Raw genomic sequence first — 230,686 nt, 5'->3', positions numbered from 1 at the left:
CTAATCGCCGTAGAGCAAAACGCAAGCGGAAAGGCTAAAGAGCTAGCTCTAAGCTACGCTAGCGCGATCGGCGGCGGCAGAACAGGCATCATTGAGACAACCTTTAAAGACGAGACCGAGACCGATCTTTTCGGCGAGCAGGCGGTGCTTTGCGGCGGGCTTTGCGCACTAGTAAACGCGGGCTTTGAGACTTTAGTCGATGCCGGATACGAGCCTGAGATGGCGTATTTCGAGTGCTTGCACGAGCTAAAACTAATCGTGGATCTAATGTATCAAGGCGGTATGGCGGATATGCGCTACTCTATCTCAAACACCGCAGAGTACGGCGACTACGTGAGCGGACCGCGCGTCATCGGCGAAGACAGCAAAAAAGCGATGAAAGAAATTTTAAAAGAGATCCAAAACGGTAAATTTGCAAAAGACTTCATCCTAGAACGCAAGGCCGGATACGTCCGCATGAACGCAGAGCGCGGTATCGCCGAAAGAGGCCTACTAAATCAAACCGGCAAAAAACTACGCTCCATGATGCCTTGGATCAGTGCCGGCAAACTCATAGATCAAAGCAAAAACTAATTGAACTCGAAACCTAGAAAAAAGGCCGCGAAAAGGCGCTCCAAAAAGGGGCGCTCGCGCGGCGGCCTAAAGCTACTACTTTTCGCTTTTCTCATCGCCTGTATCTTGCTTGTCGGGGCGTTTTATTTGCTGGACGTCAGGGTAAAAGTTAAAAGCGATAATGCGCTGATCGCTAAAATCGAGCGGTATTTCGGCGATAAAAGCGAGCCTGATCAAAAGCAAAATTTAAGCCACAAGCCAAGCCTTTCGGCCTCAAACGGCTCCGAAAAAGTCACCATAAAAGACGCGCAAGCCGCATCGGGCGTGCACTCGAGAGCAAATTTGACCGATATAAAGGCGCTTTTTGACGAAGCAGAAGCTAAAGGTAAAGCAAAAATCGGCGACGAAAAAGCTAAGGCAGAGGGAACAAGCGGTTTAAATTCGCCAAACGAGCAAGCTAAATTTGATAAAGACGGACAGAACGCGCAGAGGATAAAGGATAAAATCTCGCCTGAGGGCGGAAATTTAGCCTCCCGCGATACATCCGAGCTTGACGGGGCGAGCGCTAAAAAAGTCGGCGAATTAAATTTGACAAATTTAAGCTCTAAAAGCGAACCCCCTAAATCCGCTCAAAGTAACGGCGATACCGTTAAATTTGATGGCTCTCGAGCGCCTCAAAGAACGCATATTTTTGCAAATTCCGAAGCCGTAATCTTTGACGATACGCCTATGCCGCAGGCGCAAAATAACTCCCTCGAGCAAGCGCTAAAAAAAGAAAAAATCCATATCGAATTTAGCGACGCAAACGATCAGGGGGGGCAGGTCGAGGCGAAATTTGACGCAGAAAACGCGCCGCAAAACTCCGAGCAAAACGAGCAAGAAAAGATCGAAAAAGAAAAGCCTAAAAAGGACGAAAAAGCCAAATTCACAAACTCGCAAAAAACGGATAAAAAAACCGCGCCCGAGCCAAACGAGGTAAAGGCCGCCGTAAAAGCGGGCTACAAACCGCGTCTAGTCATCATCATCGACGACGTGGCGTATAAGCACCAAACAGACGCGATAAAATCGGTAAATCTAAAGCTCACGCCGTCCTTTTTCCCGGCAACCTCCGCCCACCCGGAGACGCCTGTTTTGGCGCGGCGTTTTAGCTTTTATATGATCCACCTGCCTATGCAGGCTCTAGGCGGCTTTAATGGCGCTGAGATCGGCACTCTGACGGTAAACGACGACTACGAAAAGATCGCTAAAAAACTGCAAAGCATCAAGCGAGATTTTCCGGATCTAAAATACATCAACAACCACACAGGCAGTCGCTTTACTAGCGATGCGGCCGCGATGGATAGGCTGATGCGAGCGATGCGGGACGAAAATTTGATCTTCGTCGATAGTAAGACGACCTCGCCGACCAAGGTTTACGGCGCGGCGAAAAAATACTCTATGCCCTACATCGCGCGCGACGTATTTTTGGATCACGACGGCTCAAAAGCAGCGGTGCGAAAGCAGCTAAAATACGCCGTCGAGCTAGCTAAAAAGCGCTCATACGCCATCGCGATCGGCCATCCGCACAAAAACACGATCGAGGTCCTGCAAGAAAGCGCCAAACTCCTGCAAGAGGTCGAGGTCGTCTATCTAAAGGATCTTTTTTGAACGTCTTAGCCGAGCTTCCTAGCGGTCTTTTGCGTCTTAAAAAGCCGCCGAAAAAGCTCTATTTCGAGGGAAATTTGGCTCTGCTTGAGCGCCCGATGGTCTCGATCGTGGGTTCAAGAAAGGCAAGCGCCTACACCAGGCAGTGCGTAGAGGCGCTGGCTAGGACGCTGGCAAACAGCGGCGTTTGCGTAGTTAGCGGTGCGGCTATCGGCGTGGATATCGCCGCGCACAAGGGCGCGTATCCGCATACGGTCGCCGTTTTTGGCAACGGACTAAATAAAATCTACCCGCAAAGCAACGCCAAAATCATCAAAGAAATCTACCAAAATGCGCTGGCTCTTAGCGAGTATGAACCAGGCGAACCGCCGCTTGCATATAGATTTTTGGAGCGAAACCGCATCGTGGTCGCGCTCTCGCAGGCCCTGGTCGTGGCGCAGGCCGATACCAGAAGTGGCTCAATGCAAAGCGCGCGCATGGCAAAGGAGCTTGGCGTGCCGATATTTACGCTGCCTCAGCGCCTAGGCGAGAGCGACGGGACGAACGAGCTGGTCGCTAGCGGCGCGGCAAATTTGATAAACGATTTTGACGAATTTGCGCTTCGTTTCGGCGGCAAACCTGCGTCTGCGCAAGACGACGAGGTGATAAAATTTTGCAAAAACGGCGCGAGTCTCGATACGGCCTTGGCGAAATTCGGCGATAAAATTTACGAATACGAACTGGAAGGCAAAGTGCGAATATCTGGGCTTACGGTATTTGCGGAGTAAATTTGCTCTATCTGTTTTGCAAGGACGTAGATTTAAATTTTGCGCCAGACGAGTGGTTTAAATTTTAAAAGACCAAGCTAAACGGCGGCAAATTTAAGCAGTTTTTAGTTTAAATTCGTGCGGTTTGCAGGCGATTTTTAAATTTTAGGATTACGTAAATTTTTTGGCATGCGAGAGTGAAATTCGCTCGCTCGTTTTTGCGGTTTTTTAAATTTGCTCGAGCTTGCTTGGAGTAACATTTCTAGCGGACTATGTTTGCTAAGATTAGGCAAATTTTCGCGATAAATTTTACGGCAAATTTGTTTGCGGCGGGTTTAATTGTTTCGGTAATTTCACTTTGCGCGGATTTGTTGTAATATAAATTTAATGTCTCGCAAAAATCGGCAAACGGCAGCGATTTTTTGATATAAATTTGCCTGCAAATAACCAAAATCAGGCGCAAAAATCAAAATCTAAAGGACGAAAATGAGCATAATGGCCATCGACGTGGGGCTAAAACGTATCGGCGTGGCGCTAGCCGTCGGGCAAACCGTGATGCCGCAAACGCCCGTACTGCGTAAAAATCGCAATCAAGCCGCGCGCGACGTTAGCGCCGTTTTGCGCGAATACGGAGCAAAAAAGCTGGTCGTGGGCGTGCCGCTTGGGGGATCCAGCGAGGATGAGATGCGACGGCGGATCGCACACTTCGTGTCGCTACTGGAATTTGACGGCGAAGTGGTCTATCAGGACGAGGCGATGAGTAGCTTTGAGGCGAGCGAAATTTACGTCGAGGACAGACGCGACGGACGGCTGGATAGTATCGCGGCGATGATTATTTTAAAGCGGTATTTGGGGCTTTGAGCAAATTTGACGCGCGGTAAAACGGCGGTAAATTTGAGTTTTATGCTAGGCTATGTCGGGGGGGGTCTTGGCCGGTCGTTGCTAGCGCGGAGGTCGAGTAAAATTTGAGCTAAATTTTCGCCTCCGCGGTAAATTTAATTGAGGCTTTTGCGTAAAATTTAAGAGCGGCTTGAGCGGCGGATATTGAGTCAAATTTGACCGTATGGACTCGGCATAAAAGCTCCTCCAAGCCCAGTTAGGCGCCGCTACCGGCTATAGTGCCGTATCCAATCATCCAGAAACCGCATTTGCTCCGCCGTACTAAATCTATGCTCGCCGTTTTTCATGACGGTAAGCGTTGCGCCGACTTGGTTTGCAAACTCGCAAATCGTTTCAAAAGATGTTAGATCGTCGTTTTCGCCGTATAAAATATGCGTCGGCACAGTCCAGAGGGTAGGATGTTCTCTAGCGTAGCAAAGATATCTCCACGAAAGTTTTTCTCCGAATTTTGTGCTCAGTTCGCCCTTATCTCGCAGCTCCTCCTCGCTCGCGTTTGCCTGCGACATCATGTTTAGGATCAAATTTTCCATATTTACGATAGGGGAGATAAAATACGCCTTTTTTATACGCATGTCCCGCAAGGCGTGCATGGCAAAAAACGCGCCGATACTGTTTGCTACGATCGTCACGGATTTGCGGCTTTTAAGGATGGACTCAAAATACGGCGCAAATTCCTCTTTCGCCTCCCATGGCGTGCGCGCTTCGTAATCAAATCCAAGCACGTCGCTATCTGCAAAAAGCCGTCGGTAGCGGGCTGCTTCTGCCGCGCTTCCATTTTTTCCGTGTATGTATACGACTATATCTTTCATGATTTTGCCTTTTTGCGGCGGGCAAGCAGCTAAAATAAAAGCGCTTTGACGCCGCAACTAGTTAAATTTGAGCAGCCCGTCCTCGTCAAATTTAAAACCGGGCCCCCCCAGTAGTATCCCTCTGGATCGGCAAAATACGCGTGATATCCGCCCCAAAACGTATCTTGGGGCTCCTTGACGATGGTGCCGCCCGCCTTTTTTACTAGCTCTATGACGCTAGCTACGTCCTCTTTGTTTTTTGCGTTGTAGGCTAGCGTGATGCCGCCAAATCCGCTGCCTCTGGGCGGGTCGTCGTCTTTGCGATCCGTCTGAAATCCCAGGCCGTCGTGGTAAAATTTGAGCGCCCTTTGCATGCTTCGCACGCCCAGGCAGATGCAGGTTATTTTATTCATTTGCGCCTCCGATATTTTGGTTTATTATATCATTTTGGAGCTAGAGGTTTTGGATCAAATTTGACGTTAATAAACAAAATCGGCGGTTGTGCGGGCTTTAAAAAATGCGAGTAAAATTTCAAAAAGCTAAATTTTATCCCCGTTTTGCATCTCAAATTCGTAAGCTTCATTTAAGATACGCACGAGAGTGTCGGATAGATAGGGCTGAACTAGCGTCCAGGCGCGGATTTTCGGGTTTAAATTTACCGCTGCGTTCGTGGTTTTTAGCACGACTAGCGCGATCTTTTTTTCTATCAAAAGCGTAGATAGAGCGCCATCTATCTCGCGTAGCAGGCTCTCCTCGATAAAGACGACGTTTGGGCGAAATATCATATCCTCTATGTGGCGTTTTACGATACTCCACTCGTTGCTCGGCTTCACGTCGATGCCGATAAACTCGAGATCTTTTTTGATGATATTAAACGAGTGCGGGTTTGGCTCGGCGACGAGGGCGCTAAAATTTTTTGGATTTTTTATTTTAAAGCTTTGCATGAGATCGAGCTTATCGTCGCAAAGACGCAGCGAAATCTCGGTGCTAATGCGCACGCCGTGATCAAACTCAAATCTAATGCTTGAGCCGTTTTGCTCGGCTAGCGCCATCGCTGTTTCATAGTATTTGCGGCTTTGAGCGTTCATGTTTACTCGAGGCGCGCTTTTGACCGTAAAAAAGTCGTGATCGCAGTGGACGCTAAGGGTAAATTTGATGTTATTTTTGTAGTAGTTTGAGAGCAAAAATTTGATCGTAACGGTCGAGTTTGAGACGTTTAAAAGGAAAGTTTGCGCCATCGCATCTATGAGCTTTGCAAGGGCTGCAATATCTGCGTAAAATAGCCTAGGATAGGCGATGTCGTAGTCTAGCAGCACGTAGTTCGTGTTTTTTTGCGCATCCTCGTTGAGTGAGGAGGCTAAAAACAGCAAACCGCCTGCAATATCGACTTTGGGTAGCGTGTCTGCCTCGCTAGATTTGCTGGTCTCGCTCGTACCGTTTTTTTGCGTCGTTTCTTTTTTTATCACTCCGTTTGACCTTCTAAATTTATCCATAAAATAGCAACCGCCCAAAACCGCTAGATAAAATGCGGCAAAAATCAGAAAAATATACGCGAAACTCACGGCTATACAACCAGCATCGCGTCGCCGTAGGAGTAAAATTTGTATTTTTGCTCCACGGCGGTTTTGTAAATCCGCATAGTCTGCTCAAGTCCGATAAAGCTGGTTACTAGCATGATTAGCGTTGATTTTGGCAGGTGAAAATTTGTAAGAAGGTAGTTTTGGCGGATGGGTTTGTTGTTTAAATTTAAAAACAGTCTGCACTCGCCGCTAGATCTGCCGCTTCTAGCAAACTCCTCCACACAGCGCGTTACTGTCGTGCCTACGCCTAGGATCGGTCTGTTTGAGTTGATTAAATTTTGCGTATCTTGCGGGATATCGTAAAACTCCGCGTGCATCTTGTGCTGCGTGATATCCTCGCTCTCCACGCCCTTAAACGTCCCAGCGCCCACATGCAGCGTGAGGTAGGCTATCTCGCGGCCTTTGGCTAGGCGCGCAATCATCTCGTCACTAAAGTGCAAGCTCGCCGTCGGAGCCGCCACTGCGCCCTCGTTTTTAGCAAACACGCTTTGGTACCAGCTCTCATCGTCTTTGGTGTCACTTCGCTTGATATATGGCGGCAGAGGCACGTGGCCGATGTGAGATAGGATTTTATAAAGCGCGGCCGTGTCCAAAAGCTGGTCATTTTGGCTAAATTTGACCGTGCGCGAGCCGTCGCCAAAGAGCTCGCAGACCTCGGCGGTCAAATTTTCGCCAAAATTTAAAACGCTGCCTGCGCGAACCTTGCCTTTTATATAGACGCTAAATTTACCGTCCGCAAGCGGAGAGTTTAGTAAAAGCTCCGTTTCGCCGCCGCTTTGTTTTTTACCGAAAATTCTAGCCTTTACGACTTTAGTGTCGTTAAAAATAATATCGCAAGGAGGTAAAATTTCAGGCAAGTCGCCGAATTTTAGATGAGAGATTTTTTTGCTAGCCCGCTCGTAAACTAGTAGTCTCGCGTCCTCTTTGGGAAAGGTCGGGAAATTTGCTATTAGCTCCAGCGGTAGCTCGTAGTCGTAGGCGTCAAGCGAGTTTGGATTTAAAATTTGACTCATTTGGCTAGCCTACTTGATTTCATGATTATTCGTCCTCTTTTTCTTCGCCGGTTTCCTGCTCTGGCTCTTCGTTTTTAGCCGGATTTACGCGGGCGGCTATAAAGATAGAAAGCCCGTAAAGACCGATAAGAGGCACAGCCATCAAAAACTGGCTGAGGATATCCGGAGGCGTCATGATCGCGGCAAATATAAAAATCACGACGATAGCGTAGCGGAAAGAGTTTTTAAGCATCTTGTCATCGACTAGGCCGAGTTTGGCGAGGAAAAAGGTGATAACGGGAAGCTCAAACGCGATACCGAATGCAATGACTAGTTTCGTAAAAAAGCCGACGTAGCCGCCGATATTTAGCATCGCAGAAAAGAGCTGTTGGCCGAAATTTATAAGGAAAGCAAAACCGATAGGAACGACGACGTAGTAGCAAAACGCCGCGCCAACGAGAAACATAAAGGTCGCCGAGATCACGAACGGTATGACGTATTTTTTCTCGTTTTCGTAAAGCCCGGGTGCTACAAACAGCCAAAACTGCCAAAAAATAATCGGCAACGAAAACAAAAAACCGGTGAAAAACGCCACCTTCATCGCTACGAAAAAGGGCTCTTGCACCTCGAGAAAGACCATTTTTTGGTTATCGGGCAGAGTGTTTTGCAGTGGCGCGATGATAAAGTCTAAAATTTGATTCCAAAAGCTAAAGCACACTACAAACATCACGATCACGGTCATGACGCTGATGAAAAGCCTTTTTCTAAGTTCTACTAAATGCGGTTTTAGCTCTTCAAACATTACGCCTCTTTTTTCTCGTTATCGCCCAGTACGGCGTTTTTGACGGCTTCGCCCGGGTTTTTGACCGCTTCGACGCTCTTTTTTACGTCGTTTATGCCGTCTGTGATGCCGCTAGTGACGTCGTTTACGCCCTTTTTGAGCTCGTCTAGCTCCTCAAAGGTGAGTTTTTTTCGCACCGTTTCAGTTGTTTTTGCGATGCTTTCTTTGTATTTTTTCGCGTCCTCTTTGAGTTCTTGGATTTTTATCTCTTGATCGAAGCTGCTTTTTGCGTCATTGACCGTTTTTTTAACGGTTTTAAAAAATTTCGCTATCTCGACCATCGCGCTAGGAAGCTTATCAGGGCCCAAAAATAGCACCGCAATGACGGCTATGACGATGATCTCGGGTAAGCTCATGCCAAACATTTTTTATCCTAAATTTTTATTTAAAGCGCTCATTTTAGCGTTTTTTATCTCAAATTTGCATAAATCAGCCTGCGATAAATAAAGAAATTTCATCCGCAGTAAGGAATTTTTTGGCGTAATATCGCCCGTTTTTAAATTTTAATTTTCCGCTATTTTTTAGCAGCCGCGCTCTTTGCTCTTGCTCGGCGTTTAGGCTATTTTGATCGATGCCCACGATGCTTCTAGCGCCTAAAAATATACGCTCTAAATTTAGCTCGTCCGCGCTTAAATTTTCTATTTTTTTAGCGTGCGGATTTTTGACGTAGGCGTTTAAATTTGAAGCGTTATAAAAGCGATGATCGCGCCAAAATCCGACTGCGTAAGCGCCGATGGCAAGGTAGAATTTGCCCTGCCAGTAGCCAAGATTATGCCTGCAAATTTGACCGAAATTTGAGATTTCGTACTGTTTTAGTCCGGTTTCTTCGATGCGATCTATCATAAATTTAGCTAGCCTCGGACTATCTTTTGCGTAGTTTATCTTGCCGGCAAAGGGTGTATTTTCCTCAAGCGTTAGCGAGTACGCCGACACGTGCGAAACGCCCAAATTTCGGATATTTTGCGCCTCTTGCTCGAGGCGTTTTTTGGTGTCTAGCTTCGTGCTGTAGATGAGGTCGACGTTTATGTTTTCTAGCCCCGCGGTTTTGGCATTTGAGACCGCTTCGTAGATCTGCCTCGCGTCGTGGATACGCCCGAGAAATTTCAGCTTATCTTCAAAAAAGCTTTGAGCACCGAAGCTTACGCGATTTACGCCGTATGATTTCATCTGCGATAGCCACGCTAGGCTTGCCGAGTTTGGATTTGCCTCCGTCGTGATCTCGGCGTTTGCCGCAAGATATGGCGCGACTGCTTCAAATAGCCGCTCATAGTAGCCCCCATCCACGGCGCTTGGCGTCCCTCCTCCGATAAAAACCGTCTCGATCTCGCCCTTTTTTACGTCAAATTTTAAAATTTGCTCCCTAAAATCCGCAACCATCGCGTCAAAATACGCGCTCGTTAAATTTCGTTTGCCCACCACCGAGCCAAAGGCGCAGTATGGGCATTTGCTCTCGCAAAAAGGGATGTGGACGTAAAGAAGCATTTTGACCTTTGTTTTTGCCGTATTTTAGCAGATTTTACGGCTTTATTGCGCGACGTTTGATATTTTGCTTTTGTGCAAGCTTGCGTGCCGGTTTACGGTAAAATTAGGCCGAATTTAGGCGCAAAACCGACTCCGGTAAGCTATTTGAAGCTTTTAAATTTTAAAATTTACCGCCGTTTTTGCCGCCCGTTAAATTTAAAAAGTCGCGCCGATACGTTTAATTTTGATTTTAATTTAACGCCCGCAAAGCCTTACAAGAGCGTTAAATTTACGTATAAAATTTCTTTTGTTTTAAAATTTGCGTCGGCAAAACGCCGAATTTTTCTCTAAAAATCTTTGCAAAGTGCGGAGCGCTGGCGTATCCTACGATTTTTGCGGCTTCGCTCACGCAGACGTCTCCGCGCTCTAAAAGTTTTTTCGCCGCGTTTAGCCGCTCGCTTGCTAGCAGCCCGTAGATCGTATCGCCAAAGTAGCTTTTAAAGCCCGTTTTTAGCTTAAATTCATTCGTCGCGCACGCTCTAGCTAGCTCTTTTATGCTGGGCGGATTTTGGACGTCGCTTAGTAAAATTTGCCTCGCTTTATTTAAAATTTTTACGTATTCGTCGCTAAAATCGCGCTTTTTTTCATCGGCTTCGGGCGTTTTGGGCGCGCCTAGGCTTTTATAGATTAGTTCTAAAATTTTAGCTTCCATAAAGATTTCGCGCATCTTACCCTCAAACTCGCTCACGGCTAAAAGCTCTCGTAAAATCAGGCTTTGGGCTAAATTTATCTTAGCCGTTTGGATACAGATTTCGTTTTCTTCGCCTAGATTTTTAAAAGCCGCTAACTCGCTGGCTAACTCATTTTTTAGCACGATGCATCGCCCGGCGTAGCTGCTGCTTTGATACTCGCAAATGCCCTCAAATCCGCTATCCACGCGCCCCGTCCAAAACTCTCCGGCCTTTAGGCAAAAAGTTTTTTTACCCGCCTTAAGCCCGGCGTCCTTTCTTGCGTCGTTAAAGAGCAAAAAGCAGTATCCAGTGCTCCTTTCAAGCCGTCTTTTTACGCTTTTATTGCAGATTATTTCGCTCTTGCAGTAGCTTGCGCCGCTTGTGCCTTTAAAAAACTCGACCTTGCATTTTCTATCTTGCTCTTGCCACGCGCTTTGTCCGTAGCGCGCCGAATTTTGCGCGATTTCTTGCTCGTTTGCGCGTAAAATATCTTTAAATTCGACTTTCATTTGCTTTTATCCTTTTAGCGTTAACAAAAAATCCTTCTACCGTTTATCAGAGTATTGATAATAATTATCTGATTATAGTAAAATAGGGTTTAAATTTAAATAAGGAGTTTAAAGATGAAAAGTATGCCTAAAATTTCTATGCTAGCTTGCCTAGCACTATCTTGCGCGCAGGCGGCCGATGAAGTAAAACTAAACGAAGTTACCGTAACTAGCGCGACGGGTTTTGAGCAAAATATCAAAGACGCGCCTGCTTCCGTTTCGGTAATCTCGCAAAAAGAGATAGCTAGGCGCAACCATCAAGATATAGAAAGCGTCGTAAAAGACGCTCCGGGCGTGTTTGGAGCGACGCTGGGAGCTGCTAGCAGACGCGGTATCACGATGAGAGGACTTGGTCAAAAATACACTAAAATTTTAATAGACGGCCGTCCTGCGACCAGCGATAGTGCATATAGAGGGCTTCGCGCGGTCGGTAGCGCTCAAAATTTCCTCCCGCCGGCAAACACGATCGAGCGTATCGAAATCGTGCGAGGCCCGATGAGCTCGCTATACGGCTCGGACGCAATGGGAGGTGTCATAAACATCATCACCAAGGGCTTTTCAAACGAATTTAGCGGAAACGTAAACGGCTACTACACGCTTGCGGGAAAAAGCGGGATAAACGATGACTACCAAACCGGCTTTTACGTAAACGGCGCAGTGATCCCGGACGTGTTAGGCATCGCGCTTTACGGGCGGTACTTTCATAAATTCGAAGACGAGCGAGTCTTTACGAACCGCAAAAACGAGGATGTAAATTTCGGCGCGAAAATCATGTATAACGCCACCGAAAACGACGAAATAGCTCTGGATCTACGCCGCGTAGTAAATAAATACGAGCGCACCGAGGGCAAGACGCTAAGAAGAGCTACCGGCGATAATACGAGCGTTGCGTTTGAAAAGATGAGCGGATATACCGCCTCGCTCTCGCATACGGGCAAATACGACAAACTGCTGCTTGAAAGCTTTTTAACCCACGATCATATGAAAGAAAGCGGACAACAAGATCTCAAGCTAAAAACGACGACGCTAAATACCAAGGGAACGTATTTTTTTGATAACAACACGCTGAGCCTTGGGGCTGAATACAGAAGAGAAAGGCTAAACGAAAAAGCAACGACGGCCGACGCCGCAAACGTAAAAAGGTATGATTTTTCGCTCTACGGCGAGGACGATTTTGACGTGACCGACGCGCTCACGCTAACTGCGGGTCTAAGGTATAATCACGATAAAGACTACGGCGGACACGTATCTCCGCGCGGCTATGCCGTATATCATCTAAGCGAAAATTTATCGTTAAAAGGCGGCGTATCGGCAGGCTACTCGACGCCTGATATCAAGATGCGAACCGACGGGCTTGCTCTGCCTTTTGCCGGCGGTATGGGAGCACAGCTGGGTAAAAGCGACCTAAAGCCCGAATCCAGCCTAAACTACGAGGCCGGCGTCGCATATGGGGACGAGAGCCTTAACGTCTCGGCGATGGCGTTTTATACGCGGATAAAAGACGGTCTAGGCACTAAGCCGGTTTGCGTCGCACGCCCGGGCGTTCCTTGCGTGCATAACGGCAAGACCTATAGGCGCGGTATCTGGGAGAGCGTAAATATCGGCAAAGCCGAAGTAAAGGGTGTCGAACTCGCCTCAGACTGGCAGATTTTATCAAATTTAGCCCTGCACTCAAGCTACGTTTACACTAGATCAAAGCAAAAATCGGGCGCGTACGAGGGCAAATCTCTAAACAATCTACCCGTTCATACCGTAAAAATAGGGCTTGATTACGACGCGACGCCCGATCTAAATTTTTGGACGCAGATGAACTATCTGGGCAAAACCAGAGCCGTTTACGGCCTACCGGGTGACGAGGAGATAAAGGATTATACGCTATTTGACGCGGGCGCAAGCTACAAGCTAACTAAAAACGCGAGCGTAAATTTTAGCGTTTATAATATCTTTAACGAATACGTAACGACAAAATCCGGACGCTACGAAATTTTAATCGCCGACGGGATCAAATATAGACTCGGATTTAACGTAAATTTTTAAATTTAGCCGTATTTAAGCGGGGGCGGTGCGTAGCGATCGCCGCCCTGCTACCGGTTTTTAAAATTTGAGCTTAAATTTAAGGAGAAAGATGCCGTTTTTAAAGAAAAAGAAATTTTGGTTTAACGTCCATTTGATTTTAAGCCTAGCCTGTGTTTTGCCGCTGCTTATCGTCGCTCTTAGCGGCGCGGTCATATCCTATCACGACGAGATTATAGACCTTGCAAACTCGCAAAAAACCTTCGTCGAGCGAGGCGAAAAAGAGCTTAGCGCGAGAGAAATTTTAGATATTTTTAAAGCTAGGGAACCAAATTTTACGCTTAGCTACTACAAGATTAACTCGGACGCAAATCACGCTATAGGCGTATCTGGCACGAATGCTAAAGGCGAGTTTAAGTCGTATTTTATAAACCAATACACGGGCGAGATAACGGGTGAAAATTTCGGCGATAAATTTATCGGACTAATGTTAAATTTTCATACTAACTTAGGCCTTGGGCTTAGCGAAAACGAGACGCTACGGCTTATCGGTAAGCATATCGTTGCAGTTTGCAGTATTGTTCTAGTTGTTCTGGTTATATCTGGATTGATAATCTATTATCCTAGTTTTAAAACTAAATTTATGCGCGCGTTTGCTCTAAAAATCAAGGCCAGAGGCTATGCGTTTTTGTACAGCCTGCACGGATTTGCCGGCGTTTATCTTTGTTTATTTTTAGCCTTTATGAGCGTTACGGGGCTTTACTGGTCGTACGACTGGGCGGCAAAGCTCGTAAATAACGCGCTTGGCGAAAAAGAAATTTTTAGAAAAAAGAGCTTTACGCAAGTGAGGGGATTTTCGCTGGAGGACGAGGCTAAGATAGCAAATTTAGAGGCCGCGATAAATATTTTTAAACGAGATAGAGGTGATTACGAGCTTTTTAATGTCATCACGCAAGAAGACGGCGAAAATTTTATGATATTTTACTTTGACAAAGGGCTGGAAGAGGACGATAAGGTAAATACGATGACGATAAACGCCGCCAAGGGGCAAATTGCTAGGCATGCGAGGTTTGACGACGCTAAAAGCTCGATGCCAAGGCCTTTTGCGATTCATAAAGCGGTTTTAAGCTTGCATTCGGGATATTTTTTGGGCGAGGTTGGTAAATTTATATTTTGTTTAGCTTCGGCATCGGTTTTGTTTTTCGTTATAAGCGGCTTTTGGATGAGCTTAAAACGGCTCAAAAGATAAATTTGATAAAATCGCTCGAAAAAACTGAAAAAGGCTAAATATGCGAGTGATTTTAGATGGATTTGACGGCTCTTTTTTGCCGATTTTGCAAAGCTTTAAGGCCGTGATGCCGAGCCTGCGTATAATGGGCATCGAGGAGCTCGGTCAAAACGTCAAGGAGGCGCCGGGCGAAGACGCGGATAACAAGGACGCTATCAACGTAAGCGAACTTTTTGCGCGGCAAGACGAGCGGGACGAGCTTTTATCGGACGAATCTTTGTTTTTGCAGGATGAGAAATTTGACGAGAGCGGCGAGGCTACGGCGGTTAAATTTGATGAAAACGTTAAATTTGAAAATGCGCGCCAGGCGATTGACGGCGCCGAATTTGAGCAAAATTTAATGCCTAAGAGCGAGCGAAAAATCGCTTTTGCGCAGGAGCAAAATTTGCAAGAAATGCAGAACGCTACGCCGTATCAAGACGGCAGCCGCAAGGAAAAGGTTATCTTGCAAACCGGCTCTTTGAGCGAAGCGCCTAAAACCACGATTCTAACTGAGAGCACGCAAACTACCGCTGCGCAAGAAGTTTCTATCTTTGGCGGAGCTACTCAAACGGCTTCGTTTGGCAAAACGGCTACCTCAAACCAAGCCGCAAAAACGGCGGTTTCGGATGATTCTGCGCAGGCTGCGTTGTTTGATTTTAACGAGTCTGGGCAAAATTTGACATCGCGCGCCGAGCCCAAAGCCGCGCTTGAGCGCAAAAAGCACGAAAGCGCGAGTCTGTTTACCGACGAAGAGGTGCGGGCGATACTGGAGCTAAAATAGGCGGCTTAAATTTAGCTATCAAGGCGGTAAAATTTGATGGATAACCAAGCAAAACGCGCAAATTTTACCGCGCCGCAAAAAGTAAAATTCGTAGTTTAAAAATTTAAATAAAAATTTTAAGCCTAAGCGTCAAATTTTTCCGCTAACCTCGCGATATTTAGCTATATCTTAACTATTTTTCGTTAAAATCCACAATTAAAAATTCTCGGAAAAAAAGATGGAAAAGAAATATAGACCAAACGTCGCGGCGGTCATACTTGCGCCCTCTTATCCGTTTGATTGCAGGATATTTATCGCGCAAAGGTGCGATATGACGGGTATCTGGCAGTTCCCGCAGGGCGGCATAGACGAGGGAGAGACGCCGCGCGAGGCTCTAAAAAGGGAGCTTAAAGAGGAGATAGGCACGGACGACGTGGACGTGCTTAGCGAGTATCCGCAGTGGCTTAGCTACGACTTCCCTGAGGGTACGACGAGTAGGAAATTTTATAACTTTGACGGGCAGACGCAAAAGTATTTTTTGGTGCGGCTAAGGCCTAGCGCGAAAATAAATATAAACACTAAAAAGCCCGAATTTGACGAATATAGATTTATAAACTCAAGCGAGGTTTTGAGCGACGTAAACCACTTCAAAAAGCCGATCTACGGTAAGGTTATCGGCTACTTTAAAGAGAAAGGATTTATTTAATGTTAATCGTCCAAAAATACGGCGGCACGAGCGTTGGGACGCTTGAGAGGATAGAAAACGTCGCCGCGAGAGTCATAGAGACTAAAAAAAGCGGCGCGGACGTCGTAGTCGTGGTCTCGGCTATGAGCGGCGTGACTAATCAGCTGGTGGAGTACGCCGAGCATTATACGAAGGCTCCCGACGGCGTGGCGATGGATATGCTGCTTAGCTCTGGCGAGCGCGTTACCTGCGCGCTTTTAACGATAGCGCTGATAAATTTAGGCTACCCGGCGGTAGGTCTAAGCGGTAGGCTAGCGGGCATCATAACAGATAGCGTGCATACCAAGGCTAGGATCGAGGCGATAGATACTAAGCGTATGAAAGAGGAGCTAAAGGCAGGCAAGATCGTCGTCGTAGCGGGCTTTCAGGGTATAGACGAAAAGGGCGACGCGACAACTCTGGGACGAGGCGGTAGCGACCTTAGCGCAGTGGCGATCGCAGGCGCGCTAAATGCGGATCTTTGTGAGATTTACACCGACGTAGACGGAGTTTATACAACCGATCCTCGCATCGAGCCAAAGGCCAAAAAGCTAGATAAAATCAGCTACGACGAGATGCTAGAGCTTGCGAGCCTAGGCGCAAAGGTGCTGCAAAACCGCTCAGTCGAGCTAGCTAAAAAGCTAAACGTAAATTTAGTCACCAGAAGCAGCTTTAATCACAACGAAGGAACACTAATAACAAAGGAAGAGAGTATGGAAGCAGTGCTAGTAAGCGGTATCGCGCTAGATAAAAACCAAGCTAGAGTAACTTTAAGAGGCGTGGTCGATAAGCCGGGCATCGCGGCTGAAATTTTCACCGCGCTTGCAGAAAAAAACATAAACGTGGATATGATAATCCAAAACGTAGGCCAGGACGGCACGACGAATCTCGGCTTTACCGTACCGCAAAACGAACTTCACGTCGCAAAAGAGTGCATGGATAAATTAAGCGCGTCGAGGGAAATTTTATACAACGACGAGATAGTTAAGGTCTCGGTCGTGGGCGTAGGTATGAAAAGCCACACCGGAGTGGCGTCTCTAGCCTTTCAAACGCTAGCAAACGAAGGTATAAATATCCAAATGATCTCGACCAGCGAGATAAAAATCTCGATGATCGTCGATCAAAAATACGGCGAGCTAGCCGTTCGCGCACTACACGAAGCTTATAAACTCGATAAATGAGCGATTTTATAAAATGGACGCTAGAAGCCATCCGCGAGGAGGGTTCGCTGATGAGCTGGATGGAGGAGAGGCGCACCGAGTGGACGCCCTTGCTCGCCTCGAAGCTTAAATTTTTACTCGAAGGGCGCGCGTTTATCTTGATAACCGATAGCGAGCGCGGCTGGTTCGAGGAGTATTTTTTAAAAAATATAAACAAACCTACGAACGCTCGCCCGGTGCTGCCTTTTTTCTCGCTAAAGGCGCTTTATCCGTCTTTTGAAAATATCGGCTCAAAAGAGGAAGTCTCGCTGCTTTTAGACATGCTTAGCCTTGCTTTTCCAAACGGTTACGTGTTTTTTTACGTCGGCAAAAGCGCGGAAAAAAGCTCGCAGATCGCCAAAGGCAAGGACGATAGCTACATGTGGCTTTTTGACGAGCAGGCGCAAAATAGCTTTTATCTAAGCTCCTCCGACGGCGCGCTAGATATTAAGCTTTTGTCGCTGTTTAGGCTCTTTGATAAGAGCATAGACGCTGCATTATTTGCGAAAGTAACGCTTTAGTCTATGCGAAGCAAAATCGTAATCACGAGCGATTTTGAAGCCTTAAAAGAGGAAATTTTAGGGCTTTACGGCGTAAATTCGGTTAGATTTTTTTTCGCCGAGGACTTTTTGCTAGAAAACGCAAAAGAGGTCGTCGCCGAGGCCTACATCGCGGAGAGCGAGCCTAAGCTACTAGTTTTAGGCGCTAAAAATTTCCGCGTCGAGGCTCAAAACTCTCTACTAAAAATCATCGAGGAACCGCCTAAAAATATCTTTTTTATCATAGCCTGCGAGTCGAAAAATATGCTCCTGCCGACCGTTCGCTCGCGCCTAGTCACCGAAAACAGGCTCGAAAAAAAGCAGCGCGAAAAAACGGGGTTAGATTACAAACGTCTCGAGCTAAAAGAAATTTGCGCGTTTATCGATGAAAAATCAGCACTCGAGCGCTCCGAAAAGCTCGGCAAAAACGATCTAAAAGAGCTAATCGCCGCCATAGCTCTCGAGGCTACGGCGCAGGGGGTCAAATTTAGCGCCGAAGAGCTTGAGTATTTTTTCAAAGCTGTGCGCCTAGCTGAGCTAAACACCAAGACCCACGCGCTTCTTACGCCGATACTTCTTATGATTTACGAAAAAGGGCTTAGATGAAAATTTTTAAAATCAATCCGCAGACCGACTTTAACGAGATTTGCGAGATTATCCGTCCTAGCGACGAGGGGCGAAATTTGATGAAAAAAAAGTCGGCGATCAACTTTTTTTTGATTAAAGATTTGCGCTCGCCTGCCGCAAATATACTAAAACAAGACGCACTAAGTGTAGGCGCGGAACTCGTGACTAACCGCGACGTGATTTTAAACGGTGCAAACTCGGTCGCGCTTTTGATGGCTACCGATGCGCAAGTGCATGCACTTGCCAAAAAAGAGTCCGCGCAGGATTTTGGTCTAAAAAATTTGGCCAAATTTTTAAAATCTCCGTTTAAAAAACCGCAGCGCGCGCAGATAATGGGCGTCGTAAACGTAAATGAGGATAGCTTTAACACCGCAAGCCGCGTGAACGAAAAAAGCGGTATCGAAAAGATCGAAGCGATGATCGAGCAGGGCGCCGAGTATATCGACGTGGGCGCAGTTAGCTCGCGTCCCGGCAGCAAATACGTCGGACGCGAGGTCGAATTTGCCAGGCTTGAAAAGATAGTAGCCGAAATTTACCGCCTAAATTTGCATGAAAAGGCGATATTTAGCCTGGATAGCTTTGATGCGTATTGCCTAGAGTACGCGCTAAATCACGGCTTTAAGATGATAAACGATATCACGGGCGACGTTAGCCTCTGCTCTCTAGCTGCGCGGTACGGCGCGAGCTACTGTCTCATGCACATGCAAAATAGCCCAGAAAATATGCAAGATAACCCGCATTATGATGATTTGTTAGGCGAGATAGACGCGTTTTTTGAGGCTAAGATCGCCGCGGCGCAGGATCTTGGATGCCGCGATATCGTGCTAGACGTGGGAATCGGCTTTGGCAAGACGGCGGAGCAAAATATGGTTTTGATAAAAAATTTGGAGCACTTTTTACGCTTCGGTTTACCGATCTTAGCGGGCGCTAGCAGAAAATCGGTCATAAATTTTTATAGCCCCAGCGAGATAAAAGACCGCTTGCCGGGCAGCCTCTATCTGCATCTTGAGGCCTTTAGAAACGGCGCACAGATCATCCGCACTCACGATGTGGCCGAGCATGCGCAGATGTTTAGGCTGGAAAACGCGATGAGAAAGCTCGCGGCGTGGTAAGTAAAGCAAATTTAACGAGGAAAAATGGATAAAAAAGAGTATTTAGAGGCTGTAGATACGCTAAACGCGTGGGCGAAGGCCTACTACACCGACGACGCGCCCATAGCCACCGACGAGGAGTACGACGAGCTTTATCGTAAAGTACTTGATTTTGAGAGGACAAATCCAGGCGATATCTCGATATTTAGCCCGACAAAGCGCGTGGGCGGCGAGGTTAGCGAGGGCTTTGTCAAGGCTCGCCACGGCGCGCGCATGTGGTCGATGGAGGATATTTTTAGTTTTGATGAGCTGCTAGCGTGGCTAAAGCGCGGCGACAAAGAGGGGCTGGAGTTTGCGCTTCAGCCTAAATTTGACGGCGCGAGCTTAAATTTACTCTACGAAAACGGCGCTCTCGTGCGAGCCATCACGCGCGGCGACGGCATAACGGGCGAGGACGTAACAAGCAACGCAAAAGTTATCAAAAATATCCCGCTACAAATCGCCTATAACGGCAGGATCGAGATCCGCGGCGAGGTCGTGATCGCTAAAAACGACTTTGACGAGATAAATTTCGCCCGCGCGCAAAAGGGCGAGCCGCAGCTATCAAATCCTAGAAATGCGGCCGCCGGCAGTCTGCGCCAGCTAGATAGCGCCGTGACGGCGTCGCGCAGGCTGAGGTTTAAGCCTTGGGGCTACGGCGAGCAAAATTTGGGCCTTGAAACCTACTCGCAGATGATGGATTTTATTTATTCGCAGGGCTTTGAGCGCGAGGAGTTTTTTAAAATTTGCCGCACTGCCGAGCAGATCGAGGAAGCATATAAGCAACTCGTAGCGCAGCGAGATAGCAAGCCCTTTATGATGGACGGCCTCGTGGTGCGCGTGCAGAGTATCGCGGCTAGCGAGGAGCTGGGCTACACGGAGAAATTTCCTAAATTTATGGTCGCGTATAAATTTCCCGCGATCGAAAAGACCACGCTGCTGCTTGACGTGGCGTTTCAGGTCGGGCGCAGCGGCGTCGTGACTCCGGTGGGCGTGCTAGAGCCCGTAAATATCGACGGCGCGATCGTAAAGTCCGCCACGCTGCACAACTTCGACGAAATCGAGCGTCTAGGCGTACAAAAGGGCGATTTTATCAGCATTATCCGCTCAGGCGACGTGATACCAAAGATCACGGGCGTGTTTAAACAGCGCAGAGACGGCTCGCAAACCCCGATAGAGAGGCCGCGCGAGTGTCCCGTATGCGGGTCGATGCTACTAGACGAGGGAGTTTTTGTAAAGTGTCAAAACATCGAGTGCAAGGCTCGCGTGATAAATTCGCTCATACATTTTGCGAGCAAAAAGTGCCTAAATATCGACGGTCTTGGCGAAGCAATCGTAAATCAGCTTTTTGAAGCGGGCTTGGTCGCTAAAATCGCCGACATTTACGAGCTTACGGCGCAGGATTTGGTGAAGCTCGAGGGCTTTAAAGATAAAAAGATCGCAAATCTGCTCGGCGCCATCGAGGCTAGCCGCACACCCGCTTTGCACAGCTTTATAGCGAGCCTTGGCATCGAGCATATCGGCGAGGTAGCCGCCAAAAAGATAGCGCAAATTTACCCGCAAAACTGGCGCGAGCTAAGCTTTGGCGAGGTCGCCGCGATAGAGGGATTCGGCGAGGCGATGGCGGAGAGCTATGCCGAGTTTATGCAGGTAAATAGGCAAAATTTAGATGAAATTTTGCGTTTTGTTAGCCCGCAAGCGCAGAGTTTTGAGACAAAGCAAAGCGCGATAAGCGGCAAGACGTTTGTGATAACGGGCACGCTTAGCAAGGGCAGGGATGAATTTAAGGCTATTTTGGAAGCAAACGGCGCGAAAGTAAGCGGCTCGGTGAGTAATAAAACGGACTTCGTCCTCTACGGCGATGAGGCGGGCGGCAAGCTGGAGAAAGCGCGTGAGCTTGGTGTCGCGACGATAACAGAAGATGAGCTAAGGCGGATGATTGAGATTTGATCTATTTGTCGCAAGCCGCCTAAATATCAGCCGAAACAAAGCCGCCGAGCTCATAAAAAACGGAAAAATTTTGCTTAACGGCAAAATTTGTTCTAAGCCCAGCTTTGAGGTGGGCGAATTTGATAAATTTGACGGCTCAGACGGACTAAATTTAGACGTTACGGTAAGCGTAAATTTGAGTGATGGCAAAAATGGCGGCGCCAAAAAGGGCGCGGTAGCGGAAACTAAAAATTTACGTGGCGTAAATTTAGCGGACGCCCCCGAGACTGCGTGCGAAAAAGCTCGTAACGGCGAGCTAAATTTAAACTCAAACGGCGCAAAGATCGAGCTCGTCGGCGAAATCTACGTCGGACGCGGCGCGCTAAAGTTAAAAAGCTTTTTAGCGGCTTATCCGCTAGAAGTCAAAGGCAAAAACGCCCTAGACGTCGGATCGAGCACGGGCGGATTCGTGCAAATTTTGCTGCAAAACGGCGTAAAAAGCGTTATGGCGCTAGATGTGGGCAGCTCGCAGCTGGATAAAAGCCTGAGAGCCGATGCGCGCGTGAAAGTGGCTGAGAATACCGATGTGCGCGAGTTTGCGGCGGGGTGTCAAAGCTTGGCCAAAGACGGTAAATTTAACGGCACAGAGCAAAATTTAAAAAACCAAATCGAGCCGAATTTTAATCTAGGCAAATTAAATTTTGCCGAGCGGGACGGATTTTTAAGCGAGCCATGCGAACCGGCTTTTTCGCCGTCAAATTTAACGCAGGCTGGAGCTAGGACGGACGAGTCAAATTTGACTGACGTAGATTTCGCAGCAAAAAACCAAAATGCAAAATTTGACTCCCGCGCCGCCAAAAACCTCGCACGCAAATTTGATCTCATCACCTGCGACGTGAGTTTTATCTCGCTTAAAGAAATTTTGCCCTCCATCGACGCTCTAGCAGGCGAAAACTGCGATATTATCCTGCTTTTTAAGCCGCAGTTTGAGGTCGGCAGGACGGCCAAGCGAAATAAAAAAGGCGTCGTAACGGACGCAAAAGCCGTGCGCGAGGCGAGGGCGAAATTTGAGCTTGCGGCGGCAAATTTGGGCTGGATAATGCGCCAAATGCTCGAATGCGAGGTAAAAGGAAAGGAAGGAAATGCCGAATTTTTCTACGCTTTTAACAAAAGATAATATCACTTCCGTCGCGATCGGGCACTTTGACGGCGTGCATCGCGGCCACAAGCAGCTTTTAAAGCAGCTGGGCGAGTACGGCGGACTAGTCGTGATCGACAAAAACAAGGCCAACATCACGCCAAAGCTAAAGCGCGCCGAGTACTCGAGCTATCCGTGTTTTTTGTATGATTTTGAAAGTATAAAGGGGCTTGGCGGCGACGAGTTTATCGCGCTTTTGAAGCGGGATTTTAAAAATCTGCAAAAAATCGTCGTGGGATTTGATTTTCGTTTCGGGCGAAACAGGGCGTGGGACAAGCATGATTTGCGGCGCATTTTTGACGGCGAGGTGGTCGTAGTAGACGAGGTTTGCTTTGACGGTATGGGCGTGCATAGCTCGGCTATACGCGAGTATATCAAGCAGGGCGAGATCTACAAGGCAAACCGCCTGCTAGGCCGCGAATACTCTATCGAAGGTTGCGTGATAAAGGGGCAGGGCATCGGGTCGCGCGAGCTCGTACCGACGCTAAATTTGGATATCAAAAACTACCTTTTGCCGCGCGAGGGCGTATATGCGACGAGGACCCGCATCGGATACAAGACCTACGGCTCGGTTACCTTTATCGGCAACCGCGTGAGCACGGACGGCAACTTTAGCGTCGAGACGCACGTGCTAAACGAAAATATCGAGGGTGCCCGCGACGTCGCGGTTTGCTTTATCAAACGGCTGCGCGATAACCGAAAATTTGAAAGCCTAGAGGAGCTAAAAGAGCAAATTGGTATCGACATCAAGCAGGCGATGGAGTTCGTCGGCGTGTGCGATCTCTACGTCGTGGGCGACGCTACGCCTCAAAGGAGTAAAGCGTGAAGGATGAAATCTTTAAAGAGCCGATAAAAAAGCAGTTTGAATTTGACGCGAGCGTGGCGTCGGTGTTTGACGATATGATCGGGCGCTCGGTGCCGTATTACGAGGCTTCGCAAAAGCTGATCGCCGATTTTTTAGCGCAAATTTTACCGCAAGGAGCAAGCGCGATAGACCTTGGCTGCTCGACGGCCTCGACGCTGCTAGCCCTTTGGAGCAAAAGAAGCGATCTCGCGCTAAAAGGCGTGGATAACGCGCCTGCCATGCTGCAAAACGCGCGCGCCAAGATAGAGGCCTACGGCGCTAGGATCGAGCTTGAGCTAGCGGACATTTTAGAGTGCGGATTTGACGCGCAGGGCGCCGTTTTGATGAACTATACGCTGCAGTTTATCCGCCCGCCTAAGCGTCAGGATTTCGTAGCTAAAATTTACCGCGCGATAAATGACGGCGGCGTGTTTGTTTTTAGCGAGAAGCTCATTTTTGAGGACAAGATGCTAAGCAAAAATATGATCGAAATCTACGAAAAATACAAGCTCGAACAAGGCTACTCGCGCTACGAGATCTCGCAAAAACGCGAGGCGCTAGAAAACGTGCTTATACCATACACTGAAGCGGAAAATAGAAATTTGGCGCTTAATGTGGGGTTTAGAAACGTGGAGTGTATGTTTAGATGGGCGAATTTTGCGACGTTTGTCGCGTTTAAGTAAGAAATTTAACGGCTTGCCTCGCGAGTGCTTTTTGTGGAGTTTGTAAAATTTTGGCTCGATGAACTACGCGTTCTATCTTCGCCAAAAATTTACCGCACAACCCCAAAAAATCATCTCACGATACTTCGCCTTATCGTTTTACGCTCAAATTTGCAGTCAAATTTACAAATTCCGGCTTCAAATTTGAGCCGCCGAGACCCACACCCCGAAAATGCTAAAATTTAAGGCCTCTGTACAAAGAAACCCAAACGGCAATATCAAATTTAACTAATCCAAATTCAGTGTCTTAAAGATGCAGGTCTCGGTGCGTAAATTTTAAAAACCTCCACGTAAAAATATGATTTTCGCTTCGCTTGTAAAAAATATATAAATTTTACCTTAAGAAATATTTTTCTAAGGCTAAAGTGTGTAAAATAGTCGCAAATTTTTGAAAAAGCTCGCAAAAAGAGTGAAATTTATACGCAAAATGCGGATTTTGAGAGTAAAATCAGAAAAATTCTTTGAAAGGAAGTTAAATGAAAACTACATCTTTGGCATTAGCCGGCTTGCTTTTCGCGTCTGCGCTGGGCGCAAAGGAGTTCGTATCTATCGGTACGGGAGCGATGACTGGTACGTATTATCCGGTGGGCGGAGCGATATGTCGCCTCGTAAATAAAGACCCGCAGATGAAATGCTCGGTGCAATCAACCGGCGGCTCGGTCTACAACGTAAATAACGTGCTAAAAAAAGAGCTAAATTTCGGTTTCGTCCAAAGCGACGTGGTTTATGATAAATTTAACGGCGTGGGCAAATTTGAAGGCAACGGCGATCAAAATCTGCGCGCCGTCGTATCGATCTACCCTGAGCTTCTCGCGTTCGTCGTATCAAAATCAAGCGGTATCGGCTCTATAAACGACCTAGAAGGCAAAGCGATCAACGTCGGCAATCCCGGTAGCGGTAACGAAATGACCGCGCTTGGCGTGTTTAAGGCGTTTGGTTTCGACGAGAAAAAGCTAAAACATCACGGCGTGCTCACTGCCGGCGAATGCCCGCACGCGCTAAAAGATAAGAAAATCGACGGCTACTTCTACATGGTCGGTCACCCGACGGCCAACATCACCGACGCGGCAAACTCGCTACCTATCGACATCGTAAACATCGAGGGCGAGCAAGTAGATAAGATGCTGGCTGCGATGCCGTATTTTGCTAAAGGCACGATACCAAAAGGCACCTATGAGGGTGTGGATCACGACGTAAACAGCATCGGCGTCAAAGCCGTCCTAGTCACGGATAAAAGCATGAGCGATACTGCCGTGGCTGCGGTCGTGAAGGCTATTTTGGATAACTTTGACGAGTACAAGAGCCTGCACCCCGCACTCGCGGCTGTTACTAAAGAGAGCCTAGTAGAGGGGCTTTCTGCGCCTTTGCACCCTGCTGCCGAGGCTGAGTTTAAAAAAGCCGGCATAATAAAATAAACTAGCTAAGCCGTGCGGGTTAAATTTGACCTGTGCGGCTTGTTTTTTGTTAAATTTAGACTTGGTTTTAGTTTTTTGAGGATTTAAAATTTGACGCTTTGCTAGCTTTTTGGCGGCGGTTTTTAAGTCGCTTGTAGGCGTCAAATTTTAGATTTGGCTCATGCGCGAATTTACGGCTGATTTTGCTTGCCGTTTGCAAAACCCGTATCTTTATGGTGCTAGGTTAAATTTGCTGATAATAAAAAGCATAAAAACAGGTCAAATTTAAAAATAAAGCCCGATTTTACGGGCGAAATCGCCAAATTTTATAAAAAGAAAATTTAAGAGGTTAAGAGCAAATATGGATACAAATTTAAACGAAACACGAACAAATACCGAGCCGGCGCAGGAAAAGGAGGAGTTCGTCGAGGTAAAGACGCGCGAGATAAATTCGAACTTTTATATATATTTTACGAGCATCATCTGCTTTGCATGGTCAGTTTTTCAGCTTTACATCGCGTATTTTCCGATGAACACGACGATGTCGCGCTCGGCGCACCTTGCGTTTGCTATTTGTCTGCTGTTTTTGCTCTATCCGCTTAAAATTCACAAAAAAGCCCACTCCAGCCTGCCGTTTTACGACATCGCGCTCTGTGTTGTTGGTACGCTAGCCGCGCTCTACCCGCTCACAGAGTTTTACGCGCTAGCGCAGCGTCCCGGAGACTACACGAGCTTTGATATAGCCGTATCCTGTGTCGCCGTTGTCGTGCTGTTTGAGGCGGGTCGCAGGATCATCGGTCCGGCACTTCCTATCATCGCAGCGATATTTTTGGTGTATGATTATTTCGGTCAGTATATGCCCGACATCATCGCGCACCAGGGCGCTAGCCTAAACAAGCTAGCCGGCCACATGTATCTTACGACCGAGGGCGTTTTTGGCGTGCCGCTTGGCGTTAGCGTGAGTTTCATTTATCTTTTTGTCTTATTTGGTTCGCTACTAGAGCGCGCGGGAGCGGGGCAGTACTTTATAAATTTAGCCTTTGCGCTGCTTGGCAAATTTCGCGGTGGACCGGCGAAGGCCTCTGTTATAGCTAGCGGACTTACTGGCATGGTGAGCGGCAGCTCCACGGCAAACGTCGTGACGGTGGGTACATTTACGATCCCGTTGATGAAAAAGGCGGGGCTAACTAGCACCAAAGCTGGCGCGATCGAGGTGGCCGCAGGCGTAAACGGTCAGCTGATGCCGCCTATCATGGGCGCAGCAGCCTTTATCATCGCCGAGTTTTTGGGCCTTAGCTATACAAATGTCATGATCGCGGCCGTGATTCCGGCATTTGTGTGCTATATGTCGCTGTTTTTCATCGTGCACCTTGAGAGTTGTAAGCTAGGGCTAAAAGGCATGGAGCAGGGCGCAGGCATATCTAAGCTTAAAATTTTCGTGAGCGGTCTGCACTATCTTATCCCGATTTTGGTTTTGCTTTATACATTGTTGATCGCAAACGAATCACCAATCTCAGCAGCTTTTAACGCTATTTGCGTGCTGTTTTTGATTATCCTTTTTCAGGAACCCGTTAAAAAAATAGCTCACGGCGAGGACGTCGGTAAAGAGGACTTCATTATCGGCTTTGCGGATATATTTTGGGCGATGGTAACGGCGGCTAAAAGCATGACAACGATCGCGATAGCTACGGGTCTAGCGGGCATTATCGTGGGATCTATCTCGCTAACTGGCGTCGGTCAGGTGCTATCTGAAGTTGTGGAAAATTTAGCCGGCAACAATATCGTGCTCATCCTCTTTCTCACTGCGATAATGTCGCTCATACTAGGCATGGGCTTGCCGACGACGGCAAACTACATCGTCGTTAGCTCGCTAGTCGCGCCTGTGATTTTGTTTTTGGCGCACAAAAACGGCTTTCTTATTCCAGCTATCGCCGTGCATCTTTTCGTCTTTTACTTTGGTATCCTAGCAGACGATACGCCGCCTGTGGGTATCGCGGCATACGCTGCGGCCGGTATCGCCAAGGCAAACCCGGTAACTGTGGGCGTGCAAGGCTTTTTCTACGACCTGCGCACGACGATTTTGCCTTTTTCGTTCGTGTTTAACAATAAGCTGCTTTTGATAGAGAGCGTAAACGCCGCCAATCCAAACGACGCCAAAGGCATAGTGTGGATAACAAATCCGCTCGAGATGGCGCTGATTTTCGGCACGGCGCTAGTAGGCATGTTTGCCTTTTCTTCGGCGCTTCAGGGGTATTTCGTTAAACGCGTAAGCATGCTCGAGCGCGCGCTGCTTTTATGCGTAGTGCCGCTAACTTTGGTGCCTAATATGTGCGCTAAATATATCCCTTTTATCGCGAACGAATACGTTTCTTACGCGATCGGAGTCTCGCTTTACTCGGCGCTGTTTGCATTTCAATGGATACAAAATAAAGCGGAAAAGAGAGTTGGCGTAGGCGCTTAAAGCCTGCGCTTTTTTATTCTGCGACCGTTACTATCTCTTAAAATTTAGCCTAGTTTTTTGTTTTGCTTTTTGTAAATTTAAGTTGGCGTTGTAGTGGGAAAGAAAGATAAAATCGGGTTAAATTTGATTGCTAAATTTAACCCGAGTAAGAAAAATCAAAGTCTTTTTGAGCGTTTTAGATCGCTTGCAAATTGGCATCCGAGGCTATCGCCTATCTTGCACGCTTTTTCAAAAAGAGCGTAAGCCTCTTTAAATTTTTTCTCCTCTAGCAGATACGATCCCGCAGTCGCGCACGAAAAGCCGTCGCCAAGCTCGCAGCCTTTATTTAGCAGCGCGCGCGCCTTTTCTTTGTCGCTAGATACGTATATCCCGCCGGCACCCGAGCAAGCCTCTTTTGAGCCTAGTTCGCAGCCTTTTTCGTATAGCTCAAGCGCCTTTTTACCGTCCGGCAAAATGTCCTTGCCCAGCTGATAAAGCGCGCCTAGTTTTGCGCAGGCTAGGCCGTTGTTAGCGTCGCAGGCGGCCGCAAATTTTTCGCGAGCCGTTACGAAATTAGAGCTCTCGTAGGCTTTGACGCCGTCCTCAAAATCGCCGCCCAAAGCAAAAACCGCGGCAACTAGCATTAGAAGTTTTTTCATTATCTCCCTTTAAATTAAAAATATTCTATTTTAGCATATTTAAAATTATTTTTTGTTTAGCCGTTGTTCCCGAGTTTTGAAATCAGGCATGAGCTTAGCGATGAAGTCATAGAAGCTTTTTTGATGGTGGGGGTAGATCAGGTGGGTAAGCTCGTGAAGCACGACGTATTCGACTAGTTCGGGAGCTTTTTCGATCAAATTTAGGCTTAAATTTATATAGCCTTTGCGCGAGTTGCAGCTACCCCAGCGCGTGGTTATTTTGCGCACGACGACGCGGTTTATTTTGCGGTTTACGGTAGGAGCGAATTTAGCTATAAAATGCCCATAAATACGCCTCGCAAAAGCTTTTTTGTAATTTTCTAGCGCAGCTAAACTCGCAGCGTAAATTTCGCCGTCAAATTTACGTCCGTCCGCGTTAGTAAATTTAGCCTCATCAAGGTATGGATCAAATTTGATAGAGTCAAATTTATCGTCAAATTTAGCGCCGTAAAGGTGCGGGTCTAGCCCGTCCGAGCTAAAATTTAAGCCGTCAAAAACTCCCGAGCCGCTTGCAAACCTTATCAAATTTACGCCCTTTAAATTCGGTTCGAATTTGATGCGGTAAACCTCGCCTAGTAGCCTAAACTCGTCCTCGCGCGGTAAATTTGCTAGCGTTTTTTCGTGAGCCGATTTTAGCCAGTCGTAGTGTTTTTGCACGAACTCTAGCGCATATTTTTGCGCGGCGTAAAAGGGCAGCGAGACCGAGATTTCGCCTGATTTGGCGACTTTTAGGCGGGTTGTTTTGACGCCTTTTTTAAAATTTAGCGCGACGTCGAATTCGCCGCATTTTACGCTAACGGTTTTTACACGAGGCGTTTTGACTGCCATTTTCTGCTTCTCCAGCGCCAGGTGTTTACGAGTCCGCGTAGCCACTCATCGGCGGTAAATCCGATCCAAACGCCGATGATCCCCATGCCCTGCACGATGCCCAGATAGTATCCCAGCGGCAGGCTCACGCCCCACATAAAAATAGCGCCCGTCATTAGCGGAAATTTAGCATCGCCGCTTGCGCGCAGGGCGTTTACGATGACGATGTTAAACGTTCGTCCCGTCTCAAGCGCGATAGAAAGGGTAAAAAGCGGCAGCATGACGGCCTTTAGCTCCTCGGTCAAATTTAATCGCTCCATGATCTCAAATTTGCCGAAATACGCCGCCAAAACGACCGCTAGAGTCGCGATAAAGCCGATGCGAAGCGCGCGGAAAGTGCGCGAGTAGGCCTCGTCAAATCTCATCGCACCGACTAGGTGGCCGACGATGACCTCGTTTGCCACGCTGATGCTGGCTCCGCAAAGTAGGATTAAAAGCGTGATCTGAAAGTAAATGGTCTGCACGTTTAGACTAGCCTCGCCCATACTTGCCACAAAGCCGAAAGCCACCATATACTGCGCCATCCAGAGCAAATTTTCGCCGGCACTTGGAAGCCCGACGGATAAAATTTTACGCAAGATCGCAAACGGCAGGCTAAATAGACGCTTAAAGAAAATATTAACTTTCGCGTAGCGGGTCAGGATCAAAAATAGCACGATAACGCCCACTAAGCGCCCCACGACCGTCGATACCGCGACGCCGTAGAGGCCGTAGTTTGGCAGTCCCAGCCAGCCAAAAAGCGCGATGGCGTTACCACAAAGGGTGATGACGTTCATGAGTAAGGATACTAGCATGACGGCGGTGGCGAAGTTATAAACGCGAAGCACGGCGGCTAGCACCATGCCGATACCGTCAAAGGCTAGCGCGATACCGAGCATATGCAGGTAGCCAAAACTCTGTGCGCGAAGCTGCTCGGGGACGTTTAAAAGCTCTAAAATTTCAAATCCGAAAAAGTAAATAAAAACCGCGCTGCCAAGGCCAATGATCGTGTTAAACGTGATGCTAGCGTGCACGACGCGTTTAGCTAGGTTGTGATTTCGCGCGCCTAGAGCCTGCGCGACCACGACCGAGCAGCCAACGCTAAGGAAGCTAAAAATAGTCATAAATAGATCCATTATCTGGTTGCCCGCGCCCATGGCGCCGACTAGATGGACGCTAACCTTAGTCACCATATATGTGTTTATGATGAGCGTCACGAAGTGCAAAAACATATCTAAAAATATCGGGATAGTGAGTTTTTTGAGCGATAAATTCATAAATTCTCTTTTGTAACGTGGATTTTAAATAACGCGCGATTATATCCAAATATAAATTTAAAGCGTTTTAAGGCGGTGCGGCGGGCTTGCTCGGTCGGCGGGCATAATCTTTTTATTAGATTAATCAAGTATAATTTAAAAAATCTACTACGAACGGACGTCAAAATGCATAAAACTTTTACCTCTAGATGGGCCTTTATCATCGCCTGCGTTGGCTCTGCCGTGGGCATGGCAAACGTCTGGGGCTTCCCGTATAAAGTCGGCTCAAACGGCGGCGGCGCATTTTTGCTTATTTACGTGCTTTTTATCGCGATATTTTCCTACGTCGGGCTATCTGCGGAGTATGCTATCGGTAGACGCGCTAAAACCGGTACGCTAGGCTCCTATGAATACGCCTGGAAGAGCCGAAACTGGGGTACTTTCGGTAAAATTTTAGGCTGGATACCGTTAGCGGGCTCGATGTGTATAGCTACCGGCTACGCGGTCATCATCGCGTATGTCTTAAAGGCGCTGTTTCAGGCAATCACGGGCTCGCTGATGACCGTGGATACGAACACTTGGTTTGACTCCTTTGCGTTTTCGTCCTATTCGGTCGTGCCGTTTCATTTTATCGTCGTTGCCGGCACGCTATTTACGCTATTTTTCGGCGCGCATAGTATAGAAAAAACGGGCAAAATCATGATGCCGCTTTTTTTTATTCTATTTTTTATTTTAGCGATTAGGGTGGCGTTTTTAGACGGGGCGTTTGGCGGGTATAAATTTATCTTTCACAGCGACTGGGGTAAGCTAGCCGATCCTATGGTTTGGGTATCGGCGATGGGGCAAGCATTTTTCTCGCTATCTATCACGGGTTCTGGTATGATAGTTTACGGCGCGTATTTGCATAAAGACGAAGATATCGTCGATAGCGCGCAAAAAACGGCGATCTTTGATACGATCGCAGCGATGACGGCGGCGCTTGTGATGCTGCCTGCGGTCTTTGCCTACGGCATGGATCCCGCGGCAGGGCCCGGGTTACTTTTCGTAACGCTGCCTAAAATTTTACAAGACATGGTCGGAGGCCAAATTTTTGCGATTATTTTATTTACGGCGGTGATTTTTGGCGGCGTGACGTCGCTACAAAATATGTTTGAAGTCGTCGCCGAGTCGATAATGCACAAATTTCCTAGCCTAAAGCGCGGCGTCGTACTAATCGCGCTTTGCATAATATGCTTTGGTATCGGCGTAAATATGGAGGCCATAACCAGCTGGGGGCCGTGGATGGACTTCGTGTCTATCTACATCATCCCTATCGGCGCGGTGATCGGCGCGGTTTCTTGGTTTTGGGTCATCAAAAAAGAAGAGATCATGGACGAGATAAATACCGGCGCGGCAAAAAAGCAAGGCGCGTTGTGGTATTTTGCCGGCAGATATATCTACGTGCCGATGGCGCTTACGCTTTGTATCATCGCGCTTAGCATGCATATCTCGTTTTAGGGCGCGCGCGTGGCACTCATAGATCTAATCGAAGTTAGTAAAAAATTCGGCCCTAATGAAATTTTAAACAAAGTAAGCCTCAGCGTAAACGAACGCGAGCGCATCGCTATCATCGGTAAAAACGGCAGCGGCAAAAGCACGCTCATGAAGCTAGTCGCGGGCGCGCTAGAGCCTGATAGCGGCAGGCGTATCGTGCAAGGCGGCATAAAAGTAGAAATGCTCGCGCAAAATCCTAAATTTGACGATGCGGCTACCGTAAAAGACGCGCTAAATTTGGAGCTAAAAGAGATATTTGACGCTAGGGACGAGTATGCCGCGGTGCTAGAAGCGCTCGGACGCGATGCGCAAAACAAAGAACTAAACGCTAGGCAAGACGAGCTAATCAAATTTATCGAGGCAAAAGACGGCTGGCAAATCGAGCGCAAGATCGAGCGCGTGTTGGAGGAGTTTAAGCTAAAAGAGTACGAAAACCGCGCTGTTTCTAGCCTTAGCGGAGGCGAGATACGCCGCGTAGCTCTGGGCGCGCTGATACTTAAAAAGCCAGATGTTTTGCTGCTTGACGAGCCTACCAATCACCTTGACGTTTATATGGTTAGGTTTCTTGAAGATATGCTAAAAAGCTCGCGTCAGACGATAGTTTTTATCTCGCATGATCGCTACTTTATCGACGCGCTAGCAACTAGAAGCGCCGAGATCGAGGAGGGCGCGCTGGCGTCGTTTGAGGGCGGTTATGCGAACTATCTAGCTAAAAAAGAGGAAATCCTAGCCAGCCTAGCCAAATCTCACGAAACGCTGTTAAAACAGCTAAAGGCTGAAGAAGAGTGGCTGCGCCGCGGCGTCAAAGCGCGTCTAAAGCGCAATGAAGGTCGCAAAGAGCGAGTGCTAGCCATGCGCGAAGAGGCGAAGAAAAATCCGGGCGTGATACGCCGCGTCAGGCTGGAGCTTGAGCGGGCGAGCAAAAATTTTAACCAGACGCAAAGCGTAAACCGCAAAAAGATGCTATTTGAGATCAAGCAACTAAGCAAAAACATCGGCGGCAAACAGCTTTTTAAGGATTTTAACGCGCGCGTTTTGCAAGGCGAGCGCATCGCGATAGTTGGACGAAACGGCAGCGGCAAAAGCACTCTTATTAAAATTTTACTCGGGTTTGAAAAGCCTAGCAGCGGCGAGATCAAGCGCGGCGAGGTGCGCGTGGGGTACTTTGATCAGTCGCGAAGCGCGCTGGATGACGATAAGAGCCTCATCGAGACATTTTGCCCAAACGGCGGCGATCACGTCATGGTGCGCGGGCGAAATATGCACGTCTACGGCTACCTTAAAAATTTCCTATTTCCTAAAGAATTCCTCGATAAACCCATCGGCGTGCTAAGCGGCGGTGAGAAAAACCGCGTGGCGCTCGCGCTGCTTTTTAGCAAAGAGTACGATGTGCTCGTGCTAGATGAGCCCACAAACGACCTTGATATCGCCACTATTAACATCCTTGAGGACTATCTGCAAAGCTTTGAAGGCGCTATCATCATCGTGAGTCACGACCGCTACTTCGTCGATAAGATCGCGCACAAGCTCTGGGCCTTTGAGGGCACTCAAATAGAGGTGCTGCATCAAGAGTACAGCGTCTATCTTGAGCTAGAAGACGAATTAGCCGAGCTTGGTAAATTTGAAGAAAGCCTAGCAAGTGAGGCAGAGCAAGCGCAAAAGCAAAAGAGCAAAACAAGCGCGAAGCTAAGCTACAAACAAACGCAAATTTTATCCTTACACCCCGAAAAAATCGCCGCACTGGAAGCTAAGATAAAAGAGCTAAATGCGGGCCTTAGCGATCCTAAAATCTATCAGCAAATCGGCCTAACCGCGCTTTATAGCGACCTAGAAGCGGCTAAAAACGAGCTTGAAACGCTAGAGAACGAATACTTTGAAGTCTTGGAAATCGCCGAAAATTTGGAGCAAATTTGAAAAAATTTACCAAAATCGGCAGGGTTAGCGGGCTATATGTGAGGACGATCAAGCTAAACGAGGCCGTCGCCGTTAGCTTTGAGGTTGGCGGCCAGAGATTTAGCGCGACGTTTTCGCCGCAAAAATTTGATCTAGAAACGGGCGATCTAGTCAAAGTAGAGTATGAAAAAGACGGCTTTTTGAACAAAATTCTCACCTTTGAGACGCTTGCTAAAAACAACGAAAACGCGAGCAAAAGCGTGAAATTTTTAAACATTTTTGCCTTTATTTGCTTTGTTTGCATTAGTTTGCTGCTATTTAGCGGGATAGCGACCTCGCTTGTTACGAGCGGCGGAGAGTTTGGCTTTGGCGATATTACGACGCTTGCTATACTTTGCATGGCGTGCTATCTCGCGGTGAGAGCAACCGTGTCTAAATTTAAAATTTTGAGGCATTTTGCATAAAATTTGAGCTCGGTAAAAAAAGAGCTTTTAAAAATAGGCGGCACTTTGAAAGATAAAAAATTTATATTACTTTGCTTATTTGCGCTTTTTTCCGTGCTTTTTACGGTATTTTTTATGGTTTACGTCGCTAGCTACGAGGAGGAGAACGAATTTACTCAGATAGGTAGCAGCGAATTTTACGCGACGCCGCAGGGTAAAATTTACGCGCTCATCCCAAGCGGAGGCAAATTTGAGCTAAAAGGCGTGCGGGCGGATAAATTTAAAGTCCTTGCGCCCGGCGGTTATCGCGGGCGAAACGTCGGTATGGACGAAAACGCCGTCTACTGCGGCAATCTACCCATGACCGGACTAGATCCATCTCGCGCTAGGGCGATTGGCAACGGATATTTTACGGACGGCGAGATTAGCTATTTTTGTAGCGACGTAGGCGAGAGAAACTACGAGCTAGGCGGCTTTAGCGAGGCGGCTCAAACTATGGCATACGCGATACTGGGCGCTGATAAACCGCAAAGCTATATCTATAAAACCCAGCGCGTTTCTAGCGTAAATTTAGCCCCGATTTTAGATTTAGGTTTTGCGGCGGAAAAAGCGGCTTTGGGCGGCGAAAGCGGCAGGGTGTATTTTGAGGGCAAGCAGCTAGAGGGCGCAGACGCCAGGGCGCTAAGATACGTGCTAGACGCGCGCGGACGAACTAGCGATTTTTACGTCACGGACGGGCGAAACGTCTATTTTAAAAGCTCGCGGCTTGCGGTCAAATTTACGGCAGAGCTACACGAGGCGGCATATTTTAACGGCGCGCACTATCTTTTGGAGCCCTCTAGCGGCGCGGTTTATGCAGATGAGCATGAGTTTGCGCCCGAATTTGCGCCTTATTCGCTACCCTTTGGCGTCTCCGGCGCGCACGCCTATCATCTACTTTTTCGCAGCAAGGGCGGGATTTACTTTTGGGAGCGCGAAAGCGGTGAGCTAAAACGCGCCGCGGCGGATCCGTTTACGGGTGAAATTTCGCCGCTTGCGTGTAGTGTTTTTATTAGCGGCGCTCAGACTTATTTCGTGCAGAGCCGCGAAGTGTGGCACAGAAATAAGAGCGGCAGGCGGTTAAGCTCGCGTCATACGGAGCTTTTTAGGCTTGAAACTGGCGAGCAATGGCGCAAAATAGGCCTTGTTCGTAACGGCGTATACGGCGCGGTTTACGCAAACGGCGATAAAATTTACTATTTTGACGCGATGGGGACTGGGCAGCTCATAGACTCTAGCGTCTACGAGATCGCGGATACTGAGGTCATCGAGATCCTGACGCGGCCGTATGATCCGCGCGGTAAAAATCTTGGCAGCGAGGATATCCGCAAGATGATAAAAGATGGTCAGCTCGTACCGGCGCAAGGCGAGCTAGTTTTTGAGGCGGTTACTAACTACGATGGTGTGGAGAGGTATTATCTTTGGATATTTTTAGGGGTTGCGATTTTAGCGGCGGTTGCGGGCAAAGCCTACGAATATAAAAGCCGCGCAAAAGCGGTAGAAAACGAAACAGAGACAAAACCTCGCGGCAAGGTAAAATTTAGACTGTAAATTTGCTTAAAACGCCCAAATTTGACGCTGTGCTCGCCGCTAGCAAATTTTAATCAAATTTTCGCTAAAATCGGGTCAAATTTAAAAGGAGTGCAAATGAAACTGGGAAATTTTTCCGCAAACTCAAGCCTAAGCAATCAATACCTAGAACAAGCTCAAAATAACAGCGCAAAAGCCATAAATAACATCTCCGCACAGCGCGCTCTAAGCGGTATCGACAGCGCAAATCTAGCTATCGCAGACTCGCTACGCTCTCAAAGCTCCACGCTGGAGCAGGGCGTCGCAAACGCAAACGACGCTATCGGCATACTGCAGATCGCAGACTCCGCGCTAGCAAATATCACGAAAAGCGCCGACCGCATCAGCGAGCTATCGGTCAGATATAACGGCGGCATCCTAAACGCTGACCAGCAAAAGATGATAAAAAGCGAGGCGGATGCGCTCGTGGGCGCGATGAGAGAGAGTACGCAGCAGGCGAGTTTTAACGGTAAGAACGTATTTGGCGGGCAGATGAGCTTCCTAACCGGCAACGGCACGGCGAGCGTAAATTTAAATGCGCCTGATTTTAGCGGTATAGACGTGAGCAACGGCGATAGCGTGAGTAAATTTATCGGTAGCATAAACGCTCTGCGAGGCGAGATCGGTGCTGCGCAAAACGGCATAATCTCGGGTATCAACGCAAGCCTAACCAAAAACGTCGCGCTAAGGCAAAGCGAGTCGCAGCTACAAAATAACGACATCGCTAAAAATCTAAGCGCTTTTAAGCAAAACGACCTGCAAGCAAACGCCGCGATCCTTGCTCAAGCGCACAATACCGCAAGCTTGCAAAGCCAGTTTAACAGGCTTTTAGGCTAAATTTAACTGCTTTACATTTTAGCCGCTACGCTCCTTGGCGGCTAAAATGTTTTTGTTTTTACTCCTTGTTTTTACTCCGACTTTTGCGATCTAATCGCGCCTTAAATCAATCGGTCAAATTTTACTTTCACGTTTAATGTTGCTTTCACGCTTTGTGATTAAAATATTTATATAGCAAATGCTCGGCGCGGCAAATTTTACCTAAACTCTCCACATCACTTTAGCTAAAATTATCATTATGACGCACAAAACAAGGGCAATGACATGCGAGTATTTACCGAAAGGATCAGGCTTTTTGAGCTTATAGACGTAAAAGAGCGATATCGCCGTGATTAGGCACATTAGCCCCAGCACGCCGATTTTTGCCATTAGCAAGATCTGAAACGAGCTACCAAACCATCCATTTTCACCGCCTAGATATTCCTTTGCCATAAAAATGCCGCTGATAATTAACATCAAAAACGCCGTACCGAAAACCTTTGCGCTGCCTTTGGTGTAGGCCTTTTTGACGCGAGCGAGCGTATCCTCGTCTATATGCTTTTTTGCAAACGGAAATATACAAACGTCAAAAAACACGTAACCGACGAAGGCGACGGCGCTCAAAATATGAACGATCAGGAAAAATAGATACATCTAAGGCCTTTTTGTTTGATTATATTTAAATAAGCCGCCCAAACGGATGATTTTGATTAAGGATTGCGCGGAAGAGGGTTAAATTTATCGGCGAGGCGGCAAATTTGTAAAAAAGCTTTATGAGGTCAAATTTGAATAGATTTGTAAATTTAGGATTGCGTAAAATTTAAAAGAAAATTATAAAAACCGCCCGTCAAATTTAACGGGCGGGGCAAATTTAAGGGTGCGTAAAAACGCTAAAACCTTAAATTTACGTTTGAAGCCCTTGCTAAAACAAGGGCTAAATTTTACTCTACTTCGGCGTCGATGACGTCGTCGTCTTTTTTCTTACCGCCGTTTGCTTGCTCGCCTGCGGCGCCGTCTTTTTTATACATCGCTTCGGCTAGCTTGTGGCTGGCTTCGCTTAGAGTTTTGACCTTTGCGTCGATCTGCTCTTTGCTAGCGTTTTCGTCTTTTAGCGTCTCTTTTAGCTCGTCAAGCGCCTTTTGGATGCGCTCTCTGTCCTCGGCCGGGATCTTTTCGCCTAGCTCATCAAGGCTCTTTTGCGTTTGGTGTGCTAGCGCGTCGGCTTGGTTGCGCGCCTCTACCGCGTCTTTGCGTTTTTTATCGTCCTCTTTGTGTAGCTCGGCGTCTTTGACCATGTTGTTAATCTCATCCTCGCTTAGGCCGCTTGAGCCTGAGATCGTGATGTTTTGGGCTTTACCGGTAGCCTTATCTTTAGCTGAAACCGTTAGGATGCCGTTGGCGTCGATGTCAAACTCTACTTCGATCTGCGGTACTCCGCGAGGAGCGGCAGGGATGCCCTCTAGGTTAAACTGACCCAAAGACTTGTTATCGCGGGCAAATTCGCGCTCGCCTTGTAGTACGTGGATCGTGACGGCGCTTTGGTTATCCTCGGCGGTTGAAAATACCTGATTTTTCTTAACCGGAATAGTCGTGCCTTTTTCGATGATTTTTGTCATCACGCCGCCTAGAGTCTCGATGCCTAGGCTTAGCGGAGTGACGTCTAGGAGCAACACGTCCTTCACGTCGCCTTTGATTACCGCGCCTTGGATCGCCGCGCCGATAGCTACGACCTCGTCCGGATTTACGCTTTTATTTAGCTCTTTGCCAAACGCCTTTTTGACCTCTTCTTGAACTAAAGGCACGCGCGTCGAGCCGCCCACCATGACGATTTCTTTGACATCGGATTTGCTTAGGCCGGCGTCTTTTACGACCTCGTTTATCTTGGTGATTGTTTGAGCGACCAGATCCTCGATCATACCTTCAAATTTAGCCCTAGTTAGCGTCTTTGTAAGGTGTTTAGGACCCGTAGCGTCGGCGGTAATAAACGGTAAATTTATCGTCGTTTCTTGAGCCGAGCTTAGCTCTTTTTTAGCCGTTTCGGCCGCCTCTTTTAGGCGTTGCATAGCCATCACGTCGGTTTTTAGATCGATGCCCGAGTCGCTTTTAAATTCGCTCGTTAGCCAGTCGATTAGGCGGTTATCGAAATCATCGCCGCCTAGAAACGCATTACCGCCGGTAGCTAGAACCTCGACCACGTTGTCGCCGGTTTCTAGTACGGTAACGTCAAACGTACCGCCGCCTAGGTCGTAAACCATGATCTTTTCGGACTCTTTTTTATCTAGGCCGTAAGCAAGAGCCGCCGCGGTAGGCTCGTTTATGATACGAAGCACGTTTAGTCCCGCGATGGTTCCTGCTTCTTTAGTTGCCTTTCTTTGGCTGTCGTTAAAGTACGCAGGCACCGTGATGACGGCGTCTACGACAGTTTCGCCCAGATAGCTTTCCGCATCCTCTTTTAGTTTCATTAGCACTTTGGCCGAGATTTCTTGCGGAGTGTAGACTTTGCCTGCGATCTCGATAGCGCACGCGCCGTTTCTATCTACGACGTGGTACGGTAGCCTAGCTTTAGCCTCCTGCGCGTTTTTCTCGTTGCTCATTAGACCCATTATTCTTTTTATAGAGTAGATGGTTTTTTCAGGGTTGGTTACGGCTTGGCGTTTTGCACTATCGCCTACTAAAATTTCGCCCTTATCGGTAAACGCCACGACCGAAGGAGTCGTGTTTTTGCCCTCTTTGTTCGGGATTACTTTGCTCTCGCCTCTCTCATACACGCTTACGCATGAATTCGTCGTTCCTAGGTCTATACCTATTACTTTTGCCATTGTTTATCCTTTTTATTAAATTTTTATTTTAAATTTTACTTTGCTATCGACACCATCGCAGGGCGTAAAATCCTGCCGTTGATGAGGTAGCCTTTTTGTATCACTTGCACGATCTTGCCTTTTTCCACGTCTTCGCTCTCTACTTGGAGCATGGCGTTGTGGAAATTCGGGTCAAAGTCCTCGTTCGCTTCGATCGCCGTGATGCCGTTTTTCTCGAAACATTTTTTAAACTGATCTATCGTTATATAAATTCCTTCTTTGATTTTCGCCGCGTATTCGTCGCCTTCGGTTTCAAAATTTACCGCCATCTCAAGCGCGTCTATCACTGGAAGCAGATCTCGCGCGAATTTTTCGTTCGCATACGTCGCGATGTCCGCTTTTTCCTTTTCAAAACGCCTTTTGATGTTTTCAAAGTCCGCATTGGCTCTATAATACTTATCCGTTAGCTCCTCAAGCTGCTTTTGAAGCTCGACGTACTTCGCGTCTAGGCCCTCAAAGCTGATACTCTCGTCGAAATTTGACGGGATTTGCTGCTCAAGCTCCACGTTTTCATTCTCGTTCATGCCGCCTCCTTTAGGTTGTTTAAAAATCTTTCATAATCATTGTAAATACTGCCCGCGCAAAGCATTTTAGCCTCTTTGCCGTCAAAATTTACGCCTAGCTTCATGCCTAGGTAGTTCTCGCCGAAAAATACCAAATTTGAGTCAAAAACCATCTCAAAGCTAGGGCTTAGCGCGTTTTTAAAACTCTCTCCGAAAATTTCAAGCGCTATCTTTTCGTTTTCTAAAAAGCGAATTTTAGTGCGCTTTAGTTCGGCTATTTTGTTTCTTAGCTCGTTTAGACCCACCTGTATACAGGTAAGCTCGAGTCTATCTAGGTCTATGCCGATAAGATTACTCAAAAACTTCTCGACTTTCGAGTTAAATTTGAGTGCGATCTCGTCCTCGCTAAAGCTCAAAATCAAAAATCTATTGTTTAAATTTAAGACCTCATTTAGCGTTTGGGTTTTGCTTTCAAAAACCATCGCGTAAATTTCAAATTTATCGCTTAGCAACTTTAGTAGGCTAGGATTTGCGATATCTAGCGTCTCGCCAAGATTTAACCTAGCTCGCCAATAATCCCTCATCGTCGCAGCCGTCGGTATCCTGCCGCCGCTAACGTGAAACTGGGTAATCGCACCCTCGTCGGAGAGCTTTTTAAAATAAACCCTGATCGTAGAGGCCGGGATCGACATCGCCATACGCGAACCAAGCTCGCTAGAGCCGATCGGAGCGTTGTCGCTAAGATAAGCTTGAATGATAGAATCAAGTATTAGATCTCGCTTGCTCACCTTTATCATATTAGCACTCTCTCCTTTAAATTGCTAGGTGCATTATACAACATTGAGCGAATAATTGTCAAGTGCTATAGTTAAAAAAAATTATTTAGGTAAACTGAGTGTAACTGGCTCAATGTCGGAAGGGTAAAATTTGGGTGAAATGAGCGGTATGCGGGAAAATTTAAATCTATTTAATGTAAGAGAATGGTAAATTTGGTTTTTGCTCAATTTTTAGGAATCTAAAATTTGATGTGCTAAATTTTGAAAATAAATTAAGAAGTAAAATTTGAAAGAAAAGCCCCGAATTTGGGGCTTAGGATTATTTATCTCTGAGATTTAGCTCAGTGATAACTTTTGTGTAAGCTGCGTAATCTTTAGCTTTTAGATATTTCATCAAGCGTTTTCTGCGGCCGACTATTTTAAGTAGTCCGAGGCGAGACGAGTGATCTTTTTTGTAGATTTTTAGGTGCTCGGTTAGCTCCTCGACCCTTGCTGTTAGCAATGCGATCTGAACTTCCGGAGAACCTGTATCTTTCTCTTTTCTAGCGAATTTCGCAACAATTTCTGCTTTTTTAGCCGAATCCAAAGCCATAATGACCTCCTGATTGGTGAGATTAAAAAAGGCGATTATATCATAAAAATCAAAAAATGCGGCGCCTGTTTTAAAAAATATTGATTTAATCAAATTTGCAGATAAAATTTAATAAAATATCCGCAAAAAATTTAAGGGGAATTTATGCTTTTGACAAAAGCAAGCGAATACGCGCTGCTTTCGCTGATTTACATAGCGCAAAAAGACGCTCCCTCGGACGTCGATACGATGTCGGGCGAGCTTGAGATATCAAAAAGCTTTTTGGCCAAAATTTTGCAAAATTTAGCTAGAGAGGGCATTTTGGTTTCGTTTAAGGGCGCAAACGGCGGATTTATGCTCGCGCAAAAACCTGAAGAAATCAGCATAAAAAGGATAATCGAAAGCGCAGAAAAGCGTAAAATGGCGGTATTTGAGTGCTCTATCTCGGCTGATAGCTGTGCCTCCAGCAAGGGCGGAATGTGTCAAATTTGGCCGATGTTTAGCGCGCTTCAGTCTAAAATTGACGATTTTTTAGATACGATTACGTTAGCAAATATAATCAAGAAGTAAATTTTGGCAAAACAAAAGCGCAATATCCTAACTCTGGTCGCACCGTTTTTAGAGCCTGTCGTCAGGTTTAAGGGGCTCACGATCGTCGGCGTCATAATCGCCATCCTTGCGATCATCATCGTGCCGCTTCCTAGTGCGGTTTTGGACTTTTTTCTTGCGCTTTCCATCTCTATCTCGGTGCTTATCATCCTGATCGCCGTTTATGTGCCAAAGCCTACCGACCTTAGTACGTTTCCAACGCTTATTCTCATCATCACGCTTTTTAGACTCTCGCTAAACATAGCCACCACGCGTATGATTTTGAGCGAAGGACACAACGGTCCCGATGCCGTGAGCGAGATAATCTCGAGCTTCGGACAGTTCGTCGTAGGCGGCAACTACGTCATCGGCGTGATCGTCTTTACAATCCTAGTTCTTATAAATTTCATGGTCGTTACAAAAGGTTCGACGCGCGTGAGCGAGGTGCAGGCGAGATTTACGCTCGATGCGATGCCGGGTAAGCAAATGGCGATAGACGCCGACCTAAACGCTGGTCTAATCGACGAAAAGACCGCTAGAGAGCGCCGCGAAGCTATCATCAGCGAGGCGAATTTTTACGGAGCGATGGATGGTTCGTCTAAATTTATAAAAGGCGATGCTGTCGCGGGCATCATCATCACTATCATAAACATCGTCGGCGGCTTTCTTATCGGCTCGTTTCAGTACGGCCTAGATATGGCTACTTCGGCGCAAAACTACACGATCCTAACGATCGGCGACGGCTTAGTGAGCCAGATACCTGGCCTCATCACGTCGACGGCTACGGCGATTATCATCACTCGAGCTAGCAAGGATGATGAAAATTTCGCCGAAGGCTCGCTAACGCAGCTACTAGGCGAATATAAAACGCTTCTAATAGTAGGCTTTATACTATTTATCTTTGCTCTAGTTCCCGGGCTTCCGACGCTATCTCTCGGATTTATCTCGCTTCTGTTTTTAAGTATGGGTTTTATAATGAAAGAGGTAAAAGAGGGCAAGATAAATTTGACCGCCAAGGCCCAAAGCGCAAGCTCTGCTCAAGGCGAAGAAGAAGGGCAGGCCGCACCAAAACCTCCTAAAAAAAGCGAAGAAGAGATCGCTCGCGAAGAGGAAGCTAAGATAAATGATATCTTAAAGCTTGAAATTTTAGAGCTTGATCTGGGTTACGGCCTTCTAAAGATCGCCGAGACCGATCTCATCGAGCGCATACGAGCGATGCGCCGAAATATCGCGGCACAGCTTGGTTTTTTGATGCCAAAGATCCGTATCCGCGACAACCTCCAACTACCGCCCAACGAATACCGCTTTAAGCTAAAAGGCGTCGTGATCGGGCAGGGGGAAATTTACGCGGATAAATTCCTCGCGATGGATAGCGGACTAGTTAGCGACAACATCGAAGGTATCCCGACTAAAGAGCCAGCGTTTGGCCTAGACGCGCTATGGATCGATGCGAGCGTGAAGGAGGACGCGATACTAAGCGGCTACACGATCGTAGATCCCGCGAGCGTCATCTCCACGCATATGAGCGAGCTGATAAAGCAAAACGCCGCCGAGCTGTTAACTCGCCAAGAGACGCAAAATTTGCTCGACAAGCTAAAATCGGAATACCCCGTCATCGTCGAGGATACGCTGCGCATCGCGCCTATCGGAGTGATCCAAAAGGTGCTAAAAGCGCTGTTAAAAGACCACATCCCGATAAAAGATATGCTAAGCATCCTAGAGGCGCTAAGCGACATCGCCGAGGTTAGCAAGAACCTCGATATGATCGTCGAGCACGTCCGCACCGCGCTTGCTCGCGCTATCACTTCGCTTTACGTCGATGAGGGCGGGCGGTTAAATTTTTACGTGATGGAGCCCGCCGCGCAGCAAAAGCTGATCGACGCCGTGCAGTATAAAGACGGCGCGTATCACCTGATGATAAACGTCTCGCAGACGTCGGCGATCGTGCAGGCTCTGCGCGAGGCGAGGGCGAAGCGGCCGATCTCTGAGTACGGCTCGATGATACTTTGCGTGGAGCCTAGCTTGCGTAAATTTATCGCCGATATCTGCGCGAATTTCGCCATAGATATCACGGTGCTTAGCTTTGCCGAAGTTGCGGCAAATACGCCATTTGAGACGCTAGGCACGATAGAAATATCAAATTTGTAAGGAATAAAATGACCATCCATCACCTCTCGCACACTGATCTGGACGGATACGGCGCGCAGGTAATAACGAATCACTATTTTAAAAACGTTAAATTTTATAACTCAAACTACGGCAAGGAGATTGATGAGAAATTTGATCAAATTTTGGCTCAAATTTCGGATAAAAGCATAGCCCAGACGCAGTCAAATTTAAGCGGCGAGCAAAATGGTAACTCGCAAAACGCGTCCGAAAATTGCGGCGAGGGCGAAGTGGCTAAAAGCGATGAAAAAGCGCTTATCCTGATAACGGATCTAAATTTGACCGTGGAGCAGTGCGAAGCCTACGAAAAGGCGCTCGCAAATAAAAACGCTAAAATTTTACTTCTCGATCACCACCAAAGCGGAGCCGAATGCGCGAGCAAATTTAGCTGGTATTTTTTAGATAGCTCAAGGTGCGCGACTAAGATCACGCATGATTTTTTCGCTAAAATTTACGGGATCGATGCTAGCCTAAATCACTTTAGCGACGTCGTAAATGCGGTTGATATCTGGCTAAAAGACGACGTAAATTTTGAAATGGGCAAGGTCGGACTCGGACTCGTCGCAAACGCAAAAGAGATAAATAAAACGATGTTTGAGGCAGAAAACTCGCGATATCTTTTTTATCTAATCAAACGAGCACGGGAGTTTTTTGACGCGGGAGACGACTACGTCGGGCTTGACGAGGCGATTTTCGGATTTAAAAAGGACTTTTTTAAAAAGGATAAAAACGATACGCTAAGCAATCTGATTTCAGCCTTCGTCGTAAAAAAACTAAGCGAGGAAAAAGAGAAATTTAGCATAAAATATAACGATCTTAACGGCATTTTGACCTACAATATCGGCAACACCTCGGTTATCGGTAATGATTTTTTAGTCGCGAACCCCGATATTGATTTTTTTATCGATGTTACGAGCAAAAAGACGCTGAGCTTTCGCGCCAACGGCAAGGCGGACGTGAGCTTAATGGCTAAAAATTTAGTCGGCGGCGGCGGACACGTGAATGCTAGCGGTGGGCTTTTTGCGGGCTTTAAGGATAGCTTTAGCTATGAGAACGTAAAAGCGCAGATAACCGATCTGATAACCAAAAAAACGATTTTACAAGGATAGAAAATGAAAGAAATAGAACCTACCGTAGACGAGCTAAGCTACGAGCTTTCGATGATGCTAGAGGCGATGCTGTATTATGCCGGCGTGAAAAAAGATAGGCTCGAGGACGCTGCCGAGACCTACATCGAGTGCATCGACGACGCGCTGGAAAACTCGGATGCCGAGGGCGTGGACGAGGTGCTCGAAGTCGTCGAATACATGAAGAAAAAGCACGCTAAATTTTTCAAATGAAAACTCTAGCGCAAATTTTACTTTTATCGGCTCTGGCGGCGATGCTTGGCGGTTGCGTGTTTTTAAACGACCGCGGCGTGACGACGAAGTACTACAACGAGTGCAAGGAGTACTACGACGCGACGGGCGTCTATCACAAAGAGTGCCCTAAAAACATCATCGACTGGACGGAGTAATGAGCTTAGAAGCGGCTAGAGCGGCTAAGGCTAGGGAGCTGGCGGGCAAAACCTACGCGCCTTTGATGCGGGAGGTAGAGGAGCTGGCGGCTAAATTTAAGGATCGCGAATTTGAGCTCAAATTTGACGATATAGTCGAGATAAATGCAAATTTAAACCCCGTCCAGCGCGAAGAGACGCTGCAAACGGTGCTAAATTTACGCTCGTGGCGCAAGGGACCGTTTAAGATAGACGATATCTTGATAGATAGCGAGTGGAGGAGTTTTGTTAAATTTAACCTACTCGCACCGCACATGGATCTAGCGGAAAAAGTCGTGGGCGATATCGGCTGCAACAACGGCTACTATCTCTTTCGTATGTTGCCCCAGCGCCCCAAAAAACTAATCGGTTTTGATCCCGGAGTGATGAGCTTTTTGCAGTTTAAATTTATCGATGCGTTCGCGCGCTCGGGTATAGAGTATGAGCTGCTGGGCGTGGAGCATCTGCCGCACTACGGCGTCAAATTTGACGCGCTATTTTGTCTTGGCGTGCTCTATCACAGAAGCGATCCGGTGCGTACGCTAAAAGAGCTAAAAGGCGCGCTAAATGCGGGCGGCGAGCTCTTTTTGGATACGATGTATCTTGATATGGAAGGCGATTTTGCCCTGAGCCCTAAAAATACCTACTCAAAGATACCGAATATCTACTTCGTGCCGACCGTTGGCGCGCTTTTAAACTGGTGCGAGAGGGCGAATTTTAAAGATGCGCAAATTTTAGCTACAAAGCCGACGGACGCGCACGAGCAGCGAAAAACAGAGTGGATCTTGGGGCAGAGCTTGGGCGATTTCCTCGATCCTGCAGACCCTACGCGCACGGTCGAGGGCTATCCCGCGCCAAAACGGGTCTATCTAAAACTAAGCGTATAAAAAGGTGAAAAATGGACGAAAATATCTACGACGACAACAGTAGCGACGGGGTTGTTCTGCCCGAGGACGAAAATCCGTTTCGCAACGAACTAAAAACCTCGCCGAATATAAAAATCGGCCTAAGCGGTACTGTGACGCAGCTCGAGCCAAATCACGCTAAAACGCGTTTTTTCGCCACGAGCGACATGGTTGCCGATAGTGAGGGGCTTATACACAGCGGGTTTGTTTTCTCTGCGGCTAGCTACGCGGCGATGGCGGCGGTCAATGAGACTTTTAGCGTCGTTATCGGGGCTAAGATACATTTTTTTGCCCCGACCAAGCTAAACGAAGCGATCGAATTCGATGCGCGCTCGCACTTTAACGAGAGCAAGAAGCGCGAGGTGCGAGTAACTGGCAAAACAAACGATATAAAGGTGTTTGAGGGGACTTTTCAGGTTGTGATTTTAGAGGATCATATCTTTAAAATTTACAAAACCAACCTGCAAAAACAAGCCGCGCAAAGACGAAACGAAGAAAAACGCAAAGAAGAGGCGAAGCAAAATGCGTAAAATCGCTCAAATTTAAAAGCATACCTGACGGCGCGGTAAATTTGGCGCCGCTTTTGCTTTTTAATTTTATTTTGCACCGTATTTTTGGACGGCATTTTGGCAAAACCTGCATAAATTTAACGCCAAATCTGCCGCCGTCAAATTTGCCTTTTAAAATTTGGCGCGGTTATTTTGAAATTTTAAAAGATCAAATTTGACCCGTTAAAATCTCATCTCTTTGCCTATCATATCTATCCAAAAGTCCAAATTCGCCCGTTCGGCTTTTAGTGTCGTTTTTTCGCCGTGACCAGGATGTAGTATAAAATCTCCCTGTATTTTTTTGCATTTTAGCAAGCTTTGGCGCATATCCTCGGCGTTTGAAAACGGAAAATCATAGCGTCCGATCGAGCCCCTAAACAAAAAATCTCCGCTAAAGATCACGTCGTCCACGCGTACCATACAGCATCCCGGCGTATGTCCGGGAAAGTGCATAAACTCGATCTCAAAGTCTTCTATGTTAAATTTAACGTCCTCAAATTTCGCTCCGCCTACGCAGATCGCATCATACATCGGCTGCTGTCCGGCATCCCAAAGGTCTTCGTGAAGCATGAAATTATCGCTATTATGGATATATACCGGGATATTAAAAAAATTTTTTAAGCTAACATTGTCAAGAACGTGATCGGAGTGTCCGTGAGTGTTTAAAATAGTGAGCGGCGCGTGTGAATTTTTTACGACAAAGTCATATGAATCTTGACCTGGATCAATAATAATCTCGCGCCCGTTTTTGGATACTACGTAGCAGTTGGTTTGATAATCTCCGCATGGTTTTGAAAAAATTTTCACCTTTGTCCTTTTATAAAATTTAATTAAAATAAATTGTATATTTTTTAAGCTTAAAAGTTAAATTTTATAAAAAAATTGTATAATATTTTGGAATTTAAATTTATCGGTGATAATCGTTATGAAAAATTATTCGCAGATCAGCCTGAAGCTAACCGAGTTTTTGGCGAGTTACCTCGAAAAAAGCGGCGCAAAAGGATTTGTCCTGGGCGTTAGCGGCGGCATAGACTCTGCCGTCGTAGCCGCTCTTTGCGCACGCACGGGCATTGAAACGCATGCGCTTTTGATGCCGACGAAGTACTCGAACGAGCGAAATTTAAACGACGCGCTAAAGCTTTGCGAAGATCTAAAAATAACGCATAAAATCATCGAAATCCAGCCGATTTTAGATAGCTTTACCGCGCAAATCGGCGAGCCGCCGTCAAATTTGCGCATGGGAAATCTAAGCGCAAGGGCGAGGATGTGCCTACTATATGATTATTCGGCAAAGATAAACGCGCTAGTCGTGGGTACTAGCAACAAAAGCGAGCGCCTTCTTGGATACGGCACGATCTACGGCGATATGGCGTGCGCGCTAAATCCGATCGGCGAGCTCTTTAAGACTGAAATTTACGAGCTGGCTAAAGAGCTTGGCATCGATGAAAAAATCATCGCAAAAGCCCCGTCCGCCGACCTTTGGGAAGGGCAAAGCGACGAGGCCGACATAGGCTATAGCTACGAGCGGCTAGATGAGGTCTTGCGTCTAGCTCAGAGCAAAAGCGAGGACGAGTTGGCGCAAGAATTTGATCCAAAACTCGTCGCGACTATATTTTCAAGGATGAGAGCGAATAAATTTAAACTCTCGTTGCCGCCCGTTGCTAGCTTGGACGGCGAGTAAAATTTGAGCTAAATTTACTGCTACGGCAATAAATTTAGCTGAGGTTTTGTGGGAAAAGGGCGAAATTTGACGGCAAAGTCGCGATAGGTTTGCTAAAAGCAGCAGAGGCAAGCTTGGCTAAAATATAGATAAAAGCCGTCCAAATATCGGCGCAAAAGCAAATTTAAAAAAGAAACGTAATTCAAGGTAAGATAAAAATAAAAAACAAGGAGGCACAATGGAAGAGATAGCGTTTTATCGACCGTCCATCGACGAGGCCGAAACCACGCTCATCAAAGAGGCTCTAAAAGACCACGGATCGGTGATCGTGGAGAGGCTGGAGTCCGAGCTTACGGAGTATTTTGGCGTAAAGCACGCCATCACTACAAACAACAACAGCGCCGCCCACCATTTGGCGCTTTGCTCGATGGATCTAAAACGCGGCGACAAGATCATCTGCTCGGTAAACTCCACTCCGAGCGTGGCGCAGGCGATCAGGCACTTTGATGCCGAGCCGATATTCGTCGACATCAACGAAGACGACTTTAATATGAATGCCGAGTCGCTACGAAATACCCTAAAAGTGCACAATCACAAAAAACTAAAAGGTATATTCGTAAACCACGTCGCGGGACAGGCTTCTGATATGGACGAAATTTACGCTATCGCACAGGAGTACGACGTAAAGGTACTAGACGATGCGGGCAAGTCCATCGGTTTAACCTATAACGGAGTTAAAATCGGCTCCGATAGCCGCTCGCTCATCTCTTGCTTTAACGTGCATTCGCAGCTAACTAACCCGATCGCGACGGCCGGCTTTATGCTGACCGACGACGACGCGGTCGCCGAGCGCGCTAGGTTGCTACGAAACCACGCGATCATAAAAGGCGGCATAGATAAAGACGGCAACCTAGGCTACGTCTACGACGTCGTCGATATCGGCGTGAAGTATGACCTCACCGGGCTTTGCGCGGCGTATGCGGTGGCTCAGTTTGAAAAAACGGATAAATTTATCGCTCGACGCAGACAGATCGCAGCTATCTACGACAAAGAGCTCGCAGACTGCCCGCACGTCTCGCTACCGATCAAAAAGCGCGATCACGTCTACATCCAGTACATCATCAAGATCGATAAAAACCGCGACGGGTTCGCTAAAGAGCTGCTAGAACGCGGCATCCACACGGCGCTTCACTATAAGCCGATGCACCTTTTGAGCTACTATAAAAGCAAATACGGGCTTAAGGTAAATTCCTTCCCGAATGCGCTAAAAACATATCAGCAGGTGCTTTCGCTGCCGGTTTATAACGCGCTTAGCGACGAAGAGGTCGCCTATATCTGCGAGAGCGTGCGAGAGATAGCCAAAACGCGTGTTTAAAAGGAAAATTTACGCCTTCGCGCAGGAGTATTTTTACGCTCCGAATCTGTGGCAAAAGTGCCTAGCTATAGCGCTTTTGCCCTTGAGCGTGCTTTACTGCGCGGGCGTGATTTTAAAGGCGAAATTTAGCAAAGCTTTAGATTTTGGCATCCCGATTATCAGCATCGGGAATTTAACCCTAGGCGGTAGCGGAAAGACGCCGCTTGGTATTGCTATCTTAAACGAATTTGAGGGCGGTTGCGTTATTTTGCGAGGCTACGGCAGAGCTTCAAGCGGCCTCGTCAAGGTCGCGATCTCGGGCGAAATTTTGGTAGGCGTCACGGCTAGCGGCGACGAGGCGATGGAGTACGCAAAAAGCGTAAAAAACGCAAACGTCATCGTGAGCGAAAACCGCGACGTCGCGATAAAAGAAGCCCTAAATTTAGGCACAAAGTACGTGTTGCTCGATGATGGCTTTGGCAAATTTCACATCAAAAAATTTAACGTCCTAATCCGCCCGTCCTCAAAGCCTTATTTTGATTTCGTCCTACCTAGCGGCGCGTATCGCTACCCGAGCAAATTTTACGCCAAAGCCGACTACGTCGTAAAAGAGGGCGAGGATTTTACTCGCACAAGCGAAATTTTAAACCCGACTCCAAAGATGGTTTTGGTCACCGCTATCGCAAATCCGCAGCGCCTGGAGCCTTATTTTAGCCTTTGCATCGGGTGCGAGATATATCCCGATCACTACGCGTTTTCGCGGGATGAGCTGGTAGAAATCCTAACCCGCTACGGCGCGACCTCCCTTTTGGTTACGCGAAAAGATGCCGTAAAGATGGAGGAGTTTGGCCTGCCGCTCTCCGTTATCGCGCTAAAAACGACGCTGGCGGATAAATTTAAACGAATTATCAAAGAGAAAATTCTATAATCTCCTAAAAATTTTAGGACGCTTTAATGAAATTCGTACTAACTTCTTGCGCCGATAAGGCCGCGGCTAAAACTCTAGCCAAAAAGCTCGTAAAAGCTAAATTTGCCGCTTGCATCAGCGTTTTTAAGGCAAATAGCGTTTATTTTTGGGACGGCGAGATAAAGGATGAAAAGGAGCGGGTTTTGCTCGTAAAAACCGCGGTCAAATTTAAAAAAGTCGCTAAATTTATCGCGAAACATCACGACTACGATCTGCCTGAGATAGTCGCTTTTAAGGCGGATAAAGCTAGCAAAAAATACAAAAAATGGATAAAAAAGGAAAGTAAATGAAGCTATTTCAAACTAGAGCAAGCGAGGGCGAGAGCCTAAAAAGTGTGGAATTTATCCAGGCGCTACTGAGCCCCAGCTCCGCTCACGGCGGGCTATACGCACCGACGCAGCTACCGCAGCTGGACGCAAATTTCTTTGCAGAGGCGGTAAATTTAACATACGCGCAAATCGCTCTAAAGATCATAGAGAAATTTGGATTTGACGCGGATGCGGCGATGTTTGAGCGGGCGGTGAAGCGGTACGAGAGATTTGACGATCCGCAAAATCCCGTGCAGGTGCGAAAAATCGGCGAAAACCTCTACATAAACGAGCTTTATCACGGGCCTACCCGCGCGTTTAAGGATATGGCGCTACAGCCGTTTGGCGCGCTACTTAGCGAGCTGGCCGCAAAAAGAGGCGAAAAATACCTCATAATGTGCGCGACTAGCGGCGACACGGGACCTGCGACGCTAGAGACATTCGCGAACGCGCCGGGCGTCAAAGTCGTCTGCCTCTACCCAAAAGACGGCACGAGCGAGGTACAGCGCCTACAAATGATAAACGCTGACGCCGAAAACCTCAAAGTAATCGGCATCGAGGGCAACTTCGACGATGCGCAGCGCGCGCTAAAAAGCCTGCTGGCTAGCGAGAAATTTAAAGAGCGCCTAAGCGCTGCCGGACTATCGCTCTCGGCGGCAAATTCGGTAAATTTCGGCCGAATTTTATTTCAGATCATCTATCACGTTTATGCCTACGTTTATCTGCTAAAAACGGGCGAGCTAAAGGGCGAGTTTGACATCGTCGTGCCTAGCGGCAACTTCGGCAACGCACTAGGCGCATACTACGCCAAAAAAATGGGCGCGAAAATCGGCAAAATCAAAATCGTCTCAAACGCAAACAACATCCTGACCGAGTTTTTTACGCAGGGGCGATACGATCTGCGCGGCAAAAGTTTGGTTAAGACGATCAGCCCTGCGATGGATATCCTGGTCTCATCAAACGTCGAGAGGTTGCTTTTTGATAAATTCGGCGCCGTGAGAACCAAAGAGCTGATGGACAAACTCGCGAGCGATGGTTTTTACGAGCTTTCAAGCAGCGAACTAAACGCGCTAAAAGAGGACTTTGACGCTGATTTCTGTAGCGACGAGGAGTGCGAGAAATTTATAAAAGAGTGGGCGGCAAAAGACGTCGCAGTCGATCCGCATACGGCTACGTGCTTTAAAGTAGCAGCAAATTTAATGCGCCAGGCCGTGATAACGTCGACCGCGCACTGGGTCAAATTTGCTCCGAGTATGTTTAAGGCGCTAAAAAACGAAACTCTAAAAGACGAAAAAAGCGGGCTCGAGGCCTTGGCGGCAGAGTTTAACGACGAAGTGCCCGTCGCGATAAGATCGCTATTTGCAAAAGCCGCCGTACACAACGAAATCGCCGCAAAAAGCGATATAGAAGCTAAAATTTTAGCTTGGATCGAGCGATGATCATCATCCCTGCAAGGCTTGCCTCGACGCGAATGCCTAATAAAATTTTACGCGAAATAAACGGCGTACCGATGTTTGTCGCTACAGCGCGCAGGGTGAGCGCGGCTGACGAGGTCGTGATCGCTGCAGACGACGAGGGCGTGGCGGAGATCGCGCAAAAATTCGGCTTTAAAGCCGTGATGACGAGCCAGGCGCATCAAAGCGGAACCGACCGTATCAACGAAGCAGCGGGAATACTCGGCGTCAAAGATAGCGAAATCATCATAAACGTGCAGGCCGATGAGCCCTTTATCGAGCCTGAAAATATCGTAAAATTTAGAGAATTTTGCGAGAAAAACGCGGAGAGAGCATTTATGTTTTCGTGTTTTAAATTTGTCGGCGGCGAGCTAGCGGACGATAAAAACCTGGTCAAAGTAGTGACCGACGACGCTGGCTACGCGCTTTATTTCTCGCGCTCGCGCATCCCGTTTGACCGCACACCGTTTGACGCATACAAGGCGCATCTGGGCATCTACGGCTACGGCGCGGTAAATTTAAAAAGATTTTGCTCATTTGCGCCGTCGACTCTCGAAAATACCGAAAAGCTCGAGCAACTGCGCGCTCTATCAAACGGCGAGAAAATCCTCATGCTCGAAGTGCAAAGCGACAGCATCGGTATCGACTGCGAGGAGGATCTGCAAAGGGCGCGAGCGAAATTTGGCATTGAGTTAGATTAACGCCGAAACCCCAGAAATTTGGTAAATTTGCCCAAAGGAAAAATGCATGACGAATGAGAAATTTACCGAACAGGTCACGACTTTGGCGAAATTTTTGCAGACTTATTGCACTGATAAACACGCACTAGAGCCGAAGCGAGAGATAGATTTGGAGCTAACATATAAGGGCGAAAATTTAAATAATAGCGTACGAACGCAGCTTTGCACCGAGTGTGAACAGCTGTTTTTCTACGCTCACGAGCGGCTTTTGGCCTGTTCGCACGATGTTAAGCCAAGCTGCCGCAAGTGTCCGCATCCGTGCTATGAAAAGCCTAGATGGACGCAGATGGCAAAGATAATGAGGTATAGCGGCGTGAAGCTCGGGCTTGTAAAACTTAAAAAGATATTTACCTTTTCAAAAACGGCGGAGTAGGGTCGACGAGAGGCTTAAAGTTTGATAGACAATTCTACCATGCCAAGCTTTAATACTGCAATCACCTAACTATGCCAACCGGTGGCGTAATAGAGCGTTGGTGGTATAGTTTTAACAAAAATCAATAGTACCGTATTTTGGGGATTTAAAAGGATTAGATGGTTACCCTGAAAGGATTCGAACCTCTGTTAGCTGATCCAGAGTCAGCAGTTCTACCACTAAACTACAGGGTAACGATAGGCGAAATTATAGCGAGCGAAATTTAAATCAGCTTTAATTATCTCAAATTTTAAGAATAAAACCGCAAAAATCGCCACGCAAATTTCACAGCCCGAATTTTTCAAGATGGGCTAAAAATTTTTCGGGCGGATAAAAGCCGATGAGGCGCGCGTTTTTTAGCTCATCTTGCGCGTCGCTGTTGGTGCGGAAAAATAGGATTGCAGGCGGTCCGATGAGTCCGAATTTTCTCATTATCTGCGCATCGTCATTACTATTTTTTGTCACATCTATGCGCAAAAGAGTGAAATTTGCTAACTTATTAAGCACGGCTTCGTCTTTAAATGTGATCTCGTCAAGCTCGTTGCAGCTAGCGCACCAAGTCGCATAAAAGTCGATCAGTACAGGTTTGGACGAGCTTTTTATTGCATTTTCTAGCTCTGTCAAATTTGACACTGTGATAAAATTTGGCTCGTTTTTACTCAAATTTACGCCTGCGCCGCCTGTATTTTTAAAGCCCTCGAGTGGATTTAGCGCCGATTTTGCGCCCGAAAACGAGCCTACGATCAGCAAGACGGAGTAGATAAAGGCTAGCAGCGCCGTACCTTTTAGTAGCTTTTTGCCGCCGCTTTGCTCGCTACTTGTCGTATCAAAAGCTCCGAAAAATACACTAGCAAACACGCCGATGACGCCGTAAAGTAGTAGCTCCGCCATAGCGCCCAGCACGCGTGCGCTCAGCCAAACCGCCATTATCAGCATGATAAAGCCAAAAAGCGTCTTGATTTTATCCATCCACGCGCCCGGTCGCGGCAAAATTTTACCCGAGCTCGCCCCGATCAGCAGTAGCGGCACGCCCATGCCAAGCCCCATCGTAAAGAGCGCAAGCCCGCCAAACAGCGCGTTTCCGCTCTGCGCGATATAAAGCAGCGCGCCCGCAAGAGGCGCGGCGACGCAGGGGCTAGCGATGAGCGCGGATAAAAATCCCATCGCAAAAACGCCGATTATGCCGCCTTTGCTTTGGGCTTTTTTGCTAAGCGCATTTTGCATAGCAAGCGGCATCTGAAGCTCGTAAAGTCCGAACATCGAAAGCGCGAGCGCGACGAAAACGAGGCTAAAGCTGATCAGTACGGCCGGGGTTTGTAGCGCGCTTTGTACACCCGAGCCAAAAACGCTAGCCGCTACGCCTGCGACCGCGTAGGCGCACGCCATCGCAAAAACGTAGATAAGAGAGAGGGAAAAGCCGCTCGTGGCGCGAGGGTTTTTACTGTTGCCATTTTTAGCGTGCTGGTTGTCGCTGTCAAATTTGTGCGAGTTTGCGTCTGACGCACTTAAATTTACGGCACTGTTTTTGCCGTCATGCGCGCTGCTAGCTTGTTTTGAGACGATGATAGATGATAGGATCGGGATCATCGGAAAGATGCAAGGCGTGAGCGAGAGTAGCAACCCGTAGCCAAAAAACGTGGCGAGCGAGAGGAGGAAATTTGCGCTGCTAAGGCTTGCGGCGATGGAGTCTTGCTCAGAAAGCGGGGCTTGCGAGCTTACAAAATCAGGCTCGGCGGCCTCTATGATCTGCGCGACGGAGTAGCCGCCAAGACCCTTTTTGACGCTAAATTTGAGTATTTGCGGTTGGTAGCAGATGCCGTCTTTGGCGCAGCCTTGGTATTCGAGCTTTAGAGTGAAATTTTCGCCGCCACTAAGCCCTTTTAGCAAATTTATCGGTACGAAAAGGCTAAATTTACCCGTATAAACCTCGCGTTCGTCGTAAATTTCGCCTTTTGGGAAGTTTAGATGCGAGTTTAAAATTTTATCGCCTAGGCTCGCTGCTAGGCTGTCTTTATAGACATGGATATTTGGCGCCGGGGCGAATCTAAACTCGACGTTTTGCTCGTCGGCGTGCGCGGTGAGGCCGAAGGCTTCTTTGACCGAAAGCGGTTCGGCAAACATAGCGCAGCAAGTCAGAATCGCCGTAAAAATCATCCTAAAAATCATAATATTCCTTGAAATTTTTGTCGTATTTTACACAAGCTCCCATAAAGTCAGCGTTAAATGTTAAATTAAGAGGCGTATTTTAGCTAAATTTTAATTATTTGATAGTAACATTTTAAAAATACCCAAAGGAGGTTTAGAGTGAGTAAAAACGGCACAGATAGCGTGAAATTCGACTACGAGCACGAGCTTCGAAAGCTGCAAATCGAGCTTTTAAAATTTCAAAATCACGTAAAAGAGCAGGGTCTGCGCGTACTCATCATCATCGAGGGGCGCGACGCGGCGGGTAAGGGCGGCTCGATAAAGCGCCTAACCGAGCATCTAAATCCGCGCGGATGCCGCATCGTGGCGCTTGAAAAGCCAAGCGACGTCGAGCGCTCGCAGTGGTATTTCCAGCGTTACGTCGCGCATTTGCCGAGTGCCGGCGAGATCGTGATCTTTGACCGCTCGTGGTACAACCGCGCTGGCGTGGAGCCGGTGATGGGCTTTTGCACGCAAGAAGAGCACAAGGAGTTTTTGCGCGAAGTGCCTAAATTTGAGGAGATGATCAAAAACTCGGGCATTATTTTTTTTAAATTTTACCTCTCGGTTTCAAAAGAGGAGCAAAAAAAGCGCTTCAAAGAGCGCCTCACCGACCCGCTCAAGCAGTTTAAAATTTCGCCCGTGGATGAAAAAAGCCAGGAGCTATGGGATCAGTACACCATCGCCAAGTACTCCATGCTGCTAGCCTCAAACACGCCGTTTTGTCCGTGGACGATCATCGTCTCGGATAGCAAAAAGCAGGCTCGCATAAACCTTTTTAGGCATATCCTGGCAAACGTCGATTATCCGAAAAAAATAGACGCCAAAAACTTTGAGTGCGACGAAGGCATCGTAAGGAGCGGCGAGGATGAGATACGCCAGATGGAGGCAAATCTCAAAAACGAGAAGCTATCCAAGATGAACGGATAGGGCAGGGCAAGTTTGGGTCAAATTTGACGTGCGGCGCGGCAAACGGCCTCGCGAGATTTTGCCTAAATAAGTCAAATTTGACTCGGATGTTAAATTTATACGCGGGCAGCCAAACCCGCGCCTTTTTGATGCGAACGACGGTAAAATCGGCGTTTGCCTATTTTATAAAAATAAATTTGTGAGTGGCTACTATAAATCTAACAAAGCCGAACGGGGCTAAAATTTAACTCAAATTTGCCAAATTTCACCGGTGCTCGGCAGATCAAATTTAAGCCTCGCAGAGCCGTTACTCGCGCATTTTATAGCCAAATTTAAACATCCTCCACGTCATCCACGCCGCACCATGCGCCCACGAGCAGAGCTTGAGCCGTCGCCGTTATCGCGGCGTCCGCGTAGTAAAGTAAAGCACGGAGCCCGGGCTTTCTTTTAGAAAAAGCACCGTGAAGCTAGATACGACAGAGACTATGAGCATGACGGAGTGAAATTTAAATAGCGGATTTTGCGTGATGCGCGATAGTCTAAAGTTTAAAATCGTCCAAAAAATCATCGTAACCACAAGTAAAACAAGAAACAAAAGCGTAAAAATAGGATCGTAAAGTATCCCGGCTAGCAGGGCCGCCGCCGTAGCAATCCCTAGCAACCAATACGCGTGAAACGGCCGCATGAGGTTAGTCTCGCACATAGGCTGGAGCTTTTTAAGCGCTTTGTAAAGATAGACGAGCGCAAGTATGCTTATCGCCGTCCAGCCATGCTTTTCTTGAAGTTTCGGAAAAAAATCCTCAACGTAAAGCACCAAAACCGTAAAAGACATAAAACAAGCCGAAAGCATTCCCTCTTGCTTTGCTTTTTCGATGATTTGGGCTTTATCTTCGGTCAAATTTTGTTCGTTTTCTCTCATCTTATTCCTCCTTTATCATAGTCCAGGCGTATAGATAAAACGCAGTCGGTAGCACGTAGAGTATCGCGATGCTTAACGCCGCGGCTAACATATATAGACCCCCTCCAAAAAAGCCAAACATTGCTAGAGTTTTTATCGTTGCTCCAACGATGATGCTAGCGATAGTGAAAAATACGTAAGTCTTAAAAAGCTTGTTTTTCGTAATTTTGGCCAGACCAAAATTTAGCTTAAACCAGAGTATGAAAAAATATACGGCAAGACCTATCAATGCGTAGCTAATGACTTTACTGATACCTGGCGTAATTCCTTTTAGGCTAAGCACTATCGAGAGGAGAATCACTAATACGGCTATGATTACGGTTTTTATGAAGATTTCATAAACATCGGTATCATAAATCTCGGCTAGCTTTTTAAGGGCAAGCCACATATAAACGGTAGCTGCTAGCGCCGATAGGTTGGTGATTGCGCTATCTATTAGCTCTAAGTTTTGCAGTTGCTCGAAAGTATGCGGTTGCGTAAAGGCTTTGTAAACCGCTATCAAAAACGATGCGGCAAAGTTGGCTAGCAAAAACCAGCATGATATTATGCCTTGCCTTTTGGCTTCTTTTAGAACCTTTTGGTTATATGATGTCTCTTGCATGTTTATCCTTTCGGGCAGATTTTATCTATTTATTTTGATTTGCTCGGCGTCAAATTTGAGCTCCGTCGCTCGCTCGTGTTGAGTGCTAAAATTTGGTTCGTTTGCGCTTTGGGCGTTTAAATTTAGCCTATCGCCGCGCTGTTTGGTTAAATTTATCTCGATTTCATTTTGCTCGTTTGAGAAATTTTCCGCGCTGATCCACGCCGCGAGCAAGACGCCCGAGGTTGCTAGATCAAAGAGCGCGTTTGCAAGGGGCACGAATTTGACGATAGGGACGATGAGGACGGGCGAGAGGACCTCTAGCATGCCGTAGGTGAAGTTTGCGCCCAGGCTAGCGGCAAGCATCCACGCATAAACGCTAAAAAGCGCGCAGCCTGAGGCTTTTGCGAGTTTGAGATTTATGACGACCCACGCGATAGAGACGGCAAATACGGCAAGCGGGATGATGACGTCGGAGATGAGGCTTAGATAATTTTCGTCAAAAACGTAGAGCGCGACCGTGCAGAGGATCACCGCTAAAAAGCCGTTGTAGGCGTATTTAAAGATAGTAAAGACGTTTGAGCTTGACAGCTCCTGCGCGCGGATAAGCGCGTAGTGGAAAAACGTCAGCGCAAACAGCCACGCTAGCGTGCGAACGATCCAAAACAGGCTCTGATCGCTCGCTAGAAAACTCGCGCTCGCACACAGGACGCAAACTGCGCCGAGGATGCCTTGCGTTCTTGCTTTACTAAAATTTCTATCCATTTTTCTCTTTCGGCGGTTTCGGTTTTAAATGTATAAAATTTGACGCTCGAATTTACGTCAAATTTGAGGGCTTGTAAAAGAGAAAATATACATAAATTTGTTTTAAACAGTTATTAAATTTGCTACGCTGTAAGCATCAAATTTAGACAGCATGGAGATATTGGAAGTTAAATTTATACACTGCAGAGTTAAATTTGATAGCCCGAATCACGCGGGCTATTAAATTTAGGAAATTTTACTTAGTCGCGTTTTTATCCGCCGTAGTTTCTGTTTTTTCTACTTTCGGCGCTACGTAATCCTCCCCGAAATAAGCCTTCTTTATCTCTTCTTTTTTGATTGCGGCTTTCTTTTCGTAGATTTTGTATTCAGGCTTCCAGTAGTTTAGCATATTGTTTAGCCCGCTGTGGCCTACCTCGGCGTGACAGCTAGCGCAGGTTAGTTGCTTATCCGTATTTAGCAAGCTTTGATAGTGAGCGTGCATCTTTTGAGCTTGCGGGCTTGTTAGTTTATTGTCTACCAAATTCGTATGGCAGCTAACGCAACCGTTGTCAAATACGAAGTGCTCTCTTTTCTCTCTGTTTTTATGCCAGTCTATAGCCTCCGGATCTTTAAAGAAATGAATATATCCCTCCATTAGTCCGTTTTTAGCTTTAACTAGGACGTATTTGGCTAGGTTGTCGTGAGGTATGTGGCAGTCTACGCATTTAGCCCTTACTCCGCTTTTGCCTTTGCCGCTATGTACGTCGCTACTATAAGCTATAACCATAGGATCCATCTCGTGGCATACTACGCAAAACTTCTCTCCGCTAGTTTCTTCTAGGGCGTAATGCACGGGAAGTACGACTAAAAACCCTATAATGCCGCTTACTAATATAATAAGCGCTAGTACTTTCTTTGAAATTTTCATGGCGTTACCCCCATCCATTGCGGAACTTCGTGTTCGTGGCACTCCGTGCACATATTGGTTGATTTTTTATGCTCGTTGTGGCACTCGTCGCAGTATAGCGTAGGGCCGTCGTGAACCGAGTTGTGGGGATTTGCTTTTAGCAGATCCATGTATTCTAGTCTTTTAGCTATCTTTTTCTTGTCGCCGTGACAGGATAAACAGCCTTTATCGCCGATAGATTTAAATTTACTAGCGTCGTTTCCTTGTCCTTCGTGACAATCAAGACAGGTGAAGCTTAGCTTTTCGTGATGAGGCTTTAGCGGGTGTTTGGCTCGCAGTTCATCGGTGACGTTAAGATCGACTAAAGACGTTATCTTTGCGCTTGGGGTTCCTGCGCTAAATGCAAAAGAGCATAGCAGCATAGATGCGCACAAGGCGAGAAACGCTTTATGTTTCATGCGAATTCCTTTCGGATGCCTAGTTTGCAAATTTAACTGCAAATTCGGCTTCAAATTTAAAAGTACCGCAAGCCGAATTCTAGACTTTAATCTTAAATTTGGCCTGCGATACGAATTGGATCGCGAGTAGCGATCTTACTCTTTAGTACGGGACTCCAACAGGATGGAGCTTGATCGCAAAAGGGAGGCGCAGCCTCCCTGCGAGATTAGATATTCTCTCCAGCTATCATTCCAAACACCATGCAATCTAATATCGCATACGTTCCAAGCCTACTGGCTCCGTGTACGCCGCCGGTGATCTCGCCCGCAGCAAAGAGGCCAGGAATCGGCTCGTGGGTATCTAGAGAGATAACCTGAGCTTTGGTATTTATCTCTAAACCGCCGCAAGTATGGTGAACTTTCGGCATGGTTCGGCTAGCATAGAACGGCGCCTTTGATACGTCGATGCCGTTTAGTTTAGATACCGGTTTGCCAAATTCGTCTTTGCCTGCTTTCACGCCTTCGTTATACTTAGCAATCGTAGCTTTTAGCTTGTCGGCAGGGATTTTAAAATGTGCCGCAAGCGCGTCGATAGTGTCAAATTTCCAAATGACGCCGATTTCAAGAGGTCTTGACGTATAGATCGGGTTTTGCGCGGCGACGGCTTGAGAGTCGCAGATATTTACCGGATAGTTTTCCTCTTTACCGATGACGGCAAAGCATGCGTCGGCTTTGATTTTACGTCCTGCGTGCTCGTTCATGAAGCGTTCGCCGGTTTTTGGATTAACCGTGATGCCGTAGGTGTTGCAGCAGTGGTTGGTGAAGTTTACCGCCGCACCAAAGCCTTTTTCGTCCGGCGAGCAGTAAGGTAAAAACTGAATCCATGAGGTCTGGAGCGTTACGGCACCGATTTTGGTGGCTTGTAGCATCGCGCCCGCAGATGAGCCAGGGTGGTTAGTGCTGTCGATGGTAGGTACGATGCGAGGATCTTGGATCTGGCGGTACCACAAGTCGCGTCCAAAGCCGCCCGCAGCGAGCAATACGCCGCTTTTTGCCTTATACGCTTTCTTTTCGCCAGATTTGTTCTCAAGGTCGTCGCTAAAGAGTTTAGCGTCAAATTTATAATCCTCTCTACCGATAACGCCCACGACGCGGCCGCTGTCGTCTAGTACTAATTCATCAAATTTGGCTCTAGTTTTTATCGTAACGTTTGGATCGTCTTTTAGTTTGTTTAGCATAGGTTGGACATAGCCGGATCCTGAGCCGTTTGATGTTTGCAAGCTTCTAGCTACGCTGTGGCCGCTTTCAAAAATAAGCCTTTCAAGGAAGTCCGCGCCGCAGCTAATCAGTAAATTTACAGCGTCGTTGCTGCGGTCAAACATCGTGCCAAGTAGCTCGGTGTGGTTTAGTCCGAGTCCGTCTTTAACGGCATCTGCGATAAAGATCTCTTTACTGTCTTTAATGCCTTGAGCAACTTGGAATTTATTCATAGGAGCCGCCATGTTTCCGCCGTTGATTACGCTATTACCGCCTGCGCGTCCCATTTTTTCTAGGATTAGAACTTTTTTGCCGCGCTCGCTGGCCTTGATAGCCGCAGCCAAGCCCGCAAAACCTGTTCCTACGATGACGACGTCGTACTCTTCGTCAAATTTGACGTCTTTTTCGTTTGACGTAGCATTAGCGTTTACGCTGCTAAGAGCTAGCGCGCCAGCTCCTGCCATGCTCATTTTTAAAAAACTTCTTCTTGAGTTTTGCATTTTGTCTCCTTTTGATTTTTGCTTGTTGGCTCTATTTCGAGCGACGCCGTCTAGAAGCGGTTTTGGGCCGTTTCGTTTTTTTGTAATGATGAAATCATATCACTTTGTAAACTCAAATACGGTAAATTCTTGGTAACAAACTTAAATTTTAAATTTAGTTCAAAATTTAAGGCTATAGCGCGAAGTTATTGCTATAATTGCGCTATGATAAGAATTTTATTGATAGAAGATGACGAACAGCTAGCAAAGCTACTAGCTAGAATGCTTGAGCTTGAGGGAATAGAGACGACGATGGCGTTTAATCCTCTGGAAGGGCTAAAAATCCTAGAAAATGGGCTAAAATACGATGCTTTGGTACTTGATCTATCTTTGCCGGATATGGACGGGTTTGAGGTGTGCGAACAAGTGCGAAAGACGCATCCGACGCTTCCTATTATCATTTCCTCAGCTAGATCTGAAACTTTAGATAAAGTTCAAGGATTTAAGCTTGGAGCGGATGATTATCTGGCTAAGCCTTATGAACCCGTCGAGCTTGCTTTTAGGATACGAGCGATACTTCGCCGAGGACTGCAAGATCAACCAAGCGGTAAAATTTTTACTTTGGACAAAGATAAACACGCGCTTAAAAAAGATGGCGTAGAGATAAATTTAGCTCGCGCAGAGTACGATATATTCGCATTTTTGTTTGAACGAGAGGGATTTGTAATCTCGCGCGAGGATCTGCTTTTAAACATCGACTCCGTCAAATTTCAAAGCGGGATAAAGAGTATAGACGTCATCGTAGGACGTATCAGACAAAAGATCGGCGACGATCCGAAAAATCCGCGCTTTATCCACTCGGTGCGCGGCGTGGGGTATAAATTTATAAATGCTTAAGCTCTCTATCGTAAATTTAATCTCGTTCTTGTTTGCCGTTACGATGCTAGTTATCAACGTAACTTTTTTTGCCGAGCATAAGCGCACTCTTGAGGAGCTTGAGTATTCGGTGTTTCAGAGATTTATGTTGGGTATGCACATCAGGGCCGAGGGCGGCGAGCACATCGTTGAGTCGCTAAAAGAGATAAATTTAAAATATGCCGACGAGTCAAACGACGAGATAAGAAAAGGCGGTGTAAAAATACTGCAAGATACGTATTGCGACATGATCGAGTATAACCAGAAGCTGTACTACGTACCTAGAGATATCAACTCGTCTCATAGATCAATCTTAAATTTGATGTTTAAAGCCGGCATAGAAACGGACGACTACGGCGAGATAATGCCGGCAAACAATATCGCCGCGCTAGAAAATACAAAAGAGCTCTCGATGGCTAGATTTTGGACGGTAGCGGGCACGATAAATGCCGTGACGATCGGCTTTTTTATCGTGCTAATGAAAAAACTCTTGGGTCTAAGAAATCTAAAAAAACAAATCAGAGCCGTGGGCGCCGGCTCGCGAAAAAGCATCGACGTGGGCGGTCGCGACGAGCTTGGCGAAATAGCGCAGGAATTTAACCTCACGATGCAAAAGATAAACAATATAAAAGAGGCCAGAGAGCTGTTTTTGCGCAATATTCTGCACGAGCTTCGAACGCCGGTAATGAAGGGCAAGATAATATCCGGCATCATAAAAGATGAGGAATTTAAGGACGATCTAAAGCAAATTTTCACGCGTCAAGAACTTGTTCTGAGCGAGATCGTCAAGCTTGAAAAACTTAGCTCCGACGAGTGGCGACTAAACAAAAACGAATACCGTCTCATCGACGTCGCCGACCATGCGATGGATCTACTTTTTGCGCAGGACAAAGAGCGCGTCAAGGTGGATACGGCTGGACGGACGCCGATTTTAAGCGTAGACTTTGAGCTATTTGCTACGGCAATGAAAAACCTGCTCGATAACGCGCTAAAATACTCAAAAGACGCGGTTTTACTGCAAATACGCCAGGATTGCTTCGTAGTGGCTAGCAGCGGTGAGAGGATCGAGGAAGAGAGGCTAAATTTTACCAAAGCCTTTAACCGCAAAACCCAGCTGGCAAACTCGGGACTAGGCCTTGGGCTCTACATCGCAAATCAAATTTTCGTCCGCCACGGCTGCGAGATGAGATACGAGTACTCTGACGGCAAAAACCGATTTTTAACCTATTTTGGTAATGCTTGGAGGGGGTAAATTTGACGAGGCCGAGCCTAATTTAGTATTTTTACGGTTTTGCGTCAAATTTTGTAACCTTTGGCATGCTTTAGTAAAATTTGACTGTTTTGCTAAATTTAAATTTACTCTATGATTTTTTATGATTTTACTTTTTGGTTTTATTTTCTGATGACATAAAGAAATTTTTATAGGTTTATTTAGTGAAAGTATCTCAAACTAAATTTAGAAATTAAAACAAATTATTGCGAGGTTTATATCTAGCGACATATAGTTTCGTGAAAAAGAGCGGCACATTGTAAAATTTAACGTTAGAAAAGGCAGGTTTGGTCAAATTTGCCGCTAAAATAAATTTTTATCGTCGATAAAAGCCAGATAAGTTTATGGTCTAAAAAGCGCGACAAATCAAGATAAATTCAACGGTTAGGCAAAATTTGCAGGAAAAAGAGCGGCAAATTTGATTAGGTTTGCCGCCTAAAAATTAAATTTAGCCCAGTCTTTTGTTTAAAATTTGAGAAAATCCCCATAGGTGTCTAGCTTGTGCAAGTTCGGTTTTTTCGAGTTTTGCTACCATCATCTCTTCGTTTTTGCCTAGGCGCGAAACCACCTCGCCAAAGGGGCTAATGAGCATTGAATCGCCGTAAAAGCTCCACTGCTCGCCGCTTGCGGCTTTGTGGTTGCCGACTCGGTTTACGCGCAGGACGTAGACGTTGTTTGTAAAGGCGCGGGTTTTTAGCAGCTCCTCCCAGCGCGTCTCGCTAAAAAACGTGCAAGCAGTGGGAACCACGACGGCATCGACTTTCTTGCGCGCCATATACGCCCACGCCGCGTCAAAATGCGCCTCAAAGCCAAACATCGCGCCGATTTTAAATTTCTCGTAACTAAAGACGGGTAAATTTAGCTCGCCCTCATCTTTGTTAGCAAAAAATTTCGCCTCGTTCCAGTGCGGGTAGGGCATAAGGATCTGCTGCTCGTAAAAGCGCGAGGACGCAGGGCTAAATCTCGCCGCGACCTTGACGAAGCCTTTGCCTTTGGGTAACACTAGCGGGGCTAGGATTTCGAGATTGTATTTTTGCGCCATCGCCACAAGCGCGTGCTTTTTGCGCTCGCTTTGCTCTTTGACGAGGCTTTTTGGCATGAGCTCTAGCTCTTTAAAAAAGCTGTTTAGCACGTACTCTCCGAGCACCACGAGCCTAGCGCCTTCGCCCGCGCAAATCCTAAAATAATAATCTAGCCGCGACTCGCTCATGGGCTGCGTCGGTAGCTGTAAGGCGCAAACGGCTGCGCTACTCATCGTCCGCGTCCTTTACGACTAGCTTTGCGTTTTGTAGGATTTTGTCTGCTTCCTCGAGTAGCTTTTTGCCCTCTTTGTGCAGCTTGACGCTTTGCTCCAAACTTAAATTTTCATCGCCGAGCTGTTTTAAAATTTCATTTGCTTTGGCGAGTTTGCTCTCAAAATCCTCACTTAAATTTTCACTCATCTAAGACCTTTTTTATGATTTTTTCAAATTTATCTACTTCGACCAAAAACGCGTCGTGGCCGTAGTCGCTGTCTATCTCGTGGTAGTCGCACTCTTTGCCGATGTCGCGTAGCGTCTCGTACATCTTGCGCATGCAGCTTGACGGAAATAGCATATCGCCGCTAAATGCTATAAGCGTAACCTTGGCGCAAATGGGCGAAAGAGCGTGCGCTAGGTCGTCGTAGTGGCGCGTGCAGTCAAAGATATTCATCATCTTTACGATGTAAAGGTAGCTCAGCGGATCGAAGCGCTTGGGAAAGCCGCGGCCGTTGTACTCCATATAGCGATCGACCTGAAACCTCCCCGTAAGCTCGTAAAGACCGTCGGTTTCGACGTAGTTGCGGCCGAATTTGGAGTCCATGGAGCTAGGCGAGAGAAAGCTGATGTGTCCAGCCATGCGTCCTAGCGCCATGCCGGTTAGTCCCTGCGCGGCAATGTCGTTTTCGTCGTACTGGCCGTCTTTGAAACCAGGATCGCGCAGGATGCCCTCGATCGCGATTTTGTTAAACGCGATCGCCCAGGCCTTGCATTGATAGGTACTGGCTAGGATGATGACGTTTTTGGCGAAATTTGGAAACTCGATCGCAAAGCAAAGTGCTTGCATACCGCCTAGACTGCCGCCCACGACCGCATGCGCGCGCTCGATACCCAGGTGCTCAAAAAGCCTCATCTGCGCTTTTACGACGTCGCTGATGGTTAGCACCGGAAAGCGCAAACGATACTGCTTGCCAGTGCTTTTTTCGATACTGAGCGGATTTGTCGAGCCGAAATTCGAGCCGAGGATATTTACGCAGATGACGAAAAATTTGCTCGTATCTATGCCCTTGCCATCGCCCACTAGCGCGTCCCACCAGCCGAATTTCTGCTCGTTTTCGTATCTGCCTGCGGCATGGTGGCTACCGGTTAGCGCATGACAGACGACTATGATGTTGCTTTTATCCTCGTTTAGCTCGCCGTATGTTTCGTAAGCGAGCTCAAATTCGGGTAAAATTCGGCCGCTCTCCAGATAGAGCGGCTCATTAAATTTCACTTTACCGGTTTTTAAATTTAGCACTAATTGACTTTGTAGTTAGGGGCTTCTTGCGTTATGACGACGTCGTGGACGTGGCTCTCTTTTAGTCCTGCGCTCGTGATCTCGACGAACTGGGCTTTTTCCTGAAGCGTTTTGATATCTTTTGAGCCCATGTAACCCATCGCGCTTCGTAGGCCGCCAACTAGCTGATGTACGACCTCTTTTATGCTACCCGCAAACGGTACGCGGCCCTCGATACCCTCTGGCACGAGCTTATCTTGTGCGGTGCCTTCTTGAAAATACCTATCGCTACTGCCTTTCGTCATCGCGCCGATACTTCCCATGCCGCGGTAGACTTTGTACTGGCGTCCTTGGAATGTTATCACCTCGCCCGGAGTCTCCTCGCAGCCAGCTAGCAAGCTACCCGCCATCACGCAGCTAGCGCCTGCGGCTAGGGCTTTGGCTACGTCGCCCGAGTACTTTAGCCCGCCGTCTGCGATGACGGGGATGCCGTATTTTGCAGCCTCGGCCGAGCAGCTATCTACGGCGAAAATTTGAGGTACGCCAACGCCCGCTACCATGCGAGTGGTGCAGATAGAGCCCGGTCCTATGCCTACTTTGATGCCGTCGGCGCCTGCTTCGGCTAGGTCTTTGACGGCGGCCGGGTTTGCGATATTTCCGGCGACGACATCCACTTTTAGCTCGGCTTTGACTTGTCTTAGCGTGTCTAGTACGCCTTTTGAGTGGCCGTGAGCGGAGTCGATGACGATGACGTCTACGCCGGCCTCCGCTAGGGCTTTTGCTCTATCCATTTGCCCCACGCCGATGGCTGCCGCTACGCGGAGTCTGCCGTATGCGTCTTTGTTTGCGTTTGGATACTCTTTGCGTTTTTTTAGATCTTTTATGGTTATGAGGCCTTCTAGGTGGCCGTCTTTATCGACGATAGGTAGCTTTTCTACGCGGTTTTGAGAGAAAATTTTCTCCGCGTCGTCTAGCGTGCAGCCCTTTGGAGCTGTGATTAGCGGAGCTTTGGTCATCCTATCTTTTACGAGGACGCTTCTGTCGTTTTCAAATCTCAAATCGCGGTTGGTTAGGATTCCTATCAGTTTATTTTCCTCGTCTACGACCGGAACGCCCGAGATATGCAGATCCGCCATCATATCAAGCGCGGAGCCTACGCTGGCGTTTGGCGAGATGGAGATAGGGTCGATGATCACGCCGCTTTCGCTTTTTTTCACGCGGCGGACTTCTTTGACCTGGCTTTGTATGTCCATATTTTTATGTATGACGCCGATACCGCCCAGGCGCGCCATCATGATCGCCGCGCGGTGCTCGGTGACAGTGTCCATCGCAGCCGATACGATCGGTATATTTAGCTCCACGTTTCTGCTAAAGCGCGTTTTTATGTCGACTTGTTTAGGCAAAATTTCGGAGTACTGCGGGACGAGCAAAACGTCGTCAAAGGTGAGAGCCTTCGTAACTATCTTCATGCGTTTATCCTTTTATAGAGTTTTCTAAACTAAGCGCGCCTTCTAGCAGCGTTTTTTCGTCCCACGCCTTTGCGATGAGCTGGGCTGAGACGTTTAGGCCGTCAGCGTCCTTGGCTACCGGAACCGAGATGGCGGGTAGGCCGGCTAAATTTACGCTGATCGTATAGATGTCTGATAGATAGGAGTCTAGCGGGTTTTTTAGCTCGCCGAATTTATACGCCGTGCTAGGGGCGACCGGCATCAAGATAAGGTCGCATTCGCTCAAAATTCGCTCATACTTGGATTTAGTGTAAGCGCGAGCTTTTTGCGCTTTGATGTAGTATGCGTCGTAGTAGCCGCTGCTAAGTACGAAAGTGCCGAGTAAAATTCGTTTTTTTACCTCTTCGCCAAATCCCTCCGAGCGCGAGTTGATGTAGAGCTCTTTTAAATTTTTTGCCTCTGCCCTGCGTCCGTATCTTATACCGTCGAAGCGGCTGAGATTCGCGCTAGCTTCGGCCGTGGCGATGATGTAGTAGGTAGCGATATCGCATTTTGAGTTTTCTAAATTTTTATAGACTATTTTGTGGCCTGCGGCTTTTAAAATATCGACCGCTTTTAAAAGCGCTTTTTTGGTCTCTTTCGAGGCTTCGTTTATGTAGTTTTCGATGACGCAGATCGTGAGTTTTTTATCCGCGTTTAGCTTGTCTGCGACGCTCTCAAATTTTATATCCGCGCTCGTGCTATCCCTGTCGTCGTGTCCCGCGATGATATCGTATAGGATCGCGGCGTCCTCGACGTTTTGCGTTATCGGACCGATCTGATCTAGCGAGCTAGAGTATGAGCCTAGACCGTAGCGGCTCACGCGTCCGTAGGTCGGCTTTAGTCCCACGCAGCCACAAAATGCCGCAGGCTGGCGTATCGAGCCGCCCGTATCGCTTCCTAGAGCAGCCACGGCTAGCCCGGCGCCCACTGCGGCGGCCGAGCCACCCGAGCTACCGCCTGGCACTCGCTCGCGGTTTAGAGGATTTAGCGTTTTGCCGTAGTAGCTGTTTTCGGTCGTGTTACCCATGGCGAATTCGTCCATATTCGTACGGCCAAACGGCGCTAAGCCCGCTGCTAGCAGCTTTTCTATAACCGTCGCGTTATATGGAGCGATATAGCCTTGTAAAATTTTAGACGCGCTCGTTACACTCCATCCTTTTACCTGGATGTTATCTTTGATAGCGATCGGCACGCCCGCGCCCAGTTTATCAAGCGGCAAATTTGCCAACTGCTCGACGTAAGCGCCAAGCTCCCTATCCGCGAAAATTTTCTTTTCTAGCTCGTTTCTAAGCTCGGCTATCTCGCCGGCGCTTAGCTTGAGAGCTTCTTTTAAAGTTATCATTTTTTATCCTTAAATTTATTTACCGCTACGATACCCGCGGCTGTGACCGCGAGGATGGCCGCGATGGTCGCCGCGACGAGCCAAGCGGAGATAGGCTCAGACATTTTTTAGTACCTTTTCGCATCTCGGGCAGGTTTCGCCGTCGTGCTTAGCGGTAAATTTCCAACATCTCGGGCATTTGTGTCGCGTTGATAAAACGAGTTTAAATTTGTCGTTTCCGACGTCAAATTCGGCTAGGCTGTCGTTGCCGTCTAGGCTCTGGACGTCGCTAACCATATACCAGTCGCTGATCTCGTTTATGTCTTCGCTTAGGATCAAATTTGAGCTGGTTTGCAGCACTAGCTCGAGGGTTGATTTTATCTTTTTATCTTTTTTGAGTACGTCGATTAGCTCGAAAAACTTCTCGCGGCTAGCTACTAGCAACTCGTCGTCTACGTTAAACTCAAAATCTAGCGGCGCATACTCTAGATCAAATGCGTCCGCCGCGCCGTTTTTGATGATTTCGGGCGCATAGTCCATCGCCTCGTCCACGGTGTAGGTTAGAGTCGGAGCGATGAGCGGTAGGAGCGCTCTTGTGATTAGCGCCATGGCGCTTTGAGCCGAGCGGCGCGTATCGCTGTCTTTGGCGTCGCAGTATAGGCGGTCTTTGCAGATATCAAGGTATATGCCGCTTAAATCGGCGCTTAAGAAATTCATCAGCAGGCTAAAGCCCTTTGAAAAGTCGTAATTTCTAAACGCTGCTTCGGTCTCATCAAATGTTTTTTTCGCGCGGCTTAGTATCCAGCGGTCAAGGATGTTGAAATTTGACGTTTCGATGTCTTCTAGATCGTTTACGTTGGCTAGTAGAAATCTTATCGTATTGCGTATTTTTCGGTATTGTTCGCTTACTTGCTTTAGGATGTTTTCGCTGATTTTTAGGTCGCTGGAGTAGTCGCTAAGCGCAACCCAAAGGCGTAAAATTTCCACGCCGTAGGTTTTAGCGACGTCCGCCGGAGCTACGACGTTGCCCTTGCTTTTGCTCATCTTTTGACCGTTTTCATCGACGGTAAAGCCGTGCGTGAGCACGCTTCTATACGGCGCTCTTCCTTGCGCGGCGCAGCTTAGCAGTAGCGAGCTTTGGAACCAGCCTCTGTGCTGATCGCTACCCTCTAGATACATATCCGCAGGATAGCTACCAGCATCGTAGTCGCCGCTTTTTAGCACTGCAGCCCACGTCGATCCGCTGTCAAACCAAACGTCGAGGATGTCCATCACTTTTTCTAAATTTTGCGGATCGTATTTGCAGTTTGCCGGCAATAGATCCTTTATCTCGCTATCCCACCACGCGTCCGCGCCTTTTTGCTCAAATATCGCCGCGACGTTATCTAAAATTTCATCGTCAAATATCGGCTCTTTAGTATCCTTGCGTCTAAAAAACGCTATCGGCACGCCCCAGTCGCGTTGGCGCGAGATGCACCAGTCGGGACGATTTTCTATCATCGAGCCTATCCTTTTTACGCCGCTTGCAGGGTAAAATTTGACGTTTTCAAGCTCTTTTAGCGCGACTTCTCGTAGCGTTTTGCCCTCGATTTTCGGCTCGTCCATCGCGATAAACCACTGCTTGGTAGCGCGGTAGATAACCGGCTTATGCGTCCTCCAGCAAAACGGATACGAGTGGACGAATTTACTAACTTTTAGCAAATTTGAGCCTAGAAGCTCTAAAATTTTCTCGTTGGCTTTAAAGATATGCATGCCGATTAGCTCGTCTACTACGTCCTCGGGGAATAACTTTTTCGTCTTTAGCGTCTCGTCGTATAGGCCGCCTTCATCGACTGGCATGATGACTTCGATGCCGTATTTTAGGCTCGCGTAGTAGTCATCCTCGCCGTGTCCGGCAGCGGTATGTACTAGACCCGTACCGCCGTCCATCGTGACGTGATCGCCTAGGATAAATAGCGATTTTCTGCCGTTTAGCGGATTTACCGCGTGCAGGTTTTCAAGCTCGGCGGAGGCGAATTCTTTTAAAATCTCGCCCTTAGTTAGCCCTTCTTTTTCTAGTTCGCCAAGCATCTCTTTGGCAAATATCAAATTTTCAGCCGTTAAAACGTAAATTTCGCTAGGACTTAGCGAGATGGCTTGGTTTGCCGGCAGCGTCCAAGGCGTGGTCGTCCAGATGACCGCTCGAGCGTCTTTTGCGCCGATTTTTGCGGCGGCTTCCTCGCCTAGCTTAAAGGCTACGTAGATGCTGTAATCTTCTTTGTCCTCGTACTCGACCTCGGCTTCTGCTAGAGCGCTTCTAGCCGCCCAGCTCCAGTACACAGGCTTGCTTCGCTCGATCAAAAGTCCGCGTTTGGCGACCTTGCAAAGCGTTTTGTAAATTTCGGCTTCAAATTTAAATTTCATCGTCAGATACGGGTCGTCCCAGTCGCTGGCGACGCCTAGCTGTTTAAAGCTCTCCTTTTGCACCTCGATAAACTCTCTGGCGTGCTCGCGGCAAAGCTCGCGGATTTGCGTTTTGCTAAGGCTTTTTTTCTTATCGCCCAGTTTTACCTCGACTTGCTGCTCGATCGGTAGTCCGTGGCAGTCCCAGCCAGGCGTAAATCTCACGTTTTCGCCGAAGAAATAGTGCGTTTTTAAGATGATGTCTTTTAGGGTTTTGTTTAGCGCGTGTCCGATGTGGATGTTGCCGTTGGCGTAGGGAGGGCCGTCGTGCAGAGTGAAGCTTTTGGCGGCTTTTTGCCTTTTAGCTTTCATTTTTTCGTAGATTTTTCTATCGTCAAACCACGATTTTAAGCGTTTGGGTTCGTTTTCCGGCAGGTTGCCGCGCATGGGAAATTCGGTGTTTGGAAGCAATAATGTATCTTTGTAATCCATAGGTTCGCCTTGAAGTAAAAAATTGGTAGATTTTATCCAAACGGCGATTAAATGCTACTGAAAAAACGCTATTTTAAGCTAAATTTATGTAAGATGTTTTCGGCTTTTAAAGGAGAAAACAGTGAAAAACGCACTACTGATCATCGGCGAAGATATCGGCGTAAACGCGCCTTTTTTAGATTATATTTTTTGCGCTTACAAGCGGCATTTCGGCGAGCTGGGCGAGTTTAGGTTCGTTAGTAAAAGCGACAAGGAGCTGCCGTTTATCATCGAGCATCTTTGCGCGCGTTCGGACAGCCTTTGTATCTACGCGTCGAGTCAAAACTGCTCTGTCGCGGCTAAAATTTTAGCTACGTTAAGCGGCGATATTTTAGAGCTAAAATCCCCGCAAATGCTAGCTCCGAGTAGGGCTGAAAAATTTAGCGACGAGGGCTTTTTAATCAAACTAAATCAAACTTACGTAAATTTACTAAAGGCCGACGCGAACCAAAAACTGCCTGCCATAGATATCAAAACGCAGCGAGATTTCGGCTATTTTCACCTGGTCGATATCGACGAGGAGAGCGCGAAAATCCTGCTAGAACCGCTGGCAAAAACTTACGAAGTGCAGATTTATTCGTCTCAAATTTTGTCGAATTTGGCGCTAATTAGAGTAGAGGCGAACAAATTCGGCCAAACGAGCGGCTTTATAAACGGCGCGAAAAATCTCTTTTCTGGTAAATTTTTTGAGGGCGAGGATGTTTTCCGTCACGTTGCTAGCGCGCTTATGGCAAGCGGACTCAAGCTTACCTTTGCCGAGTCTTGCACGGCGGGGCTTGCCGCGGCAAAATTCGGAGCTTTTGCGGGGGTTTCAGCGGCGTTTAACGGCTCGCTAGTGACCTACGCAAACGAGATGAAACGCGACTGGCTGGGCGTTAGCGATGAGATTTTACAAGTCTACGGCGCGGTGAGCGAGCAGTGCGTGATGGCGATGCTAAAAGGCGCGCTAAAGGCGAGCGAATCGGACTTTTCGCTAGCCATAAGCGGCATCGCGGGACCTGACGGCGGTAGCGAGGCAAAGCCCGTGGGGACGGTGTTTGTGGGAGCTTATGCAAAAGACGGCGAGCGTATCATCGAAAGGCTAAATTTAAACGGAGATCGCAACTACATAAGAGAGCAAAGCGCGCTGGCGGCGTATGTTTGCTTGCTAAAGCTAAAGCCGAGGCTGTTTTTGGCGTAAATTTTGGTCAAATTCGGTGAAATTTACGCTCGCTAAAATTTAAAGCGATACGCTTTTGTTTTATTAAATTTTATAAGAAACGGCGGCAAGTTTTTTCTGCGTTAAATACGGCGGCGAGTTTAAAATTTACCGCCGTCTTACGCGCGAGTAGAGCACAGATCGGCTCCGCCAAACTTAAAATTTAACGCAAATTTAAGCCTAACGGATGAAATTTTAATGTAAAAGCTCGGATTATTTTTGATACGGTACGGTTTCGTAGCCTTGATTTATGAGGCTGCCCATACCGCCGTCAAGATTTATTATATTTAGTTCCGGCGAATCTATCATCATCGCCGCTGCAGCGCTTCTGCGTCCGCTTCTGCATATGAGCGCGACCGGTTTTTTTAGATCGACATTGGCTTTAAGCTCGCTCAAAAATCCCTCTTTATCGGTTGCGTTAAAAGTAATAGTCTTTGCGCCCTTTATCACGCCCGTTTCCATCCATTCAGCAGGCGTCCTGATATCTACGATCTGCTCGTAGTTTTTGATCGCCTCTGGGCTAACTTGAACCGTAGAAATTTCTGCAAAAGCCATCGCCGCCGCCGCTCCTAAAAGTAAAATTTTTCTCATTTTCTCTCCTTAAATTTGACGGCGTGAATATTAGCTCTAAAATTTAAATAAATTATTACAAAAAAGCTACTATTTTATTTTTCGATTTTTAATTAGCCTACTTTCTTTGCGATTTTCGACGTAATCCACTCTCGACCAGGCAAGCACGTAGATAAACCCTAACGCCAGGTAGATACCAAGCACCGCAAGCTCGATAGGGTAGGGATCGCGCAGGGCTTTGGTTAGTAAAAGCTTTAGCGCCGCAGCGATAAAAGTACCGATCACGCAAAGCACTGCGTAGCCTGAAAATAGGGCGTTTTGCGTTACGGCGCCGAGTTTAAAATTTATCTTTATCCAAAGTAAAAACGCAAGCACAGCCGTGCCGCAAATGACGAAAAATAGGACCTTGTGCGTACTAGCGGGAGCGTAGTTCGCGCTAAAACTTAGCAAAATCATCGCGCTACAGACGGCGATAAAAATGCGGTAAAGCTTAAACACTCCTCCGCCTGCGAGTTTGTTTACCTTTGATATCGCGCCGTAAAGGCAGATAACGGAGACGAACAACATCGCTACGCGCGCGCTCGTTGCGATATCAAAGAGGCTTTTAGGCAAAACCATCTCTTGCGAGAGCAAATTTAAAATAACCAAAATCCCCGACGTCATACCGAGCGCCCTTGCCGTACTTATGCGCCTTATGAAGTTTTCTTGCACGTTTTGTCTTTTATTAATCTAATAAAAATTTTACACAAACAAGCTTAAAATTTTTATTAAATTTAACCAAAGTAGGCAGGCGTATAATCGCGATCTAAAATACAAAAAGCAAAGTTGCGAGCCATCAAAAGAGATCGTTTGTGTCAAATTTGAGCGCGTAAAATGAAAAGCCGCGAGCGTAAAATATAATTTAGCGCCGTGTAAATTTAGGTGGCTTACGTGGAATTTAATAAATGCCGCAAATCACGCAAACCTCGTAAACAGCGACATAAATTTAAAATCGGCAAATTTTACTCCGTGTAAATTTCAAAAATACATAAAATTTTACGCACATTTTTACGTACAGTGCAAATTTGCCGATTAAAAGCCCCAAAACTACTTCACCTGTGCGCTGAAAATTTGCGTGATGCTGGGTATCCGCTCGCCCTCTATGTCAAATTCCGCCGTTTTCATCCGCACGCGGTAGAGCGCGTTTAAATTTTCCTCGTTTAAAACCTCGGCGCTGAGCCCGTAAACATAGCTAAGATCGTCTTTTAAGATGAGCGTGCGATCGGCGACCGCAAGGGCGTGGTTTGGCTGATGCGTGGTAAAAACGATGCCGGCGCTACTTTTTTGCTTTAAATTTACGATGAGACTTAGCACGCGATCTTGGTTTTTGATATCAAGCGCGCTGGCAGGCTCGTCCAAAAACAGAATTTCGCTTTTGCTCGCGATCGCTCTGGCAAAGAGCACGAGCTGCTTTTGACCGCCTGAAAGCGAGTTGAAGCGCTTGTTTTTCAGATGTGAAATTTCAAGGCTCTCAAGCGCGTCCAGGCAGATCTGCACGTCGCGTTTGCTCGGCTTTGAAAATAGCGAAATATCGCGCACGCGCCCCATCGCCACGATGTCTTGCACGCTGTAATCAAACGCCACGCTAAAGCTTTGCGGCAAAAAGCCGAATTTCGCCTGCGTAAAAAGCTGCCCCTCTTTGAGGCCTAAAATTCCCATCATGCACGACATCAGCGTGCTTTTGCCCTGACCATTTAGCCCCAGGATCGCTAAAATTTGACCGCGCTTTATCTCAAAGCTCAAATTTCTAAAAAGAAATTTGCCCTCTTCGTAGAAAAATCCCGCATCCTTGATGGAGAGCAAACTACCTTCTGTTCGCATCGGCGCTCCTTTTTAAGAGGATGGCGAATATCGGGCTGCCGATGAGCGCGGAGATGATGCTAAGCGGCACTTCGCTAGAGCTGATCGAGCGCGATACGTCGTCGATAGCGAGCATAAAAACGGCTCCAGCTACGAAGCAAGCGGGCATCGAGCGTAAGTGGTCGCTGCCAAATATCATCCTAGCGACGTGCGGCACCACAAGTCCGATCCAGCCGATGTTTCCGCTGACGCTGACCTGTGCGGCGACTAGCAGGGTGCAGACGATGAGGATGACTGAGCGCAGCTGCACGATGTTTACGCCCAGCACCTTTAGATCGCCGTCTTCGAGGCTAAGTAGGTTAAATCGCCACCGCATCGCGATGAGCGCCGCGACGCAGGGCGCCGAAACGGTGGCGAGCATGATGAGCTTGTCGTAGTCTGCACGCACGAAGCTGCCAAGCAGCCAGTAGATGATGTTTGGCAGCACGTCTTCGTTGTCGGCTAGATACTGCACGAGGCTCGTTAGCGCGGCAAACACGCCGTTTATGACGATGCCGGCTAAGATAAGCGAAAAGACGTCGCTGCGAGATACGAATTTGGCGATAAAATAGAGCATAAAAAGTGCCGCAAGCCCGAAAAAGAAGGCAAAACCCACGATAAAGTAGGAGCCAAAGCCAAGCATAATGCAAAGCGCGCCGCCGAATGCCGCCGCTGTGCTCACGCCCACGATGTGCGGGCCTACGAGCGGGTTTTTAAACACCGCCTGAAGCGCAAGGCCGCTAAGCGCCAAGATCCCGCCGCAAAGGCTCGAAAGTAGGGCGCGCGGGATGCGGATATCAAGCACCACGCTCTTTGCCGTCTCGTCGGCGGCGGAGCCGAGTAAAATTTTACCCGTCTCCTCTAGGCCAACTGGATACTGCCCGGTACCCAGCGATACCGCAAATAGCAGGACCCAGAGCAGCAGTAGGGCGGAAAATTTCATTTATAGCTCGTGCGGTAGAATTTTTGATAAAATTCCTCCACTTTTTTGTCAAACTCCGCCTCGTCAAAGTGCTTCGGATAGAGCTTCATCGCTAGCCACCACTCGCCAAGCGCCATGGCTTCGGCAGTCGGATAGCCCCACGCTTTGGCGTATTCGGGCATCATGTAAATTTTATCCTCTTTGACCGCGCTTAAATTTGCAAGCTGAGGGTTGGATTTAAGCTCGGCAGGCACCTGCGGGTAGCGATCCTGCACGAAGATCATCTGCGGCGCCCACGCTAAAATTTGCTCGGCGGATACTTGCTTGTAGCCCTTGATACTCTCTGCTGCGACGTTTTGCGCGCCTGCACGCATAAACATTATGCCCGTGTACTTGCCGCTGCCATAGGTCGTGAGATCGGGATTTGCCATGTAAATTTTAGGTCTTTTATCCACGATGAAGTCGCTAAATTTAGCCTTTAGCTGCTCTTGCGAGTTTTTGACGAAACTTATGAGCTCGGCGGCCTCTTTCTCGCGGTTTGCAACTTTGCCAAGAAGCTCGATTCCGTCGTAAAAGCCCTCGGTGTAGGCCGCCTCGTCGTCTTTGAAAGTCGGATTTAGCTTGCCTTTATCGGCGGCGTCGCTGCGCTGAAAGCTAACGGCGATCACGGGGATTTTGAGCTCGCTCATCTTGTCGATGTATTCTTGCGGGATGTAGTTAGTGACGATCACGACGTCGGGCTTTAGCTTAAGCACCGCTTCGTAGTTGATGACCTTTAGATCGCCAGGGGTCGGCATGTCTTTTAGGCTCGGCGCTAGGCGGATATAGTTTTTGCCGAGCGACTTTTCCCACGACTCCTGCACGCCGACGACCTTATCCAGCGCGTTTAGCTCATTTAGCGCGTTTAGGCTTTGGTGCTGAAGCACGACTATGCGCTTAACTTCGTCCGGTAGCGTGACGTCGCGGCCTAGCTGATCGGTTACGACGCGATCTGCAAAAAGCGAACTAGCGCACAGCGCAAGAGCTAGCGCGAAAGAGTGAATTTTACTCATGTTTTTTCCTTAAGTTTTAAAATTATATTTATTTATAGGCTTAAAATAAGCACTTTTAGCTCATAAATAAATATTAGTATATTACAAAAATAGCGATGAATTTATCATAAAATTTGAGAGGCGATACTAGTGCCGTTTTCGATAAAATTTAGCAAAACGGCGAGTATGGCGGCTGTGATAAAATTTGAAATTTTTAAATTTTAGGGCTGCGCTAGAGCGATATTTTTGATCCTAGCCCAAGCCGCTAGTTCGCAAAGCGGGATCAAAAGCGCTACCGCAAGCAGCGTATATGGAGATACCAAACCATTAAGGGACGAAAAATCGATAAACTGAAGCGCTATGCACATAAAGGCTAAGCTTGAGTAGATGTAGAAAGCACTGTTCTGCGTATCTTTGCCGAGCAGATAGTACGAAATGCCGAGCATAAGCCAAAAGTAGATAGTAAGAATGGAGTCTACGGTAAGAAATATAGTAAGGGGCGTGCCTTGCGTATTTAAAAAACTATTTGCGACTGCTCCGATTATAGAATAAGCATTGTCGACAAAAGAGCCTCCGATCTGCGCCGCAGCATACTCTACCGCGCCAAATCCGACTTGACTTACCAAATACAATGCCATAGATAGCCATAAAATCGCTAGTAGCGCCGCCGTGACTAGCGCGGAGAAGGTTTTGGTAAAAAGTTTGCTTGCGGAGAGTTTGGAGATTTCTCTAGCGGCAAGAAGCTTAAAAATCATCGACGCAAGAAAGACAAGACAAATAAAAAAACGGCGGTCAAGAAACTAGCCAGCGAGACGCGGCTGCAAAATTCGCACAAAATCCAAATAGACATACAGCCGCCGATTAGTAAAATATTAGAAGTTATGCCGCGGAATTTTATCTCAGCTAGGAGTTGCTGATCCATCTTTGCACCTTTGGATTTTTCTTTAAATTTGATAGTTGGTTTTTGCGTTAATCTGTTGAAAAAGGAGGGCTAAATTTAGCCCTCGATGTAGTTTTTGAGTTTTCTACCGACTTTTGGGTGTTTTAGTTTTTTGATAGCAGAGCTTTCGATCTGGCGGACGCGCTCGCGGGTTACGTTTAGTTCTTTGCCGATCTCTTCTAGCGTGCGGTCGCTCTCGTCGTCGAGCAGGCCGAATCTCATCCTGATAACCGCTTTTTCGCGCTCGTTTAGCTGGTCTAGGACCTCGTCTATCTGCTCTTTTAGATCGTTTTTTAGGATGTGATCCATCGGGCTTAGAGAGCTTCTATCCTCGACGAAATCCCCAAATTTGCCGTCCTCTTCGTTGCCGATAGGGGCTTCTAGGCTGATAGGCTCTTTCGTGATTTTGATGACCTGTTTTACTTTGTCTATGCTTAGTCCGACTTCTTGCGCTATGACGCTCACATCAGGCTCTTTGCCCTCTTCTTGGAGGTATTTGCGGTTGATTTTATTGATACGGTTTATCGTTTCTATCATATGGATAGGTATGCGTATCGTGCGGGCTTGATCAGCTATAGCGCGGCTGATGGCTTGGCGTATCCACCACGTCGCATAGGTTGAAAATTTATACCCTTTTTTATACTCAAATTTATCAACCGCTTTCATTAGCCCGATATTGCCCTCTTGAATAAGGTCTAAAAACGGCAAGCCGCGGTTTGTGTAGCGCTTGGCTATGCTCACAACTAGACGTAAATTTGACTTTGCCATCCTAGCTTTTGCTTCGTCGGATATCTTTTTGCCGCGCTTGATTTGCTCTAAAATTTCTTTTAAAAGTATCGGATCGAGGTTGAATCCGCTCTTGCTCGCTTCCTTGGTCGCAAATAGTTTTTTGATCTCCACGTAGGTCGAGACCATTGTAGCCTCTGGCACTCTAGCGATGATGTCGTCTTTGCTTAGCTTTATGATATCTTTTAAGATGGACTTGTGATTTTTCTTTAGTTCGTCGCTAAACATCGGCAGCTTATACTCAAGCCTTTTTAACTCTTTGTCGAAGTCGTCATCGCTCTTTAGCGCTGTTTCCATCGACTTTACGATCTCGGTTATGAGCTTGCTGGTAGGCCCTAGGTCCATCAGCTTGTCTTTTAGGATTTTCTTTTTAAACGCAAGAGTTATCTTTGCTAAAAACTCATCTTCCGTCTCGACTTCGTTTTGTTTATTTGCAGTCTTTAGCCACTCTTTTTTGGCTTTTTCGAGCGCTCTAAAGCTTTCGATTACTTTTTCGGTACGTTTATCGTCTTTTCTGCTATTTTTTTTAGGCTTGGCTTCTTTTTCTTCGCCTTCTTCACCTTCTTCTTCGATTTCTTCCTCTTCTTCTACCTCTTCGCCTTCTTCCTCGCCCTCATCATCAAAGCTTCTAAAAAGCTCTTTTACGCGGCGTTCGCGGTTGATAAGCGGTTCTTTGTAATCAAGGATAAAGTCGATTAGGTAGGGCACCGAGCAAAATGCGTCTATGATGATGTCTTCGCCAAGCTCGATTTTTTTGCTGATTTCTACTTCTTCTTCTTTGGTTAGTAGCGCGATTTGGCCCATTTCGCGCAGATACATACGCACTGGGCTATCCGAGCGCGACCACTCGAGTAGATCCGTTTCACTGGCGAGGTCGAATTCTTCCTCTAGACTATCGTCGGCTAGCTTCGCTAGCTCCTCGCGGCGCTTTTTGGCGTCTTCGATGTTGCGCATTTTGGCGATTTCAGCTGAGGTAATAAGCTGGATTTTATTTGCTTTAGCTAGCGACTCTATCTTTTTTGCTACTGCTGCGGTCGGCGCTTTGTCTAGGAATTTAACTAGTTTTTCGTAAGTGATATAGCCTTTGGCATTTTCTTTAAAAAGCTCTTCTATAAGCGACAATGCCTCTTTTTTTGCGGTACTCATTTGGGATTCCTTCTTTTTGTAGAAAAAGAGGATTATACCCAAATTTTTTTAAACATTAATAAAAATACGAACATTCGGGCGCTTTTGAGTAGACTAAATTTGCTGAAAATTTTATTAAATTTGAGTTGGAACGAAAGTTGCTATTTAACGCTCAATAAAGCAAGCGGAAGTAGCTTATGACGCAGACGAGGCGGGTTTTTGCGAGGCGAGGGCGCGTATATATGATACGTAACCGAAGCTGAGCAAAAAACCAACGAAGTATGCGTTTAAGATACGACGCGTAAGATAAGGACAAGTAAATGAACAACGGCTACTACCAAGCAACCGGCGCCATGGTGACGCAGTTTAACCGCCTAGACGTCATCGCAAACAATCTAGCCAACATAAACACTATCGGCTTTAAACGCGACGACGTCGTGGTGGGGGATTTTGAGAGGATTTTCAAAGAGTATCGCGATGAGCTGCCGATAGAAAATCACACGAAAGACGCGGCGAAATTTCTAAACAGAACTATCGACAGGGTGCCGCAAATCTCGGAGCAATACGTGGATTTTAGTCAGGGTGGGCTTAAATTTTCAAACAACGACCTTGATTTTGCGATGAAGCGAGAGGATCTGTTTTTCCTAGTCGAGGTAAAGCCCGGCGACGTGCGTCTAACCAAAAACGGCTCGTTTGATCTCGACGAGGACGGTTTTTTGGTAACCAAAGAGGGCTACAAGGTGCTGCCGAGCGATTATTTTACGAATAATTTTCAAGGCATCCAAATCCCGCAGGGCGAGCGCTTCTCCGCCGATAAAAACGGCATTCTATACTCAAACGAGGAGCCGCTAGCTAGGCTTTATATCGCGCAGCCAAAAGAGATACGAAATCTAACCAAAGAGGGCGATAATCTCTACGTTTTGCCGAATTTAAAGGAGCTTGAAGACGTGGGCGGCGAGATAGACGCGGTCGCGTGGAAATACACTCAAATCTCCAACGTAAACGCCGTGACCGAGATGGTCGGGCTCATCGAGACGCAGCGCTTTGTCGAGATGTATCAAAAGATGATGACGTCGCATATGGATGATCTAAATCAGGAAGCTATAAGTAAGCTCGCTAACACGAAAGTCTAAATTTAGCGTTATCTCTTTGACGTATTTGCGAGAGATTTAATTTTTACTCGCGGCGACAGGCTACGTGCCTAGTCTTGCTCGTAAAAATTTGCACAGCTCGCAAATCCGCTCAAAGATATTTCCGTTAAAGTTTTTAAATTTTAATAAACATAAATCGCTATACATTAAAACCCCTGCCGCTAATATAAATTCAAAATACTTCCGCAAAAATATTTTCAAATTTCTAAATTTGCAAATTTGGAACGTCTTTTGCTAAATACCTGAGAAATGCGAGAAATCGCGCCGAATTTGTAAAATTTAGACGCTTGCCTAACATAAAAAACGGGCGACGACGGTTTTACGCAAAAGCGTAAAATTTAAGATTGCAAATTTGGAATATATTTTGCAATGGTAAAAGGCGATGAGCCGTTTATTTGATACTAAAGATAAGCGGCAGTAGCTTGAGGTGGAGACGAGGCGGTTTTTTTGCGAGGCGAGGGCGCGTATATGCGATACGTAACCGAAGCCGAGTAAAAACCAACGAAGTATACGCTCAAGATACAACGCGCTAAGAAAGGAAAACACGAAAATGATGAGGTCTATTTATTCTGCCGCCACCGGTATGATCGCCCAACAAACCCAGATCGACGTCACGTCGCACAACATCGCAAACGTAAACACCATCGGCTACAAGAAAAACCGCGCCGAGTTTGCCGATCTGATGTATCAGGTTATGGAGTATGCAGGCACGGCGATCAGCGAAACGACGAAAAGCCCGACGGGTATCGAGGTGGGTCTGGGCGCGCGTCCGACGGCGATAACGAAGATATTTTCGCAAGGGTATTTTAAGGAAACGAGTAACAACCTCGATATGGTTATCGCGGGTAACGGCTTTTTCCAGGTGCAGCTTCCGGACGGTACGACGGCGTATACTAGAAACGGCGCTTTTAAGCTAGATAGCGAGGGCACGATCGTAAACTCCGACGGCTATGTGCTCCAGCCGCAGATGACTATCCCGGCCGACGCAACGCAGGTCTCAGTCGGTACCGACGGCACCGTATCCGTGCTGCAGCCGGGCAACACCGAGATGACGCAGGTAGGCCGCATCGAGCTAGCAAATTTTATCAACCCTGCAGGCCTGCACTCCATGGGCGACAACCTCTATCTGCCGACGGGCTCTAGCGGCGAAGTCGTAGTCGGTACGGCGGGTCAGGACGGTCTGGGTACGATCAGGCAGGGATTTGTAGAGATGAGTAACGTCCAGCTGGTCGAAGAGATGACCGACCTCATCACGGGTCAGCGCGCGTATGAAGCAAACTCGAAGGCGATCACGACGAGCGACGATATGCTCTCGATCGTAAATAGTCTAAAGAGATAGCCTAAAATAGGCTAAATTTGACGCCGCCCGGTCTTTCAAATTTGCAAATTTGGGACTAGGCGACTTTTTAAATTTACGGTGAAAAACGGCTAAATTTAGCTCAAATTTGGCCGTTTCGTAGCGGTTCTAGCCCGCTACTCTTATTTACTTAGGATTTTGTGATTATCGCAGCCTTGTTTCAAGCCCATATCGCAAGCTTTAGCGTATAGTTCGCTTGCTTTATTGCGGTCTTGCTTTACGCCTTGGCCGTTGTAGTACGAGCCTCCGAGATTGTAGCAGCCTTTTACGTAGTCTGCCTCGCAAGCTTTAAAAAACAACTCAACGGCTTTTTTGTAGTCTTGTTTTACGCCTTGACCGTCATGATATGAAACGCCGAGATTGTAGCAGCTCTCCGCATCGTCCATATCGCAAGCCTTAGAAAACAGCTCGTTAGCCTTTTTATAGTCTTTTTTTACGCCTTGACCTTCTATGTATAAAACCCCAAGGTTATAGCAGCCTCCCGCATACCCCATCTCGCAAGCTTTAGAGTGTAGTTCGCTAGCTTTTTTAAGGTCTTGTTTTACCCCTTGGCCTTTTTCGTATAAAAGCCCCAGATTGCCGCAGCCTAGCGCCTCTCCCATATCGCAAGCTTTAGAGTATAGCTCGCCGGCCTTTTTGTAGTCTTGTTTTACGCCTTGGCCTTTTTCGTATGAAAATCCAAGGTTATAGCAGCCCTTTGCGTCTCCCATCTCGCATGATTTCAAAAACAGCTCGCTAGCTTTTTTATAGTCTTGCTCTGCGCCGTCTTGTCCGTTTGCGTACGAAACGCCCAGATTATAGCAGCTTCTTGTATCTCCACCGTCGCAAGCGTCTTGCAGCCTTTTTGCGTCATCGCCCGCTCCAAACAAAACCGCCGCGCAAGCTACCGCTATGACTATTTTTTTCATGCTTTTGCTCCTATAAAAAATTTAACGCTATTTTATAAAATTTAGCTTTAAAACGAAAGAAATTCGCTTCACTGTCGCCTGTCGTAGGCTTTTTAGTAGAGTTTGGCGGCTTTTGAGTAGTCTTGTTTTACTCCTTCGCCGTAGTAATAAATCGGCCAAGACGCGTACGCTCTTTTGTGCTACCGTTTTTGCAAGCGCGCTCGTAAATTTCGGCGACTGCGGGATTTGACTTGCTCTCCGTCATACGCATAGCCGCCGCAAAAGCGAGTATCGACACTAGTTTTTTCATAAATTTACTCCGATTTAAATTTACGTTGAATGTCAAATTTTAGCGGGTCAAATTTCACTTCACCAGCTTGATTTTCCCGCGTCCGAGTTTGATCAAATTTTTATCTTTCAAATCTTGCAAGACGCGGTTTATGACGTTTCGCGAAGTTCCCAAATGTTCGGCGATGTCGTCGGCGCCAAACGAGCGCAGATACTCCAAAATCCTGCTGTCAAGTCGCTTAAATTTGATATCCTAGGTCAAAGTCGTGAGCGACAAGTAGCGTAGCGTAAATAAGCAAAATACGGTCTTTTGATACGCGGACGAGGATGTGCGGGTGCTTCACGGCTTTGATGGCGTACAGGCGCAAACGCGTATCTAAAACCGAGCTTTTTGAAAAAGACGTCGTGCGTGAGCTTAGCCCGCTGTTTGAGAAGGCTCCAGATATCAGGATCTACGCGGTGGCTTAAATTTGATTTAGCTTGCGTCGGCGCTGGGTCGGTGCAGGCTAAATTTGGCTCTAAAGGCGGCGTGCAAAAATTTGCCTTAAGTAAAATTTCGGATCAAGATCGTTTCCATTCGCCCCAATTTTTAGCTTCGCTAAATTTTATACCGTTTGGGAGCCGTTAGCTTTGTTTTTTAGAGCGTACTCGCCTTTATTACGAGCATAACACAAGAGAAAAACCAATATACAAATCGGAGCTATGACGACTCCGTATAAAGTTCCCGCGCCGTTTAACTCATCTTGAGAGACTCCCATTGCCGAAGATAAAAACAGTAAAACGGGAAATAGAATCAAGGCCAAGCTGGCTATATTTTCAAAAGTAAAAACTACTAGACTAGCGTCTTGATCTTTTATAAAAAAAATACTGTATTTTTTGACCGGGTCGAGCTTTAAATAAAAAGCAGTTAAACCGACCGACAAAATCATAACGGCAAAAAATAAAACGGTTTCGGATACATTGGCATTGATATATTCCTCAAATCGCGTAGAAATCAGCGGAATAAGCGATGAAAACGTCAAAATGATAAGTAAAAATGCCAAAAACAGCATCACCACGCGCCTGATAAATCTATGCCTATCGTACCGCCTTTTCACGCCCTTGGGGATAGCAGCAAATTTCTCATCCAACTCTTTCGTCTTAGCTTGAAAATTTGCATTCACGATTTGCTCCTTAAAGCGCTTAATCCTAGAAATTATAGCAAATATATTGAATTTAGTATGGCGATTTCCCCACCTTTATCCAAATTTTTTAAAATTTTAGCTATCATCGCGCTTTTTATTAAGGAAAAAATTTGCATTTTAGTTATGTTTTTAAGCTTAGCGTTCCGATATTTATGGGCTATTTTCCCCTCGGCGTCGCTTTTGGGATACTGGCTAAAAGCATGGGCGTTAGCGCTTTTATCGCCATCGCTCTTAGCACGCTAGCTTACGGCGGCGCAGCGCAGTTTATGATGCTATCGCTTTTTAGTGCGGGTACGGGACTTTTTGAAGTTTTTATCGTGAGTTACCTCGTAAATTTACGTCATACTTTTTACGGGCTGGCGCTTTTAAAAGAGTACAAAGATCTCAAATTTCGCCTTTTTAATATCGCGACTCTCACGGACGAAACTTTTGCGATATTTAAGGCGCTTAAGATCACGGACGCGGCGGAGCGCAGCTATGTTTTTACGCGCTTAAATTTGCTCTCGTGGTTCTACTGGGCGGCGGGAACGGCGGTCGGATGCTTAGCCGGCGGACTGATAAAGGTCGATACGAGCGGGCTTGAGTTTAGCCTCACGGCGCTTTTTATCGTGATCGTGATGGAGATGTTTAAAAACGATAAAAACTATAAGGTGCTAGGCGCGGCGTGCTTGTTTGGAGTCGCCGGCGTAGCGCTCATGCCTGTCAAAGCGATGCTGGTAGGCTCGATGGCGCTTTGCTTTATTTTTATTTTAGTTTTTAAGGATAAGCTTTGATAAGCGTGAGTTCTAGCGAGTGGATTATATTTACCGCCGTTTTACTAAGCGCGTTTGCGACCTTTTTGACGCGCGCCGCGCCGTTTTACGTCATCAAAAACTATAAGCCTAGCCCGTGGCTTAGCGCCGTGGAGCGACACATGGGGCTGATGATAATGGTTATCTTGGTGTGCTACGGACTAAGAGACGTCAAATTTGACGTTTATCCGTACGGACTAAACGAAGCGCTAGCCGTTTTTAGCGCGGTTTTGATTCATCTAAAATTTAAAAATACCTTGCTTAGTATCGCAGCTTCGACGGCGATATATATGACGCTTATTAGGATTATTTAACTGAAAATAAAAATTAAGAATTAATAATAAATTTAAGTAATAAACGCTAAAATCCTAGTAACATCTCAATACAAGGAGCAAACATGCGTTTTGCGGTAAAGGCGGTGATTTTCATGCTTTTAGGAGCGACTTTGGCTTTTGCAAAGCCGACGATTTACATTTTGGCAACTGGCGGCACGATAGCCGGCAGCGGCTCTGGTGCTCTTGATACGAGCTATACCTCTGGAACCGTTACGGTCGATAAACTGATCGCCGCGGTACCTGAAATCAACAAGATAGCGACCATCAAAGGCGAGCAGATCTCAAACATCGGCTCTCAAGAGATGAATAACGAAGTTTGGTTTAAGCTCGCAAACAGAGTAAACGAGCTGCTAACTAGCGGCAAGGCCGACGGCGTCGTCATCACGCACGGAACCGATACGATGGAGGAGACGGCGTATTTTCTAAATTTAGTCGTCAAAAGCGATAAACCTATCGTTATGGTGGGTGCTATGAGAAACAGCGGTTCGCTAAGCGCGGACGGCCCTCTAAATATCTTTAACGCCGTAAACGTCGCGATGAGCAAAGAAGCCGCAGGCAAGGGCGTAGTAGTCGTGATGAACGACGAGATCCACGCGGCTAGAGAGGTAACTAAAACCAACACTACCGCGGTCGATACATTTAAATCTCCAAACAGCGGCAAGATCGGCACCGTGTTTTACGGCAACGTCAAATTTTATATGAATCCGGTTCGCAAACACACCGTAAATTCGGCATTTGACATCACGAAGATTAAGGAGCTTCCAAGAGTAGATATCATCTACAGTCACTCAAACGACAATCCGGACTTCGTAAATTTAGCCGTCAAAAACGGAGCTAAAGGCATCGTAAATGCAGGCATGGGTAACGGAAATCCATTTCCAAGCGCGCTTGAGGCTCTAGGCGAAGCGGTCAAAGGCGGGGTAGTGGTAGTGCGCGACTCACGCGTAGGTAGCGGCGAGACCACGCTAAACGGCGAGGTAGACGACGGCAAATACGGCTTTTTAGCTAGCGACAACCTAAACGCGCAAAAAGCTAGAGTGCTCTTGATGCTTGCGCTTACGCAGACTACGGATAAGGCTAAGATCCAGGAGCTTTTCCTAACTCACTAAGCGCACGGCGTCTCGCGGGCGCTTTTGAGAGAGATTTGAAATTTTAAGTCTGCGGCAGACTACGTGTCTAGCCTTGACTTAAAATTTCTGCACAACTCTCAAAATCATCTCGCGATACTTGCGTTTTATTTTTGTGCGGCGTCTCGCATTGCTATGCATCGTTGAATTTTACTTCGCTTCACTAAGGCGAACGATAAGCCCGCCTCATTCGCGAAGCAAAATTCGCCTCGCCTAGCTTTGCGATACTTTCACTTATTTAATATTACGGCGGATTTGCTAAATTTACGGTCCGCCGTCTCTTTTATAAATTTCATTTTTCGGCGGCTTTTACTGCGACGAATTTATTTCAAATTTGAGCTCAAATTTAAGATACTTTACGCACAACTTAGCTAAAATTTGCACTGTTTGTACCGCAAAAACTAGCGGCGCCGCAAAGGCAAGGTTTTTAAGTAAAGCTAGTAAAAGCAGCAAAAGGAGCACAAAATGAAAAAATTTCTACTCATCCTCACAAATAAGCCGTATAACGGCACAGACAACGCGTATAATGCATTGCGGTTAGCAGGAGCGCTCAAAAACAGGGGCGAATACGTCAGGATATTTCTGATGAACGACGCTGTAGATCTTGCGCGAAATAGCACGCAAAAGCCCGAAAACTACGACTTTGATCTCGTGGCGAAACTAAAAGAGCTACACGCAAACGGCGTAGCGCTAAAAGTCTGCGGTAGCTGCGAGGCTAGATGCGGTCTGCACGCGGGAGAGCCGTATTTTGATAGCGAGATAAAAGGCAGCATGGATATCCTTGCTAGCTGGGTCGCGGAGTGCGATCAGGTGATGACTTTTTAGTCCGTCGCTAGCGGCAAATTTGCCTTAAATTTGAGACTTTATTTGATTTTAACTAAGGAGCGAAAATGGGAATGAGCGCGCACTACTACGCTTATGTTCAGGATGATATCGAGGCGATAAAAAACGGCGGCGACGGCGAGGCGCTGGACGAATACGACCTGGATAAAATGTGGGATGCGATGCATAAAACGCTAACGGGTAAAAATATGTTTGAAGCGATGAGCGCGGGCGAGATTTTCACGACGCCTAATCCGCTTAGCTGGGCTATATTTGGGCGCGGCATGGCTGGCGAGGAAGGAAGCGAGGCTGTATCTTACGTGGACGCAGATGACGTAAAAGCCGTAGCCAAAGCGATGCAGAGCACCGACATCGGCGCGCTTTTAGCAAACGTAAATTTTACGGGCTTCGGCAAGGCGGGCACCTATCCCGAGATATGGGAGTACGAGAGTGAATTTGAGGATATCAAAGCCGAGCTAAAAGAGCATTTTAACGGGCTTTTGAGCTTTTATCAAAATGCCGCGGGCAAAGGCCTTGGCGTGCTGATAGTGATAGCGTAATTTCTAAATTTTACCGCAAAACCAGCTAAACGGTCGGTTGGCTTTAGGGCCGTTTTTCGGGGTAAATTTAAGCCCGCACGGATAAAGTCAAATTTGCGGGTTTAAATTTGCGCGCTTAGAGATTTGCTTGCTAAATTTACTCTCTGCGCCTCAAAAAACGCAAGCAAAAGTCGCCGCAAAGCCAGGTAAATTTCCCGCCCGCGCACAAAAAACAAATTTCGCGCCGCGACCCAAAAACACAAACGACTCCTCAAGCAAATTTTGCTAAATTTCCGCCGTTTGGCCGCCGTTTTTTATCTTAAATTTATAAAATTTGATTTACTATTTCTTTAAAATTTAAGGCGCTTTATGAACTACCTACTTTTTGCCGTTACGTTTTTCCCCATCAGCCTGATGCCGGGCATCAACATGACCTACGCGATGAGTATCGGCATGAGCCTAGGCTACGTGCGCGCGCTGCCGATGATGTCGGGCCAGCTCGCCTCTCTGGCCTTAGTAGGTATTTGCTGTATGCTGGGAGTGGGCGCCGTTTTGGCGCATTATAGTTTCGCGTTTAAGGTTTTAAACGTCATCGCGGGGCTTTATCTGCTGTATCTGGGCGCTATGCTGTTTTTTAGCAAGGGGCAGCTTAGCATCACGAAGGTCTCGCAGCTGCCGAGTAAAAAGCAGATGTTTTTAAACGGCGCCGTGGTCTGCATCTCAAATCCTAAGGCGTGGATTTTTCTATCGGCTTTGTTGCCGACTTTTTTGGACGCGAACGATCCTTTTAGCCTGCCTCGTATACTCTCTATCACGGTTATGCTCGTTTTTATCGAGTTTTGCTCGCTTAGCATCTATGCTCTGGGCGGAGCGATACTAAAGAAATTTTTGCAAACTCATCTGCGGCTTTTAGAGATTTTTACGGCCGCCATTATCTGCGTCATCGGCGTTTTGATGATGCTTCGCTAAATTTACCCGCCGATTTCTCGTTAAATTTGATAAAATAGGACAAAATTTATCGCCTTGCCCGTTAAATTCGGGGCAAATTTAAGGAAAATAAATGTTTAAAATTTTAGTCGCCGAGGATGACGAGAATTTAAATAAAATCATCTGCCTAAAGCTCGCCCAGGAAGGCTTTTCTCCGCTTGCGGCTTTTGACGGGCGCCAGGCTTTGCAGCTACTAGAGAGCGAGCGCGCCGATCTTGTGATCACCGATATCATGATGCCCGGGCTTAGCGGATACGAGCTAACCAAACAAATCAAACTACTAGACGAGTCGCTGCCGGTGCTCATGATAACGGCAAAAAGCGGCATGGAGGGCATGGAGAAAGGCTTTGTCACGGGGGCGGACGACTACATGAGCAAGCCCGTAAATTTAAAAGAAATGACGCTACGCATAAACGCGCTTTTGCGCCGAGCCAAGATCGCTAGCGGCAAGCGGCTGAAGTTTAAAAACTCCGAGCTAGACTATGCGGCTCTTAGCCTAAAAATCGGCGGTGAGGCCGTAGAGCTCGCGCCAAAGGAGTTTTATCTGCTCTTTTTACTGCTCTCAAACCCGGGCAAAATTTTCACTCGCCTAGAAGTCATGCAAGAAATCTGGGGCTACGACACGGATAGCGACGAGCGCGCGGTCGATACGCACGTAAAAAAACTACGCCGCAAGCTAGAAAACTGCACGGACTTTGAGATAGCTACGGTGCGCGGCATCGGCTATAAGGGTGAAATTTACGAGTGAGGGGCAGGGAAGATAAAGTGAAAATTTTAAAAGCTATTTTCGCGGCGGTATCGGCTGTTTGCTATCTAAACTCGGCCGTTTTACCAGAAAGCGACTGGAGCAAAAAGGATCTAAAAGGCGAGGTTAAAAGCATGACGGCTACGGAGTACGAATACTCTATAGACGGCTCGGGCGCGCTAGAAAATACGCGCGTAAAGCGGACGGAGTTTAACGAAAACGGCTATATACTGCGAGAAACCGAGCATATAAACGGCGTGCCGAACAGCTCGGTTTTGTTTGAGTACGGTAAAGACGGGCTAATACGCAAAAAATACCAAGATAGCGCCGTTTATCTCTACGAATACGAATTTGACGGCGAAAATTTAGTTGCGACAGCCAAAGAACAGCATGTTGAGGATAAATTTTACCCGCGCACGGAGAAAACTACCTACGGCAAGGACGGTAAAATGATCGCTCGGGCGGCGTATTCCGGCGGGACGCTAGTGACGGATGATAGCTACGTCTACGACGAAAATGGCGTTTTAACGCGGATAGAAAATAATATGGAGCCGCGCCACGCCATAGTGATAAGCTTCGAGCGCAAGCCAAACGGCGAATACGAAAAAATCACGCAAGCCCCGAACTCAAAATGGGTTTATTACTACGCCGCAAACGGCGACGAGATGGAGTATACGTCGGTAAATTACTTCGGCTCTGAGGCAAAAATCTGGCAAATCTTGCAGTTTAAAGACATAACGAGGGACGAGCGGGGAAATTTGACGCATAAAACCTCGGTCAAATTTAAGCCCGCGGACAAATACTACGAAAACGGCGACATAAAAGAGATCGGTTTATATAAAAAAACGGAAATAAAATATGAGTACTACGCAAAATAAGAAAAAATACCTAATCAGCTTAAAAACCTACACCGCGGCGATGTTTATCTTCGTCTTTTGCGTGCTTTGCGTCGCGGCGTCGGCGGCGATCCTGGCTTACGAGCGGATATTTGAGATGAAGCTTGGGATGTTTTGGGGCATTATCAGCTTTTGCGCTATCGTGATGGGCGCGGGCGGAGCGATATTTTACGCGGTATCGGCCTATTTTTTGAGATATGTCGAGAGCTTTAGGCTAGCAGCCGGTAAGATCGCCAGAGGCGACTTCGCCGTTAGGGTCGCGCGCAAGAACTGCAAACGCGGCGTGGATAGCGAGTACCTGCACGAGCTAGACGAGCTAGCGGCAAATATAAATTTGACCGCGGCGGCGCTAGAAAAGATGGACTACATGCAAAAGGACTTCATTTCAAACGTCTTGCACGAGCTAAAAACGCCTCTAAGCGTCATCAGCGGCTACTGCGAGATCGCACAGGACGAGACGGACGAAGCGCGCAGAAACGAGTATCTAGATCTCATAAAAGAGCAAGCGGGCGCGCTAAGCAGACTGTGCGAGGATATGCTGCTACTATCGCGCCTGGACAGCCAAGCGGGCGTAAATTTGGACGAAAACGTGCGTGTAGACGAGCAGCTGCGAAAGGCCGCCGCGATGCTAATGCAAAAGTACGACGGGCGTGAGTTTGATCTAGATCTAGCCGCCGTAACTGTGCGTAGCAACGCCTCGATGCTAGCGCAAATTTGGGTAAATTTGATGGATAACGCGTTGAAATACTCAGCCGCCGATATCGGCGTGAGCTGCCGAGAAGAGGGCGGGCGGCTTATAGTACGCATTAGCGACGAGGGGGCGGGCATCGAGGCTAAAAAGCTTGAGAAAATCTACGATAAATTTTATCAATGCGAGGAGTCGCACAAGGGCAAGGGCAGCGGTCTTGGGCTATCTATCGTGCGGCGTATAGTTTATCTTTTGGGCGGGGAGATAAGCCTTGAAAGCGAGCCGGGGCGCGGCACGACTGCTAGCGTGAAAATCCCAAACGCGCGTAAAATTTGAGAAAACCGCGGCTAAAATAGTTCAAATTTGCGATTCTTCGGCGGGTAAATTTGACTCTCAGACTCGGCTGATTGCACGGTAAATTTAACTTACGGGCGCGAAATTTGACGGAACAAGCGTAAATTTAATGCGAAATTTTAAAAAGTCATACAAAGGACACATTGAGGACACAAAAGGTCATTATAATTCTCCAAAAATAAAGGAGAAAAGATGAAAGATTCTGCAGTAACTCACGCAACTATGGCTATCGGAGCCGTGCTTTGGGGTTGTCTAACGGCAGCGGTGGTTTTGTTTTAACCGAATGTAACGATTTATAAAAATAAAAATCTGCGGACGAGTATCTCGGCGATATCTCGTCCATTTTTTGATCAAATTTAACCTCGATTCCGCCGCTCTAAAGCTTGCCTTTTCTGAGCGCTCAAATTTATGCAGCTTGTTGAATTTCCTGCCTTGGCGCGCTTATTTTTATGTTAAATTTGAAATTTGACCCGCGAGCCGGACTGTTTAAATTTAACCTCAAATTTACCCGCACCGACCGCTACCTATCGCGCTTTGATTGTTTATTTAGATTCTTTTGGATAAAATCGCGCAAATTTAATCTTAAGGTAAATTATGAAACAAGCAAAAGTCTGGAAATTCGGCGACAATATCGACACCGACATCATCATAGCCGCGCGCTACCTAAACACCTCGGACGAGAAAATCTTGGCCACTCATATCATGGAGGACGCCGATCCCGAGTTTAGCAAAAAAATATCCGTCGGCGACGTCATCGTAGCGGGCGAAAATTTCGGCTGCGGCAGCTCGCGCGAGCACGCTCCTTTGGCGCTTAAGGCCGCAGGTATAGGTGCGGTGATAGCTAAAAGTTTTGCTAGGATTTTTTATAGAAACAGCTTTAACACGGGACTTTTGATACTAGAAATCAAAGAAACCGACGAGATAAATGCGGGCGACGAGCTAAAAATCGACGTAGATAACGGCGCGGTCGTAAATTTAACGAGCGGCAAAGAGTATAAATTTAGCCCGATACCGCCGTTTATGCAAGAGCTTTTAAAAAGCGGCGGCCTCATAGAATACGCAAAGACAAGGATATAAGATGGCTAAAATTTATAACATAGCGGTGATAAAGGGCGACGGCATCGGCCCTGAGATAGTGGATGAGGCGATAAAGGCGCTGGACGCGGCTAGCGCGGAGTTTGGTTTTGAGCTTAGCTATAACTTTTACCTGATGGGAGGCGCCGCGATCGACGTGTTCGGCGAGCCTTTGCCTAGCGAGACGCTAAACGGCGCGCTAAACTCGGACGCAGTGCTTTTCGGCGCCATAGGCGGGCCTAAATGGGACGGCTTGCCGCGTCATCTGCGCCCTGAAAGCGGGCTTTTAAAGCTGCGAAAAGGACTTGGCGCGTATGCGAATTTGCGCCCGGCGATGATATTTGACGAGCTAGTTGACGCTAGCACGCTAAAGCCGTCGGTCCTTCAGGGCGTCGATTTTATCGTAGTTAGAGAGCTAACGGGCGGGATATACTTCGGTCAGCCGCGCGAGAAAAAGGAAAACAGCGCCTACAACACGATGACCTACACGAGCGAAGAGATCGAGCGCATCGCAAAAGTTGGATTTGAAACCGCGATGAAGCGCAAAAAACGCGTCTGCATGGTCGATAAGGCAAACGTGCTAGAGACTAGTCAGCTGTGGCGAGAGGTCACGAGCGAGGTCGCAAAGAGCTATCCGGAGGTAAATTTGGAGTTTATGTACGTCGATAACGCGGCTATGCAACTAGTGCGCGCGCCTAGTAAATTTGACGTGATTTTGACGGAAAATCTCTTCGGCGATATCCTAAGCGACGAGGCTAGCATGGTGTGCGGCTCGATAGGGCTACTACCAAGCGCTAGCATCGGGGGCAAGGTGGGCATCTACGAGCCTATCCACGGCAGCGCGCCCGATATCGCGGGGCAGGGCATCGCAAACCCGGTCGCTACGATACTAAGCGCTGCGATGATGCTTAGGTATTCATTCGGCGAAAACGAGGCAGCAAAAGCGATCGAAAATGCCGTAAAAGCCGCACTTGCGCAAGGATACAGGACGAAGGATATAGCGCAATTTGACGCTAAAGAAATTTGCACTACGAGCGAAATGGGCAGTATCGTAGCCTCGCTCGTAAAAAAAGCGTAAAGATGAAAGATACGATTACCGAGGCCTTAATCTACGAGGCTCAAGGGCTAAAAGACGACGCGCTGATAGTTTATAAAAACATCCTAAAGCGAGAGCCCGCAAACGCCGCCGCGATCGCCGCGATAAGGCGCCTAAGCGGCCTTAGCAGGAAAAAAACGGGCGTGAACGAGCAGATGCGCGATTTTTTTGTTAAGATGAAAACGGACGAAGAAATAACCGAATTTAAAAGGTGGCTGATAAAACTATGAAACTAGAAGAAATAGCGAAAATGGCGATAGACGAGGTGGCGATGGAGCTAGAGCGGATGGACGCCGCGCGCGAAAAACAGGACGTATCGCAAGAGACAAACGAAACTAAAGACGGGATAAATTTGGGGGGCATTCCCGTATCAAGCGGCGACGTAAATTTGACCAACGCCGCCGGCCTTGCAAATTTAGTCGGCGAGATAAGCGTAGCGGACGAGGTTAGCGAGTTTGAGGCGGCTTTGGGTAGCGCGGTAAGCTCGCAAAAAACGGCGGCGGAATTTGATGGTGTAGAGGAGTCTATAGCGACTGCTGCGCCGCAAAAAGCCTTTGAGGTCGAGGTTGCGAATTTTACGGGCGAGGAGATATTTCTAAAAAACCTAAAAGAACGCGTTTTGGTGCTTTTTGAAGGACTAAACGCAACCGGCGAGGAAAATCTAAAAGACAGACTCTCGCTCACACTTAAATTTTTAGAATTCGTGCTGGCAAATGTCGAAAATCGGCTCGAAAATCTGCAAAAATAAAAATCTAAAATGGTTGCGAGATTTTCTCGCACCCCACACCAAGCGCGCGTATATCGTCGGCGGTTGCGTTCGCGATGCGATGCTCGGTAAAAAAATCTCCGACTTTGACGTTGAAATTTACGGTATCGACCCGGCTAAATTCGACGCGCTGATGGCGCAAATCGGCGCTTGCGGCGTGGGTAAAAACTACTTCGTTTATAAATTTAAAAACTTCGACCTTTCCTTACCGCGAACCGAAAACAAAACAGGCGAAGGACACAAAGCGTTTGAGGTCACGTATACGGACTACGAACGTGCGGCGTCTTTGCGCCGAGACTTTACCGTAAACGCGATGATGATAAATATCTTTGACGGCTCATTTTTGGACTTTTACGGCGGAGAGTGCGACCTAAAACGCGGTATCTTGCGCCATATCGACGATGAAAAATTCGCCGAAGATAGCCTGCGCGTACTGCGGGCGGTTCAGTTTAGCGCACGGCTAAATTTCCGTATCGCGCGAGGTAGTTTGAGGCTGATGAAACGCCTAAGTATCAGCGACCTTAGCCGAGAGCGCATAAACGGCGAGCTGATGAAGCTTTTTAGCGCTAAATTTCAAGAAATCGGCTTTTTATATCTTTACAAACTAGGGCTTTTGGGTAAAATTTTCGGGCTAAATTTGAGCCGCGCCGAGGCGGAAAAATTTGCCGTAAAGCTAAAAAGAGCGGTTAAATTTCTACCCAAACAAAACGGCAAAAAAGACGAGCGCGAGTTTTTGTATCTTTTAAACGGCTATTTCGGCGTTAAAAATTTTTACGATTTGGGACTGCCAAAAAGCTTTGAAGCCTGCGTTAAAGAGCCGTTTTTTTCGCAGCGTCCAAGCGACGTCGAGCTGCTTAAAATCGCGCTAGATAAACCGCTAAAAAGCTGGCTCGGACTAAACTCGCCCGGCCTCATAAAAAGAGCTAAAAATTTAGGCGTTTTTGAAGCCAAATTTGAACCCGCTATCGATACGGCTGAGATTTTAAAACAAGGCTTTAAAGGCGCGCAGATCGGTGCTGAGATAAGGCGCAGGCAGGATTTGGCGATCGAAAAATTTTTAAACGAAAAGTCAAGCCGCGCTTAAAAATTAACCTAGTTAAAAGCGCAAATTGGCTAAAATTAAGCCCTATTTTAAAGAGGCGAAAGTGGAAAAAATCTCAATTATAAATTTTCAAAATAAAAAAGAACCGTCGCGATACGCTTGCGGCGATATTTTTAAATACTACTTAAAAAATAATTTTTTAAAATTTATTAGTCTTATAAAAAACTCAAATTTACACAGCCCTGCAAGCTCTTTTGCGTCTTTTAAAATGCGTGCTAAGGCGGCTTTTTAATGTTTAATATCGTCCTCGTTCATCCTCAAATCCCCCAAAATACGGGCTCGATCGGACGTATGTGCGTAAATGCAAACCTTAAGCTTCATATAATCAAGCCGACCGTTTTTGACATCAGCGAAAAGGCAGTTAGGCGCGCGGGACTTGATTATTGGGCGCTGCTAAATCCGGTGATTTGGGAGAATTTGGACGAGTTTTTGTGCGCAAACGCCGCTTACGAGGATAGATTTTTTTACGCTACGACGAAGGCGCGTAAATTTTATTTTGAAGCGGAGTTTAAAAAGGGCGATTTTCTGTTTTTCGGCGGCGAAAGTACGGGGCTGCCTATGGAGCTGATGCGGCGAAATTTCGCAAACGCGATTAAAATCCCGATGGGCGAGCAGGGCAGGAGCTTAAATTTAGCCACGAGCGCGGGCATCATCGCGTATGAGGCTATCAGGCAAAATTTCGCCCAGTCGGGCCTTGGAGGCGCGCTATGAAATTTGCGGTAAATAGGCTTTTTGCGCTCTTTTTTTCGGCCCTGTTTTTCGCCGTTTTTGCGGCGGGCGCCGAGCTAAAGATTGCTACGTTTAACGTGCAAAATTTATTTGACGCCAAAAACGACGGCAGCGAGTATAAGGATTTCGTCGTCGGCAAATCGGAGTGGAACGAGAAAAAAGCAAGCGCCAAATTTAAAGCCGTAAGCGCAAAGATAAAAGAGTTAAACGCCGATATTATCGCGCTTCAAGAAATAGAAAACGAAGCGATTTTAAAAGAGCTGATGAAGGAGGCGGGCTATAAATATTTTGCCTTTTTAAAGGGTAAAAACGGCCCCGTAGGACTAGCGGTGTTATCTCGCGTAAAGCCTGAAAAAACGCAGATTTTTAGCGTGCCAAACGTAAAAACAAGGGACATTTTGAAGCTTGATTTTGAAGTGGAGGGACAAAAATTTAACCTTTTAAATTTGCATTTTCCAGCTAGGAAAAATCCTTTAAAGCAGAGAAAAACGGCTTTTGTCACGCTAAAATCAGCCTTAGCAGATACCCAAAAGGTCGTGGTTTTGGGCGATTTTAATACGCCTTACGGAGATAAAGAGCTGCTGGGCGATCTAGAGGCTAGTAAAAATTTAGCCAATCTTTGGGCGTTTTTGCCAAAGCACGAGCGCTACTCTCACATGAGCCTAAATGCGCTCGATCACGTCCTGCTCTCCAAAGACGCGCTTAACCAAAATTACGTTTTAAACAGCTTTAAGGTTGAGCGAGAGGGAGAGCAAATTTCGGATCATTTCGCACTGGTTTTTAGGCTAAATTTTGATAAAAACGCTAAAAATACGCTGCAAAATATCGCCGAGGCGCGGGTCGGCGAGCTATCAAAAAAGTCAAATTTACCCGTTTTGCTAAAACGCGCTACGGTCGTACAAAAGGACAAAAAAGGCTTCACACTAGCGCAGGATAAGCGCGGTATCTACGTTTATGAGCCAAAAAATGACGCAAAGCCCGGCGGGGTCATGGATGTAGCGGTAAACCGCCTAGACGAGTTTAAGGGAAATCTTGAGATCAGCTCGCATTATGCGGTGAAAATTTACGAAGAAACGCAAGATCCGCAGGGACAGATGCTGGAGGCTAAAAACCTAAAGCAAGCGCGCCTCGGCGACGTGTTTAGCCGTATCGGCGGCGAAGTGCGAAATGGCAGACTCTACACGCCGTACGGAGATATTAAAATTTACGGCGCAAAGGGCAAACCGCGCAACGAAAAAGAGGCGATTTTCACCTCCGTTCGCGTCGTGAGCTACAAAAACGAACCTCAAATTTGGATAGAAAATGAAGATAATTGACGCGGCGATGCTTGGCGCATTCGTGCTTTTTATGATATTTTTGATGCGCGGATTCGTCACGCAGACGCTTGAGAGAAGCAAAAGAAGACAAAATTTAAAAAAGGATAAAAAATGAGCGAAACAAAAGAACTGATCGTGGAGATCGGCGTCGAGGAGCTGCCGGCGATCCCGTTTTTAAAAGAGTGCGGCAACGTCGCGGCAAAATGGCGCGAGACGCTAGCGCAAAACGGCCTGGACAGCGAGTGCGAGTTTTACTACACGCCGCGCAGGATCGCGTTTTATCACCCGAAATTTGCGGTGCGCCAGGAGGACGGATTTAGCGAGTTTATCGGCGCGCCGAGGCAAGTCGCGCAAAAAGACGGCGCATGGATGCCTGCCGCGCTAAGCTTTGCTAAAAAATGCGGTATCGCAGAGTTCGAGCTAAAATTTGAAACCGTCGGCGGCAAAGAGGTGCTCTACTATAAAAAGCCGGTCGCCGGCAAGCCAAGCGCCGAGCTTCTGGGAGATATGATAGAGAAGTTTTTGCTGAGCTTAAATTTTGGCAAATCTATGCGCTGGGGCGAGGGTAAATTTGAGTTTATCCGCCCGGTGCGCTCGTTTTTGTGCCTGCTTGGAGACGAGGTCGTTAAATTTAACAAATTTGACGTAGAAAGCGGCGACAGTATTTTCATGCATAGAAGCGTAAGCTACGATAAATTTGTCGTCAAAAACGCGAAAGATTATTTCGCCGCGATGCCTAAAATCGGCGTAATCCTCGATCAAAACGTGCGCCGAGAGAAAATTTTGAGCGAGTTTAAACAAATCGAAGCTAAAAACGGCGTAACGGTCGAGGTTGACGAGGCGCTGCTAGACGAAGTCGTAGCGATCACCGAGCATCCGACCGCACTGCTGGGCGGCTTTGAGCGGGAGTTTTTGGAAGTGCCTAGCGAGGTCATCATCACCTCGATGAAGGAAAATCAAAGGTATTTTCCCGTTTTTGAGGGCGGTAAGCTCGCTAATCGCTTCGTAGTCGTCAGCAACGCCATCTCGCCCGAGCCTGCGCTCATCGTAAAGGGCAACGAAAAAGTACTTCGCGCGAGGCTTAGCGACGCGATGTTTTTCTGGCGCAGCGACCTAGCGCATGAGTTCGGCCCAGAAAAGCTAAAAAATATCACCTATCTAAAGGAGCTTGGCAGCACATTTGACAAAAGCGTGCGTGAGCTGGGTGTCGCAAAACGGCTGGCTAAAATCTGCGCCGATAGACTAAAAGCGTGCGCGGGAGAGGGCTACGAGGCGCTACTGGAGCGCGCCGTGATGCTGAGTAAGGCCGATCTAACCACGCAGATGGTGTATGAGTTTACCGAGCTTCAAGGCGTGATGGGTGGCTACTATGCGGCGGCTAAGGGCGAAAACGAAAACGTCGTAACCGCGATCAAGGAGCAGTATCTGCCAAGCGGCGAGGCCAGCGCGCTACCTAGCACTATCTTTAGCTCCGTCGTCGCGCTCGCGATCAAGCTCGAGACGCTAATCGGACTCTTTAGCGCGGGCAAGATCCCAAGCGGCAACAAGGACCCGTATGCGCTGCGCCGCGCGGCTAACGGCGTCATCAAGATCATCCAAAACGAAAATCTAAACCTTGATATCGCGGCGTTTTTACGCGAGACGGCGGAGGGATATGCTAAATTTGACGTCGAGGCGCTGATAGGATTTATATTTGATAGGCTTTACACCTTCTTTGATGTAAACCCGTCCGTCGTAAAGGCCTGCCTAGCTAGCAAGAAAGGCGACGTGCTCGCGCAGTGCGAGGCGATCGAGGCTCTAGGCGCGATCTGCGCAGCGGAGGACTTTAGGCAAAATTTCAGCACGTTTAAGCGTCTGGCAAACATCATCAAGGATGAAAAATTCGGCGCCGTAGACGAGGCGAAATTTGAAAACGAGAGCGAGAAAAAGCTAAACGACGCCTTTAAGGCCGCGGTAAAAGCCGGCGGCTCATACAGCGAACGCCTAAAAAATCTTTTCGGTCTAAAAGCTGCGATAGACGAGTTTTTCGACAACGTGATGATAAACGCCGAGGATGAGCTCGTGCGTAAAAATCGCCTTGCGCTCGTAGGGCAAATTTACGCGGAATTCCTTAAAATCGCCGATATAAAAGAGATAAGTTTGTGAAGCTTAAGCCGTTCGTATGAGCGGCTAGGTTTTTCGTTATACGGCGACGTAGAATTAAATTTATTTAACCGATTTAGTAGCGATATACGTTTTTATATTCAGATCATGTAGCCTGCCGGTGCCGTTCGTATCTTCGTATATATCGACGAGTGTAAAGCCGGCCTTTAGCTGCCCGCCTATTTGCTCGGTTAGATTATGAGAAAATTGCACTCCCGATTTTTGCGAAACCATAAAATCCATAGCTTTTTCGTCTTTTAGCGGATTAAACGGCATACTCCAAACTATCCGCTCCTCATTGCCATCGATGATATAGTTGATTTCGTTGTTTAGCCCAGAAAGCAAGACGCCGCCCTTTTTTAAAACCCTATAAGCTTCTTTAAAAATATGCTCCACGTCCTCTACGTAGCAGTTTGAGACGGGATGGAAAATAACGTCAAAAGCCTCGTCCGCAAAAGGAAAAGCTTTAGTCATATCACCCTGCAGAGCGTTTATCTCATAGCCCTCTCTAGCGGCTACCGAAAGTTCGGATTTTATTTGCTCGGATGATAGGTCAAACACGGTACACTTTGCGCCTAAAGCCGCAAATATAGGCATTTGTTGCCCTCCGCCAGATGCCAGTCCCAGGACGCTCTTGTCTTTTAAATTTCCGAGCCACCCGCTAGGAACAGGAACGGTCGGCGTTAAGAAAACGACGTAGTCACCGCCTTTTGCACTCAGATACTGCTCGCTAGAAATGGGCTTGCCCCACTCCCAGCCTTCCTTGACCCACCTATCTATCGTTTCTTTGTTTATATCTTGATATGATTTCATATTTTTTTCTAAAATAGCAGTATAAACTGACGCCTAAATCGTTCGTCAAATTTACAAATTTGTAACCCGTTAAACTAACTCCAAAACCGCCGTGATATCTGCCATACCTTGCGTGTACATAGCTGACGTAACGAGCGCGTCCGCGCCGGCGCTAGCAAATTCTCGGACGTTTTTTAGATTTATCCCGCCGCTTGCGACTAGGGCTGCGTTTGGAGCGATTTTATCTCGTAGATCTACTGCTTGCTTTACCGCCCCCGGCGTAAATTTATCACACTGCACGACGTCGGCGCCAGCCTTTAAAAGCGCTTCGCAATCATCTAAATTTTCGCACTCGACGGCGATTTTGCGCTCGGGGGCTTTTGCTTTAAAGGTTGGAATTTGAGCCAAAAACTCCTCATACGAGCCGTAGGCCTTGATGTGATTTTTGAAAAATAGCACGCTATCGCTCAAATTTAGCCTATGTATGCCGCAGCCGCCCTCAAGCACGGCTTTTAGGCAAAATTTCTTAGCAAACGGGAAGCTCTTGCGCGTGGCTAGGATTTCGCATTTTGGATTTACGCTTTTGGCCGTCTCGTTCATCGCTCTTGCGTAGGTGGCGATCTTGCAGGCGTACTCTAGGCAAATTTGCGCTAGTTTCCAGGCTTTGTGCACGTCGTCGTAGCTGCCGCTAATTTTTACGATCGGTTCTTTTGTGGCGGCGATGGCTGAGTTTGGGACGCAAATTTGCGCCTCGCAGCCAAGCAGCCTGGCGATGCCGGCCGCGACGTCTACGCAACTAACCGTCACGTCCTCGCGCGGCAGTATGGTTAAAACGGCGTTTTTGCGGATGCCTTGAAGCGAGGTCGTGAGATCGAAGTAGGGTAGATCTTCGCCGATATAGGCTAAAATTTCGGCGTCGCTAAGCTTTATCATCGCTTGCTAGCCTCTTTGCTTCGGCGTTTTTCTTGTTTGCGTTTACGATCATGTTTCTAAAGATGCCGTTTTCGTAGAGTCCCGCGTGATATAGCGAAAAGCCGACGAACGCGACGCCTGCGATCGTATGCAGCTTCTCGCAGCGGCTTTTATTTCTGCCTTTAAGCCCTAGCGCCGTTAGGCAAACGGTGGCCAGAGTGACGCTCATGCCGATTTTTGCGACTTTTCTATGGGTTTGTAAATTTAAAAGTTGTCCGCTTATGTTCATTTTTTTCTCCAGCAAGTTGTGTTTGCGATGCCTATGCTCTCAGGGTCAAATTCCGGATTTAGCCCAGCTTTTCTTTGCAATTCGTAGTCTTTTAGGGCTTTTATCATGACTTTTGATAGCATAAAGATCGCCGCGATATTTATCGTAGCCATCGCTGCCATCGTGATATCGGCGATATTCCAGGCGATAGTTAGGTTCATCTGCGCTCCGACGAATATCATCGCGACCGCCGTTAGCTTAAAAGCTATGGCGATTTTGTGATTTTTGGTAAGGTATTTTATATTTGCCTGCGCGTAGTAGTAGTTGCCGATCAGCGAGGTAATAGCAAAAAGCACCACTGCAAGCGTCGTAAAGTGAAGGCCGATCTCGCCGTAGTACTCGCGCATAGCAGCCTGTACCAAAGGAAGCGCGGTTAAAACTTCTCCGCTAGCGCCGGTTTGTTTTGTGATATAGTCCTGCGAGAAAAGCACTATCATGCCGGAAGCCACGCAGATCGTCATATCTATAAAAACCGCCATCGCCTGTACGAGTCCTTGCTTTACGGGGTGGCTAGTATGAGCCGCGGCGGCCGCGTTTGGCGCAGAACCCATGCCGGCTTCGTTTGAAAACAGGCCGCGCTTGATACCGTAGACGATCACGCTGCCTGCAAATCCGCCGAATATCGCCTTAAAATCAAAGGCGCTTTTCATGATCATATCAAAGACGGCCGGGAGCTTGTCTAAATTTAAGCAGATCGCGATAAAGGCTAGCAGGATGTAAGCAAGCGCCATGAAAGGCACGATATAGGAGCTAACCTTGCCGATGACGTGACTCTTGCTAAAAAACATCACCGCCGCAAATGCCGTTAGGATGATACCGATTCCCACGGGCAAGCCGCTATCGCTAAAGCTTGTAGCGCCCGCGCTTTGGTCGTAGTAAATTTGAAAGGCGGAGGTCATGGTGTAGCTTTGTAGGCCGTTAAATCCGTATGCGTACGTGATGATGAGAATGACGGCAAAAAGGGTCGCCATCCACTTGATACCTAGGCCGTTTTTGATGTAGTATGCCGGTCCGCCTTTAAAGCCAAACACGTCTTTGGTCTTGTAAATTTGAGCTAGTGTACTCTCGGCAAATGCCGAAGCCGCGCCCAAAAAAGCCATCAAACACATCCAAAATAGCGCGCCCGGTCCGCCTGATACGATAGCGGCGGAGATGCCGGCGATATTTCCGATGCCCACTCGCGAGGCGGTGGAGATCATAAGCGCTTGAAAGGGCGTGAGGTGGTGCTTGTTGTATTTATCCTTTTTCTCGACTAAGACTTTGCAAGCCTCGAAAAACATCCTAAACTGCACGAATCTAGTAATGTAGCTAAAATAAATACCGGTAAGAACGAGCATGATAACCAAAAAATAGCCGTATAAAAAGTCGTTGGCTAGCGACATCTCGTCGTTCATAAATTTTAAAATTTTATCTATCAACCGTCATTCCTTCAAATTTACTTCGCGCCTATCTTGACGCCTTTCATCGAATTTGCCAGCAGTCCGATCGTCGTACCGTTGTGTAAAACGGCTGTGGCGATAGGGTTAAAAAGGCCAAACGTTGCGCCCGCTAGGATGAGGGAGTTTATGCCGACGGTAGCGTTAAAATTCGTATTTATCAGCCTCATAGTTTTATTTGCGACGTCTTTTGCGACGGCGACCGAGCCGATGTCGTCTTTTAGTAGGCTGATGTCGGCGGTTGCTTTTGCTATGTCGGCGCCCTTTTGCATACTGATGCCTACGTGCGCTTTGGTGAGGCTTGGCGCATCGTTGATGCCGTCTCCGACGAATGCTACTTTTTTACCTTCGGCTTTTAGCTGCTCGATGATGCCTGCTTTATCGGTAGGTAGGCAGTTTGCATAGACTCTATCGATGCCTAGCTCGCTTGCTACCTGATCGGCTTTAGACTGCACGTCGCCCGTTAGCATAATGAGCTCTTTTACGCCTAGTTTTCGTAGCTTTGCTAGTGTCTGCGCGGCGTTTTCTCGCATGGTGTCGCGCATAGCGATGACGCCTAAGAGCTCTTTGTCGTAGCCTACGTAAAGTAGCGTGAGTCCGCTATCTACTTCGCTTTTTATGATTTCTTCATGTTTGCTAAATGAAATTTGCTCGTCGTCCTCTAAAAAATGCCGCGAGCCGATCACGACCTCTTTGCCGCCTACGTATGTTTTTACGCCGTGAGCGACGATAAACTCGACCTCGTCGTGGTGGATGTGGTGAAAACCTATCTCGCGCGCGGCCTTTACGATGGCCTCGGCTACCGGGTGGAAGTAGTGCTCCTCAGCGCTTGCGGTCAAATTTAACAGCTGTGCTTCGGTAAATTCTTTTTTAAACGAGTGAACTTTCACGACGCTTAGGCTGCCGTGCGTTAGCGTGCCTGTTTTATCAAAGACGAAAGTATCGGCGCTCGCTAGCGCTTCGATAGCTTTAGCGCCCTTTATCAGTACGCCGTTGCGGCCGGCTTTTGAGATACTTGATTTAAAGGCGACGGGCGTGGCTAGCTTTAGCGCGCAGGAGTAGTCCGCCTGCAACACGCTAGCTACGCGAGTCATATCGCGGCTAAGCAGATACGAAACGCCGGCTAGACTTAACGTCACGGGCACTAGTTTGTCGGCTAGCTTCGTAGCTTTTAGTCCGACGGCCGATTTTTCGTTTAGCGAGCTTTGGATGTAGGATTTTATCCTAGCAGTCGCGCTTTCGGCTGCTATGCTCTCGGCCCAGATTTTTATGCGTCCGTCCTCGACGACGGTTCCGCTCATCACGCGGTCGCCGCGCTCTTTTTTGACGGGTTCTGCTTCGCCCGTCATTGAGACTTGATTTACGCTTGCGGTGCCCTCCACGATATAGCCGTCGATGCCGATGCTCTCGCCTGCACCGACGACTACGATGTCGCCTATTTTAACGTCTACGGTCGGGATTTTTTTGAGAGATTTTTTGCCGTGATCATTTATCTCGATCCAGACCTCTTCGATGTTCGGGCGGGCTAGCTCTTTGATGAGGTCGTCGCTGCGGTGTACGGCGCTTTCTTCCATGTATTCGCCGATAGTTAGCATGAGATTCGTGCTATTTGCCGCTAAAAAGTCGCGCCTAGCTAAGCTCACGCCCACTGCGGTGGCTTCGAGTACTTTTGAGGTTATGCCTTCGTTTACGGCTTCGCTTGCGCCTTCTTTTAACAGCGGAGCGGCGGCTATCAGGCTAGCCATAGCCTTTACGCCGTTGCTACTTATAAGAGGCGTGATGGCTAGAGCCGTTGCCGCCTTATAAATCTCAGCCTTGCTCGGGCTATTTTTTCGCTTGTTAAAATTTGCGATCGGCAAATTTTCGATGAACTCTTTGATTTCGTTTAAATTCGACTCAAAGCCGACGATGATACTTTTTGCTTTTTTGTTTACCCTGACGCTTTTTGCGTACCTAAACTCCGAAATTTGAGCCTCCAAGCGGCTCTCGTCGCAGTCCTCGCCGATGCGTTCGCAGACGAAGCGCACGCGGTTTTTAGTCAGGTGCGCGATGCGAACATTATTTTTGGGAGTCAATTTCGGCCTTTACATCTTCAAATCGCTCTTTTAGTTCTTCAAATCCTGCTTGAAGCAAATTTGATCCCTTCGCGATAGCTGAAAATAGCGCTTTTTGCGCGTTTTCGTTTGTTAGCACGTATGCCACGACGCCGCCTATGAGCGCACCTTTTATAAAGCCTGCCGCGTTAAAATTTGCCGGGACAAAGTCTTTTAGCGCGTCGTTTATGCCGCGGTCAAACGCGCTTGGCGCGCCGGTAGTCTTTACCGTCGTAGTCGTAGTCGTCGTGCTACCGTCGTCGTTTAGCTGATTTACTGCTTGAGTTTGATTGATGTATGGGTTTTTCATTTACTTTCCTCTAAATTTTTGATTAGTTTCTCCGTCGCGACAACGCCTGCGATACCTACGGCTACGGTGACGGCCGCGGCAAAATAGCGTGCAGAGACTAGTTTATTTGACGCGCTAATGGCGCATGCCGTGACGATACCGCCTTGGATCGCGGTTTTGGTCGTTTTTGCGACTACTTCGGCCTTGCTTGCGCTACCTTTTTTATAGTTTAGTATGCCTACGCCGCCGGCTGCTATCGCGCCGATTAGCGCGCCGCTTATCATATGGTCTAGTGGGAGTCTGGTTGTTGATGTTAAATTCATTCTATACCTTTATTATTTTTCTAAATTTGGTTCAAGCGCGTTTGCGATGTCGTCGGCTAAAATTTTAGTCTCGGGAGCCGCTTTTGCCGGAGCTTTTTTAGCTCTTGGAGCTCTTTTTTTCTTGGCTTTTGTTTTTTCGGCTTCTTTGACTGCCTCTTTTTGCGCTTTTTCCGCGGCTACTTCGGCGCTAGTGCGTCTTTTGCGTTTTTTTGTTTCGGCTTTTTCTTCGCTTGTTTTGGCAAATTTTTTCTCGGCGTACTCTTTTGCTTCGCCTATTTTTTTCTCGGCAAATTCTTTTGCGTTTTCGGCAAACTCTTTGCCTTTATCTAGTCCGCTTTCAAGGGTTGATTTGATTTTGTCTTTGTTGTTAAAAGCCGCGACGGCTAAACCTCCTAAGATTGCTCCTGCGATAAACGGTAGTGCCATTTTTTATCCTTTATGTTGAATTTTATTCTTTATCTTTATTTTTGTCTAAATTTTTACTTAGCATCATGCTGGCTAGTCCGCCTAGCGCTAGTCCGCCGAAAAATGAAAAATTCGGATTGTTCAAAAGCGTGATAGCGTCCTCTTTGCTGCCTTGCCCCGAGCTTATACGCTCTAGCGTCTGGCTGATTTGCTTAAAGCTATCCGATTCAAAAGCGTTTAAGATATTGTCGCTCGGATTTTGAGCCGTTTGTGCCTGCTCCTCTTGGCTTGCGTTATCCGCACCTTGAAACTGCGCGGCTAAAATTTGAGCCAGTTTTGCTTTGAGAGCCGGGATGTATTCGTTATTTGACGTAGCCCAGAGCCTAAAGCAGACGTCTTTAAAGTTTTCATCGCTTATGTTGTCGGTCAAATTTTCATAAAACGCGTTTAGCTCAAGCTCGTAGTTTAGGGCTTTTATAAAGCAAGCGTCAAGATCCTCGCACGCTAAAGCGCAAAAAACTTGCGGATCGGCGGGGTCTGCGTAGGACTTTAAAAGCTCCAGTCCGCTTCGCCTAACCGCTAAAATTTGATCAAAAATTTCATCTTTTTTGCAGACGTTTTCGTAAAATTTTACTCCCTGCGACTCTAGTAAAAACACCGCATTTGCGGCTTGCTTTAGCTCCTCGTTCATCTTGCGCCGCCGGTAGCTTTTTGAGCTAGGTTGTTGATGAGAGCTGAAATTTCGTGCAAATTTTGGCCTTTTAGCAGATCGTCCCACATCTTTTTCGGGAAAATTTCATGGTCGTACTCGATCGTTGCGGAGCCGATTAGCTTGTTAAATTTGACGTTTTTTATGCCGTCTATTTGCTTGATCGTTTGATCTATTTTTTCTAACGGCAAGCTGTCCGCTTCTTTTTTGATATCGCTGCTGACGCGGACTCTTAAACGGCCTGCGACGTGGTGGATCGGCGTAAAATACGAAGCTATGCGTAAGACTAACTCCGATGGTATATGTGGCGCTGCGCTCATGTTTCTCCTTTATTTTTTGGCGTATTATCTATTTGCTACGCTTAAATTTAACTGAAACTTTTTTGCATATCGTTATCAAATCATTTTTGATAAATAGGCGCAAAATAGGCTATTTGTTTTGGCACTTTGGACAAATTCCGTATAAAATCATCGCATGGCCTTCGAGTTTAAAGTCTGAGCTTTTACAAATTTGCTCTTGTTTTTTTTCTATATATTTATCGAAAAAACTCTCTGCCGCGCCGCATTTTACGCAGATTAGATGATCGTGATGCGACTTTAAATTTAGCTCGAATCTATTTATCCCGCTCTCTTCAAAGCTCAAAACGAGACCAAAGTCCTGCAAAAAATTTAAAAACTGATAGATCGCCGTGAGACTCACGTTTCGTCTAAATTCTCTTTTGATCTTGGTTTGTATCTCGCTTGCACTAAGATGCTCGTCGCTGGAAAATAAAATTTTTAAAATTTGCTCTTTTGCGGCGGAATTTTTATATCCGTAATCCCGTAAAAGCTCTAAAAATTTCATATAAAATTTATCAAAAGTGTGCATTTTGCCGCCGTTTCAGCCGATTAAAATTACTTTTTATTATAGTAAAAAAAGCTGATAATGCGATAAATTTAAGACCAATTCTCAAAAAATGGAGATTTTGGCTAAGCGGTTATAAAGGTTATTTTGGCATAATTCCGCAAAAATTTTAAAAGGGAAGCCATGACGTACGACGAACTAGAGCTTGAGGCGGTTTTGCTAGAGGTTTTAGAAAACCGAGGCAATTTTGAATCGCTTGACGATGAAGAGCTTTTCGAACTTATCGAAGAGGTCGCAAAATATACCGACGGAGATTATGAAGAGGCGTTTGAGTATATGACTCAGTTTTCGCCGATTAATAAAAAAAGATTCGTCTCTCTTTATACGGTTTAGCCGCTAGGCCAAACCGTTTTTAAAACTTATTTTTCGCTTTCAAAATATTTATTTATTATTTCTTTTAGCTTTTTAGTATATCTTGAGTCTTTCGGAGAGTTGTTGTAGATATCTTCGATCGCGTACATTCTCTCGTAGTAGTCGTTGGTATCTTGCATATTTATAACTAAATTTGACGCGTTTAGGCTAACGCCGAAAAATATTCCTCTCTCTTTCGATTTTGATACGCCAAATGCCGAAATCTCAGGTAGATCCGTCATCGCGGCAGCTTTTTCGCCGACTCCCATTATAGCGGCATCGACGCTAATATCTAGGGTGCCTTTACCGTTTACTAAACCGTCGTAAGATCTGCTTGATTTAAAAAGTATTATCAAATCGCTTGATTGGTAGCCTGCTTGCGCGCCTATGCCGCCGCCTCTAAAATCCACGAATATCGGGCTGCTCCACTCGTTGTCATCGTTTTTAGCTACGAAAATACCGCTTCCGTTATGTCCGCTGATTATAAATCCGCTTTTAACGAGATCCGGGATAATTACGATGCCCTTGACGTCTTTTAGGTTGATTTTTCTATTTTTTTCGGCAAGTTTTTCGTTATCTTGTCCAAACGTATCTAGGATATTGAGTGCCGTTTTTACCCTTTGATTTTGCGTGAGCTCGGCAAAGGCAGCACCGGATAGCAACATGAGGCAAAGCGCCAGTTTGAAAAAATTTCGCATTTTGTTTCCTTTTTCGTAAAATTTACCCGCTATTATAGTATTTTTTTATTAAATTTAAAAATTATTCGTTAAATTTACGTAAAGGATGTAAATGAAAAAAATTATTTTAGCCGTTTTGATTTGTTTAAATTCGAGCGCAAAAGTACAGGGCGGCGCGCCTAGCCAAACTCAGACGATCGTAAACGGCGACGTCGAGATAGTACACGTGGAGGCTAAATTTGCCGGAAATTTAAGCATTGACGGCAAGAAAAAGCGCTGGCTTAGCGTGCCCGGGGATGAAAATTTAAAATTTGCCATCGTCGCCGCCAGCTACCGTCAAAAGGGCGAAATAAAGCTAATAAACGGGCTTAAAAGCGGCGATGAGACGATAGTTTTTAAGATCGTAGAGGGCGAATATAAAAAAGAAAAAATAACCGTCGAAGGCAGCAAAGTAACTCCGCCAAAAGACGTGCTAAAGCGTATCGAGGAGGAGCGCGAGGAGGCGAATAAAATTTACGCGACGGCTAATGTCGGGCTAAAATTTGGCTCCAAATTTATCCTGCCGATGAGTTCTATGGTCACGAGTCCGTTCGGCACCGCGCGCGTATTTAACGGCACTTTAAAGAGCTATCACGGCGGCACGGACTTTAGAGCGGCGGTCGGCACGTCCGTAGTCGCGGCAAACGACGGCGTAGTCGTCATAGCAAAAGACCGCTACTATGCGGGCGGATCCGTGGTGATCGATCACGGCGAGGGCATCTACACGCAGTACTATCATCTAAGCGCGCTAAACGTCAAAGTCGGACAAAGCGTCAAAAAAGGCGACATCATCGCGCTTAGCGGTGCTAGCGGGCGAGTGAGCGGGCCGCACCTGCACTTTGGCGTGATCGCCGGCGGCGTGCAGGTAAATCCGATAAATTTCGTCAAAAAAATCAACGAAATTTTAAATTAACATTTTTTTCACGACTTTTCTTTAAACTTCGCTCATCTTTTTAAAGGAGAGAAAATGAAAAAAGTAGTTTTGATTAGTATGTTGGTTGCGGGCGGGCTTTTTGCCGCTTCGCTTGAAAATAGCACGAACGACGAGCTTTATAAAATGGTCGCAAGCGCCGACGCTAAGACGCTTAGCGAGGTAGCTTTTGAGATAGATAAGCGCGCTGGCAAGCTAAAATTTGAGGCCAAAGAGGCCAAACGCGGGCTAAAGGCCGAAATCAGAAAGAAGTTTGACGCGATGAGTATCGCCGATAGAGAGCGGTTTATGCGCGAGTTTAGAAACGGCTATAACGCCCAAGTGGGCGCGCTAAGCGTGGCGGAGGCAAAAAGGCTTGATATCGAGCTAAAAGACGGCGATGACGACGATGATTTTCACAAGAAATTTAAGCACGATTTTAAGGGTGGATTTATAAAAGATAAAGACGGCAAAGGCCCTCATATGCCGCGCAGTAAAGAGTAAATTCGGCCTTTTTTAGGCTTTGCGGGGCGGATTTTCGTTTAAATTTGCGCGAAAATTTGCTCCGTTTTTTACAAATTTAAGCACTTTGGCGACAACGAATATTTATGAAATTTTACCTTGAAATTTAGATGAAATTTGATAAATTTACGCAGGATTTATCTGTAGCGAAATTTAAGCGCTCTTTGAAAATCTCGGATGCAAACGAGCCTTGCAAACAGGATAAATAAAACCTGAAAATCAAGCGGATAAAACGCCGTAAAACGACAAAAACAAACGAAAACGGAGCGAAAATGAGTAAAATTTTGATCGTCGAGGACGAAAATATGCTGCTTGAGATGATGTGCGCGTACTTGCAGGCTCAGGGCTACGAGACTGCGGGCGCGAAAAGCTACGACGACGCGTTAAATTTGGCCTACGAGAGCAACTTTGATCTTTGGATATTTGACGTCAAGATCATCGGCGGCAGCGGTTTTGCGCTACTTCGGGAGCTGCGAAACACGGGCAAAAACACGCCTTGTATATTTACGACCTCGCTAAATACGCTTGATGACGTACAAACCGGCTTTACTAGCGGCTGCGACGACTATATCAAAAAGCCGTTTGAGCTAAAAGAGCTGCATCTGCGCGTACAAAATTTGCTAAAACGCACCTTCGTACATAACAAAAACGAGCTGGTAAATCTGGGCGAAAATTTGGGCTTTGATATGAATCAGGGTCTGCTGTTTCGTGACGGCAGGGCTGTCTCGATGCCTAAAAAGCAGTCTAGGCTGCTAGCACTCTTACTTAAAAATCAGGATAAATTTTTGAGTAGAGAGGAGATCTATTCTCAAATTTGGGACTACGACGAGAGTCCTAGCGAGCTTAGCCTGCGCGTTTATATCGCGGAGCTGCGTAAAATTTTAGGCAAAGAGCGTATCGTTAGCGCATCAAAGCTAGGCTATAAATATGTTTAAGCTTTTTAGTGCGGCCGAGATACAAAGAGTAGGGCGCGGGTTTGAAATTTCATCCAAATTTACGCAAGATTTTTGCCGTTTTATGCTTCAAAATTTACGTCCGCAAAATACGGTCAAATTTGATCCAAAAGGCGGCAAATGTCACTTCTAAAATCAATTAAAAAAGCCTTCGCCCCGCTCTTGGACCGTCAAATTTTACCTATTTTTTTACTTTATTTTATCACGAGCGCCGCATTTTTGGTTTTTTTCGCACAGATGTTTTACGAGCGCGAGAAGCATTTTATCCTAGACCGCGACGTATTTATCGTGCGAGATTTGCAGCATCACCTGCAAAATAAATTACAAAAAAACGGCGAGATAGACGACGATGATTTCGACGACGTCGAGGCTTTTGCCGTAAATTTAAAAACGGGCGAGGAGATCGAGGACGACTTTGAGCCGCGCGAGGGCATGCCGAGCAGATACAAGGACGGAACGAGCTCTGTGGTGCAGTTTTATCTCAAAAATCATTTCGGCGAGGAGGAGTACTACGTCGCGGTCAAGGTCGCGGATCCCGAGTTTGCGATCTTTACGCTAAAACTCAAGATAATATTTTTCTCGTTTATGATACTGCTTGCTATTTTAGTCATAGCTTATTTTATCATCCGTCTTTCGCTGCGCCCGCTTTACCGTCGTATCGACTTTTTAAATGGCTTTATCAGGGATACGACGCATGAGATAAACACGCCTCTTAGCGTCATTTTGATGAGTATAGAGATGTTTGAGACCGATCCGAAAAAAAACCTAAATAACATAAAAACCGCATCCAAAACGATCTCGACGCTTTACGAGGACCTTACGCTGGTCAAACTTAGCGGCAAAGAGGACGTAGCGGCGACGAGCTTTAGCCTAAGCGAGCTGGTGCGCGAGCGGATCGGGTACTTTGGGCTAAATTTAGAGCAAAAAAATATAAACATAAGCATGCAAATCGCCGAGGTGCAGCTACGCTCGTCCTATAAAAAAACGCGAAAAATCATCGATAATCTACTTAGCAACGCCATAAAATACTGCGACGAAAATGGCTCGGTAAGCGTAAATTTAACCCCCGCAGCGCTCGCGATATCAAACAGCGGCGCGGGCATCGCGAAGGAAAATTTGCCGCGGATTTTTGATCTTTATACGCGGTTTGACGAGCGAAACGGCGGTTTTGGTATCGGGCTTCACATCGTTAAAACATTTTGCGAGGAGCTCGGGTTTAAAATCTCGTGCAAAAGCGGCGGCGGGCTAACGGAGTTTCGCGTCGGTTTTGGCGGGAGCGCGGTTAAAATTTAAGAAAGCCGGGCTGTAAATTTAAGTTGTTTTAGTTTGTGCGGCAAGTTTGGGTCAAATTTTAAACCGTCAAATTTGACCAAAATCGCTAAACTTAAATTTGACGCGCAAGCGGGCTAAATTTAGAAAGTATGCAAAACTAAGAAAGCCAAATTTGGCGTATCAAGGCAGAATATCGACGTTTATTTCGTTTTTGACCTCTACGGTTACGCTTTGGGTCGTGCCGTTATATTCGGTGTATTCCGCGCCTACGTTTCCTTGGGTAAAGTTTTTAAGATGCAGCGTATCTCCGCTCTCGCCGTCTATCCTTAGCCTGTTGTCGCTATCCGTCATATCAAGCACGTCTTTGGCGGTTATCGTGGTTTCGACGTTGTTTTCGGCGCCGCCTAGCTCGAGTTTTTCAAAGTCTTTAACCTTGCTAAAGTCTATGTTTTCGGAGATATTTAGCGTATCTTCGCCGTCACCGCCTTTTATGACGGAGGTTGAGATGTTTGCTCCTTTTTCTATCACGACTTTGTCGTTGCCCTCGTCGCCTCTTATTTCAGAATAATTATCAAAATTCGCTCCGGCTTTTATGTTTATAGTGTCATCGCCTCTGCCTCCAAATATCACGGAGTGCGAGACGTTTGCGCCGCCGTTTACGTCTATGGTGTCGTTGCCTTCGCCTCCGGCTATGCGTGAGGCGTTTTGGATCTGCGCACCGCTGTTGATATGTATTTCGTCGTCTCCTTCGGCGGCGTTTATCTGGGCTTTATCAATGATCGCTCCGCCGTTTACGTTTATAGCGTCGTTGCCCGTACCGGTGTGTATGTATGTGCCTTGTTTAAACTCGCCTCCGCTGTTTAGCGTTACGACGTCTTCGCCTTTGCCCGTGCCTATGCCGGCAGTGTTTCCCGATATAGTAGCGTTTTCAAAGGCGCTATTAGAGATGGTTACTTCGTCGTTATCATCCTCCATAAATAGCTCGGAATTTACAAATTTAACTCCTTCTAGCTCGATCTTTTCCTCGCCTGCGCCTGTGTTTACGGCGACGTTGGTGAGCGTTACGCCGGATTTTATATTGATGTTATCGTTGCCTGCGTATGTTGATATGATGGAGTCGTTTCTGTTGTTTGTAGAGCCGGTCACGTCGGATTCTATATTTATCGTATCGGCGTCTTTTCCCGTCGTTACTCTAACGTCTTTAAAGGTGGAATTTTGCCCCAATGTTACCTTGTTTTCTCCGTTGCCTGCGATGATATCTACTTTTTCTAATGCGGAATTTTCAACCGTTATGATATCGTCGCCTTCATCGGTATCTATCGTGGCTTTTGAGCCGTCTTGCCCTTTGACGGCGGAGTTTTTTATGCTCACCGTATCATCGCCCGTTCCGGTGTGTACTTCGGAATTTTCGATAACGCCTTTTATGTTTACGATATCGTTGTCTTCCTCGGTGTTGATACTGGAGCTATCTGTAACTTGGCCATTTATGTTTACGACGTCGTTACCGGAGCCGGTATTTGCGACGAAATGATTTTTAACGTGACCGCTAAGATTTAGCGTATCGTCGCCCGCGCCGGTATTTATATGCTTGCCGTCGGTTTGTGCATTTCCTTGTATGCTTAGATAGTCGTCGTGGTCTATTATTTTGCCCGTTGCGCTAGAGTTTATTATCTCAGTATTGTCCGTGGTGACGGTTAGGGTTAAATTTCTAGAGTAGTCTTTGTAGGTTACGCCGTAGTCTTCGTATTTAACGCCGTTTGCATCTACTTTTGATTCGCCTTCTACGCCTTGGTTTTGGTTGTCGCTCTGCGTCGTAGAGGTGCTCGATAAATTTACGCCGCCATGCCCGTCGTTATCTATGATTTTTACTCTTATTTGAACGCTATTTATATCGTTGGCGTCGGCGATGGTTGCTTGGCTGCCGCTAGTCCAGCTTAAGCCGCCGTCGGTCGAATACTGCATAGAACCCGCCTCGTAATCTACGCCTGCCGTTCCGCCGCTTAGGCTAAAATTTAGCGTAGTCGGTCTAGCTTTTAGGGCGCTTCCTACGGATAAAGCAAATGTCAAATAATCACCAGATCCCTCCATGACATCGCTTAGAGATCTTACTTGTAGTGCTTTTGGCGCAGGGGATGATGAAATTATCTTGGTAGCAATACCGATAGCTCGTTCAACTGCAATAGAAGGTTGATTTTGCGTATACGGGTTGCTATAAGTTGCAATTACGCTTGATATATGGCCGCCTTCTGTAAACGCAACCTTGCTCAGGCTCACGCCATCTAAGCTAGCCGAACCGCCACTACCGTCAGTTGCGCTTTCCTTTGTATCTTGAGTTTGAGTTTCGTCCAGCGATGGTTGCTGTAACGCAATGGTGTCGGCCGCTACGGTCGCGTCTTCAATGTTTTCTTTTACTGTTGCGCCTTGATCTGATAGAAAAGTATCTTCGTCTGTTATGACTACGTCTTTATCGCTATTTTGCGGTATGACGATGGCGTCTTTTTCGATGCTTTTTACGATACTTGCTTCGGCCGGCACGACTATCCTTTACTTTAAAATTTGTGCTATTATATTGTTTTTTCTATTTTTTGTATATTGTACTTGAGTGCAGGTGTGGTTTTTAAATTTACAACCGTAAAATCGCAAACACAATCAAAATAGGCGCTTTTGTTTGGTATTTCGTTTAAATTTATCCATTTTTTTATTTTAAAAATGTAAAATCTCGTTTAAAAACTTAAGGCTGAAAATGACTGCGCTCCTTGTCGCCGAATACATCGGCATCGCCTCGGCAGCCACGAGCGGATTTATCTTCGCGGTTAAGCGCGACTGCGACTGGCTGGGTATCTTTATCGCCGCGCTTCTGACTGCGCTTGGAGGCGGATTTATGCGCGACGCTATCGTCTCGCGCCCGCCGTATTCGTTCACGCACTATGCTCCGTGCATTATCGTGATGGTGATGCTCTTTCTCTCGGCGTTTTTACGCCTGCATAAGCGAAGCGATATCGAGAAAAAATTCCTTTTCGTCACCACCGACGCAGTGGATCTCGTGAGCTTTTCTATCGTCGGGGCGATCGTGGCGCTGCAGTTTGGCTACAACGTATTTGGCGTCGTGCTGTTAGCGCTTTGCAACGGCGTGGGCGGAGGTATGATACGCGACGTGCTCTTTAACGAAGTGCCGTGGTGTCTTAAAACCGGGCTTTACGCGACGGTTAGCATTGTCGTGGGACTGATTTATTTTGCTATGGATTATGCGGGATTTACGAGCGTGTTTTGGGTGATGGGGCTTTTTGCGTTTGGAGTCGTGTTTAGGCTTGCGGCGTATTATCTTGGTTGGCATTTACCGACTTTGCAAAAGTGAAATTTATCTAACTTTTTACAGCGATGCGTTAAATTTGATAATTTGCAAAATTTACGTGCAAGATACGAAAAGTACTGTCTCGGACGTATATTTGAGGATATAAAAAACTATACTAAAAATGCGGTAAAAATTTCGGCAAAAGAAAGCGCCGATCGACAAATACCGATAAGCGCGTCAAAATTCGGCGGATTGCTCAATATGCCGCGAAGCGAGCCGTGGCCCGCAAACGAACAAGCTGGCGAACTGCTTCATTTTATAGCACAGATAAATTTTAGCGAAGTTTCGGAGTTTGAAAAAATCGCCGCGGATAAAAACAGTATCAAATTTGACTTGCGTTTGTCGAGTAAAAAAAGGGGGGGGGTCGGCGGCGGTTGTTAAATTTGGCTAAACATGATTTGATTTAGCGGTAAATTTAGCCCATATCTGAGCTAAATTTAAAAGCCTAATCCGCTCTTTGCAGTATCGCAGCGGCGATAGCAAAACCTCCGTCGTGGCTAATGGTGATTTGCGCGTCTTTTAGATTAAAATTTTTTATGATTTTTTCTGAGAGCTTTACTTTTGGAGCGTTTTTGTCGTCTTTGTAAATTTGAGCGTCAAAAAATGAAAACTCGGCTGAGATCCCGCAGCCAAGGGCTTTGCTGATAGCCTCCTTAGCTGCGAAAAATCCCGCTATCGTAGCGTCCGTTTTTGCGATATTTATCTCGTCGTCGCTCAAAAAATATCTCAAAAAATCCTCGCCCCGCCGCTCTTTAAGCCTTGAGATCCGCGAGATCGCTACGATATCTATGCCGATCATTGCACCACAAAGTCGGTAAAGTAGATGTTTTTTATGTGACCGTCGGCCAAAACCTCGTTTAGGCGGTCGACTATCTCATCTTTTAGGCGATTTTTGCCTTTTTGAGTGCTTACCTCTTCGTACGTTTTAGACGAGAGGGTGGATACTATGATATCCCTGATTAGCGGTTTTTTCTTGTCTATTTCAGGCGTTAGCGTCTCGGCGCTAAGCTCTAGATCTACCTTTGTTTTTAAGTATCTCGAGCCGCTTTCGCTAAGTAAATTTACTATAAACTGATCGAGTGGATAAACGGGCCCCATATTTATGTAGTCGTTTGAGCGCTTTCCTGCCGTATTTTTTGGCGCTGCCGATTGGACTTGTTCGGTTTGCGCTTGTGCCGTTTGCCCCTGCGTAGCGTCGTCGTTACCGCTCATTAATAAAAACGCAAGCAACCCCCCGACCACTAAAAGTAGTATCAAAATAACGATTATTATGATTAAAACTAAGCTGTTGCTTTTTTTAGCTTGTGTCTCTTCAGCCATCTATTCTCCTTAAAATTTTAGCTATAATTATATCTTAAATTTTTGAAAAATGAGAAGGCAATGGTACATAAAACAAACGCTGCAAGGTTTCTAGACGGCAAACATATCCCATACGAGCTAGTCGAATACGAAGTGGACGAAAGCGATCTGAGCGCCGTTCACGTGGCTGCCGTTTGCGGCGAGCAAATAGAAAAAATCTACAAAACCATCGTCTGCGAATGCGAGCCTAGAGGCTACGTCGTAGCGTGCATACAGGGCGATTTGAGCTTAAATTTAAAGGCTTTAGCTAGACTAAGCGGGCATAAAAAATGCGAACTTTTAAACTTAAGAGAGCTTGAAAAAGTGACGGGCTATATCCGCGGCGGCTGCTCTCCTATAGCGATGAAAAAGGCGTTTGAAACGTTTTTTGACGAGAGGATTTTAAAACAAGACTACGTCTACGTAAGCGCCGGCGTGCGCGGAAAACAGATAAAAATTGCGCCGCAAAGCTTAATAGAAGCCATCAACGCAAAGCTCGGCGACGTCGCCGTTTAGTAAAATTTAACCCAAAAATGCTAAAATACGCCGTCTTAAAATAAAATAAATTTAAAAAGGTAAAATTTTGATAGATGAAATTTTTAGAGAATACGATATACGCGGCGTTTATGTGCGCGATCTAAATGAAACGAGCGTTAAGGCGATCGGGTTAAATTTAGGCCGCGAAATGCTACGCCGAGGCGCAAAAAACGTTAGCGTGGGGTATGATGCTAGGCTAAGCGCAGGTGAGATTTTCGGTTGGCTAGTTAGCGGGCTAAATTTAGCCGGGATCAAGGTCTACGATATCGGTTTGCTACCGACGCCGGTCGGGTATTTTAGCGTATTTACGGACAAATTTGACGCAAACGTAATGATAACCGGCTCTCATAATCCAAAAGAGTACAACGGCTTTAAAATCACGATTTTTAAGGATAGTTACTTCGGCGAGGATTTGCAAAAGTTAAAAGTCGCCGTGCTAGACGACATCGCGGCAAAAACGCAAATCTCCGATGATTTTAGGGCCGAAAAATTCGACGTCGCGACGCCTTATAAAAATTTCCTCATAGAGCAGTTTGCGCATTTAAAAAATCTGCCGCTTAAAATCGTCATCGACTGCGCAAACGGAGCGGTCGGAGCGGTGCTACCTGAAATTTGCGAGGCGTTAAAATTAAACGCTCAAATTTTATATCCCCGACCCGATGGCAACTTCCCAAACCACCACCCCGACCCTAGCGAGGAGAAAAATTTAAGCGACCTAAAGGCCGCGCTCAAGGGCGAATTTGACATAGGGTTTGGTTTTGACGGCGACGGCGACCGTATCGCGGTTTTAACCAAAAAACGCAACATAAAAGGCGACGAGCTAGCATATCTATATAGCCTTGCGATGAAAAATCCGCGAGTGCTGGGCGAGGTCAAATGCTCGCAAAATATGTACGACGAGATCGACGCGCACGGGGGCAAAAGCTTCATGGGCAAGACCGGCCACAGCAATATCAAAAAGGCGATGAAAGAGCTAAATATCGATATGGCGGCCGAGGTGAGCGGGCATATTTTCTTTAAGGAGCGATATTTCGGCTTTGACGACGCGACGTACGCGATGTTTCGCGCGCTAGAGCTTGTAGCTAAAGGCTTTAACCTAGACGGCGAGCTCGATAAACTGCCAAAGGTCTTTAGTACCGACGAGATCAAGATAAAAACGACCGACGCGCAAAAATTTAAGCTGGTTGCAAATCTAAAAGAGGTTTTGGTCGAAATTTATGAGAAGGGCGACGCGCAAAATTTGCTAGCAGGCCTAGGTAAGATAGCTGAAATCATCGATATAGATGGCGTTAGAGTGAGATTTGACGATGGCAGCTGGGCGCTAGTGCGAGCCTCAAATACGACGCCGGTTATCGTCACGAGATTTGAAGCAAAAGATGAAAAAACCTTGGCAAATTTGCAAACCGTGTTTGGTGAATTAATAAAAAAAGAAAGTATATAATTTTGCAAGCCATAATGAGATGGTTTGTAAAGTAGGACTAAAATATACTACAAACCATATTCATCTAACTTTTTTGAATTTCAAATATATAATTTTAGTTTAATTGTAAGTATGGCGATACATTTTTTCATAGCTAATAAATCTAATAAAATACAATAAAGGAGAAAAAATGAAGCATAATAATATTGCTTTATGTTTTGTGTTAGGATGCTCTTTATATGGAGCGGAAAATATTGTTATTGATGCAGATACTCGGTCATCGTACTATACAAGATACTTATATAACAATAGTTTGTTTGGCGGTTACTATGGTTTTAACCCTGGCGAGACAAGTGGAAGCTATTCTAATAATAGCGTTACGTGGAATGCTACTCCTGCCAATATGGCTAAAAATAGTAGATTAGGAGTTCGGATATACGGCGGATTAAACCAATCGACAAGAAACAAAAATGCCTCTAATAATAAAGTATATATCAACGATGGAGATAGGATACAGTCGGTTTATGGTGGTTCTGCAGAAACAGGGGACGATAGTGCTTCAAATTTCGTAACAATAAACAATGGCAAGATAAGTCAAGATGTTGTAGGCGGACATAGTATTGGGGGCGTGGCTAGTTTAAATTCTGTAATTATAGATGGCGGAATGGTAGGCGAAGACGTTATGGGCGGCCATGCTGTAAACGGCGGTAAAGCAAACGGCAATATCGTAACCATAAAAGGCGGCACGATAAAGGGGCAGATTTACGGTGGAAAAGGCGGTGGCGGCAATATAGATAATATAGTAAATTTAGATGCGAGTTCCTTAAAATTACAAACTATTTACGGCGGCGATACTGGGTGGAATGGATTTGCAAAAACTACAAAAGGAAACATCTTAAATATTCGCGGCAAAAATATAGAGGCTGGAAATATCGTAAATTTTGAATATGTTAATTTTTACCTACCTTCAGACGTGAGAGCCGGCGATACTATTTTAAATTTAAGCGGTAAAATAGGTAATCAGAATAAAAATACCGACTTGACGCGTTCGCTTGTAGCTGTAACCATGGGGGCGGAAAATAATAATCTCAATGTGAGCGACAGGATAACTTTAATCTCAAACCCGCATGGTATTTTGTATCCAATAGAGCTTGCGGATAAAATAAAAAATCATAATGAAAATTTACAAGCTATAGCCGGAATATCAACCATATATGAGTTTAATCTACAAAAAGATGGTAGTGATTTGGCTGCCCAAGGAAATAATTTGTATGCGGTAGTTGCTAAAAAAGTTAGTCCGCTAAGCCCCCATAACGGCAGTAACGAACAAAAACTTATAGATACCGTGCAAAAAAGTACATTAGAGCCGACCGTTGGCGCTATAGCCATCATCAATCAAAGCTCTGAAGTTGTTTCAAATATAGACCTTGGCGGCGTAGCCGACAGTGGCGAATTAAATGGCGGCGTGGTAACGGGCGCCGCCATATCTAATACTAGACACAATTCAGGCTCGCACGTGGATGTAAAATCAGTATCATCTGCTGTGGGGGTTGCGAAAGAATTCAAGGATGTCGTTACGGGCGCGTTTTTAGAATTTGGAGGCGGCAATTATGATACCTTTAATGAATATAGCGGTACTTTTGGCGGAAGAAGCGTAGGCGATATTAAAGGAGAGGGCAAGATGCGTTATTACGGAATAGGACTTCTTGGTAAAGCAAGCTTGCCAGTAAATTTCTATACTGAAGCTACCGTAAAGATAGGCAAAATAAAAACCGATTACGAAACGGTATTGCCTAACGGCGTAAAGGTCGGCTATGACGCATCAAGGAGCTACTATGGCGGACATGTTGGCCTAGGTAAAGTATTTGAAATAACTGATTTTTCAAATATTGACGTATATTCTAAAGTATTTTTTACTAGAGTCGGCAAAAAGCAAGTCGAATTAAATAGTGAAAGAATATTGCTAGGCAAAAGCGACTCGTTAAGAACAAAAGTAGGCTTTAAATTTTCTCAAGATATAAATGATGGTCTTCTGTGGTTTGCTGGTCTTGCATATGATAGAGAGTTTAAAGGAAAATCAAACGGATACAATTTAACGTATAGTACGGATATTATTTCGCCTTCCATGAAGGGCAATACCGGCATAGCAGAGTTTGGATTAAAATTTAAAACACAAAAAGGATTTGAGACAAATTTGAAATTTGAAGGCATGGTTGGTAAAAGAGAAGGCGTTGCTGCTGCAGCCGAGATTATGTATAAATTTTAAATATTCTTCTTTACCTCAAGGCTCCATATGGGTGCCTTGAGGTAATTATGTGGCTTTTGGGTTGCAACAAACTCACATCCACTCCAAAACCTGCGTGATATCGCCCGCGACGAAACATTTTAGCCCCTGCGCGTCAAGCGGCTTAGACGGCACGATCGCGTTTTTAAATTTCTGCGTTTTGGCTTCTTTTAGGCGCTGATCGAGGTTAAATATCTCGCGAATCTCGCCGTTTAGGCTAAGCTCGCCCATAAATACGCTCTCTTTACTGATCGGACGGTTTTTAAAGCTGGAAATGATCGCCGCGATTACGGCTAAATCGGCCGCCGTTTCGCCGATCTTGACGCCGCCGCTCACGTTGATGAAAACATCGTAGTGGCCCAGCGGGATCTCTAGCTTGCGCTCAAGCAGCGCCAGCAGCATATCTAGACGGTTTTTCTCATAGCCGGTGGAGCTGCGCTTAGGATACGCGCTCTCGCACACGAGTGCTTGTATCTCGACGCTAAGCGCGCGCGAGCCCTCCATCGTGATAGTGATAGCCGAGCCGCTAGTTGCCTTGCCTCGCGTGAAAAATTTACCCGCGACGTCGTTGGCGCTGATTAGCCCGTTTTCGCTCATCTCGAAAATCCCTACCTCGCTAGTCGAGCCGAATCGGTTTTTAAAGCCCCGCAGCATGCGCAGCTCGCGGCTGGAATCCCCCTCGAAATAAAGCACCACGTCCACCATGTGCTCCAAGATGCGCGGCCCCGCGATCGAGCCGTCTTTGGTGATATGGCCGATGATAAAGACGCATATATTTTCGTTTTTGGCTAGGCGCATGAGCTCGAAGGTGATCTCGCGCACCTGCGACACCGAGCCCGGCGCGGAGGCGATTTTCTCGCTGTAAAGGGTCTGTATGGAGTCGATGACGAGGATTTTATACTCGTTTTTGCGCACTTCGGCGAGGATATTTTCGAGTAAAATTTCCGTGAGCAAAAACAGCCCGTCTTTGACCGCGTCTAGGCGCTGGGCTCGCATTTTGATCTGGCTCGCGCTCTCTTCGCCGCTCACATAGAGCGTCTTTTTGCCTTGAGCGGCGAAATTTGACGCGATTTTTAGCAGCAAGGTGCTTTTGCCGATGCCGGGGCTTCCGCCTATCAGCACCAGCGAGCCCTCCACGACACCGCCGCCAAGAACCAGATCTAGTTCGCTATTTTGCGTGCTGATGCGCGTGACTTTTTCGATCTCGACCTCGCTGATTTGCTTTGCGAGGCTCGGTTTTACTGTGCTTTTTGAGATCTCTTTTAGCGTTTTGATCTGCTGCGCGTTTAGTTCTAAAAAGCTATCCCAAGCCCCACATTGTGGGCATTTGCCGACCCATTTGCTCTGCTGATTGCCGCAGGCTTGACACTCAAATACCGTTTTTATTTTCGCCATATTTTTCCTTTGCGGGATTATACTTTAAAATGTTTAAATTTTACTCTCGACGCACGGTTAAATTTCAAATCGAAACACGCGCGAGCGAAAAATAAGTAAATTTAACTCAAATCAACGAAAATTCAACTTTATCTAAATACAATTTGCCAAATTTAAAACTAAAATGGAGCGAAAATGAAACAAAAGCTTAGCAAAAATCAGTTTTTAGTCATCTCGCTCACGCTTTTTGCCATGTTTTTCGGCGCGGGGAACTTTATCTTTCCGCCGAATTTGGGGCGAGAGGCTGGGCAGAATTTTTACGTCGCGATCATGTTTTTTTGCGCTACGGCGGTGCTTTTGCCGGTGCTTGGCGTCGCAGCGATCGCTAGAGCAAAGGGGCTTCAAAGCCTAGTTCGCCGCATAGACCCGGTATTTGCGGTGCTTTTTACGGCGCTTTTATACCTCACGATCGGGCCGCTTTTTGCGATACCTCGCGCGGCAAATATGCCCTTTGACATCGCCGTTAAGCCGTTTATCGCGGCTGAAAATTTGCAAATTTGGCTGTTTTTCTACTCGGCGGCGTATTTTGCGCTAAATTATTACGTCTGTATGAACCCGTCAAAACTAGTTGATCTGCTCGGCAGATACCTCACTCCGCTGCTTTTGGCGCTTATTTTGCTACTTTTTGGGGCGGGATTTTTGTTCCCGATCGGCGAGTTCGTCGCTCCTATCGGAGATTATGCGCAGCGCGCAGCAGCCAAGGGTTTTGTAGAGGGCTATCAGACGATGGACGCGCTAGCGTCGCTGGCGTTTGGTATCATCGTGATAAACGCTATCAGAACCGTGGGCGTAAAAGACGAGCGCCACTTGGTTTCATCGACGATAAAGGCAGGCATGACGGCGGGCGTGATTTTGATGGCGATTTATTTGATGCTGGGCTACCTTGGCGCGACGTCGGCGGAGCTTTTCAAAGATGCGCCGGAGATAAACGGAGCCGAACTACTATCTCGCATTAGCGGCCATTACTTCGGTAAGGCGGGCGTTTTGGTACTAGGTTTGGCGTTTTTCCTAGCTTGTATCACGACGACGCTGGGACTCATCAGCTCTGCTAGTGAGTACTTCGAGGAGCTAACGGGCGGACGCGTCAAATATAAAATTTGGGTTGCGGCGTGGTGCTTGATCGGCTTTGGCGTGGCGAATTTCGGCCTCACGACCATCATCAAGGGCTCGATCCCGGTACTGATCGCCATCTATCCGATCGCCATCATGCTCATCATCCTTTCGCTCATCAATCCGCTGATCGACTCGAGCAAGCTCATCTACCGCACCTGCGTCTACGTCTGCGTGGTCGTCGGCACGATAAACGGCCTTGATATCGCGGGCGTCTCCGTGCCGCTAGTGACGGATCTCGTCAAAGAAATGCCGTTTTACGACTCGATGCTGGGCTGGATCGTGCCTAGTGCGGTCGCATTTGCGGTGACTTACATACTGCACCTTGTGCTAGAAAAGAGAGAAAATACTTTTTAACTACTAGCGGCAAAGCGCGGATTTTCTTGCATGCGGCTATAAAATTTCAAGACATTTTAGAAATTTTATAGCCGAAATTTTTTAATAACTATATATGTTCCAATATGATTTTAATTTATAAAGGTAAAGGCTCAAATTTAACTCGTCTATGACGTGTAATAGCCGCAGGATCTCGTCTTTTATGGCTTGTGCATCAGAAAGGCTTAGCGGTGAGTCAAAGAGCGAACTCTTGAAACGGTCTTTCGCGCCGTTTAAAAAGAGATAAAATTTATCGTCCATAAATGCCGCGCTTAGCGATACGGCACTGTCAAAACCCTGCTTAACCTCGCGTAGGCGTTGCATAAAACCGGGGCTTAAAAGATAGCGCGCTTCTATTTTGTCGTCGGTAAATACGCGAAATTCGTTGTTAAACTCCGTATCATCAAGTATCTCTTTTTCGCCAGATATTTTCGTATTTAGCACCTTTTTGTCGGCTAGTATCGTTTGTCCTTTGAAATTTTTATAAAACTCGCAGACTAGTACTGTACCGTTAAAGTCCATGTATTCGTCGTATATGACTTTGCTTACTCTTAAAAGCGCCAGATAAGGGTTTTTTGAGCCGTTTGAGTCATATGTTTTTTCTACTTTTATAGCCTCGCTTAATCGAAATTTGACATTAGCGTAAGTACCGCTTATTTGGTCTTCGCCGTAAAAATTTACGCGCCTGTATATTCCGCTTTTATAAAATTCGTTTGCGGTGATGCCTTTTTGAGGCTCGTATGTAAAATTGCTATCTATATCGGCAATTACCGTGCTAACAAAAACATTTTTGTAGAAGCTTCTATACTCTTCCAGCGTTTTTTCTACTTTTGGAATCCTCGGCGTGACGTATATTGGGATGACTGCAAATAAAAGAAAGAATATTTCAAAGCGTCGCTCCATAATAATAAAAATTAGTATTGGTGCGACAAATGTCGTTATAGTCATAAATGTAGCGTATTTTTTGACTACTTTTTTGCACTCTTTTTGCTTTTGCGTTACGGCGGCGATGGCTTCTTTTATTTTTGGGTTTATCATTCGTAAAAAACTCGGTTTAGGTAAAGGCCGTTTGGCGGCGCGGGGATACGCGTGAGCGGCTTTTGCTCGTAGATAGCTCGGCGTAAAAGCTCTTTTGCTTTGAGGAAATTTGCATCGCGGCAATCGCTTGAGTTTTTATCGCTAATTTTTGCGAGATTTTTTTCGGTATCTATGCTTGCGGCTTTGTTTAAATTTGAGTTTTCGGCGTCAAATTTTGAGACGGCGCAAACCGCTTGCTCGGCGGTCAAATTTGCGCTTTCGTCGCTTGCGGTTAAGATTTTTTCGCGGCTGTTTTGGTTTAAATTTGCCTTGCCGCCGGATTTTGCCTTCTGCGCACGTTCAAATTTAAACTTTAGCGCGCCCGTTTCCTTAAATTTGCCGTTTTTTACAAGCTCGAGCGCCTTAAGGACGCTAGCGACCATGAGGCGAACCTGGGCGCGCAAAAAGCCGTTTGCTTTAAAAACGATGACAGACCGCTTGCCGCGCGCGTAACAAAATGCCTTTGTGACGCGCCGTACTGGGCTTTTGACGTCGCTGCCAAGCTTCATAAACGCGCTAAAATCATATTCGCCGACAAAAAGCGCAAGCAGCTCGTTTGCTAAATTTGGGTCAAATCTCGGCAAAAAAGTCTCGTAAGGCGCTAAAAAAGGCGAAAACTCGCCGTGATTGATGACGTAGCGGTAGGCTCTGGCCGTAGCGTCGTAGCGCGGGTGAAAGCAGTCCTGCACGCGGCTTATAAATTTAACGTGAACGGCGGGGTGGGCGTGGCGATTGATGAGAGCTTTTAGACGCGCAAAGTCCTTAAAATGCTCGCCACACTCGACGCAGGCTACTTGGTTGTTTGCATGCACGCCCTTATCGGTGCGCGAGCTAGAGATTATTTTACTAAAAATGCCCACATGTGCTAGGGCTGCACCCAGAGCGTCCTCGACGCCGTTTTCGTGCGGCTGAGTCTGCGAGCCTTGAAATTTCGACCCGTCGTAGCTAAAAACAAGCTTAAGGCGCACTTAGTATCTTTTTAAAATTTTAGCCCTAAAGCTAAAAATAGATGCGATAAAAAATAGTAAAAATATTGCCGCAATCGCGATAAAAACTCGCGAACTAAAGAGCATAATGAGCGTAAAATAGCCAAAAAGCACGCCAAATATTCCAAAATACACAAAGCCCTTTTCGTAGCGGTAGGTCACGATACCCAGGCTCAAAGCAAAAAGCGTCGTCGCTAGCGGAAAAAGCGCGATGAGAACGTAGGTAGCGAAGTCTTTGGCGCGTTTTTTATCCTCGCTCATCATTTGCCAATACTGCCAAAACGACTTCATTTGCGCGACGCTGTCCTCTTGGGCTGTACTGATTTTCATAGTGCCAAAGTCCGTTTTGTGCCACGAGGTGTCCCTGATATCGTAAATTTTGCCGTCTGATAGCGTAAATTCAAGAACGGCATTGCTGTTTGTTAGGCGAGCGTTTTTAGCTAGAACGAATCTATGTGCGCCTTCTTTTGGCGAATAAAGCTTCACGCCCTCGTAAAGCGTGCCGTTTTCATCGTCCTTTTCGTTTTGAATAAAGACCATCCAGTCGGAAAATTTTTGTCCGAATTCGGTCGTTTTTAAATTTAGCTTGGCGACGGTTTTTTTGTATGAGACGAAATTTGCGTTTAGCTCCGCAGCCGTAGGAATCAGCACTATCGCGGTAACGATGAGAAAGATTGAGACTGCGCCGCTAACGATGAGGAAAAATTTAGCGATCCTAACGGGCGAATATCCGAGCGTAAAAAGCACGATACTCTCGTTTTCACGAGAAAGCCTGAAAAACATAAGCGCAAGCGATGCAAAAAACGCGATCGGTACGGTAAAAAGCAGTACTCTAGGCAGCATAAACATATAAAGCTTAAAAAGCTCTAAAAACGAGATCTCTATGTAGGAAGTGATGCGCGCGATCTGGATAAAAAACACGATCGACATAATGAGAAAAAGCGTCGCAAACAGCGATGCGAACGTGCCTAGGAAATTTGAGAAAAGATAACGCGCCGTCCTATCCATAAATGAGCCCCAAGATGTATATAAACCAATCCTTGAACGCATAAACTATAAGCGTAGCAAGGCTCAGAAACGGCACGAAAGGCAGCTCGTATCCGCGCTTTCGCACGATAACGTATGCGGGCAGCGTCAGCAGTGCCGAGACGTAGATCGCCATGAGGCCGAGCTTGATACCTAAAATCGCACCCATAACGCCCGCGATAAAAATATCTGCAGAACCCATGGCTTCGCGCTTAAGAGCTAGACTAACGACAGCGCGAAGCAGCCAAAAAGCAAACATAAAAATCGCGGCGTTTATGAACGAATCAAATGCGCGCAAAAGCCCCTCCGAGTCAAAAGAGGCAGGGAGATTAAATCCGTAAAGCAGCGAAAATGCGACGCTGGCAAAAAGCAGCGGATCGGGAACGGCTTTGTAGCGAAAATCAATGAGGCTAAGCGCTAGCAGCAAGATAAAGCAGATACCAAGCATCGCCGCCTTGAAAATAGCGGCGTAAAAGCCGTCTGCAAACATCTCTAGCCCGCGTGTTTCATAAAAATACGCAAGCACGCAAAGTAGGGCGCTAGCAAGCTCAACGAGTGGATACTGAAAGCTGATTTTTTCGTCGCAAAACGCGCATTTGCCGCGCAAAAACAGCCACGCGAAAATAGGGACGTTGTGATACGGCTTTAGCGGCGTTTTACAGCTTTGGCAGTGCGAGGCGGGGAAATTTATGCTCTCGCCGCGCGGCATGCGGTAGATTAAGACGTTGCTAAAGCTGCCGACTGCGGCGCCCAAAATAAAAAATAAAACGGCGAAAATCATAACTCTCCTACTTAAATTTATTCCGTTTTTGCGGGTTTTATACCAAATTTTCGGCTTTTTAAACCAAGTCGCGACGTTTCATAAGATAATCTTTGCGTAAAATTGCCGATTTATCGCATTAATTTGATCTAAATTCGCCTCGTCATTTGCGCCGCAAAAATATAAAAACATAAAAATTTAAAGGCGATTTTAGCGAAATATTGCCTTGAATGCTTTTAAATTTAAAAATTTCGGTTAAAAACTTATGCAAAACGGCGCTGCGACAAGGCTTTTGGTTTGTAAAATTTAAAAGCCTTTTTTGCGAGCGGGTAAAATAAAAAGACGTAAATTTAAAAGATGGAGGCAGCCAAAAGCTCAATTAAAGTCCGCCAAACCTTCTGTCTTTTTTCTTAAATTTAGCCGTTATCAAGGCTAACTCCTCGCGCGTAAAATCAGGCCAAAGCGTGGGCGTAAAGGCAAACTCGGCGTAGCTAGCCTGCCAAAGCATAAAATTTGACAACCTCTGCTCGCCGCCGGTGCGCACGAGAAGGTCGATGGGCGCGGGCTCATCGAGGCAAGCTTGCAGGCTGTCTTCGCTTAAATTTAGAGTTAGGTTTTGGGCGTCAAACTCTCCTCCATTTTTCTCGCAAAATCTCCTAAAAGCCCTTAAAATTTCATCTTTAGCACCGTAGTTTAGCGCTAAATTTAGCTTTAGCATAGAGTTTTGAGCGGTTGCGTTTTTGATACCGTTTATCTCGTTTTTTAGCTTGTCGCTTAGCGGACTTTCGTCGCCGATAACGTTAAATTTGATGCCGTTTTTGATAAAACTCTCGCGTTTTGAGAGCAAAAATTTATGCAAAAGTTCCATCAAAAACGCCACTTCGCTCTTCGGGCGCTTCCAGTTTTCGGTGCTAAATGCGTATAGGCTCAGCACCGCCACGCCCTCGTCGATGCAAAACTCGCACATCTGCTCCACGACGTTCGCGCCCGTTTCGTGTCCTTTAGTGCGCAGCAGACCGCGGCTTTTAGCCCATCTGCCGTTGCCGTCCATGATGATAGCTAGGTGATTTAGCTCGTTCATTTTAGCCCTTAAAATCAATTATTTTGCCGCTTGGATCAAAAAAAGCGGCGATGTTTTGCGTCGTTTGCGCTTCGCAGTCAAACTCGCCTCGCAAAAGCCTAGCGACCTTGTCAAAGGGCGTCTGCGCGCTGATTATCCTGGCGCCTTTTAGCGTGAAAATAATCGGAGCGAAATTTGAAAAAACGAGGTAAATTTGACTCGTGCGGGCGCCCTCGAATTTCATCTGGAAAACGCCTTTTGCGCCGTTATAAACAAACGAAATATTAATGATATTTTTTTGCAGCGCAAGTAGCATCTGAGCTAGATTTTCAAACGTTTCTCGCGAGTCTGCCGCGCTAAGACCGTTAAATATATATTCATAAAACCAGTTTAGATCGGGCTCGCTTATCAGCCTTTCTATTAGCGCAAGTCCCTCAGGCGCGGCGTAGGCTAAGCTTGGCTTTTTAAAGAGATTTCTTATCACGATATTTTCGGTGCCGCTTGCGATCTCGCCCCAGTATTCGCCGTCCACGTCGAGGCTTTTCATGCTTTTCGTGCTTAGGATTTTGTTGCCCATTTTGAGATTGTAGCGATTATAGCCCGTCTTTTCGGCGACTTTGATGCTGATGGGCAGGCTCGCGTTTAGAGCCGTACCCGCGCCGCCGCTTGCGATTTTTTGCACTCTCGAGACGGGATTTATCATAGCATGCTTGCTAAATTTACTATTTGCCGCGCCGCATCCTCTTTGGACGTTAGCGCGATATTTTGCGCGTCATGGCGCGTGATAAAGGTTATTTGCGTGCTATCAGAGCCGAAATTTATATCGCCGCCAAGCACGTTTAGGCAAACAGCATCAAGGCTCTTTTTCTCAAGCATATTTTTTGCGTTTTGCATGGCGTTTGCGTCGTCCATTTCCATTTTAAAACCGATTTTTTTTACGTTTTTAAAGTCCTTCAAGGAGCCCAAAACATCATCGTTTTGCGCTAGCTCCAGCGTCCAAATTTCGCCTAAATTTTGCTTTTTTAGCTTGCCTTCAAATTTGGTTTTAGGAGTATAGTCGCTAACCGCAGCCGTCATCGCGAGTAAATTTGCGTCCGTCAAATTTGCATGCAGTAGCTCTTTTAGCTCCGCCGAGCTTTGAAATTTGAGCGTTTTATATGGCGCGTTCGTCGTCTCAAAGCTAGCTAACAGCGTCACGTCCGCACCCGCGTAGTAAAAGGCGTCCACCAGCGCTTTTGACATCTTGCCGCTGGATAGATTCGTCACGGCTCTTACGTCGTCGATCTTTTCGCTCGTAGCACCGCCCGTGACGATCACTTTTTGTCCTTTAAATTTTGGCTCCGTTAGCATTCTTTTGGTTTCGTAGATGATCGTAGAAACGTCTGCTAGCGCGCCTTTACCCGTGTCGCCGCAGGCTAGGGTTTTTTCTACCGGTTCGATAAATCTCGCGCCGTTTGCCGCTAAAAATTCGAAATTTTTGCGCGTAGAGAAGTGATTTAGCATTTTGTCATTGGCTGCGGGCGCGATGAGTAGGGGAGCCGGGCTAGCGATCAGAGTCTGCATAAAGACGTTATCGCAAATGCCGCTTGCAAGCTTGTTTATCGTATTTACGCTCGCGGGCGCGATGAGGATTAGATCGGTTTTGGCGTAGGCGATGTGATTTAGTCCGTCCTGCCAACTCTCCGTGCGCGAGGTTAAAATTTTATGCTCGCACAGCGCCTCAAAGCCCGCTTCAGAGCAAAATTTAAGCGCTCCTTCGCTAAGCATAACCCGCACGTCCGCGCCTTCTTTTTTTAGCGCGGATAAAATTTCATAAGCCTTATAAAACGCGATACTGCCGCAAACCGCGAGCAAAATTTTTTTATTTTTTAGCATTTTCGTCGCTTTTCGCGTCGTTAAAAAATTTATAGAAAAAGCCTTCTTTATTTACCTGTTTCGTGCGGCTGATGGCTAGCGCGCCGCTTGGTACGTCGCTAGTTACGGTGCTGCCCGCGGCGATTAGCACGTCGTCGCCGACTTTTACGGGGGCTATGAGCTGCGTGTCCGAGCCGATAAAGACGTTTGTGCCGATTATCGTTTTGTGCTTAGCTTTGCCGTCGTAGTTGCATGTGATCGTGCCGCAGCCTACGTTTGAGCCAGGGCCTATCTCGCAGTCGCCCAGATAGCTTAGGTGGCCTGCTTTAACGCCGTCAAGCCTCGCCGCCTTTAGCTCGACGAAATTTCCGATGTGAGTGTTTTTGATCTCGCATTTTGGGCGTAGGTGCGCTAGAGGGCCGACGTCCGAGTCCTCGATGACGGAGTTTTCTACGACCGAGCCGCTTTTGATGACGGAGTTTTTGATGAGGCACTCTCCGATGACGCTTACGTTTTCTTCGATGACGCATTCGCCTTCAAATTTTGCTCTAGAGTCGATGTAAACGCTATTTGGCAGACGCATTAGCACGCCGCTTTTCATCAAATTTTTCTTGATTTCATCCTGCATCAAATTTTGGGCGATACTGAGCTGAAATTTATCGTTTATGCCCATAAAATTTTGCTCTTCGACGCTGATGGCCCAGCACTTTAGACCGCGCTCGTTTGCGATTTTTATCGCGTCGGTTAGGTAAAATTCTTTCTGCGAGTTTTCGTTGCCGATGAGAGGTAAAATCTCGCGCAAAACTTCGCTTTTAAAGCAGTAGCAGCCGGCGTTTGCGCTTTTTATCATTTTTTGCGTCTCGGTCGCGTCTTTTTGCTCGACGATGGCTTCTACTTTGCCGTTATTTATGATCACGCGGCCGTAGCCGTACGGATCTGCCGCCTCAAAAACGCTTAGCGCGATGTCTGAGTTGCCCGCGCTTAGGCGGATTAGGTCGTTGGTTTTTATAAGCGGCATATCTCCGCACAAAATCAGCGTTTTTTCGCTATTTAGCGGGATATTTTTTAGCGCGCCCGCAGTGCCCGGGAAATCTTTTAAATTTTGCTCGTAAATTTTAGTTTGAGGGAAAATTTCTTTGATTTTAGCTTCGACGAGCTCTTTTTGATAGCTCAAAACCACGCTCACGTCGCTACTGATCTCATAAGTCTTGCGCAAAATATGGATAATCATCGGCTCTCCGCAAAGCTCGAAAAGCACCTTTGGTTTGGTTGATTTCATCCTCGTGCCAAGCCCCGCGGCAAGCACAACTACGCCGATATCGCTCATCTTTTTTCCTTGTTTAAATTTGAGCGATTTTATCTCAAATTTGCTAAATGCGGGATTAATGCTTTTTTGGACTTAACAATTTCTTAAGCATTAACTTATATAATCACAGCCTTTGAATATAATCAAAATCAAATTTAAAGGATGCAACTTGCTTTCATTTTTAAAAAAGGCTTTAAGAAGAAATCAGTTTTTGTTTAATCTTCACCTGATTTTATCGATTATTTTTGCCGTTCCGCTACTCATCATCGGCGTTACTGGCGCGATTTTGTCGTATCAACACGAGCTTGAGGAGATCATAAATTTAAACTCCGTCAAGGTCGAAAAAACGGGCGAAATGCTAAGCGTAGAAAAAATCCTGCAAAGCTTTAGCGAGCAAACGGGCATTAAACAGCCGGCAAGGCTCGTGCTGCCCAAAAGCGAAAACGAAGCGATCAAAATTTATGCTAGCAACAGCGATGCCTATTTGGTTGATCCCTATACCGCGCAGATCATCGGCAAGGACTACGGATTCGCCTTTGTTCGCACCGTAATGTCGCTGCACCGAAATTTAGGCTTTGCGCTAACGGGCAACAAAACCGCGGGCGAGGTCGGCAAGCAGATCGTAGGCGCTAGTACGGTCGCGATGATAGTGCTCGTGATAAGCGGCGTTTGGCTGCATTTTCCAAGGATAAAACGCAAATTTGCCGAGGCGATAAAGCCGAATTTTAAACTCAAAAAATACGCCCTTTTTCACAACCTGCACACGAGCCTAGGCGCCTTAAGCGCGGTGATATATCTCGTCATCTGTCTAACCGGACTCATGTGGTCATACCGCTGGTATAACGGCGCGGTGACTGAGCTTTTTGTTAGTGCGCAAAATTTGCCTAAAGAGACCGAGCGCAAAGAGGGCGCGCCCGCAAAAGCAGAGGGCAAAAAGAACTCCGAGTATAAATTTAGCGATGTGCAGAGGGCTTACGAGATATTTAAATCAAGCGGCATAGAGTATAAAGAATTTAGCCTGATGCTCGCGGCCGGAGATAAGATAAACGTCAGATACTACGAGCCGGATGCGCCAAATACCGCTCGTCCTAAAATGACCGCCGTAAACGTAAAAGAGGGCAAGATGGCGGAGCAAAAGCAAACCGAGGGCATAACCGTAGGCATGGTAAAGAGCACGAACTATCAGCTTCACACGGGGTTTTTTTTCGGGCTTGCTGGTAAAATTTTGTGGTCGGTAGTTTCGCTTTTGATGGCGCTTTTTATCTTTAGCGGCTTTTATATGACGGCAAAAAGGGCGTTTAAACTAAAAAGACCTTAGATAAATTTGCCTTTTGCTAAGCATTGATAGCGTGCGAGCGATAAATTCGTCAAATTTACGCTCGCAGCAAGACGCTATCTCTTGCTCTCGTTTAAAATTTTACTTCGTTTTTTAAATCAAATTTTGACAAAATATAAAATTTTGAAAAATTTTACGCCGCTTTGGAACGGCTTTTGCAAAAAGCTAACCTAAATTTAACTGTATTTTCAACTAAAAAAAACTAAAATACAAACCAAATTTACAATATAGAAAGTTGCAAGATGGATTTAGGTAGCCTCGTCGGTTGGATAGTTATTATGGTGCTTTTGCTCGGTTCCATGCAGATGGGCGTCGGAATCGGAGCTTACATCGATATTCCGTCGGTTTTGATCGTTTTCGGCGGTACGATTTGCGCGCTGATGATCGGCTTTAAGATGGAGCAGATAAAAAAGCTAGGCACGTTTTACGGCATCGCGGTAAAGCCAAAAACCTACAATCTCCCCGAAATTGTAAAAAAAATGGTCGAATACTCTACAAAAGCTCGTCGCGACGGCATCCTGGCGCTTGAGAGCGATGCAAATAACGAAACCGATCCATTTCTAAAAAAAGGCCTATCTATGGCGGTTGACGGCAACGAACCGGACGCCATCAGAACGCTACTTGAGATAGATATGGAACAGGCAAGCTCGCGTCACGGCGATAATATCAAAATTTTCGAGCAAATCGCGGGCTTTGCGGGCTCGATGGGTATGATCGGTACGCTCATCGGTCTGGTCGCGATGCTTATGAACATGTCCGATCCTTCGGCTATCGGTCCATCTATGGCGGTCGCGCTCATTACTACGCTTTACGGCGCGATGATAGGAAACATCCTGGGTTCGCCCGTAGCAAACATCCTAAGTATCCGCGATAAGGACGAAGGCACGGCTAAAGTGCTGATGCTAGAGGGTATAATGGCGATCCAAGCGGGCGACAACCCTAGGACGCTCGAGATGAAGCTACTATCGTTTTTGCCGCCTAAAGACCGCGTTAGTCAGTTTGATAAGTAGAAAAAATGGCTAAAAAGTTAATCGATCCGGGTGACTGCCCCAAATGCTTACCCGAGTGGCTCGCGGCGTTTGGCGACTTGATGTCGCTTCTGCTTTGCTTTTTCGTACTGCTTCTTTCTATGAGTACGATGGACGCGAAAAAGCTAGAAGCAGCGATTGGCTCGCTAAGCGGGGCTTTGGGCGTGCTTGAGGGTGGCGCGAAACCGGACGTCAGCGCCGAGCAAAACCAAGGCGATCACGCCACCTCAAACAAAGAGCGCACGGGCGTGAAGTCGAATTTCGAGCAGACTCTGCGCTCTATCAACGAGCTTTTGCATGCCAGCGGCTCGCCGGAGGTTACGTTTGAGGAGAGCGAGAGCGGGTTTGTGATTAGATTGCCGGCAAATTTACTCTTTGCTAAAGACAGCGCCCAGCTACAAAACGACGATGCTTTGCTATTTTTAAAACGTATCGCGATGGTGATAGCCAAGCTACCGCCCGACGTCGTAGCAAACGTGATCGGACATACCGACAGCGAGCAGCCGGGCTCTGCCGAGTTTAAAGACAACTGGCAGTTATCGTCGGCTAGAGCCATCAGCGTGGTTAGCGAGCTTATCAAAGACGGAGTCGATCCAAAAAAGCTAACAGCGTCCGCAAAGGCCGAATTTGAGCCGTTTGCGACGAATTTTACCGAGCAGGGTAGGGAGAAAAACCGCAGGGTCGAGATCCACTTCGTTTCGTTAAATTTAGACGACAAAGCCAAAACGCAAAAAAGCATACTGGACGCGCAGGAGTAAATTTGAAAAAACTGACGTTTTTGCTGTTTTTTATCTTTGCAGCGGTCGCGATCGGCGAGGATAACGTCACGATCCCGACCGTAAATCTCAGCCTAAGCGCGCCTACTACGCCCACTCAGCTAGTTAGCTCGCTAAACGTCCTACTGGTCCTCACCGTCCTCACGCTCGCTCCTTCGCTAGTTTTTATGATGACCAGCTTTTTGCGGCTCATTATCGTTTTTTCGTTTTTACGTCAAGCGATGGGCACGCAGCAGATGCCGCCGTCTACGGTGCTTATTAGCCTTGCGATGGTGCTTACGTTTTTTATCATGGAGCCTGTGGGCAAGCAAGCCTACGAAGCGGGCGTGCAACCATATCTAAGCGAACAAATCGGCTATCAAGAGGCCTTTGAGCGCGGCGTGAAACCGTTTCGAGAGTTTATGATAAAAAATACGCGGGAAAAAGATCTGGCGCTGTTTTTACGCATTAGAAATATGCCAAACCCGCAAAGCTTCGACGATATCCCGCTCACGGTCGTGATGAGCGCGTTTATGATTAGCGAGATGAAAACGGCGTTTGAGATAGCCTTTTTGCTCTATCTGCCGTTTTTGGTCATCGATATGGTCGTTAGCTCCGTGCTCATGGCGATGGGTATGATGATGCTGCCGCCGACGATGATTTCACTGCCGTTTAAGCTGCTTATTTTCGTGCTCGTCGACGGGTGGAATTTGCTCGTCATGAACCTCGTTAAAAGCTTCCATTAGGTTTTTTATCGCTATAATCTTAAAAATGCTCCGCGCGCCGCTTAAATTTTCATTTTATTTTACCTACGGCGCCAGGCCCGAGACGGCGCAACCCCGCTCAAATTTAGTCCGCGCCGCCTAGAGCTAACAGGGAAGGGTTTAGATGAAAAAAATTTATATATTTTTGAGTTTTTGCGTTTTTTTAGTCGGTTCTGAGGTTAAATTTGAAGGAAATTTGCCCGAGCTGATTTTGGCCGCACAGAGCTCAAATTTGGCTCAAATTTCAAACTACGAACCGCAAAAAGCGCAGCTGCAAAAAGATGCCGTAAAGAGTGCGTATATGCCAAGCCTCAGGGTTGAGGGCGGATACAGCTTTTTAAGCGGCGACATAAACGTCCTGCGCCCGCAAAGAGCCGCCACGGCAAGGGCGATTTTGGAGCTTGCCGTTTATGACGGCGGCAAAAGAGAAGCCCTGCTAAGCTCGCTTTCGCACCTTAGCGCGGCTGAAATTTTAAAAAACGAGGAGTACCAAAATCTGCTTGCGTTTAACGCGACTAAGCTTTATTTTAGCTTTTTGTCGCTGGGCGAGCTCGCGCTGGCAAAAGAGGGCGAGATAAACTACCTAAAAAACGCGCTAAATAGGCTGGAAAAATACTACCGCGCGGGGCTTAGCGACGAGAGCGAGTATGAAGCGGTAAACGCTAGATACGCCATGGCGCTAGCCGAACGCCTCGAGATCTCGCAAAATCAAAACGAGATAAAAAATCAAATTTACGCGCTAACGGGCAGGGATATAAAGCCCGTGGCAGGCTCTAGGATCGCGCTTGCTGATGAGGACTTCGCGCCGCAAAAAGGCGTAAAGCCCGAGCTCGAGGCGCTTAGGCTAAATTTCGCCGCCGCTTTGGAGGACGAAAAAATAACCGCGTCCGAGACGAACCCGCAAATTTTCATCAAAAACACCTACACTTTTATGCGCACGCATTACGATAGAAACTTGCTACCAGCGCAGTATCGAAGCGTGCTGGAGCCCTATTTCGACGACTTTTTTAAGCCGAATTTAAACACCAACGAGCTGATTTTAGGCTTTAGCTGGAAGGCCTTTGATTTTGGCGCAAACAAAAAGCAGAGCGAGATAAAGCGCATAAGCGCGCTGCAAGCGAAGTTAAATCTGGATCAAAAGCGCTTGCAAAACGAGCTAAATTTAGCAAATATCAAAAACGACCTAAAGACGCTCGAACAAAAGATCGCCGCAGGTAAAAGCGCGCTAAACTCGGCGCAAACCTCGCTAAACGCCGTTAGCAAAAAATACGAGGCGGGGCTGCTTGGGTACGTGGAGTTTTTAAACGCGACCGCGCAGAGCTTTAGCGCAGGCAGCGCGCTGGAGCTAAGCAAGAGTAAATTTGAGATCAAAAAAGCTGAGTATCTATACGAGCGTGGCGGCAAAATCGCCGAAAATATCGAAAAAACGGAGCGCAAATGAATAAAATTTTACTTTTTTTACTGAGTGCGGCGGTTGCGCTTTACGCACAGGATAGGATCTACGCGAGCTTTGACGTAGCGCCCGCAAAAGACGCGCAGCTCGCGCTAAAAGTCGTCGGTATCGTAAAGAGCGTAAATGTAGAAATCGGCTCCGCGGTAAAGCGCGGCGACGTGCTGCTTGAGCTTGAAAACGAGAGCGAAAAGCTAGCCGTAAAGCTCGCTCAAAACGACCTAGAGAGCGCGCAGACGGCAAAAGCCCACGCAAAAAGCGTGCTGGATAAATTTAAGCTCGTTCAAAGCGTGAGCTCGAAGCAGGCTTTTGAAAATGCGGAGTTTGATTTTAAAAATGCAGCGCTAGCCGAAAATAGGGCGCATCTGGCGCTAAATTTGGCGCAAAAAAGACTTGAGGATACGAGGCTGCTAGCGCCTTTTAGCGGGACGATATCTGGCAAGAGTATCGAGGTCGGCGAGGGCGTTGGCGGCGTAGCGCAAAAGCTGATGTCGATTTTTTCGTATCCGGACGTGAAGCTCAAGCTTAGCTTTGATGAAAAATTTAAAGACCGCGTGAAAATCGGTAGCGAATTTATCTATAAACTAGACGGCCAAAGCGAGGAAAGACGCGGCGAGATCAGCCTCATCTACCCGACTATCGACACGAAAAACGGCAAAATTTACGCCGAAGTGCGGGCGCGAAATTTGACGCCGGGGCTTTTTGGCGAGGGATATATTATTTCCGTCGCGCAGGACGGGGACGCAACGAGCGATAAAAAGGCCGCCGAGCCTAAAAACAAGGACGAAAATAAAACATTTGGGCTTAAATTTGACGGCTTTAAAAACGGCGGGCATGCCGCTAGCGGTGCAAAATTTGACGATATAAAAGCTAGCTTTGGCACGGCTAGGTTTTTAAATTTGACGCCGCAAACGAAAAGCGAGATAAATTTGAGCTCAAATTCGGCGCGCGTTAAATTTGACTCCGCCGCAAAAAATGCAAATTTGACGGGCGCGTCAAATTTATCGCATAAAAAAGGCGGCATAAATTTAAACGCCGAATTTGACGCGGCGCAAATTTTACTAGCCGCTAATCGCCAAACGCTTTATGCAGGTCAGGGCGGCCGGATAAATTCGCCGCAAAAGCCAGTTTTAGCGAAGGCGCAAAATGTATAAACTAGCCATAAATCGTCCGATTACGACGCTGATGTTTTTCGTCGCGCTCGTATTTTTCGGCGCGATGTCGCTTTTTAGGATGCCGGTAAATCTCTTTCCAGAGGTCGTCATCCCGCTGATTAAGATCACGACCTATGCGCCGGGCGACATGAGCCTCATCGAGAGCAGGGTTACTAAAAAGATCGAGGACGAGGTCTCGACGATAGACGGTATCAAAAAGATCAGGTCATATACATTTAACAACCTTAGCATCGTTTTGGTCGAGTTTAATCTTAAGAAAAACATCGACGTCGCCGCGAACGACGTGCGCGACAAGGTCGCAAAGGCAAAGCTGGACGCCCAGCCCGAGATAGAGAAAATCAACAGCGACAGCGGCAAGGTGGCGAGCTTTTTCGTTAGCCGAAAGGACGAAAATTTAACCGCGCTTATGCAAGCGGTCAAAGATGAGGCAAAGCCGTTTTTGCAACGCGTAAAAGGCGTGGGCAAGGTCGATGACAAGGGCTTTTTGGAGCCTGAGATTAAAATTTACCTTGATCCGTTTAAGCTCGATAAATACGCCCTAACCGCGGCCTCGGTCATAAATATAATCAAATCGCAAAATTTAAAAGCGCCGCTGGGCAAGCTCGAAAACAGCGAATTTGAGATATTTTTAAAGAGCGAATTTGACGCCAAAAGCGTGCACGAACTAGAGGATATACGCCTGCAAAAGGACGTGTTTTTAAAAGACGTCGCGCGCATTGAGCTATCTCATCACGACACCGACGCCGTAGCGATGTATAACGGCAAGCGCGGAGTGCTGCTTGATGCTATAAAAGTAAGCGGCGCAAACACGATCGAGACGATAGACGCGCTCAAAGCTAAAACGGACGATCTAGCGGCGAAACTGGGCGCGAACTACGAAGTAGAGCGGGTTTATGAAAAGAGCGAAAGCATCCTAAAGCACATAAATCAAGTCAAATTCGATATGATGCTGGGCGTCGCGCTCACCGTCGTCATCGTCTTTTTCTTTTTGCGAAGCTTTAGCGCGACTATCATCGCCGCGCTTGCGATCCCGGCTAGTATCGTGGGGACGTTTTTTATCATCGACGTTTTGGGCTTTGATCTAAACCGCCTCACGCTGCTGGCTCTCACGCTTGGTATCGGTATATTTATCGACGATGCGATCGTGGTCGTGGAAAATATCTCCAAAAAGATGCAAGAAGGCGAGAGCAATACGCTAAAAGCGAGCTTTGAGGGCGTGCGCGAGATCGCATTTAGCGTGCTTAGCATTAGCGCGGTGCTGCTTTGCGTTTTTGTGCCGATTGCCTTTATGGAGGGCATCGTCGGGCAGTATTTTAACTCCTTCGGTATGAGCGTGAGCGGCGGTATCGTGGTGTCGTTTTTGGTTTGTATCATGCTGATACCTAGTCTGGCGGCGAGGTTTTTGAGCGAGGGCGAGAACAAATTTTACCGCGTGACGGAGCCTATATTTGAGGCGCTTGAGAGCGGTTACGAGCGGCTTTTGAAGCTTATTTTGAGGTTTAAAACCGCGTTTGTTATCCTTACTTTTGGCGTGCTGGCTCTTTGTATGAGCCTAGCCGGCAAGGTCGGTATGGACTTTTTGCCAGTGGAGGACGAGGGGCAGTTTGAGATATTTTTAAAAGCAAGCCCCGGCATCTCGGTCGAGGCTATGAGCGCTAGAGCTACCGAGGTCGTGCGCGAGGTAGATAGCGATCCGCGCGTCGAGTACTCCTATATGATCGCGGGTTACACGGACTCAAAAGACGCATACAAGGCTAAAATTTACGTCCGCTTAAAAGGCTTTGAGTCGCGAAAAGAGCGCCAAACGCAGATAATGGACGAGTATAGAAAAAAACTTAAATTTGAAGGTCTCAGCGTCAAAGTCCTGCAGATACCCTACGTCGATACGGGCAGCGACAGCGAGCCGGTGCAGCTAACGATCACCGGCGATAGCTTAGAAAAGCTAGACGAAATCTTGCCAAAAGCCATCGCCATGGTGCGCGCTATCGAGGGCACGACGGATGTGGGCAGCGATAACGAGGATAAGATAAACGAGCTGCAAATCAGCGTAAATAAAGACAAAGCCAAGCGCCTAAACGTCGATCCTAGCGCTGTCGCGCAGGTGATATACGCGTCCTTTGGGCAAAATAGGCTGGGTAGCTTTGACAACGGCGACGCGCAGTACGATATGATACTGAGGTTTGACGACGAGTACCGTAAGGACGCGCAGGCGCTGCAAAAACTAAAGATCAAAAATGCGCACGGCGAGAGTATAAGCCTAAGTGCGGTGGCGGAGTTTAAGACGAGCAAGACCTTTTCCGTGATAAACCGCTTTAACAAACAGCGCCAGATCAGGATCGTCGCAAACGTCGATAATGTCCCGCTGGGCGCCGTGCAAAAAGGCATCGACGAAAATATCGGTAAAATTTTGCCCGCCGGCTTTGAGTACGTTATGACGGGCTTTATCGAGATGATGAACGACACGAACGCAGCCTTTGTATTTACGATAAGCCTTAGCGTCGTACTCATCTATATGATCCTGGCTGCGCTTTACGAGAGCTTCGTGCTGCCGCTCATCATCATGATCTCGATGCCGCTGGCGTTTGGCGGCGTGGCGGTCGGGCTGTACCTTAGCGGCAACTCCTTTAGCCTATTCGTTATGGTCGGCGCAATCTTGCTTTTTGGTATGGTGGGTAAAAATGCGATTTTGGTCGTGGATTTTGCCAACCGATACGCAAACGAGGGGGTGGAGCTAAACGAAGCCATCGTGCGCGCGGGCGTCAAAAGGCTGCGAGCGATACTGATGACTACTTTTGCGATGATATTTGCGATGTTGCCGCTTGCTCTTAGCAGAGGTGCCGGATACGAGGGCAACTCCCCGATGGCGATCTCGGTGATCTCGGGGCTCATTAGCTCGACGCTGCTAACGCTACTAGTCGTGCCTGCGCTCTTTGGCGCGGTGTATAAGATAGATAAATTTGTAAGTAAAATTTATAAAAGAGAGGAAATTTAGGGCTTAAATTTCGGCCTATTTTTTGGCTAGGCTCGCATCAAATTTACGCTTAAATTTGACGGCTCGGCCAAATTCCGCTTTGGCTGATTTCGCCTAGTTTTTGAGCATCTTATTTAAAATTTACTCAAATTTAAAGCGTCAAAATCGCTTTTGCTTACAGCCTAATTTAACCTTCTTCGCCGGCTTTGCTCGGCAGTCAAATTTGCAAGCCTTTTTTATATACTCGTTCATGCTCGGCCGATTTTCCGAGCTTTTGTATAAATTTACTAGCCGGTTTTGGCTGTTTGTTTGCCGGGCGGAGGGTTAAATTGCTAGCTAAAATTTAACCTCAAAGCGTTTTAGCAAATCATTAGCCGTATTCTGATAACGGTTTTAGAAATTATTAATTATTAAAATGCTAAAATCCGCGCCGATTTAAAGCAAATTTTAAAAGGGCAAATTTTAAACGTGAATATATTTAATAAAAAGATTATGTATAAGATTCACACTTACGCTTCGCTGATATTTTGCATTCCTTTAGTCGTCGTTTGTTTTACGGGTTCGGTTTTGGTTTATAAAGACGAGATAAATAATTTATTAATGCCGGGCGCCATATACGTTGCAAAAAATAGCGACGAAAACGAGCAAAAAAGTAGATTAAAATTTGACGAGCTAAGAGAAAAAATAGAAAAAGAGTATCCAAGGCACGAGATCGTAGGTTGGAATATCGACGTAGATCCCCGCAAAACGGACAAAATTTGGCTACTGCCTCACGGTGCGGGCCAAAAAGAGTGGGCGTGCGTGTATCTTGACGCATTTAGCGGCGAGATAAAAAGCGGCCTCGTGCCGCATGATAGCGGATTTATCGGGGTTATCACCGAGCTTCACGAAAATTTACTCCTTGAAAAAAGCGGTCAAATTTTGCTTGGTCTGACGGCGATTTTTGCCTTTATTATTTCGATTAGCGGCTTTATCGTTTACCGAAATTTTTGGGCGAATTTGCTGCGCCTTCGGTTTGCGCGAATGGCGGTTTTTATGAGCGATTCGCACAAATTTATCGGCGTTTTTTCGACGCCCGTTATCTTTGCGGTCGCGCTTAGCGGGGCTTGGTGGGAGCTTAGGTTTATGTTTATGCCGCCTTTTGATAATTCTAAATTTGCAATCGGTCCGCAAATTTACGATAAAAATATCTCAATCGACGCCCTCGTACAAAAAGCGACCGCCCATATGCCGGGATTTGAGACGCATTACGTTAGCTTTCCATTTTTTGATGGCGCAAATATCACGCTTTACGGACAAAAACCGCAGCAAAGCTTCCTGCATAGCCAGTACTCAAGCATCGTTACTTACGATAAAAACAGCGCAAATTTAATTGATGTAAAAGATATCGAGCTAGCAAGCAAAACGGATAAGTTTTTATCGACGTTTAGGCGCGCTCACTACGGCGACTATAACGCCGCGACTAAATTTTTCTGGTTTTTATGCGGCTTGGCACCGTTAGCGCTTAGTGTTTCGGGCATTTATTTATGGATAAAAAGATCAAATTTTAAAAGGAGAAAAAGATGAAAAATAAAATTTTGTTTTCGGTTGCGGCGATAAATTTGCTCGCATCGGTTCAAATTCTCGCCGCTCAAAACGGCGAGAACGCAGCCGGCAAAGAGACGCTACAGGCCGTCGAGGTCACTAGCGAGCAAAGGCGCGACGACGTCAAATACAACGCCAAAGAGCTGGTAAAAAGCACCACGAGGCTAGACCTCACTTCGCGCCAGACGCCTCAGTCGCTAACCGTCATCACCGAGGCTAGGCTAAAGGATCAAAACATCAACGACTATCAGGTGCTTTTGCGAAATATTCCCGGCGTCACGCTTAGCAAGTGGGACGAGCGCGTCTACCCTACGGCAAGGGGCTTTAAGATAGATTATTATTTGCTTGATTCGATGCCAAGCTTTGGCGGATTTAGCCTGGGCGCAAACGATATGAGCATGTTGCCCTATTAACGCGTCGAGGTCGTAAAGGGCGCAAACGGCCTGCTGGCCGGTGCTGGCAATCCGGCGGCTAGTTTAAACTTCATCCGAAAAAGAGCAAATTCTAAAGAATTGACGGGAAATTTTAAACTAAGCGCGGGTTCGTACGATAGATACGGCGTATCTGGCGATGTGCAGACTCCGGTAACTGCCGACGGCAGCGTGCGGGCTAGAGCGTCTTTTATGCACGAGAAGTCTCGCTCGTATATGGCTACTATAACCGTAAAAACACCGCTATCTACGGCGTAGTAGACGCTGATATCATGGATAGTTCGTGGCTTAGCCTGGGCGCGTTTTATCAGGAGCTAAAGCGTCACGGCGTACGCTGGGGAGGAATGCCCGCGTTTTACAAAAACGACGCTAGGCGCGAGTTTGGTAAAAACGAAATTTTCTCGCAGCCTTGGACTAGGTGGGATATCAAGACTTTTGACGTTTATGCCGATTTTAGGCACTATTTTGAAAACGAAGCCAGCCTAAATTTATCCTACTCCTTCCGCCGCGCAAATACGGATACTAATCTGCTCTACTACGGCGGCAAGGTAAATTTAGACGACACGGGCGACATCGGCGGACTTAGCGCCTACGCAAACAAACGCGAAGAAAATATCCACAACGTAGACGCCTACGTAAATATGCCCTACGAAGCGTTTAGCTTGCCTCACGAGGTGGTTTTCGGCGCTATGTATAACAACTACCAAAACAGCTCCGATAAGGTCAGTAGTTATTGGTTAAATCGTACGACTCCGGCGGGCCTAGCCTACTCGGCACGCACTAGGATAGATTTTAAAAACCTTCATATCGACGATCCGAGGTTTCCTTACGCCGATCAAAACAACGCCGATAAGACGGTGCAAAAGGCCGTATATTTGGCTAATAAATTTTCAATCACGGACGAGCTGAAGTTTTTGCTGGGAGCTAGGATGAGCTACTATAAGTACCGTATCGCGGGCGGCAACGGCAATAGAAACTTTACGCAAGAAATAACGCCGTATCTAGGTATAACGTACGATATCGGCGAAAATCACACTCTTTATGCTAGCTACACGAGTATCTTTAAACCTCAAACCGTAAAGGATATCAACGGCAAATACTTAGATCCGATCCAAGGTAAAGACTATGAGATGGGCATAAAGGGCGATTATTTTGACGGAGCGCTTTCGGCTTCTTTTGGCGTATTTAAGGTCGTACAAGATAAGCTAGGCGCAAAAACCGGACAAAAGATCCCCGGCACTACGACTGACGCATACGAAGCTAAAAAAGGCGTAACGAGCAAGGGCTTTGAGGTGGACGTAAACGGCGAGATAAATCAAAATTTAAGCCTAGGTCTTGGACTTACTCACTTTAACGCCAAGGACGCCGACGGCAAGAAATTTGATACCGAAAGCTCGCGCACTACGGCAAATCTCTTTGCTAAATACTCTATAGCGGACTTTAGAGCGGGCGCGGGAGTGCAGTATAAAAGTAAAATTTACGTCGGTAGCGGCGCAAACGAAATCACGCAAAAGGCCTACACGCTGGCAAATTTGATGTTTGGCTACAAGATAAGCAAAAATTTCGACATCCAGCTAAATATCGACAACGTGTTTAATAAAAAATACTTCGAGGGCATCGGAAACAACAAGATGGTCTACGGCGACCCGCGAACGTTTAATCTAGGCTTTACGTATAATTTCTAAGGCGTTTTGGCACGCCTTTCGGCTTGGGTTGCGCCCGTAGTGATCCAAGCTATAAATTCGGCGTTTTTTGTCGGTACTAAATTTGTAAATTTACAGGTTACGATAGGCGCCGAATTTGGATATGAAACTATGGGTAAATTTGCCTTAATACGCTAAAAACGCCCTTTTAACGAGCGATAAATTTGTTACAAATTTGGCTCCGTTTGGTTACTGCCAAGGATTTTAAAGTTTATTTTAAGCGTTATTTTGGCGAGCGTAAGGTAAGATTAAGGCAAAATTTTCTTAAGGCTAAATTTTGAAACGCGCTTTTTTTCAAGCTATCTCGCACGTTATCATCTTTACGCTGGTTGCGGCGTTTGCTAGCGGTTGTGCTGCACAAAAAAAGGCAAGCCCTGGCACCCCAATGCCTATCACAAATGCTGAAATAAAGCACATCTGCGACGATAAAACTCCAAAAGAATGCAACAACACGGGCGTGAAATTTGAAAACAACAAAGACTACGAGCGCGCAAAACTCTGCTATCAAAAGGCCTGCGAGGATAACGAGGGTATCGCCTGTTCAAATCTAGGCTCGCTGCATCAAAAGCTAAAAAGCAAGGAAGAGAGCGAGATTTTGACGATATTTGCAAAGTCCTGCACGCTCGGCAACAAATACGGCTGCTATAACGCAGCTAACTTTTACCGCCTCGGGCGCGGTACGGAGCATGATTTTGCCGCGGCGCGTAGACTATACGAAAAGTCGTGCTTGCAGCTAGAACACGCGCAAAGCTGCTCAAATCTCGGCGGTATGCATCAGTTTTCGTTAGGGGTCAAAACTGCCGACTTGGAAGCTGCGAAGAAATTTTATAAAATGGGCTGTGAGATGGGCGATGAGATCGGCTGTAGAAACCTCTCGCTAATAAGCAACGAGTAAAATTTGCTTTTATGTTTGCCTCACGCCACTAGCTCTCTAAAATCTACTTAAGTTACCGCTAAAATTTACTTAGGCTGCAACTCTTACGGGCTATTTTTGACATATAGATTTTGGACGTTAAATTTGACGAAACGACAAAGTCGTGTCTAAATTTACCTCAAATTTGTCAGATACTGACGTAAAATCAAATCAGACGAGCCCGTAGCTCGCAAGAGTCAAATTTAAAGACCCAACACGGTCTTAAGAAGCATATAGATTAGCGCTGCCGAGCCGCCTGCGATCGGTAGGGTGATGACCCACGCAAGCACGATAGGTTTGACCATCTTCCAGTTGGCGTCGCGGTTTAGGATACCGATACCAAGCACCGCGCCGATAAGGATATGCGTCGAGGAGACTGGGATGCCGAGCTTTGTAGCTAGCAGGATAACGGTGCTAGCGGCTAGCTCGGCGCTAAATCCCGTCGTAGGTAGGATCTCGGCTAGCTTGCTGCCTATCGTGGTGATGACTTCTTTACCCAGAAACCAAAGCCCCACCACGAGCGAGATACCAAATGTCACCATCGCGATGCCCGGCACCGGAGCGGTGGCGTTTATCGAGCCTGTTTTTAGCACGTCTAGGATCGCGGCAAATGGACCTACGGCGTTTGCTATGTCGTTGGCGCCGTGAGAGAATGCAAACGAGGAGGCCGTAAATATCTGAAACCATGAGAAAATGCGGTTTGTGCTCTTTTCAGCGTTGTCTTTTTTCATCACGTTTATCATCGCAAGCGTGGCGAGATAGGTGACGATGCCGATGACGCAGATGATCCAGATCGTGCCGATAAAGCCGATATCGAGATTTAGGTGCGCTAGGCCTTTAAACAGCATCATCGATGAGATAATGATCGCGCCGATGCCGGCCACCATCGGGATGTGTTTGCGCATGGCTTTTGACGTATCTAACTCTTTTTCGCGCTCTTTCATGGCTTTGATGGCGAGCTTGTATTCGCTGCGTTCGCCGCTTTCGACGTCGTCGTCGTCAAGGACCGCGATCTTGCTTAGTATCTTTATCTGCTCGCTTTCGGGTTTTGTTTTTAGCTCTTGCAAATAGCGCTCTTTATAGGCTTTACGCTCGCGTTTTAGTACCTTTAGCTCTAGGGTAAATTTACGAGTCGGGATCAAAATTTTAGATTTTATGTAGCCGTAAATGAAGTAAGAAAGGATGCCTCCTAATAGCGGCGAGATGACCCAGCTCACGGCGATCCTGCCTATCTCGCCCCAGGAGACCATAGCTAGGGCCTTATCCCCGCCCATCGTCGTAAAGCCCATGGTAAGCCCGGCGCCGACGATACCGCCTACGATCGAGTGCGTCGTGGAGATAGGTAACCCCTTTTTAGATGCGATAAATAGCCAAATGCCCGAGCTTAAAAGCGCCGACATCATAATCAGCACGAAAAGCATAGGCTCGGTGCCCTCCTGCGGGAAGCTCACGATGCCCTCGCGGATGGTTTTGGTTACCTCTCCGCCGGCAAATATCGCGCCGCTAAGCTCGAAAATAGCGGCTATAACTAGGGCTTGCTTTATCGTCACGGTCTTGGCGCCTACGCTCGTGCCAAAGGAGTTTGCGACGTCGTTGCCGCCGATGTTAAACGCCATAAAGATACCGAAAATACTAGCGATACTGAAAAGCAAAAAGTGATGAGTCGGGATGTACTGATAGCCCCAAACGAAAAATCCAAACGCGGTAATGGCGAAGATCGCAAAGGCAAAAAGATTGTCGCTTCTCAAGCAAGTCCTTTTAAAAATGAATGGTTAATTATAGCTATATTTTTCTTAAGCAAGCCAAATTTAGGCGGTTTTATTAGCTTTAAATTTTAGCTTCGTTATAATTTGCCCACTTAAATTTAAAGGAGAAAAAATGACGATTAGGGAGCAAATTTTAGAGGACATCAAGACTGCAATGAAAGAAAAAGATAACTTTCGTCGCGACACGCTAAGGCTCATAAACTCGGTCATCAAGCAAGTCGAAGTCGATGAGCGTGCCGAAATGACCGACGAAAAGGTGCTACCGATCCTACAAACCCAGATCAAACGCCGCATGGACTCTATCGAGCAGTATAAAAACGGCGGCAGGGACGATCTGGCGCAAAACGAGCAAAAAGAGATCGACATCATAAACGGCTATCTACCGAAGCAACTAAGCGCAGACGAACTAGAAGCCCAGATAAAAGCGATCATCGCCGGATTAGGCGAGGGCGCAAATATCGGCGCGGTGATGAAAGCGGCCAAAGAAAAAATCGGCGCTAGAAGCGACGGCAAGAGCATAAGCGAGTGCGCAAAGAGGTTGCTGGGCTAAATTTGCATTTAAATTTGACCGAATTTGTTTTGGGATTTGGTCAAATTTGAGAGGAGGCAAGCTTGTTTTAGATAAGTTTGCCTTTTGTGGAATTAAGGCAATACAGAGAATGGCCGGTGTGCTTTTGGGTTAAATTTGTTGAATTTGCGATATACGGTTTTTGGTTGGCGCGGGGCAAATTTACTAATTTTGATTTCATGGGTATAAATTTGCAAGGATGTTTGCGCCTCTTGTACAAGAGTGTAAATTTATGCCTACAAGTTTAAAACAAATCCAAGATATTTTTGATTGCTTTCAGGCATGGTTTGTACTATTTTCTTGCGACTATGCATTCTAAGATTTTCGCTTTTATCGAAATGCTTTAGACTAATTTTTTAAGGTAGCATGAGAGGGTTCAAATTTGAGCCAAACGTTTTAAATTTGGCTCAAATTTCATATAATGTTACTTTACGCCTTCTTCGATCGTTGCGTCTATTATCTTAAATATCTCGCCGCTTGCTTGTTTGACTTTAGCAAATCTATCGACGAATTTTTGGATATCGTTCATATTGTAACCGTTTTTTGAGTCGTCTAGGTTAGCTTTTACTAGATCGCTTATTTGTTTTGCGGGAGCGCTTGTCTTCTCGAAGCTTTTTGAATTTGCAAAATATGCCGCCGCGCTCTCATACCATGCATTTAAATTTTGCGTTTGTTTTTGCATATTTTCGTCGTCGCCTCTTTCGTTGATGACGTTTCCGTATGCGGTCTGTAGATATGTCACTCGGTTAATCTTACCGATGATACCGATTGTTTTGTTTTCGACGTATTTTGAGATTTTTGCGCTTTGCGTCGCACCCTGGCTAAATACGTTCACGGCATCCCTAAATTTAGACACGCTTACGTTTGCGACTTGCGCTATTTGCGTGATTTTATTGGAGTTGTCGTTTAGATCATTTGTTTGTTGTTGCAGGGTTTGGATGTTCATGCCGATTTCGCTTGTAGCCTTTTGCGTATTTTCGGCTAGCTTTCGCACTTCGTCCGCGACTACGGCAAAGCCTCGTCCATGTTCGCCGGCGCGCGCCGCTTCTATGGCTGCGTTAAGAGCGAGCAGATTTGTTTGCTCGGCGATATCTTTGATCAAATTTACTACCGATGAAATTTCCTCGGTTCTGTGAGCTAAATTTTTAATGGCTTGGGTCGACTCTGTGATGAGATGCTCTAGATTGCCCATATTTTGACTAAGTTCGCTTACGGCAGACATACTTTCGTTGGCCTTTACCGAAGTATCTTGCGCCATGGTTGAAATTTGGGTTAAATTTTTAATACTCTGATTGAGGTCGTTTTGTACTTCTAAAATACCGTCGTTTCCACTACCGAGCTCGCTAAATTTTTCAGAGAGTATGCCTCTGGTTTTACCTTTTTGTCCGGCTTTTATGCCATCGACACCCTCGCTCATGGATATGGCGTTGGTTCTAAAAAGCCCGCGAAAACCATCTGTGAAGATATTTCTATAAGGTATCCCGCTTTCGGCAGATTTTACGCAAGTATTCATCTCTCTTTGTAGGGCTTCGACTTGATCGAGCAAGTCGTTGATGCCGATGGCTATTTTACCGATTTGCGAATTTTGATCGACTTTTAAAATTCTAGGCTCTAAAAAGCCGTTTCTAGCCTGCTCGATTACGTTTAAAATTTCGTCGTAACTTACTTTTTCTTTTTTAAAAAACATATCACTCTCTACTACAATCTTTGTAAATTATTCATCAGCTCATCATAGCTTTTATTTTTTTCTTTTAAAACACTTTCAAGTAGTCTTGACGACGCCTCTATGCCGCCGCTCTTTTCGGCCTCTAGTAGTTGCTTGTAAAGCGGAATAATGATTTCTAAAGCTTTTGGGTTTGGTTTTCGTCTAACGGAATAGTAACCGATAGTGTTGCCATTTTGATCAAGCGAAGCCGTCACATTTGCAAACACCCAGTAAAATGAACCGTCAAAGCTTTTGTTTTTAACGTAGGCAAAAACCTCTTTTTTATTTTTTACGTGCTCCCATAAAATTTTAAAAATAATGCGCGGCATATCGGGATGCCTTACGATATTGTGCGGCTTTCCGATAAGCTCATCACCTTTTGCTCCGACTATTTGGGTAAACGGGATGTTACAATAGGTTATTTTGCCCTTTGTGTCGGTTTTTGAAACCAAAAATGCATCGGCGCTAACTTGACGCTCATTTGAACTGGTTTGCATTTTACTTCCTTAAATTCCTATTTATTGTCGCCCTTGAACGGCATTTCCAAGATCCCACATAGGCATAAAAATACCAAGCGCCAAAAGGATAACCATGCCGGCCATAAACAAAAGCATGATCGGTTCGACGTAGCTTGAGATGTTATCGACTAGATCGCTAAATTTAGCCTTGTAATAATCGGTTATCTTTTCAAGCATCGCATCTATCGCACCGCCTTTTTCACCAGCGCTTAGCATCTGTATAAGCATGCTTTCGTAAAGCTGAGTGTCTCTAAAAGCCTCTGTTAAAGATACGCCTCTTGAAACTGCAATCTTTATCGTAGCGAGCTTGTCGTGTATATCTTGGTTTTCTACTGTTAAAGTCGCTGTTTCAAGGGCGTCGGCGATAGGGATACCTGCTCTTACAAGCTCTGTAAAAATAAGATTAAACCTATTCATGGTTGAATAAAATATTATTTTATTGATCAAATAGACTTTTAGTAGAAATTTATCAAATTTGTATTTAAAATCATCGTTGCTTTTATATAGATATCTGATGGCGTATATTGCGGCTATAAAACCGGCTAATATGTATAGGCCGTAATTGCTTAATGCGCTCTCAATAGAGAGGAGAATAATCGTAGGAACAGGCAGTTTAGCTCCAAGTTGCTCAAATATTTCCCTAAACTGAGGAACGACAAACAGCATCAAAATGACAAAAGCTATAGCCATCGCAGACATTACTATAATCGGGTATCTAAGAGCTTTTTTAAATTTTCTCTGATTCTCCCAAACTTCTTGCAAAATTTCAGATAGCTTATGTAGCGACTCAGACATATTACCTGTGCTTTCGCCAAGTTTCACCATGGCTACAACTACGTCACCGAGCTCACCCTTAAATTTAGTTATAGCATCGGTCAGGCTTTGACCTTGGTTAAGGTCGTCGTTTAAGGTTGCAAATATAGCCTTAAGTCTCTTGTCTTCTGTGGATTTAGATACTTCTTTGATGCTATCGTGGATTGAAATTCCGGCATTGGTCATAACGCTTAGCTGCCTAAAAGCAGCAATTAGGTTATTGATTTTTATTTTTGAACCACCGAGAAAAGTTGACGCTTTACTCATTAGATCGGCAAATTGCTCCTCTAATGGAACGCTTTTTGTTTCCCCGACTTTTACTATTACGCCGGCATTTTTGTTTTTTGCTATAGCCTGCGCTTCGCTTCTGTTGTTTGCCTTTAAGGTCATCTTCTGGCGACGACCGTTAGCCATATATTCAACTTCAAAAAATTTCATACTTTAGCCACCCTAAATACTTCATCTATTGTCGTAATGCCTCTCGCAGCTCTTATAACGCCATCCTTAAACATGTCTATAAAATGCTCTTCGAGCGCTACTTTTTTTATTTCTTCTTTTGTGGTTCCGTTTGCTATCATTGCCGCGATCTTATCGCTTATCGGCAAAACTTCACTTATCATCTCTCGTCCTACATAGCCAGTTTGCGAGCATTGATCGCAGCCGACATGCTTATAAAATTGATAATCTTGCGGTAAAAAGTCTTGAAACTGCTCTTGCAAATTTGACGGTAAAACTGTTTTTTGTTTGCAGTTTGGACATAGCTTTCTAACAAGCCTTTGAGCTTCTATCGCCACCAATGCGCCGCTAATTAGATACGGCTCGATCCCCATATCGGCGATTCTCGTTACGGCGCTTATTGCATCGTTTGTATGAAGCGTTGAAAATACTAAGTGTCCTGTAAGTGCGGCCTGAATGGCTATACGAAGCGTTTCCTGGTCTCTGATCTCGCCTATCATTATGATGTCCGGGTCTTGTCTTAAAATAGAGCGAAGAGCTGAAGCAAAAGTGAGTCCGACTTTTTCATTTACGTGGACTTGCTGAATCATATTTAGCTGATACTCTACCGGATCTTCGACGGTTATTATTTTTGTCTCAACGCTTTTTATATCGTTTAATGCAGCGTAAAGAGTGGTTGTTTTGCCGGACCCGGTCGGTCCTGTAACTAATATAATGCCATAAGGGGCTTTCATTGCTTTATTAAATTTATCAAAGGTGTTTGGATGCATGCCTAAATTTTCAAGGCTAATTAGGACCTTTGATTTATCTAAAATACGTAAAACTATGCTCTCGCCGTGAAGTATCGGTAAAGTAGAAATACGAAAATCGTACTCTTTGCCGGCTACTTGAGCAGAAAAGCGCCCATCTTGAGGTTTTCTGCGTTCAGCTATATCCATATTTGATAGTAGCTTCATGCGCGATACTAGAGGCGGAAAAAGGTCTTTATCAAAGATAAAAAGTTCAGCCAACATGCCGTCGATTCTGCCTCGCACGACACAGTTTGTTGCTGTAGCTTCAATATGTATATCGCTTGCGCGGCTTACTATAGAAGTTCGCAAAATAACTTCAATCAATTTTAATATGCCGGAGCTATTTTCATTTGCGTTGCCGCCTATTACCGTCGTTGACGAGAGCTCTTTTCTGATCTCGGCAACTATACCTTTAACGCTATCGTTTAATTCAACTTTGCTTAGATATTTGTCAATCTTTGAGGGATCCGCGATAACGGGCTTTAGTAATTTTCTATTGAACACAGCCTGAAGTCTATCTTGCCCAGACATATCAAAAGGATTTTTAAATGCAACATATACGGCGATCTCATCTTCTTTTATGGGTAGCGCTTGGTATGTTTTTAGTTGATTTAGCTGGACTTTCTCGCAAAGCTTGTAATCTATATCAATGTTATCTAGATCAATATACTCAAGCTTAAATTTGGTTGCTACTGATTTTAGAAAATCTTTTAAATTTACAGCGAAATTTTCTACGATATCATCGATCGTAATGCGTTGTCTTTTGTAGAGTTCGCCAAGTATATCGTATATAGAATCGTTTTGTAAATTTGGTGCTTCCTTGTGAAAAATTGATTCAAAATCTTTTTTTTCTCTTAATGCGGTTTCTATATTCGAATATTGTGCTTGGGTTATTAATTTGTTTTTTAAAATATCAGTTAAAAATATTTCATAAATTTTTTTCACAAAAAATACCTTTTTACATTTTTAAGATAATAATATATGGGAACACGTAGACTAAGATTACTACCTTAATGCCTTAAATATCCACTAATATTTGATAGGACGATTGCTCGTTACAGAGCAGTATCGTCCTCTATTTGTCTCATAAGGTCTTCGATATTTGCAGAATTTGCTTTATCGTTGTATATTCTAAGAACGCTTATTGCATCATCTTTTTGTTTTAGGTTATATTTCGACTTTGCAAATATTATCCAGCTCTCTTCATTGTTGCTATCAAGCTCATTTGCTATTAGTGCCCATTTTTCACTATTTTTATAGTCTTTGATGTCATAGTATCTTCTTGCAATCAGTACTGCAATATCGGAACTATTTGACTTTTCAAATTTAGCGGTCAGTTCATCTACCGAAACATCTGAGCCGGAAGATTGAATTTGGAATTTGTTTAGATTTTGAGAGCTACTCATGCTTTTTGCGACAATAGGCTTTTCAGAATCAAAATTTATCATTTCTTCTGTTGGTGTTTTTACTGCAACTTGTCTGCCACCAATGCTTTTATGCATATTGTCTACCGGTGCCGGCTGTATATCTTGTGGTATATCGTTTGCATTTACCCAACCGTGCTGCTGAATTTTAGTATTGATATTGTCCGAGGCATCTTCGTTTGCGATACTGTTGTTTTGAGAATTTGATATATTTTCGGTTCCGCCAAAATTATCAGAATTTAACAAAGTATTGTTGCTTGGATCGATTTTTTGCTCAGGCTCAACATTTTCAGACTGTCTTATAGTATCTTTATTGCTTTCCTTGATATCTTTGCTAATTGTTGTGCTACTAACATTATTTACTAGCGAGTCCTTTAGTAAGTAAAAAGTAAGCGAAGATACTGAAACCGATATAGCCAAAACAGCTGAAATGGCGTATATGTAGTTCTTTTTGTCTGAAAACTTAAACTCTTTTCTCTTTTTGTCGTAGGCTCTCCATCGCCTTTCTAGCTCCAATATCTCATATGTTTCAAGCATCTATAAGCTCCGATTTGATGGCTGCCATCTCTAAAATTTTCGTTACCATTTTGTCACCGCCTATTATAGTTGGTTGATTTGCATCAAAATATTCATAGAGTTCAAAAATATTAAACATAAGTTTGTTTAGCATCCTTAAATTTCCACGACTTAATTCATTCAAAAGCCTAAATTGCTCTTCAGTAAATTTTAAAAATATATAGAAAAATTGACTATTCTGAAGTTTATTTTCTAGATAAACTTTCATTTCCTCTGTGTCAACAGAGCCCATTTCTATACTTTCCCACACTCTTGATTTAAAATAATCCCTTGATAGTACATCTTTATCGACGTTTTCATGCGTGGCAAATAAAAATTTAAAAAGACCACTATCGGACATTATGCGAATTTTTTCTAATAAAATCTCAGGATAAAGTTGTGATTCGTCAAGAATAACTATTATTTGCTTTTTTTCTTGGCTATCTTCAATTTTAGCCTCATATATTTTTATAAATTGCTCATAAGTTTCGATTTTTTCTTGAGACTCTTTTTTAAAAATCCCTTCATATAATGATTTTACAAATTCCGATTCATTAAAAAACGGGTACGGAAAAAATAAAATATCGTCGCGATCTTTAAGATCGCTGACGATTTTTTTTAGCAAAAATGTTTTTCCGCAGCCAGGCTTGCCATAAAATAAAATTAACTTTGCTTGTTTTTGCAATAAATCCAAAATCTTTTTATATGCGATAATGGATTTATCTAAATTTATATAGTCATTTTCTTGTGCAATATCAATAAATATATTTTTAAGAGTAGTATATTTATTGTTCATATATTGACCTCGAAAAACCTAAGTCTTTAAGAGACTGGTTGATTGGGGTAGCATTTGACACATCTACTATTCTTGGTGTTATTATAAATACGAGCTCTGTTGTTTTAATGTTATCTTTCGTGCTCTTAAATGCATGTCCAAGGACAGGAATATCACCAAGTAAAGGAACTTTAGAATTTTCTTTGCCTTTTGACTGCGCTATAAGCCCACCTAAAACTATAGTGTCACCGCTATTTACCTGAACAACTGTAGAAAGTTTCTTTTGTATAGTATCAGGCGCAATTTCTCTTATACTCGTGCTCTGCCTTACATCGTCTTCATTATATTTGAAACTGCTAAGGGATGGGTTGATGCGCAACATGATTTTATTATCGTCCGAAACCTCTGGCAAGATATTTAGTAAAATTCCTATAAAAACAGAATATTGTTTATATGTTATGGTGGTTCTGCCATTTAGAGCATTGTTGTTTTGGCTTTCTTCTTGAACACGGTAGTTCACGTTATCGCCTACCGAAATCAAAGCTTGTTGATTATTTAGTGTTGTGATTTTAGGACTTGATACAACTTTTGTTTTTCCATTTGTTTCTAAAAAATTTATAACACCATCTAGATTAAAATTAAATCCGGCCATTAAATTTAGCGTTTGATTAAAGCCAGCATTAAAGCTGTTTCCTCTATTGGACCAAGTAAGAGTTCCTCCATTGTTTTGTCCAGCAAGTGGGCCGCCGGTAGCGAGACCGGTTTTGAAGCCAACACTAAATTTGCTCCAATCAATTCCTTTTGTATAATTATTTCCCAATTCAACAGATACAATAGTAACATCTATTATAACTTGCTTTTTGAGTCTTTCTTGTACATCTTTAATATAGTCAGATACCCTTCTTAGCTGAGATGCTGTACCGGTTACGGTAACCAATCCTGCATTTGCGTTAATAATAGGATCTGGTGCTACTATGTTTTCCGTTGTATTATTTAATATGGCTTTGATTTCTGTATCTAATTTTTCCCAGAAATCAAATTTTTCAACCGTTCTTATTACGTTATCAAGCTTACCACCGCCTTTTGTAATATCTGTTTGTCCTTCATCTTTTTCTTCGTCACCAATCTCAATTGGGGCAGAATCAACAGAAGCTTTTGTGATAGCGGTTCCTTCTCTAACTGACGTTATATAATCAATCTTAAATGTTTTAGTTTGAAGAGATGAAATTTTTAATATATCCTGAGAAAAGGTATAGCTCATATCTTTTTCGGAGAGTAAAAGGCTAAAAATTTCATTCAGCGTCTTGTCTTTTATATTGATTCCAAAAAGCGGTTCGCTTATGGCATCTTTGGCAAATTGGTCTTTTGTGACGACACTAAAATGACACATGTCTGACAGTTGCGTTAAAATTTCTTGAACAGAAACTTGTTCGTTGATTTTGAGATTAAAAACCCTTTTTTCACAACTATTAGCACTTGCTGCAGTTAGTGAAAAAGCAGTTATAATGGATATGGTAAAAATTCTATTTAATTTTGATAACGACATTGTTATTTGCCCCTTTTGTTAAATTTAAATCGATTTTTTCATCTTTGTTTATTAATGTAACACTCTTGGATTTAATGTTTGTAAGTTCATACTCGCCAACACGATCTTTTGCTTGATACCACTTGCCATTTATTTTAGCCTTATTGTTAAAAATAGCTTGCAGATCAAATGTGTCGTCAAAAGAACCATTGTTGTCATGATTTATGGTTTTTAGTTTTAAAAAAGGATCAGAAAGGCTTTTTAGCTCCGAATCGCTTAAGCCTTTTCGCTGCTCATTGTTGCACTAAAAAGCTGATCATAGTGCTCCATTTCTGCTTGAGAATTATTAGCTAGAGATGCAGAACAAAGCATTAACAAAAAAAATAAGACTCTAGTTTTCATTGATATTTCATCCCCCATATGTAAATTCCCATATTTCCTTTTAATTTGCCATTGGTAGAGTTTATATCTATTCCATTGATGTCCACTACAAGTTTTGATTCTTCAATAGCATTGATATAGCCTATAATATCTTTATAATTGCCATCAACTGAGACATTGATATCAAGTATTTGCTCTATTTTTTGCGCGTTAGGCTCTTTAAAGGTATTTACAATTTTTGTTATTTTTACATTATTTTTATTTGCTAAAAGAGCCAAACTATCTAAGAAATCAGCCCAGCTTTGCTCATTAAAAATTAGATATGATAACTCTCTGAGTTTATTGTCAAAATATTGATTCATATTTTTAGCATCCACAAGTTCGTTTTGTCTTTGCTTTAGCTCGTTTTGTTTCTGATTTATTTTAAAATTTCTATCATTGTTTCTATCATTGTTTTGGCTTACGCTATCTAGATAAGTATTTACTTTATTTAGTTCCTCGGTTATTTGACTATTGGTTGACATTGAGACATCATAATAGTCCTCTGCGTACTGTATAATTGCATAATATGCAATAACGCCAGATAGTACAAGTGCCATAAATAGCATTATTGTAACTTCGCTTGGTTTTTTCCCGTCGAAATAGTTATCGATTTTTACAAGTGCATTATCTTTTTTCATTATTTAATCTTTATAGTGACATTTGTTTCATATGATAGTACTCCATAATTTTTATCGAGCAAAATTTCCCTCGTCAAAATGGAGTATCTTTCAGAATTGCTTACATTTTGTATAAGCTCCGTTAATTTTTTTTCATCTTTACTTACCAAAGTAACTGTCATGTTTCTATCTGAGTTATTGATTTTTGCAGTTTGTATGTCTTTATTATTTATTAGATTGCTAAGCTCAAACAGTACAATGCCCTTCATAGGATAATTAACTTTTTTGTCATAAATTTCGCTAATAGTATTTTTTCTAAAGTTAATTTTTTTTTGTTCTGCCTCAATTAACTTTGAAGTGTCTAAAATTTGTTGATCAATAGCTGCTAGAGCCCCCTCTATTCTTATTTTATCTGCATTATTGATTTCGTATTCGCTTTTTTTATCGGCAGTATCTATATCGGTTATGATTCCTGATACGTAAATATATAATGGATGTAATAGGCCGAGCAATAAGCCAACCAATACATATGTAACAAGTTTACCGCTACTGCGTTGAAATAGTGGCAACGGGCGCAAGAAATTTGAGAAGTTAAAATCATTTTCATGAGTTTCTTTGTAGTATTGCGCATTAACCACCATAATATTATGGATGTTGCTTATCTCTATTTCTTTTGAATTTATTGCGATATTTAGCTCAAGATTTTTAGTTGGTATATTTAGTTTTTCTTGCATAAATTCTGCAAAATCACCCATTATTGCATCAGCTACTATATATATGCTTGAAATACTTGACCCGTTAAACCTGCTAAGACTATTTACGATATCGCCTATATAATAGGATATCTCGTCAAAAATTTCCGTTATGAAATTTTTATTTTTATCATCAAGTGTATTTGTTCCGTGTTTAAGTATATTTAAAAACGCACTATCGTTTAATTTATCTCCGCTTAAAGTGGCAAATTTTTCGCTAATATTTTTTATAGAATACCTAAGCGGTCTTGACTGAATATACTCTCCGTTGTAGTAAACTGCTATAAATGCGTCATCCTCTTGTATTACTATAAAGGCTTCCGTGTCTTGAGTAGAAAGTATGTTCTTTTTGTATAATGCATCAAACGCCAATGGGGCAGGAACTACGTAATCTATAAATGGAATCTTCTTTATTGCTAAAGAGTATAATTTATCTGTAGACAAAACGTCAGATATAAATACATTAAAAATTTTAGTTTCGGATGAGATATTTGGAACCTCATTGTACACTATCTTGTATTCAGTTGCTGGATCTAGGTTAAATTGCTCATAGGCTTTTATGGTTATTAGGTTTGACGTATCGTCTTCTTCGGTCGATATCGGAATTTCCACGCTTCCTACCGTGATATCTTTATATTTGACATACGATATGAAAAAGCTATTTTTATTAGCTTTGCTTAATTCCGTTGGAAAAATTTTATTATTAGAAAAAGCATAAGAGGTTTGCAGATACGGATCGTATGTGACTATGCTTCCTGTATCGCCTTTGTTTTTTGCCATAGTTTAAATTTCCTCCAAACAAATAATCAATTGTATGATTGCAAAAAAAATAATAGAACCCACAACCAATGGCGTTATTATAGCACAAAAATTAGGCAACTTAATAATTATTTATAAAATATTCAAGCTTTTTATAGTTTTTTCGTCTTTGCGCCAGTCTTTTTTAACGACTACAACGAGCTTTACGAGGATTTTTTGTCCGGTAAAATTTGATATTAACTTTCTTGAATTTATCCCGATTCTTTTGATGGTTTGTCCGTTTTTTCCGATAATCATAGATTTATGTATCTCGCGCTCGGTGATTATGGTGGCATAAATTTCAGTTATTTCCGGTTTTTCTTTGACCTTATCTATGAGCACGTCGGTAGAGTAGGGGATCTCGTCGCTTAGATTGTCGTAGAGCGCCTCAAGGATAAATTCACGAAAAATTTCCTTTTCATTTGTCGGCGTTAAAAATTCCGGATCGTAAAAATACTCGTGCTCGGGCAAAAGCTTGCAAATTTCATCCAAAAGCGGCTTTTTATAGGTTTGCTTTTTGACGCTAAAAGGTAAAAGCGCGGTAAACTTGTCTTGAAATTTTTGATACTGCGCGATTTTTTCAAGCACTTTGGCGTTTGAGACTTCGTCAACCTTGGTGAGCACCAAGATATGTGGTTTTTGCGGATTTAAATTTAGAAATTTGACGTAGTCCTCTATGTCGTCGTGAATAGGCGCCAAAAATACGATTGCATCGCAGTCTCCCATCGATTTTATCGCTTCGTTTATCATGAGTTTGTTTAGCGTCTTGTTGCTCTCGTGAAGTCCCGGCGTATCTGTAAAAACGATCTGATCTTCGCCGTTCATCACGATACCGCTGATCTTGCGCCTCGTGGCGTTTTGCTTGTGCGAGACGATGGTGATCTTCGCATCAAGCAAAAAATTTAAAAGCGAGCTTTTGCCCGCATTTGTACGGCCTATGATGCTAACAAAGCCTGATTTCATAAGATATATCTCGCTAGATCCTGGTCCTCGACGACGTCTGAGAGGCGCTTTTCTACGAGAGCTTTGTCCACTTCTACCGTCTCGCCGCCGTGCTCGTTAGCCTCAAAGCTGATATCCTCGATCACGCGCTCGATCACGGTGTGTAGACGCCTGGCGCCGATATCTTCCATTTTTTCGTTGGCGTTTTGGGCTATTTTGGCGATAGCTCTGATAGCTTCATCGTTAAATTTAAGTTCAACGTTTTCGGTTTTTAAAAGCGCTTCGTATTGTTTGAGTAGCGAATTTTTAGGCTGGGTTAAAATTTGATACAGCGCATTTTCATCTAGGCTATCAAGCTCGACTCTCAGCGGAAAACGTCCCTGAAGCTCCGGGATTAGATCGCTTGGCTTGCTGATGTGAAAGGCGCCCGCGGCGATAAAAAGGATGTGATCGGTCTTTATGGCGCCAAATTTGGTCGTCACCGTCGAGCCCTCCACGATAGGTAGCAAGTCGCGCTGTACGCCTTCTTTGCTCGGATCTTGCCTACCCGAGTTTCCGGAGCTTACCGCGACTTTGTCGATCTCGTCGATAAAGATTATGCCTTCGTTCTCGGCTCTTCGCACGGCTTCTGTTTTGATGCTCTCCATATCTAAAATTTTATCGCTAGCTTCGTTTTTGAGCGCCTCTTTAGCGTCTTTTACCTTCATCTCTTTTTTGACGGTTTTGTTGCTTAGGCCGATGATTTTGACGAAGCTCTCTTGCATTTGCGCCATATCGGGCGACACGTTGGCTCCCGCGTCAAAGCTATTTTGCACGACTTCTATCTCGATACTTAGATCATCTAGATCACCATTTTCGAGCCTGCTCATCATCTTTTCGTAGCTTTTTTCGTAGTCGGCTTTTTTCTCTTCGCTCGCACCCGTCGGCAGAGGCGGTAGGAGTTTTTTTATTATCTTATCTTTTACGTATTCGTCGATTTTTTCGCGATTTTTTTCGCGCTGTTCGGCTTTAACCAAATTTACCGATGCAGCCGCCAGGTCGCGCACCATACTTTCTACATCGCGTCCTACGAAGCCCACTTCGGTATATTTGCTAGCTTCTACTTTGATAAACGGCAAGCCCATCATTTTTGACAGACGTCTTGCGATCTCGGTTTTACCCACGCCCGTCGAGCCTATCATCAGGATGTTTTTTGGCATGATATCGTCTTGCATCGTTTTATCTAGTTTCATCCTGCGGTAACGGTTTCGCAGCGCGATGGCGATGATCTTTTTGGCGTCTTTTTGCCCGATGACGTAGTCGTCTAAAAATTTCACTATCTCTTTTGGGGTTAAATTCATCTTTTCTCTATTCTAAAACGTAGGTTTTTATATTCGTGTTCGTGTAAATGCAAATTTCGCCCGCGATCTTTAGGCTCTCTTTTACGAGCTCCTCTTCGTCGATCTGAGCAAATTTATCCAGCGCGCGAGCTGCGGATAGGGCATAGTTGCCGCCGCTTCCAATGGCGGCTATCTTGCCGTCTTCGGGCTCTACGACGTCGCCCGTTCCGCTTAAAAGGAAAATTTTCTCTCGGTCAAGCACCAGCATCATAGCTTCTAGTTTGCGCAGATATTTATCCTTGCGCCACTCTTTACTAAATTCGATCACCGCTTTTAGCAGGTCGCCTTTGGCGTGCTCGAGGTTGTTTTCAAACATATCAAAGAGATTAAACGCATCGGCGGTACTGCCGGCAAAGCCTGCTAGGACCTTGCCGCCGTGGATTTTGCGGATTTTTACCGCGTTGCCTTTTAGCACCGTGTTGCCAAAGCTCACTTGTCCGTCGCCGCCGATGACCGATTTGTTCTTGCCTTTATAGGCTAAAATGGTAGTCGCGTGAAACACTTATTCGCCTTCGACGTCTAGTTTTAGCGTGGCTCGCACGGCGTGGCCGAGCTTGACGTCAACTTCGTAGATGCCGGTCGCTTTTATAGTGTGAGCAAAATCAAACGCCTTTTTATCTACGACTAGATGATGATTTTTTTCTAGCGCTTCTGAAATTTCATCCTTTGTCACCGCGCCAAAGAGCGCTCCGTTTGCTCCGAGCGGCTTTTTAACCTTGAGCGTGACTTTTTCGATCTCGGATTTTAGCTTTTCTATATTTGCGATCTCGTATTTTAGCTCCTCGGCCTTGCGTTTTTGCTCGGCTTCGTACTGGCGCAAAACATCTGGAGTCGCGGCCTTAGCAAAGCCTTTTCCGATTAGGAAGTTATTTCCGTAGCCTTCCTTTACCTCTTTGATTTCGCCGGCTTTTCCGAGCGATTTTACGTCTTTTATTAGTAGTACTTTCATTTTTGTCCTTTATTTAGTTAAATTTGCGCCCGTTTTTGCGTCCGATGATAAATCTTAGCGCGTTTAGCTTGATAAATCCGTTCGCGTCTTTTTGATCAAACACGCTGTCTTCTTCAAACGTACAAAACGCCTCGCTAAAGAGATTGTCCGTCTTGCTATCGCGTCCTAGCACGATGACGTTACCTTTGTAGAGCTCGACTTTGACCGTGCCGTTTACGTTTTCTTGGCTCTTGTCGATGAGCGCTTGCAGCATGATACGCTCAGGCGACCACCAGTAGCCGTTATAGATGAGCTCTGCGTAGCGAGGCATTAGTTCGTCTTTTAGGTGTGCCGCGCCGCGGTCTAGCGTGATACTCTCGATCGCGCGGTGAGCTTTTAGCATTATTGTGCCACCAGGAGTTTCGTAGCAGCCGCGGCTTTTCATACCGACCGAGCGGTTTTCTACGAGGTCGAGTCTGCCGATACCGTGTTTTGCGCCTAGGCGGTTTAGCTCGGCTAGCAGCGCCGCAGGGCTCATTTTTTTACCGTTTATGCTAACCGGGTCGCCTTTTTCATAGCCGATTTCTATTGTTTCGCTTTCGTTCGGAGCGTCTTTTGGGCTTACCGTCCAGCGCCACATATCGGCTTCCGGCGCGTGAGCGGGGTTTTCAAGCACTAAGCCCTCGTAGCTGATATGGAGTAAATTTGCGTCCATAGAGTAGGGGCTTTTGCCTGGTTTTTTTTCTATTTTGATACCGTTTTTTTCGGCGTATTTTAGTAGCTTTTCGCGGCTATTTAGATCCCACTCGCGCCAAGGAGCGATGATGGCTAGATTGTCTCCCAGCGCGTAGTAGCCTAGCTCAAAGCGCACTTGGTCGTTGCCTTTGCCGGTCGCTCCGTGGCTCACGCCGTCGGCGCCTACTTTGGCGGCGATTTCGGCTTGACGTTTGGCTATCAGCGGTCGAGCTATCGAGGTGCCTAGCAAATACTCGCCCTCGTAAACGGCGTTTGCTCTAAACATCGGAAATACGAAATCTCGTGCAAATTCCTCTTTTAAATCCTCTATAAATATATTTTCGGGTTTTATACCGAGCTCCAGCGCTTTTTGCCGTGCAGGCTCCAGCTCCTCACCCTGACCGATATCGGCGGTAAAGGTCACCACTTCGCATTTATACTCGTCTTGCAACCATTTTAAAATAATGCTCGTATCAAGTCCGCCCGAATAGGCGAGAACGACTTTTTTCACATCTTTTTTCATTCTCTATCCTTTATATTGAGATGACGCGTATTTTAGCCAAATTTGATTAATTTGGAATAAATATTTCCGCTAAAATCGCGTACGCCAAACATCAAATTTACATTAAATTTAATATGTAGCGGCTAGGAATTAAAAATTTAAGCCAAATTTGGCTAAAATCGCCGCCATGAGAGTAGATAAGTTTTTAAATACCGTAAATATCACAAAAAGGCGCGCGGTCAGCGAAGACATGTGCAAAAGCGGCGTCGTGAGCGTAAACGGCGTCGTCGCCAAACCGGCCAAAGAGGTTAAGATCGGCGACGTAATAACGATTAAATTTTTAACGAGAGAGGCGCGCTACGAGGTGCTAGCGATCCCGGAGACCAAAAGTATCCCAAAATCAGCCCAAGTGCTATACGTAAAAGAGCTATGATAGAGCTAAATTTAGGACTAGGCGAGCTTGATGAAGTGGTAAAAATTTTACCCCAAAGAGGCGTCGTTATCTTGCAGGGAAATTTAGCCAGCGGCAAAACGACGCTAGTTAAAGCTATCGTAAAGGCTCGCGGCATCGATGCAGAGGTTACTTCGCCGACGTTTTCGGTCATGCAAAGCTACGGAGATAAAATTTATCACTACGATATCTATCAAAACGGACTTGACGCGATTTTGCAAAACGGGCTTTTTGAAAATTTGCTAGAAGAGGGGCTTCATCTAGTAGAGTGGGGCGACGAGCGACTGGAAAAGGCGCTAGAAAATTTAGGCGAAAAATGCGTCAAGGTAGTCATCTCGCCTAGCCAAAAAGGGCGAAAATACGAGGTTTACGGTGCATAAATTAGAAGTTAAAGATTTACAAAAAACAATCAAAAAAACAAACATCATAAAAGGTATCTCGCTAGAGGTCAAAAGCGGCGAGGTAGTAGGGCTGCTGGGTCCAAACGGCGCGGGTAAAACGACGACGTTTTATATGATCTGCGGGCTCATCTCGCCCTCTAGCGGCAGCGTATTTTTAGACGGTGCGGACGTGACGAAGGTGCCGCTACACAAGCGTGCGCATATGGGTATCGGCTATCTGCCGCAAGAATCAAGTATATTTAAAGATCTCTCCGTCGAGGAAAATTTACTGCTCGGCGCCGAGATCTTATATAAAGACGAAGCCGTCCGCGAGAAAAAAGTAAACGAGATGCTAAATTTGCTAAATATCGAGCCGATACGCCTGCGAAAGGGCGTGAGCCTAAGCGGCGGCGAGCGCAGACGCTGCGAGATCGCTAGAAGCCTCATTATCACGCCTAAATTTTTGCTACTGGATGAGCCCTTTGCCGGCGTCGATCCGATCGCCGTTAGCGATATACAAAGCATCGTTCGCGATCTAAAAAAGCTTGGCATCGGCGTGCTCATCACCGACCACAACGTCCGCGAGACGCTAGCTATCTGCGACCGCGCCTACGTGATCAAAGACGGTAGCCTGCTAGCTAGCGGCAGTGCGAACGAAGTCGCGAATAACAAACTCGTGCGCACCCACTATCTGGGTGAAGAGTTTAAATTCGTAGAATAATGCTAAAGCAAACTCAAGCTCCCAAAAATAAGCTCTCGCACACGTTGCGCTCGTGGCTGCCGATACTAAGCAGCAGCGTCGAGGAGCTAAAGGAGACTCTTGAGCCGTTTTTAGCGGATAATCCGTTTGCAAGCGTGCAGCAACGAAATTTAAGCGAGCTACCGAGCGCCGCGCCGTCTAAAAAAGATAAAAATTTCTTCAAAGAAATATCAAAAAACAGCGTAACTGATAGTATCGAAAGCTTTAGCGTGGCTAAAACGGGGCTTTACGACAAGCTAATCGAGCAGATAGATAAGCCCCTTTTTCCGACCGAAAAATCCCAAAAAATCGCGATGAAAATCATCGAGTGCATAAACGAGGAGGGCTACTACGAGCCTGAAACGTTTGACGAATTTAGCGAGGCGGAGATCGAGTCGGTGCGAAAGCGGTTTGCCTACCTCGAGCCCGCCGGCATCGGCGCAAAGGACTACAAAGAGAGCTTTTTGTTTCAGCTTGAGGAGCTAAATTTGGACGAGAAGCTCTTTGAAAGCGCTAAAAAGCTTGCGTTAAATTTCGAAAACCTCTCCCAAATGCGCAAAATTCCGCTCTATAACGAAGCTCTCGCCGTCATCAAGAGGCTAAAAAATCCGCCCGCGATCGAGTATATGAGCGAGGCTGCGGCGATCATCCCCGACATCGTCATAGACACGAGCTCGGGCGGTATCGAGGTGCGCATCAATGACGACTTTTATCCTGAGATCGTCATAGACGTCGAAGGGCTGGACGAAAAAGAGAGCTTCGTCGCCTCGCGCGTAAAAGAGGCAAAAGACCTCATAGACGCGCTTGATATGCGAAAAGCCACGCTTAGAAAGATCGCCCTCATGCTAGTGGAGTATCAGTATGATTACTTTTTTGGCGGCGACATCAAGCCTATGCGCCTAAAAGATATCGCCGAGGATCTGGGGCGAAACCCCTCAACCATCTCGCGCGGCATCTCAAACAAATACCTAGAGTGCTCACGCGGGCTCGTGCCTATAAAGAGCTTTTTCTCCGCCGCGATCGATGAGGACGTCTCAAACAAGGCCATAAAGGACTTCGTAGCAAATCTCGTCCGAAACGAAAATCCCGCCAAGCCGCTTAGCGATCTAAAAATTTTGGAGTTTATAAAGAAGGAATTTAACGTCGAGGTCGTCCGCCGCACGATAACCAAATACCGCCTCGCGCTAAATATCGGCAGCTCTAGCGAACGCAAAAAGACCTATCTGCTGCAATCCGGTAAGTAAAATTTGACGTTTGGAGCGAGGCAAATTTGCCCAGCGCCGTAAATTTGAGCGTAAATTTTAAATTTAAGCGGAGTTTTGGTGAGGCTCGCATCGTATTTCTCTTGATTTTTAAGTCTCGAAAATTTAAAATATCCATATGAAGCGCATATTTTTTATTCTTTTTGTCCTATTTTTAGGCATTGCGAGTACTTATTTGATTGAGGGCATCGCTCCCGGCATGGACAACATCATGGGCGGTTTATTTTTCGGTTTGATTTTGGCTATACCGATTTTTTGGTTATTTCGCTGTTTAGGGCTTATTCCTTGCGATCAAAATATTAAAATAACGCCTATAGATATATTTTTCGACGATAGCAACGGCGATAGTTACTTTTACGTTTTTAATCTTACTATTTCTTTGATTTTGATGTTGTTTATGGGCCCTTACGCGTTAATTATGGCTATAGTTTGCGTGATTTTTCAGGGTACAATTAAACGGTTATTAAATTATATTTTTTATGCTAAAGTCTAAAATTTAAATCTTATTCCGCCGCTCCCGCTTCAAGCTCTTTAAAATACGGCTTCAAGCTCTCGTAAGCGTTTTGGATACGCTGAAACTGCGTTTTGTATTCGTCCAAAAGCTCGGGGCTAAGCGCGGCGTGAAAGTCGGGGTGATAGGCTTTAACAAGCTCCAGATAGCGGTTTCGCACATCCTTGAAGCTATCGTTTTTATCGCATCCAAGCACTGTAAAATGATCCTCGAAAAGGCTAGCCAGCGCGGCAAATTTGGCTTCGTTTTTCTTGGCGCAGATTTTGATGCGTTTTTTAAATTTTTCAAATTCCTCTTCGTTATAGTTAAAGATGATCGAAAATTTCATATATTCGCTTTTGTTAAACAGCTCCTCTAGGCGTGCGCATTCGCCCAAATTTGCGATATTTAGGGCGATTTGACCCTCGGCGGATAAAATTTGCTTTGACTCAAAGCCCCTGATGATGTGCGAGATAAAAGATTCGTTTGAGCGATCGAAGCTAAATATCGCGCCGCCGCGCACGAAGGCGACGTCGACGAAAACCATGGCTTTGAGCGAGTATGGTTGGATGTAGTGGAGTTTGATGGTTTTATACTCGGCGAAGTTTAAATTTACGTTTTTTAGCTCGTATCTTTGGCAGAGTTTTTTTAGAAATTTGACGAAATATTTGCGCTGAACCTTCTCGTTTTCGTCGTAAAACGACATCACTTTGCCTTTTTGCCCCAGCGTCTTGGCGAAGTTTCGCTTTATGAGTGCTTGCAGCTCGAAAAACAGATCCGCGTCTGATGTTTCTATGCTTAGAGATTCTAGATTTTGACTTACTTTTATCAAATTTTGCCTTTATAAAACGCATTTGAAAGCATTTTTTATTCCGCTTTTTCCCATACGGGCGTTTCATCTAGCGGGACGTATTCGCGCAGGCGCTCGTAGGGTTTGTAGCCGGCTTTATAAGCTAGGCTAGGACAGTCTTTGACGTAGTAGCCTAGGTATATCCAGCGTAAATTTAGCTGCCTAGCCAGTAAAATTTGCTGATAGAGCGAGTATCTGCCGATGCTAAGGTCCGCAAAATCAGGATCGTAATAGCAATAAACCGCCGAGATGCCGTCGCTAAGGATGTCCACGAGATCGACGCCGATGAGCCTGCCGTCCGCAAAATATGCAATCTCCTTGCCAAACTCCGCGTGCCCGGCGACGTAGAGCTCGTAGTAGCGGCGAAAGTCCAGCTCGTAGTACTTCCACTCGCGCTTTTGCTGCATAAATTTATGGTATTTTTTGTATAGCGCTACGTGCGCGTCGTCTATGAGCGGCTTTGTGAGGATGATTTTGGTGTTTTCGTTTTTGCGTATAGTGCGGCGGGCGGATTTGCTAAATTTAAAATTTAGCGCATCGACCCTGATATTTACGCACTCGCGGCAACTCACGCAGTTTGGCTTGGAGAAATATTTGCCAAAGCGCCTAAAGCCGCGCCTAGCTAGAGCGTCGTTTACGGCAAAGTCGCAGCCGTCTATGTAGCGATACTCCATGCGCGAGTCCCTGTCCTTGAGGTAGGGGCAGGGGCTAGGCAGGGTGGAAAATGGCACGACTAGCACTTTTTGATATCCGCGTCCTTGACGTAGGCTAGAAACTCATCGCGTAAATTTTGCTCTTTGTGCGCGATGGCTTCTTCTTTGCTGAAGGTTTTTGGCTCAGGTTTTAAATTTTGTTTCGTGGCATTTTTGGCAGCTGAATTTGAGCTCAAATTTGCATTTTGCTCCTTTTGTAGCTCTTTTTTTATATCCTTTAAGCTATCGAAAAAATCATTCATCCGCGTGCTCCTCTTTAAATTTCCTAGCGTCTTTTACTCTTTGTATCGCGGCGGCGATGGCGGCGATCACCTCTTCGTTGTCCTCGTTGTCTTTGGTTTTCATCTTTTCTAGCAGGGTAGGCATCTTGTTTTCGACGTAGGACGTATCGAAAAATCCTCGCCTAAAGTCGCGCTCCTTGCTGATGCTGAGCAAAAACGGGATCGTGGTTTTGACGCTGCCCTCGATCGTAAACTCATCCAGCGCGCGTTTTAGTTTATTTACGGCTAGATCGTAGCTAGGCGCACGTACGATGAGCTTAGCTAGCAAGCTATCGTAAAACGGCGGTATCTGATAGTCTTTATATAGATGGCTATCCACGCGAACGGAAGGGCCTAGAGCAGGGTAGTAACCGCTGATCTCGCCGGGGCTTGGGATAAAATTTTGCCATGCGTCCTCGGCGGTGATACGCGCCTCGATCGCAAAACCCTGCGTGATGACGTCGCTTTGCTCCATGTCTAGGATCTCGCCGGCAGCGATGCGGATCTGGCGCACGATGAGATCCACGCCCGTGATCTCCTCGGTCACGCCGTGCTCGACCTGGATACGGGTGTTCATCTCCATAAAATAAAAGTTGTTGTAATCATCGAGCAAAAACTCGATCGTGCCGGCGTTGGTGTAGTTTACGGCCTTTGCCGCTGCGACTGCGGTCACGCCCATGCTTTTTCGCAGGCTTTCGCTCATAGTGGGGCTGGGTGCTATCTCGAGGATCTTTTGGTGGCGGCGCTGGATCGAGCAGTCGCGTTCGGCTAGGTGGATGATGTTGCCGTATTTGTCACCTAAAATTTGAAATTCGATATGGCGCGGATTTACGACGTATTTTTCCATAAAAACTTCGTCGTTGTTAAAAAACGCCTTAGCCTCGCGCTTGCAGCTTTCAAAGCTAGACTCTAACTCCTCCTCCTTCCACACGACGCGGATGCCCCGTCCGCCGCCGCCGCCGCTAGCTTTTAGGATGACCGGGTAGCCGATGCGTTCGGCATATAGTTTGATGTTTTCTATCGTTTCGTTGTTTAGCTTTTCGGTGCCGGGCACGATAGGGATGCCGTTTTTATTCATCAGATAGCGGGCGATGTTTTTGTTGCCCATTTTTCGGATGACGTCGGCAGTAGGTCCGATGAAAACCAGCCCCGCATCCTCGACCTCTTTGGCAAATTCGTAGTTTTCGCTCAAAAATCCGTAGCCCGGGTGTATCGCGTCTGCGCCGCATGCTTTTGCGACCTCGACTATGCGCTTGGCGTCTAGGTAGCCCTTGATCGGATCGATGCCGATCTGGTAGGCCTCGTCGGCTATTTTGACGTGCAGGCAGTCTTGATCGGGCTTGGTGTAGATGGCGACGTTTTTGATGTGTAGGTCTTTGCAGGCACGAATTACGCGAACGGCGATCTCTCCGCGGTTTGCGATTAAAATTTTATGTATCACTTGGCTTTCCTTTCTTTATCGTTTTTCAAATTTTACTCTTTTTTGCTTGCTGATGCTTGAAATTTGCTTTTTTACTATCTTTGCTGTTTTACTATTAATTTTTTGGCTTTTTCCCTTAATTTATTTCTATGTTTTAGTGCTTGCTATTACTTGAAATAAAGCGTACTTGTTTTTAACTAAATTTATCGCATAAGATAACATAAAGATTTTTTATAGACGATTAAATATGGCAAATTTGGTGCAGAAATTTGAAATTTGATGGCCTTACGGCAAATTTTGATGTAGTAGGGTAGGTAAAAAATGAAATTTTTACAAATATATCAAAATTTATGAAAGATTTAAGAAACCTTTGGCTATACTTCACATTTCTTTTAAAGTGCGCTCGTAGCTCAGCTGGATAGAGCATTTGATTGCGGTTCAAAAGGTCAGGGATTCGAATTCCTTCGAGCGCACCATTTATTTCTTAATTAATCCCCTTCTTTTTATAAATTTCCGATACTTGTTCTATTTTTCTTTTCTTTATTTTTTGTTCTAGGGGTTTTGTAGATAAATCATTTTAGGCATAAAGACCTTTGAATATAAAATTCTAATTTAATTTTTTTGCTACAAAAAATATACAATTAATCTGCAATAAAACATTTAGTGCTAAAGTTTTTTAAAAATCAAAAAATTAATCCCATATACAGAAAACACTCAATTTTTATGATACATATTTTAATGCTTATAAAAGTAAGGCAAAAAGTAAAATGCAGACTATTTTTGCCATTTTGTATTGAAAACTATAATTTTCAAATAAATATTTATATCTCTTTTGTATCGCCTCAATATCTTCAGCAAATACCGAAAATACGGTTTTTGTTAGCATTTTACCTTTTGAATTAAAATAATTTATCCATCAAATTTCATGCTAAATTTAACGGATAATTTTTATGCTTATTTTGCTAAATATTTTGCTCGTTATCGTATGTTTTTTGAGATAATTTTTTGAAGTAATTAAGTCGATGAAAAATGCGGGAATAAAATAGAGCTTTTAATTAGCCCTACTTTTTATGTTTTTTAGGATAGTCAAAAAACAGAGCCTTTGCGCCGTGTTCTTTTAGTTCTTTAAAGCTACCGTCAAATTCGATGCAAAAGATGCCGCAGGTTGGGATATTTCCTATAGCGGCATCGCTTAAAAGCTCGCAAATTTCCGTTATCGCGTCGTTGTGGGCTATGACAAATACGCTTTGAAATTTGTCGTCAAACTCTCTTATGAAAGTCAAAAGCTCATGTGTCTGCGCTCCGTATAGCTCGTCTTTAAATTTGATTTTCTTCTTAAATTTGACTGCTTCGGCTAGCTTTTGAGCCGTTTTGGCGCAGCGTTTGGCGGGACTGGCAAATATCGCGTCCGTCCTTACCTCGTGTTTTTTTAGCCGTTCGCACATCAGTGCTAGGTCTTTTTTGCCGCGCTCGCTTAGATCGCGCTCAAAGTCGCTGCCTTCGCCCTCTTCTACGGCTTTTGCGTGCCTGATAAAGTAGATTTTTTTCATTTATTCCGCCTTTTTGGCCTTTGATAGATTTTTTATGCGCTCGATCTCTGCCTCGCTAAACCCTGATTTGAGGCGCGCGCTCACGTTTAGTTCGCGAGACTGCAAAAAAGCTTTAGGGTAGATTTTTTGCACGGTTTGCGCGTAGATTTCGGGGCTTACGCCCTCTTTTTCACAGGCAAATTTAAACCAACGATCGCCCTTTGAGACGTGCGAGATCTCCTCGTCTAAGATGACTTGCAAAATTTCGCAAAGACGTGCCTTGCTCCCGTCTTTTTCGCGCTCGTTTTCCAGCTTTTTTAGCATAAAAGCGTTTGCGTCAAGGCCGTTTGCCTCCATGTATCTAGGCAGCACCGCCATGCGCTCAAGCAGCGACGCGGAGGTATTTTGCAAAGCGATAAAAAGCCCGTCGTGTACGGCAAAATCGCCGTATTTTACGTCAAATTTAGCCATGTGATCCTTGATCATCTTAAAGTGCCTGATCTCATCCTCGGCGACCTCTAGCCAGTCGTCATAGTAGGCTTTTGGTAGCGCTCGGAAGCGATACGCCGCATCTAGCGCGATATCTACGGCGCTGTATTCGATGTGCGCGATCGAGTGAAGGAAGGCTTTTTGCTTGTCCGCTTGCTTTTTGCCGCCGATTTCTCTCATCGCTACGACCTCGCAAAATGCCGCGTAGCTTGGGTGCTCGAGCTGTTTTATCTCGTCAAATTTACCGCCCTCTTCTATTTGCGCGTCAAATTTACCGGCCTTGTACTCGGCGTAAAATCGTTTAAATTTATCAAATTTAAGCTCCTTGTCGCCGCACTCTAAAATTTCCCAAATTTGATCGAAAAATCTCATTTTATCACCTTAAATTTTACCCCGAAATACCCTAGCGCAAAGCCGATGATATGCGCGTACCAGGCGACGTTTACGCCCATGGCTACGGGTGCAAAACTCATTAGCAAGATAGCGATTATTAGCCCTTTTCGGCTGTTTGCGTCTAAAAACGCCAAAACGCCTAGTAGTAGGCTGATCGCGCCGCTAGCTCCGACTAAATTTATAAAAGTTCCGTTAGTTTTAAACATAACATAAATATAAATAAAACTAAGCAGCGAGGTCAAAACGCCTCCGACGCAGTAAACGACGGCGAATTTTTCGCTGCCGTAGTACCGCTCTAGAAGCGATCCGAACTGATACAAAACAGCCATATTCATCAGCAGATGGGCTAAATTTGCATGCATAAACATCGAGGTCGCCGGCTGCCAGACGTAAAATCCGTCCGTGAAAAACATATTTAGCCCAAGCGTCACATTACTACCGCAAATGCCGCAGTAAACGGCAAAATATACTAGACAATTTAATGCGATGAGCGATATCGTAGCTTTCAAAAACGGCTCCTTTTTAAAGGCTTTATCATATAAAATTTAGACATAAATTTAGCTAAAAATTAACCTTGCCAAAGCCGGCGAATCTGTTCGACGTTAGGCAAGTAGCGTCGCCGCCTTTGCACGCTACGATGTATGAGTTTACCTCTTTGCCGCCTATTTTATGGCTATTTTTTTGAAATAGATTTATAAAACCGCTTTTGTTTTTGCCCCTGGTATTATGCATAAATCTTATAGTTCCGTCGTCCTCTATGCGGTCTATGATGCCAAGGTGGGTTATGATTTGCTTGTTTTTGCCTTTGGTTTGACTCGTGGTGTTGTTAAAAAACACCAAATCTCCGAGCTTTGGGCTTGTTTGCGAGATCAAATTTCGCTTTTTGTAAAGATTATAAATAGCTTGCGATTTCGATCCTTGCTCGCCGTAAAATTTGAGCAAATTCGTCTCGGAAAAGTAAACGTTATTTATGTTTTTATTTACGAGCGAAACGAAGCCTGAGCAGTCTCCGCCGTCTTTTTTGCCTAAAAAGCCTTGCATAAAATTTGAAAGCGCTATGCCGCCTAGATCGTTAAATACGTCTTGCTGCGAGTTTAAAAATCTCGCGTTTAAAATTTGTCCGCTTTGATCGGTCGGGTAAATTTTGGGCGTATTGTTCGCGCAACCGCTAAAAATCAAAGCCGCAACCGGCGCTAGCGGTAAAAAAATGCTAAATTTCATTTAAATCATCCTATTTTATATTTAAATTTCAAGGCGAAGTATCTTGTGATAAATTTAAATGTTTCGACGAAATTTTCGACCGAAGATAGAACATAATAGTTCATCGAGGGAGAAAATTTCTAGATCATTTAAATTTACCCAAGAGACAAGCCGTAGAGACGAACTGCCTAAAAGCAGGATTATATAAATAAATCGGTAAATATCGGTATAAATTTAAATTTATAAGCTAAATTTTACTATACTTTGGATTTTATTTAAGGATTTAAGATGATGCATTATTTAGAAATCGAAGGAAACGCGAAACTAGGCGGCGAGGTCGCCATAAGCGGTGCGAAAAACGCCGCCCTGCCCCTCATAGCCGCGGCTCTAATCATAAAAAACGACGTGACGCTAAAAAATATGCCAAACGTCGCGGATATAAAAACATTAGCGACGCTGCTGGTAAATTTGGGCGCAAAATGCGAATTTACGGACGATCACACTCTAAAAATTAACTCAAATTACGTTAGCTCTACGAAGGCCAATTACGACATCGTGCGTAAAATGCGCGCTTCCATACTGGTTCTTGGCCCGCTACTAGCTAGGTTTGGCCACTGCGAGGTGAGTCTGCCCGGCGGCTGCGCAATCGGACAAAGACCGATCGATCTACATCTAAGCGCGCTCGAAAAGATGGGCGCAAACATCGAGATAAAGCAAGGCTATGTCGTAGCCACGGCGCCTGATGGGCTAAAGGGCGCGCAGATCGTGTTTGACAAGATCACGGTAACGGGCAGCGAAAACATCATCATGGCCGCCGCGCTCGCTCACGGCACGACTCATCTGATCAATGTCGCCAAGGAGCCTGAGGTGGTGCAGCTTTGCGAGGTTTTGGCCGCAGGCGGCGTAAAGATCGAGGGTATAGGCACGGACGAGCTCGTGATCGAGGGCACAGATAGACGCCTGCTGGACGTCGGCGAGATAACGGTCATCCCCGATAGGATCGAGGCGGGCACGTATCTTTGTGCCGGAGCGATCACAAACTCGCAAGTAACCATAACAAACGCCAATGCCGCGCATCTTAGGGCCGTGCTTACTAAATTTAACCAAATGGGCTTTGAAACCGTCGTGGACGGCGATAAAATCACGATAATGCCGGCCAAAAACGTAAATCCCGTCGAGATCGTGACGACGGAGTTCCCGGGATTTCCGACCGATATGCAGGCGCAGTTTATGGCGCTCTCGCTCGTGGCAAACGGCGTTAGTACGATAGATGAGAGGCTTTTTGAGAACCGCTTTATGCACGTTAGCGAGCTCACGCGTATGGGTGCCGATATCCGTCTAAACGGCCACATCGCGACGATCTACGGCGGAGGCGAGATAAATGCCGCAGACGTGATGGCTACCGATCTGCGCGCAAGCTCGGCTCTAGTGCTAGCCGCTCTCGCCGCAAACGGAACTAGCCGCGTGCACAGAATTTATCATCTAGATAGAGGCTATGAGGGGCTAGAGCGCAAGCTGGCGGCTCTGGGCGCAAAAATACGCAGGCTGGAGGAGTAAAATGACGCTAGAGCTTGCTCAAAATTTGATCCTAGAAAAAGCCAAATTTGACGGCTGCGGCGAGTTTGTAAGCCTTGAGCGCGCGACGGGTAAAATTTTAGCGCAGGACGTCATTGCAGTTAAAAATTTGCCCTCCTTCGACAATGCCGCGATGGACGGCTACGCGCTCAAATTTGACGATTTTAACGAGCCGTTAAGCGTCGCGGCAACCGTGCTGGCGGGCGATGAGGCTGAAATCGCGCTAAAAAAAGGCGAATGCGTAAAGATAATGACCGGCGCAAAAATGCCGACAAACGCCGACACCGTCGTGCCTTTTGAGGACGCTATTTTGCAGGACGGCAAGCTCTCGCCGCAAAGCAAAGTCAAAAAATTTAACGCACTAAGATATAAGGGCGAAGAAGTCAAAGCTGGCGAAATTTTGCTAAAAAAAGGCGAAATTTTAACGCCCGCAAGAGTAATGATGCTAGCTGCTCAGGGCATCTACTGCGTCTGCGTGGAGCGCGAGCTAAGAATCGGTATATTTTCAAGCGGCGACGAAGTGGTCGAGCCGTGGCAAAACGCTAGCGAGGAGCAAATTTACAACGCAAACGGCGCAGGCATCGCGTCTTTGCTTCAAAGCTTCGGCTTTGCCAGCTCGTACGCGGGCATCATAAAAGACGACTTGGAAAGTACGACGAGCGCGCTTAAGACGGCCGAATTTGACGTCATCATAACAAGCGGCGGAGCAAGCAAGGGCGAGGCTGATTTTATGAAAACGGCGCTTTTAAATTTGGGCTTTAGCGAGCTTTTTGACGGCGTAAATATCCGCCCCGGTCGACCGAGCAAAGCTTTTATAAAAGATAAAAAAATCGTCTTTATCCTACCCGGAAATCCGATGGCGGCGTTTTTGATGTGCTTCTTGCTAGTCGTTCCTTTTTTAAAGGGCACGCGGCTAGAAAAATTTGACGCCGCCCTAAATCAAGACGTAAAAATAAAGTCGGGACGTCAAAACATCGTACTCGGTAGCTTTTGGGGGGGCAAATTTAGCGTGACAGATAATAATAAATTCGGCTCTGGCATGATAACTCCGCTCATCAAAAGTAACGCCGTTTTGGTAACAAGCGAAAGCCTCGGCGAGCTAAAAGCGGGCGAAATCGTAAAAATTTTGAAATTTTCTTGACAAATGAAAACGTTTTTGCTAAAATTGCGACTTCTCAAACGGTGCGGGAATAGCTCAGGGGTAGAGCACAACCTTGCCAAGGTTGGGGTCGCGAGTTCGAATCTCGTTTCCCGCTCCATTTTTTTCTTACTATTTTTTCCCTTTTTTTTATTTTCTTCAGATTTAGCGCTTTGGCCGATGTACTGCGTTTCAAACGGCAAAATAACGCTTGCGGACTTGGGCTTTACGGACAAAAACGACGAGATTTTAAATTTAGGCGAAAACAAAGCCGCAAAAATAAATTCACAAGATTTAGCGGAAATTTTAAAAAAGCGCGGCGTAGAGCTTGAGGACAAAAGCGGCGGAGAGACGGTATTTGTAAAAAACTGCGACGCGTTAGCACTCGTGCAGCGCGCGTTTTTGCAAGAGGTTACGAGCGAGTTTAAGGGACTGCAATTTGTCAAATTTCCGCTTATCGAGCCTCAAAACGAACTTCCTAAAAACTTCCACGAATACAAATTCGATAAAATTTACGTAAATAAAATTAATCCAAAAGGTAGCTTTAGAGCCGGTTTTGTCACGCCAAACGGCTCGCAGCCAAGCATATTTTTTAGATACGAAATCAGTGCAAAAATGCCGGTTTTGAGGGCCACCAAGCCGCTTGTAACGCGCCAAATGCTAGGTATCGGCGACTTTGCAAAGGACTGGGTTGAGCTTGGCGAGTTTAGCCTCGACATGATGAGTGACGCGCCAAACGCTAGGCTGGCGGCCAAGCAAAACATAAAAAGCGGCGAAGTGTTGCGGCTACGGCAGTTTACCCCGCTACCGCTCATAAAAAAAGGCGAGCGCGTCAATGCCGTGCTTAGCGACGGGGCACTCAGTATCATCGTCGAGGTCACGGCGCTAGAAAACGGTAATCTAGGCGAGACCATCAAGGTTAAAAATAACGACAAAAAGGTCTTTAGCGCGCAAATCGTTTCAAAAAAACAGGTGATGATAAGATGAAAATTTTTCTAGGTATCAGCGGAGCAAGCGGCGTAAATCTGGGGCTAAAGCTCGCCCGCGAGATAGCAAAAAGAAGCGAGCTACATCTGTGCGTGAGTAAAAACGCGATGAATGTGCTAGAAAAAGAGCTAAATTTTACGGATATTTTTTATAAAAACGGTGCGACGGGTTTAAAATTTAACGCAAACCAAAATAGCGCCAAATTTGACAAAGATCACGAAGACGCAAAATTTGCAAATTTTGGCTCCGCCCAAGGCGAGCTAGATTTTGGAGGCGGAGACGAAAGATCGCAAAATAAAAACGATAAATTTAAGGATAGCGCGAAAGATTTAGGCGGTAATGATTTAAAATTTGCGAGTTTAAAAAACTATGCCCTTAGCGACGCAGACGAGCAAATTTGTAAATTTGATGGCGGCGAAAAAAACGCAAGCCCTAACGATGAAATAGCAAGCAAATTTGACGACCGTAAATTTCAAAAGCAATGCAGTGCTGATAAAAACCGCGTTCAAAAAGACGCCAAACAAGATGAAATTTATCAAATTTGGCAAGATTTGCAAAAATGCGCCGTTATCCACGATGACTCCGATCTCGCCGCAGCGCCGAGCTCGGGCTCGTTCGGCATAGACGCTACTATCGTTGCGCCCTGCTCTATCAACACCCTAGCCAAAATTCACGCCGGCTTTGCCGATACGCTAATAACTCGCGCCGCCGCAGTCGCGCTAAAAGAGCGAAAAAGGCTGGTTTTGGGCGTTAGAGAAATGCCGTTTTCTACGCTGGCGCTCGAGCACGCGGCCAAGCTTTCCGCTCTTGGCGCCGTTATCGCGCCGCCGGTTTTGGGATATTATTCGGCTCAAAATAGCCTTGAAGATATGGAAAATTTTATCATCGGCAAGTGGCTTGACCTGCTCGGACTAGAGCATCAAATTTACAAAAGATGGAGCTAAAACAGCTGCGCTAGCCACAAGATAAAGTCCTGTTTTAGCCATAAAATAGTAAAATCAACCTTTAAAATTTAAAGGCGAAAAATGAAAGCTTGTATCTATCCCGGCACCTTCGATCCCGTCACAAACGGCCATTTAGACGTCATCAAGCGCGCGGCTAAAATTTTCGATAAAGTTATCGTCGCGGTCGCGGCTAGCGAGAGCAAGCAGCCCTATTTTAGCTTGGCTAGGCGGGTCGAGATGGTAAAAATCTCGACGGCAGATCTAAAAAACGTCGAGGTCGTAGGCTTTGATAACCTGCTCGTCGATTTTGCTAAAAACTGCGGCGTAAACGTCGTGATACGTGGACTTCGCGCGGTTAGCGACTTTGAGTACGAGCTGCAAATCGGCTATGCAAACGCCGTGCTTTGGGAGGAGCTTGAGACTGTTTATCTGATGCCAAGCCTGCAAAACGCCTTTATCTCAAGCTCGATCGTGCGCTCCGTTCTTAGCCACGACGGCGACGTTAGCAAGCTGGTTCCAAGCGAAATTTTAGAAACTTTGAAAGGCTAAATTTGTATATTTTATTTGAAGGTATCGACGGTGTGGGCAAAAGCACGCAGATAGCGCGGCTGGCGGCTGCTTTCCCGCAAGCGATCGTGACCAAAGAACCAGGCGGCACGAAGCTCGGCGAAAATTTGCGCGAGATTTTACTAAAAGAAAATGGTCTAGATAAAAGGGCTGAAATTTTGCTATTTTTGGCCGATAGAGCCGAGCATTCTGGCAAGATAATAAAACCCAACTCGGATAAAATGATTTTAAGCGACAGAGGCTTTGTTTCGGGCATGGCCTACGCGCTGGCGGGCGGAAATTTTAGCTTTGAGGAGCTTTTAAGCTTAAACAAATTTGCCCTGCAAGGAAATTTTCCGCAAAAAATAGTATTTTTTAAAGCGGACGAAAGCACGCTAAGATCGCGCCTAGGCTCGCGCGCGCAGATGGACGGCATAGAGGCTAGAGGTTTTGAGTATCTACTAAGAGTGCAGGACGCGATGGAGGAAATTTTGCAAAAACTAGGCGTCCGCTACGTCACAATAGGCGCCGCCTGGGATGAAGAGAAAATAACGAATTTGATAAAGGAGTTTATAAATGATTAGCGCATTAAGGGGGATGAAGGACGTTTTGCCGCCCCAGTCGGGACTTTACGAGAGGATAATCAAAATCTGCGAAGAGGTCGCGAAAAACTACGGATACGAGTTCGTGCTAGCTCCGCACCTGGAGCAAACGGCGCTTTTTCGCCGCAGCGTCGGGGAGAGCAGCGACATCGTGGGCAAGGAGATGTATCAGTTTGAGGACAAGGGCGGCAACGACGTTTGCCTGCGTCCGGAGGGGACGGCGGGAGTCGTGCGCGCATTTATCGAGGCTAAATTTGACCGTGCGGGAGGCGTGAGACGGTACTTTTACCACGGCTCGATGTTTCGCTACGAGCGCCCGCAAAAAGGACGTTTACGCGAGTTTCATCAGTTTGGCTGCGAGTGCTTCGGTGAACCTAGCGTTTATGAGGATGCGAGCGTTATTTTGATGATAAACGAGATTTTCTCGCGCCTGGGTATCAAAACCAAGCTACTTATAAATTCGCTCGGAGACGCCGCTAGTATGGGCGCATACAGGCAAAAGCTGGTTAAATTTTTAGACGAGCACGAGGAGCAAATTTGCGAGGACTGCAAGCGCAGAAAGCTAACAAATCCTATCCGCGTGCTAGACTGCAAGGTCGAGAGTTGCCAGAAAATTTACGAAAACGCGCCGCTGATAATCGGTAGCCTAAACGACGAATGCGCGGGCGAGTTTAAAAAGTTGCAAGAAATTTTAAGCGGCAACGGAGTGGAATTTGAGATAGATCCGAAGCTCGTGCGCGGGCTTGATTATTACTGCAAAACGGCGTTTGAGTTCGTTTCAAGCGAGATCGGCGCAAAGAGCGCGGTCGCAGGCGGCGGACGCTACGATAGGCTGGTCGAGTATCTAGGCGGCAAGGCTAGCTACGGCGTGGGCTTTGCGATGGGTATCGAGCGCATAATGGAAATCCTAGGCGGCCGCGAGAACCAAAGCGCAAGAGGCGGCGTATATATCGGAGCGATGGATGCCGATGGGGTGGATGCGGTCTACAAAATAGCGATAAATTTAAGAAAAAGCCTCCCGGTTCTCGTGAGCTACGAGCCCAAAAAACTGCAAAAGCACCTAAATGCGGCCGATAACGCAAACGCTAGGATTTGCCTTTGCGTCGGAGAGGACGAACTAAAATCGGGTAAAATTTGGCTAAAAGATCTGAGCGAAAAGGCTGAAAAAACGATTGATTTCGTTGATTTGGAGACGGAACTTAAAAGGATTTTAAATGTATGATTACGGTTTAAATTTGTGGGGAAATAATAACTTCATCGTCGAAAACGGTAAAATTTGCGTCAATACCGGCTCAAAACCCGCCATCATCGATATCGTAAAAAGCATCAGGAGCGAAGGCTACCGAGGTCCGCTATTGCTGCGCTTCCCACACCTCATACACAAGCAAATTTCGCAAATTTACAAAAGCTTTGAGAGCGCGAAAAACGAATTCGGCTACAAAGGCAGCTTTAACGCCGTCTATCCGCTAAAAGTAAATCAATATCCGGGCTTTGTGAAAAATCTAGTCCGTCACGGCCAAAAATACGGCTACGGTCTGGAAGCGGGCTCAAAGGCCGAGCTGCTACTAGTGATGGCGTATAATAATGAAGGCGCGCCGATCACCGTAAACGGCTTTAAGGATAAAGAGATGATAAACATCGGCTTTATCGCGGCCGAGATGGGGCACAACATCACGCTAACGATCGAGGGACTAAACGAGCTTGAGGCTATCATCGCGATCGCAAAAGAGCGTTTCGCGCCAAAGCCAAACATCGGTCTGCGCATAAGGCTGCATAGCAGTGGATCTGGTATCTGGGCTAAAAGCGGCGGCATAAACTCCAAATTTGGACTAACGGCGACCGAGCTAATCGAAGCAGTAAATTTGCTAAAAGAGGCAAATTTGCTCGATCGCTTTAATATGATCCACTTTCATATCGGTTCGCAAATCACCGAAATCCACCCGCTAAAAAAGGCTCTAATCGAAGCAGGAAACATCTACGCCGAGCTGCGAAAAATGGGCGCGAAAAACCTAAAAGCCATAAATTTAGGCGGCGGTCTAGCTATAGAGTACTCGCAGTTTAAGGAAAACTCGAGCCGAAACTACACGCTTAGCGAATACGCCAACGACGTGGTCTATCTGCTAAAGACGATGGCGACGCAGAGAAACGAGGTGGAGCCCGATATCTTTATCGAGAGCGGCCGCTTCGTCTCGGCTTCGCATGCCGTGCTAGTTGCGCCCGTCTTGGAGCTCTTTAGCCAGGACTACACAGAGGAAAAACTCGTGTTGAAAAAGAAAAACCCTCAGCTAATCACCGAGCTAAACGACCTGCTAAGCACGATAAAGCCGTCAAATGCGATAGAGTATCTGCACGACAGCATCGATCATATGGAGAGCATTTTGACGCTGTTTGATCTAGGTTACGTCGATCTGCAAGATCGCTCGAATGCTGAAATTTTAACCCACCTAATCATCAAAAAAGCGGCTAAAATCCTCGGCACCAAACAGCACAACGCCGAGCTTTTAAAGCTGCAAGAGGAAGCGCAGGAGCGTTATCTCGTAAATTTCTCGCTATTTCAGTCGTTGCCAGATTTTTGGGGTTTAAAGCAAAATTTCCCTATTATGCCGCTTGACCGCCTAGACGTGCGCCCTACCCGCTCGGCGTCGCTGTGGGATATCACGTGCGATAGCGACGGCGAGATAGGCTTTGACGACGAGGAAAACCCTCTGTTTTTGCACGACGTAGATGTGGAAAAGGAAGAGTACTTTTTAGGATTTTTCCTAGTCGGAGCGTATCAGGAGGTGTTAGGTATGAAACACAATCTCTTTACCCACCCAACCGAAGCTACTATCGAGATAAACGAGAATGGGTTTGAAATCTCGCACCTGCTAGAGAGCCAATCGATCCTTGATATCATGGAGGACCTTGACTACGACATCTACGAGATCCAAGACATCCTAAGCGAGCGCATCGAAAAATCAAAGCTCGTAACCGACTCGCAGCGCAAGCAAATTTTAGGCGAAATGTATCTGTTTTTAAACGATAACGGCTATCTAAAAACTATATCTTAAATTTATAAAAAGGAGTAAAAATGCTATCAAAAAGAGTTCAGGTGCTAGGCAAGAGCCTAACCATCGAAATCAGCACCAAGGCAAAAGAGATGAAAGCCCGCGGCGAGGACGTGATCAGTTTTGGCGCGGGCGAACCGGACTTTGACACGCCCGAGATCATTAAAAACGAGGTAAAATCAGCCCTAGATAAGGGCTGCGGCAAATACACAGCCGTAGCGGGTACGCCGGAGGTGAGAGAGGCGGTCGCCGCAAAGCTAAAGCGCGACAACGGCCTAAACTACGCGCCAAATCAAATCATCACCAACGTCGGCGCCAAGCACTCGCTTTTTAACGTATTTCAGGCGCTAATCGACGAAGGCGACGAGGTCATCGTACCGAGCCCGTACTGGGTGAGCTACCCGGAGATGGTCAAATTTAGCGGCGGCAATCCAGTTTTTATCGAAACTAGCGAAAAGACCGGTTTTAAAATCACTCCTGAGCAGCTAAAGGCGGCGATCACTCCTAGAACTAAAATTTTAGTATTAAACAGCCCTTGCAATCCGACGGGCGCGATATATAGCCGCAAAGAGCTCGAAGCGCTTGGCGAAGTGCTAAAAGGCACGAAAATCATCGTAGCTAGCGACGAAATGTACGAAAAGCTAAACTATGAGGGCGAATTCGTCGCGACCGCGGCGGTGAGCGAGGATATGTTTAACCGCACGATCACGATAAACGGCCTAAGTAAATGCGGCGCGATGCCCGGCTGGAGATTTGGCTACATGGCTAGCCCGTTTAAAGAGCTAAATGCCGCGGTAAACAAGCTACAAAGCCAAAGCACGAGCAACATAAACTCCCTAACGCAAGCCGGCGCCATCCCTGCGCTGCTCGGCAAAGCCGACGAGGACATCGCGTATATGAAGGGCGAGTTTAAAAAGCGCCGCGACCTGGGTGCCGAGATGATAAACGCTATACCGGGACTTAGCGTGCTTAAGCCTGACGGCGCGTTTTATCTTTTCATAAACTGCTCCGAAGTCGAACCCGATAGTATGAAATTTTGCAAAGAGCTGCTAGAAAAGGCTAAGGTTGCCGTGGTGCCCGGCGTGGGATTTGGTATGGACGGATACTTTAGGCTATCTTTTGCGACCGATTTAGAAAGTATCAGAAAAGGTATCGCAAGGATCGGCGAATTCGTAAAAAGCTATAAAAAATAGCGTAAATTTTGACTCAAATTTGACGCGGCTTAAATTTGCAGCGTCAAATTTGGGTTTTTATAAATTTAGCTTCCATAAATTTGATAAACCTAGCATCAAATTTAAATCATCGCTTTAATCTAAATACTCAAATTTCTCCTCAACATTCATCATCACTTCGCAGTCGCAGTATCCGCCCTGCTCTTCAAGCCACGCAAGCACGCTCAAAACGTCTTTTACTTCCAAATTTGAGAGGATTTGCTTGGTGAGTTTTAGGCTGTGACCGCAGCCATGCGCGTGAAGCTCGGCGTCCAAAAGCTCGAAAAGCCGTATAAATTTATCTTCGGGCATAGGCAAATTTTGTCTAAACTCGGCTAGTTCTTTTTCTTTTATAGCTTTTAAAATTTCTTTTCTTTTGCTTTTTTCCATGGATTTTTCGTTCAAATTTACATCACCAAATTTGACGGCTATTGCACAACAGCCGTCAAATTTTTAGTTTTTCTTAAAAAATCTCGCGATCTTAGCTTGCAGTTTGAAAAAGTCGGCCAGCTCCATTATCGGATATGCGCCTGCGTATTTTTTACCGCCAGCGATATCCTTTGACACGCCGCCGCGAGCCGCTATCTGGGCAAAGTCGCCGACTCTCAAATGCCCCGCAGAGCCGCTTTGTCCGCCCATCACGACGTTGCGTCCCAGTTTGGTCGAGCCTGCGAGCCCTACCTGAGAGACCAGTATCGAGCCGTAGCCTATCTCGCAGTTGTGGCCGATTTGCACGAGGTTATCGATCTTGGCGTAGGCTTTTACGACCGTGCTTTCAAACACGCCGCGGTCTATCGTCGTGCACGCGCCGATCTCGACGTAATCCTCTAAAACGACGTTGCCGTTGTGGTAAATTTTCACGTGTTCGCCCGTTTTCGTGTGTGCGTAGCCAAAGCCGTCGCTACCGATGACGGCGTTTGCGTTGATGCGACAGCCGTTGCCGATAACGGTGTCGTTATAGATGACGACGTTTGGATGGATGACGCAGTTTGCGCCGATTTTTACGTTATCGCCGACGTAGGCGCCAGCCATCACGAGCGTGTTGTCGCCGATCACGGCGCCTGAGCCCACGTAGACGTTTGGCATTATCTTTGCGCTTGGCGAAATTTGCGCAGGTTGCGGCTGGGATGCTAGAAGCTCTTTTGCGAAATACTCGCTCAAAATAGCAAAGGCAAGGTGCGGGTTTTCTACTACTACCGCCCTACTTTGCGCGCCGACGAGCTCTTTTAAATTTGACGCGACTAAAATCGCGCCCGCCTTTGAGCCTTCGATAAATTTAGCGTTTTTCTCGCTATCGCAGTAGCTAAGCTCGCTGGCTCCAGCATTTGAGAGCGAATTTAGAGCCGTGATCTCTAGCTCCTCGCCGCTAAACTCAAGCCCCAAAATTTTATAAACTTCGCTTAGTTTCATCATAGATCCATTAGTACCGAGCCGCCGCGAACGACGTCTGTAGGGTTAAATTTTTTGATAGCTTTGAGGAAATTTTCTATCCTGCTCGCGTCGTCGCTGACCATGACTACGATGTAGTTTTCGTTGGTGTTGGCTACGATGCCGTTGTAGGCCTTTAGTATCGCATCTAGTCCGCCGAAATTTTCGCTTAGCGGGATTTTTACCAGCGCCATCTCTTTTTCGACGAATTCGCCGCTTTCGATGACTTTGTAGGTCGGTATTAGCTTGTGTAGCTGCTTTACGATCTGCTCTAGCACGCGCTCGTCGCCGCTAGTGACGATGCTGATACGAGAAAGCTCGGTGCCCGGGATCGGTGCGACCGTGAGCGTGTCGATGTTGTATCCGCGCCCCGCAAAAAGCCCGGAAATGCGCGATAAAACGCCGTGCTCGTTTAGCACGATGACTGAAATCACTCTTCTTATGCTCATTTTTATTCCTTGCTTTTTAAGATCATGTTGTATATCGCCGCGCCCGCAGGAACCATCGGCAGTACGTCCTCAAATCTATCCACGCGCACGTCTAGCATCGCCGTTTTGCCACAGGCTATCGCCTCTTTTAGCGCGGAGCGAAACTCGTCTTTCGTGCGGCACACGAAGCCCGTTCCGCCAAAGCCCTCTGCGATCTTCGCAAAATCAGGCTGCAAGCTAAGGTCGGTCGAGGAGTAGCGCTCGCCGTAGAAAAATGTCTGCCACTGGCGCACCATGCCTAGGAAATTGTTATTTAAGATGATGTTGATGACGGGCTTGCCGATCTCGGTGGCGGTCATCAGCTCTTGGATGTTCATTAGGATCGAGCCGTCGCCGGTAAAATTTACGACCGTGCTTTCCGGCATCGCGCTTTTTGCTCCGACGGCTGCGGGCAAACCAAAGCCCATAGTCCCCTGACCTCCGCTAGTTATCAGCTGGCGCGGCCTATCAAACGGATAAAACTGCGCGACCCACATCTGGTGCTGGCCGACGTCGGTGGCGATCACGGCGTCTTTGCCCGATTCTTTTAAAATTTTAGCTGTTTCGCACACGACCCACTGCGGTTTTATGATCTCGTCGCTGTCTTTGTAATCCAGCGGATTTAGCGCGTCATACCTAGCCAATATCTTGCGCCACGCGGTCAAATTTTGCTCGTTTACGGTTACTTTTTCCAGCATCTCTTCTAGGACGCAGTTTAGATCGCCCACGATCGGGAAGTGCGCGTTTACGATCTTTGAGATTGAGCTAGGGTCGATATCGACGTGGATGATTTTGGCGTTTTTGGCAAATTCGCTGAGCTTGCCCGTTACGCGGTCGTCAAACCGCACGCCAAGCGCGATAATCAGATCAGTCTCGCTCATCGCCATATTTGCCGCGTAGCTGCCGTGCATGCCGACCATCGAGAGTAGATTTTTATCCTCGTGCGCTAGGACGCCAAGGCCCATCAGCGTTTCGACCGCTGGGATACCCGTTTTTGCGCTAAATTTACGCACGAGCTCGCTAGCGTTCGCCGCTACGACGCCGCCTCCTAGATAGAGCAGCGGGCGTTTAGCCTCGGCGATGACTTCTAGCGCCTTTTTGATCTGCTTTGCGTTGCCTTTGTAGGTCGGTTTATATGTCGGCATCTTTATCTCGGTCGGGTAATCAAAATCCCCCACGGCTGCGGTTATATCTTTTGGGATATCAACGTGAACGGGCCCCGGGCGTCCCGAGCGAGCGATATAAAAGGCCTCTTTTAGGATGCGCGGTAGCTCCTCGATACTGCGCACGAGGTAGTTGTGTTTCACGCACGGGCGCGAGATACCCACGGCGTCGATCTCCTGAAAGGCGTCCGTGCCGATAAGCGAGGTCGGAACCTGGCCGCTGATTAATATAAGCGGGATGCTATCCGAGTATGCGGTAGCTAGACCCGTGACCGCGTTTGTAAAACCGGGGCCACTGGTTACAAACGCCACTCCGACCTTGCCGCTAGCGCGCGCGTATCCGTCTGCGGCATGCACGGCGGCTTGCTCGTGACGCGTCAAAACGTGCCTAAAATAACTCTGCTTGTACGTCTCGTCGTAGATGTTTAGCGCCGCGCCGCCGGGGTAACCAAAAACCGTATCTACGCCCTCTTCGCGCAAGGCTTCCATCACCATGCGCGAGCCAGAAATGCCTTTTATCATCTGTATCGCCTTTTGATAAATTTGACCCCGATTATACAGCTTTAAGGTTTAAAAACGCGTAAAATCGGGCTTAGAATTTGAGCCGTGCTTTGAAAAGGCTTAAATTTGAGTAAATTTGCGAGCGAAATTTAGAAGGATTCAAATTTGGATAGGCTATTAAATTTGACGCGCCGAGACCCGTGCCTTGAAAATACTAAATTTGGTTTTATTAAATTTAGCGCTGTGTACCAAATTTAATCTTTCTTGTTAAGGGGGAAGGGGCTTGAATTACGAAGTCGCTCCCTTCCCCCTTAATAATCCCCCATCCCCTACGACGTGAGAGGTTGCTGCACTACGTGCAGGTTTAAATTTGGCGCTGCCGCGCCGCAAATTTTAAATTTGCATTTTCAAAATGCGGGTCTCGGTGGTCAAAATTTGAAGCCGAAATTTGCAAATTTGACTTTAAATTTGAATTTAGAAATTAAGGCGAAGTGTTTTGAGATGGATTTGAATGTTGTGCGGAAATTTTCGTCCCAAGACTAGACATATAGTCTGTCGCAGGGCGAAAATTTCAAACTCATTCAAAGACACTCAAAAGACAAGCCAGCTAGCTAAGCATAAAAAAGCTTAAAAAGGCCAGATTGCCTCCATAAGCTTCGTCCCCCACGGCTTCCTCGTCGCCCTATCCACGTCGCCTTCGGTTTTATATAAGATTTTGGCGTCGGCGATGTAGCGCGAGTCGATCTCGTTGGCGTTTGAGATGTCGTACGGGCGGATCACGCCGCTAAGCTGCATGATTTGCTTTTCGCCGTTTATGAGCAGTTCGCGCGAGCCCTCGATAAAGTAGTTGCCGTTTTCTAGCACCTTAATGATGCGCGCTGAAATCGTAGTCGTAAAAGCCTCTGCGCGCACGCTAGATCCTGCACCCGTAAATTCATTTTTCGTACCCGCGCTAAAGCCGATGTCGCCGGCTTTGTTTAGCTGAGTGGCTAGCGTAGATAGCGGCGCGGAGCCTGCGGTAAATACCCCTCCGCCAAGGCTTATCGTGCTGTTTTTGCTCGTGTCGTGCTTGCCGCTGGAGCTTTGGTTGGCGCGCTCGCTGATGACGACGGTTACGATGTCGTTTACGTTCATCGCCTTGCGGTCGGCAAAAAGCGGGTTGTCGCCGCGACCAAAAAGGCTACCGGCGTTTGGTTGGTTATTGACCTGCTTGGCGGGAAGCTGCTCGACGTAAACGGGCGGTTTCATATCTATGCGAGGGTCGGCGCTAGGCAAACACCCGCTCAAAAACGCTGCTGCGAGGGCGCAAAAGTAAATATTTTTTCTCACGCTTTACCTTAAAGTGAAAATTTTACGATAAAATAAGCAAATCAAGTTCCAAAAGGAAAATTATGGCCGATTCTATCCTTGCGCTTGGCGCGAATTTTCAAGAAATTTACGAAATTATATCAACAAAATTTAAAAATGTAGCCGTTTTTGACCCCATCAATGATTTTGACGGACTAAAAAATACCAAGAAGGCTTTTGAAAACGGTAGCGAGCGGGAGTTTTTTAAAAGCGCGGTAAATGAATTTGACCGCCTGGCTAAAAGCGCTGATTTCGTACTCGTTAAGCCTGCAAAAAGCATCGCAAGTATCGGCGAAATAGAGCTAAATTTACAAATCGCTAGAAATTTAAACGTTCCGGTTTTTTGCCGCGAAAATTTGAGCTTTTTTACGCGAAACTCAAAGCTAATCGTAAGCGGAAATTTGGATGAAATTTTAAACGCAAACCAAGATATAATCACGCCTTTGAGGTTTGAAAATTCGCTATTTAAACTCGCCGCAAAAGATAAAAAAACCGTCGTTTTGCCAGAAAGCGAAGACGAGCGGATACTAGGAGCCAGCGAAATTTTACTAAAAAGCGGCGCGGTAAATTTGATCCTTTTGGGCGACGAAAACAAGGTTAAATTTGATGCGGAGAAGCTCGGGGTAAATTTAAACGGCGCTAGATTTATAAATTTAGAAAAAAACGAGTACACGCAGCGCCTAACCGCCGCGCTTTTTGAAGCTCGCAAAAGCAAGGGCGTAAGCCTAGAGCAAGCCCGCGAACTCGTGCGAGACAGGACGTATTTTGCTACGATGATGGTGCAAGAAGGGCTAGCCCACGCCATGGTAAGCGGCGCAAACACGACCACGGCGCACACCATCCGCCCTGCGCTTCAGATCATCAAAACCCGCCCTGATAGCCCGCTAGTTTCAAGCTCGTTTATAATGTGCTTTGCGGAGGAGATCCTGATCTACGCCGACTGCGCGATAAATCCAAACCCGGACGCCCGGCAACTAGCGCAAATCGCCCTAGCCTCGGCGGACACGGCGCGCGCGTTCGGACTGGAGCCGCGAGTAGCGATGCTAAGCTACTCTAGCGGAGATAGCGGCAGCGGAGCGGATATAGACCTGGTTAGGAGTGCGGGCGAGATAGCGCGCGATCTCGACCCAGCCCTAAAAATCGAAGCTCCCGTGCAGTACGACGCGGCCGTAGATCCTGCCGTAGCGCGCAAAAAGCTACCAAACAGCGACGTAGCCGGCCGCGCGAATGTTTTTGTATTTCCAAATTTAAACGCGGGCAACATCGGCTATAAAATCGCGCAACGAAGCGCAAACTGCCTAGCCGTCGGACCGATCTTGCAAGGTCTAAAAAAACCGGTAAACGACCTAAGTCGCGGATGCGGCGTGGGAGACGTCGTAAATACGGTCCTAATAAGCGCGATACAAGCCGCAAACGAAGGAGAAAAATAGTGAAAATTTTGGTTTTAAACTCAGGCAGCTCGTCGGTTAAATTTCAGCTTTTCGATATGGGCGATAACCGCGTCATCGCTAGCGGCCTAGTCGAAAAGATCGGCGAAGCAAGCTCCTACGCCAAGCTAAAAGACGTTAGCGCGGATAAAATTTACGAGGAGCGCGCTCCGCTAAAGGACCACCACGAGGGGCTTGAAGCGATGAGGCGGCTGTTTGCTAGCTCAAATATCCTGCATGATTTTAGCGAGCTAGACGGCATCGGGCACCGCATCGTGCACGGCGGCGAGAGCTTTAGCGACTCGGCTCTAATTACGCCTGACGTGATCGCCAAAATCGAGCAAAACTCCGTCCTAGCGCCGCTTCACAACCCGGGCCACCTAGCGGGCATAAGAAACGCCATGCAAGAGAGTGGCAAAAAGGTGCCTCACGTCGTCGTTTTTGATACCGTATTTCATCAAACTATCCCCGAGTACGCCTACCGCTATGCTCTGCCATTTGATCTTTGCAAGAGGCTGCATATCCGCAGATACGGCTTTCACGGCACTTCGCACCACTACGTGACCAAAAAAGCCGCCGAGTATCTAGGCGTACCGTACGAGAAATTTAACGCTATCTCGCTACATCTTGGCAACGGAGCCTCCGCCTGCGCCGTGCAAGGGGGCAAAAGCGTGGATACCTCGATGGGCCTAAGTCCGCTAGAAGGCCTGATAATGGGCACTAGAAGCGGCGATATGGATCCTGCGGTGCTTACATATCTTTTAAATTTAGGCGAGCTCACGGCTGAGGGCATAGACGCGTTTTTAAACAAAAAAAGCGGACTGCTAGGCATCTGCGGCTCAAACGATATGCGCGAAGTGGTCGTTAAGATGCAAGGCGGCGACGAGCGCGCGCATCTGGCCTTTGAGATGTTTTGCTACCGTATAAAAAAATATATCGGCGCGTATTACGCGGTTTTGGGCCGAGTGGACGCGATAGTTTTCACCGGCGGTATCGGCGAGAACGCCCCGTATAGCCGCGAGAAAATCTGTAACGATCTCACGCACATGGGTATCAGGATCGATCACGAGCTAAATTTCGCCGCAAGCGGCGGTATACGCGATCTAAGCACCCCTGACGCAGCGGTAAAAACTCTCGTCGTGCCTACTAACGAGGAGCTAGAAATCGCGCTAGAAACAAAAAGGGTGATAGAAAATCTCTAAATTTGATCGCTTAAATTTGAGCTTTTGTCGGCGCATTTGCCGCTTTGATTTGGCATTAAAGCAAATTTGACGAGTCGCTTCTACGGCTCGGTTAAATTTGATCTTAAATTTACGCTCGAAAACGGCGGCAAATTTCAAATTTACGCCGAGCCAAATTTGACTCCAAATCTGCCGAATTTTAAAAATCCTCGCTCAAATTTACCCGCCCGAATTTACTCTATTTTAAGCTGCGCTCGGTCAAAATTTACGCAAAATTTAATCGAAAGCGACCAAATGACCCTTTCGCAAGCATTTTTATTAACCGTGAAAAAACAAAAAGAGTGCCGAGCCGCAGCGGCCGGATCGCCCACTCTTATCGCCTTTTGCGTCGGCATTTTTGCCCTATTTTTAGCGGCGCTTAAGATTTTTGATCTAGGCAGCGGGGCGGCTTTGGTTTTGCTTGTGCTGTTTTTTGGCTTGCTATTTTGGGTGCCCGCAAAGCTAAAAAGCATAGGCAAAGCACAGGACGAATACAACGAATTTTACAAAGAAGTTTTTATCCCCGCGCTCATCAAAGATATCGACGAGAGCTTTACGTATAGCGCTTACGGCGGTATCTCGCAGAGCGAATTTAATGCGGCGGGGATTTATAGACCGAGCACATTTTATAGCGAAGATAGCGTGCGAGGCGTGTATAAGGGCGTCAAATTTAACTTGTGCGAGATTATTAGCCATGAGCGCGAATACCCTCGGATAAATAACAAATACGTCGCCGCATTTATCCTGTTAAAATACGCGTTTGATAAGTATTCGGACTTTAAAGGTAGCGTGCTAAAGTGCGAATTTAACAAGAAATTTAACGGCAAAACGGTCGCCGTGAGTAAGGATTTTAATACTAAATTTTTAGGCGAAAAAGAGCTACTCGACGACGTCAAATTTAATGAAAATTTTAGAGTTTTTACGACGGATAAGGTGGAGGCGAGGTATCTGCTCACGCCTGCGTTTATGGGCAAGCTAAATATACTAAAAGCTTACAAAAACACCCTAAAATCGCCCAGCGTGGCCTTTATGGATAACAAATTTTATCTATTTTGCTTTAGTAGGAGAAATTTTTTCGAGGGGCGGCTTTTTGATAAACTAGACATCGCCGAGGCTCGGCGCGAGCAAAGATACGTGAGGCAGATGCTTAGCGTCATCGACGAGTTAAATTTGAGCCTAGATATCTATCGGTAAAATTTGCCGTCAAATTTGCGCGGGCTGTCTCAAATGTACTCTAAATTTGACGCCGTTCGCGACAAATTTACGCTACTTTAATTTTACCGCCGAAACGTCAAATTTGCGGCGACCAGGCTAAGCCGAGGCCGCCGCGTTAAATTTAGCCGATTTTACGGATATTTGCAGGTAGCGCCTGTCTAGCGCAGGTGCCCACCAGCCAGTCGTTTAGGCTAAATTTGCCCTTTCGCTTTGGATCTAGCAGGCCTAGTTTGTTGTGATTTACCCCTTTTCCCGCGCTTTCTAGCCAAAAGGCCGGTTTACCGTCGATAAAATGCATCCTAGCGCCGAACTCATCGTGTCCAAATCCGTGCTCGAGGCTGATGACGCCGCTAGCAACGCCGTTTGTTACAAAGGCCTCGCCCGTTTGCGAGCCGTACGGCGTCGTGATCTTGACCGTGTCGCCAGTCTTGATACCCTGCTCGCTCGCGATATCCTCGGCGATCCTGACAAAATTTTTCGGATGTATGGCGCGCAACTTTGGACTAACTATCGTGTAGTAGTGCTGGATATTTGATTTTCTCGAGCTTACGAGGTATTTCCATTCTGATTTTGGGAAAAACTTTTCTAGCGGAGTGCCGTCACTAGCCACCGCAAGAGCTAGAGTCGGAGTGCCCGGCATGTACTTGCCCGTGATAGAGTGTCTGTGTCCGCCAAGGGGCTCGTAGTAGATCGCAGCAGGCGTGGCGGTGGGTACTTTTACCGTCATTTTATCGCCCGCATAAGCGCTCTCGTAATCGTCAAATCTACCGCCCTTTGCCAGCACGTGCGCGACTTTTACTTTTTCCTCGTCTTTTAAAAACGGCTCTAGCTTTTTCATGGTTTTTGAAATTTTGCTAAGCTTCAAGTCCTCTTTGTCGATGTCTTTCACGCCCGCTCCGTCAAAGGCCAAATTTGCCAGCGCCGCGGCATAATACTGCTCTTTCGTATCCAGATCCATCGGCTTTCCGTCTTTATCTTTAAAGGCGCCCTTGCCAAATCCTTTGAGCCCGAGCCTCTTTGCCACCGCGATATAAAAGGCCTCCACGTCGATCACCGTGCCGTCTGCGGCGCGGTCTTGTTTGGCGGTAACGGCCGGGTAGCGCACGACCGAGGTTTTAGCTATCGTGCCCCAAAGCGAGTTTGGAAGCGCCCAGTTTTCGAGATTTACGCCGTCTGGTACGATATAGTCGGCGTAGGCGTTGGTTTCGTTCATAAAGGCGTCGATACCGATGAAAAGCGGCAAATTTTTGCTATCTTTTAGCGCGTCGAGTACCGCGACCTCGAGCCCCGCCTGTCCATACATCACGTTTGTCATGTAGTTTATAAACGCTTTTACCTTGTACGGATAGCCCGCGGCGTGGCTGGTGAGCGTTTCGTTTACTAGCGGCATCGAGATAGGATACCACGGCTGCTGTGCAGGATAACCGCTGCCGCCTGCCGCGACTTTACGCTTAAACTCCGAGCTCGTTTCGTAATACTTGCCTGAGCGGGATAAATTTAGCCCGTTTGGCTTGTATGCGCCCTCGAAATTTTCTAGATCGTATCTACCCTTTAAAAACTCATGCGTGCCCGCGCTTGCATTTACGCTGCCGCCCTTGTAGCCGTAGGTGCCCATTAGCGTGTTTAAGCAAAATATCGCATACGTGCTCATCGCTGCTTGCGTGTGCATCATTCCGCCGTGGACGTTGGTGCTGACCTGCCTGCCGTTTTTGGTGAAATTTTCGCACAGCCAGAGGATATCGTCCATGCTCACGCCGCAAATTTTAGAGTACTCCTCAAGGCTGTGTTTATAGGCCGACTCTTTTAGCAGCTGCATCGAGCTTTTGACCTCGACCTCCTTGCCGCCCAGTAAAATTTTACCCTCGTAGTAGAGTTTGGCGGGTTCGTTTATCTTGTAGCTTTGGATTTTGCCGCTTTGTGAGCAGACCTGCCACTCGTCGCCCGCGAGCGCAAATTTACCGTAGTCTGGGTGGCCTTTTTGCGTGATGACTAGGTGGGTGGCGTTGCACCAGTGTATCTCGCCGGCTAGCTTTGCTTGCTCTAAATTTGGCTGCATGAGGTAGTTTTCGGCGTATTTTTCGTTTTCGATGATCCAGCGTATCATCGCCATAGCAAGCGCCGAGTCGGTGCCCGGTTTTATGCCGATCCAGCGGCCTTTATCGGAGGCGGCGAATTTGACGGCGTTTGTTACCGTAGGATCGATCACGGCGTAAGTGAAGCCATCGTTTACGCTTCTTGCGTGGGCGACCATTTTAGCTTGCTTTTGAAACGGATTTCCGCCGTTTGCGGGCGAGGTGCCCCAGTAGATGCTAAATTTGGAATTTTCGTAGTCGGGCTTGGTGTGAGCAAAGCCCTTTGCGTTGTGCGCGATCTTGCCGCCCACTCTAAAGCCGCCGCCGCAGATACCGCCGTGCGAGTAGTGATTTACGGTGCCGAAAGATTTTTTGATAAAGCGATCGACGATATCCGAGCGCCCGTCGTAGAGATAAAAGCTCAAAAGCTGGTTGCGCTTGGTGCCGTATTCGGGATTTGCCTCGTCGATGAGCTCGTCTGAGTATATGGCTCTAAGCCCGTCCACGTGCCCCTCGCCGAAAAGATCCCCACCCTCGACGACCTCCTCGATGAGACGTTCGAAGCTGATCTTTTCCCACTTACCCTCGCCTCTTTTGCCTACTCGCTTTAGCGGAGATAAAATCCTAATAGGCGAGGCTATCATCTCGGGCAGCGCTGCGCCTCTAGCGCATACGGTGGCGCGCCGATCGTCCTCGCCGCTAGCCGTGGTCGCTAGCAAGGCGTCGTTTATCGAGGTCTCAAAGCTCGCCCAGTGCACGTTTGATAGCGGATGGTATGGGTTGCCCGTGCATCTTAGCACGCGGTCTGCTTTTTCGTCCACGTGCAGGCGTAGTCCGCACTTTGCCACGCAGCCGTGACACATCGAAAATACCACGCTATGTCCGTCGTTCATTAAAATTTTGCCGTCTTTTACGCTAAATTCGGGCTGGGCGGAATTTCCCTGCGGCTTGTAGTCGTCTTTTATTTTAGCAGCGTCGTCCGCTACCGCAGCGGTCGCGCCTATGGCCGAGATCATCGCCGCGTTTTTTAAAAATTCTCGTCTTTTCATCGTCTCCTCCTTACAGCGCGATCTCTTCGCTCCAGCTGATCGCTTGCTTGTAGCCGTTTTTAGCCGCCAGCTCCTTGTCGTTTTTAGCCAAAATTTCGCTCACGCCGTGATAAAAAACCTGCGGGTGCGTATTTTTCGGACTGTCTAACACCATCGTCTCGTGAGCGGCTAAAAATTTTCTGATATTTGAGTTTTTGTCGTTTAGATCGCCTATTATGCGGCTTCCGCCCACGCAGGTCTCCACGCACGCAGGTAGCAATCCCTCGCGCAGTCTGTGGTCGCAGAAGGTGCATTTATCGACTTTATAGGTCTGCATGCTAAGGTATCTGGCGTGATACGGACAGGCCTCGGCGCAAAGCGCGCAGCCGATACACTCGGCGCTATTTACTTTGACGATGCCGTTGCTTCTTTGGTGGCTCGCTCCCGTCGGACAAACGTCGATACAGGCGGGGTTTTCGCAGTGATTGCAAAGGCGCGGTAGCGAAGCGATAACGGCGCGGTTGCCGTCTTTGTCGCTAGCTTCGTACTCCGAAACGATCGTCCTAAAGGCGCCTGCTTGGACGTTATTTTCCATTGCGCAGTTCATCGTGCAAGACTGACAGCCGACGCAGCGCGTGAGGTCGATGACCATGCCGTAGCGCGGACCTTTGGTTTTTTCAAATTTATTCGGAGCGGCCCTGAGCGCGGTCGCCGCTATAAAAACACCCGCCGCAGCAATAAAGCTACGACGCGAACCTAGCGTTGATTGCATTTTTTCTCCTTTGAATCAAAATGGTTTCGCAACTTTATCATAACTTAACTTAAATGATAATATTAATATTTTGATTAAAAGTGTTTTTCAGATTACCCCAAAATTTATTTTTTAGAAGCGTTTGGTTATAATGCTTTTCAAATTTTTATAAAATTAAGGAAAATATCTTGAAATACGCGCTTGATTGCAAGGATAGTTTTGAAAACTCGTTTATATTTTGGCTGACTCGTTACGTCAAATTTAAACTTAGCTCGCTCTCAAACAAAGAGCTTCGCGACCCAAAGGCGCTAGCAAGCGTAAATTTCGCCCTTAGCCGCGAGATAAAAAACATCGACCAGCTAGACGGCCTCGTAAAATCGGCTAGAAACGCGGGACTAACGGGCATAAATACATACTTTAATCCGCTTAAAAAGATATTCGAGACGCTCAAATTTTACGAGCTAGAGAGCCTAAAGCAGATCGACGAAGAGCTGCTAAGCGAGGTGCTAGCTAGCGTCACGGGCGGACTAAGCGACGCGAGCAAGAAAAACTACCGCATAAGCGCGATAAATTTTTTCGCATTTTTAGACAAGCAAAACGAAGAGGACGGCAAGGCGCACGTCTTTGACATCGAGCTAAAAAACTGGGGCGGCGTGGGCGGAGCGCGCGGGCAAAAACTGCCTGAGTTTATGAGCGAGGATGAGGTCAAGAGATTTTTGGAAGCGATCGAAAACGCGGAGTTTAAAAGCAACGCCAACCGCAACAAGCTCATCATCAAAATTATCATTTTCACCGGCATCCGCGTGAGCGAGGCGCTAAGCCTAAAGCGAAAAGATATAGCCGAGGACGGCGAGCTCTACGTCATAAGAATCCGCGGCAAAGGCAACAAGTACCGCATCGTCATGATCAAGCGCCGCCTCATCGAAGCCCACCTGGACGCGATCGCGATAAACTATATAAATAAAGAAGGCTATCTTTTTATCAACAAAAAAGGCACGCGTCTAACGCAGGCCTACGTGAGCCGCATCGTCGAGCAGATACTCTTTAAAGCCGGAATCCGTAAGGAAAAAAACGGCGCTCACATGCTGCGCCATACCTTTGCCACGATGCTTTACAAAAAGCAAAAAGACCTGGTTTTGGTGCAAGAAGCGCTCGGACACGCAAGCCTGAACACTTCGCGAATTTACACGCATTTTGATAGCGAAAAGCTAAAGCTTGCCGCACAGGTAGCCGAGGAGCTAAGCGGAGAATAGCCGCTAATTTTGAGCGGTTTTGCTAAATTTGACTTGGACGGCTAACGGTACGCGAGCTTGCTAAATTTGAAATTTAACTAAATTTATTCGCTACTTGCAAGTCAATATGCTGTTTTTAAATTTGAGTAGTTTATACATAAGATATTTGCGCGGTTAAATTTAAAGAATTTGACTAGAGAATAAAAACGGCCGCGCCTAAAACGCGACCGCAAATTTGGTTTAAATTTTAGAGATCGTTATTTTTTCTTTGTCGTTACCGATTACGATCTCGTCGCCGCTTTCAAGCTCGTCTCGCAGGATCATATCGGCTAGCGGGTCTTCCACTAGCTCGTATAGCGCGCGGCGCAAAGGTCTAGCGCCGTAAACGATGTCAAAGCCCGCACCCGCGATAAATTTCTTCGCCTCTTCGCTTAGGCTTGCCTTGATACCGCGATTTTGCAGCGTTTTTTCAAGCTCTTTAAACATTATATCTACGATTTTTATTAGTCCGTCTTCATCGAGCGGATTAAAGATTATCGTGTCGTCAAGACGGTTTAAAAACTCGGGTTTAAAGTAGTTTTTAAGCTCGTTTTTGACCGCTTGTTCGCGCTCCTCGCCTTTTAGATCCATGATGAAATTCGACGCGATGTTGGACGTGAGGATGATGATCGTGTTTTTAAAATCGACCGTCACGCCTTTATTATCAGTCGCCCTTCCGTCGTCTAGGATGCCTAAAAGCACGTTAAACACGTCCTTGTGAGCTTTTTCTATCTCGTCAAAAAGTATGACGCTATACGGACGTCTTCGCACGGCCTCGGTTAGCTGTCCGCCCTCGTCGTAACCCACATATCCGGGAGGCGCTCCGAGCAGGCGAGAGACGCTGTGTTTTTCCATGTATTCGCTCATATCAAAGCGTATGAGCGCGCGCTCGTCGTCAAATAAAAATTTAGCCAAAGCCTTCGCCGACTGCGTTTTACCCACGCCCGTAGGCCCTAAAAACAAAAACGATCCGATCGGCCGCGCGCCCTCGTTTAGGCCCGCTTTGTTTCGCTTGATGGCTCTTGCTAGAGCGTGCAGCGCGGCATCCTGACCGACGACGCTTTCGCGCAAATGCTCCTCGATCATCAGATATTTTTGCTTTTCGCTAGTTAGCATTTTGCTGACTGAAATTCCCGTCCATTTGCTTAGTATTTCAGCCACCAGCTCCTCATCGACCTGATTTTTGAGCAGCACGCCTGATTTTTTCATCTCGTCCCATTTTTTTTCGAGCTCTTTTTGGCGGTTGGCCGCTTCTAAAATTTTGCCGTATTCTATCTCGGCCGCGCGCTGCAGATCGCCGTTTCTACGCGCTATCTCGGCCTCGCTTTTTAGGCTATCTATCTCTTTTTTTGCTTTTGAGATACCGCCAAAAACCGCCTTTTCGTTTTCAAATTTACCGTCAAGAGCGTGTTTTTGTTCGTTTAGATCTGCGATTTCTTTTTCGATTTCGCTTAGGCGAGCGGCGTTTTTGGCCTCGTCTTCCATTTTTAGCGCCTCTTTTTCGACTTGTAGCGTTACGATCTCGCGCTTGATGCGGGCGAGTTCGTACGGCTCGCTTTCTATCTGCATTTTGAGCTCGGCTGCGGCCTCGTCGATGAGATCGATCGCTTTATCGGGCAAGAAGCGGTTTGAGATATAGCGGTCGCTTAGCTTTGCCGCCGCGACCAGCGCGCTATCGGTGATCGTCACGCCGTGGTGCACCTCGAGGCGCTCTTTTATGCCGCGTAAAATTTGAAGCGCTTCGTTTACGCTAGGTTCTTTTACGTCGATAGGCTGAAAGCGGCGTTGCAACGCAGCGTCTTTTTCAAAATACTTGCGGTACTCTTTTAGCGTCGTAGCGCCTACGGCGTGCAGCTCGCCTCTAGCAAGCGCCGGTTTTAGGATATTTGCCGCATCCATGCTGCCTTCGCTAGCGCCAGCACCCACGATGGTGTGGATCTCGTCGATAAACAGGATGATATTTCCAGCGCTTTTTACCTCGTTTATGACGGCTTTTAACCTGTCTTCAAACTCGCCGCGGTATTTTGCGCCCGCGATCAGCGCGCTCATATCGAGTGCTACTACGCGTTTGTTTGCTAGACTAGTGGGTACGTCTTTTGCCACGATTTTTTGCGCTAAGCCCTCTACGATAGCGGTTTTACCCACGCCCGGCTCGCCTAATAAAATAGGATTATTCTTGCTTTTTCTTATTAAAATTTGCATCATGCGCGTGATCTCCTCATCGCGCCCGATAACCGGATCAAGCTCCTTATTTAGCGCCTTTGCGGTTAGATCGATACCGTACTTTTCAAGACTATCTAGCGTCTCGTCACTGGTTTGGCTATCTATCTTGCGCCCTGCCCTGATGCTTTCTAAATTTTTACGGATTTCTAAAACGTCGGTAAATTTGCCTAAAATTTGCTTGATCTCAGGCAGCTCAAGCGCCGAGATAATCCACGTATCTACCGCGATATAGCTATCTCCCATGCTCACCATCAGAGCTTTTGCGCTTTCAAGAGAGTTTATGAGCTCCTTTGAAATTTGCACGTTTTCTTTGCTCACGTTTGAGCTTGTCGGTAGCTGCGCGGCTTTGCTTTTTACTTCAAGTTCCACCGCATCCTTGCCGACGTTCATTTTGTTAAAGACTTGGTTGAGTAGCGAGCCGCTATCTGCGACCTGAGCCCAAAGCAAGTGAAGCGGAAACGTTTGCGGATTTTTCGCATGTATCGCTAGCGCGACGCCCTTTTCTACCAGCTCTTGCATTTGTGCGGTTAAATTTTCGCCTAAATTCGCCATTTTTTCTCCTTTAGTTTATATTGAGCGTATTATATAACTTTAGTCGATTATTGTCAAGTTATCTAAGTGATACAATATAAATACTTACGAAATAAAATTAAATTTTATTAAATCTTTTATCCTATTTTTAGGCAAATTTAACTAAAATACCCCCACTAAAAAGGCAGGAGATTAACTTTGAATAAAAAAAAGATGTTTTTGTTTTCGAGCGTTGCGGGCGCGATGATTTTCGGAGCGGTTTTTAGCGCAAATTTAAATGCTAAAGCCACCGAGGACGGCTCAAATTCTAAACTACAATCGCTCTCAAAACTTACAAAAACCATTTCTACTATCGAAAAATACTATGTTGATGATTTACAGTTTAAAGAGATCGTGGATAAAGCTATAGAGGGGCTTTTGAACAACCTCGACGCACATTCCGGATTTTTAAACGAAAAGGCGTTTAAAGATATGCAAGTGCAGACAAACGGGGAATTTGGCGGCCTTGGCATCACGGTCGGTATGAAAGACGGCGCGCTAACCGTCATCTCGCCTATCGAAAATACGCCTGCGGATAAAGCCGGCATAAAAAGCGGCGACATCATACTTCGCATCGACGGAAACGCGACTCTAGGCACTACCATAGACGAAGCGGTAAATAAAATGCGCGGCAAACCAAAGACGCCTATCACGATAACTATCGTGCGAAAAGGCGAGCAAAAACCGTTTGACGTGAAGCTCGTGCGCGACATCATCTCGGTCGAGTCCGTTTACGCAAAGATGATCGAAAAAGACAACATCCTCTATCTTCGCGTGACGAATTTTGATAAGCACGTAACCGAAAAGGCAGAGGAATTTATCAAAAAATATCCAAAAGCGGAAGGCATCATCCTTGACCTTCGAAACAACCCGGGCGGACTTTTAAACCAAGCGGTCGGACTGACGAATTTGTTTATAGATAACGGTGTGATCGTATCTCAAAAGGGCAGAAACGAGAGCGAAAATAGCGAATTTAAAGCCGCGAGAGCAAATAAAATCACAAATTTACCGCTTGCGGTGCTAGTTAACGGTGGAAGCGCGAGCGCGAGCGAGATCGTGAGCGGATCGCTACAAGACCACAAACGAGCCGTTGTTATCGGTGAAAAGACGTTCGGTAAAGGTAGCGTGCAGATCATCCTGCCAGTCGATGACAAAGAGGCTATCCGCCTAACGATAGCTCGCTACTATCTGCCTAGCGGCCGCACTATACAAGCAACGGGCGTGGAGCCTGATATTATCGTATTTCCTGGTAAAGTGCCTCAGCATGACGAAAATGCCTTTTCTATAAAAGAGAGCGAACTAAAAAAACACCTAACCAACGAACTGAGCAAAATAGACGCAAATAGCGACAAAAACTCTACGAAAATCACGGATAATAAGACTATAATAACCGAGGCTAACGTAAACGACGATATACAGCTAAAATCGGCGATTGACGCGATCAAAATTTTACAGCTAAAATAAGGAGTGCAAAAATGCAAAAAAAAGAGCTGATCTACGAGGGTAAGGGAAAAAAGATGTTCGCAACGGACGATGCGAACTTGCTAATAGCGGAATTTAAGGACGACCTAACCGCCTTTGATGCGCAAAAAAGAGGCAATGAAGCCGGCAAGGGCGCGCTAAATAACAAAATTTCGACGCAGCTTTTTAATCTTTTAAAAGAAAAAGGCATACCGACTCACCTGGTCGAAACTCTAAGCGACACCGAACAGCTCGTGAAAAAATGCGAAATCATCCCGCTTGAAGTGGTCGTGAGAAACATCGCTACCGGCTCGCTAACAAAGCGCCTTGCGATAAAAGAAGGCACGGTTTTGTCGTTTCCATTGGTAGAGTTTTACTACAAAAACGACGACCTGCACGATCCGCTCGTAAACGACGAACACTGCCTAATCATGGGCTTAGTTAAGAGCGAAAACGACCTTGACAGACTAAAGCATATGGGTCGCGAGATAAACGCTATCCTCTTTAAATTTTTCGCAGACAGAAACTTAAAATTAGTCGATTTTAAAGTGGAATTTGGCGTCGATAAGGACGGAAATATCCTTCTAGCAGACGAGATCAGTCCGGATAGCTGCCGCTTTTGGGACGCGACTACGAACGAAAAACTCGATAAAGATAGATTCCGTCAGGATCTTGGCAACGTAAAAGTCGCCTACGAAGAAGTTTTAAAAAGAATTTTATCTAAGGTTTAAAATGAAAGCTATTATCAACGTATCCCTAAAAAACGGCGTTTTAGACCCGCAAGGAAAGGCCGTCGAGCATGCACTCGGCTCGCTTGGATTTAACAACGTAAGCGGCGTGCGAATAGGCAAACAAATCGTGCTGGATGTAAACGCCGCAAGCAAAGACGAAGCGCGCAAGGAGCTCACCAAAATGTGCGAAGAGTTGCTCGCAAACACCGTCATAGAGGACTACGAGATAAATTTGAACGACAAATGTGAGAGCGCAAAATGAAAGTCGCCATCGTTTTGTTTCCAGGCACGAACTGCGAGCAAGATACAAAGTATGCCTTTGAGCTTTTGGGTTGCCAAACGCAGATAATCTGGCATAAAGAAAGCGAGATAAATGCCGATCTTATCGTGCTTCCGGGCGGGTTTAGCTACGGCGACTACCTACGCACGGCAGCTATCGCTAAATTTAGCCCTGCGATGAGTGCAGTCGTAAAACACGCCCAAAAAGGCGGATACGTGCTTGGAATTTGCAACGGATTTCAGATGCTGTGCGAGCTAAAACTACTCGTGGGCGCAATGAGACGAAACGAAAATTTAAGCTTCATCTCAAAATACCACCACCTAAAAGTGATCTCTAACGCAAATAAATTTCTCTCAAATTTAAGCGTAGGCGAGATCGTAAACATCCCGATCGCTCACGGCGAGGGTAACTTTTACGCCGACGAGACGACGTTAAAAGGTCTCTACGACAACGATCAGGTCCTGCTAAAATACTGCGACGCAAACGGCGCCGCGCTAAATCCAAACGGCTCGGTCGACGAGGTGGCTGGAATTTGCGATAAGAACAAAAAGATATTCGGTCTCATGCCTCACCCAGAGCGCGCCTGCGAGAAGTTTTTGGGTACGGACGATGGATTAAAGATGCTAAAAGGGCTAGTTTGCTAAAGCCCTTTTTAGCCTTTTTTACTATATTTGTTTTAGCTTGCACAGCCACCGAGCCTAGCGTATTTGATATGATGGGCGACGAGCAAAGCCAAAAAGTGATCAAGCCTGCTCCGCAAACGCCCGCACAAAAGCCAAATTTACAAAACAAAGCGCCAAGCGCGCAAAATAGAACTCCTGCCCAGACACAAAGCGCGGCTACTCAAAACAGAACCCCCGCAGCGCAAAGCCAAACCGTAAGCAACCAAGGCGGCACGCATCTGCGCCAGCCTATCCCGCAAAATATCGCTCCTACGAACGAACCTGAGTTAAATTTAAAAGACAGCCAACTATACGAGCGCGTGCAGCCAAACGATATCATCATCAAGGCTCTAAATGCGCCCAAGCAAGTCTACGTCGGACAAATTTTTAGCTTTACGCTCTCGGTCGATATCCAGGATAATATCGCGGTAGATTTGCAAACCATCTTGCCCGAAACCGAAAACCTAAAATGGCTAAGCTCAAATTTACGCTGGGATAACGACGGCAAGGGCGTTTATAAGGCTCAAATTTACGCCGAGGCCTCCGCTCAAGCCGTGCAAAACCCAAAAATCACGGTAAATTTAAAGCGCAACGGCGAGTTTTTCCAGACGGCAAATTTGACGCTTTCGCTACCTAAAATCGTAGCGCTAAAAAGCGGCGAGAAATACAACCACGTCGTCGCCCAAAATCTCGAAGTCAAAAAATACAAAACCAACAAATTTGACGACAAAAATCTCATCATGATCGTCGAAGTAAATGCGCAAAAAGGCAACATCGCGGACTTTTTCATCGAGGATAAGGACATCATCAAACAAGGCGTGGACTCCACGAGCGGCGAATTTGACGCGCAAAGCGGATATTATTTCGCAATATTTTCGCCCGAAAAAACCTCGATAGATTTTAACTACTTTAGTCTATCTAAAAAAGATTTCGTTAGCTTTTCGCTCCCGGTAGTCGTGGAGGACGACGAGATCAGCACGCAAATCGGACTAAATCCAAAGCAAAGCAAATTTGAAATTTACAAAAATATCGGAGTTTACGCGCTTTTTGGTATATTTTTGATCACGTTTTTGTTTAAGCGCGATGCGATATTCCTCGTCGTGGTAGTCGGCCTTGGAGCTTATATCCTTTACAGCTACAACCCGTTTGGCGGCGCGACGCTAAGGCAAAATATAAACGTAAAAATTTTACCTACGCAAAACTCGAGCGTATTTTATACCTCAAAAGCGGAGGAAAAGGTCGAGATCCTCGGCGAACGCGAGGATTACGTCAAAATTTTACTAGACGACGGCAAGATAGGCTGGGTGAAAAAAGATGATATTTTCTAGGATAAAGGCCGCGTATTTCGCGGTCGAGTTTTTGATCAGCATACTTTTGGTCGTGTTTTTCATGTGGCTTTTTAAAAAATACATCCACGCTGTAAGGAAATTTTGGGGCAGGAGTCAGCGATTTTTCGGTTTTTACTCGCTCGAAGTCGTCGGCAAATTTGACGAGCGCGCAAATATGATCATCATGAACCACCAAAGCATGCTAGATATCGTCGTTTTAGAAGAAGTCTATCCTAAAAATCTCTGCTGGATTGCCAAAAAAGAGATTGCCGACCTGCCCGTCATCGGACAGATCATCCACGTGCCGCAAATGATCTCAGTCGAGCGCGAGAATAAACGCTCGCTCATCAAGCTCGTAAAGGACGCGCAGGACCGCGTCGAAAAAGGGCGCGTGCTGGCGATTTTCCCAGAAGGAACGCGCTCGCACTCAAAGGAGCTTTTGCCGTTTAAAGGCGGTGCGAAAATCATCGTCGACAAGCTAAATCTAAAAATCCAGCCCATCGTGATCGCGGGTTCGGATATCTTGGATGTAAAAAATTTTAGCTTTAAAAACGGCAAAATCAAAATCATCTGCCTAGATCTCATCGACACCGCCGAGCCCGAGTGGCTAGAAAACGCAAGGGCGAAAATGCAAGAAACGCTAGATAACGAGAGGCAAAAAGCGGCGATTTAAAGCGTTGCTTTATCGTAAATTTTGCCTCACGCGTAAATTTGACGAACTTTTCAGCTAAAATTTGAACCAGATTTACCGCGAGCAAATTTAGCCCTTAAATCCGCTAGCTAAATTTGACCGCCTCGTAAAAGCCGTAAATTTAGGAGGATTTATGAAAAAGTACGCCGTTATATTTATGGTTTTAGCTCAAATTTTATTTGCTTTAAATTTGCCGGAGCCTCGTTTTGAGATTTTTTATGACGAAAACGCTAGGAGCGAGCAAATAGACGCGGGTCTTGATCAAATTTTGGAGTTTTTATCGCAAAACCCGCACCGCATAAACGACGAATACGGCGAATTTAACGACCGTCTTTTTTCGCCGTTTATCTACAACTTAAAAATCATAAAAACGGGCAAATTCGACTTTGAATGCATAGAAAAAGTACTCAAATTTAAGCCAGGTCTTAACTACAAATTTATGATTTTCACGCCTATTGACGCGGTTATAGCGCTTGGCATAGATCCTAACGGCAAATATAAATTCGATCAAAAAGAAGCAATACGACTCATCGACCTGCTCGTAGCAAACGGCGCGGATATCGGCTCGCCCGAGCTTTTGCGCACGGCTTGCAATGCCGAAGCGTTTGAGATTTTTAGCCACCTTCTTAGCAAAGGCGCGCGCGGCAACAAAGAAACGATGCTTTGCGTGGTTGGCGGGATGGCTATTTTTATGGGTCAAAACGGCGCCTCGCCGATCGCAAACGCTCCGCTTGATCCAAAAATAAGGCAGTTTGCAAAAACCGCAAAATTTACCGAGTTTTACCGCGATAAAATGCGCTACCTCGAGGAGCTGCTAAAATTTGAGCCGCTTAGCAAATTTGAGGCTAAAGAACTGGAAGTTTTTACAAAACTAGCCGCGATCTTAGATAGCGAGGATATGGTTAAGTTTCTGCTAAAAAACGGCGTTTGCAAGCAAGAAAATTTACAAACTTCGTGCGAAAATCTCAAAAAGTACGCGACCCGTTACGATGCAAAAGAGAGCCTAAAGCTGATAAACGAAGTTAGATAGCATAACGCGGTAAGCAAGCGGCATGAAGCTAAATTTAAGGGCAAATTTAAACAAGACGGCCTACGTTAAATTTACCGCTTCAAATTTAGTCCGCTGGATTTAGACTCAAATTTTACTGCGGCGTATGTAAATTTAAGGATGGATGATGAAAATTTCTTTACGATTTTTGCCGCTCGCCCTGCTCTTTTTATTTGCGCCGCTTTTTGCGCTAGATTAAGACGAAGTGGTCAAAATTTGCGAGCAGCCAAAATCCGTGCCTGATTTTAGGGTTTTCTACGACGAAAACGCTACGAGCGAGCAGATAGATGCGGGGCTTGACCAAATTTTGGATTTTTTGCGGCAAAACCCGCACCGCGTAAACGACGAGCTGGGCGAGTATTGTGACCGCCTTTTTACGCCTTTTATATTTAACGCTAAAATATATAACACGGGCAAAATCGACTTTGAGCGGATAGAAAAAGCGCTCGAATTTAAGCCCGATCTAAACTACAAAACCGTCGTTGCTAGCCCTATTTGCAACTCCGCTTTGCTACTGACGCCGCTTCCCTCAGGACAAAAGTCCAATCTTAGCGAAGCTGACATCATCCGCCTCGTAAAGCTACTGGTTAGGCACGGAGCGGATGCAAATGATAAATTTGTTTTAAGCTGCATTTACGGCGTGGACGGCTTTGGGATTTTTAAAGAGCTGCTTAGCATGAACGCCGATATGAGGGAGATCGCGCTGCAAATCGCGGTCAATATGCGCTCCTTTACTTATGAAAACGGCGCTACTTTAAAGTTTGGCGAGGCTGTAAATTTAAAGGCGGCGCAGTTTGGAAAAAGCGTGAAATTTAGGGAATTTTACCGCGAGAAAATGAGATATTTCGAGGAGTTTTTAAAAATTAAAAGCTTAAAAGAGCTTAACAAAGGCGGGCTTAGATTTTTTATAGAGACGAATTTGGCGCTTGATAACGCCGAGGCGGTCAAATTTCTGCTAGAAAACGGACTTTGCGAGCGGGCGGGCGAGTGCGAGTTTTTAAGAAAAAAGGCTAAATTTTACGAAGCGACGGAGGTTTTGAAGCTTAAATTTTAGTCGATTTTAAAAACCGGTCGTCAAAATTTAAAAATCCAAATCCCAAATTTGACAGAATTTACCGTCCAAGCAAACATCAAATTTTAGCCTCAACCGCGAGTCAAATTTGAGAAACAAATTTTAGATTAGTTGATAGTAATCGTATCAAGTTTAAAGATATTCTTAGCACCTTGTGCTATAATCTGCTAAAAAATTTAAAAACAAAGGACAAAAAATGAGCGAAAAATTTGAATTTCAAACCGAGGTAAACGAGCTGTTAAATTTGATGATACACTCGCTTTACTCGAACAAAGAGATATTTTTGCGCGAGCTCATCTCAAACGCGAGCGATGCGCTAGATAAGCTAAACTACCTATGCCTCACGGACGACGCATACAAAAGTCTAAGTTACTCCCCGCGAATCGATATCAAAATAGACAAGGACAAAAAGACGCTAACGATCAGCGATAACGGCATCGGTATGGACAAAAACGAACTGATAAACAACCTCGGCACCATCGCTAGAAGCGGTACGAAGGGCTTTTTGGACAAACTAAGCGGCCAAGCTAAAAAAGATAGCGCACTCATCGGACAGTTTGGCGTCGGGTTTTATTCGGCATTTATGGTTGCGGACAAGATCGAAGTCGTGAGCAAAAAGGCGCTTTGCGAAGAGGCCTTCATGTGGAGCTCGGATGCGAAAACCTACGAGATCTCGCCCGCGCAAAAAGATAGCCACGGCACCTCGATCACGCTTTATCTAAAAGACGACGAGTTTGCCGAGTCCTACCGCATAGAAAACATCGTAAAAAAATACTCTAACCACATCCCGTATCCGATATTTGCGGATAAAGAAGAGTACGTAGCACCTAAAGAGGGCGAAAAAGAGGGCTCGTACGAGACCAAAAACGTGCAGATAAATAAGGCTTCCGCACTTTGGGAAATGAGTAAAAGCGCGTTAAAAGACGCCGATTACAACGACTTTTATAAGCAAATCTCGCACGACAGCGAAGATCCGCTACTCTGCGTGCATACCAAAGCCGAGGGCAAGATCGAGTACACTACCCTATTTTTCGTGCCGGCTAGCGAGCCGTTCGATCTATTTCGCGTGGATTATCAAAGCGGCGTGAAACTCTACGTCAAAAGCGTATTTATCAGCGACGACGCCAAAGAGATGCTGCCGCCATATCTTAGATTTGTCCGCGGTATCATTGACGTTGAGGATTTGCCGCTAAACGTCAGCCGCGAAATCCTGCAAGAAAACAGCATAATGCGCAGCGTCAAGGAGCAAAGTGTTAAGAAAATCCTGGGCGAACTAGCCAAGCTAAAAGAAAAAGATAGAGAAAAATATATCAAATTTTATAAAATATTCGGCAAGGTGATCAAAGAGGGGCTTTACGGATTTAACAGCGAAAAGGAGCAAATTTTAGACCTTTGCCTCTTTAAATCAAGCAAACGCGAGGGACTAGTCAGCCTAAAAGAGTACAAAGACGCGATGAAAGACGGTCAAAAATCGATCTACTACATCAGCGGAAACAACGAAACGATGCTAAGAAATTCGCCGCTCTTAGAGAGCTTTAAGGCTGAAGGGATAGAAGTACTCATCATGGACGAGGAGATAGACTCTATCGTCATGCCGATGGTCCAAGACTACGATAAAACGCCGATGAAAGCGGTAAATCATACCGATATCGACGCCGAGATCAAGTCTGAAAAAAGCCAAGCCGACGAGGATAAATTCGCTGCGCTGCTAGCTAAGATGAAAGAGATACTAAAAGACGAGGTCAAGGACGTGAAGCTAAGCTCGCGCCTAAGCCAAAGCCCCGCCGTCATCGTCTATGATAAAAACGATCCGGACTACGCTACGCAGATGATGCTCAAGCAGATGGGGCATAGTGCGGGTAAAATTTTGCCGATACTGGAGATAAATCCAAAGCACGAGCTCTTTGAAAAACTCTCTCAAAACGAGGCGATGATATATGACGCGGCGGAGCTGCTTTTGGATATGGCTAAGCTAAACGAAGGTGTCGCGATCGACGATCCGTCGGCGTTTAGCAAAAAGCTAACTAAAATTTTGTTAAAAGCGATCTAAATTTAAGCCTTTTTTGGGCTTAAATTTTATTTTCGGTTCGGCGGCGGAGTTAAATTTGCCGCCGAGTTTTAAGATCCCACTCAAATCTACATGGCAAAATCCGCTCGCCCTACCCTTAAATTTACGGCGTCAAATTTGACCCAAAAGACGCTTGTCATGCTCGCCGAATACCAAATTTAAAAAGGCTAGTAAGCTACATTTGCGTAATATTTTGTTATAATTTCCGAAAAATTTAAGGTATAAAGTGAACGAGAATAAAGAATATTTCGTAAAAGAAGAAGATTTTATCGTATCAAAAACCGACCTAAAGGGCAGGATAACCTACTGCAATCAGCCGTTTTTAAAGATCGTCGGCGCTACGCAAGAGCAGCTTTTGCACAAGCCGCACAACATCATCAGGCACCCCGATATGCCGCGCATCGTGTTTAAGCTGCTGTGGGAGCATATCAAGGCGAAGAAGGAAATCTTTGCGTTCGTTAAAAACAAGAGCTTTGACGGCGGCTTTTACTGGGTATTTGCTAACATTACGGCTTCGCTAGACGCTAACGGCGAGATCATCGGCTACTACTCCGTCCGCCGCAAACCAAATCCAGAAGGCGTCAAATTTATCGAAGGCGTATATAGACGGCTGCTTGAGGCTGAAAAAAGCGGCGGCATGGAGACTTCCGGTAAGCTGCTGGGACAAATTTTAGCCGGTGCCGGCGTCAGCTACGACGAGCTAGTACATAAACTTCAGCGAGGACAGATATGAGGCAGCATCCTATCTCGGGCGATATAATTAAGCTAAAAAACGAGCTTAACGAGCTTGAAAAAATGGACATCAAACCGCAAGAAGCGATCATGAGCGCCGCACAGTTTAGCGCTCTAGCAAGCGCGGTCAAAGAGCGAGGGACAAAGGCTAGCGGATATTTTTCGGCCGTTTTTGATGATGAGGACTACTATGCTAACGTCAGCGCCTATCTCTCGCAGATACTACTAGAGATATCGCTAAAAAGCGAGAAAAATGGCATAAGCACGGCGGCAAATCAAAAACTCCAAGTCGCTGCGAAAAACATCAAGGATATAACCGAGCTTTTACAAGCTCAAAGCGCCATCATGCAAAAATACAAAAGACGAAGCTTCTTTGACAAAGACGCGGCTCGTCTGCGCGCCGTAAAGACGCAACTAGCCGAGCTGCTCAAAGCGCAATCAAGACTAGATAAACTACTAAAAATGCAGGCTAGCATCATCTCAAACGTGATTTTGGGCGAGTTTAAGATGGCGTATAAATTTTTACTTTATTCTGTTTTTTTAGCAAAAAGCAGAGGCGATCAGCTCCTTTTAGCCGAGATAATCAGCGTTTGCGATAAGATCGCGGCGATGATAGAACCGGTTTTTAGCGGTCAAAGCCTGCAAACCGGCGAGCTCGTGTATCACTATCTAGTTTACGAGCTGCGAGAGCTGAAAGATGATTTTATAAACTAATCTTTTTGTTTTTTTGTGTTATTTTTTTATAAATTTAGCGCGATTAAACTGCGGCAAATTTAATCATGTTTTCAAATTTGCATTAATCCAATAGATATTTAAATTTAACGCTCTGCCGTAAATTTAAATATCTTTTAAAATTTCATCCGCTATTTTTCCCGCGCCGCCGTTATCTATCTGCCCAGAAAGCTTGCTTGAAATTTGCGCTATATCCATCTCGTTTATCAAATTTAGCATCTCATCCGCATCGATCTCGCCGCCTTTTTGAAAGCAAAATTTGGCCAAATTTTGATCCACGAGAAATTTCGCATTAAATACCTGATGGTTGTTTGCGGCGTAAGGATAAGGCACAAATACGCTAGGTAGCGCATTTGCCGTGAGTTCCCACAGCGTACCCGCCCCTGCGCGGCTTATCGCTAGATCGGCACGGCTCATCTTAAGCTCTATTTTGGGATCAAAGTCAAAAAGTTCGAGCTCATCGCCGCTAAGACCAAGCTTTTTATACTCCCCTTGCAAGCTCTCAAGCGCGTTTTTTCCGCATTGATGGATGATTTTTACGCCTTTTTCTTTAAAAACGGGAGCCAGCTTTAAGGCTAACGAATTTATCGCCGCCGCACCCTGCGAACCGCCTAAAAATATCACCGTTTTTAGCTCGCTGCGAAGCCTAGCCGAGCTAAAAAATCTCTCCGCTACGGGATAGCTAAACACAGGTTTAAAATACGAGCTAAAAAAGCCCTTTGCGAGCGGTTTTAGGAGCTTGTTTAGATTGCCGATCACGGCGTTTTGCTCATGGATAAAAAGCGGCCTGCGCGATATAATCGCCGCAAATGCAGCAGGCGCCGCACTGTATCCGCCCACGCTAACGACGGCTTTTACGCCTTGGGTCTTAAAGATTTTTCGGCATTTAAAGGCTAAATTTAGGATATTAAAAAGCGAAAAAAGCTTGCCTAGTCCTTTTTTATTTACAACTCCGCTGCTGGGCAGGAAAAATTTCTCGCTAAATGCGGCGTCGTTTTCAAACCACATCTTGTCCTGTCCGCTACTGGATCCTACAAATATCGTCCTACATCCGCGCGATACCAGTTCTTCGTTTAAGGCTTTTGCGACAGCCAGGTGTCCGCCAGTGCCGCCGCCGCAGATTACGATAGTGCCGTTTTGCAGACTGCCTACAGCTTTGTTTTGGGCTTCGTCGCTAGTCAAATTTGACGGTGAAATTTCAGCTAAATTTTGCACTTTGTCTTTTAAATTTTCAGGCGTCAAATTTTACTCCTTGCCGTTTAAATTTAGAATGCTCAAATTTGCCTTACCGTGCCGCAAGTCAAATTTAAGCTCAATCTTTTACTTTTTTACTCACCATCAGCACCATGCCGACCCCTATGCAAAGCGCTAGGATCGAGCTGCCGCCGTAGCTTAGAAACGGCACGGCGATGCCCTTGATAGGCGTGATCGAGGTGATGCCGTATGAGTTCATGATGAACGAAAACGATATGAGAAGTCCGACGCCGAGCGTAAAGAGGTGGTAGACTTTGTTTTCGCTCCTTGAGGATACGCGAAAGATGCGGAAAAGCAAAATCAAAAGAAGCGACGTGATGATGAGTATCCCCAGCACCCCAACCTCCTCGGCGATACCGGCAAGTACGAAGTCCGTGTGCACTTCGCTCAAAAATCCGAGCTTAAACACGCCAGCTCCTAGCCCCTCGCCGAAAAATCCGCCGTGCTTTATGGCATTTAGCGAGTGCGAGATCTGATAGGGCTCCGGCACGCCCTCGACGCGAAACATATTTGCCATACTTTCGGGCATAAGCGAAAGAACCATATTTTGCACCGTGCCCCACCATGACTTTATACGTAATATGCGGTGTTCCGACGTAAAAATAGCCACGATAGCAAGCACCGAAGCGCCCGCCATGCCAATGACGAAAAGCCGCTTGCTAGTGCCGGCAAAAAGCATCATAACGATGAGCGTAAGCGCCAAAACGACGACTTGACCGAGGTCGTTTTGAAGGATGGCGATAAGATAAACGGCTATCAAAAACAAAAACATATAAGGCAAAATGAGCTTAAATTCCTGCTTTAGGCTCTTTTTGCTACCGTCGATCTTGCGCGCGAAACTCCATGCTAAAAAGTAAACGAAACCGATCTTAAAAAACTCCACCGGCGCTAGAGAAAAGCCAGGCAAGCGTATCCAGCGCTTGGCTCCGCCCGCATCGGTGACTAGCGAGCTAGGCAGCGCGTGCATAGCTCCCATAGCGATAGCGCAAAAGCCAAATAGACAAAAGCCGATCCAGACCATGGATTTGTCAGGGTCAAGCCGCGAGATGCCCCACATTAAAAATATCCCGATCGCCCCAACGACAAGTTGTCTGATGAAAAAATGATAAGGATCGTAGTTGAAGAAAAGCACGGTAAAAACGGGCAAGGAGAGCGAAAAAACGATACCGATAGTAATGAGCGCGACGCAAGAGTAAAATATCCACTTATCCGCCTGCATTTTTTCCTTTCCCGAGTTAAATTTAATGGGCGATTCTACTTAAATATGGCTTACAAAGATGTTAATCGGGCGTTCATAAATTTCAAATTTAGCTAAAAAATCGCCTGAAAAAAATTAAAAATATAATAATATAAATTATATCAATATATAATTTTAACTTAGTATTAAGTAAATGGTTTGTAACATACGCGCGTTATGCAAATGTAGCATAAAACTAAAAAGGAGTCTAAATGAGAGTTAAATTTTCAGTTGCCGCATGTGCGGTTTTGGCGCTATTTACGGCGCAGGCGAACGCCGCCGATACGGTTAAGCTAGAAGGCGTCGAGATAAATAGCGTCGGCGATAACATCAGCGAGAGCGGTATCAGCGAAGGCATCCTAACCAAAAACGTGCAAAAACGGGATCCTAGCCGGTAAAAAGGTACTAGATACGCCGTATCAGATAAGCACGATCACGAAAGAAACGATGAATCACCAGGGCGTGACCGGCTTTGAGGAGGCGGTGAAGTACTTCCCGTCCGCGCAAGTGCAGATGAGAGGCGGCACCACGGTCGGTCGTCCGCAAACTTGCGGCTTTGAAGGCAGCGTCGTGGGCAACGTTTTTTGGGACGGTTTTTACGCTATCTCGACTACGGCGATCCCGATGGCTATGTTTGAGAGTTTGCAGATACAAAACGGTCTTGCCGGCTCGCTTTACGGCCCGCAAAATCCGGTCGGCGTCTTTAACTACACGAGAAAACGCCCGGTATATAACGAGCACAGCATCTGGGCGGACTACGCTTCGCGCGAGCACTTCGGCTTAGGCGTGGATAGCTCGATGAAATTTGACAAGGTAGGCTACCGCGCGGTCGTATACGGCTCGGACGGCGCGAAACAGGTAAAAGGCAGCAACTACCAGCGCCGCCTAGCCAGCCTCACGCTCGAGTTTTATCCGACCGAGTCGCTTACGTTTGAGACTGCGGCTAGCTACTACGAGCACAACACTCACGGATTTGCGGGACTTTTTGCGCTTTACGTAAAAGACGGCATGATCAGAAACGACCTAAAGCTGCCTGATCCCGTAGATAACAAAACTCCCGGACTTGGTCAGCTATACGGCGGTATGAATCTAAAAACGACGACGGCTAGCGCTAAATTTAAATACGCTCCGAGCGAGGATTGGTATTTTGAAGGCGGATATCAGTTCCAGCGAGCCGATCGACATATACACAGCGTCGTAAATAGAATCACCGATAAAAACGGCAATTACGATACCTATCACAGCGGCGGAGCGACCGCGGCGTATAGATTTGATCTACCTAGCGGCTATCTAAAGGCGGTCACGGACTTTGATACCTGGGGGCTAAACCATAACTTTAGCGTGCAGGCAAACGGATATAGATACGTGCAGTATCGCTACTCAAATTTAAGCACGACGACGAAAGCCGGCTCGGCAAATATCAACGATCCTAAAATTTTCCCGCATCCAAACTCAAAAAAAGGCTCGAATTTATATAAACTAAGCACGACCGATATGAAAAATATCTCCGTGCTAGACGATATCACGATAAACGATAACTTTAGCTTGCTTTTAAGCCTCTCAAACAGCTGGATAAAAGAGCGCACTCGCCCGGCCATAACCGCGACGCAAAGACAGCTAAAGCCTATCGTGACTAAATACGACGAATCAGGCCTTAGCTACGGTGCGAGCTTGGTTTATAAGACGGTCGAAAACGTCAGCACGTATTTTACCTTTGCCGATAGCTTGCAACAAGGCGGCACCGGCACGAACGCCGACGGCACGACCAGCACGCTAAAACCGTATCGCTCGAAACAATACGAAATAGGCGCCAAAGCTCGCATAAACGAAATCGACTTTAGCTCGGCGGTATTTAGGATACAGCGCCCTATCGCCTATGTCGGCAGTAGCGGCAAATACGATGTACAAGGCGAGCAGGTAAACACGGGATTTGAGTTTATGAGCGGCGGCAAAATCACCTCAAATTTAAGCGTTCTAGGCGGCTTTACGCTTATAAATTCTAAATTTAAAAATCCGCTACTAAAAGGCGCAAACGGCAAGGTCGTAAACGGCGTGCCTAAACTAAATTCGAATTTGCTATTTGACTACGTCGTTGCAAATACCGAAAAGCTCGCATTTAGAGCAAATTTCCACTACACGAGCAAGATGTATATCGACGATCTAAACACACAGGCTACGCCTAGCTTTTTCGTCACCGATCTTGGCGTGAGATACGTTAGCCGCGCGATGCTAGGCAAGCAAACCACTTTGCGCTTTAACGTAAATAACGTATTTAACAAAAAATACTGGGCGGGTATGTATCCTGCAAGCGCTGACGGCGCAGGCACCAGCGCTAGCGTTCTTGGCGTAGCTAACGGGCTAAGCCTGGGCGAGAGTAGGATGTTTATGCTGTCAGCCGAAGTCAAATTTTAATTTGATTTAAGGCTTGTCTCGCGAGCGTCTTTAACGGAGCTTGAAATCTCCCTTGATGAACTACGTGTTCTATCTTCGGTAGAAAATTTTCTTCGCAACCATCAAAGCCGTCTCGCGATACTTTACTTTATTGCCTTACATTCAAATTTGCAACGCTTCTTGATATAAAATTTATCTTACAACACTACTTTCAAACGCACGTCCTTATTTTCTCAAATTTCACAAAAAATAAATTTAACCAAACGCATCCATAAGAGTAAACATAAATTCATTAAATTTAAAAAATATATTACATATAAATTGCATATTAAGGTAATAAGATGTAACATCGGCTTACTTAAATATAAAAATAAATATTTTAATACTTTACAAAGAGGTATAAATGAAAGTTAAAATTTCAGTTGCCGCATGTGCGGTTTTAGCGCTATTTGCAGCACAAGCAAACGCAGCCGATACGGTCAAGCTTCAGGAGGTCGAGGTAAACAGCGTCGGCGATAATATCAGCGAGAGCGGTATCAGCGAAGGCATACTAAACAAAGGCGTCGCCAGCGGTCCGCTAGCGGGCAAAAAGGTGCTTGATATGCCTTATCAGGTAAACACGATGTCGATTGAGGCTATGAACCATCAAGGCGTGGCCGGTTTTGAGGATGCGGTGAAGTATTTTCCTTCAGCGCAAATCCAAACTAGAGGCGGCATCGAGGTAGGCCGTCCGCAGACTCGCGGCTTTCAGGGCTCAGTCGTCGGTAACGTACTTTGGGACGGCTTTTACTCGGTCTCTACTACGGCCATACCTATGTATATGTTTGAGGGGCTTCAGATACAAAACGGTCTTGCAGGCTCGCTTTACGGCGGACAAGATCCGGCGGGCATCTTTAACTACACTAGAAAACGTCCGGTGCCGTTTTCAAACACGTTTTGGGCCGATTATACGAGTAGGTCAAATTTCGGTATAGGCTGGGATACTTCGGATAGATTTCAGTACGTCGGCTACCGAGGCGTGTTTTACAAGAGCGACGGCGCAAAGCAAGCTAAAAATAGCGACTACGAAAGAAATTTAGCTAGCCTAGGGCTTGATTTTTATCTAACCGAAAATTTTACCATCGAGACGAATTTTAGCTACTACAAACACAAAATGCTTGGAATGCCCGGCGGCTTTTCGGTGCCGGGTAGAAACGGTGTTTTAAACTTTGCTATACCGGACGCTACAAAAAATACGAAAGCGGGCCTAGAGCAAGAGTGGGCAGGAAGCGACCTAAAAACTACGACCGCTAGCGTTAAATTTAAATACGCTCCGACCGAGCGTTGGTATTTCGAGGGTGGCTATCAGTGGCAAAAAGCCATCCGCGATATGTACGGTACGAGCAAAACTTTTACGAATCAAAACGGAGATTTTAGCGTAGCGGCTAGCGGAGGAAACGGCGCGGCAAGCAGGTTTGACGTACAAAGCTGGTTTGCTAAAGCTACGACCGAGTTTGAGACGTTCGGTATAGAGCATAACTTCGGCGTGCAGGCAAACGGATACATATGGACGATATACGGCGCTAAAACCGCAGGCGGAAGAGCAAATTTGGGTAACTCGAATTTATATAATCCAAAAACTTTTTCAAATCCGGGCGTAGCAAAAGGCAGCGGGGCTTATAAAAGCAGTCAAGGCACTATGAAAAACCTAACTATCGCCGACGATATAAAGCTAAACGACTACTTTAGCGTCATTTTAAGCGCGGCTAGAAGCAACTTTGAGGACAAAAATAAGCAAACGGGCGTAAAAACGTACGACGAGAGCGGCACTAGCTATGCGGCGAGCTTTATTTACCGCCCGGTAGAAAACGTAAGCCTATACTTCACATATGCAGACAGCTTGCAAGCAGGCTCAAGCTACACCTACGAAAGAACCAATCCAAGATACGGCGAAACGGTCGTTTTAAAGCCGTTTAGAAGCAAGCAATACGAGATCGGCGCAAAAGCCAGGATAGAGGATATCGACCTATCTACGGCGCTTTTTGAGATAAAACGCCCGATAGCCTATCTAGGCGACAACAACGAGTATAGTATCCAAGGCGAGCAGGTAAATAGAGGCCTAGAGTTTACCGCAGGAGGCAAGATTACAAACGATCTTAGCGTAATGGGCGGCGTCGCGCTAATACAGCCGAAGCTAAAAAAGGCAAAACAAGCCTACGCGCAGGGCAAGATCGTGGTCGGCGAACCCAAAGTTCAGTCAAATTTACTCTTTGACTACGTCGTGCCAAATACAAACAAGCTAGCCCTAAGCGCAAATTTACACTACACGGGCAAACGCTACGCCGATCAGCGCAACGTAAATGCCGTGCCTGCATACTTTACGACCGATCTTGGCATCCGCTACGTGACCAAAGAGTGGCTAGGCAAGCAAACTACGCTAAGATTTAACGTAAATAACGTATTTGATAAAAGATACTGGGTCGGAATGTTCCCGTCAAATATCGACGGAACTAGTAACGGCACGGGCGCTAGCTTATTTTTGGGACAGAGCAGAACGTTTATGCTATCAGCCGAGGTTAAATTTTAAAATTTGAAATAGCCTATCTATTGATATGGTTTTATAAAATCTTGAAGTCGAATTTAGAAATTCGGCTTCAAGAATTATATTAAGCGATTAAGGGCAAGGTTGAATTTTAAAAATATCGCTCATAGTAAGCAAATTTAAATTTTTAAGGATATTTCGTATTTTTAAAAATTTAAATCAAAATCCCAAGAAGGAGTTTTTGTGAAAAATCATATTTCTATCGCCGCTTGCGCTAGTTTGTTTGCCTGCGCGGCGCTAAATTTGACGGCGGCCGAAACCGTCAAGCTCGATGCCGTCGAAGTTCGAGGCGGCTCATATAGCATCTCTCAAAGCGGTATCGATGAAGGAATTTTAAACAAAGAGGCGGTGAGTGGTCCGCTGGCAGGCAAAAAGATCCAAAATATGCCGTACCAGATAAACACCGTTACGCGTGAGCTGATGGATAATCAAATCGCTCAGCAGCCCGCCGATCTCATAAAATTTTTTCCTTCGGCGCAGCTTCAGTATCGGTTTGGCCCCGAAATAGCTCGCCCAGAAACTCGCGGATTTCAAGCCGGAGTCGTGGGCAATATGCTCTGGGACGGCTTTTATGTAATGCCGATGATCTCGATCCCAATGGTGGCCTTTGAGACAATGCAGGTGCAAAACGGCCTCGCAGGCTCACTCTACGGCGGCCAGTCGCCAAGCGGTATATTTAACTATGTTAGAAAGCGCCCCGTACCGTCGCAGCATATTATTTTCGCAGATTACGTCTCTCGCGGAAATTTAGGCTGGGGGCTCGATACTTCGGATAAATTTGAAAAAGTCGGCTATCGCAGTGTGGTTTATTACGGTGACGGGCAAAGGCAGGTTAAAGATAGCGTGTATAGAAGAAAATTTGCAAGCCTAGGACTTGATTTTTATTTGACCGACGCGCTAACGCTGGAGACCAATTACAGCTATTTCGAGCACGATATGTATGGGCTTGCTACCAGCTTTAGCGTAGGTTCTAGGAACGGCGTGCTAAATTTCGATGTGCCAAGCCCGGTTAAAAGTAACAAAAAAGGCCTCGGACAACCGTTTGCAGGTAGCATTCTCACGGTAAAAACAGCTAGCGCGAAGCTAAAATACGAGCTAAACGACGATTGGAATTTTGAAGGCGGCTACCACTGGTACTGGTCTAACCGCAATATGAATACCGCGCGAAACACGTTTATAAACTCAAACGGCGATTATCGCGTGAACTACGGCGAAAAAGACGGCGGCGGCCCAAGTGATCTGCGTAGCTATTTTGCTAAGGCTTTGGGTAAATTTGAAACGGGCTTTTTAAAGCACGACTTTGGTATCGCGGCAAACGGCTTTCACTGGATATCGTATTCTAGGCCTAATAGAGCACAATCGGGCAACATCGGAACGTCAAATATCTACAATCCCTCGCCTTTACAAAATCCGAATTTTAGACAAGGCGGCGGCGCAAAGAGAAAAAGCGGCTCAAGCGATATGAATAACGTTTCAATTGCCGACGAGATCGCGTTTAACGAGCACTTTAGCACGCTTTTATCGGTTTCTAAGTCATGGTTTAAAAGCCAGAGTATAAGCGCTGCGGGAGTGAAAAAGAAAAACTACTCAAAAGACGGCAATAGCTACGCCGCAAGCCTCATCTATAAGCCAAACGAGGATATTAGTTTTTACGCAACCTACGCCGATAGCATCAATGTCGGATATTCTTACACTTATCCCGTAGGACACCCAAAATACGGCGAAACGGTTTATCTTGATCCAACCAGAAGCAAACAATACGAAATCGGCGCAAAGGCTCGCATAGGCGAGACCGACGTCTCAACCGCACTTTTTAGGATTGAAAGACCGATAGCTTATGAGAGCGTGGGCGCAGGCGGATATACGGAATTTTCCGAGCAAGGCAAGCAGGTAAATCAAGGTTTTGAGATAACCGCGGGCGGAAAGCTTACCGAAAATTTAAGCGCGTTCGGCGGTTTTATGCTGCTTGATGCAAGGCTAAAAGGCGCCAAAAACGCTTATGCGGAAAATAAATTTATGATCGGTCAGCCTAAATTTCGCGCGAATTTATTGCTCGATTACACCGTGCCAAATACGAATAAACTCGCGTTTAGCACGAATTTTCACTACTCCGGCAAGCAATACGTGGACGAGACCAACACTCACGACGTGGACGGATATTTTCTCACCGATTTGGGCGTAAGGTATAGCACCAAAGCGATCGGTAAGGAAACAATACTGCGATTTAACGTAAATAACGTATTTGATAAGAAGCATTGGATTAGCATGATGCCTGGAAGCGTGGACGGAAGCAGCAACAATACGATGCTTTTCTTGGGGCAGAGCAGGACGTTTATGCTTTCAGCGCAGGTTAAATTTTAATATTTTGGAGAAAAAATGCAAGGACTACTAAACTGGCAGGCCATCAGGGAGCTTAAATTTGCCCCGATGACGCGGGATGGAGCCGGCGGAAGCGCGGTTAATTGGGACGAAATAGCCCAGATGTATAACGGCATGGCCGAGCTTGAAAAATGTAGCGCGCAAATTTTAGCGGATGCTTTACCGATAACGTCCGAAGATAGCGTACTAGACGTTGGTTGCGGACCAGGGCGCCTTAGCATACCGATGGCAAGGCGAGCCAAAAGCCTAACCGCGCTTGACGCATTTGGCGGGATGCTTAAATTTTGTAAACAAAACGCCGAAAATGCCGACGTAAAAAATATAAAATTTTTACAGAAAAGCTGGCTAGACGAAGACGCGTTAGAAATAATCGGCAAGCACGATGTCGTCGTCGCCTCGCGTTCGGTCGGTCTTGGCGATATAAAAAAACTAAACGACTCAGCAAAAAAATACGTATGTATCACTTGCTTTTTGGAAGATTATCCAAGTCTTAGAGAAATTTGGATGGATATGCTTGCAGGTATCGACGAAAGAGCCTCAAAACGTCCGCCTTTTATAAACGAAAACCCTAGGATGTTTGGCTACAACGTCACCTTTAATATGCTTTACGATCTGGGCGCAAACGTAAACGTACGTATCTTTGATACCGTTTATGAAAAGAACTTTGCAAGCAAGGATGAGGCTTACGAATTTTTAAAATTCGTCGGCGAGATCCCAAAAGAAAAAGAGAAAATTTTTAGAAAAAACGTGGATAAGTGGCTAGTAAAAGATAAGGGCGGAGTTAAATTTTACCGCACGACAAAAAGCTACGCGATGTGGTATGACGTAAGCGAGGTAAAATTTGAATAACAAAGCCCTTTTTGTCGTTTTAACGGTAGTGCTGATAGTTTGCGCTTTTGTCTCTCTTACCCTTGGCAGATATAGCCTCGGCGCGTCTGAAATTTTTGCCAGTTTACACTCTTTGCTAACCGGCTCCAGCGTGCAAAACGAGCAAGCAAACGCCGTGATAACGCAGATCAGGCTTCCTCGCATCGCCTTTGCAGTGCTTGTAGGAGCCGCGCTTTCCGCATCCGGCGCGGTCTATCAGGGGCTTTTTAAAAATCCATTGGTATCGCCCGATATCCTAGGCGTATCTAGCGGCGCGGCGGTGGGGGCTAGTATCGCTATCATCTTTTCATTGCCGGTATTTTACGTCTCGCTAACGGCCTTTGGCTTTGGACTAGCCGCCGTTTTTGCGGTAGTCTTTTTAAGCCAGCTCATAGCCAGAGGCAAGCTAAACGTCATCATAATGGTACTTTCCGGCGTAGTTATCTCATCGCTTTTTGGAGCTTTTAGCTCGCTTTTAAAATTTCTAGCAGATAGCGAAAACAAGCTGCCCGAGATCACGTTTTGGCTGATGGGTAGCCTAGCTCGCACGGGAGGATATCAAAACGTCCTTTATATGCTAGGCGTAACGGCATTTTGCTCGGTGCCACTGTTTTTGCTTAGATTTAGGCTAAATATCTTAGCCTTTGGCGAAGAAGAGGCTAAAGCCATGGGCGTAAACGTCAAATTTTATAGCTTTGTTGTCATCTGCGCTTCTACTTTGCTGACGGCTTCTAGCGTTGCTTTTTGCGGTATAGTAGGCTGGGTCGGACTCATCGTGCCGCACATCGCACGCTCTATCGTCGGGGCGAATTTTAACGTCTTGCTGCCCGTTTCTATGCTATTAGGCGCGCTATTTTTGCTGATAGTCGATACTATCGCAAGGTGCGCGATGGCTAGCGAGATACCTCTTGGCATCATCACCTCGCTCATAGGCGCACCCGTTTTTATCTACCTACTTTATCAGAGTAAAAAGGGCTGGCTGTGAAATTTAAGATAAAAAATTTAAGCTGCGGATACGGCAAAAAGCTAGTCGTGAAAGAATTTAGCGCCGAGTTAGAAGACGGAGAAATTTTATGCTTGCTCGGACCAAACGGCGTAGGCAAGACGACGGTTTTTAAGACGATTTTGGGATTTTTAAAGCCATTTGGCGGAGAAATTTTAGCAGACGGGCGAGATTTTTTCGCCTTAAGCGACAAAGAGCGAGCAAAGATCGTTAGCTACGTGCCTCAGGCCCACACGCCACCCTTTGCTTTTAAGGTTTTAGACGTCGTTTTAATGGGACGCTCGCCATATATCGGAGCTTTTGAAAATCCAAGCGTAAAGGACGTAAAGATCGCCCTTCAAAAGCTCGAGATGCTGGAAATGAGCGAATTTGCGGATAAAATTTACACCGATATCAGCGGCGGCGAGAGGCAAATGGTCTTAATAGCAAGGGCTTTGGCGCAAGAAGCAAGCGCCGTGATGCTTGACGAGCCCGCTTCAAATTTGGACTTTGGAAACCAAGTAAAAATCCTAAAAGCCGTAAAAGAGCTAGCGGAAAACGGGCATAAAATCATCATGACTTCGCACTTTGCCGAGCATGCTTTTTATATAGACGCCAAGGTTGCGCTTTTAAAAAGAGATCAAAGCATCATCTACGGTAGCGCTAACGAAGCGATAACGGATGAAAATTTAAAACTCGCTTACGGGGCCGATATAAGAGTAGTAAAAAACGAGATCGAAGGCAGGAGCGTTTATTCCTGCGTTCCCATCATTTAAGGAGAAAAAATGAGAAAAATTTTGACGGTTTTGATACTTGCGGCTTGCCTTTTGCAAGCGCGTATCATAGTAGACGACGGCGGCAAAGAGGTGCAAATACCAGATAACGTAGAGCGCGTAACGCCGATGATAGGAGCATTTACGCAGATGAGCGCGATGCTAACTGGCGAAGATAAAATCATCTCGGGCGCGGCGCGGCTACCTGAAATGATGAGTAAAATTTTCCCTAAAATAAAAACGATGAATAACGTAAGCGGCTCGCTAACAAGCAGCGCCGAAAGCATTATCGCCTCAAACACGCAGGTTGTTTTTGGGCCCGTCGGTATGATATTTGACGAAAATCAAAGAGCGCAACTAGAAGCCGCCGGCATCGCAGTCGTAAATATAAATAAATTTAGTAACGCTAGCGAGATAAAAGGCGCGGTTAGCAAAATAGCCCAAATTTTAGGCGGCGATGCGGTAAAAAAGGCAGAGGAATTTAACAAGTATTTTGACGAAAATATAAAATACGTAAGCGAAAAAGTTCAAAATATCAAGGATAAAAAGCGGGTTTTGGCTCTAAATTTTAACTCGGGAAATTTTAGCACGATCAGCGGCAAAGATATCGGCGCGGAGTACATAAAAATCGCCGGTGGCGTAAATTTAAGCTCCCAAGATAACGAGACGGATTTTAAGATTTCAAAGACGATAAACGAGGAGCAAGTTATTATCTTTAATCCCGACGTCATCATCACAAATTCTCGCGAAGGCAAGGAAAAAATCCTAAATAATCCTGCGTTTAAACAACTAAAAGCGGTCAAAGACGGCGCCGTCTTCATCGTGCCTAGCGGAGTTTATCTGTGGTCGGTTAGAAGCGCCGAGGGCGCCTTGCAGCCGCTTTGGCTAGCCAAGACCTTTTATCCGCAAATTTTCGCAGATGTAAATTTGGAAGAAGAAGTGAAGAAATTTTACCTTAAATTTTACCGCTACGAACTAAGCGACGAGGAAGTAAAACAAATACTAAATCCAAAATAAGACCGCTAAATTTTTGCCTCGCTTCGCAAACGCGGGGCGAATAAATTTAGCCCTCGCCGCTTTTGCGTTTTTATAAATTTAAGCCCGTTTGGGTATAATCTGCCCTTTTAAACGCGAGGAAAATATGCCCCTTTCAAAACTAAATCAAGAACAATACGCCGCCGCGACCGCTCCTGCCGGGCACAATCTAGTTATCGCAAGTGCGGGCACCGGTAAAACCAGCACCATCGTCGCGCGCATCGCTCATCTGCTAAATTTAGGCGTAAAGCCCGAAAAAATCCTACTACTAACCTTCACCAACAAGGCCGCGGCCGAGATGATCGAGCGTCTAAACCGACATTTTGATAAAAAAATCACCTCGCGCATCACGGCGGGCACATTTCACTCGGTTTCTTATTCGCTGCTTAAATTTCTAGAAAAACCGGTCACGCTAAAGCAGCCTAGCGAGCTGAAGACGCTGCTAAAATCGCTCGTCGAGAGACGCAAATTTAACCACCTAAGCGACGTTAAGCCTTATGGGGGCGCCTATCTTTACGACGCGTATTCGCTGTATCAAAATTTAGCCTTAAAGCAAACGTTTGGCGAATGGCTAAAAGAGCGAAGCGATGAGCAAGGCGTATATGCCGAGATTTATGAGGACGTTTTGCGCGAATTTGAGGAGGAAAAGAGCAAATTTGGCTATGCGGATTTTAACGACCTGCTTATCAAAATGCGTAACGAACTGAGAAAAGGCGCGCCGCTAAAATTTGAGGAAATTTTAGTCGACGAGTATCAGGACACAAACTCCCTGCAAGGCTCGCTAATCAGCGCTTTTGAGACGAAAAGCCTTTTTTGCGTCGGGGATTTTGACCAGAGCATTTACGCTTTTAACGGCGCAAACATCGAGATCATCGGCTCGTTTAAGGACCGCTTCGCAGACGCTAAAATTTACGCGCTAAACATCAACTATCGCAGCAGCTCGGCTATCCTAGCACTTGCCAACAAGGTGATCGCAAACAACCCGCGCCTTTACGAAAAAAAGCTAGTCGTCGGCCGCGAGGGTAAATTTACCTCGCCAAAGCTGCTTGTTTATAGCGAGCTTTTCGATCAGTACGCAAACATCGCGCAGATCATCGCCGTTTCAAAATATAAACAAGAAAATATCGCCATCATCTTTCGCAACAACTCAAGCGCCGACGGCCTAGAAGTCGCGCTGCGAGAGCTGGGTATCGGCTCCAAGCGCAAGGGCGGCGTGAGTTTTTTTGAGAGCCGCGAGGTACGCGCTGCGATGGATCTGCTAGGCATCCTTATAAATCCAAAAGACATCATGGCCTTTATCCACGTGTGCGAATACGCAAAAGGCGTGGGCGCTGCGCTTAGCAAGGAGATTTTTGAAGTGCTAAGCAAGGTCGGACACGGCGACGTCGTGCGAGGATTTTTGCAGCCCGACGATAGCGTGGAAGCCTTTGCCAAAAAAACCAAAAACTACCAGCTGGGGCTTTTTGACGAGCTTGACGAGGTCGGGGAGAAGTCGCGCTTTGCTAAATTCAACTTTAGCGAGAAATTTTTCGCCCACCCCGTGCTAAAAATGCAAAAACTAAGCGAGAGCGGCGGGCAATTTTTGTATGAAATTTACAACTTTTTAAGCGCCGCCAAACGCCACTCGCGCCCAACCTCGCTGATAGAGGATCTCAAAAATAGCAAAATTTACGCCCTCATCGCGGATAGCCTCGCGACCAAGCGCGCCACACAAAAAAACGGCAACATCGACGAAACGCTAAAAAAAGAGGCCCTGGAGCGCATCGCGGGCAAGCTAGAGGTGCTGGGCGAACTAGCCAAAAACTACTCGGAGGCGGAGAAATTTTATAACTTTATCACTCTGGGCAGCAGCGAGATGAGCAGCGGCGAAGGTGTAAATTTGCTAAGCGTGCACGCATCAAAGGGGCTTGAGTTTGACCTCGTTTTCGTAGTCGATCTCGCGCAAAATCGCTTCCCGAACCTCAAACTCATGAGCATGGGCGGCTCGCTCGAGGAGGAACGGCGACTCTTTTACGTCGCGGTCACGAGGGCGCGCGACGAACTGATTTTAAGCTATGCCAAATACGACAAAATCAAAAAGATAAACTACCAACCCAGCCAGTTTTTGATCGAGGCGGGGATGGCTAGCGCCGGGATTTAAATTTGACGGCAAATTTGACCGATGTGAAATTTGAAGTCGTTTAAATTTAGCCGCCTTATTTTATCTTTCATATGCCGCAGTCGGCGCTTGGCATAACCTGCACCTTGAAAAGGCATTTTTTTAAATCAATCTCCGCCGATGCAAGCGGACTAAATTTCAAATCAAATTCGAGTAGCTAGAAGTAGCGCCGCTAAATTTAACTGCGCCGCCCAAGCCCCAAATTTACGCCTACATAAAGCTCGGCGCGTCGTTTGAAAAAAGGATCAGATCGCCCGCTTTGGTGTTTTGTGCTAGGGCTTCTTGTATTTTTGATTTGTCCTTGATGACGATGACTTTTGGCCTGCTTAGGTGCTTTAGTAGCGCGACGGCGTTTAGCGAGCTTGTTAGCATAACGATGTCAAAGGTCTTGTTGATGATCTTGCTTAGCTTTTCGTTCTCTTCGTCGCTGCTCTCCATGATGCCGGGCGTCACGAGCACCTTTCGCCCCTCGTAGCTACCGACTAGCTCGTAGCTCGCGCTCATACCGTTAAAGTTACCGTTAAAACCGTCGTCGATGATGATTTTACCGCCGGCATCGATACGCTCGAGTCTATGCTCGACGTTTTTTAGGCGCGAGAGAGCGGAGGCGATCCTGGCCTCGTCTAGCCCCAGATATAGCGCGGTTTTGACGCAGACGGCTAGATTTGCGGCGTTAAATTTACCAAG

220 protein-coding genes, 3 tRNA genes and 3 pseudogenes (2 of these 226 only partly in view) are annotated in these 230,686 nt (G+C 46.2%); 126 read left to right on the top strand and 100 right to left on the bottom strand.

Annotation, left to right across the window (positions count from 1 at the left end; genetic code table 11):
• The 4 genes from ilvC to ruvX all read left to right on the top strand — a co-directional run.
• Positions 1 to 573 carry the 3' portion of a ketol-acid reductoisomerase gene (ilvC, locus tag E4V70_RS01635; protein WP_122862177.1) on the top strand. Its footprint begins 450 nt before the window's first position, so 573 of the gene's 1,023 nt are visible here — the last part of the coding sequence; the start codon falls outside the window, past its left edge; it ends in the stop codon at positions 571 to 573.
• Positions 574 to 2,199 carry a divergent polysaccharide deacetylase family protein gene (locus E4V70_RS01630; RefSeq protein WP_122862178.1) on the top strand — a complete coding sequence of 542 codons (1,626 nt, stop codon included), beginning with the start codon at positions 574 to 576 and terminating at the stop codon, positions 2,197 to 2,199.
• Entirely contained in the window at positions 2,196 to 2,963 is a 768-nt protein-coding gene (dprA, locus tag E4V70_RS01625) for a DNA-processing protein DprA (RefSeq protein ID WP_122862179.1), read from the top strand. Before E4V70_RS01630 ends, dprA begins: the two co-directional genes overlap by 4 nt.
• Positions 2,964 to 3,428: 465 nt before the next feature.
• Positions 3,429 to 3,803, top strand: a complete 375-nt coding sequence (gene ruvX / locus E4V70_RS01620) for a Holliday junction resolvase RuvX (RefSeq protein ID WP_122862181.1) — start codon at positions 3,429 to 3,431, stop codon at positions 3,801 to 3,803.
• Positions 3,804 to 4,048: 245 nt separating this feature from the next.
• Here ruvX and E4V70_RS01615 read toward each other — a convergent pair whose 3' ends face one another.
• The 8 genes from E4V70_RS01615 to E4V70_RS01580 form a co-directional block, all read right to left on the bottom strand.
• Positions 4,049 to 4,651 carry an alpha/beta hydrolase gene (locus tag E4V70_RS01615; protein ID WP_122862182.1) on the bottom strand — a complete coding sequence of 201 codons (603 nt, stop codon included), beginning with the start codon at positions 4,649 to 4,651 and terminating at the stop codon, positions 4,049 to 4,051.
• 29 nt (positions 4,652 to 4,680) lie between these two features.
• Positions 4,681 to 5,043 (bottom strand): VOC family protein, encoded by a 363-nt coding sequence (locus tag E4V70_RS01610; RefSeq protein ID WP_232037799.1) that lies wholly within the window; start codon positions 5,041 to 5,043, stop codon positions 4,681 to 4,683.
• A 126-nt stretch (positions 5,044 to 5,169) separates the two neighbouring features.
• The gene (locus E4V70_RS01605; protein ID WP_232037798.1) at positions 5,170 to 6,123 is read right to left on the bottom strand and encodes a hypothetical protein; all 954 of its coding nucleotides are present in this window, start codon (positions 6,121 to 6,123) and stop codon (positions 5,170 to 5,172) included.
• A gap of 71 nt (positions 6,124 to 6,194) precedes the next feature.
• Positions 6,195 to 7,223, bottom strand: coding sequence for a tRNA preQ1(34) S-adenosylmethionine ribosyltransferase-isomerase QueA (gene queA, locus E4V70_RS01600; RefSeq protein WP_122862184.1), 1,029 nt, complete (start codon positions 7,221 to 7,223; stop codon positions 6,195 to 6,197).
• A gap of 25 nt (positions 7,224 to 7,248) precedes the next feature.
• Positions 7,249 to 8,004 (bottom strand): twin-arginine translocase subunit TatC, encoded by a 756-nt coding sequence (tatC, locus tag E4V70_RS01595; protein ID WP_122862185.1) that lies wholly within the window; start codon positions 8,002 to 8,004, stop codon positions 7,249 to 7,251.
• Complete coding sequence (gene tatB / locus E4V70_RS01590; RefSeq protein WP_122862186.1) at positions 8,004 to 8,408, bottom strand: Sec-independent protein translocase protein TatB; 405 nt, start codon at positions 8,406 to 8,408, stop codon at positions 8,004 to 8,006. Before tatB ends, tatC begins: the two co-directional genes overlap by 1 nt.
• Positions 8,409 to 8,472: 64 nt before the next feature.
• On the bottom strand, positions 8,473 to 9,525 hold the full coding sequence (gene hemW / locus E4V70_RS01585) for a radical SAM family heme chaperone HemW (protein ID WP_122862187.1): 1,053 nt from the start codon (positions 9,523 to 9,525) through the stop codon (positions 8,473 to 8,475).
• Positions 9,526 to 9,793: 268 nt separating this feature from the next.
• A complete protein-coding gene (locus tag E4V70_RS01580) occupies positions 9,794 to 10,744 on the bottom strand; it encodes a helix-turn-helix domain-containing protein (protein ID WP_122862189.1) in 951 nt (316 codons plus the stop codon).
• Between the two features lie 114 nt (positions 10,745 to 10,858).
• On the opposite strand from E4V70_RS01580, the gene E4V70_RS01575 reads away from it, so the two are divergent.
• The 15 genes and pseudogenes from E4V70_RS01575 (at position 10,859) to E4V70_RS01510 (ending at position 27,593) form a co-directional block, all read left to right on the top strand.
• Complete coding sequence (locus E4V70_RS01575; RefSeq protein WP_122862190.1) at positions 10,859 to 12,820, top strand: TonB-dependent receptor domain-containing protein; 1,962 nt, start codon at positions 10,859 to 10,861, stop codon at positions 12,818 to 12,820.
• 88 nt (positions 12,821 to 12,908) lie between these two features.
• Entirely contained in the window at positions 12,909 to 14,045 is a 1,137-nt protein-coding gene (locus E4V70_RS01570) for a PepSY-associated TM helix domain-containing protein (RefSeq protein ID WP_122862191.1), read from the top strand.
• Between the two features lie 40 nt (positions 14,046 to 14,085).
• Complete coding sequence (locus tag E4V70_RS01565) at positions 14,086 to 14,847, top strand: hypothetical protein (protein WP_122862192.1); 762 nt, start codon at positions 14,086 to 14,088, stop codon at positions 14,845 to 14,847.
• 217 nt (positions 14,848 to 15,064) lie between these two features.
• Complete coding sequence (locus E4V70_RS01560; protein ID WP_122862193.1) at positions 15,065 to 15,532, top strand: RNA pyrophosphohydrolase; 468 nt, start codon at positions 15,065 to 15,067, stop codon at positions 15,530 to 15,532.
• Positions 15,532 to 16,731, top strand: coding sequence for an aspartate kinase (locus tag E4V70_RS01555; protein WP_122862194.1), 1,200 nt, complete (start codon positions 15,532 to 15,534; stop codon positions 16,729 to 16,731). The genes E4V70_RS01560 and E4V70_RS01555 overlap by 1 nt, the downstream gene beginning before the upstream one ends.
• Positions 16,728 to 17,270, top strand: a complete 543-nt coding sequence (locus tag E4V70_RS01550) for a HobA family DNA replication regulator (protein ID WP_009495895.1) — start codon at positions 16,728 to 16,730, stop codon at positions 17,268 to 17,270. Before E4V70_RS01555 ends, E4V70_RS01550 begins: the two co-directional genes overlap by 4 nt.
• A gap of 3 nt (positions 17,271 to 17,273) precedes the next feature.
• Positions 17,274 to 17,894 carry a DNA polymerase III subunit delta' gene (locus E4V70_RS01545; protein WP_122862195.1) on the top strand — a complete coding sequence of 207 codons (621 nt, stop codon included), beginning with the start codon at positions 17,274 to 17,276 and terminating at the stop codon, positions 17,892 to 17,894.
• Positions 17,891 to 19,027: a dihydropteroate synthase gene (gene folP, locus E4V70_RS01540; protein WP_122862196.1), complete on the top strand. Its 1,137-nt coding sequence runs from the start codon at positions 17,891 to 17,893 to the stop codon at positions 19,025 to 19,027. Before E4V70_RS01545 ends, folP begins: the two co-directional genes overlap by 4 nt.
• A gap of 24 nt (positions 19,028 to 19,051) precedes the next feature.
• Positions 19,052 to 20,995, top strand: coding sequence for an NAD-dependent DNA ligase LigA (gene ligA / locus E4V70_RS01535; protein WP_122862197.1), 1,944 nt, complete (start codon positions 19,052 to 19,054; stop codon positions 20,993 to 20,995).
• Positions 20,985 to 21,059, top strand: a pseudogene (locus tag E4V70_RS11180) (23S rRNA (cytidine-2'-O)-methyltransferase TlyA); the annotation flags it as partial. The gene ligA and the pseudogene E4V70_RS11180, both read left to right, overlap by 11 nt.
• Positions 21,060 to 21,104: 45 nt before the next feature.
• A complete protein-coding gene (locus E4V70_RS01530) occupies positions 21,105 to 22,151 on the top strand; it encodes an SAM-dependent methyltransferase (protein ID WP_232037873.1) in 1,047 nt (348 codons plus the stop codon).
• A complete protein-coding gene (locus tag E4V70_RS01525; RefSeq protein WP_122862199.1) occupies positions 22,117 to 22,998 on the top strand; it encodes a bifunctional riboflavin kinase/FAD synthetase in 882 nt (293 codons plus the stop codon). The genes E4V70_RS01530 and E4V70_RS01525 overlap by 35 nt, the downstream gene beginning before the upstream one ends.
• Positions 22,995 to 23,699, top strand: coding sequence for a carboxy-S-adenosyl-L-methionine synthase CmoA (gene cmoA / locus E4V70_RS01520; RefSeq protein WP_122862200.1), 705 nt, complete (start codon positions 22,995 to 22,997; stop codon positions 23,697 to 23,699). Before E4V70_RS01525 ends, cmoA begins: the two co-directional genes overlap by 4 nt.
• A gap of 515 nt (positions 23,700 to 24,214) precedes the next feature.
• Positions 24,215 to 25,153: a TAXI family TRAP transporter solute-binding subunit gene (locus E4V70_RS01515; RefSeq protein ID WP_122862201.1), complete on the top strand. Its 939-nt coding sequence runs from the start codon at positions 24,215 to 24,217 to the stop codon at positions 25,151 to 25,153.
• Between the two features lie 340 nt (positions 25,154 to 25,493).
• The gene (locus E4V70_RS01510; protein ID WP_122862202.1) at positions 25,494 to 27,593 is read left to right on the top strand and encodes a TRAP transporter permease; all 2,100 of its coding nucleotides are present in this window, start codon (positions 25,494 to 25,496) and stop codon (positions 27,591 to 27,593) included.
• 155 nt (positions 27,594 to 27,748) lie between these two features.
• Here E4V70_RS01510 and E4V70_RS01505 read toward each other — a convergent pair whose 3' ends face one another.
• Genes E4V70_RS01505 through E4V70_RS01495 form a run of 3 tightly spaced genes read right to left on the bottom strand, consistent with a single transcriptional unit; the run spans position 27,749 to position 30,393 of the window.
• The gene (locus E4V70_RS01505) at positions 27,749 to 28,231 is read right to left on the bottom strand and encodes a tetratricopeptide repeat protein (RefSeq protein ID WP_122862203.1); all 483 of its coding nucleotides are present in this window, start codon (positions 28,229 to 28,231) and stop codon (positions 27,749 to 27,751) included.
• 45 nt (positions 28,232 to 28,276) lie between these two features.
• Positions 28,277 to 29,098, bottom strand: coding sequence for a M48 family metallopeptidase (locus E4V70_RS01500; protein WP_122862204.1), 822 nt, complete (start codon positions 29,096 to 29,098; stop codon positions 28,277 to 28,279).
• A complete protein-coding gene (locus tag E4V70_RS01495) occupies positions 29,074 to 30,393 on the bottom strand; it encodes an MATE family efflux transporter (RefSeq protein WP_122862205.1) in 1,320 nt (439 codons plus the stop codon). Before E4V70_RS01495 ends, E4V70_RS01500 begins: the two co-directional genes overlap by 25 nt.
• Before the next feature lie 165 nt (positions 30,394 to 30,558).
• Here E4V70_RS01495 and E4V70_RS01490 point away from each other — a divergent pair, with 165 nt between their 5' ends.
• The 5 genes from E4V70_RS01490 to E4V70_RS01470 all read left to right on the top strand — a co-directional run bounded on the left by E4V70_RS01490 (position 30,559) and on the right by E4V70_RS01470 (position 36,686).
• Entirely contained in the window at positions 30,559 to 31,869 is a 1,311-nt protein-coding gene (locus tag E4V70_RS01490; protein WP_122862206.1) for a sodium-dependent transporter, read from the top strand.
• Positions 31,870 to 31,878: 9 nt separating this feature from the next.
• Positions 31,879 to 33,819 (top strand): ribosomal protection-like ABC-F family protein, encoded by a 1,941-nt coding sequence (gene abc-f, locus E4V70_RS01485; RefSeq protein ID WP_122862207.1) that lies wholly within the window; start codon positions 31,879 to 31,881, stop codon positions 33,817 to 33,819.
• Entirely contained in the window at positions 33,816 to 34,262 is a 447-nt protein-coding gene (locus E4V70_RS01480; RefSeq protein WP_122862208.1) for a hypothetical protein, read from the top strand. Before abc-f ends, E4V70_RS01480 begins: the two co-directional genes overlap by 4 nt.
• 45 nt (positions 34,263 to 34,307) lie before the next feature.
• Positions 34,308 to 35,831: a DKNYY domain-containing protein gene (locus E4V70_RS01475; protein ID WP_122863119.1), complete on the top strand. Its 1,524-nt coding sequence runs from the start codon at positions 34,308 to 34,310 to the stop codon at positions 35,829 to 35,831.
• A gap of 96 nt (positions 35,832 to 35,927) precedes the next feature.
• Positions 35,928 to 36,686: a flagellin gene (locus tag E4V70_RS01470; protein WP_163026441.1), complete on the top strand. Its 759-nt coding sequence runs from the start codon at positions 35,928 to 35,930 to the stop codon at positions 36,684 to 36,686.
• Between the two features lie 201 nt (positions 36,687 to 36,887).
• On the opposite strand, the gene E4V70_RS01465 is transcribed toward E4V70_RS01470, so the two are convergent.
• The 5 genes from E4V70_RS01465 to rpsO all read right to left on the bottom strand — a co-directional run bounded on the left by E4V70_RS01465 (position 36,888) and on the right by rpsO (position 41,394).
• Complete coding sequence (locus tag E4V70_RS01465) at positions 36,888 to 37,319, bottom strand: trehalose-6-phosphate synthase (protein WP_122862210.1); 432 nt, start codon at positions 37,317 to 37,319, stop codon at positions 36,888 to 36,890.
• Between the two features lie 287 nt (positions 37,320 to 37,606).
• Complete coding sequence (dnaK, locus tag E4V70_RS01460) at positions 37,607 to 39,484, bottom strand: molecular chaperone DnaK (protein ID WP_122862211.1); 1,878 nt, start codon at positions 39,482 to 39,484, stop codon at positions 37,607 to 37,609.
• A 35-nt stretch (positions 39,485 to 39,519) separates the two neighbouring features.
• The gene (grpE, locus tag E4V70_RS01455) at positions 39,520 to 40,047 is read right to left on the bottom strand and encodes a nucleotide exchange factor GrpE (RefSeq protein WP_122862212.1); all 528 of its coding nucleotides are present in this window, start codon (positions 40,045 to 40,047) and stop codon (positions 39,520 to 39,522) included.
• Positions 40,044 to 40,823, bottom strand: coding sequence for an HrcA family transcriptional regulator (locus E4V70_RS01450; protein WP_122862213.1), 780 nt, complete (start codon positions 40,821 to 40,823; stop codon positions 40,044 to 40,046). The genes grpE and E4V70_RS01450 overlap by 4 nt, the downstream gene beginning before the upstream one ends.
• A gap of 298 nt (positions 40,824 to 41,121) precedes the next feature.
• Positions 41,122 to 41,394, bottom strand: coding sequence for a 30S ribosomal protein S15 (gene rpsO / locus E4V70_RS01445; RefSeq protein WP_122863120.1), 273 nt, complete (start codon positions 41,392 to 41,394; stop codon positions 41,122 to 41,124).
• Between the two features lie 144 nt (positions 41,395 to 41,538).
• Between rpsO and E4V70_RS01440 the strand changes: the two genes are divergently transcribed.
• Genes E4V70_RS01440 through E4V70_RS01410 form a run of 7 tightly spaced genes read left to right on the top strand, consistent with a single transcriptional unit; the run spans position 41,539 to position 47,096 of the window.
• Positions 41,539 to 41,943 carry an RrF2 family transcriptional regulator gene (locus tag E4V70_RS01440; RefSeq protein ID WP_002946513.1) on the top strand — a complete coding sequence of 135 codons (405 nt, stop codon included), beginning with the start codon at positions 41,539 to 41,541 and terminating at the stop codon, positions 41,941 to 41,943.
• Positions 41,944 to 41,946: 3 nt separating this feature from the next.
• On the top strand, positions 41,947 to 44,109 hold the full coding sequence (gene flhA, locus E4V70_RS01435) for a flagellar biosynthesis protein FlhA (protein ID WP_122862214.1): 2,163 nt from the start codon (positions 41,947 to 41,949) through the stop codon (positions 44,107 to 44,109).
• A gap of 8 nt (positions 44,110 to 44,117) precedes the next feature.
• Entirely contained in the window at positions 44,118 to 45,236 is a 1,119-nt protein-coding gene (locus E4V70_RS01430) for a DHH family phosphoesterase (RefSeq protein ID WP_122862215.1), read from the top strand.
• Positions 45,237 to 45,239: 3 nt separating this feature from the next.
• Entirely contained in the window at positions 45,240 to 45,467 is a 228-nt protein-coding gene (locus E4V70_RS01425; RefSeq protein WP_122862216.1) for a hypothetical protein, read from the top strand.
• Positions 45,464 to 45,643, top strand: coding sequence for a hypothetical protein (locus E4V70_RS01420; RefSeq protein ID WP_122862217.1), 180 nt, complete (start codon positions 45,464 to 45,466; stop codon positions 45,641 to 45,643). Before E4V70_RS01425 ends, E4V70_RS01420 begins: the two co-directional genes overlap by 4 nt.
• Positions 45,643 to 46,548, top strand: coding sequence for a tRNA 5-methoxyuridine(34)/uridine 5-oxyacetic acid(34) synthase CmoB (gene cmoB, locus E4V70_RS01415; protein WP_122862218.1), 906 nt, complete (start codon positions 45,643 to 45,645; stop codon positions 46,546 to 46,548). Before E4V70_RS01420 ends, cmoB begins: the two co-directional genes overlap by 1 nt.
• Before the next feature lie 11 nt (positions 46,549 to 46,559).
• Positions 46,560 to 47,096 carry a PaaI family thioesterase gene (locus E4V70_RS01410; RefSeq protein ID WP_122862219.1) on the top strand — a complete coding sequence of 179 codons (537 nt, stop codon included), beginning with the start codon at positions 46,560 to 46,562 and terminating at the stop codon, positions 47,094 to 47,096.
• 201 nt (positions 47,097 to 47,297) lie between these two features.
• On the opposite strand, the gene E4V70_RS01405 is transcribed toward E4V70_RS01410, so the two are convergent.
• Complete coding sequence (locus E4V70_RS01405; protein WP_122862220.1) at positions 47,298 to 47,921, bottom strand: MBL fold metallo-hydrolase; 624 nt, start codon at positions 47,919 to 47,921, stop codon at positions 47,298 to 47,300.
• Between the two features lie 118 nt (positions 47,922 to 48,039).
• Between E4V70_RS01405 and E4V70_RS01400 the strand changes: the two genes are divergently transcribed.
• The 7 genes from E4V70_RS01400 to E4V70_RS01370 all read left to right on the top strand — a co-directional run bounded on the left by E4V70_RS01400 (position 48,040) and on the right by E4V70_RS01370 (position 53,970).
• On the top strand, positions 48,040 to 48,795 hold the full coding sequence (locus E4V70_RS01400; protein WP_122862221.1) for an NAD+ synthase: 756 nt from the start codon (positions 48,040 to 48,042) through the stop codon (positions 48,793 to 48,795).
• Positions 48,796 to 49,012: 217 nt separating this feature from the next.
• Positions 49,013 to 50,149, top strand: a complete 1,137-nt coding sequence (locus E4V70_RS01395) for a DegT/DnrJ/EryC1/StrS family aminotransferase (protein WP_122862222.1) — start codon at positions 49,013 to 49,015, stop codon at positions 50,147 to 50,149.
• Entirely contained in the window at positions 50,142 to 51,056 is a 915-nt protein-coding gene (locus E4V70_RS01390) for a tetraacyldisaccharide 4'-kinase (protein WP_122862223.1), read from the top strand. The genes E4V70_RS01395 and E4V70_RS01390 overlap by 8 nt, the downstream gene beginning before the upstream one ends.
• Positions 51,057 to 51,082: 26 nt before the next feature.
• Positions 51,083 to 51,385 carry a divalent-cation tolerance protein CutA gene (gene cutA / locus E4V70_RS01385; protein WP_122862224.1) on the top strand — a complete coding sequence of 101 codons (303 nt, stop codon included), beginning with the start codon at positions 51,083 to 51,085 and terminating at the stop codon, positions 51,383 to 51,385.
• A complete protein-coding gene (gene thrC, locus E4V70_RS01380; protein ID WP_122862225.1) occupies positions 51,382 to 52,842 on the top strand; it encodes a threonine synthase in 1,461 nt (486 codons plus the stop codon). The genes cutA and thrC overlap by 4 nt, the downstream gene beginning before the upstream one ends.
• On the top strand, positions 52,839 to 53,558 hold the full coding sequence (gene kdsB / locus E4V70_RS01375; protein ID WP_122862226.1) for a 3-deoxy-manno-octulosonate cytidylyltransferase: 720 nt from the start codon (positions 52,839 to 52,841) through the stop codon (positions 53,556 to 53,558). The genes thrC and kdsB overlap by 4 nt, the downstream gene beginning before the upstream one ends.
• A 46-nt stretch (positions 53,559 to 53,604) precedes the next feature.
• Positions 53,605 to 53,970 carry a nitrous oxide-stimulated promoter family protein gene (locus E4V70_RS01370; protein ID WP_122862227.1) on the top strand — a complete coding sequence of 122 codons (366 nt, stop codon included), beginning with the start codon at positions 53,605 to 53,607 and terminating at the stop codon, positions 53,968 to 53,970.
• A 159-nt stretch (positions 53,971 to 54,129) separates the two neighbouring features.
• Here E4V70_RS01370 and E4V70_RS01365 read toward each other — a convergent pair.
• Positions 54,130 to 54,203, bottom strand: a tRNA-Gln gene (locus E4V70_RS01365).
• A 91-nt stretch (positions 54,204 to 54,294) separates the two neighbouring features.
• Positions 54,295 to 56,175, bottom strand: coding sequence for a protein-disulfide reductase DsbD (gene dsbD, locus E4V70_RS01360; RefSeq protein WP_122862228.1), 1,881 nt, complete (start codon positions 56,173 to 56,175; stop codon positions 54,295 to 54,297).
• Between the two features lie 138 nt (positions 56,176 to 56,313).
• On the opposite strand from dsbD, the gene ppk2 reads away from it, so the two are divergent.
• Positions 56,314 to 57,123, top strand: coding sequence for a polyphosphate kinase 2 (ppk2, locus tag E4V70_RS01355; protein ID WP_122862229.1), 810 nt, complete (start codon positions 56,314 to 56,316; stop codon positions 57,121 to 57,123).
• Positions 57,124 to 57,499: 376 nt separating this feature from the next.
• Here ppk2 and E4V70_RS01350 read toward each other — a convergent pair whose 3' ends face one another.
• From E4V70_RS01350 to E4V70_RS01325, 6 genes are all read right to left on the bottom strand, one after another.
• Positions 57,500 to 58,021, bottom strand: a complete 522-nt coding sequence (locus E4V70_RS01350; protein WP_122862230.1) for a hypothetical protein — start codon at positions 58,019 to 58,021, stop codon at positions 57,500 to 57,502.
• Between the two features lies 1 nt (position 58,022).
• Positions 58,023 to 58,661 (bottom strand): hypothetical protein, encoded by a 639-nt coding sequence (locus tag E4V70_RS01345; protein ID WP_122862231.1) that lies wholly within the window; start codon positions 58,659 to 58,661, stop codon positions 58,023 to 58,025.
• 21 nt (positions 58,662 to 58,682) lie between these two features.
• Positions 58,683 to 59,405, bottom strand: a complete 723-nt coding sequence (locus E4V70_RS01340) for a hypothetical protein (RefSeq protein WP_122862232.1) — start codon at positions 59,403 to 59,405, stop codon at positions 58,683 to 58,685.
• 235 nt (positions 59,406 to 59,640) lie between these two features.
• Positions 59,641 to 60,312 carry a cytochrome c3 family protein gene (locus E4V70_RS01335; RefSeq protein WP_134482472.1) on the bottom strand — a complete coding sequence of 224 codons (672 nt, stop codon included), beginning with the start codon at positions 60,310 to 60,312 and terminating at the stop codon, positions 59,641 to 59,643.
• Positions 60,309 to 60,749: a cytochrome c3 family protein gene (locus E4V70_RS01330; protein WP_122863104.1), complete on the bottom strand. Its 441-nt coding sequence runs from the start codon at positions 60,747 to 60,749 to the stop codon at positions 60,309 to 60,311. Before E4V70_RS01330 ends, E4V70_RS01335 begins: the two co-directional genes overlap by 4 nt.
• 206 nt (positions 60,750 to 60,955) lie before the next feature.
• Positions 60,956 to 62,485: a flavocytochrome c gene (locus E4V70_RS01325; protein WP_122863103.1), complete on the bottom strand. Its 1,530-nt coding sequence runs from the start codon at positions 62,483 to 62,485 to the stop codon at positions 60,956 to 60,958.
• Between the two features lie 204 nt (positions 62,486 to 62,689).
• Here E4V70_RS01325 and E4V70_RS01320 point away from each other — a divergent pair, with 204 nt between their 5' ends.
• Together E4V70_RS01320 and E4V70_RS01315 are read left to right on the top strand one after the other, a co-directional pair.
• The gene (locus tag E4V70_RS01320) at positions 62,690 to 63,361 is read left to right on the top strand and encodes a response regulator transcription factor (protein WP_122863166.1); all 672 of its coding nucleotides are present in this window, start codon (positions 62,690 to 62,692) and stop codon (positions 63,359 to 63,361) included.
• Positions 63,354 to 64,631, top strand: a complete 1,278-nt coding sequence (locus tag E4V70_RS01315; protein ID WP_122863102.1) for an ArsS family sensor histidine kinase — start codon at positions 63,354 to 63,356, stop codon at positions 64,629 to 64,631. Before E4V70_RS01320 ends, E4V70_RS01315 begins: the two co-directional genes overlap by 8 nt.
• A gap of 466 nt (positions 64,632 to 65,097) precedes the next feature.
• On the opposite strand, the gene E4V70_RS01310 is transcribed toward E4V70_RS01315, so the two are convergent.
• The 6 genes from E4V70_RS01310 to ileS form a co-directional block, all read right to left on the bottom strand.
• Positions 65,098 to 65,904 carry a carbon-nitrogen hydrolase family protein gene (locus tag E4V70_RS01310; RefSeq protein ID WP_122863101.1) on the bottom strand — a complete coding sequence of 269 codons (807 nt, stop codon included), beginning with the start codon at positions 65,902 to 65,904 and terminating at the stop codon, positions 65,098 to 65,100.
• Positions 65,897 to 66,091 (bottom strand): exodeoxyribonuclease VII small subunit, encoded by a 195-nt coding sequence (xseB, locus tag E4V70_RS01305; protein ID WP_002948190.1) that lies wholly within the window; start codon positions 66,089 to 66,091, stop codon positions 65,897 to 65,899. The genes E4V70_RS01310 and xseB overlap by 8 nt, the downstream gene beginning before the upstream one ends.
• Positions 66,084 to 67,184, bottom strand: a complete 1,101-nt coding sequence (gene metX, locus E4V70_RS01300) for a homoserine O-acetyltransferase MetX (protein ID WP_122863100.1) — start codon at positions 67,182 to 67,184, stop codon at positions 66,084 to 66,086. Before metX ends, xseB begins: the two co-directional genes overlap by 8 nt.
• Positions 67,184 to 68,632 carry an IMP dehydrogenase gene (guaB, locus tag E4V70_RS01295; protein ID WP_122863099.1) on the bottom strand — a complete coding sequence of 483 codons (1,449 nt, stop codon included), beginning with the start codon at positions 68,630 to 68,632 and terminating at the stop codon, positions 67,184 to 67,186. The genes metX and guaB overlap by 1 nt, the downstream gene beginning before the upstream one ends.
• A gap of 4 nt (positions 68,633 to 68,636) precedes the next feature.
• Entirely contained in the window at positions 68,637 to 69,995 is a 1,359-nt protein-coding gene (gene gatA, locus E4V70_RS01290; protein ID WP_122863098.1) for an Asp-tRNA(Asn)/Glu-tRNA(Gln) amidotransferase subunit GatA, read from the bottom strand.
• Positions 69,996 to 70,091: 96 nt separating this feature from the next.
• Positions 70,092 to 72,848, bottom strand: coding sequence for an isoleucine--tRNA ligase (gene ileS, locus E4V70_RS01285; protein ID WP_122863097.1), 2,757 nt, complete (start codon positions 72,846 to 72,848; stop codon positions 70,092 to 70,094).
• 121 nt (positions 72,849 to 72,969) lie between these two features.
• Here ileS and E4V70_RS01280 point away from each other — a divergent pair, with 121 nt between their 5' ends.
• Positions 72,970 to 74,067, top strand: coding sequence for a CinA family protein (locus E4V70_RS01280; RefSeq protein WP_122863096.1), 1,098 nt, complete (start codon positions 72,970 to 72,972; stop codon positions 74,065 to 74,067).
• A gap of 231 nt (positions 74,068 to 74,298) precedes the next feature.
• Here E4V70_RS01280 and E4V70_RS01275 read toward each other — a convergent pair whose 3' ends face one another.
• From E4V70_RS01275 to rpoD, 7 genes are all read right to left on the bottom strand, one after another.
• A complete protein-coding gene (locus E4V70_RS01275) occupies positions 74,299 to 74,676 on the bottom strand; it encodes a rhodanese-like domain-containing protein (RefSeq protein ID WP_122863095.1) in 378 nt (125 codons plus the stop codon).
• A 69-nt stretch (positions 74,677 to 74,745) separates the two neighbouring features.
• Positions 74,746 to 75,366: a hypothetical protein gene (locus E4V70_RS01270; RefSeq protein ID WP_122863094.1), complete on the bottom strand. Its 621-nt coding sequence runs from the start codon at positions 75,364 to 75,366 to the stop codon at positions 74,746 to 74,748.
• Positions 75,367 to 75,741: 375 nt separating this feature from the next.
• Positions 75,742 to 76,515 carry an ABC transporter ATP-binding protein gene (locus E4V70_RS01265; protein WP_122863093.1) on the bottom strand — a complete coding sequence of 258 codons (774 nt, stop codon included), beginning with the start codon at positions 76,513 to 76,515 and terminating at the stop codon, positions 75,742 to 75,744.
• Positions 76,499 to 77,476, bottom strand: coding sequence for a FecCD family ABC transporter permease (locus tag E4V70_RS01260; protein WP_122863092.1), 978 nt, complete (start codon positions 77,474 to 77,476; stop codon positions 76,499 to 76,501). Before E4V70_RS01260 ends, E4V70_RS01265 begins: the two co-directional genes overlap by 17 nt.
• Positions 77,473 to 78,507: an ABC transporter substrate-binding protein gene (locus E4V70_RS01255; RefSeq protein ID WP_122863091.1), complete on the bottom strand. Its 1,035-nt coding sequence runs from the start codon at positions 78,505 to 78,507 to the stop codon at positions 77,473 to 77,475. Before E4V70_RS01255 ends, E4V70_RS01260 begins: the two co-directional genes overlap by 4 nt.
• Positions 78,508 to 78,707: 200 nt before the next feature.
• A complete protein-coding gene (locus E4V70_RS10865) occupies positions 78,708 to 79,124 on the bottom strand; it encodes a hypothetical protein (RefSeq protein ID WP_232037797.1) in 417 nt (138 codons plus the stop codon).
• A 359-nt stretch (positions 79,125 to 79,483) separates the two neighbouring features.
• Complete coding sequence (gene rpoD / locus E4V70_RS01245; protein WP_269472433.1) at positions 79,484 to 81,391, bottom strand: RNA polymerase sigma factor RpoD; 1,908 nt, start codon at positions 81,389 to 81,391, stop codon at positions 79,484 to 79,486.
• A 266-nt stretch (positions 81,392 to 81,657) separates the two neighbouring features.
• Here rpoD and E4V70_RS01240 point away from each other — a divergent pair, with 266 nt between their 5' ends.
• A complete protein-coding gene (locus E4V70_RS01240) occupies positions 81,658 to 82,470 on the top strand; it encodes a flagellar hook-basal body protein (protein WP_122863089.1) in 813 nt (270 codons plus the stop codon).
• Between the two features lie 568 nt (positions 82,471 to 83,038).
• A complete protein-coding gene (flgG, locus tag E4V70_RS01235; RefSeq protein WP_122863087.1) occupies positions 83,039 to 83,827 on the top strand; it encodes a flagellar basal-body rod protein FlgG in 789 nt (262 codons plus the stop codon).
• A 140-nt stretch (positions 83,828 to 83,967) separates the two neighbouring features.
• Here the strand turns inward: flgG and E4V70_RS01230 are convergent, their stop codons facing one another.
• From E4V70_RS01230 to E4V70_RS01225, 3 genes are all read right to left on the bottom strand, one after another.
• Positions 83,968 to 84,753, bottom strand: a complete 786-nt coding sequence (locus tag E4V70_RS01230; protein WP_122863086.1) for a tetratricopeptide repeat protein — start codon at positions 84,751 to 84,753, stop codon at positions 83,968 to 83,970.
• 127 nt (positions 84,754 to 84,880) lie between these two features.
• Positions 84,881 to 85,042, bottom strand: a complete 162-nt coding sequence (locus E4V70_RS10655) for a hypothetical protein (RefSeq protein WP_163026464.1) — start codon at positions 85,040 to 85,042, stop codon at positions 84,881 to 84,883.
• A 54-nt stretch (positions 85,043 to 85,096) separates the two neighbouring features.
• On the bottom strand, positions 85,097 to 85,240 hold the full coding sequence (locus E4V70_RS01225) for a helix-turn-helix domain-containing protein (protein WP_163026463.1): 144 nt from the start codon (positions 85,238 to 85,240) through the stop codon (positions 85,097 to 85,099).
• Positions 85,241 to 85,347: 107 nt separating this feature from the next.
• On the opposite strand from E4V70_RS01225, the gene E4V70_RS10650 reads away from it, so the two are divergent.
• The gene (locus tag E4V70_RS10650) at positions 85,348 to 85,488 is read left to right on the top strand and encodes a hypothetical protein (protein WP_163026462.1); all 141 of its coding nucleotides are present in this window, start codon (positions 85,348 to 85,350) and stop codon (positions 85,486 to 85,488) included.
• A 137-nt stretch (positions 85,489 to 85,625) separates the two neighbouring features.
• Here E4V70_RS10650 and E4V70_RS01220 read toward each other — a convergent pair whose 3' ends face one another.
• Positions 85,626 to 86,183 (bottom strand): hypothetical protein, encoded by a 558-nt coding sequence (locus tag E4V70_RS01220; RefSeq protein WP_122863084.1) that lies wholly within the window; start codon positions 86,181 to 86,183, stop codon positions 85,626 to 85,628.
• 131 nt (positions 86,184 to 86,314) lie between these two features.
• On the opposite strand from E4V70_RS01220, the gene E4V70_RS01215 reads away from it, so the two are divergent.
• The 19 genes from E4V70_RS01215 (at position 86,315) to glyS (ending at position 101,716) form a co-directional block, all read left to right on the top strand.
• On the top strand, positions 86,315 to 86,977 hold the full coding sequence (locus E4V70_RS01215; RefSeq protein ID WP_122863083.1) for an AzlC family ABC transporter permease: 663 nt from the start codon (positions 86,315 to 86,317) through the stop codon (positions 86,975 to 86,977).
• Positions 86,974 to 87,309 (top strand): branched-chain amino acid transporter permease, encoded by a 336-nt coding sequence (locus tag E4V70_RS01210; protein WP_122863082.1) that lies wholly within the window; start codon positions 86,974 to 86,976, stop codon positions 87,307 to 87,309. Before E4V70_RS01215 ends, E4V70_RS01210 begins: the two co-directional genes overlap by 4 nt.
• A gap of 83 nt (positions 87,310 to 87,392) precedes the next feature.
• Positions 87,393 to 88,439, top strand: a complete 1,047-nt coding sequence (locus E4V70_RS01205) for a type II asparaginase (protein ID WP_122863081.1) — start codon at positions 87,393 to 87,395, stop codon at positions 88,437 to 88,439.
• Positions 88,440 to 88,922: 483 nt separating this feature from the next.
• Positions 88,923 to 89,282, top strand: a complete 360-nt coding sequence (locus tag E4V70_RS01200) for a DsrE/DsrF/TusD sulfur relay family protein (protein ID WP_122863080.1) — start codon at positions 88,923 to 88,925, stop codon at positions 89,280 to 89,282.
• Between the two features lie 65 nt (positions 89,283 to 89,347).
• A complete protein-coding gene (locus E4V70_RS01195) occupies positions 89,348 to 89,839 on the top strand; it encodes a YfbM family protein (protein ID WP_122863079.1) in 492 nt (163 codons plus the stop codon).
• Positions 89,840 to 90,187: 348 nt separating this feature from the next.
• Entirely contained in the window at positions 90,188 to 90,787 is a 600-nt protein-coding gene (locus E4V70_RS01190) for a LysE family translocator (protein WP_122863078.1), read from the top strand.
• A 91-nt stretch (positions 90,788 to 90,878) separates the two neighbouring features.
• Positions 90,879 to 91,553 (top strand): response regulator transcription factor, encoded by a 675-nt coding sequence (locus tag E4V70_RS01185; RefSeq protein ID WP_122863077.1) that lies wholly within the window; start codon positions 90,879 to 90,881, stop codon positions 91,551 to 91,553.
• A 17-nt stretch (positions 91,554 to 91,570) separates the two neighbouring features.
• Entirely contained in the window at positions 91,571 to 92,428 is an 858-nt protein-coding gene (locus tag E4V70_RS01180; RefSeq protein WP_122863076.1) for a hypothetical protein, read from the top strand.
• Entirely contained in the window at positions 92,409 to 93,470 is a 1,062-nt protein-coding gene (locus E4V70_RS01175; RefSeq protein WP_122863075.1) for a sensor histidine kinase, read from the top strand. Before E4V70_RS01180 ends, E4V70_RS01175 begins: the two co-directional genes overlap by 20 nt.
• 612 nt (positions 93,471 to 94,082) lie before the next feature.
• Complete coding sequence (locus E4V70_RS01170; protein ID WP_122863074.1) at positions 94,083 to 94,565, top strand: 3-isopropylmalate dehydratase small subunit; 483 nt, start codon at positions 94,083 to 94,085, stop codon at positions 94,563 to 94,565.
• 1 nt (position 94,566) lies between these two features.
• The gene (gene leuB, locus E4V70_RS01165) at positions 94,567 to 95,640 is read left to right on the top strand and encodes a 3-isopropylmalate dehydrogenase (RefSeq protein ID WP_122863073.1); all 1,074 of its coding nucleotides are present in this window, start codon (positions 94,567 to 94,569) and stop codon (positions 95,638 to 95,640) included.
• Between the two features lie 2 nt (positions 95,641 to 95,642).
• On the top strand, positions 95,643 to 95,888 hold the full coding sequence (locus tag E4V70_RS01160) for a hypothetical protein (RefSeq protein WP_002952078.1): 246 nt from the start codon (positions 95,643 to 95,645) through the stop codon (positions 95,886 to 95,888).
• The gene (locus E4V70_RS01155) at positions 95,885 to 96,406 is read left to right on the top strand and encodes a CiaD-like domain-containing protein (protein WP_122863072.1); all 522 of its coding nucleotides are present in this window, start codon (positions 95,885 to 95,887) and stop codon (positions 96,404 to 96,406) included. Before E4V70_RS01160 ends, E4V70_RS01155 begins: the two co-directional genes overlap by 4 nt.
• Positions 96,372 to 97,508 carry a tRNA nucleotidyltransferase/poly(A) polymerase family protein gene (locus E4V70_RS01150; RefSeq protein ID WP_122863071.1) on the top strand — a complete coding sequence of 379 codons (1,137 nt, stop codon included), beginning with the start codon at positions 96,372 to 96,374 and terminating at the stop codon, positions 97,506 to 97,508. Before E4V70_RS01155 ends, E4V70_RS01150 begins: the two co-directional genes overlap by 35 nt.
• A 25-nt stretch (positions 97,509 to 97,533) precedes the next feature.
• Complete coding sequence (locus E4V70_RS01145; protein WP_122863070.1) at positions 97,534 to 97,758, top strand: hypothetical protein; 225 nt, start codon at positions 97,534 to 97,536, stop codon at positions 97,756 to 97,758.
• The gene (locus E4V70_RS01140) at positions 97,758 to 98,237 is read left to right on the top strand and encodes a tRNA (cytidine(34)-2'-O)-methyltransferase (RefSeq protein WP_122863069.1); all 480 of its coding nucleotides are present in this window, start codon (positions 97,758 to 97,760) and stop codon (positions 98,235 to 98,237) included. Before E4V70_RS01145 ends, E4V70_RS01140 begins: the two co-directional genes overlap by 1 nt.
• Positions 98,234 to 99,571, top strand: coding sequence for an endonuclease/exonuclease/phosphatase family protein (locus E4V70_RS01135; RefSeq protein WP_122863068.1), 1,338 nt, complete (start codon positions 98,234 to 98,236; stop codon positions 99,569 to 99,571). Before E4V70_RS01140 ends, E4V70_RS01135 begins: the two co-directional genes overlap by 4 nt.
• Positions 99,558 to 99,686: a hypothetical protein gene (locus E4V70_RS11045; RefSeq protein ID WP_269472407.1), complete on the top strand. Its 129-nt coding sequence runs from the start codon at positions 99,558 to 99,560 to the stop codon at positions 99,684 to 99,686. Before E4V70_RS01135 ends, E4V70_RS11045 begins: the two co-directional genes overlap by 14 nt.
• On the top strand, positions 99,683 to 101,716 hold the full coding sequence (glyS, locus tag E4V70_RS01130; protein WP_122863067.1) for a glycine--tRNA ligase subunit beta: 2,034 nt from the start codon (positions 99,683 to 99,685) through the stop codon (positions 101,714 to 101,716). The genes E4V70_RS11045 and glyS overlap by 4 nt, the downstream gene beginning before the upstream one ends.
• A gap of 60 nt (positions 101,717 to 101,776) precedes the next feature.
• Here the strand turns inward: glyS and E4V70_RS01125 are convergent, their stop codons facing one another.
• The 11 genes from E4V70_RS01125 to E4V70_RS01075 form a co-directional block, all read right to left on the bottom strand.
• On the bottom strand, positions 101,777 to 102,526 hold the full coding sequence (locus E4V70_RS01125; protein WP_122863066.1) for a class I SAM-dependent methyltransferase: 750 nt from the start codon (positions 102,524 to 102,526) through the stop codon (positions 101,777 to 101,779).
• A gap of 69 nt (positions 102,527 to 102,595) precedes the next feature.
• The gene (gene modD, locus E4V70_RS01120; protein ID WP_122863065.1) at positions 102,596 to 103,438 is read right to left on the bottom strand and encodes a ModD protein; all 843 of its coding nucleotides are present in this window, start codon (positions 103,436 to 103,438) and stop codon (positions 102,596 to 102,598) included.
• Positions 103,425 to 103,706, bottom strand: a complete 282-nt coding sequence (locus E4V70_RS01115) for a helicase (RefSeq protein ID WP_122863064.1) — start codon at positions 103,704 to 103,706, stop codon at positions 103,425 to 103,427. The genes modD and E4V70_RS01115 overlap by 14 nt, the downstream gene beginning before the upstream one ends.
• Positions 103,703 to 105,139, bottom strand: a complete 1,437-nt coding sequence (locus E4V70_RS01110; protein WP_232037871.1) for an alanine/glycine:cation symporter family protein — start codon at positions 105,137 to 105,139, stop codon at positions 103,703 to 103,705. Before E4V70_RS01110 ends, E4V70_RS01115 begins: the two co-directional genes overlap by 4 nt.
• Positions 105,140 to 105,180: 41 nt before the next feature.
• Positions 105,181 to 107,256 (bottom strand): heavy metal translocating P-type ATPase, encoded by a 2,076-nt coding sequence (locus E4V70_RS01105; protein WP_122863062.1) that lies wholly within the window; start codon positions 107,254 to 107,256, stop codon positions 105,181 to 105,183.
• Positions 107,240 to 107,584, bottom strand: coding sequence for a YtxH domain-containing protein (locus E4V70_RS01100; RefSeq protein ID WP_122863061.1), 345 nt, complete (start codon positions 107,582 to 107,584; stop codon positions 107,240 to 107,242). The genes E4V70_RS01105 and E4V70_RS01100 overlap by 17 nt, the downstream gene beginning before the upstream one ends.
• On the bottom strand, positions 107,581 to 107,886 hold the full coding sequence (locus E4V70_RS01095) for a Cys/Met metabolism pyridoxal-phosphate-dependent enzyme (RefSeq protein WP_232037796.1): 306 nt from the start codon (positions 107,884 to 107,886) through the stop codon (positions 107,581 to 107,583). The genes E4V70_RS01100 and E4V70_RS01095 overlap by 4 nt, the downstream gene beginning before the upstream one ends.
• A 12-nt stretch (positions 107,887 to 107,898) precedes the next feature.
• Positions 107,899 to 108,312, bottom strand: coding sequence for a hypothetical protein (locus tag E4V70_RS01090; protein ID WP_122863060.1), 414 nt, complete (start codon positions 108,310 to 108,312; stop codon positions 107,899 to 107,901).
• A 22-nt stretch (positions 108,313 to 108,334) separates the two neighbouring features.
• The gene (locus tag E4V70_RS01085; RefSeq protein WP_122863059.1) at positions 108,335 to 108,982 is read right to left on the bottom strand and encodes an aminotransferase; all 648 of its coding nucleotides are present in this window, start codon (positions 108,980 to 108,982) and stop codon (positions 108,335 to 108,337) included.
• Positions 108,979 to 109,320 carry an HMA2 domain-containing protein gene (locus E4V70_RS01080; RefSeq protein WP_002946902.1) on the bottom strand — a complete coding sequence of 114 codons (342 nt, stop codon included), beginning with the start codon at positions 109,318 to 109,320 and terminating at the stop codon, positions 108,979 to 108,981. Before E4V70_RS01080 ends, E4V70_RS01085 begins: the two co-directional genes overlap by 4 nt.
• Before the next feature lie 109 nt (positions 109,321 to 109,429).
• Positions 109,430 to 109,867: a Fur family transcriptional regulator gene (locus E4V70_RS01075; protein WP_122863058.1), complete on the bottom strand. Its 438-nt coding sequence runs from the start codon at positions 109,865 to 109,867 to the stop codon at positions 109,430 to 109,432.
• A 159-nt stretch (positions 109,868 to 110,026) separates the two neighbouring features.
• On the opposite strand from E4V70_RS01075, the gene E4V70_RS01070 reads away from it, so the two are divergent.
• Positions 110,027 to 110,236 carry a hypothetical protein gene (locus E4V70_RS01070; protein WP_002945385.1) on the top strand — a complete coding sequence of 70 codons (210 nt, stop codon included), beginning with the start codon at positions 110,027 to 110,029 and terminating at the stop codon, positions 110,234 to 110,236.
• A 26-nt stretch (positions 110,237 to 110,262) separates the two neighbouring features.
• Here the strand turns inward: E4V70_RS01070 and E4V70_RS01065 are convergent, their stop codons facing one another.
• Complete coding sequence (locus E4V70_RS01065) at positions 110,263 to 110,952, bottom strand: lipid-binding SYLF domain-containing protein (RefSeq protein ID WP_122863057.1); 690 nt, start codon at positions 110,950 to 110,952, stop codon at positions 110,263 to 110,265.
• Between the two features lie 91 nt (positions 110,953 to 111,043).
• On the opposite strand from E4V70_RS01065, the gene pgp3 reads away from it, so the two are divergent.
• From pgp3 to E4V70_RS01045, 5 genes are all read left to right on the top strand, one after another.
• Complete coding sequence (pgp3, locus tag E4V70_RS01060; RefSeq protein WP_122863056.1) at positions 111,044 to 111,883, top strand: peptidoglycan metallopeptidase Pgp3; 840 nt, start codon at positions 111,044 to 111,046, stop codon at positions 111,881 to 111,883.
• Positions 111,884 to 111,937: 54 nt separating this feature from the next.
• Positions 111,938 to 112,384, top strand: a complete 447-nt coding sequence (locus E4V70_RS01055; RefSeq protein WP_122863055.1) for a DUF1104 domain-containing protein — start codon at positions 111,938 to 111,940, stop codon at positions 112,382 to 112,384.
• A gap of 290 nt (positions 112,385 to 112,674) precedes the next feature.
• Positions 112,675 to 113,337, top strand: coding sequence for a response regulator transcription factor (locus E4V70_RS01050; RefSeq protein WP_122863054.1), 663 nt, complete (start codon positions 112,675 to 112,677; stop codon positions 113,335 to 113,337).
• Positions 113,330 to 113,488, top strand: a complete 159-nt coding sequence (locus E4V70_RS10645) for a hypothetical protein (protein WP_163026461.1) — start codon at positions 113,330 to 113,332, stop codon at positions 113,486 to 113,488. The genes E4V70_RS01050 and E4V70_RS10645 overlap by 8 nt, the downstream gene beginning before the upstream one ends.
• Positions 113,476 to 114,648, top strand: a complete 1,173-nt coding sequence (locus E4V70_RS01045) for a sensor histidine kinase (RefSeq protein ID WP_122863053.1) — start codon at positions 113,476 to 113,478, stop codon at positions 114,646 to 114,648. The genes E4V70_RS10645 and E4V70_RS01045 overlap by 13 nt, the downstream gene beginning before the upstream one ends.
• A gap of 159 nt (positions 114,649 to 114,807) precedes the next feature.
• Here E4V70_RS01045 and E4V70_RS01040 read toward each other — a convergent pair whose 3' ends face one another.
• On the bottom strand, positions 114,808 to 117,162 hold the full coding sequence (locus tag E4V70_RS01040) for a hypothetical protein (RefSeq protein WP_122863052.1): 2,355 nt from the start codon (positions 117,160 to 117,162) through the stop codon (positions 114,808 to 114,810).
• Between the two features lie 208 nt (positions 117,163 to 117,370).
• Between E4V70_RS01040 and E4V70_RS01035 the strand changes: the two genes are divergently transcribed.
• Positions 117,371 to 117,982: a trimeric intracellular cation channel family protein gene (locus tag E4V70_RS01035; RefSeq protein ID WP_122863051.1), complete on the top strand. Its 612-nt coding sequence runs from the start codon at positions 117,371 to 117,373 to the stop codon at positions 117,980 to 117,982.
• 42 nt (positions 117,983 to 118,024) lie between these two features.
• Positions 118,025 to 118,360, top strand: a complete 336-nt coding sequence (locus E4V70_RS01030) for a DUF1963 domain-containing protein (protein WP_122863050.1) — start codon at positions 118,025 to 118,027, stop codon at positions 118,358 to 118,360.
• Positions 118,361 to 118,424: 64 nt separating this feature from the next.
• Here the strand turns inward: E4V70_RS01030 and acpS are convergent, their stop codons facing one another.
• Both acpS and fliL read right to left on the bottom strand, forming a co-directional pair.
• Positions 118,425 to 118,778: a holo-ACP synthase gene (gene acpS / locus E4V70_RS01025; protein ID WP_004321390.1), complete on the bottom strand. Its 354-nt coding sequence runs from the start codon at positions 118,776 to 118,778 to the stop codon at positions 118,425 to 118,427.
• On the bottom strand, positions 118,775 to 119,299 hold the full coding sequence (gene fliL / locus E4V70_RS01020) for a flagellar basal body-associated protein FliL (protein ID WP_122863049.1): 525 nt from the start codon (positions 119,297 to 119,299) through the stop codon (positions 118,775 to 118,777). Before fliL ends, acpS begins: the two co-directional genes overlap by 4 nt.
• A 60-nt stretch (positions 119,300 to 119,359) precedes the next feature.
• Between fliL and ybaK the strand changes: the two genes are divergently transcribed.
• From ybaK to E4V70_RS01005, 3 genes are all read left to right on the top strand, one after another.
• Complete coding sequence (gene ybaK / locus E4V70_RS01015) at positions 119,360 to 119,833, top strand: Cys-tRNA(Pro) deacylase (RefSeq protein WP_122863048.1); 474 nt, start codon at positions 119,360 to 119,362, stop codon at positions 119,831 to 119,833.
• A gap of 67 nt (positions 119,834 to 119,900) precedes the next feature.
• On the top strand, positions 119,901 to 121,295 hold the full coding sequence (locus E4V70_RS01010; RefSeq protein ID WP_122863047.1) for a phosphomannomutase/phosphoglucomutase: 1,395 nt from the start codon (positions 119,901 to 119,903) through the stop codon (positions 121,293 to 121,295).
• Positions 121,296 to 121,464: 169 nt separating this feature from the next.
• Positions 121,465 to 123,540 (top strand): autotransporter outer membrane beta-barrel domain-containing protein, encoded by a 2,076-nt coding sequence (locus tag E4V70_RS01005; RefSeq protein WP_232037795.1) that lies wholly within the window; start codon positions 121,465 to 121,467, stop codon positions 123,538 to 123,540.
• Positions 123,541 to 123,612: 72 nt separating this feature from the next.
• On the opposite strand, the gene radA is transcribed toward E4V70_RS01005, so the two are convergent.
• On the bottom strand, positions 123,613 to 124,953 hold the full coding sequence (gene radA, locus E4V70_RS01000; RefSeq protein ID WP_122863045.1) for a DNA repair protein RadA: 1,341 nt from the start codon (positions 124,951 to 124,953) through the stop codon (positions 123,613 to 123,615).
• A 174-nt stretch (positions 124,954 to 125,127) separates the two neighbouring features.
• On the opposite strand from radA, the gene brnQ reads away from it, so the two are divergent.
• On the top strand, positions 125,128 to 126,459 hold the full coding sequence (gene brnQ / locus E4V70_RS00995) for a branched-chain amino acid transport system II carrier protein (protein ID WP_122863044.1): 1,332 nt from the start codon (positions 125,128 to 125,130) through the stop codon (positions 126,457 to 126,459).
• Positions 126,460 to 126,540: 81 nt separating this feature from the next.
• Here the strand turns inward: brnQ and E4V70_RS00990 are convergent, their stop codons facing one another.
• The 8 genes from E4V70_RS00990 to glmU all read right to left on the bottom strand — a co-directional run bounded on the left by E4V70_RS00990 (position 126,541) and on the right by glmU (position 134,567).
• Positions 126,541 to 127,515, bottom strand: coding sequence for a DUF3137 domain-containing protein (locus E4V70_RS00990; RefSeq protein WP_122863043.1), 975 nt, complete (start codon positions 127,513 to 127,515; stop codon positions 126,541 to 126,543).
• Positions 127,512 to 128,522, bottom strand: coding sequence for a tRNA pseudouridine synthase A (locus E4V70_RS00985; RefSeq protein WP_122863042.1), 1,011 nt, complete (start codon positions 128,520 to 128,522; stop codon positions 127,512 to 127,514). Before E4V70_RS00985 ends, E4V70_RS00990 begins: the two co-directional genes overlap by 4 nt.
• Positions 128,523 to 129,548: an LptF/LptG family permease gene (locus E4V70_RS00980; protein WP_122863041.1), complete on the bottom strand. Its 1,026-nt coding sequence runs from the start codon at positions 129,546 to 129,548 to the stop codon at positions 128,523 to 128,525. It abuts the gene before it with no gap.
• Entirely contained in the window at positions 129,541 to 130,347 is an 807-nt protein-coding gene (locus E4V70_RS00975; RefSeq protein ID WP_122863040.1) for a prepilin peptidase, read from the bottom strand. Before E4V70_RS00975 ends, E4V70_RS00980 begins: the two co-directional genes overlap by 8 nt.
• A gap of 358 nt (positions 130,348 to 130,705) precedes the next feature.
• Positions 130,706 to 131,407 carry a polyprenyl diphosphate synthase gene (gene uppS / locus E4V70_RS00970; protein WP_122863038.1) on the bottom strand — a complete coding sequence of 234 codons (702 nt, stop codon included), beginning with the start codon at positions 131,405 to 131,407 and terminating at the stop codon, positions 130,706 to 130,708.
• A 1-nt stretch (position 131,408) separates the two neighbouring features.
• Positions 131,409 to 132,089 (bottom strand): hypothetical protein, encoded by a 681-nt coding sequence (locus E4V70_RS00965; RefSeq protein WP_122863037.1) that lies wholly within the window; start codon positions 132,087 to 132,089, stop codon positions 131,409 to 131,411.
• On the bottom strand, positions 132,086 to 133,261 hold the full coding sequence (gene coaBC, locus E4V70_RS00960) for a bifunctional phosphopantothenoylcysteine decarboxylase/phosphopantothenate--cysteine ligase CoaBC (RefSeq protein WP_122863036.1): 1,176 nt from the start codon (positions 133,259 to 133,261) through the stop codon (positions 132,086 to 132,088). Before coaBC ends, E4V70_RS00965 begins: the two co-directional genes overlap by 4 nt.
• A complete protein-coding gene (gene glmU, locus E4V70_RS00955; RefSeq protein WP_122863035.1) occupies positions 133,248 to 134,567 on the bottom strand; it encodes a bifunctional UDP-N-acetylglucosamine diphosphorylase/glucosamine-1-phosphate N-acetyltransferase GlmU in 1,320 nt (439 codons plus the stop codon). Before glmU ends, coaBC begins: the two co-directional genes overlap by 14 nt.
• A 148-nt stretch (positions 134,568 to 134,715) precedes the next feature.
• Here glmU and E4V70_RS00950 point away from each other — a divergent pair, with 148 nt between their 5' ends.
• The 11 genes and pseudogenes from E4V70_RS00950 to E4V70_RS00905 all read left to right on the top strand — a co-directional run bounded on the left by E4V70_RS00950 (position 134,716) and on the right by E4V70_RS00905 (position 148,638).
• Positions 134,716 to 135,864, top strand: a complete 1,149-nt coding sequence (locus E4V70_RS00950; protein WP_122863034.1) for a PepSY-associated TM helix domain-containing protein — start codon at positions 134,716 to 134,718, stop codon at positions 135,862 to 135,864.
• A gap of 260 nt (positions 135,865 to 136,124) precedes the next feature.
• Positions 136,125 to 136,892, top strand: a complete 768-nt coding sequence (locus E4V70_RS00945) for a motility protein A (protein ID WP_002950161.1) — start codon at positions 136,125 to 136,127, stop codon at positions 136,890 to 136,892.
• A gap of 5 nt (positions 136,893 to 136,897) precedes the next feature.
• Positions 136,898 to 137,668: an OmpA/MotB family protein gene (locus tag E4V70_RS00940; protein ID WP_122863033.1), complete on the top strand. Its 771-nt coding sequence runs from the start codon at positions 136,898 to 136,900 to the stop codon at positions 137,666 to 137,668.
• Between the two features lie 11 nt (positions 137,669 to 137,679).
• Positions 137,680 to 138,411 (top strand): flagellar type III secretion system pore protein FliP, encoded by a 732-nt coding sequence (gene fliP, locus E4V70_RS00935; RefSeq protein WP_376826371.1) that lies wholly within the window; start codon positions 137,680 to 137,682, stop codon positions 138,409 to 138,411.
• Positions 138,412 to 138,553: 142 nt separating this feature from the next.
• A complete protein-coding gene (locus E4V70_RS00930) occupies positions 138,554 to 139,870 on the top strand; it encodes a TolC family protein (RefSeq protein WP_122863032.1) in 1,317 nt (438 codons plus the stop codon).
• The gene (locus E4V70_RS00925; RefSeq protein WP_122863031.1) at positions 139,867 to 141,033 is read left to right on the top strand and encodes an efflux RND transporter periplasmic adaptor subunit; all 1,167 of its coding nucleotides are present in this window, start codon (positions 139,867 to 139,869) and stop codon (positions 141,031 to 141,033) included. Before E4V70_RS00930 ends, E4V70_RS00925 begins: the two co-directional genes overlap by 4 nt.
• Positions 141,026 to 144,046: an efflux RND transporter permease subunit gene (locus tag E4V70_RS00920; RefSeq protein ID WP_122863030.1), complete on the top strand. Its 3,021-nt coding sequence runs from the start codon at positions 141,026 to 141,028 to the stop codon at positions 144,044 to 144,046. Before E4V70_RS00925 ends, E4V70_RS00920 begins: the two co-directional genes overlap by 8 nt.
• A 471-nt stretch (positions 144,047 to 144,517) precedes the next feature.
• Positions 144,518 to 145,591: a PepSY-associated TM helix domain-containing protein gene (locus tag E4V70_RS00915; RefSeq protein ID WP_232037794.1), complete on the top strand. Its 1,074-nt coding sequence runs from the start codon at positions 144,518 to 144,520 to the stop codon at positions 145,589 to 145,591.
• A pseudogene (locus tag E4V70_RS00910) lies at positions 145,588 to 147,725 on the top strand (TonB-dependent siderophore receptor). Before E4V70_RS00915 ends, E4V70_RS00910 begins: the two are co-directional and overlap by 4 nt.
• Before the next feature lie 6 nt (positions 147,726 to 147,731).
• Positions 147,732 to 147,881 carry a hypothetical protein gene (locus E4V70_RS10640; protein ID WP_163026460.1) on the top strand — a complete coding sequence of 50 codons (150 nt, stop codon included), beginning with the start codon at positions 147,732 to 147,734 and terminating at the stop codon, positions 147,879 to 147,881.
• A 139-nt stretch (positions 147,882 to 148,020) separates the two neighbouring features.
• Positions 148,021 to 148,638 (top strand): tetratricopeptide repeat protein, encoded by a 618-nt coding sequence (locus tag E4V70_RS00905; RefSeq protein WP_122863029.1) that lies wholly within the window; start codon positions 148,021 to 148,023, stop codon positions 148,636 to 148,638.
• A gap of 221 nt (positions 148,639 to 148,859) precedes the next feature.
• Here E4V70_RS00905 and E4V70_RS00900 read toward each other — a convergent pair whose 3' ends face one another.
• Complete coding sequence (locus E4V70_RS00900; RefSeq protein WP_122863028.1) at positions 148,860 to 150,404, bottom strand: inorganic phosphate transporter; 1,545 nt, start codon at positions 150,402 to 150,404, stop codon at positions 148,860 to 148,862.
• 130 nt (positions 150,405 to 150,534) lie between these two features.
• On the opposite strand from E4V70_RS00900, the gene E4V70_RS00895 reads away from it, so the two are divergent.
• On the top strand, positions 150,535 to 150,972 hold the full coding sequence (locus tag E4V70_RS00895; protein ID WP_122863027.1) for a GatB/YqeY domain-containing protein: 438 nt from the start codon (positions 150,535 to 150,537) through the stop codon (positions 150,970 to 150,972).
• A 442-nt stretch (positions 150,973 to 151,414) separates the two neighbouring features.
• Here E4V70_RS00895 and E4V70_RS00890 read toward each other — a convergent pair whose 3' ends face one another.
• From E4V70_RS00890 to E4V70_RS00820, 14 genes are all read right to left on the bottom strand, one after another.
• Complete coding sequence (locus E4V70_RS00890; protein WP_122863026.1) at positions 151,415 to 152,677, bottom strand: methyl-accepting chemotaxis protein; 1,263 nt, start codon at positions 152,675 to 152,677, stop codon at positions 151,415 to 151,417.
• An 11-nt stretch (positions 152,678 to 152,688) separates the two neighbouring features.
• A complete protein-coding gene (locus E4V70_RS00885) occupies positions 152,689 to 153,192 on the bottom strand; it encodes a PAS domain-containing protein (protein WP_122863025.1) in 504 nt (167 codons plus the stop codon).
• Between the two features lie 21 nt (positions 153,193 to 153,213).
• Complete coding sequence (locus E4V70_RS00880; RefSeq protein WP_122863024.1) at positions 153,214 to 154,464, bottom strand: type II secretion system F family protein; 1,251 nt, start codon at positions 154,462 to 154,464, stop codon at positions 153,214 to 153,216.
• Positions 154,461 to 156,218, bottom strand: a complete 1,758-nt coding sequence (locus tag E4V70_RS00875; RefSeq protein WP_122863678.1) for a GspE/PulE family protein — start codon at positions 156,216 to 156,218, stop codon at positions 154,461 to 154,463. The genes E4V70_RS00880 and E4V70_RS00875 overlap by 4 nt, the downstream gene beginning before the upstream one ends.
• Positions 156,219 to 156,328: 110 nt before the next feature.
• Positions 156,329 to 157,234: a transformation system protein gene (locus tag E4V70_RS00870; protein WP_122863023.1), complete on the bottom strand. Its 906-nt coding sequence runs from the start codon at positions 157,232 to 157,234 to the stop codon at positions 156,329 to 156,331.
• A complete protein-coding gene (locus E4V70_RS00865; protein WP_122863022.1) occupies positions 157,227 to 158,048 on the bottom strand; it encodes an ATP-binding protein in 822 nt (273 codons plus the stop codon). Before E4V70_RS00865 ends, E4V70_RS00870 begins: the two co-directional genes overlap by 8 nt.
• Positions 158,038 to 159,573, bottom strand: coding sequence for a pilus (MSHA type) biogenesis protein MshL (gene mshL, locus E4V70_RS00860; RefSeq protein ID WP_122863021.1), 1,536 nt, complete (start codon positions 159,571 to 159,573; stop codon positions 158,038 to 158,040). Before mshL ends, E4V70_RS00865 begins: the two co-directional genes overlap by 11 nt.
• A 377-nt stretch (positions 159,574 to 159,950) precedes the next feature.
• Positions 159,951 to 160,613: a type 4a pilus biogenesis protein PilO gene (gene pilO / locus E4V70_RS00850; RefSeq protein ID WP_122863020.1), complete on the bottom strand. Its 663-nt coding sequence runs from the start codon at positions 160,611 to 160,613 to the stop codon at positions 159,951 to 159,953.
• Positions 160,613 to 162,124 (bottom strand): hypothetical protein, encoded by a 1,512-nt coding sequence (locus tag E4V70_RS00845; protein ID WP_122863019.1) that lies wholly within the window; start codon positions 162,122 to 162,124, stop codon positions 160,613 to 160,615. Before E4V70_RS00845 ends, pilO begins: the two co-directional genes overlap by 1 nt.
• A gap of 111 nt (positions 162,125 to 162,235) precedes the next feature.
• Positions 162,236 to 163,105, bottom strand: a complete 870-nt coding sequence (era, locus tag E4V70_RS00840; protein WP_122863018.1) for a GTPase Era — start codon at positions 163,103 to 163,105, stop codon at positions 162,236 to 162,238.
• The gene (gene hslU, locus E4V70_RS00835; protein WP_122863017.1) at positions 163,102 to 164,424 is read right to left on the bottom strand and encodes an HslU--HslV peptidase ATPase subunit; all 1,323 of its coding nucleotides are present in this window, start codon (positions 164,422 to 164,424) and stop codon (positions 163,102 to 163,104) included. Before hslU ends, era begins: the two co-directional genes overlap by 4 nt.
• A gap of 7 nt (positions 164,425 to 164,431) precedes the next feature.
• The gene (gene hslV / locus E4V70_RS00830; RefSeq protein ID WP_002947707.1) at positions 164,432 to 164,965 is read right to left on the bottom strand and encodes an ATP-dependent protease subunit HslV; all 534 of its coding nucleotides are present in this window, start codon (positions 164,963 to 164,965) and stop codon (positions 164,432 to 164,434) included.
• Entirely contained in the window at positions 164,966 to 165,412 is a 447-nt protein-coding gene (gene rplI, locus E4V70_RS00825) for a 50S ribosomal protein L9 (protein ID WP_122863016.1), read from the bottom strand. It lies immediately after the preceding gene.
• Positions 165,413 to 165,425: 13 nt separating this feature from the next.
• The gene (locus E4V70_RS00820; RefSeq protein ID WP_122863015.1) at positions 165,426 to 166,649 is read right to left on the bottom strand and encodes an argininosuccinate synthase; all 1,224 of its coding nucleotides are present in this window, start codon (positions 166,647 to 166,649) and stop codon (positions 165,426 to 165,428) included.
• A 166-nt stretch (positions 166,650 to 166,815) separates the two neighbouring features.
• Here E4V70_RS00820 and E4V70_RS00815 point away from each other — a divergent pair, with 166 nt between their 5' ends.
• Genes E4V70_RS00815 through E4V70_RS00800 form a run of 4 tightly spaced genes read left to right on the top strand, consistent with a single transcriptional unit; the run spans position 166,816 to position 169,442 of the window.
• On the top strand, positions 166,816 to 167,061 hold the full coding sequence (locus E4V70_RS00815) for a S4 domain-containing protein (protein ID WP_122863162.1): 246 nt from the start codon (positions 166,816 to 166,818) through the stop codon (positions 167,059 to 167,061).
• On the top strand, positions 167,058 to 167,459 hold the full coding sequence (gene tsaE, locus E4V70_RS00810) for a tRNA (adenosine(37)-N6)-threonylcarbamoyltransferase complex ATPase subunit type 1 TsaE (protein WP_122863014.1): 402 nt from the start codon (positions 167,058 to 167,060) through the stop codon (positions 167,457 to 167,459). Before E4V70_RS00815 ends, tsaE begins: the two co-directional genes overlap by 4 nt.
• On the top strand, positions 167,452 to 168,180 hold the full coding sequence (gene lptB, locus E4V70_RS00805) for an LPS export ABC transporter ATP-binding protein (RefSeq protein ID WP_002947715.1): 729 nt from the start codon (positions 167,452 to 167,454) through the stop codon (positions 168,178 to 168,180). The genes tsaE and lptB overlap by 8 nt, the downstream gene beginning before the upstream one ends.
• Entirely contained in the window at positions 168,180 to 169,442 is a 1,263-nt protein-coding gene (locus E4V70_RS00800) for an RNA polymerase factor sigma-54 (RefSeq protein WP_122863013.1), read from the top strand. The genes lptB and E4V70_RS00800 overlap by 1 nt, the downstream gene beginning before the upstream one ends.
• Positions 169,443 to 169,963: 521 nt before the next feature.
• Here E4V70_RS00800 and E4V70_RS00790 read toward each other — a convergent pair.
• The 4 genes from E4V70_RS00790 to E4V70_RS00775 are packed head-to-tail and all read right to left on the bottom strand — an operon-like array spanning position 169,964 to position 173,214.
• A complete protein-coding gene (locus E4V70_RS00790; RefSeq protein WP_122863012.1) occupies positions 169,964 to 170,782 on the bottom strand; it encodes an adenylosuccinate lyase in 819 nt (272 codons plus the stop codon).
• Positions 170,783 to 170,817: 35 nt separating this feature from the next.
• Positions 170,818 to 171,540: an arginyltransferase gene (locus E4V70_RS00785; protein WP_232037793.1), complete on the bottom strand. Its 723-nt coding sequence runs from the start codon at positions 171,538 to 171,540 to the stop codon at positions 170,818 to 170,820.
• Positions 171,534 to 171,755, bottom strand: a complete 222-nt coding sequence (locus E4V70_RS00780) for a hypothetical protein (protein WP_122863011.1) — start codon at positions 171,753 to 171,755, stop codon at positions 171,534 to 171,536. Before E4V70_RS00780 ends, E4V70_RS00785 begins: the two co-directional genes overlap by 7 nt.
• Positions 171,748 to 173,214 carry an acetyl-CoA carboxylase subunit A gene (locus E4V70_RS00775; protein ID WP_122863010.1) on the bottom strand — a complete coding sequence of 489 codons (1,467 nt, stop codon included), beginning with the start codon at positions 173,212 to 173,214 and terminating at the stop codon, positions 171,748 to 171,750. Before E4V70_RS00775 ends, E4V70_RS00780 begins: the two co-directional genes overlap by 8 nt.
• 378 nt (positions 173,215 to 173,592) lie before the next feature.
• Between E4V70_RS00775 and E4V70_RS00770 the strand changes: the two genes are divergently transcribed.
• Positions 173,593 to 173,669, top strand: a tRNA-Arg gene (locus E4V70_RS00770).
• 585 nt (positions 173,670 to 174,254) lie between these two features.
• Here E4V70_RS00770 and E4V70_RS00765 read toward each other — a convergent pair.
• From E4V70_RS00765 to E4V70_RS00750, 4 genes are read right to left on the bottom strand one after another with little or no spacing between them, the layout of a single operon-like run.
• Positions 174,255 to 174,743 (bottom strand): SixA phosphatase family protein, encoded by a 489-nt coding sequence (locus E4V70_RS00765; RefSeq protein WP_122863009.1) that lies wholly within the window; start codon positions 174,741 to 174,743, stop codon positions 174,255 to 174,257.
• Positions 174,744 to 175,583, bottom strand: coding sequence for a ferritin-like domain-containing protein (locus E4V70_RS00760; RefSeq protein WP_122863008.1), 840 nt, complete (start codon positions 175,581 to 175,583; stop codon positions 174,744 to 174,746).
• Positions 175,580 to 176,113 carry a rhomboid family intramembrane serine protease gene (locus E4V70_RS00755; RefSeq protein WP_122863007.1) on the bottom strand — a complete coding sequence of 178 codons (534 nt, stop codon included), beginning with the start codon at positions 176,111 to 176,113 and terminating at the stop codon, positions 175,580 to 175,582. The genes E4V70_RS00760 and E4V70_RS00755 overlap by 4 nt, the downstream gene beginning before the upstream one ends.
• 52 nt (positions 176,114 to 176,165) lie before the next feature.
• Complete coding sequence (locus E4V70_RS00750; protein WP_122863006.1) at positions 176,166 to 176,825, bottom strand: NlpC/P60 family protein; 660 nt, start codon at positions 176,823 to 176,825, stop codon at positions 176,166 to 176,168.
• A 270-nt stretch (positions 176,826 to 177,095) separates the two neighbouring features.
• Between E4V70_RS00750 and murA the strand changes: the two genes are divergently transcribed.
• The 10 genes from murA to E4V70_RS00700 all read left to right on the top strand — a co-directional run bounded on the left by murA (position 177,096) and on the right by E4V70_RS00700 (position 186,836).
• The gene (murA, locus tag E4V70_RS00745) at positions 177,096 to 178,361 is read left to right on the top strand and encodes a UDP-N-acetylglucosamine 1-carboxyvinyltransferase (protein ID WP_232037870.1); all 1,266 of its coding nucleotides are present in this window, start codon (positions 177,096 to 177,098) and stop codon (positions 178,359 to 178,361) included.
• 1 nt (position 178,362) lies between these two features.
• Positions 178,363 to 179,520: a molybdopterin molybdotransferase MoeA gene (locus tag E4V70_RS00740; RefSeq protein WP_122863680.1), complete on the top strand. Its 1,158-nt coding sequence runs from the start codon at positions 178,363 to 178,365 to the stop codon at positions 179,518 to 179,520.
• Between the two features lie 43 nt (positions 179,521 to 179,563).
• A tRNA-Gly gene (locus tag E4V70_RS00735) sits at positions 179,564 to 179,638 on the top strand.
• A gap of 59 nt (positions 179,639 to 179,697) precedes the next feature.
• The gene (flgA, locus tag E4V70_RS00730; RefSeq protein WP_122863004.1) at positions 179,698 to 180,504 is read left to right on the top strand and encodes a flagellar basal body P-ring formation chaperone FlgA; all 807 of its coding nucleotides are present in this window, start codon (positions 179,698 to 179,700) and stop codon (positions 180,502 to 180,504) included.
• Positions 180,501 to 181,448, top strand: a complete 948-nt coding sequence (locus E4V70_RS00725; RefSeq protein ID WP_122863003.1) for a UbiX family flavin prenyltransferase — start codon at positions 180,501 to 180,503, stop codon at positions 181,446 to 181,448. The genes flgA and E4V70_RS00725 overlap by 4 nt, the downstream gene beginning before the upstream one ends.
• Positions 181,449 to 181,529: 81 nt before the next feature.
• Positions 181,530 to 181,997 (top strand): pantetheine-phosphate adenylyltransferase, encoded by a 468-nt coding sequence (coaD, locus tag E4V70_RS00720; RefSeq protein WP_122863002.1) that lies wholly within the window; start codon positions 181,530 to 181,532, stop codon positions 181,995 to 181,997.
• Between the two features lie 2 nt (positions 181,998 to 181,999).
• Positions 182,000 to 182,578 carry a dTMP kinase gene (gene tmk / locus E4V70_RS00715; RefSeq protein ID WP_122863001.1) on the top strand — a complete coding sequence of 193 codons (579 nt, stop codon included), beginning with the start codon at positions 182,000 to 182,002 and terminating at the stop codon, positions 182,576 to 182,578.
• Positions 182,571 to 183,818, top strand: coding sequence for a histidine--tRNA ligase (hisS, locus tag E4V70_RS00710; RefSeq protein ID WP_122863000.1), 1,248 nt, complete (start codon positions 182,571 to 182,573; stop codon positions 183,816 to 183,818). Before tmk ends, hisS begins: the two co-directional genes overlap by 8 nt.
• A complete protein-coding gene (gene speA, locus E4V70_RS00705; protein WP_122862999.1) occupies positions 183,811 to 185,646 on the top strand; it encodes a biosynthetic arginine decarboxylase in 1,836 nt (611 codons plus the stop codon). The genes hisS and speA overlap by 8 nt, the downstream gene beginning before the upstream one ends.
• A gap of 20 nt (positions 185,647 to 185,666) precedes the next feature.
• The gene (locus tag E4V70_RS00700; protein ID WP_122862998.1) at positions 185,667 to 186,836 is read left to right on the top strand and encodes a pyridoxal phosphate-dependent aminotransferase; all 1,170 of its coding nucleotides are present in this window, start codon (positions 185,667 to 185,669) and stop codon (positions 186,834 to 186,836) included.
• A gap of 114 nt (positions 186,837 to 186,950) precedes the next feature.
• Here E4V70_RS00700 and E4V70_RS00695 read toward each other — a convergent pair whose 3' ends face one another.
• The 5 genes from E4V70_RS00695 to flgH form a co-directional block, all read right to left on the bottom strand.
• The gene (locus E4V70_RS00695) at positions 186,951 to 187,244 is read right to left on the bottom strand and encodes a DUF2695 domain-containing protein (RefSeq protein WP_232037792.1); all 294 of its coding nucleotides are present in this window, start codon (positions 187,242 to 187,244) and stop codon (positions 186,951 to 186,953) included.
• Between the two features lie 63 nt (positions 187,245 to 187,307).
• Positions 187,308 to 188,264, bottom strand: coding sequence for a UDP-3-O-(3-hydroxymyristoyl)glucosamine N-acyltransferase (gene lpxD / locus E4V70_RS00690; protein WP_122862996.1), 957 nt, complete (start codon positions 188,262 to 188,264; stop codon positions 187,308 to 187,310).
• Complete coding sequence (gene ilvN / locus E4V70_RS00685; protein WP_163026421.1) at positions 188,264 to 188,725, bottom strand: acetolactate synthase small subunit; 462 nt, start codon at positions 188,723 to 188,725, stop codon at positions 188,264 to 188,266. The genes lpxD and ilvN overlap by 1 nt, the downstream gene beginning before the upstream one ends.
• Positions 188,726 to 188,733: 8 nt before the next feature.
• The gene (locus E4V70_RS00680) at positions 188,734 to 190,431 is read right to left on the bottom strand and encodes an acetolactate synthase large subunit (RefSeq protein WP_197730469.1); all 1,698 of its coding nucleotides are present in this window, start codon (positions 190,429 to 190,431) and stop codon (positions 188,734 to 188,736) included.
• A 609-nt stretch (positions 190,432 to 191,040) separates the two neighbouring features.
• A complete protein-coding gene (gene flgH, locus E4V70_RS00675; protein ID WP_122862994.1) occupies positions 191,041 to 191,742 on the bottom strand; it encodes a flagellar basal body L-ring protein FlgH in 702 nt (233 codons plus the stop codon).
• Between the two features lie 62 nt (positions 191,743 to 191,804).
• On the opposite strand from flgH, the gene pta reads away from it, so the two are divergent.
• From pta to E4V70_RS10860, 3 genes are all read left to right on the top strand, one after another.
• Positions 191,805 to 193,190 carry a phosphate acetyltransferase gene (pta, locus tag E4V70_RS00670; protein ID WP_122862993.1) on the top strand — a complete coding sequence of 462 codons (1,386 nt, stop codon included), beginning with the start codon at positions 191,805 to 191,807 and terminating at the stop codon, positions 193,188 to 193,190.
• The gene (locus tag E4V70_RS00665) at positions 193,190 to 194,389 is read left to right on the top strand and encodes an acetate kinase (protein ID WP_122862992.1); all 1,200 of its coding nucleotides are present in this window, start codon (positions 193,190 to 193,192) and stop codon (positions 194,387 to 194,389) included. The genes pta and E4V70_RS00665 overlap by 1 nt, the downstream gene beginning before the upstream one ends.
• A gap of 66 nt (positions 194,390 to 194,455) precedes the next feature.
• On the top strand, positions 194,456 to 195,601 hold the full coding sequence (locus tag E4V70_RS10860) for a DUF3137 domain-containing protein (protein WP_232037791.1): 1,146 nt from the start codon (positions 194,456 to 194,458) through the stop codon (positions 195,599 to 195,601).
• Positions 195,602 to 195,743: 142 nt separating this feature from the next.
• Here E4V70_RS10860 and E4V70_RS00655 read toward each other — a convergent pair whose 3' ends face one another.
• Both E4V70_RS00655 and E4V70_RS00650 read right to left on the bottom strand, forming a co-directional pair.
• Positions 195,744 to 198,743, bottom strand: a complete 3,000-nt coding sequence (locus E4V70_RS00655) for a molybdopterin dinucleotide binding domain-containing protein (RefSeq protein ID WP_122862991.1) — start codon at positions 198,741 to 198,743, stop codon at positions 195,744 to 195,746.
• A 10-nt stretch (positions 198,744 to 198,753) separates the two neighbouring features.
• A complete protein-coding gene (locus E4V70_RS00650; RefSeq protein WP_122862990.1) occupies positions 198,754 to 199,494 on the bottom strand; it encodes a 4Fe-4S dicluster domain-containing protein in 741 nt (246 codons plus the stop codon).
• Positions 199,495 to 199,661: 167 nt separating this feature from the next.
• Here E4V70_RS00650 and E4V70_RS00645 point away from each other — a divergent pair, with 167 nt between their 5' ends.
• Entirely contained in the window at positions 199,662 to 200,726 is a 1,065-nt protein-coding gene (locus E4V70_RS00645) for a tyrosine-type recombinase/integrase (RefSeq protein WP_122862989.1), read from the top strand.
• 219 nt (positions 200,727 to 200,945) lie between these two features.
• On the opposite strand, the gene E4V70_RS00640 is transcribed toward E4V70_RS00645, so the two are convergent.
• Positions 200,946 to 203,519: an ATP-dependent Clp protease ATP-binding subunit gene (locus E4V70_RS00640; RefSeq protein ID WP_122862988.1), complete on the bottom strand. Its 2,574-nt coding sequence runs from the start codon at positions 203,517 to 203,519 to the stop codon at positions 200,946 to 200,948.
• A 192-nt stretch (positions 203,520 to 203,711) separates the two neighbouring features.
• Here E4V70_RS00640 and E4V70_RS00635 point away from each other — a divergent pair, with 192 nt between their 5' ends.
• From E4V70_RS00635 to E4V70_RS00585, 11 genes are all read left to right on the top strand, one after another.
• Entirely contained in the window at positions 203,712 to 205,001 is a 1,290-nt protein-coding gene (locus E4V70_RS00635) for a S41 family peptidase (RefSeq protein ID WP_390886753.1), read from the top strand.
• A gap of 11 nt (positions 205,002 to 205,012) precedes the next feature.
• Entirely contained in the window at positions 205,013 to 205,729 is a 717-nt protein-coding gene (gene purC, locus E4V70_RS00630; protein ID WP_122862986.1) for a phosphoribosylaminoimidazolesuccinocarboxamide synthase, read from the top strand.
• Between the two features lies 1 nt (position 205,730).
• Positions 205,731 to 205,991: a phosphoribosylformylglycinamidine synthase subunit PurS gene (gene purS, locus E4V70_RS00625; RefSeq protein ID WP_122862985.1), complete on the top strand. Its 261-nt coding sequence runs from the start codon at positions 205,731 to 205,733 to the stop codon at positions 205,989 to 205,991.
• On the top strand, positions 205,988 to 206,653 hold the full coding sequence (purQ, locus tag E4V70_RS00620; protein ID WP_122862984.1) for a phosphoribosylformylglycinamidine synthase subunit PurQ: 666 nt from the start codon (positions 205,988 to 205,990) through the stop codon (positions 206,651 to 206,653). Before purS ends, purQ begins: the two co-directional genes overlap by 4 nt.
• Positions 206,647 to 207,999, top strand: a complete 1,353-nt coding sequence (locus tag E4V70_RS00615; protein ID WP_122862983.1) for an SH3 domain-containing protein — start codon at positions 206,647 to 206,649, stop codon at positions 207,997 to 207,999. The genes purQ and E4V70_RS00615 overlap by 7 nt, the downstream gene beginning before the upstream one ends.
• On the top strand, positions 207,986 to 208,672 hold the full coding sequence (locus E4V70_RS00610) for a lysophospholipid acyltransferase family protein (RefSeq protein WP_122862982.1): 687 nt from the start codon (positions 207,986 to 207,988) through the stop codon (positions 208,670 to 208,672). Before E4V70_RS00615 ends, E4V70_RS00610 begins: the two co-directional genes overlap by 14 nt.
• A gap of 151 nt (positions 208,673 to 208,823) precedes the next feature.
• Positions 208,824 to 209,720 carry a hypothetical protein gene (locus E4V70_RS00605; protein WP_122862981.1) on the top strand — a complete coding sequence of 299 codons (897 nt, stop codon included), beginning with the start codon at positions 208,824 to 208,826 and terminating at the stop codon, positions 209,718 to 209,720.
• A gap of 223 nt (positions 209,721 to 209,943) precedes the next feature.
• Positions 209,944 to 210,792, top strand: coding sequence for a hypothetical protein (locus E4V70_RS10855; RefSeq protein ID WP_232037790.1), 849 nt, complete (start codon positions 209,944 to 209,946; stop codon positions 210,790 to 210,792).
• Between the two features lie 214 nt (positions 210,793 to 211,006).
• Entirely contained in the window at positions 211,007 to 212,860 is a 1,854-nt protein-coding gene (htpG, locus tag E4V70_RS00595; RefSeq protein ID WP_122862980.1) for a molecular chaperone HtpG, read from the top strand.
• Between the two features lie 244 nt (positions 212,861 to 213,104).
• Positions 213,105 to 213,611 carry a PAS domain-containing protein gene (locus E4V70_RS00590; protein WP_122862979.1) on the top strand — a complete coding sequence of 169 codons (507 nt, stop codon included), beginning with the start codon at positions 213,105 to 213,107 and terminating at the stop codon, positions 213,609 to 213,611.
• Positions 213,608 to 214,324: an imidazole glycerol phosphate synthase gene (locus E4V70_RS00585; RefSeq protein WP_122862978.1), complete on the top strand. Its 717-nt coding sequence runs from the start codon at positions 213,608 to 213,610 to the stop codon at positions 214,322 to 214,324. Before E4V70_RS00590 ends, E4V70_RS00585 begins: the two co-directional genes overlap by 4 nt.
• Before the next feature lie 123 nt (positions 214,325 to 214,447).
• Here E4V70_RS00585 and E4V70_RS00580 read toward each other — a convergent pair whose 3' ends face one another.
• A complete protein-coding gene (locus E4V70_RS00580) occupies positions 214,448 to 215,485 on the bottom strand; it encodes a UDP-N-acetylglucosamine--N-acetylmuramyl-(pentapeptide) pyrophosphoryl-undecaprenol N-acetylglucosamine transferase (protein ID WP_414973866.1) in 1,038 nt (345 codons plus the stop codon).
• 169 nt (positions 215,486 to 215,654) lie between these two features.
• Positions 215,655 to 216,815 (bottom strand): FtsW/RodA/SpoVE family cell cycle protein, encoded by a 1,161-nt coding sequence (locus tag E4V70_RS00575; protein WP_122862977.1) that lies wholly within the window; start codon positions 216,813 to 216,815, stop codon positions 215,655 to 215,657.
• Between the two features lie 230 nt (positions 216,816 to 217,045).
• Here E4V70_RS00575 and E4V70_RS00570 point away from each other — a divergent pair.
• The 8 genes and pseudogenes from E4V70_RS00570 to E4V70_RS00535 all read left to right on the top strand — a co-directional run bounded on the left by E4V70_RS00570 (position 217,046) and on the right by E4V70_RS00535 (position 229,981).
• Positions 217,046 to 219,245 (top strand): annotated as a pseudogene (locus tag E4V70_RS00570) (TonB-dependent receptor).
• 382 nt (positions 219,246 to 219,627) lie between these two features.
• Positions 219,628 to 221,790 (top strand): TonB-dependent receptor, encoded by a 2,163-nt coding sequence (locus tag E4V70_RS00565; RefSeq protein WP_122862976.1) that lies wholly within the window; start codon positions 219,628 to 219,630, stop codon positions 221,788 to 221,790.
• A gap of 198 nt (positions 221,791 to 221,988) precedes the next feature.
• Positions 221,989 to 224,166, top strand: a complete 2,178-nt coding sequence (locus E4V70_RS00560; RefSeq protein WP_122862975.1) for a TonB-dependent receptor — start codon at positions 221,989 to 221,991, stop codon at positions 224,164 to 224,166.
• 15 nt (positions 224,167 to 224,181) lie between these two features.
• Entirely contained in the window at positions 224,182 to 225,033 is an 852-nt protein-coding gene (locus E4V70_RS00555) for a class I SAM-dependent methyltransferase (RefSeq protein ID WP_122862974.1), read from the top strand.
• Entirely contained in the window at positions 225,026 to 226,036 is a 1,011-nt protein-coding gene (locus E4V70_RS00550) for a FecCD family ABC transporter permease (protein WP_122862973.1), read from the top strand. The genes E4V70_RS00555 and E4V70_RS00550 overlap by 8 nt, the downstream gene beginning before the upstream one ends.
• Complete coding sequence (locus E4V70_RS00545; RefSeq protein WP_122862972.1) at positions 226,033 to 226,809, top strand: ABC transporter ATP-binding protein; 777 nt, start codon at positions 226,033 to 226,035, stop codon at positions 226,807 to 226,809. The genes E4V70_RS00550 and E4V70_RS00545 overlap by 4 nt, the downstream gene beginning before the upstream one ends.
• A 9-nt stretch (positions 226,810 to 226,818) precedes the next feature.
• Positions 226,819 to 227,823: an ABC transporter substrate-binding protein gene (locus E4V70_RS00540; protein ID WP_122862971.1), complete on the top strand. Its 1,005-nt coding sequence runs from the start codon at positions 226,819 to 226,821 to the stop codon at positions 227,821 to 227,823.
• A 124-nt stretch (positions 227,824 to 227,947) separates the two neighbouring features.
• Positions 227,948 to 229,981 carry an ATP-dependent helicase gene (locus E4V70_RS00535; protein ID WP_122862970.1) on the top strand — a complete coding sequence of 678 codons (2,034 nt, stop codon included), beginning with the start codon at positions 227,948 to 227,950 and terminating at the stop codon, positions 229,979 to 229,981.
• A gap of 228 nt (positions 229,982 to 230,209) precedes the next feature.
• Here E4V70_RS00535 and E4V70_RS00530 read toward each other — a convergent pair whose 3' ends face one another.
• Positions 230,210 to 230,686, bottom strand: the 3' portion of a protein-coding gene (locus tag E4V70_RS00530) for a Mur ligase family protein (protein WP_122862969.1). 960 nt of this gene lie beyond the right edge of the window; only the last 477 of its 1,437 coding nucleotides appear in the window; the start codon falls outside the window, past its right edge — the gene reads right to left on this strand; the stop codon is at positions 230,210 to 230,212.

Origin of the sequence: Campylobacter showae (assembly GCF_900699785.1) — a bacterium.
Classification (GTDB): domain Bacteria; phylum Campylobacterota; class Campylobacteria; order Campylobacterales; family Campylobacteraceae; genus Campylobacter_A; species Campylobacter_A showae_D.
This window is presented reverse-complemented; position numbering and strand designations above follow the sequence as displayed.

Excerpts from the sequence above, each read along its gene's own strand:
- E4V70_RS00980 (WP_122863041.1), bottom strand. The coding sequence starts at position 129,548 with ATGGATAGGACGGCGCGTTATCTTTTCTCAAATTTCCTAGGCACGTTC.
- E4V70_RS01140 (WP_122863069.1), top strand. The coding sequence starts at position 97,758 with ATGTTTAATATCGTCCTCGTTCATCCTCAAATCCCCCAAAATACGGGC.
- E4V70_RS00605 (WP_122862981.1), top strand. The coding sequence starts at position 208,824 with ATGAAAAAGTACGCCGTTATATTTATGGTTTTAGCTCAAATTTTATTT.
- E4V70_RS01240 (WP_122863089.1), top strand. The coding sequence starts at position 81,658 with ATGAACAACGGCTACTACCAAGCAACCGGCGCCATGGTGACGCAGTTT.
- E4V70_RS00540 (WP_122862971.1), top strand. The coding sequence starts at position 226,819 with ATGAGAAAAATTTTGACGGTTTTGATACTTGCGGCTTGCCTTTTGCAA.
- E4V70_RS01135 (WP_122863068.1), top strand. The coding sequence starts at position 98,234 with ATGAAATTTGCGGTAAATAGGCTTTTTGCGCTCTTTTTTTCGGCCCTG.
- E4V70_RS01610 (WP_232037799.1), bottom strand. The coding sequence starts at position 5,043 with ATGAATAAAATAACCTGCATCTGCCTGGGCGTGCGAAGCATGCAAAGG.
- E4V70_RS01515 (WP_122862201.1), top strand. The coding sequence starts at position 24,215 with ATGAAAACTACATCTTTGGCATTAGCCGGCTTGCTTTTCGCGTCTGCG.
- E4V70_RS00610 (WP_122862982.1), top strand. The coding sequence starts at position 207,986 with ATGATATTTTCTAGGATAAAGGCCGCGTATTTCGCGGTCGAGTTTTTG.
- E4V70_RS00585 (WP_122862978.1), top strand. The coding sequence starts at position 213,608 with ATGAGGCAGCATCCTATCTCGGGCGATATAATTAAGCTAAAAAACGAG.
- ybaK (WP_122863048.1), top strand. The coding sequence starts at position 119,360 with ATGGTACATAAAACAAACGCTGCAAGGTTTCTAGACGGCAAACATATC.
- E4V70_RS01565 (WP_122862192.1), top strand. The coding sequence starts at position 14,086 with ATGCGAGTGATTTTAGATGGATTTGACGGCTCTTTTTTGCCGATTTTG.
- pilO (WP_122863020.1), bottom strand. The coding sequence starts at position 160,613 with ATGAAAAAAGATAATGCACTTGTAAAAATCGATAACTATTTCGACGGG.
- E4V70_RS00865 (WP_122863022.1), bottom strand. The coding sequence starts at position 158,048 with ATGAACAATAAATATACTACTCTTAAAAATATATTTATTGATATTGCA.
- tatB (WP_122862186.1), bottom strand. The coding sequence starts at position 8,408 with ATGTTTGGCATGAGCTTACCCGAGATCATCGTCATAGCCGTCATTGCG.
- E4V70_RS01075 (WP_122863058.1), bottom strand. The coding sequence starts at position 109,867 with ATGCACACTTTTGATAAATTTTATATGAAATTTTTAGAGCTTTTACGG.
- E4V70_RS01275 (WP_122863095.1), bottom strand. The coding sequence starts at position 74,676 with ATGAGAAAAATTTTACTTTTAGGAGCGGCGGCGGCGATGGCTTTTGCA.
- E4V70_RS01150 (WP_122863071.1), top strand. The coding sequence starts at position 96,372 with ATGTCGAAAATCGGCTCGAAAATCTGCAAAAATAAAAATCTAAAATGG.
- E4V70_RS01545 (WP_122862195.1), top strand. The coding sequence starts at position 17,274 with ATGCGAAGCAAAATCGTAATCACGAGCGATTTTGAAGCCTTAAAAGAG.
- ligA (WP_122862197.1), top strand. The coding sequence starts at position 19,052 with ATGGATAAAAAAGAGTATTTAGAGGCTGTAGATACGCTAAACGCGTGG.
- E4V70_RS01340 (WP_122862232.1), bottom strand. The coding sequence starts at position 59,405 with ATGGATAGAAATTTTAGTAAAGCAAGAACGCAAGGCATCCTCGGCGCA.
- E4V70_RS01185 (WP_122863077.1), top strand. The coding sequence starts at position 90,879 with ATGTTTAAAATTTTAGTCGCCGAGGATGACGAGAATTTAAATAAAATC.
- E4V70_RS01500 (WP_122862204.1), bottom strand. The coding sequence starts at position 29,098 with ATGGCAGTCAAAACGCCTCGTGTAAAAACCGTTAGCGTAAAATGCGGC.
- E4V70_RS01195 (WP_122863079.1), top strand. The coding sequence starts at position 89,348 with ATGGGAATGAGCGCGCACTACTACGCTTATGTTCAGGATGATATCGAG.
- E4V70_RS00820 (WP_122863015.1), bottom strand. The coding sequence starts at position 166,649 with ATGAAAAAAGATGTGAAAAAAGTCGTTCTCGCCTATTCGGGCGGACTT.
- fliL (WP_122863049.1), bottom strand. The coding sequence starts at position 119,299 with ATGGCTGAAGAGACACAAGCTAAAAAAAGCAACAGCTTAGTTTTAATC.
- thrC (WP_122862225.1), top strand. The coding sequence starts at position 51,382 with ATGAAGCTATTTCAAACTAGAGCAAGCGAGGGCGAGAGCCTAAAAAGT.
- era (WP_122863018.1), bottom strand. The coding sequence starts at position 163,105 with ATGAAATCAGGCTTTGTTAGCATCATAGGCCGTACAAATGCGGGCAAA.
- E4V70_RS01580 (WP_122862189.1), bottom strand. The coding sequence starts at position 10,744 with ATGAAAGTCGAATTTAAAGATATTTTACGCGCAAACGAGCAAGAAATC.
- E4V70_RS00945 (WP_002950161.1), top strand. The coding sequence starts at position 136,125 with ATGGATTTAGGTAGCCTCGTCGGTTGGATAGTTATTATGGTGCTTTTG.
- htpG (WP_122862980.1), top strand. The coding sequence starts at position 211,007 with ATGAGCGAAAAATTTGAATTTCAAACCGAGGTAAACGAGCTGTTAAAT.
- gatA (WP_122863098.1), bottom strand. The coding sequence starts at position 69,995 with ATGATAACTTTAAAAGAAGCTCTCAAGCTAAGCGCCGGCGAGATAGCC.
- E4V70_RS01265 (WP_122863093.1), bottom strand. The coding sequence starts at position 76,515 with ATGCGAACAGAAGGTAGTTTGCTCTCCATCAAGGATGCGGGATTTTTC.
- coaBC (WP_122863036.1), bottom strand. The coding sequence starts at position 133,261 with ATGCTAAAAAATAAAAAAATTTTGCTCGCGGTTTGCGGCAGTATCGCG.
- E4V70_RS01420 (WP_122862217.1), top strand. The coding sequence starts at position 45,464 with ATGAAAACTCTAGCGCAAATTTTACTTTTATCGGCTCTGGCGGCGATG.
- E4V70_RS00990 (WP_122863043.1), bottom strand. The coding sequence starts at position 127,515 with ATGATAAACCCAAAAATAAAAGAAGCCATCGCCGCCGTAACGCAAAAG.
- E4V70_RS00890 (WP_122863026.1), bottom strand. The coding sequence starts at position 152,677 with ATGTTTTTTAAAAAAGAAAAAGTAAGTTACGACGAAATTTTAAACGTA.
- E4V70_RS01525 (WP_122862199.1), top strand. The coding sequence starts at position 22,117 with ATGCCGAATTTTTCTACGCTTTTAACAAAAGATAATATCACTTCCGTC.
- E4V70_RS00700 (WP_122862998.1), top strand. The coding sequence starts at position 185,667 with ATGCTATCAAAAAGAGTTCAGGTGCTAGGCAAGAGCCTAACCATCGAA.
- E4V70_RS00885 (WP_122863025.1), bottom strand. The coding sequence starts at position 153,192 with ATGCAAACCAGTTCAAATGAGCGTCAAGTTAGCGCCGATGCATTTTTG.
- E4V70_RS01110 (WP_232037871.1), bottom strand. The coding sequence starts at position 105,139 with ATGAACGACGAGATGTCGCTAGCCAACGACTTTTTATACGGCTATTTT.
- E4V70_RS01090 (WP_122863060.1), bottom strand. The coding sequence starts at position 108,312 with ATGGCACTACCGTTTATCGCAGGAGCAATCTTAGGAGGTTTAGCCGTC.
- E4V70_RS01490 (WP_122862206.1), top strand. The coding sequence starts at position 30,559 with ATGCATAAAACTTTTACCTCTAGATGGGCCTTTATCATCGCCTGCGTT.
- E4V70_RS00695 (WP_232037792.1), bottom strand. The coding sequence starts at position 187,244 with ATGGAAAAAAGCAAAAGAAAAGAAATTTTAAAAGCTATAAAAGAAAAA.
- E4V70_RS01155 (WP_122863072.1), top strand. The coding sequence starts at position 95,885 with ATGAAACTAGAAGAAATAGCGAAAATGGCGATAGACGAGGTGGCGATG.
- lpxD (WP_122862996.1), bottom strand. The coding sequence starts at position 188,264 with ATGAAACTAAGCGAAGTTTATAAAATTTTGGGGCTTGAGTTTAGCGGC.
- E4V70_RS10645 (WP_163026461.1), top strand. The coding sequence starts at position 113,330 with ATGTTTAAGCTTTTTAGTGCGGCCGAGATACAAAGAGTAGGGCGCGGG.
- E4V70_RS00815 (WP_122863162.1), top strand. The coding sequence starts at position 166,816 with ATGAGAGTAGATAAGTTTTTAAATACCGTAAATATCACAAAAAGGCGC.
- kdsB (WP_122862226.1), top strand. The coding sequence starts at position 52,839 with ATGATCATCATCCCTGCAAGGCTTGCCTCGACGCGAATGCCTAATAAA.
- E4V70_RS00640 (WP_122862988.1), bottom strand. The coding sequence starts at position 203,519 with ATGGCGAATTTAGGCGAAAATTTAACCGCACAAATGCAAGAGCTGGTA.
- E4V70_RS01260 (WP_122863092.1), bottom strand. The coding sequence starts at position 77,476 with ATGAAATTTTCCGCCCTACTGCTGCTCTGGGTCCTGCTATTTGCGGTA.
- cutA (WP_122862224.1), top strand. The coding sequence starts at position 51,083 with ATGAAATTCGTACTAACTTCTTGCGCCGATAAGGCCGCGGCTAAAACT.
- pgp3 (WP_122863056.1), top strand. The coding sequence starts at position 111,044 with ATGAAAAAAATTATTTTAGCCGTTTTGATTTGTTTAAATTCGAGCGCA.
- E4V70_RS01465 (WP_122862210.1), bottom strand. The coding sequence starts at position 37,319 with ATGTATCTATTTTTCCTGATCGTTCATATTTTGAGCGCCGTCGCCTTC.
- xseB (WP_002948190.1), bottom strand. The coding sequence starts at position 66,091 with ATGAGTGAAAATTTAAGTGAGGATTTTGAGAGCAAACTCGCCAAAGCA.
- tatC (WP_122862185.1), bottom strand. The coding sequence starts at position 8,004 with ATGTTTGAAGAGCTAAAACCGCATTTAGTAGAACTTAGAAAAAGGCTT.
- E4V70_RS10650 (WP_163026462.1), top strand. The coding sequence starts at position 85,348 with ATGTGCGGGTGCTTCACGGCTTTGATGGCGTACAGGCGCAAACGCGTA.
- E4V70_RS01200 (WP_122863080.1), top strand. The coding sequence starts at position 88,923 with ATGAAAAAATTTCTACTCATCCTCACAAATAAGCCGTATAACGGCACA.
- ruvX (WP_122862181.1), top strand. The coding sequence starts at position 3,429 with ATGAGCATAATGGCCATCGACGTGGGGCTAAAACGTATCGGCGTGGCG.
- E4V70_RS01605 (WP_232037798.1), bottom strand. The coding sequence starts at position 6,123 with ATGGATAAATTTAGAAGGTCAAACGGAGTGATAAAAAAAGAAACGACG.
- E4V70_RS00965 (WP_122863037.1), bottom strand. The coding sequence starts at position 132,089 with ATGATAAATCCCGTCTCGAGAGTGCAAAAAATCGCAAGCGGCGGCGCG.
- E4V70_RS00760 (WP_122863008.1), bottom strand. The coding sequence starts at position 175,583 with ATGAGATTTTTCGATCAAATTTGGGAAATTTTAGAGTGCGGCGACAAG.
- E4V70_RS00565 (WP_122862976.1), top strand. The coding sequence starts at position 219,628 with ATGAAAGTTAAAATTTCAGTTGCCGCATGTGCGGTTTTAGCGCTATTT.
- E4V70_RS00895 (WP_122863027.1), top strand. The coding sequence starts at position 150,535 with ATGACGATTAGGGAGCAAATTTTAGAGGACATCAAGACTGCAATGAAA.
- E4V70_RS01190 (WP_122863078.1), top strand. The coding sequence starts at position 90,188 with ATGAACTACCTACTTTTTGCCGTTACGTTTTTCCCCATCAGCCTGATG.
- E4V70_RS01065 (WP_122863057.1), bottom strand. The coding sequence starts at position 110,952 with ATGCGAAATTTTTTCAAACTGGCGCTTTGCCTCATGTTGCTATCCGGT.
- hemW (WP_122862187.1), bottom strand. The coding sequence starts at position 9,525 with ATGCTTCTTTACGTCCACATCCCTTTTTGCGAGAGCAAATGCCCATAC.
- speA (WP_122862999.1), top strand. The coding sequence starts at position 183,811 with ATGTATGATTACGGTTTAAATTTGTGGGGAAATAATAACTTCATCGTC.
- E4V70_RS00650 (WP_122862990.1), bottom strand. The coding sequence starts at position 199,494 with ATGCAATCAACGCTAGGTTCGCGTCGTAGCTTTATTGCTGCGGCGGGT.
- E4V70_RS00880 (WP_122863024.1), bottom strand. The coding sequence starts at position 154,464 with ATGAAATTTTTTGAAGTTGAATATATGGCTAACGGTCGTCGCCAGAAG.
- E4V70_RS01555 (WP_122862194.1), top strand. The coding sequence starts at position 15,532 with ATGTTAATCGTCCAAAAATACGGCGGCACGAGCGTTGGGACGCTTGAG.
- E4V70_RS01175 (WP_122863075.1), top strand. The coding sequence starts at position 92,409 with ATGAGTACTACGCAAAATAAGAAAAAATACCTAATCAGCTTAAAAACC.
- E4V70_RS01450 (WP_122862213.1), bottom strand. The coding sequence starts at position 40,823 with ATGATAAAGGTGAGCAAGCGAGATCTAATACTTGATTCTATCATTCAA.
- E4V70_RS01370 (WP_122862227.1), top strand. The coding sequence starts at position 53,605 with ATGACGAATGAGAAATTTACCGAACAGGTCACGACTTTGGCGAAATTT.
- E4V70_RS00845 (WP_122863019.1), bottom strand. The coding sequence starts at position 162,124 with ATGGCAAAAAACAAAGGCGATACAGGAAGCATAGTCACATACGATCCG.
- E4V70_RS01330 (WP_122863104.1), bottom strand. The coding sequence starts at position 60,749 with ATGAAACATAAAGCGTTTCTCGCCTTGTGCGCATCTATGCTGCTATGC.
- E4V70_RS01170 (WP_122863074.1), top strand. The coding sequence starts at position 94,083 with ATGAAACAAGCAAAAGTCTGGAAATTCGGCGACAATATCGACACCGAC.
- E4V70_RS01035 (WP_122863051.1), top strand. The coding sequence starts at position 117,371 with ATGACTGCGCTCCTTGTCGCCGAATACATCGGCATCGCCTCGGCAGCC.
- E4V70_RS00575 (WP_122862977.1), bottom strand. The coding sequence starts at position 216,815 with ATGCAGGCGGATAAGTGGATATTTTACTCTTGCGTCGCGCTCATTACT.
- E4V70_RS01095 (WP_232037796.1), bottom strand. The coding sequence starts at position 107,886 with ATGAATTTAACATCAACAACCAGACTCCCACTAGACCATATGATAAGC.
- dnaK (WP_122862211.1), bottom strand. The coding sequence starts at position 39,484 with ATGGCAAAAGTAATAGGTATAGACCTAGGAACGACGAATTCATGCGTA.
- E4V70_RS00930 (WP_122863032.1), top strand. The coding sequence starts at position 138,554 with ATGAAAAAAATTTATATATTTTTGAGTTTTTGCGTTTTTTTAGTCGGT.
- guaB (WP_122863099.1), bottom strand. The coding sequence starts at position 68,632 with ATGAAGATAGTTACGAAGGCTCTCACCTTTGACGACGTTTTGCTCGTC.
- rpsO (WP_122863120.1), bottom strand. The coding sequence starts at position 41,394 with ATGGCTTTGGATTCGGCTAAAAAAGCAGAAATTGTTGCGAAATTCGCT.
- E4V70_RS01325 (WP_122863103.1), bottom strand. The coding sequence starts at position 62,485 with ATGCAAAACTCAAGAAGAAGTTTTTTAAAAATGAGCATGGCAGGAGCT.
- E4V70_RS01350 (WP_122862230.1), bottom strand. The coding sequence starts at position 58,021 with ATGAGAGAAAACGAACAAAATTTGACCGAAGATAAAGCCCAAATCATC.
- E4V70_RS01055 (WP_122863055.1), top strand. The coding sequence starts at position 111,938 with ATGAAAAAAGTAGTTTTGATTAGTATGTTGGTTGCGGGCGGGCTTTTT.
- E4V70_RS01045 (WP_122863053.1), top strand. The coding sequence starts at position 113,476 with ATGTCACTTCTAAAATCAATTAAAAAAGCCTTCGCCCCGCTCTTGGAC.
- E4V70_RS01005 (WP_232037795.1), top strand. The coding sequence starts at position 121,465 with ATGAAGCATAATAATATTGCTTTATGTTTTGTGTTAGGATGCTCTTTA.
- hslU (WP_122863017.1), bottom strand. The coding sequence starts at position 164,424 with ATGAATTTAACCCCAAAAGAGATAGTGAAATTTTTAGACGACTACGTC.
- murA (WP_232037870.1), top strand. The coding sequence starts at position 177,096 with ATGCATTATTTAGAAATCGAAGGAAACGCGAAACTAGGCGGCGAGGTC.
- acpS (WP_004321390.1), bottom strand. The coding sequence starts at position 118,778 with ATGATCGGCATAGATATCGTAGCGATCTCGCGGATCTCAAGGCTTAAA.
- E4V70_RS01470 (WP_163026441.1), top strand. The coding sequence starts at position 35,928 with ATGAAACTGGGAAATTTTTCCGCAAACTCAAGCCTAAGCAATCAATAC.
- E4V70_RS01395 (WP_122862222.1), top strand. The coding sequence starts at position 49,013 with ATGGAAGAGATAGCGTTTTATCGACCGTCCATCGACGAGGCCGAAACC.
- glyS (WP_122863067.1), top strand. The coding sequence starts at position 99,683 with ATGAGCGAAACAAAAGAACTGATCGTGGAGATCGGCGTCGAGGAGCTG.
- cmoB (WP_122862218.1), top strand. The coding sequence starts at position 45,643 with ATGAGCTTAGAAGCGGCTAGAGCGGCTAAGGCTAGGGAGCTGGCGGGC.
- E4V70_RS00940 (WP_122863033.1), top strand. The coding sequence starts at position 136,898 with ATGGCTAAAAAGTTAATCGATCCGGGTGACTGCCCCAAATGCTTACCC.
- E4V70_RS00750 (WP_122863006.1), bottom strand. The coding sequence starts at position 176,825 with ATGAAATTTAGCATTTTTTTACCGCTAGCGCCGGTTGCGGCTTTGATT.
- E4V70_RS00800 (WP_122863013.1), top strand. The coding sequence starts at position 168,180 with ATGCTAAAGCAAACTCAAGCTCCCAAAAATAAGCTCTCGCACACGTTG.
- modD (WP_122863065.1), bottom strand. The coding sequence starts at position 103,438 with ATGATAAAGCTTAGCGACGCCGAAATTTTAGCCTATATCGGCGAAGAT.
- E4V70_RS00975 (WP_122863040.1), bottom strand. The coding sequence starts at position 130,347 with ATGATTTTCGCCGTTTTATTTTTTATTTTGGGCGCCGCAGTCGGCAGC.
- E4V70_RS01230 (WP_122863086.1), bottom strand. The coding sequence starts at position 84,753 with ATGAAAAAAATAGTCATAGCGGTAGCTTGCGCGGCGGTTTTGTTTGGA.
- E4V70_RS01550 (WP_009495895.1), top strand. The coding sequence starts at position 16,728 with ATGAGCGATTTTATAAAATGGACGCTAGAAGCCATCCGCGAGGAGGGT.
- E4V70_RS00925 (WP_122863031.1), top strand. The coding sequence starts at position 139,867 with ATGAATAAAATTTTACTTTTTTTACTGAGTGCGGCGGTTGCGCTTTAC.
- queA (WP_122862184.1), bottom strand. The coding sequence starts at position 7,223 with ATGAGTCAAATTTTAAATCCAAACTCGCTTGACGCCTACGACTACGAG.
- dsbD (WP_122862228.1), bottom strand. The coding sequence starts at position 56,175 with ATGATTTTTAGGATGATTTTTACGGCGATTCTGACTTGCTGCGCTATG.
- flgG (WP_122863087.1), top strand. The coding sequence starts at position 83,039 with ATGATGAGGTCTATTTATTCTGCCGCCACCGGTATGATCGCCCAACAA.
- leuB (WP_122863073.1), top strand. The coding sequence starts at position 94,567 with ATGGCTAAAATTTATAACATAGCGGTGATAAAGGGCGACGGCATCGGC.
- E4V70_RS01570 (WP_122862191.1), top strand. The coding sequence starts at position 12,909 with ATGCCGTTTTTAAAGAAAAAGAAATTTTGGTTTAACGTCCATTTGATT.
- tsaE (WP_122863014.1), top strand. The coding sequence starts at position 167,058 with ATGATAGAGCTAAATTTAGGACTAGGCGAGCTTGATGAAGTGGTAAAA.
- E4V70_RS01560 (WP_122862193.1), top strand. The coding sequence starts at position 15,065 with ATGGAAAAGAAATATAGACCAAACGTCGCGGCGGTCATACTTGCGCCC.
- E4V70_RS01080 (WP_002946902.1), bottom strand. The coding sequence starts at position 109,320 with ATGAGCGCAGCGCCACATATACCATCGGAGTTAGTCTTACGCATAGCT.
- E4V70_RS01085 (WP_122863059.1), bottom strand. The coding sequence starts at position 108,982 with ATGAACGAGGAGCTAAAGCAAGCCGCAAATGCGGTGTTTTTACTAGAG.
- E4V70_RS01310 (WP_122863101.1), bottom strand. The coding sequence starts at position 65,904 with ATGAGTAGCGCAGCCGTTTGCGCCTTACAGCTACCGACGCAGCCCATG.
- E4V70_RS00725 (WP_122863003.1), top strand. The coding sequence starts at position 180,501 with ATGAAAATTTTTCTAGGTATCAGCGGAGCAAGCGGCGTAAATCTGGGG.
- E4V70_RS01430 (WP_122862215.1), top strand. The coding sequence starts at position 44,118 with ATGACCATCCATCACCTCTCGCACACTGATCTGGACGGATACGGCGCG.
- E4V70_RS00635 (WP_390886753.1), top strand. The coding sequence starts at position 203,712 with ATGTTTTTGTTTTCGAGCGTTGCGGGCGCGATGATTTTCGGAGCGGTT.
- E4V70_RS01320 (WP_122863166.1), top strand. The coding sequence starts at position 62,690 with ATGATAAGAATTTTATTGATAGAAGATGACGAACAGCTAGCAAAGCTA.
- radA (WP_122863045.1), bottom strand. The coding sequence starts at position 124,953 with ATGGCGAAAATAAAAACGGTATTTGAGTGTCAAGCCTGCGGCAATCAG.
- brnQ (WP_122863044.1), top strand. The coding sequence starts at position 125,128 with ATGAAACAAAAGCTTAGCAAAAATCAGTTTTTAGTCATCTCGCTCACG.
- glmU (WP_122863035.1), bottom strand. The coding sequence starts at position 134,567 with ATGAGCGATATCGGCGTAGTTGTGCTTGCCGCGGGGCTTGGCACGAGG.
- E4V70_RS01115 (WP_122863064.1), bottom strand. The coding sequence starts at position 103,706 with ATGAACATAAGCGGACAACTTTTAAATTTACAAACCCATAGAAAAGTC.
- E4V70_RS01440 (WP_002946513.1), top strand. The coding sequence starts at position 41,539 with ATGCTTTTGACAAAAGCAAGCGAATACGCGCTGCTTTCGCTGATTTAC.
- pta (WP_122862993.1), top strand. The coding sequence starts at position 191,805 with ATGGCCGATTCTATCCTTGCGCTTGGCGCGAATTTTCAAGAAATTTAC.
- E4V70_RS01425 (WP_122862216.1), top strand. The coding sequence starts at position 45,240 with ATGAAAGAAATAGAACCTACCGTAGACGAGCTAAGCTACGAGCTTTCG.
- E4V70_RS00780 (WP_122863011.1), bottom strand. The coding sequence starts at position 171,755 with ATGAATGATTTTTTCGATAGCTTAAAGGATATAAAAAAAGAGCTACAA.
- E4V70_RS00870 (WP_122863023.1), bottom strand. The coding sequence starts at position 157,234 with ATGCTTGAAACATATGAGATATTGGAGCTAGAAAGGCGATGGAGAGCC.
- E4V70_RS01575 (WP_122862190.1), top strand. The coding sequence starts at position 10,859 with ATGAAAAGTATGCCTAAAATTTCTATGCTAGCTTGCCTAGCACTATCT.
- E4V70_RS10865 (WP_232037797.1), bottom strand. The coding sequence starts at position 79,124 with ATGGCATTGTATTTGGTAAGTCAAGTCGGATTTGGCGCGGTAGAGTAT.
- mshL (WP_122863021.1), bottom strand. The coding sequence starts at position 159,573 with ATGTCGTTATCAAAATTAAATAGAATTTTTACCATATCCATTATAACT.
- ileS (WP_122863097.1), bottom strand. The coding sequence starts at position 72,848 with ATGGATTACAAAGATACATTATTGCTTCCAAACACCGAATTTCCCATG.
- purQ (WP_122862984.1), top strand. The coding sequence starts at position 205,988 with ATGAAAGTCGCCATCGTTTTGTTTCCAGGCACGAACTGCGAGCAAGAT.
- E4V70_RS00915 (WP_232037794.1), top strand. The coding sequence starts at position 144,518 with ATGTATAAGATTCACACTTACGCTTCGCTGATATTTTGCATTCCTTTA.
- E4V70_RS01410 (WP_122862219.1), top strand. The coding sequence starts at position 46,560 with ATGGACGAAAATATCTACGACGACAACAGTAGCGACGGGGTTGTTCTG.
- E4V70_RS01510 (WP_122862202.1), top strand. The coding sequence starts at position 25,494 with ATGGATACAAATTTAAACGAAACACGAACAAATACCGAGCCGGCGCAG.
- E4V70_RS00740 (WP_122863680.1), top strand. The coding sequence starts at position 178,363 with ATGACGCTAGAGCTTGCTCAAAATTTGATCCTAGAAAAAGCCAAATTT.
- E4V70_RS00535 (WP_122862970.1), top strand. The coding sequence starts at position 227,948 with ATGCCCCTTTCAAAACTAAATCAAGAACAATACGCCGCCGCGACCGCT.
- E4V70_RS00655 (WP_122862991.1), bottom strand. The coding sequence starts at position 198,743 with ATGAAAAGACGAGAATTTTTAAAAAACGCGGCGATGATCTCGGCCATA.
- E4V70_RS01100 (WP_122863061.1), bottom strand. The coding sequence starts at position 107,584 with ATGAAAAACCCATACATCAATCAAACTCAAGCAGTAAATCAGCTAAAC.
- hisS (WP_122863000.1), top strand. The coding sequence starts at position 182,571 with ATGATTAGCGCATTAAGGGGGATGAAGGACGTTTTGCCGCCCCAGTCG.
- E4V70_RS01255 (WP_122863091.1), bottom strand. The coding sequence starts at position 78,507 with ATGAGTAAAATTCACTCTTTCGCGCTAGCTCTTGCGCTGTGCGCTAGT.
- E4V70_RS01495 (WP_122862205.1), bottom strand. The coding sequence starts at position 30,393 with ATGAATTTATCGCTCAAAAAACTCACTATCCCGATATTTTTAGATATG.
- E4V70_RS01400 (WP_122862221.1), top strand. The coding sequence starts at position 48,040 with ATGAAAAATTATTCGCAGATCAGCCTGAAGCTAACCGAGTTTTTGGCG.
- E4V70_RS01070 (WP_002945385.1), top strand. The coding sequence starts at position 110,027 with ATGACGTACGACGAACTAGAGCTTGAGGCGGTTTTGCTAGAGGTTTTA.
- E4V70_RS00765 (WP_122863009.1), bottom strand. The coding sequence starts at position 174,743 with ATGAAAAAAATCTACTTTATCAGGCACGCAAAAGCCGTAGAAGAGGGC.
- E4V70_RS01050 (WP_122863054.1), top strand. The coding sequence starts at position 112,675 with ATGAGTAAAATTTTGATCGTCGAGGACGAAAATATGCTGCTTGAGATG.
- uppS (WP_122863038.1), bottom strand. The coding sequence starts at position 131,407 with ATGAACGAGCTAAATCACCTAGCTATCATCATGGACGGCAACGGCAGA.
- E4V70_RS01335 (WP_134482472.1), bottom strand. The coding sequence starts at position 60,312 with ATGAAAATTTCAAAGAAAGTACTAGCGCTTATTATATTAGTAAGCGGC.
- E4V70_RS10655 (WP_163026464.1), bottom strand. The coding sequence starts at position 85,042 with ATGAAAAAACTAGTGTCGATACTCGCTTTTGCGGCGGCTATGCGTATG.
- E4V70_RS01125 (WP_122863066.1), bottom strand. The coding sequence starts at position 102,526 with ATGAAATCATATCAAGATATAAACAAAGAAACGATAGATAGGTGGGTC.
- rplI (WP_122863016.1), bottom strand. The coding sequence starts at position 165,412 with ATGAAAGTACTACTAATAAAAGACGTAAAATCGCTCGGAAAAGCCGGC.
- E4V70_RS01615 (WP_122862182.1), bottom strand. The coding sequence starts at position 4,651 with ATGAAAGATATAGTCGTATACATACACGGAAAAAATGGAAGCGCGGCA.
- purS (WP_122862985.1), top strand. The coding sequence starts at position 205,731 with ATGAAAGCTATTATCAACGTATCCCTAAAAAACGGCGTTTTAGACCCG.
- purC (WP_122862986.1), top strand. The coding sequence starts at position 205,013 with ATGCAAAAAAAAGAGCTGATCTACGAGGGTAAGGGAAAAAAGATGTTC.
- grpE (WP_122862212.1), bottom strand. The coding sequence starts at position 40,047 with ATGAACGAGAATGAAAACGTGGAGCTTGAGCAGCAAATCCCGTCAAAT.
- E4V70_RS11045 (WP_269472407.1), top strand. The coding sequence starts at position 99,558 with ATGAAGATAATTGACGCGGCGATGCTTGGCGCATTCGTGCTTTTTATG.
- E4V70_RS01345 (WP_122862231.1), bottom strand. The coding sequence starts at position 58,661 with ATGCAAGAGACATCATATAACCAAAAGGTTCTAAAAGAAGCCAAAAGG.
- folP (WP_122862196.1), top strand. The coding sequence starts at position 17,891 with ATGAAAATTTTTAAAATCAATCCGCAGACCGACTTTAACGAGATTTGC.
- E4V70_RS01160 (WP_002952078.1), top strand. The coding sequence starts at position 95,643 with ATGAAAGATACGATTACCGAGGCCTTAATCTACGAGGCTCAAGGGCTA.
- E4V70_RS01315 (WP_122863102.1), top strand. The coding sequence starts at position 63,354 with ATGCTTAAGCTCTCTATCGTAAATTTAATCTCGTTCTTGTTTGCCGTT.
- E4V70_RS01505 (WP_122862203.1), bottom strand. The coding sequence starts at position 28,231 with ATGAAAAAACTTCTAATGCTAGTTGCCGCGGTTTTTGCTTTGGGCGGC.
- coaD (WP_122863002.1), top strand. The coding sequence starts at position 181,530 with ATGAAAGCTTGTATCTATCCCGGCACCTTCGATCCCGTCACAAACGGC.
- E4V70_RS01205 (WP_122863081.1), top strand. The coding sequence starts at position 87,393 with ATGCGTTTTGCGGTAAAGGCGGTGATTTTCATGCTTTTAGGAGCGACT.
- E4V70_RS00920 (WP_122863030.1), top strand. The coding sequence starts at position 141,026 with ATGTATAAACTAGCCATAAATCGTCCGATTACGACGCTGATGTTTTTC.
- E4V70_RS00555 (WP_122862974.1), top strand. The coding sequence starts at position 224,182 with ATGCAAGGACTACTAAACTGGCAGGCCATCAGGGAGCTTAAATTTGCC.
- flgA (WP_122863004.1), top strand. The coding sequence starts at position 179,698 with ATGTACTGCGTTTCAAACGGCAAAATAACGCTTGCGGACTTGGGCTTT.